The sequence below is a fragment of the Pseudomonas sp. TE4620 genome, assembly GCF_056279045.1.
The window spans coordinates 4,891,110-5,113,848 of record NZ_JBWBQO010000001.1 but is presented as its reverse complement, the minus strand read 5'-3'; the positions used below and the strand labels follow the sequence as shown (position 1 = coordinate 5,113,848).

The following is a 222,739-nucleotide window of genomic DNA, read 5'->3' as shown; positions in this document are numbered from 1 at the left end:
GACGAAGTGCTCGGTCAGCTCCTGCGGGTACAGGCGCGAGAGGCGCTTGAGGGTCTTCATCACGGTGCGGAATTCGTTGACCAGACGCTCCAGCTCGACGCCGGAAACAGGTGGTGCGGATTCGTCCAGGTGCAGGCTGGCATCTTCCAGAGCCGACTGGGTCATGTACTCTTCCATGGCGTCGTCGTCTTTGATGTACTGCTCTTGCTTGCCTTTCTTGACCTTGTACAGCGGTGGCTGGGCAATGTAGATGTAGCCACGTTCGACCAGTTCCGGCAGCTGACGGAAGAAGAAAGTCAGCAGCAGGGTACGAATGTGCGAACCGTCGACGTCAGCATCGGTCATGATGATGATGTTGTGATAGCGCAGCTTGTCGATGTTGTACTCTTCGCGGCCGATACCACAGCCCAGCGCGGTGATCAGCGTGCCCACTTCCTGGGACGAGATCATCTTGTCGAAGCGTGCTTTCTCGACGTTGAGGATCTTGCCCTTGAGCGGCAGGATCGCCTGGGTCTTGCGGTTACGACCCTGCTTGGCCGAACCACCCGCGGAGTCACCCTCCACCAGGTACAGTTCGGAAAGGGCAGGGTCCTTCTCCTGGCAATCCGCCAGTTTGCCCGGCAGGCCGGCGATATCCAGCGCACCTTTGCGGCGAGTCATTTCCCGCGCTTTACGAGCAGCTTCACGAGCACGCGCGGCGTCGATCATCTTGCCGACAACGGCCTTGGCTTCGTTCGGGTTCTCCAGCAGGAAGTCGGAGAAGTACTTGCCCATCTCCTGTTCCACGGCTGTTTTCACTTCCGAGGACACCAGCTTGTCTTTGGTCTGCGAGCTGAACTTCGGATCAGGTACCTTCACCGAGATGATCGCGGTCAGACCTTCACGGGCGTCGTCGCCGGTGGTCGAAACCTTGTTCTTCTTGGCCAGGCCTTCCTGCTCGATGTAGTTGTTCAGGTTACGGGTCAACGCCGAACGGAAACCGACCAGGTGGGTACCACCGTCGCGCTGCGGAATGTTGTTGGTGAAGCACAACAGGTTCTCGTTGAAGCTGTCGTTCCACTGCAGGGCGATTTCCACGCCCACGCCGTCTTCGCGTTGAACACTGAAGTGGAAGACCTGGTTGACCGGGGTCTTGTTGGTATTCAGGTACTCGACGAACGCACGCAGACCGCCTTCGTATTTGAAATGTTCTTCTTTACCGGAGCGCTCGTCCTTCAGCAGGATGCCGACGCCGGAGTTGAGGAAGGACAGTTCGCGAATCCGCTTGGCCAGGATGTCCCAGCTGAAGTGGATGTTCTTGAAAGTTTCAGCCGACGGCTTGAAGTGGATATGGGTACCGGTGGTTTCACTGTCGCCAACGATTTTCATCGGCGCTTGTGGAACACCGTGGACGTAAGTCTGTTCCCAGATCTTGCCACTGCGGCGAACGGTAAGGATCAACTGCTCGGAAAGGGCGTTAACCACCGACACACCTACACCGTGCAGACCGCCGGATACTTTGTAGGAGTTGTCATCGAACTTACCGCCGGCGTGGAGGACGGTCATGATGACCTCGGCAGCAGATACGCCTTCCTCTTTGTGCACGTCGACCGGAATGCCGCGACCGTTGTCGCGAACACTGATGGATTCGTCTGGGTGAATAATTACGGTGATGTCATCGCAGTGGCCGGCGAGTGCCTCGTCGATCGAGTTATCGACCACCTCGAACACCATGTGGTGCAGGCCGCTACCATCATCGGTGTCGCCAATGTACATACCGGGACGCTTGCGCACGGCATCTAGCCCTTTCAGCACTTTAATGCTGGAGGAGTCGTACGTTTGATTTTCGCTCATGCCTTCACTCCCGATGGTCGTGGGTCTGGGTGATACGGCCCTGTTCCACGTGGAACAAAGCAACTGGCGTTTCCGTCTGCCAGCCTTCCCTCAATAATTCTTGATCTACACAGGTGATAAACACCTGGCAGCGTAAGTCTTCCAACAAGCGACAAAGTGCGCGGCGGTGCTGGTCGTCGAGTTCCGACGGCAAGTCATCCACCAGATAAATACATTGGCCGCGACGCGCTTGGCTAACCAGATGGCCTTGAGCAATACGCAATGCACAGACCACCAGCTTCTGCTGGCCGCGAGACAAAATGTCAGCCGCGTTATGGGCGCCGAGTCTCAGGCGCAGGTCTGCACGTTGTGGGCCGGCCTGGGTGTGGCCCATGTGCTGATCACGTTGCAGGGAGGAGGCGAGCACTTCACTGAGTTCGCGATCCTTGTCCCAGCCACGGTAATAGCTCAGGGTCAGCCCTTCGAGCTCGACCAAATCGCTCAGGGTTTGCTCAAAGACTGGCTTCAAGGCCTTGATGTAGTTGCGACGGTATTCATCTATTTCCGCGCTGGCCAGGCACAGTTCCCGGTCCCAGGCCGCTTGCGAAACAGCGTCAAGTGTACCATGCCGCAACCATGAGTTCCGCTGCCGCAAAGCCTTCTGCAGGCGTTGCCAAGTGGCCATGAAGCGGGGTTCCACGTGGAACACCCCCCAATCGAGGAACTGCCGGCGTATTTTCGGCGCGCCTTCGAGCAGGCGAAAGCTGTCCGGATTGATCAGTTGCAGGGGCAGAATCTCTGCCAACTGGGCTGCACTGCGAGCATTCTGCCCATCGATGCGAATGGTGAACTCACCTTGCCGATCCCGCGAAATCCCCAGGTTGCTGGAACCGCCTTCACTTAACTCGACCTGGCCGAACACAGTACAAGCCAATTGCTCGTACTGAATCACCGGTGTCAGGCGGGTGCTGCGAAACGAACGGGCCAGACCCAACAGATGAACGGCTTCCAGCACGCTGGTTTTACCGCTGCCGTTGGCGCCGTACAGGATATTGATGCGGGGGGAGGGAGAGAAGGTCACCGGGTGCAGGTTACGCACCGCGGTGACAGAAACGCGACTGAGGGACATCTAGAGTCTGCTGGACAAATTACAGACGCATCGGCATGACAACATAAGCGGAGTCGTCGTTGTCAGCTTCCTGCAGCAGGGCGCTGCTGTTGGAGTCCGACAGGATCAGACGAACCTGCTCAGTGGTCATGACACCCAGGACGTCGAGCAAGTAGCTGACGTTAAAGCCGATTTCCAGCGAGCTACCGTTGTACTCGACGCTGATTTCTTCTTCCGCTTCTTCCTGCTCAGGGTTGTTGGCCTGGATCTTCAACTGGGCATTGGCCAGTTGCAGACGGATGCCGCGGTACTTCTCGTTGGACAGAATCGCGGTACGGCTGAAGGCCTCGCGCAGTGCCTGGCGGTCACCGACCACCAGCTTGTCACCGCCCTTGGGCAGCACGCGCTCGTAGTCCGGGAACTTGCCATCGACCAGCTTCGAGGTGAAGGTGAACTCACCAGTAGTAGCACGAATGTGATGCTGACCCAGCACGATGCTGACCATGCCATCCGGCTCAGTAAGCAGGCGCGCCAGTTCGAGGATACCTTTGCGCGGCACGATGACCTGGTGGCGATCAGCCTGGCCGATATCGGCACGCATCGAGCACATGGCCAGACGGTGACCGTCGGTGGCGACAGCGCGCAGGGTGTCGGTGGACACTTCCAGCAGCATGCCGTTGAGGTAGTAGCGTACGTCCTGCTGGGCCATGGCGAAGCTGGTGCGCTCGATCAAGCGGCGCAGACGGCTTTGCTCCAGGTTGCAGGTCAGCGAGCCTGGGCCTTCTTCGACAGTCGGGAAGTCATTGGCCGGCAGGGTCGACAGGGTGAAGCGGCTACGGCCAGCCTTGACCACGAGCTTCTGCTCATCGAGCTTGATGTCGATCAGCACGTCGTTGGGCAGGCTTTTGCAGATATCCATCAGCTTGCGCGCAGGCACGGTGATTTCGCCTGGCTCGGCCGGCTCTTCCAGTTGCACGCGGCCAACCAGTTCCACTTCCAGGTCAGTACCGGTCAGCGACAATTGCTGACCCTGTACCACCAGCAGTACGTTGGACAGTACCGGCAAGGTCTGGCGGCGCTCGACGACGCCTGCGACCAGTTGCAGGGGTTTCAACAGGGCTTCGCGTTGAATGGTGAAATGCATGGTCTAGTCCCTTGCCTTTAATAAGCTGCGCTGACGTTCATCAAGTCGTCAGAGTCCGCAGCAGGTTCTTGTAGTCCTCGCGGATATCCGCGTCGGATTCCTTGAGTTCGTTGATCTTGCGGCACGCATGCAACACGGTGGTGTGATCGCGGCCGCCGAATACGTCGCCGATCTCCGGCAGGCTGTGGTTGGTCAGCTCTTTGGACAAGGCCATGGCGACCTGCCGCGGACGGGCTACCGAACGGGAACGACGTTTGGACAACAGATCGGAGATCTTGATCTTGTAGTACTCGGCAACGGTGCGCTGGATGTTATCCACACTCACCAGTTTGTCCTGCAGTGCCAGAAGATCCTTGAGCGATTCGCGAATCAGCTCGATGGTGATGTCGCGGCCCATGAAGTGTGAATGAGCAATCACCCGCTTCAGGGCGCCTTCGAGTTCACGCACGTTCGAGCGAATACGCTGGGCGATAAAGAAAGCCGCATCGTGGGGCAGGTCGACCTTGGCCTGGTCGGCCTTCTTCATCAGGATCGCTACCCGGGTTTCCAACTCCGGAGGCTCTACCGCAACGGTCAGGCCCCAGCCAAAGCGCGACTTCAGGCGCTCTTCCAGGCCTTCGATTTCCTTCGGATAACGGTCGCTGGTCAGAATGACTTGCTGGCCGCCTTCGAGCAGGGCGTTGAAGGTATGGAAAAACTCTTCCTGGGAACGCTCTTTACGGGCAAAGAACTGAATGTCATCGATCAGCAGCGCGTCGACCGAACGGTAGAAGCGCTTGAATTCGTTGATGGCATTGAGCTGCAGCGCCTTGACCATGTCGGCGACGAAACGCTCGGAGTGCAGGTACACCACCTTGGCATTCGGGTTCTTCTTGAGCAGGTGGTTACCCACAGCATGCATCAAGTGCGTTTTACCCAGGCCCACGCCGCCGTACAGGAACAGCGGGTTGTAGCCATGCTTGGGGTTGTCGGCAACCTGCCAGGCCGCGGCGCGGGCCAGCTGGTTGGACTTACCTTCGACGAAGTTCTCGAAGGTAAAGGTGCGGTTCAGGTAGCTGGTGTGCTTGAGCGCACCTTCGACCTGCACGGTGCGTTGTTCGGTGCGGCCACTTGGAGCTGGCGCGGCGTTGGCCTCGCCCATGGAATCGAAGCTGTCACGCGAAGGCGCTTGCTCGACTTCTGCCACCGGTGCCGGCGCTGCAACAGGTGCGGCGACCGGTTCGCTGACCACCGCGGTTTGGGCAGCCTGGGCCTGCGAGGCGGCGACGGCTGCAGCCAGCGGCGCATTGGGTGCGGCACGTGGTGCCGAACTGCGTCTGCTGCCTATTAATAAGGAAAGGGCAGGCGCAATACCGTTGCCGTGTTCACCCAGCAGTTCGAGCAGACGGCTCAGGTACTTTTCATTGACCCAGTCGAGAACGAAACGGTTAGGCGCATAGACGCGCAACTCGTCGCCTTCGGCTTCGACCTGTAGCGGACGGATCCAGGTGTTGAATTGCTGGGCAGGCAGTTCATCGCGCAGAAGCTCCACGCACTGCTGCCAAAGTTCCACTGACACGGATATCCCCTGAGTTGAAAGCCGGTGAGGCAAAAACAAGCGCCCATTGTACCCAGCGCCAGCGCAGTTATCCACATGCAGCTGCGTTGAGGATGGCGATATATCAGCAGTTTAGTGACCAAAATGTCGTTTTGAGCTTGTGAATAAGCCCTGTGGATAACCGACCCTGAGGTCTTTGCACAACTGGGGGTCGAAATCGGTGGATAACCCGACTGTGGATAACAGGCCATTTGATCCACAGCTTTTCCGAGGCTACAGCACAGTCAAAGCACCTCTTCTCGACAGAGTTTCTTTTCTCTGTACATACGATATTTAAAGGGCTGTAGCGTGTTATCCACAGAAATCTTCCACATAAGCTTTATAAGATTCACTAAAAAGCTTTAAATAAGTCCTCTCTTTTTTTCTATGTTTAAGTGATCCGTTACTCGCAACCTGTCAGCACACCCCGAGCGGTGCCTGGAACGAAGCCGATTTTCCGTCCATAAGGAAAAGCTGGTTGGAAATTGACCTACGGCCCTGCTTTCTCTAGAATCGCCGGTCTCTTAAAACGGGGGCCATTCCGGCCCGTTGTCGACGAACCAGGTAACACGCCATGAAACGTACTTTCCAACCAAGCACCATCAAGCGCGCTCGCACTCACGGTTTCCGTGCCCGTATGGCCACCAAGAACGGTCGTGCCGTTCTGTCGCGTCGCCGTGCCAAAGGCCGTAAGCGCCTGGCAGTTTGATTTTTCGGCACTGGTGGTGAGTCAGGACTTCAGTCGGGAAAAGCGTCTGCTTGTTCCCCGACACTTCAAAGCGGTCTTCGACTCCCCAACCGGCAAGGTTCCAGGGAAATGCCTGCTGATCCTTGCTCGCGAGAACGGTCTTGATCATCCCCGCCTGGGGCTTGTGATCGGGAAAAAGAGCGTCAAGCTCTCCGTTCAACGCAATCGCCTGAAACGCCTGATGCGCGATTCGTTTCGCCTGAACCAGCATTCGCTTGTTGGTTGGGATATCGTGATCGTCGCGCGCAAAGGGTTGGGCGAGATTGAAAACCCAGAATTGCACCAACATTTTGGCAAGCTCTGGAAGCGCCTTGCACGCAGTCGGCCCGCTCCAGTGGTTAACACCGACTCTGTGGGGGTAGACAGTCAAGATGCGTAAACTGGCGCTCGTTCCGATCCAGTTTTACCGCTATGCCATTAGTCCACTGATGGCCAGTCACTGTCGTTTCTACCCCAGTTGCTCCTGCTATGCGTACGAAGCCATCGAAACACATGGCCTTTTACGCGGCGGGTGGCTTACCGTTCGTCGCCTGGGGCGTTGTCATCCGTGGAATGCCGGTGGTTTTGACCCGGTTCCACCTGCCTCCTCTTCCCGTACTTCTTCGATAGCCGAGTAATCATGGATATTAAACGCACGATCCTGATCGTCGCCCTGGCAATCGTGTCCTACGTCATGGTCCTTAACTGGAACCAGGACTATGGCCAGGCTGCCCTGCCGACTCAGAATACTGCTGCCAGCAACGTTGCCCCGGCCCTGCCGGACACCGCGCAGGCCGGTAACACTGGCGCCAGCGCCGATGTACCGAGCGCCAACGCTGAATCCAGCCCAGCAGAACTTGCCCCGGTAGTGGTCAGCAAGGACCTGATTCGGGTCAAGACTGATGTCCTCGATCTGGCTATCGATCCAAACGGTGGTGATATCGCCCAGCTGACGCTGCCGAAATACCCACGCCGCCAGGATCATCCGGACATTCCGTTCCAGTTGTTCGACAACGGTGGCGAGCGTACTTACCTGGCACAGAGCGGTCTGACTGGCGCCAACGGCCCGGATGCGCGTTCGTCCGGCCGTCCGCTGTATGCCGCTGATCAGAAAAGTTTCCAACTGGCCGATGGTCAGGACCAACTGGTCGTCGACCTGAAGTTCAGCGATGCCGGCGTCAACTACATCAAGCGCTTCAGCTTCAAGCGCGGTGAGTACGACCTGACCGTCACCTACCTGATCGACAACCAGAGCGCCCAGCCCTGGACCGGTAACCTGTTCGCGCAACTCAAGCGCGACGCGAGCTCGGATCCTTCCTCGAGCACCGCAACCGGTACCGCGACTTATCTCGGTGCGGCCCTGTGGACAAGTTCGGAGCCCTACAAAAAGGTGTCGATGAAAGACATCGACAAGGGAAATCTGAAAGAAAATGTTACCGGCGGCTGGGTTGCCTGGCTGCAGCACTACTTTGTAACAGCCTGGATTCCAAACAAGTCTGACAACAACATCGTTCAGACCCGTAAAGACAGCCAGGGCAACTACATCATCGGTTTCACCGGCCCGGCACTGAACGTTGCCGCTGGTGGTAAAGGCGAAACCAGCACCATGCTGTACGCCGGTCCCAAGATCCAGGAGAAGCTCAAAGAGTTGTCCCCAGGTCTGGAACTGACCGTCGACTACGGCATCCTGTGGTTCATTGCCCAGCCAATCTTCTGGCTGCTGCAACATATCCACAGCCTGCTCGGCAACTGGGGCTGGTCGATCATCGTCCTGACCATGCTGATCAAAGGTCTGTTCTTCCCGCTGTCGGCTGCCAGCTACCGTTCGATGGCGCGCATGCGTGCCGTTGCGCCGAAACTGGCAATCCTCAAAGAGCAGCATGGCGATGACCGGCAGAAAATGTCGCAAGCCATGATGGAGCTGTACAAGAAAGAGAAGATCAACCCGCTGGGCGGCTGCCTGCCGATCCTGGTGCAGATGCCGGTCTTCCTCTCGCTGTACTGGGTTCTGCTGGAAAGCGTCGAGATGCGTCAGGCGCCGTGGATGTTCTGGATCACTGACCTGTCGATCAAGGATCCGTTCTTCATCCTGCCGATCATCATGGGCGCAACCATGTTCATCCAGCAGCAACTGAACCCGACTCCGCCGGATCCGATGCAGGCCAAGGTGATGAAGCTGATGCCAATCATCTTCACCTTCTTCTTCCTGTGGTTCCCTGCAGGTCTGGTGCTGTACTGGGTTGTGAACAACTGCCTGTCGATCGCACAGCAGTGGTACATCACCCGCAGCATCGAAAAGGCTACCAAGAAAGCCGCTGCTTGACGGGTTAGCCAGCTAACCTGTGGATAAACGCCCCCTCGTGGGGCGTTTTGCTATCTGTCGTTTTTGTCGTGAGGCCTTCGAGCATGAACACTGTGCGTGAAACCATTGCCGCCATCGCTACCGCCCAGGGACGTGGGGGTGTGGGGATCGTGCGGCTATCCGGGCCTCTGGCCAAACAAGCCGGGCTGGCCATCTGTGGAAAACCGCTAACACCGCGGCACGCCCATTACGGCCCGTTCCGCGCGGAAGATGGCCTGGTGCTGGATGAAGGCATCGCGCTGTTTTTTCCCGGGCCCAACTCTTTCACCGGTGAAGACGTGCTGGAGCTGCAGGGCCACGGCGGCCCGGTGGTGCTCGATATGCTCCTGCAGCGCTGTGTACAACTGGGTTGCCGCCTGGCGCGCCCGGGTGAATTCAGCGAGCGTGCGTTCCTCAATGACAAACTCGACCTGGCCCAGGCCGAGGCAATCGCCGACCTGATCGAAGCCAGTTCTACACAGGCGGCGCGTAATGCCTTGCGCTCGCTGCAGGGCGAATTTTCCCGTCGTGTGGATAACCTCACGGAGAAATTGATCAGCCTGCGCATCTACGTGGAAGCTGCGATCGACTTCCCCGAGGAAGAAATCGACTTTCTTGCCGACGGTCATGTGCTGAGCATGCTCGATGACGTGCGCAATAATTTATCCACAGTGCAGCGTGAAGCCGGGCAGGGCGCCTTGCTGCGTGACGGCATGACAGTGGTGATTGCCGGCCGGCCGAATGCCGGCAAGTCGAGCCTGCTTAACGTACTGGCGGGTCGCGAGGCAGCGATTGTCACCGATATCGCCGGTACCACCCGGGACATCCTGCGCGAACATATCCACATCGACGGTATGCCGCTGCATGTGGTCGACACCGCCGGGTTGCGCGACACCGACGATCATGTGGAAAAGATCGGTGTGCAGCGCGCCCTCAAGGCCATCAACGAAGCCGACCGGGTGTTGCTGGTGGTGGATTCCACAGCGCCGGAAGCCAGTGATCCGTTTGCCCTGTGGCCGGAATTCCTCGATCTGCGTACGGATCCGGCCAAGGTCACGCTGATTCGCAACAAGGCTGACCTGAGCGGCGAAGCCATTGCCATGGAGCAGAGCGAAGATGGCCACGTCACCATTACCCTCAGTGCCAAGGACAGCGACATGGGCTTGGAGCTGCTGCGCGAGCACCTGAAGGCCTGCATGGGTTATGAACAGACTGCCGAAAGCAGCTTCAGCGCCCGCAGGCGCCATCTGGAGGCATTGCGCCAGGCTAGCGCGCACCTGGAGCACGGTCGTGCGCAGTTGACCCTGGCCGGTGCGGGTGAGCTGCTGGCAGAGGATCTACGCCAGGCACAACAGGCTTTGGGTGAAATTACCGGGGCTTTCAGCTCCGATGACTTGCTCGGGCGAATCTTCTCCAGCTTCTGCATCGGCAAGTAAAGGTCGTTATCCACAGCCGGGTCTGCAACGGACCCGGCTGTAGCATCAAATTTTCACCAATCCTCTCTCCTGGTCAGTACAGCCACAGTGCTCGCGCTGTACTCACTCCTGCGTGTCTATCCACAATTCTCTGAAATAAGCCCTGTGGAAAACCCACCTTCAGCTCCGTTGATAACTGGCCTTCAAAGCTGGAGATAACTGCGCTTGTGGGTAACTGGCCATTTAATCCACAGGCTTAAAGCGCTTATCCAGAACGCTCATGCCCGGTAGACCACAGGGTTTTGAATCTCTGTACATAAGATAAATAAAGGCCTGTAGAACCTTATCCACAGAAAGGTGGCTGACTAAGAATAAACATAAAAACAAAGCTTTAATAAATTTCTCTCTTTTAATTTCTATTGCACGCCATTCATCCACAGCCTGGTTAAATTTTGTGCAAAAGGTTCCTTTAGAGGGGGGTAAGTCCCTATACTTGTGCGTTATCCCTATCTATTCCCGAAACAGGCACGAGGTGCGTGGTGGATTTCCCTTCCCGTTTTGAAGTGATCGTCATCGGCGGCGGCCATGCCGGTACCGAGGCTGCGCTTGCGTCTGCACGCATGGGTGTAAAAACCCTGCTGCTGACCCACAACGTGGAAACCCTCGGTCATATGAGTTGCAACCCAGCCATCGGTGGCATCGGCAAGAGCCACCTGGTCAAGGAAATCGATGCGCTCGGCGGTGCCATGGCACTGGCCACTGACAAGAGCGGTATCCAGTTCCGTGTGTTGAACAACCGCAAAGGCCCGGCAGTGCGCGCTACTCGCGCCCAGGCCGACCGCGCCATCTACAAATCGGTGGTGCGCGAGATTCTCGAGAACCAGCCCAACCTGTGGATATTCCAGCAGTCGTGCGACGACCTGATCGTCGAGCAGGACCAGGTACGCGGCGTGGTGACACAAATGGGTCTGCGTTTTCTCGCCGACTCCGTGGTATTGACCACCGGCACCTTCCTCGGCGGACTTATCCACATCGGTTTGCAGAATTACTCCGGTGGCCGTGCCGGCGATCCACCCTCGATTGCCCTGGCGCGCCGCCTGCGGGAATTGCCGCTGCGTGTTGGCCGGCTGAAAACCGGCACGCCGCCACGCATCGATGGTCGCTCGGTGGATTTCTCGGTCATGACCGAGCAACCGGGGGATACGCCGATTCCGGTGATGTCGTTCATGGGCTCCAAGGAACAGCACCCGCTTCAGGTCAGCTGCTGGATTACCCATACCAACGCCCGTACCCACGAGATCATTGCCTCGAACCTCGATCGTTCGCCGATGTACTCCGGCGTCATCGAAGGCATCGGCCCGCGCTATTGCCCGTCGATCGAAGACAAGATCCACCGCTTTGCCGACAAGGAAAGCCACCAGGTGTTCATCGAGCCGGAAGGCCTGAACACCCACGAGCTGTACCCGAACGGGATATCCACATCCTTGCCGTTCGATGTGCAGTTGCAGATCGTGCGTTCGATCCGCGGCATGGAAAACGCCCACATCGTGCGCCCGGGCTATGCCATCGAGTACGACTACTTCGATCCGCGTGATCTCAAGTACAGCCTGGAAACCAAGGTCATCGGCGGCCTGTTCTTTGCTGGCCAGATCAACGGCACCACCGGTTACGAAGAAGCCGGCGCCCAGGGTTTGCTTGCCGGGACCAACGCCGCGTTGCGCGCCCAGGGCCGTGAAAGCTGGTGCCCGCGTCGCGACGAGGCGTACATCGGTGTGCTGGTCGACGACCTGATTACCCTGGGTACCCAGGAGCCCTACCGTATGTTCACTTCGCGGGCCGAGTACCGGCTTATCCTGCGCGAAGACAACGCCGACCTGCGCCTGACCGAAAAAGGCCGCGAGCTGGGCCTGGTCGATGATGCGCGCTGGGCCGCATTCAGCGCCAAGCGCGAAGGCATTGCCCTGGAAGAGCAGCGCCTGAAGTCCACCTGGGTACGCCCGGACACCGCGCAAGGCCAGGCCATTGCCGAAAAATTTGGCACGCCGTTGAGCCATGAATACAACCTGCTCAACCTGCTGACCCGTCCGGAAATCGATTACGCCGGGCTGATGGAAGTCACCGGCGGCTCGGATATTGACCCGCAAGTGGCCGAACAGGTCGAGATCAAAACCAAATACGCCGGCTACATCGACCGGCAACAGGAAGAAATCGCCCGGCTGCGCGCCAGCGAAGACACCCGCCTGCCCGACGATATCGACTACAGCGGTATTTCCGGGTTGTCCAAGGAAATCCAGGGCAAGCTCGGCCAGACCCGGCCCGAGACCCTGGGCCAGGCTTCGCGTATCCCCGGCGTGACCCCGGCGGCGATTTCCCTGTTGCTGATTCATCTGAAAAAACGCGGCGCAGGCCGCGAGTTGGAGCAAAGCGCTTGAGTTCTCAGGTCACCCCTCAACACGCCGAAGAGTTGTCCACAGGCGCCCGCCAGCTCGGTGTCGAGCTGAGCGAGGCCCAGCATGCACAACTGCTGGCCTACCTGGCCTTGCTGATCAAGTGGAACAAGGCCTACAACCTGACCGCCGTGCGCAATCCGGACGAAATGGTGTCCCGCCATCTGCTCGACAGCCTCAGCGTCATGCCGTTTATCCACAGCGAGCGCTGGCTGGATGTCGGCAGCGGCGGTGGCATGCCGGGCATTCCATTGGCTATCCTGCATCCGCACAAGCAAGTCACGGTGCTCGACAGCAACGGCAAGAAAACCCGCTTCCTGACCCAGGTAAAGCTGGAGCTCAAACTGGATAACCTCACAGTTATCCACAAGCGGGTCGAGGAGTTCCAACCGGAGCTGCCTTTCACCGGAATTGTTTCCCGTGCTTTCAGCAGCATGGAGAACTTCACCAACTGGACGCGCCACCTCGGCGACGCCCAGACGCAGTGGCTGGCAATGAAAGGGCTGCATCCTGCCGATGAGCTGGTAGCATTGCCGGCAGATTTCAGAGTGGATAGCGAGCAGGCCTTGACCGTTCCGGGTTGCCAAGGCCAACGCCATCTGCTGATACTGCGCCGCACGGCATGATTGGGAACACAAGCAAGAATGGCTAAGGTATTCGCTATCGCGAACCAGAAAGGTGGTGTGGGCAAAACCACCACCTGTATCAATCTCGCAGCATCGCTGGTGGCAACCAAGCGCCGCGTGCTGCTGATCGATCTCGATCCACAGGGCAACGCCACCATGGGTAGCGGTGTGGATAAACACGTCCTGGAACATTCGGTCTATGACCTGTTGATCGGCGAATGCGACCTGGCCCAGGCCATGCACTTCTCCGAGCACGGCGGCTATCAACTGCTGCCGGCCAACCGCGACCTGACCGCTGCCGAAGTGGTTCTGCTGGAAATGCAGATGAAGGAGAGCCGCCTGCGCACCGCGCTGGCGCCGATCCGCGAGAATTACGACTACATCCTGATCGACTGCCCGCCGTCGCTGTCGATGCTGACCCTCAACGCCCTGGTCGCTGCCGATGGCGTGATCATTCCGATGCAATGTGAATACTTTGCCCTGGAAGGCTTGAGCGACCTTGTGGATAACATCAAGCGGATCGGCGAGCGTCTGAACCCGCAGCTCAAGGTCGAAGGCCTGCTGCGGACCATGTACGACCCGCGCCTGAGCCTGATCAACGATGTGTCCGCGCAGCTCAAGGAACACTTCGGCGACCAGCTGTACGACACCGTGATTCCACGCAACATCCGCCTGGCCGAGGCTCCGAGCTTCGGCATGCCGGCCCTGGCCTACGACAAGCAATCGCGTGGCGCCCTGGCGTACCTGGCCCTGGCCGGGGAACTGGTTCGTCGCCAACGTCGTCAAACCCGCACTGCACAGACAACTTAAGGAATCCGCATGGCCGTTAAGAAACGGGGTCTCGGACGTGGGTTGGATGCACTGCTCAGTGGTCCGACCGTCAGCGCGCTCGAAGAGCAGGCTGTCCAGGTCGACCAAAAGGAACTGCAACACCTGCCGCTCGACCTGATCCAGCGCGGCAAGTACCAGCCGCGCCGGGACATGGACCCGCAGGCACTGGAAGAACTCGCCCACTCGATCAAGAGCCAGGGCGTGATGCAGCCGATCGTGGTGCGCCCGATCGCCGACAACAAATTCGAGATCATCGCCGGTGAACGCCGCTGGCGCGCGAGCCAGCAGGCCGGCATGGACACCATTCCGGCCATGGTCCGCGATGTGCCCGATGAAGCGGCTATCGCCATGGCCCTGATCGAGAACATCCAGCGCGAAGACCTCAACCCGGTGGAAGAGGCCATCGCCCTGCAGCGCCTGCAGCAGGAGTTCCAGCTGACCCAGCAACAGGTCGCCGATGCCGTGGGCAAGTCGCGGGTCACCGTGGCCAACTTGCTGCGCCTGATCTCGTTGCCGGAAGTGATCAAGACCATGCTGTCCCACGGCGACCTGGAGATGGGTCACGCCCGGGCATTGCTCGGATTGCCGGATGAACAGCAGGTCGACGGGGCGCGTCACGTTGTCGCACGCGGCCTGACCGTACGCCAGACCGAAGCACTGGTTCGCCAGTGGCTCAACGGTAAGCCTGAGGCTGCAGAACCTGCCAAGCCGGACCCGGATATCACCCGCCTTGAACAGCGTCTGGCAGAGCGTCTGGGCTCGGCCGTACAGATTCGCCACGGCAACAAGGGCAAGGGCCAGTTAGTTATCCGTTACAACTCACTAGATGAGTTGCAAGGTGTCCTTGCTCACATCCGCTGAAACAATTCCTTTTGTAGCGCGCAGTCGGAAATCACTACCCGGCAGTTGAATAGGGGTTAAACCGCCCCTATACTCTGCGCGCATTTTGTCGGCACAAATTATGCCAAGTCATAGCTGACTGGTTGGTCGACTTTCGAGGAGCAGTTGTGATGGAAATCCGCACGCCAAACCGCTTGCCTTTCCATCGCTGGGCGGTTTTTCCGGTACTGTTGGCTCAATGTGTCGTGTTTCTGCTGGCAACTTTGGCGTTGTGGCAGTGGCACGGGGCGGTCAGTGGATATTCGGCACTCTGCGGAGGGCTGATTGCCTGGCTGCCGAATGTGTATTTCGCCTGGAAGGCTTTTCGGTATACCGGAGCCAGGGCAGCGCAGGCCATCGTCAAGTCGTTCTACGCTGGCGAGGCAGGCAAATTGATTTTGACGGCAGTGCTTTTTGCACTGACGTTTGCAGGAGTGAAGCCATTGGCGCCGTTAGCAGTCTTCGGTGTCTTTCTGCTGACCCAGTTGGTCAGCTGGTTCGCGCCCCTGCTGATGAATATAAGACTTTCGAGACCTTAGGGCGTTTGAGGCAACCATGGCAGCAGAAACCGCTTCGGGCTATATCCAGCACCACTTGCAGAACCTGACCTTCGGTCAACTACCAGACGGCGGTTGGGGCTTTGCCCATTCCGCAGCAGAAGCCAAGGCAATGGGCTTCTGGGCTTTCCACCTGGACACCCTGGGTTGGTCGGTCGCACTGGGTCTGCTGTTCGTATTCCTGTTCCGCATGGCAGCCAAGAAGGCGACTTCCGGCCAGCCTGGCGGCCTGCAGAACTTCGTAGAAGTGCTGGTTGAGTTCGTCGACGGCAGCGTCAAGGACAGCTTCCACGGCCGCAGCCCGGTGATCGCCCCACTGGCGCTGACCATTTTCGTCTGGGTCTTCCTGATGAACGCCGTCGACCTGATCCCGGTCGACTGGATTCCACAGCTGGCCATCCTGATCTCCGGTGATCCGCACATTCCGTTCCGTGCCGTTTCGACCACCGACCCGAACGCGACCCTGGCCATGGCCTTCAGCGTGTTCGCCCTGATCATTTTCTACAGCATCAAGGTCAAGGGCATCGGCGGCTTCCTCGGCGAACTGACCCTGCACCCGTTCGGCAGCAAGAACATCTTCGTTCAGATCCTGCTGATTCCGGTCAACTTCCTGCTCGAATTCGTCACCCTGATTGCCAAGCCAATCTCGCTGGCCCTGCGTCTGTTCGGCAACATGTATGCCGGCGAGCTGGTGTTCATCCTGATTGCCGTGATGTTCGGCAGCGGCCTGCTCTGGCTCAGCGGCCTGGGCGTGGTGCTGCAGTGGGCGTGGGCTGTGTTCCACATCCTGATCATCACCCTGCAAGCGTTCATCTTCATGATGCTTACCATCGTCTACCTTTCGATGGCTCACGAAGATAACCATTAAGACCGCCTGGCGTGTCTGATGACCCTTCCGCCAGCACGGGGGAGGGTCGAAAAAGTCCGCAAGGGCAGCTGTACCAAACGATTTTGTTTTACCGCTTCAAACTAAAAAACCTAACCAATACGACGTAAAAGTCGGGAGGAAAGATGGAAACTGTAGTTGGTCTTACCGCTATCGCTGTTGCTCTGCTGATCGGCCTGGGTGCTCTGGGTACCGCCATTGGTTTCGGCCTGCTGGGCGGCAAGTTCCTGGAAGGCGCTGCTCGTCAGCCAGAGATGGTTCCAATGTTGCAAGTTAAAATGTTCATCGTTGCCGGTCTGCTCGACGCCGTAACCATGATCGGTGTTGGTATCGCTCTGTTCTTCACCTTCGCTAATCCCTTCGTTGGTCAAATCGCCGGCTAATCACTCGAATTCTCGAGTGGTTTGGTGTGATGGACAAAGAACGAGCGAGGTGTTGGCGTGAACATTAATGCAACCCTGATTGGTCAGTCCGTTGCGTTCTTCATTTTTGTGCTGTTCTGCATGAAGTTCGTGTGGCCTCCGGTCATCGCGGCATTGCAAGAACGTCAGAAGAAGATCGCGGATGGACTGGACGCTGCCAACCGAGCAGCTCGCGACCTGGAGTTGGCCCAAGACAAAGCGGGTCAGCAACTGCGCGAAGCGAAAGCTCAGGCAGCCGAAATCATTGAGCAAGCCAAGAAGCGCGGTGCTCAGATCGTCGAGGAAGCCCGTGATCAGGCCCGCGTCGAAGCTGACCGTGTGAAGGCTCAGGCTCAGGCCGAGATCGAACAGGAAATTAACGGTGTCAAAGACGCCCTGCGTGCCCAAGTGGGTCTGCTGGCTGTCGGCGGTGCTGAAAAGATCCTTGGCGCCACAATCGATCAAAACGCGCATGCGGAGCTGGTTAATAAACTGGCCGCTGAAATTTAAGCGAGGGCGATCATGGCAGAACTGACCACGTTGGCCCGACCTTACGCTAAGGCGGCCTTTGAGCACGCCCAGGCCCATCAGCAACTGGCCAATTGGTCAGCCATGCTCGGCCTGGCTGCTGCAGTGTCGGAAGACGACACGATGCAGCGCCTGCTCAAGGCCCCGCGACTGACGAGCGCAGAAAAGGCCGCCACGTTTATTGACGTGTGCGGTGACAAGTTCGATGCACAGGCACAGAATTTCATTCATGTTGCCGCGGAAAACGACCGTCTCCTGCTGTTGCCGGAGATTTCGGCTTTGTTCGACCTGTACAAGGCTGAACAAGAGAAATCCGTGGACGTGGAAGTCACTAGTGCTTTTGCGTTGGACCAAGAACAGCAAGACAAACTCGCCAAGGTTCTCAGTGCACGGCTCAGCCGGGAAGTGCGCCTGCATGCGACGGAGGACGCCTCCCTTATCGGTGGTGTCGTGATCCGCGCCGGCGACCTGGTAATCGATGGCTCGGTTCGCGGCAAAATCGCGAAACTGGCCGAAGCATTGAAATCTTGAGTTTGAAGGGGCAGCAGAGCAATGCAGCAACTCAATCCTTCCGAAATTAGTGAAATCATCAAGGGTCGCATCGAGAAACTCGACGTGACCTCCCAAGCCCGCAACGAGGGTACCGTCGTCAGCGTTTCTGACGGTATCGTGCGGATTCACGGTCTGGCCGACGTCATGTACGGCGAAATGATCGAGTTTCCAGGTGGCGTGTTCGGTATGGCCCTCAACCTGGAGCAAGACTCCGTTGGTGCGGTAATCCTGGGCGCCTACGACACCCTCGCTGAAGGCATGAGCGCCAAGTGCACCGGCCGCATCCTCGAAGTTCCAGTTGGTAAGGAACTGCTGGGTCGCGTTGTTGACGCACTGGGCAACCCAATCGACGGCAAAGGCCCACTGGGCAACACCGAGACCGACGCGGTCGAGAAAGTTGCTCCGGGCGTGATCTGGCGTAAGTCGGTAGACCAGCCTGTACAGACTGGCTACAAATCCGTCGACGCCATGATCCCGGTCGGCCGTGGCCAGCGCGAGCTGATCATCGGTGACCGTCAGATCGGTAAGACCGCCATGGCGATCGACGCCATCATCAACCAGAAAGACTCCGGTATTTTCTGTGTTTATGTTGCTGTCGGCCAGAAGCGTTCCACCGTTGCCAACATCGTTCGCAAGCTGGAAGAAAACGGCGCCCTGGCCAACACCATCGTGGTGGTTGCCAGTGCTTCGGAATCCGCCGCACTGCAATTCCTGGCGCCATACGCCGGTTGCACCATGGGCGAGTTCTTCCGTGACCGCGGTGAAGACGCGCTGATCGTATACGATGACCTGTCCAAGCAGGCCGTTGCCTACCGTCAGATCTCCCTGCTGCTGCGCCGTCCACCAGGACGTGAAGCGTACCCAGGTGACGTGTTCTATCTCCACTCCCGTCTGCTGGAGCGTGCATCGCGCGTTTCCGAAGAGTACGTCGAGAAGTTCACCAACGGTGCTGTAACTGGCAAGACCGGTTCCCTGACCGCACTGCCGATCATCGAAACCCAGGCTGGCGACGTTTCCGCGTTCGTTCCGACCAACGTGATTTCCATCACCGACGGTCAGATCTTCCTGGAATCGGCCATGTTCAACTCGGGCATCCGCCCTGCAGTGAACGCCGGTGTTTCGGTATCCCGTGTGGGTGGTGCCGCTCAGACCAAGATCATCAAGAAGCTCTCCGGTGGTATCCGTACCGCTCTGGCTCAGTACCGTGAACTGGCGGCATTCGCCCAGTTCGCTTCTGACCTGGACGAAGCCACCCGTAAGCAACTCGAACACGGTCAACGTGTTACCGAGCTGATGAAGCAGAAGCAATACGCTCCAATGTCCATCGCGGACATGGCGCTGTCGCTGTATGCCGCTGAGCGTGGGTTCCTGACCGACGTTGAAATCGCCAAGATCGGTAGCTTCGAACAAGCACTGATCGCTTACTTCAACCGTGATCACGCCGAACTGATGGCGAAGATCAACGTGAAGGGTGACTTCAACGACGAAATCGACGCTGGCATCAAAGCCGGTATCGAGAAGTTCAAGGCCACCCAAACCTGGTAAGCCGCAGCGGGGGCTTTGCGGCCCCCGCTTGCTAACCTGATAGGTGTTACATGGCAGGCGCAAAAGAGATTCGCAGTAAGATTGCGAGCATCAAAAGCACGCAAAAAATTACCAGCGCCATGGAAAAAGTGGCGGTCAGTAAAATGCGCAAGGCACAAATGCGCATGGCTGCTAGCCGTCCTTACGCGGAGCGTATCCGCCAGGTTATCGGTCATCTGGCCAACGCCAACCCGGAATACCGCCACCCCTTCATGATCGAACGCGAAGTAAAGCGCGTCGGTTATGTCGTCGTGAGCAGTGACCGTGGTCTGTGCGGTGGCTTGAACACCAACCTGTTCAAGGCCCTGGTCAAGGACATGGCGGTCAACCGCGAGCAAGGTATCGAGATCGATCTTTGCGTGGTTGGCAGCAAGGGTGCGGCGTTTTTCCGCAGCTTCGGCGGTAACGTCGTTGCAGCGATCAGCCACCTGGGCGAAGAGCCGTCGATCAATGATCTGATCGGCAGCGTCAAGGTCATGCTGGACGCTTACCTGGATGGTCGTATCGATCGTCTGTCCGTGGTATCGAACAAGTTCGTCAATACCATGACGCAAACCCCAACGGTCGAGCAGTTGATTCCGTTGGTTGCAACCCCGGATCAAGAACTCAAGCACCACTGGGACTACCTCTACGAACCTGACGCCAAAGAGCTGCTGGACGGCCTGATGGTGCGTTACGTGGAGTCGCAGGTCTACCAGGCGGTGGTCGAGAACAACGCAGCTGAACAAGCTGCCCGGATGATCGCGATGAAGAACGCCACCGACAACGCCGGTGACCTGATCAGCGAATTGCAGCTGATCTACAACAAGGCGCGTCAGGCTGCGATCACCCAAGAGATCTCGGAAATCGTCGGCGGCGCTGCCGCGGTTTAACGGTTCAAATATTCAGAGGATCCAGCTATGAGTAGCGGACGTATCGTTCAAATCATCGGCGCCGTCATCGACGTGGAATTCCCACGTGACGCCGTGCCGAGTGTTTACAACGCGCTGAAAGTAGTAGGCGCGGAAACCACCCTGGAAGTTCAGCAGCAGCTGGGCGACGGCGTGGTTCGTACCATTGCGATGGGCTCGACCGAAGGCTTGAAGCGCGGTCTGGACGTTACAGACACCGGCGCAGCCATCTCCGTACCAGTCGGTAAAGCGACCCTGGGCCGGATCATGGACGTACTGGGTAACCCGATCGACGAAGCTGGCCCGATTGGTGAAGAAGAGCGCTGGGGTATCCACCGCGACGCTCCTTCGTTCGCTGACCAGGCAGGCGGCAACGACCTGCTGGAAACCGGCATCAAGGTTATCGACCTGGTTTGCCCGTTCGCCAAGGGTGGTAAAGTCGGTCTGTTCGGTGGTGCCGGTGTAGGCAAAACCGTAAACATGATGGAACTGATCCGTAACATCGCCATCGAGCACAGCGGTTATTCCGTGTTCGCCGGTGTGGGTGAGCGTACTCGTGAGGGTAACGACTTCTACCACGAGATGAAGGACTCCAACGTTCTCGACAAGGTAGCGCTGGTCTACGGTCAGATGAACGAGCCACCAGGAAACCGTCTGCGCGTAGCGCTGACCGGCCTGACCATGGCTGAGAAGTTCCGTGACGAAGGTAACGACGTTCTGCTGTTCGTCGACAACATCTATCGTTACACCCTGGCCGGTACCGAAGTATCCGCACTGCTGGGCCGTATGCCTTCGGCAGTAGGTTACCAGCCGACCCTGGCTGAAGAGATGGGCGTTCTGCAAGAGCGTATCACTTCGACCAAGGAAGGTTCGATCACCTCGATCCAGGCCGTATACGTACCTGCGGACGACCTGACCGACCCGTCGCCAGCGACCACCTTCGCCCACTTGGACGCTACCGTCGTACTGTCCCGTGACATCGCCTCCCTGGGTATCTACCCAGCGGTCGATCCACTGGACTCGACTTCGCGCCAGCTGGACCCGAACGTGATCGGCAACGAGCACTACGACACCGCTCGTGGCGTTCAGTATGTTCTGCAGCGCTACAAAGAGCTGAAGGACATCATCGCCATCCTCGGTATGGACGAACTGTCCGAAGCCGACAAGCAGCTGGTATCGCGCGCTCGTAAGATCCAGCGCTTCCTGTCCCAGCCGTTCTTCGTGGCCGAAGTCTTCACCGGTTCTCCAGGCAAATACGTTTCCCTGAAAGACACCATTGCAGGCTTCAGCGGCATCCTCAAAGGTGACTACGACCACCTGCCAGAACAAGCGTTCTACATGGTCGGCAGCATCGAAGAAGCCGTCGAGAAAGCCAAGAAACTGTAATCCCGGCGCCCCGCAAGGGGCGCTAATCAGGTTGAGGCAAGCAGATGGCTATGACAGTCCATTGCGATATCGTCAGTGCGGAAGGGGAAATTTTCTCCGGTCTGGTCGAGATGGTGATTGCGCACGGCAACCTGGGTGATCTTGGTATCGCTCCAGGCCACGCCCCGCTGATCACTAATCTGAAGCCAGGTCCGATCACGCTGACCAAGCAGGGTGGCGCCCAAGAGGTGTTCTACATCTCTGGTGGTTTCCTCGAGGTTCAGCCGAACATGGTCAAGGTGCTTGCCGATACCGTGCAACGTGCCAGCGACCTGGATGAAGCTCAGGCTCAGGAAGCCCTCAAGGCTGCCGAAAACGCCCTGAACGAAAAAGGCGCGGAGTTCGACTACGGCGCCGCTGCCGCACGTCTGGCCGAGGCCGCAGCCCAGCTGCGTACCGTCCAGCAAATTCGCAAAATGAAGTAACCGGCACTCGCCGATCACTTTCTGTTGCGATTGAGTTAAAGGGTAGCCTCGGCTACCCTTTTTCTTTTTCCGAATTTCTTCTTCTGGTCACAGCGCTGACCTTCCAGGATTGGTAGCCAGTCAATGTCTCTCGATATCGTAATTCTCGCCGCCGGCCAAGGTACCCGCATGCGCTCGGCGCTGCCCAAGGTACTGCATCCGGTCGCCGGCGACTCCATGCTCGGCCATGTTATCCACAGCGCCCGCCAGTTGCAGCCGCAGGGCATTCATGTGGTGATCGGGCACGGTGCGGAGCTGGTACGTGAGCGCCTGGCCGCCGATGACCTTAATTTTGTCCTCCAGGACAAGCAACTGGGTACCGGCCACGCCGTCGCCCAGGCACTGTCGGCGTTGAGCGCCGAAACCGTACTGATCCTTTACGGTGACGTTCCGCTGATCGAAGTCGATACCCTCAAGCGCCTGCTTGCCAAGGTCACCCCACAGCAGCTCGGCCTGCTGACTGTGACCCTCGATGATCCGACCGGTTATGGCCGTATTGTCCGTGATGCGCAGGGCCAGGTGGCAGCGATCGTCGAGCACAAAGATGCCAGCGACGCACAGAAAGCCATCAAGGAAGGCAACACCGGTATTCTCGCCGTCCCGGGCGCGCGCCTGGCTGACTGGCTGGGCCGTCTGTCGAACAACAACGCCCAGGGCGAGTACTACCTCACTGACGTCATCGCCATGGCTGTAGCCGATGGCCTGGTGGTCGCGACCGAGCAGCCGCTGGACCCGATGGAAGTGCAGGGCGCCAATGACCGTCGTCAGCTTGCCGAGCTGGAGCGTCACTACCAGTTGCGCGCAGGCCGCAGTCTGATGGCCCAGGGTGTGACCCTGCGTGACCCGGCGCGCTTCGATGTGCGCGGTGAGGTGACCGTTGGTCGCGATGTGCTCATCGATATCAACGTGATCCTTGAAGGCCGCGTGGTGATCGAAGACGACGTGGTCATCGGCCCGAACTGCGTGATCAAGAACAGCACCCTGCGCAAAGGCGTGGTGGTCAAAGCCAACAGCCACCTGGAAGGCGCAATCATGGGTGAGGGCAGCGATGCCGGCCCGTTTGCCCGCCTGCGCCCTGGCAGCGTTCTCGACGCTCGCGCCCATGTGGGTAACTTTGTTGAACTGAAGAACGCCCACCTCGGTGAAGGCGCCAAGGCCGGTCACCTGACTTATCTGGGCGATGCCGAGGTCGGCGCACGCACCAACATCGGTGCCGGTACCATCACCTGCAACTACGATGGCGCCAACAAGTTCAAGACAGTACTTGGCGCAGACGTGTTCATCGGTTCGAACAACTCATTGGTCGCGCCTGTGGATATCCTCGACGGCGCTACCACTGCCGCCGGTTCGACCATTACTCAGAACGTCGAGGCGGCGCAGCTGGCAGTCGGTCGTGCGCGTCAGCGCAACATTGATGGCTGGAAGCGGCCGGAGAAGCTCAAAAAGAGCTGAGTTACTCACAGCTAATAGAAAGGGCCGACTGCATTGTGCATAAGTCGGCCTTTTTCGTTCTGTGGATAAAATTTTGCTGCTATGCAAGTTATTCACAGGAAAATTTTTTCTCCGCTGTTCTTGACGCATCAGCCACTATAGGTTTTGATTGGCATCATTATCTTTCGAATCGAAACTTAAGCGCGCCATGTCGAAACGTAACACCCCCCAACGACGTCATAACATCCTGGCTTTGCTCAATGAGCAGGGCGAGGTGAGCGTCGACGCCTTGGCCAAGCGTTTCGAAACCTCCGAAGTGACCATTCGCAAGGACCTCGCAGCCCTCGAAGCCAATGGCCTGCTGTTGCGCCGCTACGGTGGGGCAGTGACCCTGCCGCAGGAACTGTTTACCGAACAGGGCCAGCCGGTTTCGCTTTATAAACAAGCGATCGCCAAGGCTGCCGTAGGCCGTATCCGCGAACATGCCCGCATCATCATCGACAGCGGCAGCACCACCGCCGCGATGATCCCGCAGCTGGGTCATCAACCGGGCCTGGTGGTCATGACCAACTCGTTGAATGTGGCCCGCGCCCTTAGCGAGCTGGAGCATGAGCCGGTACTGTTGATGACCGGCGGTACCTGGGACCCGCATTCCGAATCGTTCCAGGGCCAGGTGGCCGAGCAGGTACTACGCTCATACGACTTCGACCAACTGTTCATTGGCGCCGACGGCATTGACCTGGCGCGCGGCACCACCACGTTCAACGAACTGCTGGGCCTGAGCCGGGTGATGGCTGAAGTCGCCCGGGAAGTGATCGTCATGGTCGAGTCCGACAAGGTCGGGCGCAAGATTCCCAACCTTGAGCTGCCCTGGAGCAGCGTCAACACCCTGATTACCGATGAGCGCCTGCCCCATGAGGCACGCGTACAGATTGAAGCCCGCGGCATCAACGTGATTTGCGCCGCTATCACCCAGGAGCATGAATAATGTGTGGAATCGTTGGTGCCGTCGCCGAACGTAACATCACAACCATTCTGATCGAAGGCCTCAAGCGCCTCGAGTACCGCGGCTATGACAGCGCAGGTCTGGCCGTCTTCACCCAGCAGGGTAACCTTGAGCGCCGTCGCCGTATCGGCAAGGTCAGCGAGCTGGAAGCCGCCGTTGCCGCCGAACCGCTGGCTGGCAACCTGGGTATCGCCCACACCCGTTGGGCGACTCACGGCGCGCCAACCGAACACAATGCCCACCCGCATTTCTCTGGTCATGAACTGGCAGTGGTGCACAACGGCATCATCGAGAACCACGAAGAACTGCGTGAACAGCTCAAGGGCCTGGGTTACGTCTTCAGCTCCGAGACCGACACCGAGGTGATCGTTCACCTGCTGGCGCACACCCTCAAAACCTTGCCGGACCTGGCCGATGCCCTCAAGGCTACAGTCAAGCAACTGCATGGCGCCTACGGCCTGGCCGTGATCAGCGCCAAGCAGCCTGACCGTTTGCTGGCCGCTCGCAGCGGCAGCCCGCTGGTAATCGGCCTGGGCCACGGTGAGAACTTCCTGGCTTCCGACCAGTTGGCCCTGCGCCAGGTTACCGACCGCTTCATGTACCTGGAAGAGGGCGACATCGCCGAAATTCGCCGCGACCAGGTCACCATCTGGGACGTCGCCGGCACTGCAGTGCAGCGCGAGACCGTGCAGTACCACGAAGGTGCCGAAGCTGCCGACAAGGGCGCCTACCGTCACTTCATGCTCAAGGAAATCCACGAGCAACCAACCGTGGTGCAACGCACCCTGGAAGGCCGCCTGGGCAAGGACCACGTCATGGTCCAGGCCTTCGGCCCGCAAGCTGCCGAGCTGTTCGCCAAGGTGCGCAATGTACAGATCGTTGCCTGCGGCACCAGCTACCACGCCGGCATGGTTGCCCGTTACTGGCTGGAAAGCCTGGCCGGTATCCCTTGCCAGGTCGAAGTCGCCAGCGAGTTCCGCTACCGCAAGGTTGTGGTGCAGCCGGACACCCTGTTCGTCTCGATCTCGCAGTCGGGTGAAACCGCCGACACCCTCGCGGCCCTACGCAACGCCAAGGAGCTGGGCTTCCTCGGCAGCCTGGCGATCTGCAACGTCGGCATCAGCTCGCTGGTGCGCGAGTCGGACCTGACCCTGCTGACCCAGGCCGGCCCGGAAATCGGCGTGGCCTCGACCAAGGCCTTCACCACCCAGTTGGTCTCGCTGATGCTGCTGACCCTGTCCCTGGGCCAGGTGCGCGGCACCCTGGCTGCAGGCGTCGAAGCGGAGCTGGTGGAAGAGCTGCGTCGCCTGCCAACTCGCCTGGGCGAAGCCCTGGCCATGGATGCGATCGTCGAGAAGACCGCCGAACTGTTCGCCGACAAGCACCACACTCTGTTCCTGGGCCGCGGCGCGCAATTCCCGGTAGCCATGGAAGGTGCGCTCAAACTCAAAGAGATCTCCTACATCCACGCCGAAGCCTACCCGGCCGGCGAGCTCAAGCATGGCCCGCTGGCGCTGGTCGACAGCGACATGCCAGTAGTCACCGTGGCGCCGAACAACGAGCTGCTGGAAAAGCTCAAGTCCAACCTGCAGGAAGTGCGTGCCCGTGGCGGCGAGCTGATCGTCTTCGCCGACGAACAGGCAGGCATGAGCAATGGCGAAGGCACCCACGTGATCGCCGTGCCGCACATCATCGACGCCCTGGCGCCGATCCTCTACACCATTCCGCTGCAGTTGCTGTCTTACTACGTCGCTGTGCTCAAGGGCACCGACGTCGACCAGCCGCGTAACCTGGCGAAATCGGTAACTGTCGAGTAACGAGTGCTGTGCCTGGTCCCTTTTCCTGACAGTGATGGGAGCAGGGGCCTGGTTTCTGATTCTCAGGCAGCGGCTGATTCCGGACGCTGCCTGTTGATCAGCAGTGCTGAAATCGACTCGCTTGTTCGTAGCCAATCGTTCGGTTTTTTGTGCTACGTGAGCGATTCGGCGTGCCAGAAAAATACTCGACCTCGCGTCAGACACACTTTTTTTCGCATCTTCTTCCCCGCCTATGCTTGTGCGAAAAGGACTACTTCACTGTGAGTGGAGCGGTAGCCAATGCCCATTTCCATGGAGCATCTTGAAGGCAGCACGTTAGCTAATTGTTTGGAAACGTCGGCGATATTTAAAGTGTAACTCGTTTAGAAAGATTTATTTACAAATTTCGACTTTTCCGCGAAATACTTCCTGCTAGTTTTGTGACGCCTGCTGTTACAGGCCAACTCAAAATCGTAAACAAGGAATGTATTATGAACTCTGCAATTGACCTGTTTCAAACTGAAGTGACTGGCGTTACCACCAAGGGTGTTTGCTTGTGGTAAGAGCGTGATAAAAGAGGGGGAAAGAAATTTCCCCCTCTTTTTAATTGTACTTACTCGGCCTCTCAGGGACAGGAGCAACGACCTTCATGGACGACTTTGGCTATCATACTATTTGGGATATTACCGGTGCTGATGCACGCTTGTTGAAGGACGCGCCGGCGTTGCATAACTTTTTCCTCGGTACCTTGCAACGTTCGCGTTTCACGGTGTTGGACCATTTGACGCACAAGTTCAGTGCCGGAGGTGAAGGCGTTACCGGTCTGTACTTGTTGTCTGAGTCGCACCTGTCCTACCACACCTACCCGGAAACTCATTACATCAGCATCGACGTTTATACCTGCGGTTCCAACAATGTCTCAATCAATGAAGGCATTCAGGGCTTCTTCGGCAACGAAGTGCAGATAACGACGCGCACGTTGCTGCGCGGCAGTCATGTGCTTGTGGAAGAAGGGGTGGTGAATGAAACTTGTCAATAACGGAATGGTCAAGTTCGATTACCAGTTCCCCTTGTACAATTTCTTTTTTCCTTCGCAATCACTGGACGTGTTTCGCCCCAGTGAAACACAACTGACGACGCTGCTGAACCATGCCAACAGCCAATCAACCTCACGGGCGTTGTACTTTCATATTCCGTTCTGTGAAGCGATCTGTTCGTTCTGCCCGTTTACCCGCGGCTTGTACAAAAACGAAGAGGATATTAACCGTTACACCAAGGCGCTGATCAAGGAAATTGAGTACAAATCGCGCTTGGTCGACTTCAAGGCAGTATCGGTCAGGGCCATTTTCTTTGGCGGGGGAACGCCGTCGCTATTGTCGCCGCGGAATATCTATGACATCGGTGAGGCATTACACCACTACTTCGATATGTCGACGGTGGAAGAGTTCTCCTTCGAGTTCAATATCACCAGTGTCACCCGAGAACGCACCCTTGCACTCGCGGACATTGGCGTGACCCATGCCCGCTTCGGTTTGCAGACCATCGACCCGACCTGGCGCAAGCTGTTTAACCTGAATGAGGACATCCGCGAAATCGAACGCGCCGCCGCGTTGCTGGTGCCGACCTTCAGGCACGTGTTGTGCGACATCATGTATGGGATGAACGGCAGTGACGAAAACCAGACCCTGTGTGACATCGACAAAGCGGTCGAACTGGGCCTGAGCAACATCGACATTTACCCGATCAACAATGTCGCCACCTCGGTAAAGCTGCACAAGCAAATCAGGGAGCGTACGGCGGAAGTGTTCCCGGCCATGCGCAAGCTGAACATGAAGCTGATGATTGACGAGCATATGCGCCACAAGGGTTTTGTCCCGTATAACGGCCATGGCTACGTGCGCCAGGCGAGCGCAGCGTCGCCTCTGATCACCCGCGACTACTCGTTCATTTACCACGAGCACGTCTATGGCTATACAAACCATGACCTGCTGGGCTTCGGCGTCGGCGCCATCTCGTCGGTGGCTGAAAATGTGATTACCAACACCTCATTGCGTGAGCAATACATCGCCAAGATGACCGAAGGTGACTATGTCTGCCAGGTCAGCCAGCATGCTCCGGTGCTTGATCTGGTCAAGCCACTGGTACTGCGCCTGCCGTATCACGGCGAAATCGAAAAATCCAAAGTGGCGATGAGCCAGATGCCGCAAGGGCTACTGGACAGGGTTCAGGAACTGGTCAAGGCCGACCTGATAGTTGAAACGGATGCGACCTTCGAACTGACCAGGCTGGGTTGGTTATGGTACAGCAACATTATGTTTTACTTAATTCCTGAAAGTGAACAAAACATCTTGAAAAAGATAGTCTTCGAGAAGCTTAATGCCAACGGACGCGACATTACTCGGGACGAGTTAATCTACTCCGCAGGCTAGAACCACCCAGCAGGCAATGGATATGCAGGCACTAGCGTTAAACCACGGTACACAACGGCTGTCAGCCGCCTACTTTTTTTCAAAATGCGGTGAGTTTGCTTTCGAAACAGCCTTTGCAGTGGCCGTGGTGACCTTGACTGAGGCCGACTTTTTGCTGATTGGCCTGGTGTACTTTTTTCGTTACTTGCCCAGTGCATTGTTTTCGCCGATTGGTGGCTGGCTAGCAGACCATCGGCAGAAAAAACACACACTGATTTCGGCAGAACTTTTAAAAAGCGTAGTGGCCGCACTGCTGTTTGTGTTGTTTGAATTTGCCGAGGCTACGGTGGCGGTGGTTATTATCGCCTCGATGGTGATGACCGCACTTGATTGCCTGTACACGCCGAGCTTTCGTGCCTATTTCCCCGATATAGTGGACGACGGCCATCTGGCGTCGGTAAACAGCGGGGTGCAAGTGATCGAAGATGTGTCTTCGATTATCGGACCGTTGATATTTTCACTGATTTCGATCGTGCTCGATGCCAGTTATGCGTTTGCGTTTTTCTCGGTCAGTTTGTTGCTGTCGGCCGCCTGTAGCGCCACCCTGGTCTCGAGCGTGACAACTTCGAAGGGGCGCTTCGATGTTTGGGCAATCTACAAGGACACCACACGCAGCGTGGGTAGTTTACGCAAGCTCAATACACCCCTGTTTACCGTGATCTGTTGCACCACCGTGTGTGCAATGTTTGCCACGTCGGTTATTCGCTTCATATTGCCGGCATCGGTTATGGACCATTTTCAGTCCGAGGCTGCGGTGGGGTATATCTTTTCCCTGCTGGCTTTCGGTACGGTTATCGGTGGCATGCTGTATGTAACACTCAACAAGTCAACCACCGCCCGCTCGGTGATTATTTATTGGTTACTGTATGGCGGGCTATTTTTACTGGCTGCCGTCGCCCTGCAGTTCAATACGTACCTGTTTATAGTTCTGTTGCTGTGCGTGGGTTTTGTCGGCGCCTTTGTTGATATTGCCATCATTACCAATATCCAGACGCTGTCCAGTCCCAATGAAGTCGGCAAGAATTTTTCCCTGTACTACTTCACGGCGGTTATTGGTGATGCAGTGTCCGGGCTGATCGCCAGCCTTATGTTTCTGCTTGTGGGGCCGGCTACGTTTGTTGGCATGACGTTCATGCTGTGTATTGCACCGCTAGGTTGGAGCGCAAAAAAAGATGTTACAGACAAGGATTGTTTGTAGTGCGGCAGTCGGGATTGAAGCACTTCCCGGCGTGGCGCTTGGGACATTTGCAGGGCGCGGTCGGTTGGCGTCAGCATCGGCGTTGGTGCTGTGCGTTGAGGATGCGCTGTCGGCAGATGTGGTCGATTGCGTCGCGGCCTGGGGCACGCCACTGTTTGTGCTCCATGGCAACGGGTACGCTGCACTTCCGGCAGTGCTTGCGGATCTTCAACCAACCTTGCTCCAGGTACCGCTGAGTGCGCACGATATTGCGCGGGTAGTTGAAACTGCCAAGGCATTTGACCTGGCTTCACTGCCACCTTTTACCTCGGCAGTCGCAGAGTTTGTCTCGCGCAAACGGCCTACCTTTGCTTGCCCCGGGCATCAGGGCGGCCAGTGCCTGGACCTGCATCCGGCCGGGCTGCGCTTCAAGCAATTGCTTGGCAGCGAGGTATTCAAGGTCGATGTGCCGCACGCGGCTCCCGAGCTGGGTGACGTACTCAGCCATGAAGGTCCGGTGGCCCAGGCTGAACGGCTGGCCGCAGAAGTGTTCAACGCCGATGAAACCTACTTCGTGCTCAATGGTACTTCCACCGCAAACAAAGTCGTCACCAGCGCGTTGCTGGCTGCGGGCGATCTGGTATTGATGGATCGCAACAACCACAAGTCGGTGTACCTGGGCGCATTGGTACAAAGTGCCGCCAGGCCGGTATACCTCGATAATTTCCGCGATGGGTGTGGCGTGCTGGGTGGCTACAAAAGACATGCCCTGGATGAGCAACAACTACGCCTGAAGGCGGCCCGTATCGATCCGTCCAAGGCGCGGCAGCAGCGCCCATTTCGTCTGGCAGTTGTTCAGCACGCAACCTGCGATGGCGTTGTGGTCGACGCCGCTGCTCTGCTGCAACGGATTGGTCACCTGTGTGACTACGTACTCTTCGATTCCGCCTGGTTGGGCTACGAACCTTTTGTTGAGCTACTGGCGCAGCGCTCGCCGTTGAACATTGCCCTGACGGCGGATTGCCCGGGGATCATCGTCACGCAATCGGTCCACAAGCAGATGTCAGGCCTGTCCCAGACCTCGCAGATCCATAAAAAAGACAGTCACATACGTAACCAGCCACGCTACTGCTCACGATCGGTATTCAACAGCGCGTTCATGCTGCACGCCTCGACCAGCCCGTTCTATCCATTGTTGATGTCATTGGAAGTCAATGCCGCGATCCATGCCAATGGCAACGGCAAGCGCGCGTGGAGTGCGGCAGTGGCAATGGCCATGGGTTTCAGGCGCGAGGTTGCCCAGCGTTGCCGTGTTATTCAGCCTTACTATGGCGACAGGCGGTTGCCGGCGGGGCAGGGCGATACATCGCTGGAGGTGTATGCCCAAGTGTTTCAACCGGTTCGCCACGAGACGCTGGGGGCCAGCCCGATCGAGTCTGACTTGCACTACCTGGACCCTTGCAAGGTCATCTTTACAACGCGCAAGTTGCACACTGACGAGCAGGGCGGGTTGCCCGCTATTCCAGCGAGTATCGTCACCGCCTACCTGCGCGAGATGAATTTCACTCCGGAGAAATCTGACTTCTACAACGTTACCCTGTTGGTTTCGCCCTCTACCGAGGCTGCGCAGCTCTCTCGCCTGGCGCACACGCTGGCGCAACTTGAGCAGATGATCGAGGGTGAAGTCCCGGTGGCTGAGGCGTTACCTTCACTGGCAAGCGGCCAAGCTCGCTATAACGATTTATCGCTGCGCGAATTGTGCTGCGCCATCAACACCCTGTTCTCGCAGTATCAGATTGAGCAACTGCAATCAGACATTTTCAGTTCGGTGACGTCGGCGCAGGCCGAGTTGACGCCCTATGCGGCGCAGCAGGCTTTCATCCGTGGTAACTACCAATTGGTCGCACTCGAACAAGCTTTAGGCTGTATTGCCGCAGAAGGCGTAATCCCTTACCCGCCGGGGGTTATGTGCATCGCGCCTGGGGAACGCTGGAACAGCTCGTTGATTCGCTACCTGAGCGCCATTGAAGCACTGAGTAACCAATACCCGGAATTTGCTCCGCATATTCAAGGCGTATACCAATGCCTTAACAATGACGCCAGCGTGAGCCTGCAGGTTCACGTTCTGGCCACTGGCTGATGTTGAAAGGTGCAAGGGCGCCATTGGTGGAATCAACCAAAGGTACGAACGAGCGCAAATTCATCCATGTCGACATGGACTCGTTCTTTGTCTCAGTAGAACTTCTGGATGCTCCGCACCTGGTTGGGCGCCCTGTGGCCGTGGGCGGGACAGCGGCTGAGCGAGGGGTGATCAGCACTGCGAACTACCTGGCCAGGGAATATGGAGTAAGAAGTGGTATCGCCACTGCAACGGCACAACGGCTCTGCCCGGATCTGGTCCTGCTGCCGACCCGGTTTGAAGTGTATGAAGCCGTGACTCGAAGGCTCGATGCAATATTCCGACGCTATACCGACAAGGTTGAGTTCCTGTCACTGGATGAGGCGTCGCTCGAGGTCACCGGTCAGTCTGCATTCAACGGCTCGGCAACTCATATGGCCATGCACATCCGTGCTGCGATCGAGCAGGAGCTGGGGCTGACGGCTTCTGCCGGAGTCGCGCCGTTGAAGTACTTGGCAAAAATCGCCTCCGAGGTGCAAAAGCCCAATGGCCTGTTTGTCATCGTGCCCAAGGATGTCCGCGGCTTTCTCGATGAACTTGATGTACGCAAGATTCCTGGCGTTGGTCCCAAAACTTACGCCGTGCTTGAGAACCTGGGCTGTCGGCAATGCAAACACGTCACCGAAGAGAAAATCCCGTTGCTCATGCGCTACCTCGGCGTGCATGGGTTTTATGTGTGGGAGCGATGTCAGGGAATAGAAGAGCAGGAAGAGCGAGTAACCCACATCAAGTCGATTGGTATTGAACGAACACTCCCCTTCGATTGCCACGATTTTTCCAGCTGCCTGCAAGAGCTGGACAGATTGCTGGAAGGTCTGAGGGAACGCATTTCCGAAATGGGCGATGACTACCTGATCATCAAAAACCTGGTAAAGCTCAAGTTCTCGGACTTCTCGATTTCGTCGACCGAGGCGGCTTCCAACACCCTCAGTCAGGAGACAGTGACCACCCTGTGCCGGTTGCTCTGGGACACCAGGCGCGAGGGCCGCTCGGTGCGTTTGATCGGGTTGTCGGTAAAGGTCAAAAGAAAGATCCAGGACGATATTCAATTAGAGCTTCCCTGGTAACCAACAAGTAAACCCGAGTGGCAGGAGGCCCCGAATGGTTAGGCGCTACGAACTCCCCAATGCGGCGTGGATATTGATCATGGATCTGGTTTCAACCACACAAAAGACCGGCCGGCCTCGTAATGACGACCGGCAGATGATCAACGGCATCTTCTGGATTCTTTGCTCTGGCGCAGCCTGGCGTGACTTGCCGGAACGCTTTGGCGCTTGGTCGACGGTGTATCAACGTTTTCGCGACTGGCGTGACGATGGCACCCTGGATCGTGTACTGGACCGGCTGCATGTTCGCCTCACCGAAGAGGGCCTGATCGACATGGACACCTGGACCCTCGATCCTGTCACTGTCAGGGAGCAACTGGTCAAATGTTGTGCCTGATGTACAGCTGTGCCACGAGTGGATGACAGCGTCCATGACGATGGCCTGAGCGCAGCACTGCCAGTTTGTCCGGCAATCGGACCCTTTAGCTGGCCTGGATCAATAGTCCTGACGCGCGCTTGGCTTAGTGTGCGCAGTCCATGTTTCTTTTTCACGGACGAAAAGCTATGCAGACTCTGGAGCGAAAGCTAGATATCCAGCCCCTGTCGCGGGCGGACATGACCATCGAACTCAACGGCCAGGCGGTGGCGGTCGCTGCCGGTGAAACCGTGCTCAGCGTGCTTAACGCCGTGGGCCTGCGCCAGGTGGCGCTTAACGATCACCAACAATTGACCGGCGCTTTCTGCGGCATGGGCGTGTGCCATTGCTGCCTGGTGTCGATCAACGGCCGGCCCAAGCGCCGCGCCTGCCAAACCGAGGTACAGCCGGGCATGCGGGTCGAAACCGGGACTAACCGTTTTGCCGGGCAGGAGGCACCATGAGCTTGCGTCCAGTTATTGTCGGTGGTGGTTCGGCAGGTATGGCAGCGGCGATCGAGCTGGCCAGGCACGGTGTCTCGAGCCTGTTGTTTGATGAAGCCTCACGCCCGGGTGGCGTGGTGTTTCGCGGACCGCTGCGCAGCGGCGTCGACCTGGGCTACCTGGGTGCCCGCTACAGTAAGGCGCTGAAAAAACTGCACAAGGACTTCGCCGCCTGCGCCGATCGCATCGACCTGCGCCTGAACAGCCGTGTGGTCGGTGGGGACGAGCAGCGCCTGATGGTACTCGATGGCGAAGAAACCCTGCACGAAATCGATTTTTCCCATCTGTTGCTGTCGGCCGGTTGCCACGAGCGCAACGTCCCGTTTGCCGGCTGGACCTTGCCGGGTGTGATGTTGCTCGGCGGGCTTCAGTTGCAGATCAAAAGCGGTGTGGTCAAACCCCTGGGCAGTACCGTGATCGCTGGCACCGGGCCGTTGTTGCCGTTGGTGGCCTGCCAGTTGCACGCGGCCGGGGCGAAGGTTGCCGGCGTCTATGAAGCCTGCCCGTTCAGCAAGATTGCCCGTGAAAGTCTGGCGCTGATGAACAAGCCGCAGCTGTTCCTCGATGGCCTGAGCATGCTTGGCTACATGAAGCTCAACGGCATCCCCATGTACTACGGCTGGGGGATTGTCGAAGCCAAGGGTGAGGGTGAGCTGGCTGAAGTGACCGTGGCGCCCTACGGTGACGATTGGCAGCCGGACCTTTCCCGCGCCCAGCGCGAGCCGGCGCAAACCCTGGCGGTGGGCTACGGTTTTATCCCGCGCACCCAGCTCAGCCAGCAACTGGGCCTGGACCATGGCTTCAACGAAGACGGCTACCTGCGTCCAGAAAGCAACGTCTGGCAGCAAAGCAGCCAGCCGCACATCCACCTGGCCGGTGACATGGGCGGCATCCGTGGTGGTGAGGCGGCAATGCTCACCGGGCGCATCGCGGCTGTTTCGATCCTGCAGCAGCAGGAGGTACTCAACGCAGAAGAGGCGATCGAACTGCGCGAGAAATACCTCGGCCAGCTGGCAGCGATCAAACGCTTTCGCGCCGGGGTAGAGCGCTACACCCACCGCGGCACCAAGCAGATCGAGCTGCCGCAGGCGGACACGGTGATCTGTCGTTGCGAGCATGTCACCCGCAGCGACATCGATCGCGCCCTGGAGCAGGGCGTCGAGGACATGGCCGGGTTGAAGATGCGCACCCGGGTGAGCATGGGCGACTGCCAGGGGCGCATGTGCGTCGGCTATTGCAGCGATCGCCTGCGCGAAGCAACCGGACGCGCCGATGTCGGCTGGCTGCGGCCGCGTTTCCCGATCGACCCGATTCCATTCTCTGCATTCCAGCAACTCGGCACGGAAGCCTGAAGCATGAACAGAACCTATGATGTGGTCATCGCCGGTGGCGGTGTGATCGGTGCGTCCTGCGCCTACCAGCTGTCCAAACGCAAGAACCTGAAGATCGCCCTGATCGATGCCAAGCGCCCGGGCAATGCCACCCGCGCGTCTGCCGGCGGCCTGTGGGCCATTGGTGAGTCCGTGGGCCTGGGCTGCGGGGTAATCTTCTTTCGCATGATGTCGGCCAAGCACAAGCGTGAAGCCCATGGCGCGGCAGTGGCGGTGGATTCGAGCACGCCGCACATCCTGCCGCAGTCGTTCTTCGACTTTGCCTTGCAGTCCAACGCACTTTATCCACAGCTGCACCGCGAGCTGATCGAGCGCCACGGCATGGACTTCAAGTTCGAGCGCACGGGCCTCAAGTACGTGATTTACGACGATGAAGACCGCCTCTACGCCGAGCACATCGTTGCGCAGATCCCGCACCTGGCCGACCAGGTGCGCTGGCTCGACCGCGATGCCCTGCGCCAGGCCGAACCTGCGGTGAGCCATGAGGCCCATGGTGCCCTGGAGTTTCTCTGCGATCACCAGGTCAGCCCGTTCCGCCTGGCTGATTCCTATATGGAGGCGGCGCGCCAGAACGGTGTCGACCTGTTCCACAACACCAACATTACGGGTGTGCTGCATCAGGGTTCGCGGGTCAGCGGCGTGCAAACCGCCGAAGAGGGCACCTTTCACTGCGATACCCTGATCAACGCCGCCGGCGCCTGGGCCGCAGACTTGAGCGAGTGGGCCACGGGCCTGCGGATTCCGGTCAAGCCGGTCAAAGGCCAGATCATCCTCACCGAGCGCATGCCCAAGCTGCTGCAAGGCTGCCTGACCACCAGCGACTGCTACATGGCGCAGAAGGACAACGGTGAGATCCTGATCGGCAGCACCACCGAAGACAAAGGCTTCGACGTCAGCAACACCTTCCCGGAGATCAACGGCCTGGTTCAGGGCGCGGTGCGCTGCGTGCCGGAGCTGGCGCAGATCAACCTCAAGCGCACCTGGGCCGGCTTGCGCCCGGGCTCGCCGGACGAGCTGCCGATCCTGGGGCCGGTCAGCGAAGTCAGTGGCTACGTGAATGCCTGTGGACACTTTCGCACCGGCATCCTTACCTCGGCCATCACTGGCGTGCTGATCGACAAGGTCGTGAACCAGGAAACCCTGCCGCTGGATATCACCCCGTTCCTGGCCTCGCGTTTTGACCTGCTGGCTGTGGAAAACCAACAGGCTGCCCTGGTCTGATTGTGGATAAGCCGGCCTTCAGCCTTGAAGGCCGGCTTCATCCGTTCGACCGGACTGACTGATCAGACCTGCATCGCCTTGCCGTCGACGTTCATCGCCGCCTGGCGCAGGGCTTCGGAGCGGGTCGGGTGCGGGTGGCAGGTGAGGGCGATGTCTTCAGCCGAGGCGCTGAACTCCATGGCCACGCAATACTCACCGATCATCTCGCTGACGCTTGGGCCAACCAGGTGCACGCCCAATACTTCATCGGTACGGGCATCTGCGAGGACCTTGGCGAAGCCTTCGGTCTCGTGGTTGATCTTGGCCCGGCTGTTGGCGCTGAAGGGGAACTTGCCGACCTTGTACTCGCGGCCTTCGGCCTTGAGCTGCTCTTCGGTCTTGCCGACGCTGGCCAGTTCCGGGCGGGTGTAGATGACCGCCGGAATCAGGTTGTAGTTGACCTCGTGGGCCTTGCCGGCAATCTGTTCGATGCAGGAGATAGCCTCGTCCTCGGCCTTGTGCGCGAGCATCGCTCCGGAGGTGACATCGCCAATTACCCACACCCCCGGGACGCTGGTGCGGTGGTGCCGGTTGGCGAGCATGCCGCGCTTGTCGGTTTCCAGGCCGACGCTTTCCAGGCCAAGGCCCTGGGTATAGGGGCGCCGGCCGATGGCAACCAGTACGTAGTCGGCCTCGAGGGTTTCGGCGCTGCCGCCTGCGGCAGGCTCCAGGCTCAGGTTCACCCCTTGCGCTGAAGCGCTGGCCTGGGTGACCTTGCTGCCGAGCTTGAACTTCATGCCTTGCTTGGCCAGGGCGCGTTGCAGGGTTTTTGCCGCTTCTTCATCAGTACCGGGGCAGATGCGATCGAGGTACTCGACCACGGTCACCTGGCTGCCCAGCCGGCGCCACACCGAACCCAGCTCCAGGCCGATGACCCCGGCGCCGATTACCACCAGGTGCTTGGGCACTTCACTCAGGGCCAGGGCGCCGGTGGAGTCGATGATGCGCTGGTTGTCGATGGTCACGCCAGGCAGCGGCGTCGGTTCGGAGCCAGTGGCAATGACGATGTCCTTGGCCTCCAGCTCAGTTACCGCGCCCTGGTCGTCGGTCACCTTGACCCGGCCAACACCATCGAGCTTGCCCCAGCCCTTGATCCAGTCGACCTTGTTCTTGCGGAACAGGAACTCGATACCCTTGGTCAGGCCGCTGACGCTCTCATCCTTCTGCTTCATCATCTGCGCAAGGTTGAGGGTCGGTTTGACCTCGATGCCGAGGTTGGCGAACTCGCTGCCAACCGCCGCCTCATATAACTCGGAGGCATGTAGCAGGGCCTTGGACGGCATGCAGCCGACGTTAAGGCAAGTGCCGCCGAGGGTCGAACGACCTTCCACGCACGCCACGCTCAAGCCCAGTTGACCGGCACGAATAGCCGCGTTGTACCCACCAGGCCCGCCGCCAATGATTACTACATCATAGGTTTTCATTGTTGTACTCCAGGATGAAGAATCGACAATGGCGCCAAGACTAATCTGCAAATCGCTCGATTGTATACAATAAATCGTAGGTTCCAGCCCCCGGCGCAAGGTCTGCAACGGGCTAGATAGGCTCAGACTATGGTCGGCATAAGCTGAAAGTTCCGGCAGATGAACTACCCTTTTGGGCAGACGTCCGATGAAAAAAGGAGGCTCATTTCATGCTTGCGCAACTTCCACCTGTTCTGCAAAGCCTGCGACTGCCACTGCGACTCAAACTTTGGGATGGCAATGCGTTCGATCTGGGGCCCAAGCCGCAGGTGACCATCCTGGTCAAGGACCCGCAGCTGATTACTCAGTTGACCCATCCAAGCCTGGATGAGTTGGGGGCAGCGTTCGTCGAAGGCAAGCTGGAACTGGAGGGCTCCATCAGTGAGGTGATCCGCGTCTGTGACGAACTTAGCGTGGCTTTGCTCAAGGATGAAGAAGACGATCAGCCGGTGCGCACCGAGCATGACAAGGCTACCGATGCGGCAGCAATTTCCTACCACTACGACCTGTCCAACGCCTTCTACCAGCTGTGGCTGGACAGCGACATGGCCTACTCCTGCGCCTATTTCAAATCGCCCACCAACACCCTGGAGCAAGCCCAGCAGAACAAGTTCGAGCACTTGTGCCGCAAGCTGCGCTTGAAGAAGGGCGACTACCTGCTGGATGTCGGTTGTGGTTGGGGCGGGCTGGCGCGCTACGCAGCCAGGGAGTTCGGTGCCAAGGTGTTCGGCATCACTCTGAGCAAAGAGCAGCTCAAACTCGGCCGTGAGCGGGTCAAGGCCGATGGCCTGGAAGGGCAGGTTGAGCTGCAGATACTCGATTATCGCGACCTGCCCCAGGACGGTCGCTTCGACAAGGTGGTGAGTGTCGGCATGTTTGAACACGTGGGTCATGCCAACCTGGCGCTGTATTGCCAGCGCTTGTTTGGCGCCGTGCGCGAAGGTGGCCTGGTGATGAACCATGGCATCACCGCCAGGCACACCGACGGGCGACCGGTCGGGCGCGGCGCGGGCAGCTTCATCGAGCGCTACGTGTTCCCCCATGGCGAGCTGCCGCACCTGTCGATGATCAGTGCACGCATCAGTGAAGCGGGGCTGGAGATTGTCGACGTCGAAAGCCTGCGCCTGCATTACGCGCGCACCCTCGAGCACTGGAGCAACCGCCTCGAAGCACAGCTGGACAAGGCTGGCGCGCTGGTGCCAGAGAAAGCCCTGCGCATCTGGCGCCTGTACCTGGCTGGTTGCTCCTATGCCTTTGCCAGGGGCTGGATCAATTTGCACCAGATCCTTGCGGTCAAACCCTTTGCCGATGGCAGCCACGATTTGCCGCTGACCCGCGAAGACTTCTACCGTTAAAGCACCTTACAGAATCGGCGAAATCAGCCGGGCGATACGCATCCCCAGCTGCTGCAGGCGATGTGTATCGCGGCTGTCTTCGGCGGTGATTTCCCGGGATTGGTCGAAGTCATGGCTGAGCATCGCTTCGACCTGATCGGCAAATGCGCGGTCTACGGTCAGCAACATGATCTCGAAGTTGAGGCGAAACGATCGGTTGTCGAGGTTGGCGCTGCCGATGGCGCTGATCTCGTTGTCGATCAGCACCACCTTCTGATGCAGGAATCCAGGTTCGAAACGAAACATCCGCACCCCGGCGCGCACCGCCTCAAAGGCGAACAGGCTGGAGGCGGCGTAGACGATACGGTGGTCTGCACGCGAAGGAATCAGGATGCGCACATCTACCCCGCGCAACACTGCAAGGCGCAGGGCTGCGAACACCGCTTCGTCAGGGATGAAGTAGGGGCTGGTGATCCACAGGCGTTCGCGCGCCGAGTGGATGGCTTCGACGAAGAATAGCGAGCAAGTTTCTTGCGGATCGGCCGGCCCGCTGGCCAATACCTGGCAGAGCACGCCATCTTCCGGGTAGGTGTCCGGCAGGATCAAGGGCGGCAGTTGGCGCGACGCCCAGAACCAGTCCTCGGCGAACGATTCCTGCAGGCAGGCCAGCACTGGCCCGCTGACCTGGACGTGAGTATCACGCCAAGGGGAGAGCTTGGGATTGCCACCCAGGTACTCATCGCCAACGTTGTGGCCACCCAGAAAACCCTGCAGGCCATCGACCACGACGATTTTGCGGTGGTTGCGAAAGTTGACCTGGAAGCGGTTGAACCAGCCGCGGCGAGTGGCGAAAGCGCGGATATTGACGCCGCCTGCACGCAGTTTATGGCTGTAGGCAGAGGGTAGGGCATGGCTGCCGACGCTGTCGTAGAGCACGTAGACCTTGACGCCTTCGGTGGCCTTTTTCAGCAGCAGGGCCTGTAGCTGCCGCCCCAGTTTATCGTCGTGAATAATGAAAAACTGCACCAGCACCGTGTCGCGTGCGCCGGCAATGGCGTGAAAGATAGCGTCGAAAGTAGCCTTGCCGTCGATCAGCAAACGCACCTGATTGTTGGCCAGGCACGGCATGCGTCCCAGCTTGGGCATCGCCCGCAGCGCGCCATAGGATTCTGAATTGCGGGCTGCCAAGGCCTCTTCGACCCAGGGTCGCCAGTTGAGATCGGCCATGGCCACGTGCATTTCACGGTTGGCCTGGCGCCGGGCCTGGATGTAGGCGTCGAAGGTACGGCTGCCAAACACCAGGTAGGGAATAAGGGTGAAGTAGGGAATGAACAGCAGCGATAAGGCCCAGGCAATTGCCCCCTGGGCGGTGCGTACGGTGAACACCGCGTGCAAGGCGGCGATTGCCCCGAGCAAGTGAATCACGCCAATGAGGTAACCGAAGAAGTACGGGCTGTGGTAATCCATACGCATCCTGCTGTCCGAAGGCTCTACCCCTAACAGAGCATGTTCATGGCAGCACTTGCAACCGAAAGCACAAATTGACGTCTAAGCTGTGTTCCAGCTTGGGGCTGGAGTTTCGAGGAGTCACTACATGAAAAATCGTCTGCCGCTGCTGGCACTGATGTTCGGTCTGGCAAGCCCGTTGGTGCATGCGCAGATGTTGCAACCTGGCCTTTGGGAGCTGACCACCAGCAACATGCAGGTTGATGGCAAGCCGCTTCCAGACATGGGCTTCATGCTCGGTCAGTTGAAGAACCTGCCGCCGGAGCAACGGGCGATGATCGAAGGTGGCCTGGCCAAGCAAGGGATCAGCGTCGCCGGTCAAGGTGTGCGCTCTTGCCTGACGCCGGAGCAGGTAAAAACCAATGACATCCCGCTGCAGGATCCCAAGTCTGGCTGTACCCAGAAGATCACCGAGCGCACCGGCAATGTCTGGAAGTTCACCTTCAGCTGCCCGAAAGCCCAAGGCAATGGGGAAGCCACGTTCGTCAGCGATCGTGAGTTCACAACCCAGGTCAACGGTACCTTCAACGCGTCCGGTGTGCAGCAGCAGGGCAGTATGAACACCCGGGCAGTGTGGCTCGGTAATGACTGCGGTATGGTTAAACCGCGTAGCTGAAGCGCCTCACCATCGCCATTGGCTGTGAGCGACTGCGTCGTGGGCATGCAAGCTTTCGGCATGCTCCACACGCAGGTTGAAGCCGCTGAGCCACGGCAGGGTTTTCAGCGCCACATTCAAGCGCCGGGCGGCATCTTCACAGAACATTAAATTCTGCCCGTTGGCCAAGGCAAAGGCTTGTTCATCGGCGCGCTTTACCGCAGTTTGAACAGCGGTGCCCAAGGCGCTCTCGGCCTGGTTGATCAGCGTTTCTATCGGCAGTTCGTTAACCCCTGGGCGCAGACGAACCTGCAGCTTTGCCGCACTGCGTTGGCTATGGGGCGTGGCCACAATACCCTCGGCACTACCCAGCCAACTCAAGACCGCTTCATGGCTCAAGCTGCGATTGCCAAAATCGCTGATGAATTGCTGTTGAATCAGCTGCCGAGCCAAGGCGGCTGAGCAGGGGCAGGTGGAGGAATACGCCATATCGACAAATAGTTCCACGTGGAACACTCCGTCTTTTATCTGCGCATCCAGAGTAACCGGATAGGCTTTCCATCCTGCCAAGGGGCTGATTAGCGCAGGGCGTTTGAGCATCAGTTCGAATCGCAGGGTCAGGAACGCACTGGCGGAAAGGCCTATGTGGCTGTCGAGAAAACCCAGCAGAACTTCATTGATCAGCGCCGGACTCAAGGGTTGATGCTCCAGGGCTTCCAGCGCCAGGTACAAGCGTGACATGTGAATGCCCCGGGAGGCGCCATCATCAAGGCTGACGCCCGCGTCGGCTGTTGCTGGCAATATCTGCCCATCGATCTGCAGCGGCAGGGCAATGCCACACATGCCGACCCAATCCAATGGCAATTGGGAAGTGGTGGCTTGGGCAGCGATATCAGGAAGGGTGAAAACGCTCATCAGGGGTTCACTTTTCAAGAAGGCTATTGGCAGCCGCTCAGACGATTGCAGCGCAGATTGAAACGCTGCCCGCTGGAACTGGAGACCTTGTTCAAGGTGGTCCAGCCCACACGCTGGCTGTATCCGACCCAGGTTTCGCCGTTGCTCGCCACGCCTGTGAAGAAGGTCAGCTGGCCGTAGCGGCTATTGGTTTGTGCCCACAGTCGGCGGCCCTCCATTTCGAAGCCGCGCAGGTAGGTGGTGCTGCCCTGGGTTTGCACGCTGTAGTAATTGCCCTGGGCATCGCTGCAGGCAAGCAAGGTTGCACTGCGGGTACAAAGTGCCAGGCCGTTGCTGAGGGGCGCGCCGTTTGCAACGGCGGATTCGCACAGCAGCAATGCAGCGAAGGCAAAAAGGCAACGTGATTTCATCTTCCAGGTCGGCCTTTGGTCATGTTCTGAGCGAAGTGGGTTGGCGAGATTGTATTGTTATAATATAACATTGCGCAATGCATCGTTCGAATGCACTCGCCCCGATGAGGATAGCCCCCATGCCCAACCGTCTTCCCGTCACTGTGCTTTCCGGCTTTCTGGGTGCCGGCAAAAGTACTCTGCTCAATCACGTGCTGAAAAACCGCGACAACCTGCGGGTCGCGGTGATCGTCAACGACATGAGCGAAATCAACATCGATGCCAGCGAGGTGCAGCGCAACGTCAGTCTCAACCGCGCCGAAGAAAAGCTGGTGGAGATGAGCAACGGCTGCATCTGCTGCACCCTGCGCGAAGACCTGCTTGAAGAGGTCGCACGCCTGGCCCGCGAGGGGCGTTTTGATTATCTGTTGATCGAGTCCACCGGCATCTCCGAGCCGTTGCCGGTCGCCGAAACCTTTACCTTTCGTGACGAGCAAGGCCGCAGCCTGGCCGATCAGGCGCGCCTGGACACCATGGTCACGGTGGTCGATGGCTTGAACTTCCTGCGTGATTATCAGGCGGCCGAGAGCCTGGCCAGCCGCGGCGAAACCCTTGGTGACGAAGACGAGCGCTCGATCAGTGACCTCTTGATTGAGCAGGTGGAGTTCGCTGACGTGATTCTGTTGAGCAAGATCGATCTGATCAGCAGCGCCGAGCGCGAAGAGCTCAGCGCGATCTTGCACAGCCTTAACGCCCAGGCGCAGATCGTGCCGATGGTCATGGGTCAGGTAGAGCTGCAGCAGATCCTCAACACCGGTCTGTTCGACTTCGACCGCGCCGCCCAGGCGCCTGGCTGGCTGCAGGAACTGCGCGGCGAACACGTGCCGGAAACCGAGGAATACGGAATTGCCGCGACCACCTGGCAAGCGCGCCGGCCGCTGCATCCACAGCGCTTTTACGATTTTATCCACAGGCCCTGGGACAACGGCCGGTTGCTGCGCTCCAAGGGCTTCTTCTGGCTCGCCAGCAAGCACCAGGATGCCGGCAGTTGGTCGCAGGCCGGCGGCATGATGCGCCACGGTTTTGCCGGGCGCTGGTGGCGCTTCGTACCCCGTGAGCAGTGGCCGCAGGATGAGCAGAGCAGCGCGCAGATCTTCAAGAACTGGACTGCAGAGTGTGGTGATTGCCGCCAGGAGCTGGTATTCATCGGTCAGAATATCGACTTCGCCCGGCTCGATGCCGAGCTCTCGAGCTGCCTGCTCGACGATGCAGAAATGGCCGCAGGCGTGAACAGTTGGCGGCAACTGCCCGACCCGTTCGGGCCGTGGTTTGACGAGGACGCGGCGTGATGCGCCAGGCCTTCGGCGAAACGCCTCAAGTGCTCACCGAGGCGTTACAGGATGGCGTCAATCTCGCGGTATGGCAGCGCCGCTTGCCGGTGCAGATCGAAGACTTTGCCCGCTTGCTGCTGTCGCTGAACCAGCCACTGGGTGAACACCGGGTCATCGAGCTGGATGAGCAACAACAGTTGCCGGACCTCAGTGGCTTGCTGGGCGGGTATGCCGACCTGGAAGGCCATGTGGCGTTTGTTACCGACGTTGCCTGGCTGGTGGCTGCCTACGCCTGCTTGCTCGACGCCCGACGAGTCGGCTTGCGCCTGCAGGCGCTGGGCAACGCCATGTGCCCGCGGTTTCATGTCGATCACGTCCCTCTGCGTTTGCTAAGCACCTACGCCGGGCCGGGCAGTGAATGGCTGGGAGAAGGTGCAATCGACCGTACGCAACTGGCTCGGGAGCAACCGCATGCCGAGGCAATCCGCCAATTGGCCGAGGGTGAGGTGGCCTTGCTCAAGGGCGAGAAATGGCTTGGTAATCAGGGATGCGGGCTGGTCCATCGTTCGCCGGCCTTGGCCAATGGTGAGCGGCGTTTGATCCTCAGCCTTGACTGGATGGCCTGATATAACGGCATAGTGACGAAAATTTCAGGCACTCTCCGTCCCATGCTGCAGAACATTCCTACCCACGTGATTGCCGGCCCGCTCGGCGCCGGCAAGACCAGCCTGATTCGCCAGTTGCTGGCGCAGCGGCCCGCCGATGAGCGCTGGGCGGTGCTGATCAACGAGTTCGGCCAGATCGGCCTGGACGCAGCGCTGCTGGCAACCGATGACGATGGGATTGCCCTGGGAGAGGTGGCCGGCGGTTGCTTGTGCTGCGTCAACGGCATGCCATTCCAGGTCGGCCTGGGTCGCCTGTTGCGCAAGGCCAAGCCGCATAGGCTGTTTATCGAACCATCCGGGTTGGGCCATCCGTTGCAGTTGTTGCAGCAACTGCGCTTACCGCCCTGGCAGGGGGTGCTGGCGGTACAACCGGCGGTACTGGTGCTCGATGCCGAGCAGCTGGCTGCGGGTGTTGCCTTGCCGCAAGCTCAGCACTCGACCCTGGCCAGCGCCGGGCTGCTGGTGCTGAACAAATCCGCTGGTCTGGACGAACTACAGCGCTTGTGGATAACTTCCCGGCTGGCGGATGCTCGCCTGTACTGGACCGATTTCGGCCATCTGCCGTTGTCCGAAGTGCCGATGGCAAGTGCTCCGCCAAGCCATTCCCTGGCTGTGGATAAACTGGCATCAGCCAGTGTTTCCGCAGTCATAGGCAGCCTGTGGACAAATCCGCAGGAGCCAATTTGCAGCATCCAGGAGGCGGCGGAGGGCTGGAGCATTGGTTGGCGCTGGCACCCGGCTCAGGTGTTTGATCGTGCCCGCATCGAGCAATTTCTGCGGGAGTTGGACTGGCGCCGGGCCAAGGCAGTTATCCACAGCTTGGACGGCTGGCAAGCGCTCAATGCCCTGGCTGGACAGCCGTCCTTGCTGTGGAGCCGCAGCGAATGGCGGCGTGACTCGCGGCTGGAGCTGATTTTCGCCGAGCCGCAAGCTCCTGAAGCGCTAAAACAGGCCATGCTGGCCTGCCGCGTCTAGTTACGCCAGCGGTTGTGGTCCTGACGCCACTGGTTCATCTCGACCACGTTATCGTGGTGTGGCGGCGTCTTGATCTCGAACGGGTAGGGCGCCAGTTCGATCTGCATGGTATGGGCGCCGAACTGGGTGACGGTACCGGGGTGGCGCTGTTCGCCGGTCACGGTGAATTCGAAGTTGTACACCCGGGCCAGGCGTTTGCGGCCGTTGGCATCGCGAACAAAGCCGATGCGCTTGAGCGCGACATTGCCATCGAGCAGCTCCAGGTCGAGCTTGGCGCAGTGCTGCTTGACCCGCTCCAGAGCCTTTTCACGCAAGCCGTGGTTATGCCACAACCAAGCGCCTGCCGTGGCCAGCAGCATCAGCACGAAGAGATTTCCCAGGGTCAACATTTACATATGCTCCAACGAGGTATGCCCAGCTTAACTGCCTCCCCGGTCTGTCGTACAGGTGGCATTTAGCGCCATACTGCGCGCCTTGTTTTTCATTCCTACGCTTTCGGAAGACCTGCATGAAACGTACACCGCATCTGCTCGCCATCCAGTCCCACGTGGTTTTCGGCCATGCCGGCAACAGCGCCGCAGTGTTTCCCATGCAGCGGGTCGGGGTGAAGGTCTGGCCGCTCAATACCGTGCAGTTCTCCAACCATACTCAGTATGGCCAGTGGACCGGAGAAGTGCTTGCTCCAGCGCAAATACCTGCACTGGTAGAAGGGATTGCGACGATCGGTGAGCTGGGCAACTGCGATGCGGTGTTGTCCGGCTACCTGGGCAGTGCCGAGCAGGGGCGGGCGATCCTCAGCGGCGTGGCCCGGATCAAGGCGGCCAACCCGCGCGCCTTGTACCTCTGCGACCCGGTGATGGGCCATCCCGAGAAGGGCTGTATCGTTCCGGCCGAGGTCAGCGAGTTTCTGCTCGAAGAAGCGCTGGCCCGTGCTGATGTGCTGTGCCCGAACCAGCTGGAACTGGACAGCTTCTGCGGGCGCCGTGCCGAGTCGTTGCAAGACTGTGTCGACATGGCCCGCAGCCTGCTGGAGCGCGGCCCGAAAGCGGTGCTGGTCAAGCACCTGGCGTACCCGGGGCGTGGCGCGGAAGATTTCGAGATGCTGCTGGTGACCGGCGAAGGGAGCTGGCACATCCGCCGCCCGCTGCTGGCATTCGCCCGCCAGCCGGTAGGCGTTGGTGACCTGACATCAGGCTTGTTCCTGGCGCGCTTGCTGCTCGGCGATGACTGGCTAGCGGCGTTTGAATTCACCGCCGCCGCGGTGCACGAAGTGCTGCTGGAAACCCAGGCCTGTGCCAGCTACGAGCTGGAACTGGTGCGGGCGCAAGATCGCATCGTGCACCCGCGGCTGCGCTTTGCGGCGCAGCCTCTGGCCTTTTAACGGGCGGTCTTAAAGGGCGTCGCCCTTGAGCTCCTGGTAGCGCCTTTCCAGCTCCTGACGGATCAGCCGGCGCTGTTTACCCTGGAGGAAACGGCGCTTCTCTTCGCTGCTTTCAGGCTGGCGCGGCGGCACCGCAACCGGCTTGCGGTCGTCGTCGACGGCGACCATGGTGAAGAAGCAGCTGTTGCTGTGGCGCACCGAACGCTCGCGAATATTCTCAGTGACCACCTTGATGCCGACTTCCATCGAGGTGTTGCCGGTGTAGTTGACCGAAGCGAGGAAGGTCACCAGCTCGCCGACATGCACCGGCTCGCGAAAGACCACCTGGTCGACCGACAGGGTCACCACATAACGACCGGCGTAGCGGCTGGCGCAGGCATAGGCCACTTCGTCGAGGTATTTGAGCAGCGTGCCGCCGTGGACGTTGCCAGAAAAGTTGGCCATGTCCGGGGTCATCAGGACGGTCATCGACAGCTGGGCGTTTCCAGGTTCCATAGTGTGCTCACGGTAAGGTTGCGCTGAGGCGGGGTGGCGATTGCTGTTCACGCTTCTTTCCCCCAATACGATTCCCATCTAAGTAGACGGGACGCTGACAGCGGCCTTGCCGTCACGCTATTTGTGCCATTTGCGGCGATGCTTTGGTCGATCTGTTTCTTCATATTGCACCGGCTTTTCGCGACAAGCGGCGGTGTTAACCTGAAGAAGCCCATGCAAGGTGGGCATTCCTACATTTAAAACGCTATGTACCCGCAACTCAATCAGACAATTCATCGGGTGAGTTGCGGCTTGTCTCTGGATACCAGGTAAGGAGTCCCACGCCGTGCATGCCATCAGCTTTATCCAGGATTTGGCAGTGATCATGCTGGTTGCCGGGGTGGTCACTATCCTCTTCCACCGTTTCAAACAGCCGGTAGTGCTTGGCTACATTGTTGCCGGCTTCATCATCGGCCCGCACACCCCGCCGTTCGGCCTGATTCACGACGAAGAGACGATCAAGACCCTGGCCGAGCTCGGCGTGATCTTCCTGATGTTCTGCCTGGGCCTGGAGTTCAGCCTGCGCAAGTTGTTCAAGGTCGGGGCCACGGCGTTTATCGCCGCGTTCCTGGAAATCGTGCTGATGATCTGGATCGGCTTCGAGATCGGCCGCTGGTTCGGCTGGAACACCATGGACTCACTGTTCCTCGGCGCCATCCTGGCGATTTCCTCGACCACCATCATCGTCAAGGCGCTCAACGACCTGAAGATGAAGAACGAGCGTTTTGCCCAACTGATCTTCGGCGTGCTGATCGTCGAAGACATCCTTGGCATCGGCATCATCGCCTTGCTCTCGGGTATTGCCGTGAGTGGCACGGTGAGCTCGGGCGAGGTGTTTTCCACGGTCGGCAAGTTGTCGCTGTTCATGATCGTTGCCTTGGTCATCGGCATTTTGCTGGTGCCGCGCCTGTTGGCTTACGTGGCCCGCTTCGAAAGCAACGAGATGCTGCTGATTACCGTCCTGGGCTTGTGTTTCGGTTTTTGCCTGTTGGTGGTCAAGCTTGAATACAGCATGGTCCTGGGCGCCTTTCTGATTGGCGCGATCATGGCCGAGTCGCGCCAGTTGCTGAAGATCGAGCGCCTGATCGAACCGGTACGCGACCTGTTCAGCGCCATCTTCTTTGTCGCCATCGGCTTGATGATCGATCCGTCGATCCTGGTCGAGTATGCCTGGCCGATCGTGGTCATCACCATTGCCGTGGTGCTGGGCAAGATGCTGTCCTGCGGCATGGGCGCCTTTATCGCCGGCAACGACGGACGTACCTCTCTGCGGGTCGGGATGGGGCTTTCACAAATTGGCGAGTTCTCGTTCATCATCGCCGCACTGGGCATGACCCTGCAGGTCACCAGCGACTTCCTGTACCCGGTGGCGGTAGCCGTTTCGGCCATCACCACGCTGCTTACCCCGTATCTGATTCGCGCCGCCGACCCGCTGTCGCTGAAGCTCGCCAAGGTCGTGCCGGGGCGCCTGTCGCGGGTGCTGTCGCTGTACGGCGAATGGCTGCGCAGCATCCAGCCCCATGGCCAAGGGGCATTGCTGGCGTCGATGATCCGACGGATTCTGCTGCAGGTGGGGGTGAACCTGGCGTTGGTGGTGGCGATCTTCTTCAGCGGTGGTTATTTCGCCGCGCGCATTGGTGACTACCTGAGCGAATGGGTCAGCGATGTCGGCCAGCAGAAGGCCTTGATCTGGGGCGTGGCGCTGATGCTGTCGCTGCCTTTCCTGATCGCTGCGTACCGCAAGCTCAAGGCGCTGTCGATGCTGCTGGCGGAGATGGGGGTCAAGCCGGAGATGGCCGGGCGCCACACCCAGCGGGTTCGACGGGTGATTGCCGAGGTCATTCCGTTGCTGTCGCTGTTGGTGATCTTTTTGCTGCTGTCGGCGCTGTCGGCCAGCATTCTGCCCACCAGCGAGCTGCTGTTGCTGATCGTGGTAGTCGCGGCAGTGGTGGTGGCGGTGCTGTGGCGCTGGTTCATCCGTGTGCATACACGCATGCAGATCGCTTTGCTGGAGACCCTGGAAAACAACCAGGAAAACCACCAATAAGAGGCGCTTCCTGCGCGGGGCGGTTCGAATGTCCGAGGGGATGGAGCGGTAGCGAAGCGCCACGCGCGGGAAGGCGTGGCGATTCTACGAGCATTAATAGCCAAGAGCCATTATTTTATGCGGGTATTTCTCATTCAGCTTTCCAGCCAGACGTCCCGCGCCCAGTGCCAGACCGATTCCCAGCTTTCCTCGGTAACGATCTCTTCTTCGCCGGACCACAGCACCACGGTGCCGTCCTCTTCGACGCAGTAAAAGTCGTCGCCGTCCTGGCAGATCGGGATCAGGTCGCGCGGCACGCCGGCGTCCCAGGCATTGGCTGCCACGTCCGGCAAATAGGTATGCGACTGCGGGTCGGTGACGGTGACCGGCTCCAGGCTGCCGTAGACCACGTCGCTGACCGTCAGCAGGAATTCCTTGAAGACGAACGGAATGTTGATGAACAACTCTTCTTCGATTTCGACCAGTTGGTCTTCGTCCGGCAACTCCAGCGGCACCGGTACCGGTTCATTGGCTTCTCGGAGCTGTTCGATGACTTCTTCCACGGTTCTATCCTCTAACCTTTACGACACGCTGCGCGTTATACCCTAGTAGCCTGCTGCGCTAAAAGCAAAACCCCGGGACAAGCCCGGGGTTTTTTGTGCAATGCCTCAAGATCAGCCGTTCTGACGGATCCCGGCAACCAGCCAAGGCTGGTTCTCGCCCGGCGCGCGTTCCATGTTCCAGCTTTCGCTGAACGGTTCGCCCTGGTCGAAGCGCGAAGTCTTCGATACACCGCTGAAGGTCAGGGTGGCGATGGTCTTGTCGGCGCGGTCGTCGACACCTTCAAGCTGCACATTTAGGTCGTCGATGTAAGTGGACTGGAAGGCATCACCCAGGTCAGCACGCTCCTGCTTGAGGAACTGCAGCATCTGCGGGGTGACGAACTCGGCGATCTTGTCCATTTCGTTGGCGTCCCAGTGCTGCTGCAGCGACTGGAAGTGGTTGCGGGCAGCCGCCAGGAAGCTCTGCTCGTTGAACCAGGCCGGGGCGTTGATTACCGGACGGGCGGCGGCAGGTGCAGCCGAACCACCGAAGATCGACGGCTGCGCAGGCTGGTGCGCTTCACGCTGGAAAGGCGCGTGGCCGGCGGCGGCCATTTGTGGCTGCTGCTTGCGGCGACGGGCGGCGATGAAGCGGAACGCCAGGAAGGCAATCAGCGCCATGATCAGGATGTCGAAGATCTGCATGCCCTGGAAGCCGTCGCCCATGAACATGGAGGCCAGCAGGCCACCGGCGGCGAGGCCGGCCAGCGGGCCGAGCCAGCGCGAAGCACCGCTGGCGGCGGCAGGTGCGCGACCTGGCGCGGTTGGCGAGGCAGCCGGGGTAGCTGGGGCTGCCTGGCGGGTCTGGTGGGTCGGCGCGGCGCCCGAGCTCTTGCCGCCGCCGAAGCGTTTGGCGTTGGCGTCGAGACTCATCGTCAGGCCGATGCACAGCGCCAAAGCGATGCTAAGAAAACGTTGCATAGAAGGGTATTCCCGTTTTGTGGATTGCACGCGCGTCATGGTGCACAGGTTGTAGGACACATGACCAGCGCCATAATGTTTCCAGCTTTTGCCTGAATGATCTGAATACGCTGTAGGAGCGGGCTTGCCCCGCGATTGCGGCGTGCAAGTCACATTGCATCGCGGGGCAAGCCCGCTCCTACAGGATTTTCTGCTTTACAGCGCTTCGAGCTTGGCGTAACCGAGCATCAGCCACTTGCTGCCTTCGGCAAAGTTGACCTGGACCCGGGCCTGGGCGCCGGAGCCTTCGAAGTTGAGGATCACACCTTCGCCAAATACCGCATGCTGCACCCGCTGGCCAAGGTTGAAGGCGGTCTGCGGGATGTTGGCGTTGGCGAACAGGCTGCTCGAGTTCTGCTGCTGACCGGAGCCGAACGGGCGGCTGACGCTGTTGGACAAGCGCACTTCCTGCACCAGGCCGGCCGGAATTTCGCGTACGAAGCGCGAGACCTTGTTGTAGGTCTCGCTGCCGTACAGCCTGCGGGTTTCGGCGTAGGTCATCACCAGCTGCTGCATGGCGCGGGTGATGCCGACATAGGCCAGGCGGCGTTCTTCTTCAAGACGGCCGGGCTCTTCCAGGCTCATCTTGTGTGGGAACAGGCCTTCTTCCATGCCGACCAGGAAGACGTGAGGGAATTCCAGGCCCTTGGCACTGTGCAGGGTCATCAGCTGGATGCTGTCTTCGTGCTCGTCGGCCTGGGCGTCGCCGGCTTCCAGCGAGGCATGGCCGAGGAAGGCCGCCAGTGGCGACAATTCGGCGTCTTCTTCGCTGTTTTCGAAGTTGCGCGCGGCGCTGACCAGTTCCTCAAGGTTTTCCACCCGGGCCTGGCCTTTTTCGCCTTTCTCTTCCTGGTGATAGACGATCAGCCCGGACTGCTCGATAACCGTCTGGGTCATCAGGTGCAGGGGCATCTCCAGGACTTTGGCGGCAAGGTTCTCGATCATTTCCATGAACGCGCCCAAGGCACTGGCGGCACGGCCTTTGAGCGCCTTGTTGGCGATCAGCAGGCTCATCGACTCCCACATCGAAACCTGGGCGTGGCGCGCGTGCTCGCGAATCGCTTCGACGGTTTTCTCGCCGATACCGCGCGGCGGCACGTTGATCACCCGCTCAAGGGCGGCATCGTTGCCGCGGCCTTCGAGCAGGCGCAGGTAGGCCATGGCGTTCTTGATCTCGGCGCGTTCGAAGAAGCGCTGGCCGCCATAGATGCGATAAGGAATGCGTTCGCGCAGCAGTGCTTCTTCAAGCACCCGCGACTGGGCGTTGGAGCGATAGAGGATGGCGATGTCGCTGCGTGCCAGGCCGGTCTTGAGTGCGCTTTCGATGCTCTCGACCACGTAGCGGGCTTCGTCGTGTTCGTTGAAGGCAGCGTACAGGCTCAGCGGTTCGCCATCGCCGCCATCGGTCCACAGCTCTTTGCCCAGGCGCCCGCTGTTGTTGGCGATCAGGGCGTTGGCCGCCTTGAGGATGCCGGCGGTGGAACGGTAGTTCTGCTCCAGGCGGATCAGCTCGGCGTCAGGGAAGTCGGCGGTGTACTGGTGGATGTTCTCGATCTTGGCACCGCGCCAGCCGTAAATCGACTGGTCGTCATCGCCGACCACCATCAGGCTGTCGCCGCCCTTGGCCAGCAGCCGCAGCCAGGCGTACTGCACGGCGTTGGTATCCTGGAATTCGTCGACCAGCACATGGCGGAAGCGCCGCTGGTAGTGCTCGAGCAGGCCGGGGTGGTCGCGCCACAGGTCCAGGGCGCGCAGCAGCAGCTCGGAGAAGTCGATGACGCCGGCGCGCTGGCAGGCTGCCTCGTAGGCTTCATAAATGCTGCGCATGGTGCCCAGGAACAGGTCGCCGCTGGCTTGGATATGTTGCGGGCGCAGGCCTTCGTCTTTCTGGCCGTTGATGAACCACTGTGCCTGGCGCGCCGGCCAGCGCTGTTCATCCAGGCCCAGCTCGCGGATTACGCGTTTGACCAGACGCTGCTGGTCGTCGCTGTCGAGGATCTGGAAGTTCTGGTTCAGCCCGGCCTCTTGCCAGTGCGCGCGCAACAGGCGGTGCGCCAGGCCGTGGAAGGTGCCGACCCACATGCCGGCCGGGTTGATGCCCATCAGCTGTTCGATACGCTGGCGCATCTCGGCAGCGGCCTTGTTGGTGAAGGTCACCGACAGGATCGAGTGCGGCGAGGCCTGCACCACCTGGATCAACCAGGCGATGCGGTGCACCAGCACACGGGTCTTGCCGGAGCCGGCACCGGCCAGGACCAACTGACGACCGACCGGCGCAGCTACAGCCTGGCGTTGGGCGTCGTTGAGAGAGTTCAACAGGAGAGAGAGATCATCGCGCATCCGGCCATTTTAGGGGCGCAGGCGACCCTTGGGCAAATATACAGTAGAAAAACTTGGCGCTGACGACCGGCCGGTCACCGGCTGCAGCCCAAGGCCTGCGTGCTTGAGCACCTGCCGTCGGGAAATGCGATGAAATAATTATGATCCAGAGCAGTTTGGCCCAGGGGCTTGCTTGTGTATGCTCCGTGCACGTTTAAGGCTAACCATTACAAGAACACCGCCTATGACACTCGGTTCCGACTCCCTGAGCGCCCCAGCCCAAGCGCGCCGGAGTATTCGCAAACACTTCGCACCGCAACTGGCTGTCGAGCGCACCCGCCTGCTGTATCAAGGCTCGTTGCTGCCGACCCTGTTCATGCTGCTCAACGGCCTTGTCTGTGCCTGGCTGCTATGGAACCCGGCGCGTTACCTGCTGGTCAGCGTCTGGGTGGTCTGGCTGATGGCGCTGGTGGCGTTGCGGGTGATCCAGGTGGCCGCTTTCGATGCTGCCATGCCCGATCGGCAAGCCCAGCCGACCTGGTGGCGGATGTTTTTGCTCGGTTCGGCCTTCAGCGGCCTGACCCTGGCCAGCGCGGCGATTGCCCTGGTGCCGGTGGACAACTTCGTCCAGCAGGCCTGGGTGTTTGGCCTGCTGGGGGCGGCGACGCTATCGGCCAGCGTTGCCTATGCCGTCAGCCTGCCGGCGTTTCTCAGTTTTACCTTGCCCTGCCTGCTGCCGCCGATTGCTTTCCTGTTCTGGAGTGGCGACGAACAGCAGCGCGGCTGGGGCTGGCTTGGGCTGATTCTGTTGATTGCGCTGTCGGTGGTGGCCTGGCAGGTCAACCGGCTGATCGAACGCGGATTGCTGCGACGCTTTCAGAATCAGGAGCTGATCGAACACCTGCAAGCGGCGCAAAGCCGCAGCGAGAGCCTCAACCAGGCATTGGCCGAGGAGGTCGAACAGCGCCGGTTGATCGAGGAACAGCTGCGTGAGGCGCAGGTTGGGCTGGAGTCGCGGGTGGCCCAGCGCAGCCAGGAACTCGATGTCGCCAACCAGGCCCTGAGCAAAAGCGAGCAGCGCCTGGCCCTGGCGCTAGAGGCCAGCGAGCTGGGGCTTTGGGACTGGAACCTGGACACCGACGAGATCCACCACACGCAATTGCGCGAGCTGTTTGGCCTGGAGCCTGAACAAGTCCAGGAAATGCTCGCGCACCTCAAGCCACGTTTGCATCCCGATGACGTGCCGCTGCTCAAGCGTACCCTGGTCGAACACCTCAAGGGCCGCAGCGAGGACTACCGCATCGACTACCGGGTGCGTCACCGCCAGGGCCATTGGTGCTGGATTGAGGACCGTGGCCGGGCGGTGGAACGTGATGCCAGCGGGCGGGTGCTGCGCATGCTCGGCACCCGCCGGGAAATCAGCGCGCAAAAAGCCCAGGAGGAACAGCAGCGTCTGGCCGCCACGGTGTTTGAAGCCGCCAGTGAAGGCATTGTGATTCTTGACCCTGACTATGTACTGCTGGCCGTCAATCAGGCCTTCTGCCGGGTTACCGGCTACAGCCGCGAAGAACTATTGCAAGGGCGGTTGCTGGAGCTGGCGTGCAGCCTTGATGCTCGTCGACATTCACAGGCTATCGAACTGGCCCTGGAGCAACAGGGCAGCTGGCAAGGCGAACTGGTCGAGGCGCGCAAGAACGGTGAGCTTTATCCTCAGTGGCTGCAGCTTAACGGTGTACGTGATGCCCGCGGCAACCTGACCAGCATCGTCGGCTTCTTTACCGACCTGTCGGCGCGCCGTGAGTCTGAAGAGCGCCTGCGCTACCTGGCTCACTATGATGAACTGACGGGCCTGGCCAACCGCGCCTTGTTCCGCCTGCGCCTGCATGAGGCCGGCGAGCGCCTGCGCCAGAGCGGTCGCGGCCTGGCCCTGCTGCACATCGACCTGGACCGCTTCAAGCTGCTCAACGACAGCCTTGGCCATGAAGTTGCCGACCATTTGCTCAAGCAGATGGCCCAGCGCATCAGTAATGCCATGCCCGAGGCCGACACCGTGGCGCGGCTTTCCGGCGACGAGTTTGCCGTGCTGTTCGATGCCTACAGCAACCTGTCGAGCCTGGTGCGAGTGGCTAGCCGCCTGCTCGACAAGCTACGCGTACCCCTGCGGGTCGATGGTCACGAGCTGGTGATCAGCGCTTCGGTGGGCATTAGCCTGCTGGCCGACACCTCGCGGGATGTCACGGTGCTGGTCAGCCAGGCCAATACCGCCATGCAGCACGCCAAGCACCTGGGTGGCGACAACTTCCAGTTCTACACCGAGAGCCTGCAGGCCAGCACACTGCAGCGCCTGCAGCTGGAAAACCACCTGCGCAAGGCCATCGAAGAGCGGCAACTGCAGGTCTACTACCAACCCAAGCTGTGCCTGGCCACCGGCCGCCTGCATGCGGCCGAGGCGCTGGTGCGCTGGCAGCATCCGCAGTGGGGCATGGTGCCGCCGTCGGACTTCATCGGCCTGGCCGAAGAAACCGGGCTGATTGCGCCGATGGGCGAATTCGTCCTGCGCCAGGCCTGCTGGCAGGCTTGCGAGTGGCAGCGCATGGGCCTTGCGCCGATTCGCGTGTCGGTGAACTTGTCGGTATATCAGTTGCGCCAGGGCAAGCTGGTCAGCCTGGTGCGCCAGGTTTTGGAAGAAAGCGGCCTGGCCCCGCACTTGCTGGAGCTGGAACTGACCGAGAGCCAGTTGCTCGACAGCGTCGAGCACATCATCGCCACCTTCCGCCAATTGCATGAGCTGGGGGTGAAGCTTGCGATCGACGACTTTGGCACCGGCTATTCATCGCTCAGCTACCTCAAGCGTTTCCCGGTGGACTACGTGAAGATCGATCAGGCCTTTATCCGGGGCCTGCGCGAGGGCAGCGAGGACGCGGCGATCACCCGGGCAATCATCGCCATGGCCCAGAGCCTGGACCTGCAGGTGGTTGCCGAGGGCGTCGAGACCGCTGAACAGCTGGACTTCCTGCGCAAGCAAGGCTGCAACGAAGTGCAGGGCTACCTGATCAGCCGGCCGGTGCCGGCGCAGGAACTGGCCGGTTTACTGGCCAGCCGCTACAGCTTTTAAAGGTGCCAGGCGCGGCCCTGGTGGGCCAGCAGGCTGTGGGCCTGGTCCGGGCCGTTACTACCGGCGTGGTAGGGGCGCGGGGCCTGGAAGTGTTCCTGCCAGCCGTTAAGGATCGGGTCGATCCAGGCCCAGGCCGCCTCGACCTCGTCACGGCGCATGAACAGCGTCGAGTCGCCTTCGAGCACATCCAGCAATAGCCGCTCATAGGCGTCCCAGCGACGGGTCTGGCCGAATACCTGGGCCAGGTTGAGGTTCAGTTCCACCGGCTCCAGGCGCATGCCCTTGCCGGGGGTCTTGGTCATCATTTGCAGGCTGATGCGCTCGTCGGGTTGTAGCTGGATCAGCAGCTGGTTGGCCTGATCGCCGTCGAACAGGCGGTGGGGTACCGGCTTGAACTGGATGACGATCTGCGACGAGCGCTTGGCCAGGCGTTTGCCGGTGCGCAAGTAGAAGGGCACGCCGGCCCAGCGCCAGTTGTTGATGTGGGCTTCTACGGCGACAAAGGTCTCGGTATCGCTGTCGTTGTCGACATCTTTCTCGAAGTAATAGGCTGGTACTTCCTGGCCGCCGATCTTGCCGGCGCTGTACTGGCCGCGCACGGTCTTGTCCTGCACGTCCTGGCCGGTGATCGGTTGCAGGGCCTTGAGGATCTTCACCTTCTCGTCGCGAACCGCTTCAGCCTCGAATTGTGCCGGCGGCTCCATGGCCACCAGGCACAGCAGCTGCAGCAGGTGGTTCTGCAGCATGTCGCGGGTGGCGCCGGCGCGGTCGTAGTAGGCGCCACGGTTTTCGACGCCGAGGGTTTCACAGACGCTGATCTGCACATGATCGACCTGGTTGTTGCGCCACACCGGCTCGAGCAAGGCATTGGCAAAGCGCAGGGCCATGAGGTTCTGCACCGTTTCCTTGCCCAGGTAGTGATCGATACGAAACACCTGCGACTCGGCGAACACCGCGCCGAAGGCCTCGTTGATCGCCGTGGCCGACTCCAGCGAGTGGCCGATGGGTTTTTCCAGGACGATGCGCGCATCGTGATCGGCAAGCCCGGCGATTTTCAGGTGGTTGGCAATCGGCACGAACAGGTTCGGTGCGGTGGCCAGGTAGTAGATCCGGGTCAGGCCGCCGGCTTCACCAAGAAAGCGCGCCAGGCGGACGAAATCGGCGCTTTGCGAGGCGTCCATGGGGAAGTAGTCCAGGCGCGCCGAGAACCGCGCCCAGACATCCTCGTCGAAGTCGGCACGGGCAATCTGTGCCCGGCAACGGCGTTCGGCGAGTTTGAGGAATTGATTACGTGGCAGATTGCTGCGGGCCAGGGCGATGATGCGCACGGCGGGGTGCAGGCGAGCCTCGCGATACAGGTGGTAGAGCGCCGGAAGCAGTTTATGCAGGGCCAGGTCACCGGTGCCGCCGAACACCATGATGTCGCAAGGGATAGTCAATACCACCACTCTCCTAGTTCGTTTAGCTGGGCGGGTCGCCGGTCATGTAGTATAACTACAAGAAAGCTACAACCCGGTCAGTCGATCATAACCGAGTCCTGCCCTTGAATCTGTTGCAACACATCGCCCAGTCGCGCCATCTGCTACGCAAATCGGAACTCAAGGTTGCCGATCACGTGCTGCTTGATCCAGCGGCCGTCATGCATAGCTCCATGGCCGACCTTGCCCACAGCGTCGGCATCAGCGAGCCGACCATCGTGCGTTTTTGCCGTGCGATCGGTTGTTCCGGTTTCCAGGACCTCAAGCTCAAGCTGGCCCAGAGCCTGGCGGCGGGCGCGAGTTTTGGCCAGTTCGCCATTCACGAAGACGACTCGGTTGCCGACTACAGCCTGAAGATCTTCGACACCACCCTGCATACCCTGATGGAAGTGCGCGAGCACCTCGATCCACAGGCTTTGCAGCGTGCGGTATCCGCCATGGCCCAGGCCCAGCGTGTCGAGTTCTACGGTTTTGGTGCCTCCGGCGCGGTAGCGGCCGATGCCCAGCACAAGTTCTTCCGCCTGCTGCTGACGGCGGCGGCGTATTCCGACCCGCACATGCAGGCGATGTCGGCGGTCACCCTCAAACCGGGCGATGTGGCCATCTGCATTTCCCAGTCGGGGCGCTCCAAAGACCTGCTGATCACCGCCAACCTGGTGCGTGAAAGCGGCGCCACGCTGATCACCCTGTGCCCGAGCCAGACGCCGTTGGCGGAGCTGTCGACCGTCAACCTGGCCATCGATGTGCACGAAGACACCGAAATCTACACCCCGCTGACCTCGCGCATTGCCCACCTGGTGGTGATCGACGTGCTGGCCATGGGCGTGGCCATGGCCCGCGGGCCGAGCCTGGTCAACCACCTCAAGAGCGTCAAGCGCAGCTTGCGCAGCCTGCGCCTGTCGCCCAAGTCGATCAAGGCGATGGACGACTGAGACCTGTAGGCGCGGGTTCATTGATTTGTCATTGGCCCGCCGCCAAACCGTAATGCCACGACGTCAGGCTGAAGCTCCCGCACTCGATAAGGGAGATATGCAATGGCTCGTGAATTCGATGGCTCGTACCAACCCAACGCCAAATCCCGCAAACAGCAGGAAAAAGACCAGCGCCGCATGGAGTTTCGCCGCGCGATCGAAAGCTACTCCGAGCAGCGCCGTCTGCTGCAGGACATCACCGACTACCCCGACTTGCAGGCCGTCAGCGTGTGGCAGGTATCGGCGGCAGAATCCCCGAGAAACGCTCAACAAGCCCGCTGATCTGTGCACGTTCGCTGCGAATGAACGCTAGAAAGGCCAGGGCCACCGGCGATTGCCGCTTGGCCTTGGACTGCACCACACACCAGCTGCGGTACAGCGGCAGCTCTTCGACCGGCAGCTCGCGCAGCACGCCGGTGGCCAGTTCCAGGTTCAATGCATGGCGGGTCAGCAGGGCGATGCCCAGGCCGGCAATCACGCACTCGCGCTGGGCATCGGCCGAGGCCACTTCCAGCGTCTGAGTGAAGTGCACGCGCTTTTCCTTGAAGTACTCTTCGCAAGCCTTGCGTGTGCCCGAGCCCTGTTCGCGTACCAATAGGGTGTGCGGCTCAAGGTCTTGCAAACGCAGGCTGTCGAGCTTGCACAGCGGATGATCGGGCGGCGCCACGGCAACGATCGGATTGTTGAGGAACGGCAGGAACTCCAGGCCCATGTCCTGGGGCACCATGGACATAATGATCAGGTCATCACGGTTGTCCGAGAGGCGACGTATGGCCTGGGCGCGGTTGACCACCGTGAGGGTAAGATTGACCTCGGGGTGCAAACGCTTGAAGGCCGCGAACAGATGCGGGACGAAGTACTTGGCGCTGGATTCGACCGCCAGCTTCAATTGCCCCTGCAGCGAGCCCTGCATGTCGGAGAGCTGCATGTCGAGGCTCTCCAGGCGCCCGAAGATATCGCGGCTGGCGCGTTGCAGCGCTTCAGCGGCTTCGGTCAGGTAGAGCTTCTTGCCGACATACTCGAACAGCGGCTGGCCGACCAGTTCTTCCAATTGGCGGATCTGTAGACTAACGGCAGGTTGCGTCAGGTTCATCTCCTCGGCTGCCCGGCTGTAGGAACGCAAATCACAGACCTCATTGAAGATCTGAAGTTGACGCAATGTCATACGCATCAATGACTTACGCATTTCTCTCAAGCCCCGGCAAAACCTTGTAACAGCACTATAAGCTTTTGCTTATGCACACCCTAATAAATATTGATTTTTGTTTATCCAGAGACAGCGCTAGGGTAAAGATGCGACTGGCCAGCGACGATTGGTCACGCGCCGACCGGCGTTGCCGGCTCGTTTGTTCTAGCGGCCTTGGGAATACTCCAGTGATAAAAAAGATCCTGATCGCCAACCGCGGTGAAATTGCTGTTCGAATCGTGCGTGCCTGCGCCGAGATGGGCATCCGTTCCGTGGCGATCTACTCCGACGCCGACCGCCATGCCTTGCACGTCAAACGTGCCGACGAGGCCCACAGCATTGGTGCCGAGCCCCTGGCCGGCTACCTGAACCCGCGCAAGCTGGTGAACCTGGCCGTGGAAACCGGTTGTGATGCGCTGCATCCCGGTTATGGTTTTCTGTCTGAGAACGCTGAACTTGCGGACATCTGTGCCGAACGCGGTATCAAATTCATAGGCCCGGCGGCTGAAGTCATTCGCCGCATGGGTGACAAGACCGAAGCCCGCCGCAGCATGATCAAGGCCGGTGTGCCGGTGACCCCGGGCACTGAAGGCAACGTCGCCGATATCCACGAAGCGCTGCTCGAAGGCGACCGCATCGGTTACCCGGTGATGCTCAAGGCCACTTCCGGCGGTGGCGGCCGCGGTATTCGCCGCTGCAACAGCCGTGAAGAGCTGGAGCAAGCCTTCCCGCGGGTAATCTCCGAAGCGACCAAGGCCTTCGGTTCTGCGGAAGTGTTCCTGGAAAAATGCATCGTCAACCCGAAACACATCGAGGCGCAAATCCTCGGTGACAGCTTTGGTAACGTCGTCCACCTGTTCGAGCGCGACTGCTCGATCCAGCGCCGCAACCAGAAGCTCATTGAAATTGCCCCAAGCCCGCAACTGACCCCTGAACAGCGTGCCTATATCGGCGACCTGTCGGTGCGCGCGGCCAAAGCCGTGGGCTACGAGAACGCCGGTACCGTGGAGTTCCTGCTCGCCGATGGCGAGGTGTACTTCATGGAGATGAACACCCGGGTGCAGGTGGAACACACCATCACCGAAGAAATCACCGGTATCGACATTGTTCGCGAGCAGATCCGTATTGCCTCCGGCCTGCCGCTGTCGGTCAAGCAGGAAGACATCCAGCACCGCGGCTTTGCCCTGCAGTTCCGGATCAACGCCGAAGACCCGAAGAACAACTTCCTGCCCAGCTTCGGCAAGATCACCCGTTACTACGCCCCCGGCGGCCCCGGCGTGCGCACCGACACGGCGATCTATACCGGCTACACCATTCCACCGTTCTACGACTCGATGTGCCTGAAACTGGTGGTCTGGGCGCTGACCTGGGAAGAAGCCATGGACCGCGGTCTGCGGGCCCTGGACGACATGCGTGTGCAGGGGGTGAAGACCACGGCTGCCTATTACCAGGAAATCCTGCGCAATCCGGAATTTCGCAGTGGTCAGTTCAATACCAGCTTCGTTGAAAGCCATCCGGAACTGACCAACTACTCGATCAAGCGCAAACCCGAAGAGCTGGCCCTGGCCATCGCCGCCGCCATCGCCGCACATGCGGGCTTATGAATAAGCCAGCTGCAAGTTGTTAGCTGCAAGCGACAAGTCAGAGCCGATCGGCTTTTTCTTGCGGCTTGTAGCTTGAAGCTTGCCGCTATGAGGAGATAAGAATGTCCAAGAAGATCTTTGTCACTGACACAATCCTGCGCGACGCCCACCAGTCCCTGCTGGCCACCCGCATGCGTACCGAAGACATGCTGCCGATCTGCGACAAGCTCGACAAGGTCGGCTACTGGTCGCTGGAAGTCTGGGGCGGCGCGACCTTCGACGCCTGCGTGCGCTTCCTCAAGGAAGACCCGTGGGAGCGCCTGCGCAAACTGCGTGCGGCACTGCCCAACACCCGCCTGCAGATGCTCCTGCGCGGGCAGAACCTGCTGGGCTACCGCCACTACAGCGATGACGTGGTCAAAGCCTTCGTCGCCAAGGCGGCGGTCAACGGCATTGACGTGTTCCGCATCTTCGACGCCATGAACGATGTGCGTAACCTGCGCGTGGCCATCGAAGCGGTCAAGGCCGCTGGCAAGCACGCCCAGGGCACTATTGCCTACACCACCAGCCCGGTACACACCATCGACGCCTTCGTCGCCCAGGCCAAGCAGATGGAAGCCATGGGTTGCGACTCGGTGGCCATCAAGGACATGGCCGGCCTGCTGACTCCCTTCGCCACCGGCGAGCTGGTCAAGGCGCTGAAGGCCGAGCAGTCGCTGCCGGTGTTCGTCCATTCCCACGACACCGCCGGCCTGGCTGCCATGTGCCAGCTCAAGGCGATCGAGAACGGCGCCGACCATATCGACACCGCCATCTCCAGCTTCGCCTGGGGCACTAGCCACCCGGGCACCGAGTCGATGGTCGCGGCCCTCAAGGGCAGCGAGTTCGACACCGGCCTGAGCCTGGAATTGCTGCAGGAAATCGGCCTGTACTTCTATGCCGTGCGCAAGAAGTACCACCAGTTCGAAAGCGAATTCACCGCCGTCGACACCCGCGTGCAAGTCAATCAGGTACCGGGCGGGATGATTTCCAACCTGGCCAACCAGCTCAAGGAGCAGGGCGCGCTCAACCGCATGAACGAAGTGCTGGCGGAAATCCCGCGGGTGCGCGAAGACCTCGGCTTCCCGCCGCTGGTGACCCCGACCTCGCAGATCGTCGGTACCCAGGCGTTCTTCAACGTGCTCGCCGGCGAGCGCTACAAGACCATCACCAACGAGGTGAAGCTGTACCTGCAAGGCGGTTACGGCAAGGCTCCGGGTGTGGTCGACGAAAATCTGCGGCGCCAGGCCATCGGTAGCGAAGAAGTCATCGACGTGCGCCCGGCCGATTTGCTCAAGCCGGAAATGGCCAAGCTGCGCAACGACATCGGCGCCCTGGCCAAGTCGGAAGAAGACGTACTGACCTACGCCATGTTCCCGGACATCGGGCGCAAGTTCCTCGAAGAGCGTGAGGCCGGCACCCTGACCCCTGAAGTGCTGCTGCCGATTCCGGAAGCCGGCGCCGTGGCCTCGGCCGGCGGCGAAGGCGTGCCGACCGAATTCGTCATCGACGTGCACGGCGAGACCTACCGGGTGGATATCACCGGTGTCGGCGTCAAGGCCGAAGGCAAGCGTCACTTCTACCTGTCCATCGACGGCATGCCGGAAGAAGTGGTGTTCGAGCCGCTCAACGAATTTGTCGGCGGTGGCAGCAGCAAACGCAAGCAGGCCAGCGCCCCTGGCCATGTCAGTACCACCATGCCGGGCAATATCGTCGATGTGCTGGTCAAGGAAGGCGATACGGTCAAGGCCGGCCAGCCGGTGCTGATCACCGAGGCGATGAAGATGGAGACCGAGGTGCAGGCGGCAATCGCCGGCAAGGTCACCGCCATTCACGTGGCCAAGGGCGACCGGGTCAACCCGGGCGAGATCCTGATCGAGATCGAGGGCTGATTTTCAGGCCCTCATCTACAAGCGGTTAACCTCTGGGGGGCGTATGCCTCCCTTTTTTTGCCTGCTCCTACCGGCACGCCTCCAAGGTCTGTAGCTGTCCCTCGGGCCGCTGGTTATCTGCCGCCAACCAACGTTCGAACCCCGCCGCAATCGCCGGCCATTCATCATCGGTAATCGAGAACCAGGCGGTGTCGCGGTTTCGGTCCTTGATCACCATGTGCTTGCGAAACACCCCCTCGAAGGTGAAGCCAAAGCGCAGCGCGGCGCGCTTGGAGCGGGCGTTGTCGTTGTTGCATTTCCATTCCAGGCGGCGGTTGCCCAGCTCGAACGCCAGTTTGCCAAGCAGGTACACCGCTTCGGTGCCTTTAGGTGTGCGCTGCATGGCAGCACCAAAGGCGATATGGCCAATCTCGATGCGGCCCTGTTCGGGCACGATCGACATCAGGCTGAGGATGCCCTGGGTCTGGCCGCTGGCCAGGTCAATGACACTGTAGAACAGCGGATCGCTGCTGGCGGCATTGGTGTCAAGCCAGTGATCGAAGTCTTCGCGCTCGGTGAACGGACCGTAGGCCAGGTAGTCCCACAGTGTGCGGTCGGCCTGGGAGCCCTGGAACACTTCCCAGAGGTCTTCGGTGTCGCGCTTGGGGTCGAGTTTTTCCAGGCGCACGAAGCGCCCGGTCAATGTTGCAGGTTGCGGGCGCTTGGCCGGATGCCAGTGCAATGGGCTGCTCATGGGGTGGCTCCTCTGGCTTACAGCGGTTTGCGAAACTGGATGAAGCCGGGCCGCTCGGCGACCTGCTCGTACAGGCTGATGGCCGTGGCGTTGGTTTCGTGGGTCAACCAGTGCACCTTGGCGCAACCTGCCGCCTTTGCCGTAACGTAGACGTATTCGATCAGCTGGCGGCCGATACCCAGGCCGCGTTGCTCACTTTGCACGTAGAGGTCCTGCAGGTAGCAGGAGTTCTCGATGCTCCAGTTGGAGCGGTGATAGATCCAGTGGACCATGCCCAGTGCCTTGCCGTCGACCCAGGCCAGGGCGGCGTTGGTCGGCTCGGCCGGGTCGAGCATGCGCGCCCAGGCCACGGCGCTGACCTCGTCATCGATACGGGTTTCGTAGAATTGTTGATAGGCCTGCCATAGCGGTAGCCAGGCGCTGTGATCGTCGGCGGTGACAGGGCGGATGGTGACGTTAGGCATAGGTGTGTTCCTTCAAGGTTGGCCCATCAGGGCTGCCAATTGGTTGTCCAGAGGATCGCTGCTGTTGGCCAGGCCGGTGCGCACGCCTTCGATGTCGATGGCCGAACGGTTCTGGCTGAGTTTGCGTGTGCCTTGCAGGCGCTCGATGGGCAGGGCGAAGCCGACGATTGCCTTGAGCATGCCGGCCATGTAGTCGGCAGGCGCTTCGTCCACCGACCAGGGTTTGGCCTGGCGTTGTTCGTGGTGATCACTCAGGCGGCGGACGATCTCCAGCAGACGCTCGGCGTCATGGAAAACCTCAGCCTTGCCCCAGGCGTGCACAGCCACGTAGTTCCAGGTCGGAACCGTGCGCGGATCGTCGACCTTGCTGGGGTAGTAGCCGGCGCTGACATAAGCATCGGGCCCGGCAAACACCAGCAGCGCCTCGGCGCCGTTGGCCAGATCCTGCCATTGCTTGTTGGCGCGGGCGAAGTGGCCGTACAGGGTGCCGTTGCTGCCCTGTTTGCGATCCAGCAGCAGCGGCAGGTGACTGGCCTGCAAGCCCTGTTCACCGTGGGTGACCAATACGGCCAGGCGCGTTTGCTCGATCTGCTGGTGCAGACGCTCGAGGTCGGTTTCCTTGTAGCTCGAAGGTGTGAACATGTGGATTGTCCTTGGCGAATGGCTCAATCCTAGGCAGGCTATTGGACTAAGGTAAGAGCCATTTCCAGCTAATTTTATAGGTCCATTGTCATGAGCGAGCGCCCCTTCACCTTGCCGTTCGACCCGACTGGTATCGTCCTTGATCGCCGCCAGGGGCTCAGCCGCCAGCTTTACCAGGCGCTTCGCATGCGCGTGCTGGACGGTCGCCTGAGCAGTGGCACGCGCTTGCCGGCCAGCCGTGATATGGCTGCGGCGCTGTCGTTGTCGCGCAACAGCGTGGTGCGTGCCTACGACCAGTTGTACGCTGAAGGCTATATCGAAAGCCGGGTCGGCGATGGCACCTATGTCAGCCAGCTGCCAAAACTATCCACAAAAGTATCCACAGGGTTATCCCTGGGTTTTTCCACAGGGTTATCCACAAAAACAGCAAATAACACTGTGGATTCATCCAGCAAACTTATCCACAATGGTCCTTGCAACCGTCTGGAAAGCCACCATTTACCGCCACCGAAAAGTGGTCCGCCACGGGCTTTTCGCGTCGGTTTGCCGGCGTTCGATTTGTTCCCGTTCGACGTCTGGGCCAAGCTCCAGGCGGGTTTCTGGCGCAACCCCGATCGCGCTGTTTTGGGCTATGGCGATCCGGCTGGAGAGCCGCAACTTCGTCAATTGATCGCGACCTATTTGCGTCGATCTCGCGGACTTTCCTGCACGGCTGAACAAATTGTGATCACCAGTGGCGCACAGCAGGCCATCAGCCTTTGTGCACAGCTGTTATTGGAGCCTGGCGAAGTGGTGGCTGTGGAAAACCCCGGTTACCGCGCTGCTGGAAACGCCTTCGCCTTGACCGGGGCAAAAGTGCAAGGCGTGGCGGTCGACGATGAGGGCCTGGACTGCGCTGCGCTCAATGCCGTGGAACATTGTCGCCTCAGCTATGTGACGCCATCGCACCAGTATCCGACCGGCGTCACCATGAGCCTGGCCCGTCGTCTGCAGTTGCTGGCCTGGGCCGAGCGCAAGGACGGCTGGATCATCGAAGATGACTACGACGGTGAGTACCGCTACAGCGGCGACCCGCTAGCACCTCTGGCGGCGCTGGATCGCAGTGGGCGGGTGTTATATGTCGGCACCTTCGGCAAGATAGCCTTTCCGGCGCTGCGCCTGGGTTACCTGGTGCTGCCCAGGCAGTTGGTGCAGGTGTTTTCCCGCTGCCGGGCGCTGGCCGTGCGCCACTCTGAAATAGGCACTCAGGCAGTGATGGCCCAGTTCATGGCCCAGGGGCATTTTCAACGGCATATCCGGCGCATGCGCAAAGCGGCGCTCAGCCGAAGAAATACGTTGGTGGCAGGATGGCCACAGGGCATCAGCGGTATCGGCCCGCTGCCACATGTAGCTGCAGGTCTACATGTGGCAGTGCGGGTGGATTCGCTTGCGCGCGAACGTGCGTTGATCGGGCAAGCCGAAAGCGTGGGCGTCGAGATTAACGGCTTGAGTGATTTCTGGCTGCCAGGCTCGGATACGCCGGAGGATGAGCATGCTGGGCTGGTTCTGGGGTTTGCCGCTGTCCCGGAAGCTGCAATTGAGGTCGCAGTGCGGCATTTGGCTGAAGTTTGGGGCCACTCAAAGAGCTGAAGGGATTTACAGTGAGTTCATTCGCTGGGCAGGTGTTACATACCTGTTGGGCTAAATTTTTAGGTTACAAGTTAAATTTTTAACTTGATTGACGTTGCCTTCTCACGTGGTAGAACTTTCATGGGCTCAGGGTAAGCCTGTGCTATTTCAGTTCAAGATTGTTACGTCATTTAATTCGAAAATCATTAGTCACACTTTTATTGGTGGCGCGGCGTGTTAGCTCGCCTGATGGTTTTTGCTCTGTATATAGGGTCAATAATGAAAGAATCCCATAAACACTGCATGAAAGCGGCCTTGAAGGAATTCAGCAAGCCTGGAAAACGAAATTTTTCGATACCTGCAGGTGATAGTTTCACTGCGGTGATCGATGGTGAGCCCTTCGTTGCAACAGACGTCCGTGGCTTCCACAGCTTCGGTGTAAGAATTGTCGTAGGGTTGATTGATGAAGGTAGTGAGCGCCGCTACATCACGGTGGCAGCCGATGATTACCTGGCGGCCGGCGAATATGATGTAACGCTTGAAGGAGAAGTTACCATCGGTTATGTCGTCGAGAACCCTGAGGGTAATAACGAATACTTCGCAGAGACGGGCTGTATCGCCATGTCGAGTGCGGCAAATACCGAATTTTCCGGGCAGTTCAATGCAACACTGGTCGAAAGTTCGCCGTACAAGGCGATTACCGAAGCCTGTTTCAAGGTCGGTCAAACTGTCGAATTGTCCTGACGGATAGGTTCGACATACCTCCCGCCATTGTTGGCGGGAGGTATTGCGGTTATTTGCCGGACTTTATCTTGCTCCAGGCGCGGGTGCGTGCGCGCTCGGCATCCCGCGGCAGCGGTTGCAGGGTATAAAGCTTGGCCATGGCTTCTTCGGTGGGGTACAGATTGGGGTTATTGCGGATGGCCGGGGCAACCCGTTCGGTGGCGTCCTTGTTCGGGTTGGGGTAACCGACAAAGTCGCTGATGGGCGCGATCACCTTTGGCTGCAGCAGGTAGTTGATGAAGGTGTAGGCATCTTCCGGGTTGGCCGCGCCTTTGGGGATTGCCAGCATGTCGAACCAGATTGGCGCACCTTCCTTGGGCAGACGCATGTCGACGACCACGCCGTTCTTCGCCTCGCTGGCGCGGTTGGCGGCCTGGGAGAAGCTGCCGGAGTAGCCGACCGCTACGCAGATGTCGCCATTGGCAATATCCGCCATGTATTTGGAGGAATGGAAGTAGGTGACGTGCGGGCGGATTTTCAACAGTAGCTCTTCGGCCTTTTTGTAATCAGCAGGTTTCGTGCTGTTCGGTGGCAGGCCGAGGTACTGCAGGGCCAGTGGCAGGATTTCAGAGGGTGAATCAAGCAAGGCCACGCCGCACTGCTTGAGCTTGGCGATGTTCTCCTCCTTGAAGATCAGGTCCCAGCTGTCGACCGGGGCGTTGTCGCCCAGCGCCGCCTTGACCTTGGCCGGGTTGAAGCCGATCAGCACGGTGCCGTACATGTAGGGCACGGCGAACTGGTTGCCGGGGTCGTTGGCCTCGATCAGCTTCATCAGCTTCGGGTCCAGGTGCTGCCAGTTCGGCAACTTGCTGCGGTCCAGGGGCTGGAATACCCCGGCTTCGATCTGCTTGGCCAGGAACACGTTGGACGGCACCACCACGTCGTAGCCGGAGTTGCCGGTCAACAGCTTGGCTTCCAGGGCTTCGTTGGTGTCGAAGATGTCGTAGATGAGTTTGACCTGGCTGTCTTTCTGGAAGTCCACCAGGGTTTGCGGGGTGATGTAGTCGAACCAGTTGTAGACCCGCAGGGTGCGTTGTTCGGCAGCTTGCAGGCTACCGGCGAGCAGGGTGCTGCACAGCAGCGGGGCGAGCAGGCGCTGGAGTCGGGTCATGCTTGAGCTTCCTGTTGGGCGCGTTCGAAACCTTCGAGTACGTTCACCGCGTTGATGCCGATTTCCTCGACCGCATAACCGCCTTCCATGACGAACAGCGTCGGCTTGCCGAGGCGGGCAATGCGTTCGCCCATCTGCAGGTAGTCGGGGCTGTCGAGCTTGAACTGGGAAATCGGATCGTCCTTGAAGGTATCCACGCCCAAGGAAATTACCAGCACGTCCGGGCCGTAGGCGGCGATGCGCTCACAGGCCTCGTCCAGGGCCTTGCTCCAGGTCGGCCAGTCACTCCCGGCTGGCAGCGGGTAGTTGACGTTGTAGCCCAGACCCTCGCCTTCGCCGCGCTCGTCGGCATAGCCGAGAAAGAACGGGAATTCGGCCTGCGGATCACCATGGATCGAGGCGAAGAACACATCGCTGCGCTGGTAGAAGATTTCCTGGGTGCCGTTGCCGTGGTGGTAGTCGACATCGAGGATAGCCACCTTGCGCCGGCCCTGGTCGAGGAACGCCTGGGCGGCGATGGCGGCGTTGTTCAGGTAGCAATAACCCCCCATGACGTCGCTGGCGGCGTGGTGCCCGGGTGGCCGGCAGAGGGCGAAGGCGCTGTGGGCGCCGGTCTGGATTGCCGCCTGGGCGGTAAGGGCTACTTGTGCGGCGCTGTAGGCCGCTTGCCAGGTACCCGCGGTGATGGGCGCGCCAGCGTCGAAGCTGTAGTAGCCAAGCTCGCCATGCAGGCCGCTGGGTTTGACGCTGCGCAGGGTGCGCGCCGGCCAGGTGAAGGGCAGCAGGTCGCCTTCGTGGCCCAGTTGGGTCCAGCGCAGCCAGGCGCCTTCGAAGAAGTTCAGGTAATCGGCGCTGTGCACCCGCAGCAAGGGCGCGCGGCCAAAATCGGCAGGGCCCTTGATGGCCCCCAGTTCACGGGTCTTTACCCGGTCCAGGACATGGTCGGCGCGCGAGGGCATTTCGAAGCAGGGCATCAGTTGCCCGTCGATCAGCTCGCAGCGGCCGTGGTGCAGGCGGTGGTCATCGGAATAGATCGTCAGCATGTTGTTGTTCTCCGGGTCACTGGCGTCGCTCCATTGTTGGTGGCACGGGCCTGCTGCAGAACGACGGAAACGGCCAAAAGGGGATCGATATGGCCAACCTGACTGTCCGGATTTCGCCCCCCGGCGGTGCAAGCGCGATGTTCAGGCGCGGAAGTGACTCGGCGCCACCCCGCTCCAGCGCATGAAGGCGTGGCGAAAGCTGGCGGTCTCGCTGAAGCCGAGTAGTTCGGCGATGCGGTAGATGGGCAACTGATCTTCGGCCAACAGTTGCTTGGCGCGCTCGAAACGCAGTTCATCGAGCAGCTGTTGATAACTGCTGCCCAGCTCCTGCAGGTGCCGGCGCAAGGTGCGCGACGAGCAGTTCATTTGCCGCGCCAGGCCCTCGAGGCCGGGCGCCGCATCGAGTTGTTCGAGCAGCAGTTGGCGGATCCGCCCGAGCCAGGCCTGGCGGCCGGTGAACTCCAGGTTAAGCCGCCGGCAGCGCTCGCTCATGGCCTGGTGAGTGATCTGGTCGGCCAGCGGCAGGGGCTGGTCCAGCCATGTGCGGGCGAAGGCGAAGGCATTGTCGGTGGCCTCGAATCGCAATGGGCAGGCAAAGCTGTCGCCGTACAGTGCATGGTAATCCGGCATTGGGTGGGCGAAGCGTGCAGCCGTCAGCGGCAATGGCTGGCCAAGCAGGTCGTCGCAGATGACTTTCAGCGAGGTCAGACAGAACTCGGCGTTGAATGCAGCCAATTGCGGGTCTTCGCGATAATCGCTGGCGCTGAACCAGACCCGCTCGCCATCCTCGACCAGACGCAGCTGAAAAAGTGTTCCCAGTAGCGCCGGGTACTGCATCGCCAGGCGCAAAGCGTCACCTAAGGTGGCACTGGAGAGCAGGGCGTAACCGAGCATGCCGTAGCAGGAAACATGCATGCGCCGGCCCAGCTCCAGGCCTACTTCGCGGCGTCGGGCCACCGCATTGGCACACACCAGCATCTCTTGGCGGGTGGTGATGCGCGAGTCGGCGCGGCCCAGGTCTGCCGGGCTGATGCCGCTGCCGGCCAGCAGCGCTTCAGCGCCGGGGCCCTGGCCTTGAAAGGCTTGCAGAACCAGCGACACAGCGTTGAGGGTGGTGAGGTGTGAATGGAGCATGCTCGGCTTCTTTCGACAGGTTGGCCGAGCAAATCGAGCAATTTGTATGCCTTGAGCCGCTTACAGCAATTCCCCGCAAAGGTCCTGCTCCACCAGGTGCCTTACCTCGCCAACCGGCAAGCCGCTGCCCAGCAGCAACTGCAACTTGCCAAGCAACGCTTCGCGGGTCATGCCGCCACCCGACAGCACGCCGGCCTGACGCAAGCGGCTGCCGGCCTCATAGACATCCAGTTCGACCCCGCCTTCATGGCACTGGGTGATGGCGACCACGACCACACCGCTTGCCTGAGCCTCGGCCAGAGCGGCGAGAAAGTCGGGGTTGTCGGAGGGGCCGGTGCCACTGCCAAAGCATTCCAGGATCAAGCCCTGGGCACCGCTGGCGAGCGCGGCCTGCACCATTGGCGCGCCGATCCCCGGCACCAGAGGCAGAACGGCGACATTGGCGACTTGCTTGGGCTGGCGATAATCGAGCGCTGCAGGCCCGGGCATCGTTGCGTCAGCGCCGGCAAAGCGCTTGAGGGTAACGAACGGATGCCGGCCAAAGCTGCGGACCTTGGCGGTACGGTGCGGGGCCAGCAACTCTCCGTGAAAATACAGCTGCACACCCGGCGCGACGCCGGTGGCCAGGGCCTGCAATGCGCCGGTGAGGTTCTCCCAGGCATCGCTGTCGGCGACCCCGGCCGGCAGCATCGAGCCGGTGAACAGCACTGGGGCCTGCAAGCCCAGCAGCTGGAAGCTCATGGCGGCGGCGCTGTAGGCCAGGGTATCGGTGCCATGCAATACCAGCACGGCATCGCAACCTTGGCTGTCGACGGCGTCGATGATCGCCGCACGCAGGCGCTGCCAGTACTGCGGGGTCATGTTGGCGCTGTCGATCAGCGGCAGCAGTTCACGGAACTGCCAGGTGGGAATGCCGGCCTGGCCGGCCAGTTGCGCGCGCATCCGCTGTTCGAAGCCGGACGCCGGAGCCAGGCCGTTGGCGCTGGCTTGCATGCCGATGGTGCCGCCGGTGTACAGCACCATGATGTTGCGGGCCGGTTGCGCAATTGCCATTCGCCTGTCTCCGTGGTCGGCTTGGGGTAAGCCGACCACAGTACGCGAACACCGGGCTGGCTGTCAGCGCTTGGTGTCTTCGACCTTGGCAGGCCAGGCGTTGGTATCCAGGTCGAGGTCGGCGAACTTGGCCGAATCGAACACCGGCGTTTTTATCCCGGCTGCGCGCTGGTCGTCGTAATCGCGCAGTACGCGCATGGCTACCTTGAACAGCAGGGCCAGGGCGATCAGGTTGACGAAGGCCAGGCAGGTCATGGTGATGTCGGCGAACGCGAACACCGTGCCCAGGTTCTGCACCGCGCCCCAGAAGATCAGCAGCAACACCAGGGCGCGGTAGCCGATCAGGGCTTTGCGGTTGTCACCGACCAGAAAGCGCAGGTTGCTCTCGCCCAGGTAGTAGTTGTAGAGGATCGAGGTGAACACAAACAGCGCCAGGGCGACGCTGATGAAGATCCGCCCCCAGTCACCGACCACCGCCGCCAGCGAGTTCTGGGTCAGGGCAATGCCGTCGCCTTCGAAGCCCGGGGTGTAGAAGCCCGACAGCAGGATCAGCAAGGCGGTGCAGGTGCAGATAATGAAGGTGTCGAGGAACACCGAGAACGCCTGGACCACGCCCTGGGCAATCGGGTGGTCGACTTCGGCCACGGCGGCGACGTTGGGTGCGCTGCCAAGGCCGGCTTCGTTGGCGAACACGCCACGTTTGACGCCCATGATGATGGCGCTGCCAACCAGGCCACCGAAGGCCTGATCGAGGCCGAAGGCGCTCTTGACGATGGTCATCAGCATGTCCGGCACCTGGTCGAACTGCAGCACGATCACGTACAGGGTCACGGCAATGTAGGCCAGGGTCTTGACCGGTACCAGCAGGTCGGCAACGGCGGCGATGCGCTTGATGCCGCCGATGAACACCAGGCCCAGCAGCACCGCCAGGGCGATGCCGGTGTAGGTGGTGTCGAACTGGAAGGCGTTGTTCAGCGAGTGGGTCACGGCGTGGGCTTGCAGGCCGTTGAAGGCGAAACCGAAGGTCACCAGCAGCAGGAAGGCCATGACCATGCCCAGCCAGCGTTTGCCCAGGCCGTGCTCGATGTAATACGACGGGCCGCCGCGGTACTGGCCTTCGCTGTCGCAACGCTTGTACAGCTGGCCGAGGGTGCATTCGATGAAGCTGCTGGACATGCCGACCAGCGCGGTCACCCACATCCAGAACACCGCACCGGGGCCGCCAAGGGTCACGGCGATACCGACCCCGGCAATGTTACCGGCACCGACCCGACCGGCCAGGCTGAGCATCAGCGCCTGGAACGAGCTCAGTTGCTCGCTGCTGCTGCGCAGGCTGTCGCGAAACACCGCGAACATGTGGGTGAAGTACCGCAACTGAACGAAACGCGAGCGGATCGTGAAGTAACTGCCCAGACCGACAATGAGCACGATCAGTACCTTGCCCGAGAGGAAGTCGTTGATGACTTCAAGCATGGAGTGTTCCTCGCTTTTGATGACTTTTGCTGCGTGTAGCGCCAGGGTGCTGGCACGCAAGAGGGCGGGCACTATACCGATGCGAGCGCCGCGCGTCTGCCTTGGCGTGGCGGATATGCCATCTGAAAGGGCATAAAAAAAGGGCCCGGGGAATGATCCCTGGGCCCTCAAAAGGTGAGAGGTGTCTAGTCCCTCGACCTGGTGAGCGTGTTACAGCATCGGTTACGCCTTGAGCGGCACCAGACGCGGAGCAATCATGTTTTCCGGACGCAGGATGTCGTTGAGCATCTCTTCGTCCAGCAGGCCTTCCTCGCGGACCAGTTCCAGAACGCCACGGCCGCTTTCCAGGGCGATGGCAGCGATACGGGTGGCGTTTTCGTAGCCGATGTACGGGTTCAGGGCGGTGACCAGGCCGATCGAGTGCTCGACCAGTTCACGGCAGCGCTGTTCGTTGGCGGTGATGCCGACGATGCAGTGCTCGCGCAGCATGTCCATGGCGCGTTGCAGCAGGCGGATCGAGTCGAAGATCTTGTAGGCGATCAGCGGCTCCATGACGTTCAGCTGCAGCTGGCCACCTTCGGCGGCGACGGTCAGGGCCAGGTCGTTACCCATGATGGCGAAGGCCACCTGGTTGACCGCTTCCGGGATTACCGGGTTGACCTTGCCTGGCATGATCGAGCTGCCTGGCTGACGCGCTGGCAGGTTGATTTCGTTGATGCCGGTACGTGGGCCGCTGGACAGCAGGCGCAGGTCGTTGCAGATCTTCGACAGCTTGACCGCGGTGCGCTTGAGCATGCCCGAGAACAGGACGAAGGCGCCCATGTCCGAGGTGGCTTCGATCAGGTCGGCAGCCGGGACCAGCGGCTGGCCGCTGATGGTGGCCAGGCGCTGAACGGCCAAGAGCTGGTAGCCAGGGTCGGCGTTGATGCCGGTACCGATGGCGGTACCACCCAGGTTGATTTCAGTCAGCAGCTCTGGCGCCAGCGAACGCAGACGGTTGAGGTCTTCGGTCATGGTGGTGGCGAAGGCGCGGAATTCCTGGCCCAGGGTCATCGGCACGGCGTCCTGCAGCTGGGTACGGCCCATCTTCAGTACGTGGTCGAATTCCTGGCCTTTGGCAGCGAAGGCCTGGATCAGGCTGTCGAGGCTGGCCAGCAGGGCATCGTGACCCAGCAGCAGACCCAGGCGGATCGCAGTCGGGTAGGCGTCGTTGGTCGACTGCGCCATGTTCACGTCGTTGTTCGGGTGCAGGTACTTGTACTCGCCCTTCTGGTGGCCCATGGCCTCCAGCGCGATGTTGGCGATCACCTCGTTGGCGTTCATGTTGGTAGAAGTACCAGCACCGCCTTGAATCATGTCGACCACGAACTGCTCGTGGTAGTCGCCGCGGATCAGACGGGCGCAAGCCTCGCTGATGGCAGCGTGCTTGGCATCGCTCAGGTGACCCAGCTCGCGGTTGGCGTCAGCAGCAGCCTGTTTGACCATGGCCAGGGCCACAACCAGTTTAGGGTAGTGCGACAGCGGAACGCCGGAGAGGTGGAAGTTGTTGGCAGCACGCAGAGTCTGGATACCGTAGTAGGCATCGGCAGGAACTTCGAGGGTGCCAAGCAGATCTTTTTCGACACGGAACGATGCAGCAGCGGACATGATGGATATCATCTCGATTTTGACCCGGCACATGCCGGAATGGCGCCAATCCTAGGCCCGCGCCGATTTTGCGGCCAATGCTGTTGCACGCTAACCTATGCACAAACGGCATACGGGTTGATGTGACGCCAACTGCCGATCGAGCGTGTTCAATTTTGGTGCATGCCTGGAGAGCCCATGAACCTTGAGAGCAAATGGCTGGAAGATTTCAGTGCCCTGGCCGCCACCCGCAGCTTTTCCCAGGCCGCCGAGCGCCGCTTTGTCACCCAGCCGGCCTTCAGCCGACGCATTCGCAGCCTGGAAGCGGCATTGGGGCTGACCCTGGTCAACCGCTCGCGCACGCCGATCGAGCTGACGGCGGCGGGGCAATTGTTTTTGGTGACGGCGCGTACGGTGGTCGATCAGCTGGGCGAGGTGTTGCGCCATCTGCATCACCTGGAAGGCGGGCAGGGCGAGGTGATCCAGGTGTCGGCGGCGCACTCGCTGGCGCTGGGGTTCTTTCCGCGCTGGATCGCGCAGTTGCGCAACGACGGCCTGAACATCGCCACGCGTTTGGTCGCGACCAACGTCGGCGACGCTGTGCATGCCCTGCGCGAAGGCGGTTGTGATCTGATGCTGGCGTTCTACGACCCCGATGCCGCCTTGCAGATGGATGCGGAGATCTTCCCCTCGTTGCACCTGGGCCACACTGAAATGCTGCCCGTGTGCGCCGCCGATGCCGACGGCAAGCCGCTGTTCGACCTGGAAGGCGAGGGCAGTGTGCCATTGCTGGCTTACAGCGCCGGGGCGTTCCTTGGGCGTTCGGTCAATCTGCTGCTGCGCCAGCGCAACCTGCGCTTTACCACTGTCTATGAAACGGCGATGGCCGACAGCCTCAAGAGCATGGCCCTCGAAGGCCTGGGCATCGCCTGGGTGCCGAGGCTGTCGGCGCGGGCCGAACTTGAACGCGGTGAGCTGGTGATTTGCGGCGGTAGCCAGTGGCACGTACCGCTGGAAATCCGCCTGTATCGCTGCGCCCTGGTGCGCAAGGCCAACGTGCGCCTGCTGTGGCGCAAGCTGGAGGGTGGGCCGGCGACGCCGGCTTGACCCGAAAGTCAGCCAAAGCCCCGAAAAATAAGGCCGACAGTTGGTCGTCGGAGTGCATTAAGCGCACCGCTTTGCGATATACTGCGCGGCCTTCGGTCGGTTTCACCCGGCCCTAATTCGTATAACAAGCCACGCCGGTTGTCCCCGCGTGGCTTGTTGTTTTTTGACGCGCCTGCGGGCGCCCAAGAGAAGAGGCTCGACGATGAGTGCACTGGTTGGCGTGATCATGGGCTCCAAGTCCGATTGGTCCACCCTTAGCCACACCGCCGATATGCTGGAAAAACTCGGCATTCCCTACGAGGTCAAGGTGGTCTCTGCCCACCGTACCCCGGACCTGCTGTTCCAGTATGCCGAAGAGGCCGAAGGCCGTGGCATCGAGGTGATCATCGCCGGCGCCGGTGGCGCTGCCCACCTGCCAGGCATGTGCGCGGCCAAGACCCACCTGCCGGTGCTGGGCGTACCGGTGCAGTCGTCGATGCTCTCGGGTGTCGATTCGCTGCTGTCGATCGTGCAGATGCCGGCCGGCATTCCGGTTGCCACCCTGGCGATCGGCAAGGCTGGCGCGATCAACGCCGCGCTGCTCTCGGCGAGCATCCTCGGCGCCAAGCACCCGCAGTTCCACACTGTGCTCAAACAGTTCCGCGCTGAGCAGACAGACAACGTTCTGGACAATCCAGATCCGCGCCAGGCTTGAGGTCAAAAGCATGAAAATCGGTGTAATCGGTGGCGGCCAGCTGGGCCGCATGTTGGCCCTGGCAGGTACTCCGCTGGGCATGAACTTCGCTTTCCTCGACCCGGCTCCGGACGCCTGCGCGGCGCCCCTGGGCGAGCACCTGCGCGCCGATTACGGTGACCAGGACCACCTGCGGCAGTTGGCCGACGAAGTTGACCTGGTGACCTTCGAGTTCGAAAGCGTCCCGGCAGAAACCGTGGCCTTCCTTTCGCAGTTCGTGCCGGTCTACCCGAGCGCCGAGTCGCTGCGTATCGCCCGCGATCGCTGGTTCGAAAAGAGCATGTTCAAGGACCTGGGCATTCCCACCCCGGCCTTCGCCGATATCCAGTCGCAAGCCGACCTGGAGGCCGCCGTTGCCAGCATCGGCCTGCCTGCCGTGCTCAAGACCCGCACCCTGGGTTATGACGGCAAAGGTCAGAAAGTGCTGCGAACTGCCGCAGATGTTGTGGGTACTTTCGCCGAACTGGGCAGCGTGCCGTGCCTGCTCGAAGGCTTCGTGCCGTTCACCGGCGAAGTGTCGCTGATCGCCGTGCGTGCACGCGATGGCGAAACCCGCTTCTACCCGCTGGTGCACAACACCCACGAGAACGGCATCCTGCGTTTGTCGGTGGCCAGCGAAGACCACCTGCTGCAGGGCCTGGCCGAAGACTACGCCGGTCGCGTGCTCAAGCAGCTCGACTACGTCGGTGTGCTGGCCTTCGAGTTCTTCGAAGTCGATGGCGGCCTTAAAGCCAACGAGATCGCCCCGCGGGTGCACAATTCCGGGCACTGGACCATCGAAGGCGCCGAGTGCAGCCAGTTTGAGAACCACCTGCGCGCCGTTGCCGGCCTGCCGCTGGGTTCGACCGCCAAGGTCGGCGAAAGCGCCATGCTCAACTTCATCGGCGAAGTGCCGGCAGTCGACCAGGTGATCGCCATCGACGAATGCCACCTGCACCACTACGGCAAGGCCTTCAAGGTCGGTCGCAAGGTTGGCCACGCCACTCTGCGCTGCGACGACCTGACGACCCTGGAGCAAAAAATCCAGCAAGTCGAAGCCCTGATCAAGGGCTGAAGGGAACCTTCCCGCCCCGCTGTCCCTCTGATGGCAGGATGCCAAAGCGCTGACTAGGCTTTGGCATGCGCCATTCAACTCAGAGGGATTGCCATGGGTATCATCGGAACCATCTTCATCGGCCTGATCGTCGGTCTGCTGGCACGTTTTCTAAAGCCTGGCGACGACAGCATGGGCTGGATCATGACCATTCTGCTGGGCATTGCCGGTTCGCTCGCCGCGACCTACGGCGGCCAGGCGCTGGGCATCTATCAGGCTGGAGAGGGTGCAGGTTTCCTCGGCGCGCTGGTGGGCGCGATTATCCTGTTGGTGATCTACGGGCTGGTCGTCAAAAAGAGCTGACGGCAGGCTAGAATGCTCGGCACCGAATTCCTTCGTTGCCGAGCTTTTTCATGCGCCGTGTATTACTGCTTTCTCTGTTGCTGCTGAGCGGCCTGGCCCGGGCTGAGTTGCCGGAAACCGACTGGCTGGAGCTGATGCCCAAGTCGGACCAGAAAGCCCTCGAGCAGATGCCCGAAATCGACCACAACTCCCCGGAAGCCATGGGCACCTTCAGCGAAAAGGGTGGCCTCAAGCAGAGCAAGGGCTTGCCGGCGGTGATGTATTCGACCAAGACCGTGGCCGCCATGAATGGCAAGCACATCCGCCTGGGCGGGTATCCGGTGCCGCTGGAAACCGACGCCAAAGGCAACAGCACGCTGTTTTTCCTGGTGCCTTACCCCGGCGCCTGCATCCACGTACCGCCACCGCCACCGAACCAGCTGGTGTTGGTGCGCTATCCCAAGGGCTTGAAGCTCGACGATATCTACACGCCGCTGTGGGTCAACGGTACGTTGAAGGTGGAGACGGTCAGCAATGACCTGGCGGATGCGGCCTATGCAATGGATGCAGCCAAGGTGCGGGTGGTGGAAGACGCCGATCTTTGAATGATCGCGGGGCAAGCCCGCTCCCACCGGATACTGTGGGAGCGGGCTTGCCCCGCGATAGTGATCTAGAGCTGTTCGCTATCGATTTTCAGACTCAGCGAATGGGTTGCCCTAGGCGCCAGTGTCACCACATCGTCCCACACGTTCGCGGTCTCGATGCAGAGCATGCGCTGCCAGCCATCGTCGGCCATGTCCGGCAACTCAGCGGCACGCTCGGTCCAGGGGTTCCAGATCACAGCCGTACGCGAACCCTGGGCCGTTATCACCACGCGACGATTCCAGGCCGGGTCGACGATGCTCAGTTGCTCGGGCGCCTGCAGATAAATGCGGTCGGTTTCACCGGCAAACCCCAGCGCGCCTTGCTGCTGGCGCTGCTCCCAGTTGGCCAGGGTTTCGATGTAGTTCAGACCATCGACACCTTCGACCTGGACCTCGCGCACATCGCTGACCGCGAAGTAGCTGTGCAGCGCCTGGCTGAGGGTGACCGGGACGTTGTCGAGGTTATAGCTGGAGAGGGTGATGCTCAGCTGTTCGCCCATGACGATGGTCAGCTTGAGCTCAACGATGTGTGGCCAGCCGGGCAGGTCGCCTTTGGCCTCTGGCAGGGTGAATTCGATTGTTACATTGCCGTCCTTCACGGCGATGCCCAGCAATTGCCAGTCACGACCGCGCACCAGGCCATGGGCCGGGCCGTCTTCAGCGCGATACATGGCCTGCACGGCATCGGGGTTGCGCTTGAAAATGCCAAACCAAGGCCAGCACACCGGAGCCCCGGCGCGCACGGACTTGCCCTGCCTGAAGATGGCCTGTTCGCTGAGCCACAGCAAAGGTGGCTCGCCGAGCCGCTGATAGCTGAGCACCTGCGCGCCTTGCTGGGCGACCAGCAATTCAGCCGTGTCGCTGGTGATGCGCCAGCAATTGAGCTCGCCGTGCTTTTCGGATTCGACCTTGGGTGTGGACATGCGCTTTATCTCGTAGGTTTGCCGTACGGCCTTGGACCGCTTGCATACCTTCGAGTTTACCGCGCAGCGGTCTCAGCGACGAGGAGGAACCGAGCGGGTGCGCCCGCTGCCGTCGATGGCGACGAACACGAATACCGCTTCGGTCACCTTGCGCCACTCGCTGGACAGCGGGTCGTCGCTCCACACCTCGACCATCATCTGGATCGAGCTGCGGCCGATTTCCAGGGTCTGGGTATAGAAGGACAATTGCGCGCCGACTGCCACCGGCACCAGGAATGCCATGCGATCGATGGCCACGGTAGCTACCCGGCCACCGGCAACGCGACTGGCCATGGCGGTACCGGCCAGGTCCATCTGGGCGACCAGCCAGCCGCCGAAGATATCGCCGAAACCGTTGGTTTCACGGGGCAATGCGGTGATCTGCAAGGCCAGGTCGCCTTGCGGGATAGGATCTTCTTGTTCGAGTTCAATCATGCCGGGGGTGCCTCTGACCCATGACGCTTCGTTGGTTGGCGCTATGACAGACGCCTCGAAAAACGATTCAGCACAACTATTCTACGCTGCTTTCGCTTTGCCAGGCGGCGAAGGGAAACTCTGCGAAACCGACTAAGCATACCTAGCGGCGTTTTCGCACAACATCCTTCAGAAGGCGCAACCCTTTCCTACAAGCGGCCAGTATATAGAGCCGAAAGCGCAGCGACGACCATGCAGTCATGAATACTTGTATTGAATTTGTACTGCTATGTGCTTTTTCTGCCAATTTGCTATCTTTCCAGGCTGCCCAGGCCCAAACCCGCGTGCCAGGCGGCCTGCACCCCCAATAAGAAATGCCAAACAAGAGAGACCTATGACCTCCGTGCCCGGCAGTATCGCGCAGCCTTCGAGGCCGCTGACCCGCAGTGACTACAAGACCTTGTCGCTTTCCGCCCTGGGCGGTGCGCTGGAGTTCTACGATTTCATCATCTTCGTGTTCTTCGCCACGGTGGTCGGCAAGCTGTTCTTTCCCGCCGAAATGCCTGAATGGCTGCGTTTGATGCAAACGTTTGGCATCTTTGCCGCCGGCTACCTGGCGCGGCCGCTGGGCGGCATCGTCATGGCCCACTTCGGCGACCTGCTGGGGCGCAAGAAGATGTTCACTCTGAGCATTTTCATGATGGCGGTGCCGACCCTGATCATGGGCTTGCTGCCGACCTACGCGCAGATCGGCCTGTGGGCTCCGATCCTGTTGCTGGTGATGCGGGTGATCCAGGGCGCGGCGATTGGCGGTGAAGTGCCGGGCGCCTGGGTGTTCGTCTCCGAGCACGTGCCGGCGCGCAACACCGGGTACGCTTGCGGCACGCTGACGGCGGGGCTGACTGCCGGGATTCTGCTCGGTTCGCTGGTGGCGACGCTGATCAACACGGTTTACAGCCAGCAGGAAGTGGCCGATTACGCCTGGCGTATTCCGTTCCTGCTCGGCGGCGTGTTTGGCTTGTTCGCGGTCTATCTGCGCCGCTGGCTGCACGAAACCCCGGTGTTTGCCGAGATGCAGGCGCGCAAGGCGCTGGCCGAAGAAGTGCCGCTGCGCGCGGTATTGCGCGACCACCGTGGCGCCATCGTGCTGTCGATGCTGCTGACCTGGCTGCTGTCGGCCGGCATTGTCGTGGTGATCCTGATGACCCCGGCGCTGCTGCAGAGCCTTTATCAGGTCAGTCCGACCGATTCGCTGAAGGCCAACAGCCTGGCCATCGTCCTGCTCAGCCTCGGTTGCATCGGCACCGGCGCGCTGGCCGACCGTTTTGGCGCCGGGCGGGTGTTCATTGTTGGCAGCCTGGCGCTGCTGGTGACCTCCTGGACCTTTTATCACACGCTGCCTACCCACCCCGAGTGGCTGTTCCCGTTGTATGCCTTGACCGGCTTGTGTGTCGGCATCGTCGGCGCCGTGCCGTATGTCATGGTTAAAGCCTTCCCGCCGGTAGTTCGGTTCAGTGGCCTGTCGTTTTCCTACAACCTGGCCTACGCGATCTTCGGCGGCCTGACGCCGATGGCCGTCACCGCGATGCTCAAGTTCAGCCCGATGGCGCCGGCTTATTACGTTGCTGGTATCTGCACCATTGGTCTGCTGGTGGGTATTTATCTGACCGCGAAAAAGCGCTGAAACCGCTCTAAATCAAACCTCGCAACATTTTGAAAAGGCCATCACCGCTCGCCGGTGATGGCCTTTCATCTAATTGTCACATTCGATTCATAGAGTAGTCATACGGCCTGCAGATACTTGGGCCCGATCCATCTCACCCCAATTCCTGCTAGGAGCAAGGCATGAAACTGAAGCGTTTGATGGCGGCCCTGACTTTCGTCGCCGCTGGCGTTGCCACCGCCAATGCGGTTGCCGCTGTTGACCCTGCTATTCCGACCTACACCAAGACCACCGGTGTGTCGGGCAACCTCTCCAGCGTCGGTTCCGATACCCTGGCCAACCTCATGACCCTGTGGGCCGAGGCCTACAAAAAGGAATATCCGAACGTCAACATCCAGATTCAGGCTGCCGGCTCCTCCACCGCGCCACCCGCGCTGACTGAAGGCACCGCCAACCTCGGCCCGATGAGCCGCAAGATGAAGGACGTCGAGCTGCAGGCCTTCGAACAGAAGTACGGCTACAAGCCAACCGCCATCCCGGTTGCCGTCGACGCCCTGGCCGTATTCGTACACAAGGACAACCCGATCAAAGGCCTGACCATGGCCCAGGTCGATGCAATCTTCTCTTCGACCCGCCTGTGCGGCGCCAAGGCCGACGTGAAAACCTGGGGTGACCTGGGCGTGACCGGCGACCTGGCCAACAAGCCAGTGCAGCTGTTCGGCCGTAACTCGGTGTCCGGCACCTACGGCTACTTCAAGGAAGAAGCCCTGTGCAAAGGCGACTTCAAGCCTAACGTCAACGAACAACCTGGCTCGGCTTCGGTCGTGCAGTCGATCAGCAGCTCGCTGAACGGCATCGGTTACTCGGGCATCGGCTACAAAACCGCCAGCGTCAAGACTGTAGCCCTGGCCAAGAAAGAAGGCGGTGCCTTCGTTGAAGACAACGAAGCCAACGCCCTGAACGGCACCTACCCGCTGTCGCGCTTCCTCTACGTCTACGTCAACAAGGCGCCGAACAAGCCTCTGGCCCCGCTGGAAGCCGAGTTCGTCAAGCTGGTGCTGTCGCAAGCCGGCCAGCAAGTGGTGGTGAAGGATGGTTACATCCCGCTGCCAGCCAAAGTGGTTGATAAAGCCCTGGCTGACCTGGGCCTGAATCACAACGGCAACGTTGCGAAGAAGTAACTGAAGGACCGGCGGGGGCGGGTTTTGTCCCGGTCTCGCCACTCATTGCGAGTCCGCTGCCAGGGGTATCTGCGCGGCGGGCTTTTTTGCGTCACTGCATTGTCATGTTTTTGTCATACGGGACCGCTAGGGTGTGCGCATGAATGATCTGGCCAACTCCACCATGACCCAAAATTCTCCCCCCGTGCGGATTGACTTCAATACGCCCGAACTGCAACGCAAGCGGCGCATGCGTGCGCTCAAGGATCGCCTGACCCGCTGGTATGTACTGGTGGGCGGGCTTGCCGTGCTGGCAGCCATTACCCTGATCTTCTTCTACCTGGCCTATGTGGTCGTACCGCTGTTCCAGGGCGCTACCCTGACCAGCAAGAAGGCTCTGGAGCCTACCTGGCTGCAGCAGGACGCCGGCAAGCCGCTGATGATCGCCCTGGAAGAGCAGAACCTGGTCGGCATGCGGGTTTCCGACAAGGGCCAGGCGCTGTTCTTCGACACCAAGAGCGGTGCCGAGCTCAAGCGCGTCGAACTGCCGGTGCCGGCTGGCACCCAGGTGACCTCGATCGGTGCCGATCAGCCGGGTAACCCGCTGGTGGTGCTGGGCCTGTCCAATGGCCAGGCGCTGGTGTTCAGTCATAGCTACAAGATCACCTACCCGGACAACAAGAAAACCATCACTCCGGCCATCGACTACCCCTATGGCCAGGAGCCCTTCGCCCTGGATGACCAGGGCCGGGCGCTGGAGCATGTCAGCCTCAACGTCAATGGCGAGACCCTGGTGGTGGCCGGTTCCACCGGTGCGCACCTGCAGGTGGTGTCGCTGAGCCGCGAAGAGAACATGATGACCGGCGAAGTCACCAGCGAGCAGAGCCGTATCGAGCTGCCGCAGATGACCGAAGCGGTCAAAGCCATTTTCATCGACCCGCGCCAGCAGTGGTTGTATGTGATCAACGGTCGTGCCCAGGCTGACGTTTTCAGCCTGCGCGACAAGAGCCTCAACGGCCGCTACAAGCTGCTTGACGACGGCAATGCCGAAGTCACCGCCAGCACTCAGCTGGTGGGTGGTATCTCGCTGATCATCGGTGACTCCAAGGGTGGCCTGGCCCAGTGGTTCATGGCCCGCGACCCGGATGGCGAGCAGCGCTTCAAGCGCATTCGCGAGTTCCAGATGGGCAAGGCGCCGGTGGTGCAGATCGATGCCGAAGAGCGCCGCAAGGGCTTCGTTGCCCTCGACGCTGACGGCAAGCTCGGCGTGTTCCACAGCACCGCGCACCGTACCCTGCTGGTCGAGCCGGCCGCTGAAGGCGCGGGCATTCTGGCGCTGTCGCCACGGGCCAACCGCATCATCATCGAAGAAGGCGGCAAGCTGCTGCCGCTGACCCTGAAGAACCCGCACCCGGAAGTGTCCTGGAGCGCGCTGTGGAGCAAGGTCTGGTACGAGAACTACGACGAGCCCAAGTATGTCTGGCAGTCGACCGCCTCGAACACCGACTTCGAACCCAAGCTGAGCCTGTCGCCGCTGACCTTCGGTACCTTGAAGGCCGCGTTCTACGCGATGATCCTCGCTGCGCCGCTGGCCATTGCCGCCGCCATCTACACCGCCTACTTCATGGCCCCGGGCATGCGCCGCAAGGTCAAGCCGGTGATCGAACTGATGGAGGCGATGCCGACGGTGATTCTCGGCTTCTTCGCCGGCCTGTTCCTGGCGCCGTTCCTTGAAGGCCACCTGCCGGGTGTGTTCAGCCTGTTCCTGTTGATGCCGCTGGGCATCCTGGTCGCCGGCTTCGCCTGGAGCCGCCTGCCCGAGTCGCTGCGCCTGCGGGTTCCGGATGGCTGGGAAGCGGCGATCCTGATCCCGGTGATCCTCTTCACCGGCTGGTTCGCCCTGTACATGAGCCCGTTCATCGAGACCTGGTTCTTCGACGGCGACATGCGCCTGTGGATTACCAACGACCTGGGTATCACCTACGACCAGCGCAACGCCCTGGTGGTCGGTATCGCCATGGGTTTTGCGGTGATCCCGAACATCTACTCGATCGCCGAAGACGCCGTGTTCAGCGTGCCGCGCAGCCTGACCCTGGGTTCGCTGGCACTCGGTGCCACGCCATGGCAGACCCTGACCCGCGTGGTCATCCTGACCGCAAGCCCGGGGATCTTCTCGGCGTTGATGATCGGCATGGGCCGCGCGGTGGGTGAAACCATGATCGTGCTGATGGCCACCGGCAACACCCCGGTCATGGAAATGAACCTGTTCGAAGGTATGCGCACCCTGGCGGCCAACGTTGCGGTGGAGATGCCCGAGTCGGAAGTCGGTGGCAGTCACTACCGCGTGCTGTTCCTCGCCGCGCTGGTGCTGCTGATGTTCACCTTCGTGATGAACACCTTGGCCGAGCTGATTCGCCAGCGTCTGCGCAAGAAATACTCGTCGCTTTGATAGAAAGGTAGCGATCCGTGAAAAAGGATTCCCTCAAAAGCTGGTTCAAGAGCGGCGCCCCCGGCGTCTGGATGAGCGGTGGCGCGGTCGCCATCGCGGTGATCATGACCATCGGTCTGCTCGCCGTGATCGCCGTGCGCGGCCTGGGCCATTTCTGGCCGGCCGACCTGCTGCAAGCCAGCTACAACGTGCCTGGCCAGGCCAACCACATCGTCGTTGGCGAAGTGGTGCAGAAGGAAGAGGTACCCCGTGCCCGTTTGAAAGGTGCCGGCCTGCCGGTGCCTGATGAAGGCCCGGAGTTCATGACCCGCGAGCTGATCAAGGTCGGTAACCGCGACCTCAACGGTAGCGACTTCACCTGGGTGGTCGGCGAATGGCTGACCGACCAGCACAAGCCGGTCGACCTGATCGCCCTGGAGCGCCGCGAGTGGGGCAACTTCTATGGCTACCTGGTCAGCGTCAAGGAAAACGGCAAGGTCGTCGCCGAAGGCCAGGCGGCCTGGCGCGAGCTGCAAGATCGCCTCAAGCGTGCCGACAAGCTGGCCGGCGAGCTGCAGAAGCTCGAGAAGAAGGACATCGGTGCGATCAACTACGGTCTTGAGCGTCTGCGCCTGCAGACCCGCAAGCTGGAGCTGGACGGCAAGCTGGACGCCGCTGCCCAGGCCGATATCGAAGCCGAGCGCGCCGAGCTGAACAACCGCTACAAGGCCATCGAAGAGCGTCTGGGCGGCCTGCACCAGGACTTCGGCCGCGACAGCCTGGTGGCCAAGGACGGTAATGGTCGTGAGGTGGAAATCAACCTGAGCAAGGTAGTGCATGCCTACCAGCCAAACGGCATGGGTATCTTCACCAAGCTGGGCGTGTATTTTGCCAAGGTCTGGGAATTTCTCAGCGACGACCCGCGTGAAGCCAACACCGAAGGCGGGATCTTCCCGGCGATCTTCGGTACCGTGATGATGACCCTGATCATGGCCGTGATCGTCACCCCGTTCGGCGTGCTGGCGGCGGTGTACCTGCGTGAATATGCGCGTCAGGGCCCGGTGACCCGCCTGATCCGTATTGCGGTGAACAACCTCGCCGGTGTTCCGGCGATCGTCTACGGCGTGTTCGGCCTGGGCTTCTTCGTCTATGTGCTGGGTGGCTCGCTCGACCGGCTGTTCTTCCCCGAAGCGCTGCCGGCGCCGACCCTGGGTACCCCGGGGCTGCTTTGGGCTTCGCTGACCCTGGCGCTGCTTGCGGTGCCGGTGGTGATCGTGGCCACTGAAGAAGGTCTGGCGCGGATTCCGCGTACGGTCCGTGAAGGCTCGCTGGCGCTCGGTGCAACCAAGGCCGAGACCCTGTGGAAGATCGTCCTGCCAATGGCCAGCCCGGCGATGATGACCGGCATGATCCTCGCCGTGGCCCGGGCCGCAGGCGAAGTGGCGCCGCTGATGCTGGTAGGTGTGGTGAAGCTGGCGCCGTCGCTGCCGGTGGACGGCAATTACCCGTACCTGCACCTGGACCAGAAGATCATGCACCTGGGCTTCCACATCTATGACGTCGGCTTCCAGAGCCCGAACGTCGAGGCCGCGCGGCCGCTGGTGTACGCCACGGCATTGCTGCTGGTGCTGGTAATCGCCACCCTGAACCTCTCGGCGGTATGGATTCGTAACCACCTGCGCGAGAAGTACAAGGCGCTGGACAGTTGACTGAAAGCTATTAGCCATAAGCGGCAAGCTACACGCCGCTTTTGCTCAAACTTGCAGCTTGCAGCTAGAAGCATGCAGCTACAAACGGAGTGAAATCATGCAACATGAAACCCATTCTCACGGTATAGACATGTCGGCCCTGGGTCGCGACAAACAGAGCCTGCGCCTGGCTGAAGAAACCGTAGCCATCGAAGTGCCTGGCCTGAGCCTGTACTACGGCGACAAGCAAGCGCTGTTCGATGTCAGCATGAACATCCCCAAGCAGCGTGTGACCGCTTTCATCGGCCCGTCCGGCTGCGGTAAATCGACCTTGCTGCGCACCTTCAACCGCATGAACGACCTGGTTGACGGCTGCCGCGTGGACGGCGCGATCAACCTTTACGGCAACAACATCTACCGCAAGGGCGAAGACGTCGCCGAACTGCGCCGCCGGGTTGGCATGGTGTTCCAGAAGCCCAATCCGTTCCCCAAGACCATTTACGAGAACGTGGTCTACGGCCTGCGTATCCAGGGCATCAACAAGAAGCGCGTGCTCGACGAAGCCGTGGAGTGGGCGCTCAAGGGTGCGGCGCTGTGGGAGGAGGTCAAGGACCGCCTGCACGAGTCGGCGCTGGGCCTGTCCGGTGGTCAGCAGCAGCGCCTGGTGATTGCCCGTACCATTGCCGTGGAGCCGGAAGTACTGCTGCTCGATGAGCCGTGCTCGGCACTCGACCCGATCTCGACGCTGAAGGTCGAAGAGCTGATCTACGAGCTCAAGTCCAAGTACACCATCGTCATCGTTACCCATAACATGCAGCAGGCGGCGCGGGTCTCCGACTACACCGCATTCATGTACATGGGCAAGCTGGTGGAGTTCGGTGATACCGACACGCTGTTCACCAACCCGGCGAAGAAGCAGACCGAAGACTACATCACCGGCCGGTATGGCTAGCGGCAGTTGCAAGCTTCAAGCCGCAAGCTGCAAGAAAGTGGCGAGCGTGAAGCCCGGGAACGACACGAACAAACTTGAAGCTTGAAGCTTGCTACTTGAAGCTTTTTCGCGGAGCGAAAGCATGATCGATAAAGACAGCCTTACCCACCATATCTCCCAGCAGTTCAACGCCGAACTCGAAGAGGTTCGCAGCCACCTCCTGGCGATGGGCGGCCTGGTCGAGAAGCAGGTCAACGATGCGGTTACCGCGCTGATCGAGGCCGACTCGGGCCTGGCCCAGCAAGTGCGCGAAGTCGACGAGCAGATCAACCAGATGGAGCGCAACATCGACGAAGAGTGCGTGCGCATTCTGGCCCGGCGTCAGCCGGCGGCGTCTGACCTGCGGCTGATCATCAGCATTTCCAAGTCGGTAATTGACCTGGAGCGCATCGGCGACGAGTCGACCAAAATTGCCCGTCGCGCCATCCAGCTGTGCGAAGAAGGCGAATCGCCTCGCGGTTACGTTGAAGTGCGTCACATCGGCGACCAGGTGCGCAACATGGTCCGTGATGCCCTGGATGCCTTTGCCCGTTTCGACGCCGACCTGGCGCTGTCGGTGGCCCAGTACGACAAGACCATCGACCGCGAGTACAAGACCGCGCTGCGCGAGCTGGTCACCTACATGATGGAAGATCCACGCTCGATCTCGCGCGTTCTCAGCGTGATCTGGGCGCTGCGTTCGCTGGAGCGTATCGGCGACCACGCGCGCAACATCTCCGAGCTGGTGATCTACCTGGTGCGCGGTACCGACGTCCGTCACCTGGGCCTCAAGCGTATGCAGGAAGAGGTTCAGCGCAGCGGCGAAAAGGCTAATGTTCCGGGCAAATCTGACGATAACTAAGACTGCCCGAGAATGAACGCCCGGCCTTGGCCGGGCGTTTTCGTTTGCGGGTGAGGCAGCCGCGAACGAAACAACGAGTCCCGGCGTGACCCAATGTTTGGCAAATGGCCATCAGTCAGCGTTATGCTAGTCGGGATTCAATAGGAGTGGCGATGAGTAAAGTCAGTGTGTTGGTTGTGGATGATGCGCCGTTCATTCGCGACCTGGTCAAGAAGTGCCTGCGTAACTACTTCCCCGGTATCGTCATCGAAGATGCGGTCAACGGCCGCAAGGCCCAGACCTTGCTGAGCCGTGAGGCTTTCGACCTGGTCCTGTGCGACTGGGAAATGCCGGAAATGTCCGGCCTTGAGCTGCTGACCTGGTGCCGTCAGCAAGAGTCGATGAAGACCCTGCCGTTCATCATGGTGACCAGCCGTGGCGACAAGGAGAACGTGGTCCAGGCGATTCAGGCCGGGGTCTCGGATTTCGTCGGCAAGCCGTTCACCAACGAGCAACTGCTGACCAAGGTGAAAAAAGCCCTGACCAAGGTCGGCAAGCTCGACACCTTGCTGGCCAGTGCGCCGACCCGCGCGACGTCGGCGTTTGCCAACGACTCGCTGAGCGCCCTGACTGGCGGCCGTGCCGAAACGGTCAAGCCGACAGCCCCGGTGGCCCCGGTAGCCGCGGCCAAACCCCTGGTGAGCGCTCCCAAGCCTGCAGCTGCGGCGCCGGCAGGGCGTGGCCAGGGCCAACTGCGCCTGCCAAGCGGCGTGCAGCCGTGTGTGATCAAGGCCTTGAGCCTCAAGGAAGCGCTGCTGGTGGTGCGTCGTGGCGAAACCCTGCCACAGGTTCTGGAAGGCGCGGTACTCGACCTGGAGCAGGGCGAGAACGCCGAGATCGCCCGCCTCAACGGCTACCTGCATGCGGTTGCCGCGCTGGAGCCGAAACCCGACAGCGACTGGTTGCAACTGACCTTCAAGTTCGTTGACCAGGATGCGCAGAAGCTCGACTACCTGTCACGCCTGATCGCCCGCGGTTCGGCGCAGAAGCACTTCGTGCCAGGGGCCTGAAGGCCCTGTGGGAGCGGGCCTTGCCCGCGATCGAGCGCGCAGCGGTCGCAATCCAGACAACACCTGATGTATTGACTGGGCTGGCCTCTTCGCGGGGCAAGCCGGCTCCTACAGGAGCCGGCCTTGCCGGCGATCAATGCACCGTTCGTCTCCTGGTACACCCCTGAAACACTCTCGCCATACCCCCGCCAAAATCCGCTGCTAGGCTTCGACAGACCACTCACTGTCAAAAAGCCACTACTCATGCCTGCACGCACGCTGCTGTTTTGCGCCTTGCTCATGGCCTGCGGCCCTGTGCTGGCCATGACCCTTTACAAAAGTACCGACGCCTACGGCGTGGTGTCCTATTCCGATCGACCGATTCCCGGCGGCCGGGCGTTTGTCTTTGGCGACAGGATGGTTGAGCAACTGGAAACCCAGGTGCAGTTGCAGGCCAACCGCTTTGCCGCAGGCGTGCGCTTCAGTGCGCGTAACGACACCTACGCGCCGGTCGAGGTAGAGCTGCGCCTGGAGCGCCTGGGCAATGTCCAGGGTGGGGCGTCGCGTTTGGTGCGGCGGGTGGTGCCGGCGCGCAGCACGGTGGCGCTGACGCTGCTCAGTGCCCGCCAGCCCGGCAAGCCGGTGAGCTACAAGAGCAAGTTCGATTTTGCCCTGGGCAACCCGGGCCAGCGTCAACAGGCGTTCCGTTACCCATTGCCCTGGCGCGGCGGGCCCTTTCGCCTGACCCAGGGGCCCAATGGCCGCTACAGCCACTTCGGGCCCAAGGGCCGTTATGCCATGGACATCGCCATGCCTGAAGGCACGCCGATCATCGCCGCACGGGCAGGGGTGGTGATCAAGACCGAAAACAGCCAGAGCGGCCGTGGCAGTCATCCGTCAGGCAACTTTGTGCGCATCCTTCACGAAGACGGCACCATGGGCGTGTACCTGCACCTGATGCGCGGCTCAGTGGTGGTCAGGGAAGGGCAGCGGGTGGTGTACGGCACGCCGCTGGCAAAATCCGGCAATACCGGCAACAGCAGCGGCCCGCACTTGCACTTTGTGGTGCAGCGCAACGTCGGGCTGGCGCTGGAGTCGATACCCTACCAGTTCAACCAGCCCGTCGGCGGGCTGCCGAACTTTACCGCCGGCAACCCCTGAGGCGGCTCAATCGAGCTTGAGCACCTTGGCCAGGACGATCTTCGGCCCCTTCATCTTTTTGATGATGATGCGCAGGCCTTCGACTTCCAGTAGCTCTTCCTCTTCCGGAACCCGCTTGAGGGTCTCGTAGACCAGGCCGGCGAGGGTTTCGGCCTCGATGTGGTCCAGATCCACGCCAAGCAGGCGCTCGACCTTGAACAGCGGGGTGTCGCCGCGTACCAGCAGCTTGCCCGGCTGGTAGGCGAGGATGCCGCGCTCGGCCTTGCGGTGTTCGTCCTGGATGTCGCCAACCAGCACTTCCAGCACGTCCTCCATGGTCAGGTAGCCGATGACTTTGCCGTCGGCTTCCTCGACCAGCGCAAAGTGCGCACCGCCTTTGCGGAACTGCTCGAGCAGGTGCGCCAGCGGCATGTGCCGCGACACGCGCTCCAGCGGCCGGGTCAGCTCGGCCAGGTTGAACGACTCGGGGATATGGTCGAGATCGGCCAGCTCCAGCAGCAGGTCCTTGATGTGCAGCAGGCCGATGAATTCGCCGCGCTCGGCATCGAGTACCGGGTAGCGACTGAACTTGTGCCGACGGAACATCGCGAGGATTTCCTTGAGCGGCGCGTTGGCATCGAGGCAGACCATGTCTTCCCGCGAGTTAGCCCAGTCGACCACTTCCAGCTCGCCCATTTCCACCGCCGAGGCCAGTACCCGCATGCCTTGGTCGCTAGGGTCCTGGCCACGGCTGGAGTGCAGGATCAGCTTGAGTTCTTCACGGCTGTAGTGGTGTTCGTGGTGCGGCCCGGGCTCGCCCTGGCCGGCAATACGCAAGATGGCGTTGGCACTGGCGTTGAGCAGGTAGATGGCCGGGTACATCAGCCAGTAGAACAGGTACAGCGGCACCGCCGTCCACAGCGACAGCAGCTCGGGCTTGCGGATCGCCCAGGACTTGGGCGCCAGCTCACCGACAACGATGTGCAGGTAGGAGATGACGAAGAAGGCGCTGAAGAACGAGATGCCCTTGATGACTTCCGGCGATTCAACGCCGACGGCGGCCAGCAGGGGTTCGAGCAGGTGCGCGAAGGCCGGCTCACCGACCCAGCCCAGGCCCAGCGAGGCCAGGGTGATACCCAGTTGGCAAGCGGACAGGTAGGCGTCCAGCTGGCTGTGTACGGTGCGCAGGATCTGCCCGCGCCAGCCATGCTGCTCGGCAATCGACTCGACCCGGGTCGAGCGCAATTTGACCATGGCGAACTCGGCGGCAACGAAGAAGCCGTTGAGCAGAACCAGCAGCAGAGCAAAAAGAATCATGCCGAAATCGGCGAAAAGTGCAGCGAGGTTGAAACCAGGGGAAGGGTCCATGATGGAGTTTTACGGGGTCCGTCTTTTAAGAAAGGGAGTACAGCAATGCCAGCATGAGCTGGCGCGAGTCAGCCAATGTAGCGGCTGACTGCGCAAATTTAAAGGGCGGCGGCTCAGGATGCCTGGCGCGAGGCTATCTGCACCGGGGCGAAATGGCAGGTAAAGGTGCTGCCATGGCCTGGCACGCTGCTGATTTCCAGGCGCGCGCGATGGCGCAGCAGCACGTGCTTGACGATCGCCAGGCCCAGGCCGGTGCCACCGGTATTGGAGGCACGGCTGGAGTCGACGCGGTAGAAGCGCTCGGTCAGGCGTGGCAGATGCTTGGGGTCGATGCCGATGCCCGAGTCCTGCACGCTCAGGTGTGCGCCTTGCTCGTCGGCCCACCAGCGGATGCGGATCTGGCCTTCGTCCTGGGTGTATTTGACTGCATTGAACACCAGGTTGGAGAAGGCGCTGCGCAGCTCCGCCTCGCTACCCTTGAGGCGAATGCCCGGCTGCGCCTCCAGGCTGATGCGCTGGTTACGCTGCCCGGACAATGCCTGGGCGTCGCCCTTGATCGATTGCAGCAGGCTCTCGACCGCTACTGGCTGGTTGTCCGAGGGGTAGTCGGTGGCTTCCAGCTTGGCCAGCAACAGCAGGTCGTTGAGCAGCGTTTGCATGCGCCCGCCTTGCTGCTGCATCTGCTGCAGGGCACGAACCCAGCGCGGGTTCACCTCTTCGACGTTATCGAGCAGGGTTTCCAGGTAGCCGGCGATCACCGTCAGCGGCGTGCGCAGTTCGTGGGAGACGTTGGCGACGAAATCCTTGCGCATCTGCTCCAGCTGATGGATGCGGGTGACATCGCGTACCAGCATCAGGTGCTCGTTGTTGCCGTAACGGGTGATGTGCAGTTGCACGCGCATGCGATCGTTGATCGGCGAGGGGATCTCCAGCGGTTCGAGGTAGTTCTCCTGCTCGAAGTACTCCTTGAAGCGTGGATGACGTACCAGGTTGGTTACTGGCTGGCCGCTGTCCTGCGGGGTCTTGAGGCCGAGCAGGGTTTCCGCGGCGCGGTTCCACCACTCCAGGTTGCCATCGCTGTCGAGCATGATCACCGCATCCTTGAGGGCGGCGGTGGACTCCTGCACCCGGTCGATCACCGCCTGCAGACGCCCGCGCACGCGCTGGTCGCGGCGTTGCAGATGGTAGATGCTGTCGAACACCTCGCCCCACAGGCCATAGCCATCGGGCGGTGCTTCATCGGGTTTGTGCAGGCGCAGCCATTCGTGCAGGCGCAGCAGTTGCTTGAGGGTCCAGCCCAGGTAGATCGCCAGGCCCAGGGCCAGGCTCCAGCCATAGTAGCCGCTGATCAGGCCGGCCAGCAGGCAGACGGTGATCAGCAACAGCATGTGGCGAATCAGGGTGCCATGCCAGTTCTGGTTCAATTGGGATCCTTAGCGGATCAGCTGCACGTTGCAAGCTACAAGCTGCAAGGTTGAAGCGGATCTGCGTGTGCTTTTGCTCTTTCTTGCAGCTTGGGGCTTACAGCTTGCAGCTTTCTCAACTTTTAGTTGAGAACCGGTAACCGGTGCCGCGGACGGTTTGTACCAGATTTTCGTAGGCATCGCCCAACGCCTTGCGCAGGCGGCGGATATGCACGTCGACGGTGCGTTCCTCGACATAGACGTTGCCGCCCCAGACCTGGTCGAGCAGTTGGCCACGGGTGTAGGCGCGCTCCTGGTGGGTCATGAAGAATTGCAGCAGGCGGTATTCGGTCGGGCCCATTTCGGCCGGCTTGCCGTCGATGGTCACCCGGTGGCTGATTGGATCGAGCAGCAGGCCGCCGACTTCGATCGGCGCTTCGCCATCGCTCGGGCCGGCGCGGCGCAGCACGGCCTTGAGCCGGGCCACCAGCTCGCGCGGCGAGAAAGGCTTGGTGATGTAGTCGTCGGCGCCGACTTCCAGGCCCTGGATCTTGTTGTCTTCCTCACCCTTGGCGGTGAGCATGATGATCGGGATGTCGCCGGTCAGCTCGTCGCGCTTGAGACGGCGGGCCAGTTCGATACCGGAGGTGCCCGGGAGCATCCAGTCGAGCAGGATCAGGTCCGGCTTGCGGTCGACGATGATGGCGTGGGCCTGCTGGGAGTTTTCGGCTTCCAGGCAGTCATAGCCGGCCATTTCCAATGCAACGGCGATCATCTCGCGAATTGGCGCTTCGTCGTCAACGATCAGAATGTTTCTGCCAACCATGCTTAAACCTCTTCCATTAAAGGTGTCTTGGCCCGCATTAGATAACGGAATTATTGCAGTCGTGTGACAGCTCGTGGGCCATTGCAGCAACATTCTGTTACTGGGCTAGGCTTAAATTCCCTCTCCCGAGAATTACGGTGAATCCAATGACACGACATACGCTGAACTGGATGACGCTTTTCGCTGCAGTGGCACTGGCGTTGCCAGGGATAGCGTCGGCCCATCATGCCATGATGAAGGACGGCATGATGGTCGACCATGCTGGAATGACGCTCTACACCTTTGACAAGGATTCGGGCGGCAAGTCCATGTGCAACGATGAGTGTGCCAAGAACTGGCCGCCGCTTATGGTCAAATCTGGCGACATGGCTGAAGAGGGCTGGACACAAATCAAGCGCGATGACGGTTCGATGCAGTGGGCCTACAAAGGCAAGCCGGTGTACACCTTCATCAAGGACAAGAAAGCCGGTGACATGACCGGCGATGGCATGAAAGACGTCTGGCACGTGATCAAGTAATAGTGCCTTCAGTCGCGGGGCAAGCCCGCTCCTACAGGTGCAGGAGCGGGCATGCCCCGCGATGAATCAGAAGCTGTAATCCAGCACGATGCCGACAAACACCAGCAACCCGGCCCAGTGGTTGTGCAAGAAGGCCTTGAAGCACGATTCGCGGTCCAGCTTGCGCGTCGACCAGAACTCCCAGGCAAAGCACAGCAAGGCTGCCATCAGTCCCAGGTGGAACCAGCCGCCCAGCTCGAAGCGGTTGCCGGCCAGTAACAGGCAGCCAAGGGACAATACCTGCAAGGTGAGGATGATCACCCGATCGGCTTCACCGAACAGGATGGCGGTGGATTTGACCCCGATTTTCAGGTCGTCATCGCGGTCGACCATGGCGTAGTACGTGTCGTAGCCCACGGTCCACAGCAGGTTGGCGATGTACAGCAGCCAGGCGATGGCCGGCAGCTCGCCGGTGGCGGCGGTGAAGGCCATGGGGATGCCCCAGGAGTAGGCCGCCCCCAGCACCACCTGCGGGTAGTAGGTGTAGCGCTTCATGAACGGGTAACAGGCCGCCAGCGCCACAGCGCCGAACGACAGCCACACCGTGGTGGCATTGGTGCACAGCACCAGCAAGAAACTCACCCCGACCAATACCGCAAACAGGGTCAGCGCCTCGCGGGCGTTGATCCGTCCGGCGGCCAGCGGGCGGTCGGCAGTGCGTTTGACGTGGCCATCGACCTTGCGGTCGGCGAAATCGTTGATGGCGCAGCCGGCAGCGCGCATCAGCACCACGCCGAGGGTGAATATCAGCACGTTGGCCAGGGTCGGCGCGCCCTTGGCGGCAATCCAGACGGCCGAAAGGGTCGGCCACAGCAGCAGGTAGATGCCAATCGGACGGTCCATCCGGCTCAGCTGGATGAAGTCCCAGGCCCGGGGGTGCAGGCGATTGAACGACTTGAGCAACTGCAGGTACATCAGCGGGTCTCCGATGGGGTGTCGGCGGCAATCCACAGTGTAGGCAAGAACACCTCGGCCACCAGCACGCTCAAGGCGTCGCGATCAAAGCGCGAACGGCGCCCCCACAAGCCTGCATGGCACTGCTCCAGCGGCAGCCAGGCCTGCGGATAGTGGCAGACCTCGATGGGCCGGCGGACAAAGCCCTGTTCGCAGAACAGCAGTTCGCCCAATGAGCGGCTGCCCAGCGCTTCCATGTCCAGGCCGCCACTTTCCAGCGAGCTGCGCGCGGCCACGCTGCGGGCAAACACCCAGGGCTGGCCATGGCCGCGCAAGTACACTTCGCGCACCCAGCCTTCGCTGCCCAACGGCAGGTCAAGGGCCTGGCATTCGTCTTCGCGCAGGCGTTGCCAGCCCTCGCAAAGGGGTGTCACGCAAAAGTGATCGGCGGATAATTGAATCAGGCGGCGGGTCAGGGAGCCCTGGTCGTACAACCAGTCGCGAGTCGTGGGCGATGTGCTGTCTGCCAGGTCAGGGTGCTGCAGCCAGAGTGCAGCGGGCGCTTGCAATGTTTCGTACGGCACGGCGGTATCGAATAACAGGCCAGAGAGACGCCGAGCTTAGCATGATTGCCCGATCCGGCTTGCATGCTGGCACCTGGCTCCAGTACAAAGCCCTTTCTTTGATGGCCGCCACTGTAATCTTCACGAGAGCGGCCACTCCAATGCCTGAGTCTTTCGAGGAAGTGCGTTATGAAAAAGTGGCAATGTATTGTCTGTGGCCTGGTCTACAACGAAGCTGACGGTTGGCCGGACGACGGCATCGCTCCAGGCACCAGGTGGGAAGACGTACCCGAAGACTGGCTGTGCCCGGACTGCGGTGTCGGCAAGATGGATTTCGAGATGATCGAAATCAACTGATCACATTTCAATCAGATTTCAAGGAAGGCAGCGCATGACGGCTCCAGTGGTGATTGTCGGTACAGGTCTGGCGGGTTACAACCTGGCTCGCGAGTTTCGCAAGCTCGACGGCGATACGCCGTTGTTGCTGATTACCGCCGACGACGGCCGCTCCTACTCCAAGCCGATGCTTTCCACCGGTTTCGCCAAGAACAAGGACGCCGACGGCCTGAGCATGGCCGCACCCGGCGCCATGGCCGAGCAGCTCAAGGCCGAGGTGCGCACCCACACCCGCATCAGCGGCATCGACCCGGGCCACAAACGCCTGTGGATCGGTGAAGAGCAGGTTCACTACCGCGACCTGATCCTGGCCTGGGGCGCCGAAACCGTGCGGGTGCCGGTCGAAGGCGATGCAGGCGAGCTGATCTTCCCGATCAACGACCTCGAGGACTACGCGCGTTTTCGCGCCGCCGCCGCTGGCAAGCAACGGGTGCTGATCCTCGGCGCCGGCCTGATCGGCTGTGAGTTCGCCAACGACATGAGCCTGGGTGGCTATCAGGTCGAGCTGGTGGCGCCGTGCGAGCAGGTCATGCCGACCTTGCTGCACCCGATGGCGGCAGCCGCGGTTCAGGCCGGCCTTCAAGAGCTGGGCGTGCATTTCCACCTGGGCCCGGTACTGACCCGCCTGCAGCGGCTGGAGCAGGGCCTGGAAGCGCACTTGTCCGACGGCAGCGTGATTGCTTGCGACCTGGTGGTTTCGGCTGTTGGCCTGCGCCCACGCATCGACCTGGCCTCGGCTGCGGGGTTGCAGGTCAATCGCGGCGTAGTGGTTGATCGCCAGCTGCGTACCTCCCACGCCAACATCTTCGCCCTCGGTGATTGCGCCGAAGTCGATGGCCTCAATCTGCTGTATGTGATGCCGTTGATGAGTTGCGCCCGGGCGCTGGCGCAAACCCTGGCCGGCAACCCGACAGCGGTCGCCTACGGGCCGATGCCGGTTACGGTTAAAACCCCGGCCTGCCCGCTGGTGGTGTCGCCTGTGCCCCATGGCCGTGAGGGCCAGTGGAGCGTTGAAGGCCAGGGCGCCGACCTCAAGGTGCTCTGCCATGACGCAGACGGCCAACTGCTGGGCTATGCCCTGACCGGCACCGCCGTCATGGACAAGCTGGCTCTAAATCGGCAACTTCCGGCGCTGATGGCGTAAATAGCCGACGTTCTGTCGGATTTCCCCTGCCTTTGCCCCAACAATGGCCGCCCAGAGACTGGCGCGGCCCCTGAGGGCATGCCATTCTCACTCCGTCTGCCGCAGTTTAGAGCCTGCGGTGCCTTGGGCGCTGTTCTTCAAGAGCAGCACGGCATAACAACAAAAAAACCGTCAAAGAGGCTTCACTATGCGTAAACCAGAACTCGCCGCCGCCATTGCGGAAAAGGCTGATCTCACCAAAGAGCAAGCCAACCGCGTGCTCAACGCCGTGCTCGAAGAAATCACCGGCGCCCTGCACCGCAAGGACAGCGTGACCCTGGTCGGCTTCGGTACCTTCCTGCAGCGCCACCGCGGTGCCCGCACGGGCAAAAACCCGCAAACCGGCGAGCCGGTCAAGATCAAGGCCAGCAACACCGTTGCTTTCAAACCAGGCAAATCCCTGAAGGACAGCGTCAATCCGTGATGCCTCGCACAGATCGATTGCAGTGAAAAACGGGCACCGCACAAGGTGCCCGTTTTTTATTGCCGCCGCCCTGGCATCTGGCTAGCATACGCGGCCGCCGTCGCAAGGACGGGGAAGTGTCCAGGGAGGGCCGTGATGAAGACCGAAGGATTCGCACTAACCGCTAGCGCAGGGCAACGCCATGTATGACGGCTTGACCTTGCCCAACTACCTGGCGGGCGTTGCCGACAGCGACCTGTTCGGCAGCCTGGCCTTTGTCTGCCTGATATTGATACTCACCAGCCTGCACCGACGCTGGCGTGACCAGCTCTGGCATCGCCTGCTGACGTTCATTTGCCTGACCACCGTGGTGGTCATGGAACTGGTGGGTTCCTACTATGCGAACCTGCCGCCGGCATGAGCAAAGGCAGAGGGTTGGCCCTGGCGTTGCTGGTACTCCTGCTGCTGCCAGGCGTGACCACGCCGTTGTATTCGAACGCGCTGCTGCTTTGGATGGAGCCTGACAACTTCATCCCCGCCGAATCCTCAATGCTGACCTTCGAGCCCTACCAGATTTCCCAGGGCTCCTCGTCCTACTGGCTGTACGGCCAGGACAAGCACAACTACTACCACTTCACCTACGAAGCCGCGCACCCCTATCGCTATATCCCCCGCGACAACAACTGCCCGGGCTTCGACAGGAACGATGTGCGCAGCTGGTGCCAGGCTTTGCAAGGAAACTCCCGATGATCAAACGCTGGCTGATCGCCCTGGCCGTGCATGCGCTGGCTTGCTTCCTGTTCCTGGTGCTCAACGACATCGGGGTTCATTACTACAAGCAGATCTACGGCGGCTTCACCGCCCGCGGCGTGGCGTCTGGCGCCATTTTCTGGCTGGTGTTCGATGTGATGGTGATCTTCAGCCTGGTGATCGTTTTCGTGCCGAGACTCAAGCACAAACTCATGATCAATGGCGCGCTGGTGGCGTTGATCATCTACTGGCTGATGCCGCATCACCCGGTGCGAACGATGTTTTTCAGCCCGCTGGCCGGTGGTCTGACTTTCCTGGCGATAATGCTTGCCCACTGGTTGGGCCGGCTGAATGTATTCAACAAGGATCGGTCTTGAAACGTAGGCACTATTTTGCCCTGGCGATGGTTGGGGCATTGGTACTTTGGGTGGGACACAACATCCAGGTATTGATCGATCGGCCAGGCGAAGTCAGGGTGGTCAGCGAGTCGGGCCGTTATCTCATGGAGAATGTGCCGGTTGGTGGCTGGCTGGTGCCTTTCGATGACCTGGCCTACCTGCGTTTCATTGACCGCAGCAATCAAAAGCAGGTTTACCGCACGCCGCTGTTCTCGCAGACCTCTTTGGATATGCGCGATTACGAAGACAACGGCACTGTCGGAATCGTCTGGATCAGCTTGTACAAGGCTGATGGGCATATCGAGATCGCCATACCCAACTGGAAGCCCCATTGGCTCAACTACTTCATCAGCAATACGCCCTATGACGTGGCCGACGAGCAGGCCGATTGCCGCAAGCCGGAAAACGCCCTGCGCTTTATCCGCGATGTGCTGGGTTACTGGCTGGGTTTCAGTGACTACTGGTGTACTCCCACTCAACAGCTGATCGACAGAGGCAAACCATGAAAGGCTTTGCGACGACGTGGCGGCAGTGGTTCTGCTCGTTCCTGCTGCTGGCCGGGGCGACAACCTGCGCTGGTGCCCCGGCGGACATGCCGGACTGCTCCGACAACGATTTTGGCGCCTTTTTCGCCGCTTTTGCCCAGAGCGAAGCGCTGCAGCAGTCGCTGGTGGCTGACCCGCTGATCGAGCAGCGGATCTACCCCGGTCGCAAGCAACCGCGTGTGGCGATCCGCAAGCTGGCCCCGGAGCAGCGCCCGTCGCTGGCCTTGCTACAGCCGGCCAAGCGTGCCGCGCTGGGGCTGGTGGTCGAGCAGGAGGGTAGCCGGCAAGTGGTGTTGCACGACACCAAGGGCGAACTGCTCAAGGTCTATACCTTTACCCGCGGCCAATGCTGGGTGTTACAGCGGATCGATGACTGGTCGCTGGCGGGCTTCTTTACCGGGCGCCAGGAGAAGGTTGCCGGCGAGCTGGATGTCGAGCGCGCCAGGCTCTATGAGAATCTGGGCAGGGCAGGGCTCTACGACAACCCTGGGCAACTGATGAACGCCGCCCTCAACAGTCTGCTCAGTGCCGCTACCAAGGGCAACAACGAGGCCGCAGTCCAGGCGGTCATCCTGATTTTTTCAGGGGATGCCGAACGACTGCCGGACTCGACCATCGTTCAGCTCCTGGAGGCGGCTATGGTCACTGAACGGGACGCCGGGGCCATGCTGGCGCACTTCGTTTGCTACGGCGAAGAGTATGCCGAGGACCGGGTCTGCCAGGACCCGGGCAAAGCGCTTCAAGCCTTGCGCCAATCGGCGAAGCTGGAGTCGCCGCGGGGGCTGGTGGAGCTTGGCTTTGCCTACGAGGCAGGCAAGCTTGGCCAGCAGGACAATGACCGCGCCATGGCGTGCTACCAGCAAGCGGCACTGGAGGCCAGCGGTTACCGCGACAGCGCCGTGGACGGTATCAAGCGCCTGAGCGACAAAGGCGTGGTCGAAGACGAGACACAGAAATGCTTGTAACTCGCCCTTACCGCCTGGCAATCGCCCTGGTTGTGCACCTGTTGGCCATTGTCACTTACCTGTGGCTGCACAACACTGGCATGACAATGTACCGGCAGATGGCCGGCGGGCTGATGTCGCGCGGCGTCGCGATCGGCATGGGCATGTACCTGATCTTCTACTTCGTGGTGTTGATGAACCTGGCGATCGCGCTGGTGCCGCGGCTCAAGTGGCGGTTGCTGCTGGCGGCGGCCATTCCTGCCGCAATCCTGCTCTACCTGTTGCCCCAGCATCCGCTGCGCGCAATGTTTTGCAGCGTGCTGGGGTTGTCTACGGCACTGGCGGCTGTCGGCGCGAACCAGTTGATTCTGTACGCGTTGAGCAGGTTCAGGCGTCAGTGAATAACCCGGTTACAAGGCCAACGGCGGCTATCATCGGGTAAAGCGTAGAGAACTATGGCGTTTTTGTAGCGAGACTATAAACTGCTTCGCCAGTCACTTTTTAGCCGAGGCGTGCACATGAAGTTTCGCTTTCTCCTTTGGGCCATGGGCCTGCTGATGGCCAAAGCCAGCCGCAACAACCCTGCCTTTCAGCAGCAACTGGCCGACAAGGACCTGGTGTTCCAGCTGCAGACCCTCGATGGCAAGGCGGCGCGCCATTTCATCGTCAAGGACCTGCGAATCAGCAGCAAATCCGGCACTCACCCTGCGCCAGCTTTCGCTATCGCCTTCAAGGATGCCGCGTTCGGTTTTGCCACCCTGCAGGCCAAGAACAAGCAACTGGCCTTCATGCAGGGGATTCAGGACAAAAGCATCCAGATCAAGGGCAACCCGGCGCTGGTGATCTGGTTCCAGGGCCTGATGAAGTACCTGAAACCGAAAAAGAAGGCCTGACCGCCAAGGTCAGGCTTACGCCTCAGTGCTGGCTGAATTGCGAGGCCAGCTCACGCAGCATGGCTTCGGCTTCCAGCACCTTGTTGACCACGTCCTCGGCTTTTTCGCGGGTCAGGTTCAGACGCTCGAGCAGCTCGTCGGGGATGCTTTCCTGCGGACCCGAGCCGATTCCGCGCGAGCGCAGCAGGCGTACCGCCAGGCATACCAGGTTGGGGAAGGCGGCGCAGTCGCCGGCATAGGTCGGGTCGTGCTGGAAGCGCAGGGCGGTGGACAGCTCATCCGGCATGTCCCAGTAGCGCATCAGCCAGGCGCCGATCTGCTCGCGGCTGATGCCCAGCAGGTGTTGCTCGACGTAGCTGTGGCACAGGTGCGGGTTGACCTCCAGGTGCCGGCAGATCAGCGAGAAATGCGGCGGGAACACATGCGCCAGCAACAGGTAGCCGAAGTTGTGCAGCAGCCCGGCCAGGTAGGTCAGGCCCGATTCCGGGCGCTCGGCCCGTGGCATGGCCCGGGTCAGGCCCTCGATCACCGCAGCGGTGTAGATCGATTGCTGCCAGTACGGTGTGGTCTGTTGCGGGTGGTCCTTGGGCAAGCTCAGGGTTTTGCCCAGCGCCAGGCCCAGGGCCAGGTTGATCACCAGGTCAAAGCCGAGCACGCGAACGATGGCGTCTTCCACCGAGCGGATCTTGCCCGGTGAGGCGTAGTAGGGCGAAGCCGCCCAGCTGACCACTTGCGCAGCAAGGGCCGGGTCGGTTTCGACCACGCCGGTGATGTCATCGATGGTGGCGTTGGGGTCGACCCGCAGCTTGATGATTTTTTGCGCGGTTTCCGCCAGCGGCGGGATCTCGATGGTGCTTTCCAGGCGCTGCTGGATGCGCCGGGCGGTGAATGCCTGGACGGCCTGGGAAATTTCTTCGCGGTCGTCGTGGGGGCGGTCGAGATTTGGGCGGATGCTGGTCAGCAGTTCGCCGAAGTTGCCGGCGCTGGCCTTGCTGAGCATCTTCTTGAAGTCGTCGCGCTCGATCTCCAGCAACAACCCGGCTTCACCGGAGTGAATCAGCAGGCGCTCGGGACGCAGCAGGCTTTCTTCGTACAGGCACGGTGAGCTGGTCAGCGCCGGAATCCCCGGGAGGATCTTCAGGCCGTGCTTTTCCAGCATGTGGCGCAGGCGTTCCAGCGGTACCGCAGCCAGCTTGCGGCCGGTCAGCTCGGTCAGGCGGCTGAGGTCGAGCAACTGGTTTTGCGGGAACAGCACCATCAACGCGCCGACTTCGTCGTCCAGCAGTACGGCCTGCACTTTGGCGGCGGCCGGCAGCTGCGGATGGTCGGTCACTTCGCGGTAGGCGATGCCGAGCTTGTCGAGCAGCAACCGGATAACAGACGGAGCGTGGGGGGTTGCGGTGTCCAGAGCAACTTCAGTCATGGTCTGTATCCAAAATTTTTTCAATCGCATGAGTATAACCAGCTTGAACCCCGGGCTGGCCGCAATCTGGGACGGGCGTCACACTTGGCCGTATTGCTGGCCGTGGCGCAGCCAGCGTTCCAGCAAGGGGCTGACGTGTGACGGCCAGCGGGCTAGCAGGGCCTGGGCGGCGTCGCGCACGGCGGGCAGCAGGTCAGCGTCGCGCATCAGGTCGGCGACCTTGAATTGCAGCAGGCCGGTCTGGCGGGTGCCGAGCATTTCACCCGGGCCGCGCAGCTCCAGGTCTTTCTCGGCGATGATGAAGCCGTCGTTGGTCTCGCGCATGATCCCCAGGCGTTCGCGGCCGATCTGCGACAGCGGCGGGTGATACAGCAGCACGCAATGGCTCACCGCGCTGCCCCGGCCAACCCGGCCGCGCAGCTGGTGCAATTGGGCCAGGCCCAGACGCTCGGGGTTCTCGATGATCATCAGGCTGGCATTGGGCACGTCGACACCAACCTCGATCACCGTGGTTGCCACCAGCAGCTGCAAATTGCCCTGCTTGAATTCGGCCATCACCGCGGCTTTCTCCGCAGGTTTCATGCGCCCGTGAATCAGGCCGACACGCAACTCGCCCAAGACGCTGCTAAGTTCCTCGTAAGTGGTTTCGGCGGCCTGGCAGGTGAGCTCTTCAGATTCTTCGATCAGGGTGCAGACCCAGTAGGTCTGGCGCCCTTCGGCGCAGGCCGCGCGCACCCGCTCGACCACTTCGAAGCGCCGGCTGTCGGTTACCAGCACGGTGTTGACCGGGGTGCGGCCTGGCGGCAATTCGTCGAGGATCGAGGTGTCCAGGTCGGCATAGGCGCTCATGGCCAGGGTGCGCGGGATCGGCGTGGCGGTCATGATCAGCTGGTGCGGGCACAGTTGACCGCCCACGCCTTTCTGGCGCAGGGCCAGGCGCTGCTGCACGCCGAAGCGGTGCTGTTCGTCGATGATCGCCAGGGCCAGGTTCTTGAACTTCACTTCTTCCTGGAACAGGGCATGGGTGCCAACCACCATCGGGGCGCCGGCGGCGATCTGTTCCAGGGCGCTGCTGCGTGCCTTGCCCTTGAGCTTGCCGGCCAGCCAGGCGACTTCGATGCCCAGCGGCTCCAGCCAGCGCTTGAAGGTGATGAAATGCTGCTCGGCGAGGATCTCAGTGGGTGCCATCAGCGCCACCTGGTAACCGGCTTCCAGCGCTTGCAGGGCAGCGAGGGCAGCGACCACGGTCTTGCCGGCGCCGACATCGCCTTGCACCAGGCGCAGCATCGGCTCTGGCTGGCTGAGGTCGTAGGCGATCTCGTTGCCCACGCGTTGCTGGGCACCGGTTGGTGCAAAGCCGAGGTTGGCCAGGTACTGCTGGGGCAAGCGGCTGGCCTTGGGCAATACCGGCGCACGCTGGGCGCGCAGGCTTTCGCGCAGGCGCTGCTGGGACAGCTGGTGGGTCAGCAGCTCTTCGAACGCCAGGCGGTGCTGGGCCCAATGGTGGCCTTCGGCGAGCTCATCGACGTCGGCATCGGCCGGTGGGTGGTGCAGGTAGCGGATCGCATCGTCCAGCGGCGCCAGTTGGTAATCCCGGGCCAGTTCGTCCGGTAGCCAGTCCGGCAGGCTGCGCGGGCCGAGCAGGGCCAGGCTCTGCTGGCACAGCTGGCGCAGGCGCTGCTGGGTCAGGCCTTCGGTGGTCGGGTAGATCGGGGTCAGGGTCTGCTCCACCGGGGCCGGCTCGTCGCCGGCCAGCGCGCGGTATTCCGGGTGGTAGATTTCCAGCCCGGAAGCACCCGGGCGCGCTTCACCGTAGCAGCGCAGGTGGGTGCCGCGCTTGAGGCCTTCCTTCTGCGCGTTGCTGAAGTGGTAGAAGCGCAGGCTCAGAACGCCGCTGCCGTCGCCCAGGCGCACCAGCAGGCTGCGGCGCTTGCCCATGACCACGTCGGTGCCACTGACCACGCCTTCGATCACTGCATCCTGGCCCGGGCGCAGGGCGCCGATGGGCACCACGCGGGTGCGGTCCTGATAGCGCAGCGGCAGGTGGAACAGCACGTCCTGGAGGTTCTCCAGGCCGACCTTGGCGAGTTTTTCGGCCATGGCCTCGCCGACTCCCTTGAGCGCGGTCACCGAGACCTGGGACAACTCCGGCATGGTGCTTTCCTACTGGCTCGCGGCGGGTTTGGCGACCGAGCACAGGCGGATCGAGTCAGCGAGGATCTCGATGGCCTTGGGCCGCGGGAAGCTGGCGCGCCAGGCGATGGCCACGGTGCGAAACGGCGCCGGTGGGCTCAGCGGGCGCACTTCGATCACGCCCGGGGCGTAATGGTGGCTGTGCACTGCCGACAGCGGCAGGATCGATACGCCCAGGCCCGAAGCGACCATGTGGCGAATGGTTTCCAGCGAGCTGGACTCGACCGTGGTGTGCTTGGCGCCGTCGCTGCCTTTGGCCAGGGTCGGGCACGCCTCGAGCACCTGGTCACGGAAGCAGTGGCCTTCACCGAGCAGCAGCAGGCTCTTGTCGTTGAGCAGGCTGGCGTCGATGGTTTCTTTCTGGGTCCATGGATGCTCGCTGGGCATCAGCACGTAGAACGGCTCGTCGTACAGCGGCAGGGTCAGTACGTCGGCTTCGTTGAACGGCAGGGCGATGATCACTGCGTCCAGCTCGCCATTGCGCAGCTTGTCGCGCAGGATGTGGGTGAAGTTCTCTTCGATGTACAACGGCATCTGCGGGGCGACCCGGTGCAGTTGCGGGATCAGGTGCGGGAACAGGTAGGGGCCGACGGTGTAGATCGCGCCGACTTTCAGCGGGGCGGTCAGCTGGTTCTTGCCGGCCTGGGCCAGCTCGCGAATGCCCTGGGCCTGCTCGAGTACCTTTTGCGCCTGGGCAACGATGCCTTCGCCGACCGGGGTCAGGCGTACCGCGCTTTTACTGCGCTCGAAGATCAGTACACCCAGCTCGTCCTCAAGCTTCTTGACGCCGACCGACAGGGTCGGCTGGCTGACGTGGCAGCGTTCGGCGGCGTGGCCGAAGTGCTGCTCCTGGGCGAGGGTGACGATGTAGCGCAATTCTGTGAGGGTCATAACGTGCGTCCATGAAGTTGCGGCCCCAGCATAGCGGCTGCAATCGATAGACGCACGTTATCAGACTTGCTCGTTTGTGACAGAAACAAAGCGTTAGCGTTTGTCCAGCGAGTAGACGAAAGGCGCGATCACTTCAATGCTGCCGTTGTTGAGCAGTTCTTTAGGCGGCGGTGGCACCGGTTGCGCGCGACGGATCATCTCCAGGGTCGCCCGATCCAGTGCCGCGCTGCCCGATCCACCAGCCAGGGCATAGGAGAGGATCTTGCCCTCGCCATCGACCACGAAGCGCAGGCGGTTGATGCCTTCCATACGCATGCGCCGGGCGTTTTCCGGGTAGCGCTTGTACTTCGCCAGGTGTCGCAGCAGATCGCTCTGCCAGGTCGGCAGGGCATTGCTGTTGGTGGCGATGCTCGGCGCCGGAGCCGCCGATTTCTGCGACGGTGCGGTGGTTGGCGGTGTATCGACCACTTCCTCGTCGGCCGGCTTTTCCTGCGGCGGCTCAGGCTTTTTCTCGGGCTTGGGCGGCTGCGGTTTGGCCTTTGGCTTGACCTGCTTGGCAATGGCGATTTTCGGTTTCGGCGCCTCGGCCAGTTTCGGCAACGGCGGTTCTTCGACCGGCGCTGGCGGCTGTGGCGGGGTGACCACCTTGGGTGGAGGTGGCGGGGCCGGTTCGGGCATCGGGGCCATTTCGATCATCATTGCCGCAGGCGGCAACTCGATCGCTTGGGGCACCGACCAATTGAGCGTCAGCAACACGGCAACGGCATGGATACCCAGCACAATCGCCAGACTACTGCTGTAACGCGCCAGCTTATGCCGCGTCTTGATCATTTCTTGGCTGCCGTCTCAAGGCCGACCAGACCGACTTTCAGGTAACCGGCCGCGCGCAGCGTGTTCATGACTTCCATCAGATCGCCGTAATCGACACCTTTATCGGCCTGGAAGAAGATCGTGGTGTCCTTGTCGCCCTTGGTCTTGGCGTCGAGAATCGCGCCGAGCTGGTCACGCTGGACCTGCTCGTCACCGACGTACAGGTTCTGGTCAGCCTTGACGCTGAGGAACACCGGCTTCTCGGGCCTCGGCGCCGGTTTTGCGGTCGAGGCTGGCAGGTCGACCTTGATGTCGACGGTTGCCAGCGGCGCTGCCACCATGAAGATGATCAGCAGGACCAACATGACGTCGATGAACGGCGTGACGTTGATTTCGTGGTTTTCGGCGAGGTCGTCGCCACCTTCGTTAAGATGCAGGCCCATGGCTTAGCCCACTTTAACCATGTGAGGTGCCGCGGCGCGATCGCCTGGCTGGTGGTCCAGGTCGCGGCTGACCAGCAGCAGGACTTCGGCCGAGGCATCGGACACCTGCGCCTTGTAACCGGCAATGGAGCGGGCGAACACGTTGTAAATGACCACCGCAGGGATCGCTGCGACCAGGCCCAGGGCGGTGGCCAGCAGGGCTTCGGCGATACCCGGGGCAACCACGGCGAGGTTGGTGGTCTGGGTCTTGGCGATGCCGATGAAGCTGTTCATGATGCCCCAGACGGTACCGAACAGACCGACGAACGGCGCGGTGGAACCGATGGTGGCGAGGACGCCGGTGCCGCTGCTCATGTTGCGGCCGCTGGCAGCTACCAGGCGCTCAAGGCGGAAGCTGACGCGCTCCTTGATGCCTTCTTTCTCGCGGGTATTGGCCGACAGGCGCATTTCATCCAGGGCATCGTGAACCAGGATGTGGGCCAGGGTGCCTTCTTTGTTGGCACTGTCGCTGGCTTCCTTGAGGGTGGTGGCACGCTTGAGGGCGGCGATCTCGCCACGCAGGCGACGCTTGGCGCCCAGCAGCTCGAAGCCTTTGGCGATCCAGATGGTCCAGGTAATGATCGAGGCGATGGCCAGGCCGATCATGACGATCTTCACCACGATGTCGGCGTTCTTGTACATGCCCCATGGCGACAGGTCGTGGGCCATGCCCAGGCTGGTATCTTCAACCAGTGCTTCAACGCTTTCGTCAGCCGGGCTGGCGGCCTGGCCATCAACCGGAGCAACAGCAGGCGCGGCAGCCGGATCGGTCGGCGCAGCAGCCTGTTCGGCACCCGGTGCGGCCGGTGCAACGGCGGCGGCTGGAGTGGCGGGTGCGGTGGTCGGCTCATCGGCCAGGGCGGCGGGTGCCATCACCAGGCTGAGCATCAGCGCGGCAACGGCGCGCCATGCGCGCGACGTGGTTGGCGAAGCGGAAGGTTGGATACGTGTCATGCTGGCCTGACCTGATGAAGAAGAAAGAGGTGGTTGTCCTTCCAGGCCTCGAGACAGGCCGAGAACAAAATTGGGTGGCCATTATTGCAAGTAATTCTTGTTAGCAGAAGTAATAAAGTTACTTTTTTTCCATCATAGCTAGCCGCCTATCGATTTATTTGGATAGGCTGGGCCTTTGATTTGCGGAGTTTCAGGATGTCTGCGCCCTCAGTTCTGATCGTCGGTTGTGGCGATGTCGGTGGCCGTCTGGCCAAGCAATTGCTGGCCTCTGGCTGGCCGGTGAGCGGCTTGCGCCGCAGTGTTGGCCAATTGCCAGAGGGGGTGACGGCGATCGCTGCCGACTTGAATGACTCGCGTTGCCCGGCCGACTGGCCGGTTGACGCTCCGGATTACCTGGTCTACAGCGTTGCCGCCAGCCAGCATGACGAAGCCGGTTATCAGGCCGCTTATGTCGAGGGCCTGCGCAACGTGCTGGCCTGGCTGGCCGAGCGCGGGCAAAAGCCGCGGCGCCTGCTGTTTGTCTCGAGCAGCAGCGTGTATGCGCAGAAGGACGGCGAGTGGATTGACGAAACTGCTGCCGTGGCGCCTGAAGGCTATTCGGGCAAGGTCATGCTCGAAGCCGAGCAACTGGCCCTGGCCAGCGGCATCCCGGCGACCATCGTGCGCCTTACGGGCATCTACGGCCCGGGTCGCGAATGGCTGCTCAGCCAGGTCCGCCAGGGTTATCGAGTAACCGAGGAGCCGCCGCTGTACGGCAACCGCATTCACGCTGAAGATGCCGCCGGGCTGCTGGCGTTCTTGCTCAAGAGCGATCAGCAAGGCAAGGCTGTGGACGACTGCTACATCGGTGTCGATGACGCGCCGGCGCCGCTGTTTGACGTGGTTGCCTGGCTGCGCGAGTACATGGGCGTTACCCAGTGGTCGGAACAGGAGCGGGTGCGCCGTGCCGGCAGCAAGCGCTGCAGCAACGCCCGGGCCCGGGCACTGGGCTGGGCGCCACAGTACCCAAGCTACAAGGAAGGCTATGCGGCCATCCTTGCCGGTAGCAATTAACCCTTACTGACGCTCAAGCAGCCAGCGACGAGGGCCAGGTTGCAGATCGGGCATCTCGTCGGCCTGGGCCTTGTTGACGGCCTGGAAGATTTCCAGCTGTTTGCCGTCACGCTTGAAGATCCACGGGTTGCCCTGCTGGTTGCGTTCCAGCCACAGGCTGTCGTGCTCGCCGCTCATGGCCGCGCAATCACCAGCCAGGCACAGCGCGTAGCGATCCAGGCCGGGCAGGCCGTCGAGGCTGCCGTTGGCGCGAAAATGCGCCACTGCACCCTGTCCCGGGCCCTCGACAATCTTCCAGTCGCCACCCATGTAAGCCTTGTACAGCTCGGTTTCAAAGGTGGTGCCAGCTGGCGCATCAATGGGTGCCGGGGTTTCGGCGCGCTGGAAGCTCTGCTGCGGGTTGGCGTCACTGGCCGCTTGAACCAGTTCGTCGCCGTCCAGGCTCAGCGTCTCGGCGTAGTTACCGTAGAAATCGACTTCCCACTGGCCATCTTTGAGCGCCTTGAGCTTGCCGTCGCCCGCTTCAAAGCCATTGCTGAAGGTGGCCTGGCTGGCGGCAACGTTGACCTTCCACTCAAGGTTCGGGCCGTTGGCGAGCAGGGCCTGGCGCAGGTTGGAGCCTTTGGCGGCAGCGTCGATGGCGTTCTGGTTAATCCAGGTACCGTTGAGGTCTTCCGGGCTGTGGCTGGCGCAGCCGCTCAACAGGGTGGCGAGCAGCGACAGGGCGAGCGCGTAGCGCATGGCGGGGGTCCTTGCAGGGGCGGGGGATGAGGGCGCACCGGGCGGCGCGCCCTCGGGGGTGTTACTCGATGACCAGGATGGCATCCATTTCAACCTGCGAGCCTTTCGGCAGGGCAGCAACGCCAATGGCGGCGCGGGCCGGGTACGGCTGGTCGAAGTACTTGCCCATGATCTCGTTGACCTTGGCGAAGTGGCTGAGGTCGGTGAGGAAGATGTTCAGCTTGACGATGTCCTTGAACGAACCGCCAGCGGCTTCAGCAACGGCCTTGAGGTTTTCGAAGACCTGGACGGTCTGGGCTTCGAAGCCTTCGACCAGTTCCATGGTTTTCGGGTCCAGCGGGATCTGCCCGGACATGTACACCGTGTTGCCGGCCTTGATCGCCTGGGAATAGGTGCCGATGGCGGCTGGGGCCTTGTCACTGGTGATGACGGTCTTGGTCATGATGACTCCTTGCTGTTATTGGGCTACGCACGCATGCGGGTGATTCGGATCACCCCGGTCAGGGCGCGCAGTTTCTTGATCACGCGTGCCAGGTGCACACGGTCGTGCACGCTGACCACCAGTTGGACCACGCTGATGCGACCATCGCGTTCATCCATGCTGATTTTCTCGATATTGCCGTCGGCGGCGTTGACGCTGCTGGCCAGCAGCGCGATCAGGCCGCGCTGGTGCTCAAGCTCGACGCGCAGCTCGACGTTGAATTCGCCGGTGACATCCTTGGCCCAGGACAGCTGGATGCATTTTTCCGGGTTGTGGCGGATTTCGCTGATGTTGCGGCAGTTTTCCAGGTGTACCACCATGCCTTTGCCCGCCGACAGGTGACCGACAATCGGGTCGCCCGGGATCGGCGTGCAGCATTTGGCGTAGCTCAACACCAGGCCTTCGGTGCCGCGAATGGCCAGCGGGCCTTCCGGGCTTGGCAGTTGCTCGCCTTCGGTGGACAGCAGGCGGCGGGCCACTACGTAGGCCATGCGGTTGCCCAGGCCGATGTCTTCGAGCAGGTCTTCGATCAGCTCCAGGCGGTATTCGCCGAGCATGGCCTGGATGCGCTCCTGGGGGATCTTGTCCAGGGCGCTGTCGAAGCCGTTGAGAACCTTGTTCAGCAGGCGTTCGCCGAGGCTGATGGATTCCGAGCGGCGCTGCAGTTTGAGCGCATGGCGGATGTGCGTACGGGCCTTGCCGGTCACCACGAAGTTGAGCCAGGCCGGGTTCGGTCGCGCCCCCGGGGCGCTGACGATCTCGACCGTCGAGCCGCTCTGCAGCGGTTCGGACAGCGGCGCCAGGCGGCGGTTGATGCGGCAGGCAATGCAGCTGTTGCCGACGTCGGTGTGCACCGCGTAGGCGAAGTCGACCGCCGTGGAGCCTTTGGGCAGCTCCATGATCCGGCCCTTGGGCGTGAACACATAGACCTCGTCCGGGAACAGGTCGATCTTCACGCTCTCGATGAATTCAAGGGAGTTGCCCGCGCGTTGCTGCATTTCCAGCACGCCTTTGACCCATTGGCGCGCCCGGGCATGGGTGCCCTTGGGCTGCTCGTCGTCACTGGACTTGTACAGCCAGTGGGCGGCGATGCCGTTGTTGGCCATCTCTTCCATTTCGCGGGTGCGGATCTGGATCTCGATCGGGACCCCGTGCATGCCGAACAGCGTGGTATGCAGCGACTGGTAGCCGTTGGCCTTGGGGATCGCGATGTAATCCTTGAAGCGCCCCGGCAGCGGCTTGTACAGGTTGTGCACGGCGCCCAGCACGCGGTAGCAGGTGTCGACCTTGTCGACGATGATGCGGAACGCGTAGACGTCCATGATCTCGTTGAAGGCCCGGCGTTTGCCGCGCATCTTCTTGTAGATGCCATAGAGGTGCTTCTGCCGGCCGCTGACTTCGCCTTCGATACCGTCGACCGCCAGGCAGTGGGCCAGCGACTCTTCGATCTTGTTGACGATTTCCTTGCGGTTGCCGCGGGCGCGCTTGACCGCCTGGTAGATGCGCGCCGAGCGCATCGGGTGCATGGCCTTGAAGCCGAGGTCTTCGAACTCTACGCGCACACTGTGCATGCCCAGGCGGTTGGCGATGGGGGCGTAGATTTCCAGGGTTTCTTTGGCGATGCGCCGGCGCTTTTCGCCGGACAGCACTTCGAGGGTGCGCATGTTGTGCAGGCGGTCGGCCAGCTTGACCAGGATCACACGGATATCCCGGGCCATGGCCATGGCCATTTTCTGGAAGTTTTCCGCCTGGGCTTCGGCCTTGGTCTCGAAGTTCATCTGGGTCAGCTTGCTGACGCCGTCGACCAGTTCGGCCACGGTTTCGCCAAATTGCGAGCTGAGTGCTTCCTTGGCGATGCCGGTGTCTTCGATCACGTCATGAAGCATGGCGGCCATCAGGCTCTGATGGTCCATGTGCATGTCGGCAAGGATGCTTGCCACCGCCAGCGGGTGCGTGACGTAGGCTTCGCCGCTGCGACGGCGCTGGCCGTCGTGGGCTTGTTCGGCGTAGAAATACGCCCGGCGCACCAGGTTGACCTGGTCGGCGCCGAGGTAGGTCGACAAGCGATCGGCGAGGGCGTCTATGCTCGGCATGGGATGACCTCTTGCCAAGGGACGATGACCGGTGCCGTACTACGTCGACCAGGCATGGGCTTAGACCGCCTCGTTGGTCTCGTCACCCTCGCCGAACGCGAACATTGGCTCAACTTGAGTCTGGATCGACTCTGCAGCCATGAACTCATCAGTGCAGATGCCTTCAGCGATTTCGCGCAGGGCCATGACGGTAGGTTTGTCGTTTTCCCATGGCAGCTTCGGCTCTTTGCCGCCGGTGGCCAGTTGACGGGCACGTTTGGTGGAGAGCATGACCAGCTCAAAACGGTTAGCCACGTGTTCTAGGCAGTCTTCAACGGTTACGCGGGCCATGGTCTTCCTCAAGTAGCAAATGCGGAGTTCAGCCCGAAAGGGCGAGCGGACTCGATAGTTTAAAAAATCACCAGCCTTTAGGGAAGCGCTGATTTCATTTCGAGCCCTTGATACCTCGACGATACCTACTTGCAGGGCTCTAGCACAACTGTCTTGTATGCGTGCTCAATTCAATAGCATCGCGCGGCAAGCCCGCTCCTACAGAGGTTCTGTGGGAGCGGGCTTGCCCCGCGAGGACGATTTCACTGGCGACCCAAGGCATCGCGCAGGCGCGGGGTCAATTCGTCGAACAGCGTCTGCACTGAACGCAAGGCGCGGCAATCGGGGCGGGTCAGCAGCCAGACTTCGGTGTCGCAGCCGGGCAGGGCAGCGCTCAGCGATTCGACGCCGGGCAGGGTATGGGCCATGTAGTCTGGCAGGGCCGCCACGCCCAGGCCGGCGGTTACCAGCTGGGCAATCGCCGAGATGCTGCTGCAACGGTAGCGCGGCGTGACCCCGGGCAGGTGTTCGCTGCGCCAGACCACGGTGGGGTGGTCCTGCATGGTGTCGTCCGGGGCTATCCACGGAAGCGCCGCCGGCGCGTCCTTGAGCTTGTCGCGAAACTCTTCGCGGCCGCACACCACATAGGACGCCGATCCCAGGCAGCGCCCGACCAGGTGCTCCGGCGGGGTGTTGGTCAGGCGCAGCGCCAGGTCGGCATCGCGCCGGCTGAGGTTGGCAAAGGTGTTGGAGGTCGCCAGCTCCAGCGACAGCGCCGGATACGCCGGCATGAACTCGGCCAGCGCTGGCAGCAACAGGCTGTGCAGCACGGCGTCGGTGCAGGTCAGGCGCACCGTGCCGCTGACCACCTGCTCACCGAGTTCCAGCGCCACCCGCGCGGCATCCAGTGCCTGCTCGGCGCGTTCGGCCTGCTCGGCCAGGGCCTGGGCGGTACCGGTGGGGATGTAGCCTTTGCGGCTTTTGACGAACAACGCGGTACCCAGGGCGGCTTCCATGCGCCGGATCGAACGAAAAACAGTCGATACATCGACCTTCAGCAGCTCGGCGGCCTTGGCCAGGGAGCGGCCGCGGACCAGTGCAAGCACCAGGGAAAGGTCGGCGTGGCTGATCTGATATTGCATGGATGCACTCTTTACTTGCCTAAATGCCAATGTCTGTTGCGTGGGGGCCATTCTATAGTGAGGCGGCAGTCGTGAATCAAGTCGCGACGTTGTCAGAAAAATCTGGAACGTCCGTGCGAACCCACGGCGTTCAGCTGTTCCCCACGATGGGACCACTTAAAAAGAACAAATGAAACCATCGCCGCTCTCGATAGCGCAGTAGTACCTCCTCCATGTCGTTCGATAAAAAATCAAAGGATGCCTAGCCATGACGTCGGTCTCCCCGTGCGCCATCCCTCTCGATGAGATGGGCGAATTTCTCCAGGCCCACCCTGAGGTGCAATTTGTCGATCTGCTGATTGCAGACATGAACGGCGTGGTGCGTGGCAAGCGCATCGAGCGTGCAAGCCTGGTTAAAGTCTACGAAAAAGGCATCAACCTGCCGGCTTCGCTGTTTGCCCTGGACATCAACGGCTCGACCGTCGAAAGCACCGGCCTGGGCCTGGACATCGGCGACGCCGACCGCATCTGCTTCCCGATCCCCGGTACCTTGGCCTACGAGCCGTGGCAGAAGCGTCCGACCGCGCAATTGCTGATGACCATGCATGAACTGGACGGCACGCCATTCTTCGCCGACCCGCGGGAAGTGCTGCGCAGCGTGGTGGAGAAGTTCGATGCGCTGGGCCTGGATATTTGCGCGGCGTTTGAGCTTGAGTTCTACCTGATCGACCAGGACAACCTCAACGGCCGCCCGCAACCGCCGCGTTCGCCGATCTCCGGCAAGCGCCCGCAGTCGACCCAGGTGTACCTGATCGACGATCTCGACGAATACGTCGATTGCCTGCAGGACATGCTTGAAGCCGCCAAGGAGCAGGGCATCCCGGCGGATGCGATCGTCAAGGAAAGCGCCCCGGCGCAGTTCGAGGTCAACCTGCACCACGTTGCCGACCCGATGAAGGCCTGCGACTACGCGGTGTTGCTCAAGCGCCTGATCAAGAACATCGCCTACGACCATGAAATGGACTCCACTTTCATGGCCAAGCCCTATCCGGGCCAGGCCGGTAACGGCCTGCACGTGCATATCTCGTTGCTGGACAAAAAAACCGGCAAGAACATCTTCACCAGCGAAGACCCCGAGCAAAGCGAAACCCTGCGCCACGCCATTGGTGGCGTGCTCGAGACCATGCCAGCGTCAATGGCCTTCCTGTGCCCGAACATCAACTCCTACCGGCGTTTCGGTGCCCAGTTCTACGTGCCCAACGCGCCGAGCTGGGGGCTGGACAACCGCACCGTAGCGGTCCGCGTGCCGACCGGCAGCAGCGATGCCGTGCGTATCGAGCACCGGGTTGCCGGCGCCGATGCCAACCCGTACTTGATGATGGCGGCCATTCTCGCCGGCATCCACCACGGCCTGACCAACCAGATCGAGCCGGGAGCGCCTATCGAGGGCAACTCCTACGAGCAGCTGGAGCAGAGCCTGCCGAACAACCTGCGCGATGCGCTGCGTGAGCTCGATGACAGTGAAGTGCTGAACAAGTACATCAGCTCCGACTACATCGATATTTTTGTCGCCTGCAAGGAAAGCGAGATGGCCGAGTTCGAGGTGTCGATTTCCGACCTCGAATACAACTGGTACCTGCACACGGTGTGACGCCGGAGAAAACAACAATGACAACAGCACCACGCCAACACTGGGAACAGCTTTTCCAAGGCCTGAACATCGAAGGCCGCGCCTTCATCGACGGCCAGTACTGCGCCAGTGTGTCCGGTGAGACTTTCGAGTGTTCAAGCCCGGTCGACGGCCGCCAGCTGGCGCAGATCGCCAGCTGTGACAGCGCCGATGCCGAACGCGCGGTCGCTGCGGCCCGGCGCAGTTTCGACAGTGGCGTCTGGGCCAACCAGGCGCCGGCCCAGCGCAAGCGGGTGCTGATTGCCTTTGCAGATTTGCTTCTGGCCAATGCCGAAGAACTGGCATTGCTCGAGACCCTGGACATGGGCAAGCCGATTGCCGATGCCCTGAGCATCGACATTCCGGCGGCGGCCAACGCCATCCGCTGGAACGCTGAAGCCATCGACAAGATTTACGACGAAGTTGCTGCGACCCCGTCCGACCAGCTGGGTTTGGTCACCCGCTCGCCGGTCGGCGTGGTCGCGGCCATTGTTCCGTGGAACTTTCCACTGATGATGGCCTGCTGGAAACTCGGCCCGGCCCTGGCCACCGGTAACTCGGTGATCCTCAAGCCGTCCGAAAAATCGCCGCTGACCGCCATTCGTATCGCCCAACTGGCGATCGAAGCCGGTTTGCCGGCGGGTGTCCTCAACGTGCTGCCAGGTTACGGCCACACCGTCGGCAAGGCCCTGGCCCTGCACATGGACGTCGATACCCTGGTGTTCACCGGTTCCACCCGCATTGCCAAGCAGCTGATGGTCTACGCCGGCGAGTCGAACATGAAGCGCGTCTGGCTCGAAGCCGGTGGCAAGAGCCCGAATATCGTCTTCGCCGACGCCCCGGACCTGCAGGCCGCCGCCGAAGCTGCGGCCAGCGCTATCGCCTTCAACCAGGGCGAAGTGTGCATTGCCGGTTCGCGCCTGTTGGTTGAACGCTCGATCAAGGACCAGTTCCTGCCGATGGTGGTCGAGGCCCTCAAGGCCTGGAAGCCTGGCCATGCGCTGGACCCGGACACCCGCGTCGGCGCCCTGGTCGACACCACCCAACTGGACACCGTGCTCGGTTACATCGAAGCCGGCAAGGCAGACGGTGCCACCCTGGTCACCGGTGGCGAGCGGGTGCTGGAAGACACCTGCGGTGTTTACGTGCAGCCAGCGATCTTCGATGGCGTGACCAATGCCATGCGTATCGCCCGCGAAGAAATCTTCGGCCCAGTGCTGTCGGTGATCACCTTCGATAGCGCCGAACAAGCCATCGACATTGCCAACGATTCGCCCTTCGGCCTGGCGGCGGCGGTGTGGACCAGCAACATTTCCCGTGCCCACAACACCGCTCGCGCCCTGCGTGCTGGCAGTGTCTGGGTCAACCAGTACGACGGCGGCGACATGACCGCACCGTTTGGCGGCTTCAAGCAGTCGGGTAATGGCCGGGACAAATCGTTGCACGCTTTCGACAAATACACCGAACTCAAGGCGACCTGGATCAAGCTGTAAGGGAGGGTGAACCCATGCAAACTACCGCAGCAATGCCGCCTTTGATTGGCGTTTCCGCTTGCCGCCAGCAACTGGGCAAGAACTCGTCGCACACCGTGGGCGACAAATATGTCGAGGCCGCAGGCTTTGCCGGGATCCCCCTGATCCTCCCGGCCAGGGCCGAGCCCAGCGACCCGCGCCGCGTACTGGAGCGGCTCGATGGCATTCTTTTTACCGGTTCGCCTTCAAATGTCGAGCCGCATCATTACAATGGCGCCCCCAGCGTGGAAGGGACCCAGCACGACGTGTTTCGCGATCGACTGACCCTGCCGCTGCTGCAGGCGGCGATTGCCGACGGCGTGCCGGTGTTCTGCATCTGCCGTGGTTTCCAGGAACTCAACGTGGCCCTCGGTGGCACCCTGCACCAGCGGGTGCAGGAACTGCCGGGTTACCTGGATCATCGCGAGCCGCAGGACGCCCCGCTGGAAGAACAGTACAGCCCCCGTCACCTGGTCACTGTCCAGCCCGGCGGGTTGTTCGAACGCCTGGGGATGGAGCACAGCTTCATGGTCAATTCGCTGCACAGCCAGGGTATCGATCGCCTGGCTGGCGGCTTGCGCGCCGAGGCATTGGCCCCCGACGGGCTGATCGAAGCGGTGTCGATGCAAGACGCCCCAGGCTTTGTGGTCGGCGTGCAATGGCACCCCGAGTACCGTTTTGCCGACAACCCGGTCTCGCTGCGCCTGTTCCAGGCGTTTCGTGAGGCATGCCTGACCCGTGCCATGGGCGAGCGGATCCGGGAGAAGATCCTATGAGGTCAGCCGGTTGATCCGGGCTTGAAGTACCACGCAACAGGTTTCAATGAGTGAAAGCGGACACCCCGCGGGGCGTCCTGAAAAACAATACCAATATTGGCGGCAACTACTCATGAGTGAACACAAAGCAGGCCTGTCCCCAGGTGAGGGCGGGCGATCCAAGGGGCTGGCCAAGGGCCGGCTCGGACTGCTGGCCAGCATCGTGCTGGGCATTTCCACCATCGCTCCGGTCTACACCCTGACTGGTGCGTTGGGCCCGACCGTGCGTGAAGTCGGGGCTCATCTGCCGGCGGTATTCATCGTTGGCTTCCTGCCGATGCTGCTGGTGGCCCTGGGTTACCGCGAACTGAATGCGGCCGAGCCTGACAGCGGTACTTCCTTTACCTGGTCGGCACGGGCGTTCGGCCCGATGATCGGCTGGATTGGCGGCTGGGGGCTGGTTACCGCAACCACCATCGTGCTGTCCAACCTGGCCGGGGTGGCCGTCGACTTCTTCTATCTATTCCTTGGGCAGATCACCGGCAGCCACGAGGTGGCTGCGCTCAGCGACAACCTGTTGATCAATGTCGTCACCTGTTGCGTGTTCATCGCCATGGCGGTGTGGATCTGCTGTCGCGGCATCGCCACGACCATGACCGTGCAGTACGGCCTGGTGGCCTTGCAACTGGTGGTGCTGGTGGGCTTTGCCATGGCTGCGTTTGGCGAGTCGTCGGCGACGCCACCGTTGGCGTTCGACCTGGACTGGTTCAACCCCTTCGGCGTTGAGTCGTTCTCGGCCTTTACCGCCGGCCTGTCGCTGTCGATTTTCATTTTCTGGGGCTGGGACGTGTGCCTGAGCATCAGTGAAGAATCGGTCGGCAGCGGTGATACCCCTGGCCGTGCGGCGACCCTGACGGTGCTGCTGATTCTTGGCCTGTACCTGGTCACAGCAATCGCTACCCTGCAATTCGCCGGTATCGGTGACATTGGCCTGGGCCTGAACAACCCGCGCATCCAGGAAAACGTCTTCGCTCACCTGGCCGGCCCGGTCATGGGGCCGCTGGCTATCCTGATGTCGATCGCGGTGCTGGCCAGCACTGCCGCCTCGCTGCAGTCCACTTTCGTATCGCCGGCGCGCACGTTGCTGGCCATGGGTTACTACGGCGCTGTGCCCGAGCGTTTCGCCAGCATCTGCCCGCGCTCGAAAACCCCGCGCTACGCCACCATCTGCGCCGGCATGGCGGCAGGTGTGTTCTACGTGACCATGCGTACCTTGAGCGAAAACGTCCTGGCAGACACCATCACCGCCCTGGGCATGATGATCTGCTTCTACTATTCGCTGACTGCCTATGCTTGCGTCTGGTACTTCCGCCACAGCCTGTTCGACAGCGTGCGGCATTTCCTGATGCGCGGCCTGTGCCCGCTGCTTGGCGGTGGCATCCTTTCGGTGATTTTCCTGCAGACAGCCATCGACAGCGCTTCGCCGTCGTTCGGCAGCGGTTCGCATGTGGGCGGGTTGGGCCTGGTGTTCGTGATCGCAATGATCATCACCGTACTCGGCCTGGTGCTGATGATGCTGTCGCGTCTGCGTGCGCCGGCGTTCTTCCTGGGCATGACCCTGCATCGTCACGCCACGGTCTCCAGCCGCCGCTAAGCGGCTGGAGCGGCAGGTTGCTCAGGCAAGCAATTGCTTGAGCAACTGGCCATGACGCTGCTGCTGGTTGGCTTGCAGCAGGCGATTGGCGCGGAACACCGCCTTGAGGTCTTCCAGTGCCGTGGCGAAGTCATCGTTGATGATGACAAAGTCATACTCGTCGTAGTGACTCATCTCGCTCACTGCTTCACGCATCCGTCCTTCGATGATCTCGTCGCTGTCCTGGCCGCGGTTGGTCAGGCGCTGGCGCAGGGCTTCCTGGGTCGGCGGCAGGATGAAGATCGAGCGCGCCTCGGGCATCAGCGTGCGCACCTGCTGGGCGCCTTGCCAGTCGATCTCGAGGATCAGGTCCTGGCCCTGGTCGAGCGCCTGTTGCAGCGCGCTGCGCGAAGTCCCGTAGAAGTTACCGAAGACCTCGGCCTGCTCGAGGAAGTCGCCTTGCTCGATCATCAGCTTGAACTCGGTGTGCTCGACGAAGTGATAGTTCACGCCGTGCACTTCGCCCGGGCGCATGGCCCGGGTGGTGTGTGAGACCGACACCTGGATGCTGTTGTCAGCATCGATCAGGGCTTTGACCAGGCTGGTCTTGCCGGCGCCGGAGGGGGCCGAAACGATGTAAAGGGTGCCGCTGCTGTGATTCATGGTCGGGGTGGCCTTACTCAATGTTCTGTACTTGTTCACGCATCTGCTCGATCAGTACCTTGAGGTTGACCGCGGACTGGGTGCTGCGTGGGTCGAAGGCTTTGGAGCCCAGGGTATTGGCTTCGCGGTTGAGCTCCTGCATCAGGAAGTCCAGGCGCCGGCCGGCGGCACCGCCGGACTTGAGCACGCGGCGCACTTCGGTGACGTGGGTGCTCAAGCGGTCGAGTTCTTCGGCGACGTCGCTCTTTTGCGCGAGCATGACCATCTCTTGCTCCAGGCGCTGCGGGTCGAGCTCGGCCTGCATGTCGCTGAAGCGGTCGAGGATCTTCTGCCGTTGCGCCGCGAGCATCTGCGGCACCAGGGCGCGCAAGGTGGTGACCTCGCTGGCCATGTTGTCCAGGCGCTCGTTGATCAGTCGCGCGAGTTCTGCGCCTTCGCGGTTGCGGCCGTTCTTCAGCTCGTTCAGGGCCTCTTCGAACAGGGCCATGGCCTCGCTGTTGAGCGCCTGCGGGTCGGCGGCATCGGCCACCAGCACGCCGGGCCAGGCCAGAACCTCGAGCGGGTTGAGCGGCGCCGGCTGCTTGATCAGGCTGGCGACTGTCTCGGCGGCGGCAACCAGTTGCGCGGCGCGCTCGCGATCAACCTGCAGGGCCTTGCCGTTGTTTTCTTCGTTGAAGCGCAGGGTGCATTCGACCTTGCCGCGCGACAGGCCCTGGCGCAGGCTTTCGCGCACGGCGCCCTCGAGGTCGCGGAAGGCTTCTGGCAGGCGCAGGTGCGGCTCCAGGTAACGATGATTGACTGAGCGCAGTTCCCAGATCAGGGTGCCCTGGCTACCGGCGCGCTCGACGCGAGCAAAAGCGGTCATGCTGTGCACCATGGGAAGTACCTCGCGCAAAAGATGAAGGAAAGCCAAGCGGCTGAAGGCGCAGGATTGTAGCGCAGTGCGGCGCTGGCTCCCAATCAACTGATGTTACAAACCCTCACGCGGTTCCCGGAAAAACCCGACCTGCGGCCCTGGGCCGTCTGTTTCGGGGCCTGCGACAATAGGCGTGTCCTCATCGCCCGGCGCGCTCTATAATGCTGGGCAGATTCAAGTCCAGTACAGGTATCCCAAATGAAACGTCCAAGTGGTCGCGCTGCCGATCAGCTCCGCTCGATCCGCATCACCCGCAACTACACCAAACACGCCGAGGGGTCAGTACTGGTCGAGTTCGGTGACACCAAAGTCATCTGTACCGTCAGTGTCGAGAACGGTGTCCCGCGCTTCCTCAAAGGCCAGGGCCAGGGCTGGCTGACGGCCGAATACGGCATGCTGCCGCGTTCTACCGGCGAGCGTAACCAGCGCGAAGCCAGCCGTGGCAAGCAAGGCGGTCGCACCCTCGAAATCCAGCGCCTGATTGGCCGCTCCCTGCGCGCTGCGCTGGACATGAGCAAGCTGGGCGACATCACCCTGTACGTCGACTGCGACGTGATTCAGGCCGACGGCGGCACCCGCACCGCTTCGATCACCGGCGCCATGGTTGCCCTGGTTGATGCCCTGCGCGTGGTCAAGAAGCGCGGCGGCCTGAAGGGCGGTGACCCGCTCAAGCACATGATCGCAGCCGTCTCGGTAGGCATGTACCAGGGTGAGCCGGTGCTCGATCTGGACTACCTCGAAGACTCGGCCGCCGAGACCGACCTGAACGTGGTGATGACCAGCGCAGGCGGCTTCATCGAAGTACAAGGCACTGCCGAAGGCGCGCCATTCCAGCCGCAAGAGCTCAACGCCATGTTGGCACTGGCGCAAAAAGGCATGGTTGACCTGTTCGAACTGCAGCAGGCCTCGCTGGCTGACTGATACACCCAAGCCCAGGAGCAGAGCATGACCGAGCAGCCCTTGCAGTTGCCCACTCCCAACGCCGAAGTCCGGCAATGGGCGATGTTCTGTCACCTGGCTGCCTTGCTCGGCCTGGTCTTCCCCTTCGGCAGCCTGTTGGGGCCGCTGGTGATGTGGATCTGGAAAAAGGACGTCGACCCGTTCGTCGATGCCCAGGGCAAGGAGGCACTGAACTTCCAGATCACAGTATTCATCGCCGGAATCATCTGTGGGCTGCTGATGTTTGTCCTGATCGGCATCGTGCTGTTTGGCATGCTGATGATCGCCGTGCTGATTCTGACCATCATCGCCGGGGTCAAGGCCAACGAAGGCCAGCCCTATCGCTACCCGCTGACCTGGCGGCCGATCAAATAATGATCTGATAAAAGCTGAAGCCACAAAAAAACCGACATGAAGTCGGTTTTTTTGTGGCTGCACGACTTAGATGGTCAGCGTCCAGTCGTAATCCACGATCAGCGGCGCGTGCTGGGAGAAGCGCGGCTGGCGTGGCAGGCGTGCGCTGCGAACAAAGCGGCGCAGGCCCGGGGTCAGCAGCTGGTAGTCGAAGCGCCAGCCCAGGTTGAGCATCTCGGCCTGCTCGTTGTCTGGCCACCAGCTGTACTGGTCGCCTTCACGGCTGACTTCGCGCAGGGCATCGACATAGCCCATGTTGCCGACAATCTCGTCCATCCAGGCGCGTTCCGGCGCCAGGAAGCCTGGAGACTGCTGGCCATCGCGCCAGTTCTTGACGTCGAGCTTCTGTTGCGCCACGTACAACGAGCCGCAATAGATATACTCGCGACGCTTGCGCCGCTGCTTGTCCAGGTACTTGGCGAAGTCGTCCATCAACTTGAACTTCTGGTTCAAGTCTTCATCGCCGTTCATTCCCGAAGGTAGCAACAGGGTTGCAATACTTACCTTGTCGAAATCGGCCTGCAGGTAACGTCCGTAGCGGTCGGCTGTCTCGAAGCCCAGGCCGCTGATGACTGCCTTGGGCTGCAACCGCGAATAAAGTGCCACGCCGCCTTGGGCGGGAACTTCTGCGTCGCAGGCATAAAGGAAGTAGCCATCGAGCTGGAAAGCTGGGTCGTCGAGTTCAAAGGCCGAGGCGCGGGTATCCTGAAGGCAGATGACGTCAGCATTCTGGGCTTGTAGCCAGCTGAGCAAACCACGCTCAACGGCAGCCTGAATGCCATTAACGTTCACACTGATGATCCGCATAAATGGCCCCAAAAATCTCGTGCGTGTATGATACCCGAGCTGTACTCAATTAGCTAAATCCGTGGTATCCGGGACTCTTCATGCAGCCGTATCAGCGCGACTTCATTCGTTTTGCCATCGACCGCGGGGTTCTGCGCTTCGGTGAGTTCACCCTCAAGTCCGGGCGCACCAGCCCGTACTTCTTCAACGCCGGCCTGTTCAACAGCGGTTCGGCCCTGGCTCAGCTCGGGCGTTTCTATGCTGCGGCAATCGTCGACAGCAAGATCCCGTTCGACGTGCTGTTCGGCCCGGCCTACAAGGGTATCCCCCTGGCGGCAGCCACTGCCGTGGCCCTGGCCGAGCACCATGACCTCGACCTGCCGTGGTGCTTCAACCGCAAAGAGGCCAAGGCCCACGGTGAAGGCGGCAGCCTGGTCGGCGCACCGCTGACCGGCGATGTGCTGATCATCGACGACGTGATCACTGCCGGTACCGCCATCCGCGAAGTCATGCAGATCATCCAGGGCCAGCAAGCCAAGGCTGCTGGCGTGTTGATCGCGCTGAACCGCCAGGAGCGCGGCAACGGCGAGCTGTCGGCGATCCAGGAAGTGGAGCGCGACTTCGGCATTCCGGTGGTGAGCATCGTCTCGCTGACCCAGGTGCTGGAGTTCCTCGCCGACGACCCGGCGCTCAAGCAGCACTTGCCGGCCGTCGAGGCCTACCGGGCTCAGTACGGTATCTGAGGCAAACAAAAAGGCGACCCGAGGGTCGCCTTTTTTGTGCCTTAGCGCGGCTTGTGGTTGGTAATCAGGGTGCCTACGCCGCTGTCGGTGAAGATCTCCAGCAGTACCGCGTTCGGCACCCGGCCATCGATGATGTGCGAGCTGTTGACCCCGCCTTGCACCGCTTCAAGGGCGCAGCGGATTTTCGGCAGCATGCCGCCGTAAATGGTGCCGTCGGCGATCAGTTCGTTGACCTGCTCGGTGGTCAGGCCGGTGAGCACGGTGCCTTGCTTGTCCATCAGGCCGGCGATGTTGGTCAGCAGCATCAGCTTTTCAGCTTTCAGTGCTTCGGCAACCTTACCGGCCACCAGGTCGGCGTTGATGTTGTACGACTCGCCGTTGGCGCCCACGCCGATCGGCGCGATCACCGGAATGAAGTCACCTTTGACCAGCATGTTGAGCAGGTCGGTGTTCACCCCGACCACTTCGCCCACATGACCGATGTCGATGATTTCCGGGGTGGTCATCTCTGGCGTCTGGCGGCTGACGGTGAGCTTCTTCGCGCGAATCAGCTCGGCATCCTTGCCGGTCAGGCCGATGGCGCTGCCGCCATGACGGTTGATCAGGTTGACGATGTCCTTGTTGACCTGGCCGCCGAGGACCATCTCCACCACGTCCATGGTTTGCGCGTCGGTAACGCGCATGCCGTCGATGAAGTGGCTTTCGATCGACAGGCGCTTGAGCAGGTCACCGATCTGCGGGCCGCCACCGTGCACGACCACCGGGTTGATGCCGACCGCTTTCATCAGCACCACGTCGCGGGCAAAACCGGTTTTGAGCTCTTCGCTCTCCATCGCGTTGCCGCCGTATTTGATCACCAGGGTCTTGCCGACAAAGCGGCGGATATAAGGCAGCGCTTCGGACAAAACCTGGGCGACATGGGTGGCGGCATCGCGATCGAGGGTCATGCAGGGCTCCAGTTGGAACAGATAGTCGGTCAGAACTCGGGTTGCAGGTCAGGGGCAACGCGCTTTAGCTGGGCGCGGAATACCTCTTGGATACGCTGCAGTTCGGCGTCAGTGTCGGCCTCGAAGCGCAATACCAGCACCGGCGTGGTGTTGGAGGCGCGAACCAGGCCCCAGCCTTGTGGGTAGTCGACCCGCACACCATCGATGGTGGTCAGGTTGGCGTCGTTGCCCCAGTCGGCGTTGCGTTGCAGTGCATCAATGATGCTGAATTTACCCTCGTCGGTCACATCAATGTTGATTTCCGGCGTGGAAATATCGTTCGGGAACGCCGCGAACAGCTGTTCGGCATCGGTTTTGGCCTTGCTGAGGATCTCCAGCAGGCGCGCGGCACTGTAAATACCATCGTCAAAACCGTACCAGCGTTCCTTGATGAAAATATGGCCGCTCATTTCACCGGCGAGCAGGGCGCCGGTCTGTTTCATCTTCTTCTTGATCAACGAGTGACCGGTTTTCCACATTAGCGCGCGGCCGCCGTACTGCTCGATCAGCGGGGTCAGGCGGCGGGTGCATTTGACGTCGAAGATGATCTCGGCGCCCGGATTGCGCTCCAGCACGTCCTGGGCGAACAGCATCAGCAGGCGGTCGGGGTAGACGATGTTGCCGGTGTTGGTGACCACGCCGACGCGGTCGCCATCGCCATCGAAGGCCAGGCCCAGGTCGGCGCCGGTTTCCTTGACCTTGGCGATCAGGTCGACCAGGTTCTCAGGCTTGCCCGGGTCCGGGTGGTGGTTGGGGAAGTTGCCATCGACCTCGCAGAACAGCGGGATCATTTCGCAGCCCAGGGCTTCGATCAGCTGCGGGGCAATCACGCCAGCCGCACCGTTGCCGCAGTCCACCACCACCTTGAGCTTCTTCGCCAGCTTGATATCGCCGGCGATCTGTTTGAAATAGCGCTCGAGGATTTCGACTTTCTCGACGCTGCCTTCGCCGCGGCTCAGGTCGTTGGTTTGCAGGCGGATCAACAGAGCCTGGATCTGCTCGTTGGCCAGGGTGTCGCCGGCGATGACGATCTTGAAGCCGTTGTAGTTCGGCGGGTTGTGGCTGCCGGTGAGCATCACTCCGGACTTGCCGGCCAGTACGTTGGCGGCGTAGTAGAGGGCTGGGGTCGGCACCAGGCCGACGTCACTGACCTTGCAGCCGGCTTCGACCAGGCCCTTGATCAGTTGCTCGACCAGCATTGGCCCCGACAGGCGCCCGTCGCGGCCGACCGAGATGTTCGGCTCACCCTGGGCCAGCGTCTGGGCGCCGATGGCGCGGCCGATCCAATAAGCGGTTTCGGCGGTCAGGGTGTCACCGACCACGCCACGGATATCGTAGGCGCGGAAGATGCTGGCGGGAAGGTTCGGGGTCACTCGTTCCATGCTGGTCACCTGGGAAACTCCAATCTAAAAGGGTTGCTGAGAGCGTCAGCGGCAGCCACTGCGCGAGTCAATATGTCCGCCTTTGACGGCATTTTCGCGACAGAGTTCGCCGGTAAAGTCTGTTCTGTCTACATTCAGCTGATGTTTACGGCCCCATTCTGGGAGCGTCTGGCGGTTAACCAAAAGCCGCCGAACAGGCCGGACAACGCTAGAAAGGCGGCGAGCAGCAGCCAGGGGTTGAACCTGTATGCCGAGGCGTTCTCGATCAAGGGGCCGGGCTGAAACCCCAAGGCCCAGGTGGCGTTGGCAGTGCCCAACTGGTGCAATGCCGGCGCCTGGCTGTGGCCGTGGTTGAAAAGCTCGATGGGTGGGTCGTTGAACACCAATTGTGTCAGTCGCATCTGACCAATCGTACCCGCATCGCGCTGCAGTGGGTCAGTGAAGCGTGAGAGCGCGAATGTGAGCACCAGAATGGCCTGTACGGGGGCGTCAGCAGACTCACGCAGTGCGGTGACGCTGAAAACCCGTTGCTGTCCAGCCTCAGGATAGGCTTCAAGGGCAGGTGGAACGCCGCGCTCGGCGCGCCGGACCATGTCGAGCACGGGGTCGCTCATGGGTGGGCTCGAGGCGGCCTGTCCAGGTTTGAGCAACTGTGCCGCCACCAGGCCGTCGAGGTGGGCGAATGCGCCAAGCAGCTTTTTTGGGTCAGGTGATTGAACCAATGCCAGTACCGCCGGGCTTCTCGCCAGGGCGTTCACTTCGCTGCTGACGGCAATGATCGAGGCGTCCAGGCGCGATACGAGTGCACCGGCCTGGGCGTAAGCCAGGTTGTTGCGGTGCTCACGCTGGCCAGGCAGTACTGCGGTGAGCCAAGTCAGTAGTACGCCCGCAAGCAGGCCAGCCAGGGCTATCAATAGCCCCGGCAGCACCTGCTGGAAGCGCCTCAATGGCTACCGGAATGACCGAAGCCGCCAGCGCCACGCTGGCTTTCGTCGAAGGTTTCGACGATATCGAAGTGCGCCTGTACCACGGGTACCAGCACCAGCTGCGCAATGCGCTCGCCGATGGCGATGGTGAATGGGGTCTGGCCGCGGTTCCAGCACGAGACCATCAGCTCGCCCTGGTAGTCGGAGTCGATCAGGCCGACCAGGTTGCCGAGGACGATGCCATGTTTATGGCCAAGGCCCGAGCGCGGCAGGATCAGCGCCGCCAGGCCCGGATCGCCGATGTACACCGACAGGCCGGTAGGGATCAGCAGGGTCTGGCCTGGCTCGAGGACGGTGTCTTGCTTGAGCATGGCGCGCAGGTCAAGGCCGGCCGAACCCGGGGTGGCGTACTGCGGCAGCGGGAACTCGCTGCCGATGCGTGGATCGAGAATCTTGGCTTGTAGAGCGTGCATGCGAAATTAAACCTGGTTGAGACGTTCGGCAATGAAGGCTACCAGCTGGCGGGCGATCTTGCCCTTGCTGGTCTGCGCGAAAACTGTTGCGTGAAGTTGACGGTCGATGACGCTGCAGGCGTTCTCCTCGCTGTTGAAGCCGATGCTGGGGTTGGCCACATCGTTGGCGACAATCAGGTCGAGGTTCTTGTCCTTGAGCTTGCGCGCGGCGTAATCGAGCAAGTGTTCGGTCTCGGCGGCAAAGCCGACGCTGAACGGGCGGTCAGGACGGGTGGAGATGCTGGCAAGAATGTCCGGGTTGCGGACCATCTGCAGCAGCAGGCCGTCACCTGTCGTAGGGTCTTTCTTGAGTTTTTGCGGGGCCACTACTTCTGGGCGGTAGTCTGCGACTGCTGCCGAGGCGATGAACACATCGCAGGGGATGGCGGCTTCACAGGCGGCAAGCATGTCGCGGGCGCTGACCACGTCGATGCGGGTGACGCGGTCGGGTGTCGGCAGATTCACCGGGCCGGTCACCAGGGTCACCTTGGCGCCAGCTTCCACGGCGGCTTCAGCCAGGGCAAAGCCCATTTTCCCCGAGCTGTGGTTGGTGATGTAGCGCACCGGGTCGATGTTTTCCTGGGTCGGGCCGGCAGTGATCAACACGTGCTTGCCGGTCAGCGACTCGCGCTTGAAAGTCTCGGCGGCGCACCAGGCCAGGTCGGTGGCTTCGAGCATGCGGCCCAGGCCCACGTCGCCACAGGCCTGGCTGCCGGAGGCGGGGCCGAACACCTGGATATCACGGCTTTGCAGCAACTCCAGATTGGCCTGGGTGGCCGGGTCGCGCCACATCGCCTGGTTCATCGCCGGGGCCACGGCCACGGTGGCATCGGTGGCCAGCACCAGGGTGGTCAGCAGATCGTCGGCGACACCCTGGGCCAGGCGCGCGAGCAGGTCGGCGGTGGCTGGGGCAATCAGCACCAGGTCGGCCCACTTGGCCAGCTCGATATGGCCCATCGCCGCTTCGGCAGCAGGGTCCAATAGGTCCATGTGCACCGGGTGGCCGGACAGGGCCTGCATGGTCAGCGGGGTGATGAATTCGGCCCCGCCACGGGTCATGACGACGCGCACTTGGGCGCCGTGTTCCAGGAGTCGGCGAACCAGCTCGGCACTCTTGTAGGCGGCAATGCCGCCGCCGACGCCGAGAACGATGCGCTTCCGATACAGCCGCTGCATAGGCTTGCCTTTTGCTCAGTGATTGCACGCGGCGACGACGCCTCCCCAGGCCGGTTCGTCGCGTAAAAATGAGCGGCTAATGTAGCACAGGGCTCAAACCGGGAGCAGTAACCGAAAGACAGAGGGAATTGTCATGAGTATCAGGGATTGGCCTGCGGCGGAGCGCCCGCGGGAAAAACTGCTGGAGTCGGGGGCGGGTAACCTGTCGGATGCCGAGCTGCTGGCGATTTTTTTGCGCACCGGGGTGCGTGGGCGTAGCGCGGTCGACTTGGCCAGGCATCTGCTCGGGCGCTTCGGCAGCCTGCGCGGGCTGCTGGAGGCAGACAGCCGCAGCTTCAATGGCGAGCTCGGCCTGGGCCCGGCAAAGTTCGCCCAGTTGCAGGCCGTGCTGGAAATGTCCCGGCGCCACCTGGCCGAGGGCCTGCGGCGCGATTCAGCCCTGCAGAGCCCGCAGGCGGTCAAGGACTACCTCAAGGCGCGCCTGCGCCACGAGCCGCATGAGGTCTTCGGTTGCCTGTTTCTCGACAGCAAGCACCGGGTGCTGGCCTTCGAGGCGCTGTTCCAGGGCTCGATCAACAGCGCCAGCGTCTATCCGCGGCAGGTGATCAAGCGCGCCCTGGCCCATAACGCCGCGGCGTTGATCCTCTGCCACAACCATCCTTCAGGCGTGAGCGAGCCCAGCGATGCCGACCTGGTCCTGACCCGGCGCCTGACCAAGGCGCTGGACATGATCGAAGTGCGCGTGCTCGACCACTTCGTCATCGGCGACGGCGAGCCACTGTCGATGGCCGAGCACGGCTGGCTCTAGCGCGAGGTGCTGACCCCGGCGAAGTCCTGGCGACCGAACGGGCTGACCTGGTAACCCTGGACATCCTTGCGCGCCAGTACGGCGGCGGTCGGGTGGGCCAGGGGCAGCCACAAGGCCTGCTGCTGAATCAGCGTCTGCGCCTGTTGGTACAGACGGCTGCGCACGCTCTGGTCATTGGTGGTCTTGCCGGCGCTGATCAACTGGTCGAGGCGCTGATCGCAGTAACGGGCGAAGTTGGTCCCGGACTTGACCGCCGCGCAGGAAAACTGCGGGCTGAGGAAGTTGTCCGGATCGCCGTTGTCACCGGCCCAGCCCATGAACAGCAGGTCGTGCTCGCCAGCCTTGGCCCGGCGGATCAGCTCGCCCCATTCGATCACGCGGATTTCAGCCTTGATGCCGATCTTGCCCAGGTCGGCCTGCAGCAATTGCGCGCCGAGGCTGGGGTTGGGGTTGAGCAGGCTGCCTTGCGGGCGGGTCCAGATGGTGGTGCTGAAGCCGTCCTTGAGGCCGGCCTTGGCCAGCAGGGCCCGAGCCTTGTCGAGGTTGGCCGGATAGCCTGGCAGGTCCTTGGCGTAGCTCCAGGTGTTGGGCGGATACGGGCCATTGGCGGCGACGGCGGTGCCTTCGAACACGGCCTTGAGGTAGCTGGCCTTGTCGAAGGCGAGGTTGATTGCCTGGCGTACTTCCGGCTTGTCCAGCGGTGCGTGCTGGCTATTGATGGCGACGAAAGCGGTCATGAAGGCTTCGGTCTTTTCCACCTTGAGGGTCGGATCCTCGCTGGCCGCGGCGATATCCAGCGGTTTCGGCGACAGGGCGATCTGGCATTCATTGCGCTTGAGCTTTTGCAGGCGCACGTTGGCATCGGGGGTGATGGCGAAGATCAGCGGGTCGACGCCCGGCTTGCCGGCAAAGTAGTCCGGGTTGGCGCGGTAGCGGATCACCGCGTCCTTCTGGAAACGATTGAACACAAACGGCCCGGTGCCGATCGGCTGGCTGTTGAGTTTCTCCGGGGTGCCGGCCTTGAGCAACTGGTCGGCATACTCGGCAGAATAGATCGAGGCAAAGCCCATGCTCAGGGTGGCCAGGAACGTGGCGTCGGGATGGTCGAGGGTAAAGCGCACGGTCAGCGGGTCGACGGCCTCGATCTGCTTGATCAGGCTGGGTAGCTGCAGCGACTGGGCGTGCGGATAGCCGCTCTGGGCGATCTTGTGCCAGGAATGGGCGGGGTAGAGCATGCGCTGAAAACTGAACAGCACGTCGTCGGCATCCAGCGTGCGCCCGGGCTTGAAGTAGCCGGTGCTATGGAACTTTACCCCCGGGCGCAACTTGAACTCATAGATCAGGCCGTCTGGCGAAACCGTCCAGCTTTCGGCCAGGCTCGGCACCACCTGACCCTGGCGCGCATCGAACTCGACCAGGCGGTTCATCAGTACGTCGGCCGAGGCATTGGTGGTGGTCAGCGAGTTGTACTGGACCACGTCGAAGCCTTCGGGGCTGGCTTCGGTGCACACACTCAGCGCAGCCGCCTGGGCGAAAGCCGGGCCGAGCAAGGTGGCGAACAACAGGGGTAGAGCGGCAGCACGCATGGGGATTCCTTGGCTGATCGATGGCCCATCTGCCAGTGCAGTCTGGAAAAGTCCTACCCTAGTGTGCCGTGAGACAAATGACCATATCCTTTTTTGCCGATCGAGCGACGGGCGGTCGACAGCCGGCCGGGCCAGTGGTTATGCTGGTCCGGCGTGTCAAACAGCAAGTCAAAGCACATCTTCTGTTGTTGTGCTCTGGTCTTTCTGGTATAAAGCAGCGCTCTTTTCTAGGGGCTCGGCTTGTCGCATCTGCTGACCGAGTCGATAAGACCCTGAAGAAACACGGCGCCTGGCGCCAAAGACTGAGAGATTAAGCGGCCAACCCATGCCGGGTTGGGCATGTGGTTTTAGAGGGCTGAGGCATGTCGAGAGTCTGTCAAGTTACCGGTAAGGGTCCGGTAACCGGGAATAACATTTCCCACGCAAACAACAAAACCCGTCGTCGTTTCCTGCCGAACCTGCAGCATCATCGCTTCTGGGTCGAGTCCGAGAAGCGTTTCGTGCGTCTGCGCGTATCTGCCAAAGGCATGCGTATCATCGACAAGCGCGGCATTGATGCCGTTCTGGTCGACATTCGCCGTAACGGCGCTAAGGTCTAAGGGAGAGAATCATGCGTGAATTGATCCGTCTGGTGTCGACCGCTAATACCGGCCACTTCTACACCACCGACAAGAACAAGCGCACCACTCCGGACAAAATCGAAATCAAAAAATTCGATCCGGTTGTTCGCAAGCACGTGATCTACAAGGAAGCCAAGATCAAGTAATTGATCCGGCTGACGAAAAAAGGGCCCGTATCTCAGGATACGGGCCCTTTTTTTATGCCGCTTTGAAATTAGCTGAAATGAAACGACTGGATGATGCCTTCGTCGTTAGCAATCACCTGGATACGGCTCGGGTCGTACTCGCGGGTGGAGAACTCACCCGCACCGACCACGTGAGCGCGGCCGGTCAGTTCGCTGATGTAGGCCTTGGCACTAGGTACATAGCGGGTGCCGACAAGGTGATTGATGTGTTGCAGGGCTTCTTCGTTGGTCATGGCGTTGCTTCCTTTCATTGAGTACATACCCAATTGGGCAGCGCCATGCTCCGTCGGTCAGGTCCAGCCCGAGTGGTAGTTATTTACTTCTGCTCGAACATCACATAGATCTTGCGGCACGGCTCCAGCACTTCCCAGGTGCCCTTGAAGCCCGCCGGGATCACGAAGCGGTCGCCCGCGCGCAGGGTTTTTGCCCCGCCTGCCTCGTCGCGAAGCACCGAGACGCCTTGAACGATCTCGCAATACTCGTGTTCGGTGTAATTGACGGTCCATTGACCGACTTCGCCTTCCCAGACGCCGGCGGCGAATTGTCCGCAAGGGCTGGCATAGTGGTTATAGACGGCTTGATCCGGTTCGCCCTTGAGTATCTTTTCCGCGGCAGGACGGTAGCGTTCAGCCTCGGTCAGCACTTGGGCGAAGTCGATGATCTGGTCAATGCGCATGATCGGGTCCCCTTTTTGTTGTTTAATAAAATGAACATCAGTAGGTGTTTGGTGTGATTATGTCAAATATATTGAAAATTAGGGCGCCGGTGGTTTAGGGTGGCAGGTGCCTGTGCGCCTGTGTCGCCCAGCCAGAATTTTCGACAGTGCCCCCAAGCCCTCGCGCGGCACTGCACCTTAACAAGAGGAGGAGTTTCGTATGACCACCCTGACTCGTGCGGACTGGGAACAGCGTGCCCAGCAACTGAAGATCGAAGGCCGTGCTTTCATCAATGGTGAATACACCGCTGCCGTTTCCGGCGCCACGTTCGAGTGCCTCAGCCCGGTCGACGGACGCCTCCTGGCGCAGATCGCCAGCTGTGACGAGGCCGACGCCAACCGCGCCGTTGAAAACGCCCGTGCCACCTTCGCCTCCGGCGTCTGGTCGCGCCTGGCCCCGGCCAAGCGTAAGGCCACCATGATTCGTTTCGCCGCGCTGCTCAGGCAGAACGTCGAAGAGCTGGCCCTGCTGGAAACCCTGGACATGGGCAAGCCGATCAGCGACTCGCTGAACATCGACGTGCCAGGCGCCGCCCAGGCCCTGAGCTGGAACGGCGAAGCGATCGACAAGATTTACGACGAAGTCGCCGCTACCCCGCACGACCAGCTCGGCCTGGTGACCCGCGAGCCGGTGGGCGTGGTTGCCGCCATCGTGCCGTGGAACTTCCCGCTGCTGATGGCCAGCTGGAAACTCGGCCCGGCCCTGGCCACCGGTAACTCGGTGGTGCTCAAGCCTTCGGAAAAATCACCGCTGACTGCCATCCGTATCGCCCAACTGGCGATCGAGGCCGGCATCCCGGCGGGCGTACTCAACGTGCTGCCAGGCTATGGCCACACCGTTGGCAAGGCCCTGGCCCTGCACATGGACGTCGATACCCTGGTGTTCACCGGTTCGACCAAGATCGCCAAGCAGCTGATGATTTACGCGGGTGAGTCGAACATGAAGCGCGTCTGGCTGGAAGCCGGCGGCAAGAGCCCGAACATCGTCTTCGCTGACGCCCCCGACCTCAACGCCGCCGCCGAGGCCGCCGCCAGCGCCATTGCCTTCAACCAGGGCGAAGTCTGCACCGCAGGTTCGCGCCTGCTGGTCGAGCGCTCGATCAAGGACAAGTTCCTGCCGCTGGTGCTCGAAGCACTCAAGGCCTGGAAGCCGGGCAACCCGCTTGACCCAGCTACCACCGTCGGTGCTCTGGTCGATACCCAGCAGATGAACACCGTGCTGTCCTACATTGACGCTGGCCACAGCGATGGTGCCAAGCTGCTGGTGGGCGGCAAGCGCATTCTCGAAGAAACCGGCGGCACCTATGTCGAACCGACCATCTTCGACGGCGTGACCAACGCCATGAAGATCGCCCAGGAAGAGATCTTCGGCCCGGTCCTGTCGGTGATCACCTTCGACACCACCATCGAGGCGATCAACATCGCCAACGACACCCCATACGGCCTGGCTGCCGGTGTGTGGACCGCCGACATCTCCAAGGCGCACCTGACCGCCAAGGCCCTGCGTGCCGGTAGCGTGTGGGTCAACCAGTACGATGGCGGCGACATGACCGCACCGTTCGGCGGCTTCAAGCAGTCGGGCAACGGCCGTGACAAGTCGCTGCACGCGCTGGACAAGTACACCGAGCTGAAGGCGACCTGGATCAAGCTGTAAATCCAGACGGACCTGTCGCGGGGCAAGCCCTCTTCCACAGTGTGGGAGCGGGCTTGCCCCGCGATTTTTTTGCGAGGAAGACGCCGATGCGTTGGGGAACCTATTTCGCCGTGCTGGCGGCCGTGCTCAGTGTCGGCCTGGCCCTGGGCGTCAGTATGCCGCTGGTGTCGTTGCGCCTGGAGGGTTGGGGCTACGGCAGCTTTGCCATTGGTGTGATGGCGGCGATGCCGGCCATTGGCGTGCTGGTCGGTGCCAGCCTGTCCAGCCGTCTGGCCGCGCGTTTTGGTACGCCGGGGCTGATGCGCCTGTGCCTGTGGGCAGGGGCGTTGTCTATCGGCTTGCTGGCGTTGCTGCCGAGCTATCCGTTGTGGCTGGCCTTGCGCCTGTTGATCGGGATCATCCTGACTATCGTGTTCATCCTCGGCGAAAGCTGGATCAACCAGCTGGTGGTAGAGCAATGGCGCGGGCGTCTGGTGGCGCTGTATGGCAGCAGTTATGCCTTGAGCCAGTTGGCCGGGCCATTGTTGCTTGGCGTGGTGGGTTCGGAGGATGACCTGGGCTTCTGGATCGGTGCCGGTCTGCTGATTGCCGCGCCATTGGTGCTGCTCGGGCGCGACGGTGCACCGAGTGCCGAAGCCTGCAGCGTGACCCTCACCGACCTGTTCGGTTTCTGCCGGCGATTGCCGGTGATCGCCTGGGCTATTGCCCTGTTTGCTGCCTTCGAGGCGATGATCCTGACCTTGCTGCCGGTTTATTGCCTGCAGCAGGGGTTCACTACCGAAATCGCCCTGTTCATGGTCAGTACCGTGGTGGTCGGTGATGCGCTGCTGCAACTGCCGATCGGCGCACTGGCCGACCGCATGTCGCGGCGCACGCTGTTCAGTGGCTGTGCCTTGACGCTGCTGGCTTCGAGCCTGGCAATCCCGCTGGCGCTGCAAACGCCGCTGATCTGGCCTTTGTGGGTGTTGTTCGGCGCCAGTGCCGGCGGCCTGTTCACCTTGTCGCTGGTGCTGATTGGCGAACGCTACCGCGACGACGCACTGGTGCGCGCCAATGCTCATGTTGCGCAGCTGTGGGGCATCGGTTGCCTGATCGGACCGCTGGCGGCAGGGGCGGGCAGCCAATGGGTCAGCGGGCATGCGCTGCCACTGTTCATGGCCGTGGGAGCCTTTGGCCTGGTGCTGCTCGCGCGGCGGCCCAATGCTTTTGAGCCGGCGCCGGTCTAGAGCATCTTCTCCAGGCCCACAGCCTTGCTGATCCAGGCGTTGAAGCGACGCCACAGACCGCCGGGCTCGGTGGTCAGGGTGTGCAGGCGGTGGTTGTCCTCGGTCACCCAGACCAGCTGGCCATCGACCAATTGTGGCTGGTAGCTGACCGCCGGGGCCATACCCTGGGCGGCTAGCTCGCGGGTGTATTCGGCCAGTTCCGGGCTGTCGACCAACACCCCGACCTCGGTGTTCCACAGCACCGAGCGCGGGTCGAAGTTGAACGAGCCAATGAAGGTCTTCTTGCGGTCGAAGACGATCGCCTTGCTGTGCAGGCTCGAGTCCGAGCTGCCATGAAAGCGCAAGCCGCGGCGCGAGCCCGGATCGCCTGGCTGGCGGCGTAGTTCATACAGGTGCACGCCGTGCTCGAGCAGTGCCTTGCGATAGGGTGCATAGCCGCCATGCACCGCCGGCACATCGGTGGCTTCCAGTGAATTGGTCAGCAATTTTACCGATACGCCTTTGTCGGCATGGCTGGTCAGGTAGAGCAGGCCGGACTCGCGGGGCACGAAATAGGCCGAGATCAGGATCAGCTCGTGCTGGACGTTGTTCAGGTCCGGTGCCAGTTGTTGGGTCATCAGCAGTTGCGGGTCCGGCTCGTCACGGGCCAGTACCTTGCTCGGCGCGTCCCAGAGCGCCTGGTTATGGGCCCAGATCAGCTCGTTGCGCCACACGTCGAGGCGCGGCCGGGCTTGATAGGCCATCAGCCGCTCATACAGAGCCTTGCGCTTGACCCGCGCATCGGCCAGTGACGCCTCAAGGCGCTGGCGGCTGTTGCGCAGGTCGTCGGCATCGGGTTGGGTGAACAGAAAATCGCCAATCGGCCTGCTCAGCGCGCTGTTCCAGTACTGGTCGAAACTGTGCCCCAGCTGTTCGGCCACCGGGCCGACGCCGAGCAGGTCGATGTCAGTAAAGTTGAGGTTGGGTTCGGCATCGAAATACTCATCGCCCAGGTTGCGCCCCCCGACAATGGCCATGCTGTTGTCCACCAGCCACAGCTTGTTGTGCATTCGCCGGTGCTGCAACGACAGGTTGAACAGCCGGCCCATGGCCCGGGTTACGCCAGTGCTGCGGCCCAGGTGCAAGGGGTTGAACACGCGGATGTGAATGTTCGGATGCGCGGCCAGGGTGCCGATCATTTCGTCGAGGCCATCGCTGGTGGTGTCGTCGAGCAGGATGCGCACGCGCACCCCGCGGTCGGCGGCCTGCAGCAGCTCGTGCACCAGCGCGCGGGTGCTGAGGCCGTCGTGGACGATGTAGTACTGCAGGTCGATGCTCGACTGGGCGTTGCGAATCAGCTCGGCGCGGGCGCGGAAGGCTTCGTTGCTGTTGGGGCAGCAGGCGAAAGCCGGAACGCCCGTCATAGGCCGAGGCCTGGCGCTGCACTGAACGGCCAAAGGCCGAGTCACTGGCCGGCAGCGCCTGGCTGACTTCCCGTGGCTGGCTGACGCTGGCGCAGCCGCCCAGGCCGAGCAGTAGCGACAGCAGTAGTGGCAGCACCCGCTGGCTTTTCAAAAAGATCGTCCTGTTACAACTGAGGCGTAAGAATATGGACCGCGAGCGGCGGCGCAAAGTTACCCGGCGCCGTGCTCCTGGGCCAGTAGACGAATGGCGGTTTCGCCAACCTTGCGCACTGCCGCTTCGATTTCGGCACTGGGGCGTGCGGCGAAGTTCATCCGCAGGCAGTTACGGTACTTGCCCGAGGCCGAGAAAATACTGCCGACAGCAATCTGCACGCCCTGCCCAAGTAAAGCCCGGTTCAGGCGCAGCGTGTCGAAACTTTCCGGCAATTCCACCCACAGCATGAAACCACCCTGGGGCCGGCTGGCGCGGGTGCCCGGTGGAAAGTAGCGGGTAACCCAGTCGCTCATCTGGTCGCGCCCGCGCTGGTACTGGCTGCGCATGCGCCGCAGGTGCGGCTGGTAGTGGCCGCCTTCGATGAAGTCGGCAATTGCCAGTTGCGGCTGGGTGGCGGTGCAGCCGGTGCTGATGTACTTCATGTGCAGCACCCGCTCCAGATACCGTCCCGGGGCCGCCCAGCCAATGCGCAGGCCTGGCGCCAGGGTCTTGGAGAACGAGCTGCAGAGCAGCACTCGACCGTCCTCGTCGAACGACTTGATGGTCCGCGGTCTTGGATAGGTGTAGGCAAGGTCGCCATACACATCGTCTTCCAGGATCGCTACGTCGAAGCGTTGCGCCAGGGTCAGCAAGGCCTTCTTGCGCGCCTCGGGCATGATGTAGCCGAGCGGGTTGTTGCAGTTCGGGGTGATCTGGATGAGCTTGATCGGCCATTGCTCCAGGGCCAGTTCCAGGGCTTCGAGGCTGATCCCGGTGAGCGGGTCGGTGGGGATCTCCAGGGCCTTCATGCCCAGGCCCTTGAGGGTTTGCATGGCGCCATGAAAGCTGGGCGAATCCACCGCGACGATATCGCCAGGCTGGCACACCGCGCGGATGCTGCTCGACAGCGCTTCGTGGCAACCGGTAGTCACCACCAGGTCGGCCGGGCTCACAGTGCAGCCGGAGTCGAGCATCAGCCGGGCGATCTGCTCGCGCAGGGCGCGGGTGCCAGAGATGGTGTCGTAATACAGGCCGGGCATGTCCTGGCGCCGGCTGAGCTGGGCCAGGCTGCGCAGCAGCGGCTTGAGAGTCGGGCTGTCGATATCGGGCATGCCGCGGCCCAGTTGCACCACGTTTTTATTCGGCTCGCTGCGGATCAGCTCGATGACCTGCTCCCATTGGGAAATATCCACCGGCCGTTGTGCCGGGCGGCTGACATCGGGGAGGGCGGGCAGGCTGCGGTTGTTGGGCACGAAGTAGCCGGATTTTGGCCGTGGTGCAGCCAGGCCGTTGTCTTCCAGCAGGCGATAGGCCTGCTGCACCGTGCTCAGGCTGACACCATGTTCGATGCTCAGGGCGCGTACCGAAGGCAAGCGGTCGCCGGGACGGTATAGGCCTTGTTCGATACGGGCACCGAGCAGCTCGGCGAGGTTGATGTACAACGTCATGGCATACTCCGGAAAACGACTACAGCGACAGACCAATACAGATGACGAAAAAATACAGCATTCAGTAGGAAATCTACCAATTCTGTATGGAAATAATAGTCGGTCTTTGGATCTGTAATGGTTTTGCCTTGACGCGCATGCTTTCTCCACGGTTCACACACCCTGGAGGTAATAAGCAATGAGCGGCATGAGCGATGTGCGCCTGAAACTGTATGCCGAAGAACTGAGCCGCGAGCAGCGTACCCAGCTGTTCAGTGCGCCCACCGGTCTCAGTCGCTGGGGCCTGATGGCGCACCGTTGGCATACCCGCAGGGCACTACTGGCGCTGGACGCAGCGCAACTGCGCGACGTCGGCCTGACTCCTGAGCAGGCCCGCGAGGAAGGCTTGAAGCCGTTCTGGCGGTCTTAGACCAGCTCTTTCATCCGATGCCAGAGCATGCCCAGAGCCAGCAGCGGCGAGCGCAGGTGTTTGCCGCCCGGGAAGGTGATGTGCGGCACCCGTGCGAACAAGTCGAAGCGCCCGCTGTGCTGGCCACTGATGGCTTCACCGAGCAGCCTGCCGGCCAGGTGCGTGGCATTCAGGCCATGGCCGGAATACGCTTGGGCGAAGTACACGTTGGGCTGGTTGGGTAGGCGGCCGATCTGCGGCAGGCGATTGGCACCGATGCCGATCATTCCACCCCATTGATAGTCGATGCGCACATCGGCGAGCTGCGGGAACACCTTGAGCATTTTCGGCCGCATGTAGGCGGCGATGTCTTGCGGATCGCGTCCGGAGTAATGACAGGCACCGCCAAACAGCAGCCGGCGATCGGCCGACAGGCGGTAGTAATCGAGGGCCACGCGCTGGTCGCAGACGGCCATGTTTTGCGGCAGCAACTGGCTGGCCTGGGCTTCGCTCAGAGGCTCGGTGGCGATGATGTAGCTGCCGGCGGGCAGCACCTTGCCACCGAGTTCGGGGTTCAGGTCGTTAAGGTAGGCGTTGCAACCGAGCACCAGGGTGCTGGCCAATACCGAACCTTGCGCGGTGTGCACGCGCACCTGTTGGCCATAGTCGATGCGCGTCACCGCAGACTGCTCGAACAGGCGCACGCCCAGCTTGCCAGCCACCACGGCCTCGCCCAGGGCCAGGTTGAGCGGGTGCAAATGCCCGGAGCCCATGTCGATCAAGCCGCCAACGTAGCGGTCCGAGCCGACCACGCTGTGCATCTGCTCCGGCGCTACCAGGCGTAGCTCGTGGCGGTAACCGAGGTTGCGCAGTTCTTCGGCATCCTCGGCGAAACCTTGCAGGTCGCGCGGTTTGTTGGCCAGGTCGCAGTAACCCCAGGTCAGGTCGCACTCTATGCTGTGCCGCTCGATACGCTCGCGGACGATGTCTACCGCTTCCAGGCCCATCAGCTTGAGCTCGCGCACGCCGTCGCAACCAAGGATCGACGTGAACTGCTCAAGGCCGTGGCCGACGCCACGAATAAGCTGCCCGCCGTTACGCCCACTGGCGCCCCAGCCGATTTTGCGCGCTTCCAGCAGGATCACATTGAGGCCGCGCTCGGCCAGTTCGATCGCCGTGTTCAGCCCGGAAAAACCACCGCCGACAATACAGACGTCGCAACTCAGTTCGCCCTGCAGCTGTGGATAATCCGCTTGTGGGGCGCTGCTGGCAGCGTAGTAGGAAGCGGTGTGCGAGGCGGGCTGCTGAACGCCGGCGTTCATGGCGATGTCCTGGTTCTGAGTGTTTGGAAAATTTTACGCAGGATAAGCTGCGCTTTCAGGGGTGGGCAACCGTAGGGCAAAATAGAGCGCCAGACTTCTTTGCCGCAGGCCGCCATGAGTTGCAACAGCCACAAGATCCGCTTCCTGCGCGAGCAGATCCCGTCGTTTGAATGTGTGCCGGGCTGTCACGACTGTTGCGGGCCGGTCACCACTTCGTCAGAAGAAATGGCCCGCCTGCCGCGCAAGAGTGCCGCCGAGCAGGAAGCCGCGCTGGCGGAACTGAACTGCGTGCACCTGGGCCCCAACGGTTGCACCGTGTACGAAGAGCGGCCGCTGATCTGCCGCCTGTTCGGTACCACGCCGAAGCTGCCATGCCCCAATGGCCGCGGCCCGGCCGAGATGATCGATCCGCAGGCCGAGAAGCTGGTCCACCAGTACATCGCCAGCACCCGCCAGGTGCTGGTCTGAACCTCAGTCCGGAATCGGCAGGTTGAGGCTTTCCTTCACCTCTTCCATGACGATGTAGCTCTTCGACTCGCGCACATGCGGCAGCTTGAGCAGGATGTCGCCAAGCAGCTTGCGGTACGAGGCCATCTCGGAAATCCGCGCCTTGACCAGGTAATCGAAGTCGCCCGAGACCAGGTGGCACTCGAGCACGTGCGGCAACTTCAGCACGGCACGTCGGAACTCTTCGAAAGTGTCGCCCGACTTGTAGTCGAGGCTGATCTCGACGAACACCAGCAGGCTGCCCTTCAAGTGCTGCGGATTGAGCCGGGCGTTGTAGCCCATGATGATCCCTTCGCGCTCCAGGCGCCGGACCCGCTCGGTGCAGGGGGTGGTCGACAGGCCGACCTTTTCGCCCAGTTCAGTAAACGAGATGCGTCCATCGGCCTGCAGGATGCGCAGAATATTGCGGTCGATCTTGTCCAGTTCACGCTTGCTTTGGTGCTGGGTTCTCATAGTGGATGCCCCTCCGTAAAAGCCAACCTTGCCGAGAATTCTCGCCAAATATAGGCTTTTATATAGTGAAAAGCACTGGTCATACCTTCCTATACTGCGCGCATCTACGCCATTAACAACAAATGTCAGCGGTACGCTGCGTCGAGGGTAATAAACATGCGAGTTCTGGTACTTGGTAGCGGTGTGATCGGAACCGCCAGTGCCTACTATCTGGCACGGCAAGGGTTCGAAGTCGTCGTGGTCGACCGTCAACCGGCAGTCGCCATGGAAACCAGCTTTGCCAACGCCGGCCAGGTCTCGCCTGGTTACGCTTCGCCCTGGGCTGCCCCGGGCGTGCCGCTCAAGGCCATCAAGTGGCTGCTGGAGCGCCACGCGCCCCTGGCCATCAAGGCCACCGCCGACATCGACCAGTACCTGTGGATGGCGCAAATGCTGCGCAACTGCACCGCCAACCGTTACGCGGTGAACAAGGAGCGCATGGTGCGCCTGTCCGAGTACAGCCGTGACTGCCTCGACGAGCTGCGCGCCGAAACCGGCATTGCCTACGAAGGCCGTACCCTGGGTACTACCCAGCTGTTCCGCACCCAGGCGCAACTGGACAACGCCGCCAAGGACATCGCCGTCCTCGAGCAGTCCGGCGTGCCGTACGAAGTCCTCGACCGCGAAGGCATTGCCCGCGTCGAGCCGGCCCTGGCCAACGTGACCGATATCCTTGCCGGCGCCCTGCGCCTGCCCAACGACCAGACTGGCGACTGCCAGCTGTTCACTACCCGCCTGGCGGAAATGGCGATCAAGCTTGGTGTCGAGTTCCGCTTTGGCCAGGACATTCAGCGCCTGGACTACGCCGGTGATCGCATCAACGGTGTATGGATCGACGGCAAGCTGGAAACCGCCGACCGCTACGTGCTGGCCCTGGGCAGCTACTCGCCGCAGTTGCTCAAGCCGTTGGGCATCAAGGCCCCGGTCTACCCGCTCAAAGGCTACTCGCTGACCGTGCCGATCACCGATCCGGCCATGGCCCCGACCTCGACCATTCTCGACGAAACCTACAAGGTCGCGATCACCCGTTTCGACAACCGCATCCGCGTCGGCGGCATGGCTGAAATCGCAGGTTTCGACCTGTCGCTGAACCCGCGTCGGCGCGAAACCCTGGAGATGATCGTCAACGACCTTTATCCTCGTGGCGGCGACCTGAGCCAGGCCAGTTTCTGGACCGGCCTGCGCCCGACCACCCCGGACGGTACGCCGATCGTCGGTGCTACCCCGTTCCGTAACCTGTTCCTCAACACCGGTCACGGTACCCTGGGTTGGACCATGGCCTGCGGTTCCGGTCGCCTGCTGGCCGACCTGATTGCGCGCAAGAAGCCGCAAATCAGCGCTGAAGGCCTCGATATCTCTCGCTACGGAAAACACCAGGAGCCTGCCAAGCATGTCAGTCCAGCGCCAGCTCACCAATGAGCGCATGAGCCAGATCGTTACCCACAACGGCACCGTGTACCTCGCGGGCCAGGTCGGTGACGACATGAACGCCGGGATCGAGCAGCAAACCCGCGAGACCCTGGCCAACATCGAGCGCCTGCTGGACCTGGCCGGCACCGACAAGAGCCGCCTGCTTTCGGTGACCATCTATCTCAAGGACATCGACGCGCATTTTCAGGGCATGAACGCGGTGTGGGACAAGTGGCTGCCAAAAGGCGTCGCCCCGGCCCGTGCTACCGTTGAAGCCAAGCTGTGCGAGCCGGAAATCCTTATCGAGCTGTCGGTGGTCGCCGCACTGCCGTAATACCCGATCCCTCACCCGGTGCCGCCGGCGGCCGACCAGCTGCCTTCGAGCACCGGGCTTTTTACTTCTAACCAGACTGCCCAGAAGGCTGCCGTCATGCGTCCCGCCCGTGCCCTGATCGATCTTCAAGCCCTGCGTCACAACTATCAACTTGCCCGCGAACTGACCGGAGCCAAAGCCCTGGCCGTGATCAAGGCCGATGCCTATGGTCACGGTGCCGTGCGTTGCGCCCTGGCCCTGGAGCCGCACGCCGATGGTTTTGCCGTGGCCTGCATCGAAGAGGCGCTGGAGCTGCGCGCAGCCGGGATCAAGCCGCCGGTGCTGTTGCTCGAAGGCTTCTTTGAAGCCAGCGAACTGCAACTGATCGCCGAGCATGACCTGTGGTGCGTGGTGCATTCGCTGTGGCAACTGGAAGCTATCGAACAGGCGCACCTGAGCAAGCCGATTACAGTCTGGCTCAAGCTCGACTCGGGCATGCACCGGGTTGGCCTGCATGCCAAGGACTACCAGGCCGCGTACCAGCGCCTGCTGGCCAGCGGCAAGGTTGCGCGCATCGTGCTGATGAGCCACTTCGCCCGTGCCGATGAACTCGACAGCGAGGCCAGCAACGAACAACTGGCGGTATTCCAGGCCGCACGCCAGGGCTTGAGCGCCGAGGTCAGCCTGCGCAACTCGCCGGCCGTGCTCGGTTGGCCGAACATGCCCAGCGACTGGGTGCGCCCGGGCCTGATGCTGTACGGCGCTACGCCGTTCGAAGTGCCCCAGGCTCAAGCGGCGCGCCTGCAGCCGGTGATGACCGTGCAATCACGGGTGATCAGCGTGCGTGAGCTGCCAGCCGGCGAGCCGGTAGGCTACGGTGCCAAGTTTGTCAGCCCGCGGCCGACCCGGGTTGGTGTGGTGGCCATGGGTTACGCCGATGGCTACCCGCGCCAGGCGCCAAACGGTACGCCGGTGCTGGTGGCCGGCAAACGTACCCAGCTGATTGGCCGGGTATCGATGGACATGCTCTGCATTGACCTCACCGACGTGCCTGAAGCGGGCCTCGGCAGCCCGGTGGAACTGTGGGGCAAAAACGTGCTGGCCAGCGAAGTGGCCATGCACGCTGGCAACATCCCTTACCAGATTTTCTGCAACCTCAAGCGCGTACCGCTGGACTACAGCGGCGATTAAGGCGCCAAAGCGGACAGGCTGCGGGTCGAAGTGTTGTAAATACTGAACGCTGTTGCGATGATAACGTTCAATTTCGACCCCACTCGTTCGTTTAGGAGGGCTCCAGCTTTGGACGTCGGTGAACGACTGCAAGCCATACGCAAGCTCAAGGGCCTGTCACAGCGTGAACTCGCCAAACGTGCGGGCGTCACCAACAGCACCATCTCGATGATCGAGAAGAACAGCGTCAGCCCTTCCATCAGCTCGTTGCGCAAGGTGTTGAGCGGTATTCCGATGTCCATGGTCGAGTTCTTTTCCGAAGAGCTGCAACCGGAAAACCCCACCCAGATCGTCTACAAAGCTCACGAGCTGATCGACATTTCGGACGGCGCGGTGACCATGAAACTGGTCGGCAAGGCGCACCCGAGCCGGGCCATTGCCTTTCTCAACGAGGTTTACCCACCGGGTGCCGACACCGGCGAAGAAATGCTCACCCACGACGGCGAAGAGACCGGCATCCTTCTTGAAGGTCGTCTCGAACTGGTAGTAGGCCTGGAAACTTTCATCCTCGAAGCGGGCGACAGCTACTATTTTGAAAGTACCAAGCCGCACCGTTTCCGCAATCCTTACGATGAGCCGGCCCGGCTGATCAGCGCGGCGACTCCGGCCAACTTCTAGCGGGTATTGCGCGGCGGATTGTCGCGGCTAAGACCCTTTGGACATTAGGGTTGTTTCGGTGAGGCAGGGTTCCCGTTATACTTGCGCCGCCTGCGAAACCGTGGCCGCGGGCGTGACTAGCCACCATGAGGGTGTACGCGTGAATCTAATCAAGAAAATGCTGGCCGTACCAGCTGCCGTATTGGCCCTTTGGGCAGTCAGCGCTCAAGCTGCGACCAACGACGACATCGCCAAGCGACTGGAACCGGTCGGCCAGGTGTGTGTTCAGGGGCAGGAATGCAAGGGAATGGAAGTCGCAGCCTCTGCTGCTGGCGGCGGTGCCAAGACCCCGGATGAAATCATCGCCAAGCACTGCAATGCTTGCCATGGCAGTGGCCTGCTCGGCGCGCCGAAAATCGGCGATACCGCCGCCTGGAAAGAGCGCTCCGACCACCAGGGTGGTCTGGACGGCATCCTCGCCAAGGCCATTACCGGCATCAACGCCATGCCGCCGAAAGGCACCTGCGCCGACTGCTCGGATGACGACCTGATGGGCGCCATCAAGAAGATGTCCGGCCTGTAAGCCCAGCGCTTGCCCAACAAAGCCCGCCGCGTGCGGGCTTTGTGCTTTTTAGCGCTGGCCAGCGCAGCAATCTGGCGGCATGCTCGGTCCAACCTGTTCAAGGAATGCCACAGGAGGCCGCGATGGCGTACAGCTGTTCGATCGACGATGCCGTAGACCAGGTGCTGGCGCGCCTGCCTGCGCATATCCACATGGGCCTGCCGCTGGGGCTGGGCAAGCCCAACCGCTTCGTCAACGCCCTGTATGCGCGAATCCGCCAATTGCCCGAGCGGCAGCTGACCATCTACACCGCTTTGAGCCTGGGCCGCCCGGACCTGGGCGACGGCTTGCAGCGGCGCTTTCTTGAGCCCTTCATCGAGCGGGTGTTCGCCGACTACCTTGAGCTGGACTACCTGCACGACCTGCGCCGCGACCAGTTGCCGGCCAACATCCGTGTCGAGCAGTTCTTCATGCAACCCGGCAGCCTGTTGCACAGCACCATGGCCCAGCAGGACTACGTCAGCAGCAACTACAGCCATGCCGCCCGCGATATCAACGCAAAGGGCTTGAACCTGGTGGCGCAGCTGGTAGCCGAAGATCCGGCACATCCCGGCCAGTTGAGCCTGAGCTGCAACCCGGACATCACCCTCGACCTGCTGCCAATGATTGCCCGCCGCCGGGCAGCCGGCGAAACCATCCTCATGCTCGGCCAGGTGCATGCCGAACTGCCGTACATGCCGGGCGCGTCCGAGCTGCCCCGCAATGACTTCGACCTGCTGATCGACCGCCCGGAAAACACCCGGTTGTTCTCCACGCCGAACATGCCGGTGACCACCCAGGACCATTTCATCGGCCTGCATGCAAGCACCCTGGTGCGCGATGGCGGCACCCTGCAGATCGGCATTGGTGCCATGGGCGATGCGCTGACCGCAGGGTTGCTGGCGCGACAGGCTGACAGCGAGGCGTACCAGGCATTGCTGGCAGATATCAACCTGACGCCCTGGCATAGCCTGATCGAACGCGAAGGCGGCCTCCAGCCCTTTGCCCGCGGCCTGTACGGCTGCAGCGAAATGTTCGTCAACGGCCTGCTGGCACTGGTCGAAGCTGGAATCATCCGCCGCCCGGTGTACCCGGACGAGTCGCGCCAGCAGGCGGCCAACAACGGCGAGCTGGATGACCAGGGTGTGCTAGTGCATGGCGGCTTCTTTCTTGGCCCTCAGGCGTTTTACCAGCGCCTGCGGGAAATGCCGCCAAGCCAGCGCAAACGCTTTGCCATGAGCGCCATCAGCTACATCAACGAGCTGTATGGCCAGGAGTCGCTCAAGCGCCTGCAGCGCCGGGATGCGCGCTTTATCAATACGGTGTTCACCATGACCTTGATGGGCGCCGGGGTCGCCGACCAGCTGGAAGACGGCCGGGTGCTCAGCGGGGTCGGCGGGCAGTACAACTTCGTTGCCCAGGGCCATGCCCTGGAAGGCGCGCGTTCGATCCTGCTGCTGCGCAGCTGGCGTGAGTCAGGCGGCGAGGTCAGTTCCAACCTGGTCTGGGAATACGGCCATTGCACCATTCCCCGCCACCTGCGCGATATCGTCGTCACCGAATACGGAATCGCCGACCTGCGCGGGCAGACCGATGCCGAGGTGATTGCCCGTTTGCTGGCGATCACGGACTCGCGCTTTCAGCCCGAACTGATCGAGCGGGCGCAGAAAGCCGGCAAGTTGCCCAAGGACTTTTGCCTGGCCCCGCGCTTCAGCGACAACACCCCGCAGCGTTTGCAGGCGCTGCGTGACCGCCACGCACGGTTGTTCCCCGAGTATCCGCTGGGCAGTGATTTCACCGCCGAGGAGCGCGATTTGCTGCGGGCGCTGAACTGGCTCAAGAGCAAGTTCAAGTTGAGTGAGGTGCTGGAACTGGGCAAGGCGGCGCTGGATGCACCGGCACCCGAGGCGTTTCCTGCGCAGTTGGCGCGGATGAACCTGGCGCAGCCGCAGGGGCTGAAGGAAGATCTGTATCAGCGCTTGTTGCTGGCGGGGTTGCAGGCGACAGCTTTTAACTGATCGCGGGGCAAGCCCGCTCCTACAGGCAGGTAGGAGCGGGCTTGCCCCGCGAAAAGTCGGCGTTGATTACTCGATGAAAGTAACCACGCCATCTTTCAGCGACTTGACCCGGGCCAGCGATTCAACGCGGTAGCCCTGGCTGTCCAGCTCGGCGCGGCCGCCCTGGAACGATTTCTCGATGACGATACCCAGGCCGGCAACAGTGGCGCCGGCTTGCTTGATGATCGAGATCAGCGCCTGGGAGGCTTTGCCGTTGGCCAGGAAGTCGTCGATCACCAGCACGCGGTCGCTGCTGTTGAGGTGGCGCGGGGAGATCGCCACGGTGTTCTCAGTCTGCTTGGTGAAGGAATACACCGAAGCCACCAGCAGGTTTTCGGTCAGGGTCAGCGACTGGTGCTTGCGCGCGAAAATCACCGGGACGCCCAGTTTCAGGCCGGTCATCACCGCCGGGGCAATGCCCGAGGCTTCGATGGTGACGATCTTGGTGATGCCCGAATCGGCAAACCGGCGGGCGAACTCGTCGCCAATCAGTTGCATCAGCGCAGGGTCGATCTGATGGTTGAGAAACGCATCGACTTTGAGAACCTGATCGGAAAGCACGATGCCTTCTTCGCGAATCTTCTGGTGCAGTGCTTCCACTGTGGTATTTCCTCGATGTAGCAAGAGTGGCCACGGCAATACGCCGCAGCAAAGGTTGATTATCTAACGTTTGAGCATGGCACGGATATCGGCCAGTGCGTTGTTGCCGCGAGCGGCCTTCACTTCGGTTGGCGCGTCGTCCAGGCCCTCCCAGGCCAGGTCGTCGTCGGGCAACTCGTCCAGGAAGCGGCTCGGTGAACAATCGATGATCTCGCCGTACTGCTTGCGCTTGGCAGCAAAGGTGAAGGCCAGGGTCTGACGTGCGCGGGTAATCCCGACGTAGGCCAGACGCCGTTCTTCTTCGATAGTGTCGGCTTCGATGCTGGAACGGTGCGGGAGGATTTCCTCCTCCATGCCCATGATGAACACGTAGGGGAACTCCAGGCCCTTGGAGGCGTGCAGGGTCATCATCTGCACGCCTTCGGCGCCGTCTTCCTCTTCCTGCTGGCGCTCGAGCATGTCGCGCAAAACCAGCTTGCCGATGGCCTCTTCGATGGTCATGCCGCCGTCTTCGTCTTTCTCGAGGGTGTTTTTCAACGCCTCGATCAGGAACCAGACGTTGCTCATGCGAAAATCCGCAGCCTTGTCGCTGGAGCTGTTGGTGCGAATCCAGTTTTCGTAGTCGATGTCCATGATCATGCTGCGCAGGGCAGCGATCGGGTCTTCCAGGGCAACCTGTTCGCGGACCTTGTCCATCCAGCGCTTGAAGCGCTGCAGGCGGTCGGTATAACGGCTGTCCAGGTGCTCGCCAAGGCCCAGCTCCTCGCTGGCGGCATACATCGAAACCTTGCGCTCGGTGGCGTAGTTGCCGAGTTTTTCCAGGGTGGTCGAGCCGATTTCCCGGCGCGGTACGTTGATCACCCGCAGGTAGGCGTTGTCATCGTCCGGATTCACCAGCAGGCGGAAGTAGGCCATCAGGTCTTTAACTTCCTGGCGTCCGAAGAAGCTGTTGCCGCCCGACAGGCGATACGGCACCTGGTGGTGCTGCAGCTTCAGCTCGATCAGCTTGGCCTGGTAGTTGCCCCGGTAAAGAATGGCGAAGTCGCTGTAGGGCCGGTCGGTGCGCAGGTGCAGGCTGAGGATTTCCATGGCTACCCGTTCGGCCTCGGCTTCCTCGTTCTTGCAGCGGATCACGCGGATCTCGTCGCCGTGGCCCATCTCGCTCCACAGCTGCTTTTCGAAGGCATGCGGGTTGTTCGAGATGAGCACGTTGGCGCAGCGCAAAATGCGGCTGGTGGAGCGGTAGTTCTGCTCGAGCATCACCACTTTCAGCGACGGGTAGTCGTCCTTGAGCAGCATCAGGTTCTCGGGCCGGGCGCCGCGCCAGGCGTAGATCGACTGGTCGTCGTCGCCAACCACGGTGAACTGGTTGCGCGTGCCGATCAGCATCTTCACCAGCAGGTACTGGCTGGCGTTGGTGTCCTGGTATTCGTCGACCAGCAGGTAACGGACCTTGTTCTGCCACTTTTCGAGGACATCGGGGTTGTCCTGGAACAGCTTGACCGGCAGCAGGATCAGGTCGTCGAAGTCCACCGCGTTGAACGCCCGCAGGGTGCGCTGGTAGTGCGCATAGACCACCGCGGCGGTCTGCTCCTTGGGGTTGCGGGCGTTTTCCAGGGCTTCGGGCGGCAGGATCAGGTCGTTCTTCCAGGCGCCGATCATGTTCTTGATCTCGTCGACACCGTCGTCGCCCGAGTATTCCTTCTGCATGATGTCGGTCATCAGGGCTTTGACATCGGTCTCGTCGAAAATCGAGAAGCCCGGTTTGAAGCCCAGCCGTTCATGCTCCTTGCGGATGATGTTCAGGCCCAGGTTGTGGAAGGTCGACACGGTCAGGCCGCGGCCTTCGCCCTTGCGCAGCAGGGTGCCGACCCGCTCTTTCATCTCCCGCGCGGCCTTGTTGGTGAAGGTCATGGCCACGATGTACTGGGCACGGATGCCACAGTTCTGGATCAAGTGCGCGATCTTGCGGGTGATCACGCTGGTTTTGCCGGAGCCTGCACCGGCGAGCACCAAAAGAGGGCCGCCGACGTAGTTCACGGCTTCTTGTTGCCGGGGGTTGAGTCGGGACATGACGAAAACCGGGGACGCTAGAAAAATAGCCGGGCATTTTAGCAGGGGTAGAAAGTTTCTGCCGCGACCGTCTGACAGTGTGACGTACCACGCGATCTAAATTTGCCGCATTTGATACTTTCCCGCAGGATGCGTGGCGAAACCTGCGGGATGTCGGCAATGGAATGGCATGACTTTAAGTGAAAATCATTTTCATTAATGGTTTAGGATACGCATTCTCGCTGCCCATCGTCATTTGACTGTGTCTACGTCCTAAGGAGCCAGCTTGTCTACGCCCGTCGAACCCTTGCGTTTGCTCCTGCTGGCCGATGAGCCGGAATGGGCCATTGTGTTGCGCGAGTGTCTGCTGCCGATGGCGGGCCAGGCGGTATTGCTGACCGCTCCGAACTGGGAGGCGGTCGACAGCCTGTTTGCCAATGACCGCAATGCGCTGGTGCTGGCGACCCCGCAACTGCAACCGGCGCCCGGGCGCTGCGTGCTGCCGATGGTGCTGCTGCTCGAGCATGAACCGCAGGTGCCGCCGCCGGGTGTCAGCGACTGGCTGATTCGTGACCAGCTGACCAGCAATATCCTGCGCCGCAGCCTGCGCCATGTCCGCGAGCGCGGCGTCCTCGAAGCGACCCTGCAACGCCTGGCCGAACAGGACCCGCTGACCGGCATCGCCAACCGCCAGGGTTTCCAGACCCTGCTGGCTGCGCGCCTGGCCGACAACGAAGGGCGCGGCGTCGCCCTCGGGCACCTGGACCTGGACAACTTTCGCCATGCCAACGACGCCCTCGGCCACCAGGCCGGCGACCGGTTGATCCTGCAGGTGGTGGGCCGGCTGAAGAGCCAGCTTGAAGCCGGCGACCAGGTTGCACGTCTGGGCAGCGACGAATTCGCCCTGTTGATCGATACCCGCCGCGAGCCGCAGCGCGCCGAATGGATGGCCGAACGCATCACCGAAGCCCTGGCCGAACCTTACTGGATCGACGGCGAAAGCCTGTTGCTCGGCTGCAGCCTGGGGGTTGCCCACGCCCGCGCCCAGGGTGGCGCCGACCCGCTGATGTGGCATGCGCACATCGCCATGCAGCAGGCCAAGAGCACCCAGGGCTGTACCTTTCACGTCTTCAACGAACGCATCAACCGCAACGCCCGCAGCCTTGCCGACCTGGAAAGCGAGCTGCGCCGGGCGCTGCGCCGCGACGAGCTGGAGCTGCATTACCAGCCGCGACTGAACCTGGCCGACGGGCGCATTGTCGGCCTCGAAGCCCTGGTGCGCTGGCGCCATGCCGAACGCGGGCTGCTGCCGCCCAGCGAGTTCGTACCGCTGGCCGAGCAGAGTGGGCTGATCGTGCCTTTGGGCTACTGGGTCATCTCCCGGGCCCTGCGCGACATGCAGGCGCTGCGTGAGCAGGGCCTGGCGCCGTTGCACATGGCGGTGAACCTGTCGTTTCGCCAGTTCCAGGACAGCCAGCTGTTGGCGACCCTGAGCCGGCTGATCATCGAACACGGCGTCGATGCCCGCTGGCTGGAATTCGAACTGACCGAAACCGCCGTGATGCGCCGCAATGACCTGGTCAAACAGACCATGGACGCCCTTGGGCGCCTGGGCGTGCGCTTCTCGCTGGACGATTTCGGCACCGGCTTTTCGTCGTTCGTGCACCTCAACAGCCTGCCGATCACCTTGCTCAAGGTCGATCGCAGCTTTGTCGGCGGCATGGAGCAGCGTGAAGAGAACCGCAAGCTGGTGCACGCGATGATCAACCTGGCGCACAACCTCAACCTCGAGGTGGTGGCCGAGGGCGTGGAAACCCCGGAGCAAATGGACCTGCTGCGCAGTTTCGATTGCGATCAGGTGCAGGGGTTTCTGATCAGCCGGCCATTGCCGATTGATGAGTTGATGGAGTATTTGCTGCGCGGGCCGGCGCAGCAAGCAGCATCGCGGGTCATGTAGGAGCGGGCTTGACCCGCGATGGGGCCCTTCAAACCACTGAAGCAGTCACCTTGTTCACCCCAGCGGCACTGCCCAGCAAGCGCTTCATCCGCCATTCGAATGCCAGGGTCAGGCTCACCGCCGCACACGCCAGGCCCAGCGCCAGCCCCCACCACACGCCTACCGCGCCCAGGCCGAGGTTGAAGGCCAGCAGCCAGGCCGCCGGTGCACCGATCACCCAGTAACAGAACAGCCCGACCAGGAAGGTGGTCTTGGCATCCTTGAGGCCTCGGATCGAGCCCATGGCAATGGTCTGCACGCCGTCAAACAGCTCGAACCAGGCGGCGACCATCAACAGGCTTACCGCCAGCTGGATGATGTCGGCAAAGGCCGGGTCACCGTGGTCGAGGAACAGCCCCACCAGCGGGTCTGGCAGCAGCCAGAAGAGGATGGCGAACATCAGCATCATCGCCGCGCCAAAACCGATACCCACGCGGCCGGCATGCCGTGCCCCCAACAGGTTGTCGGCGCCGTAATAGAGCCCTACACGCATGGTCACGGCGTACGACAGGCCGGCCGGAATCATGAATGCGGTAGAGACGATCTGCAGGGCGATCTGGTGCGCGGCAAGCTCGGTGCTGCCGAGCACGCCCATGCACAGCGCGGCGAAGGCGAACAGGCCGACCTCGACGGTGTAGGTGCCGCCAATCGGCAGGCCCAGGCGCCACAGCTCACGCAGGGCTGGCCATGACGGGCGGCTCAGGCCCTGGCGAATCGGGTAGGGTGCATAGGCCGGGTGCCAGCGGATATACAGCGCCATGGCCACGGCCATGCAGTTGGCAACGATTGCGGTCACCAGGCCGATGCCCACCAGGCCCAGCTTCGGCAGGCCGAACATGCCTTCGATCAGCGCATAGTTGAGCAGGAAGTTGGCCACCGTGCCGATCAGGCTGATGACCATCACCGGCGTCGAGCGGCCAATGGCGCTGGTAAAGCCGCGCAGGGCCATGAAACTCAGGTAGCCGGGCAGGGCGAAGGGCAGCAGCAGCAGGAACTGCGCGGCCGCCTCGACGTTGTTCGGGCTCTGGCCGAGCAATAGCAGTACCGGCTCCAGGTTCCACAGCGCCAAAGCCGCCACCAGGGCCATGACCCAGGCCAGCCACAACCCGGCCTGGGTCAGGCGGGTGGCGCCGGCGATGTCGCCAGCACCCTTGCGAATCGCCACCAGGGTGCCGACGGCGGCGATCACGCCCAGGCAAAAGATCGACACGAACGAATAGCTCGCCGCGCCCAGGCCGCCACCGGCCAGGGCCTGCGGGCTGATGCGGGCCATCATCAGAGTGTCGGTGAGCACCATCAGCATGTGCGCCAACTGCGAGGCAATCAGCGGCCCGGCCAGGCGCAGCAAAGCCTTGAGTTCTTGGGTAGGCGCAGCCTGCATGGAGTCGTCCTTTTCTTACGCGATAGATTCAAAGCGTGAAAGTCTGAGGCTTGGTGCGGTTATCCACAAAAGGATAATAGCGATGGTTGGCATGATTAAAACTCATGGGAGTATGATCCAGTCGATTGCCTGTGGATAACCCGGAGCCCGCCGCCATGTCTCGCCGTTTACCGCCTCTGTATGCACTGCGGGCCTTCGAAGCGGCGGCCCGGCATAGCTCGTTCACCCGCGCCGCAGATGAGTTATCGATAACCCAGAGTGCCGTCAGCCGGCACATCCGCACCCTTGAAGAGCACTTTGCCTGCCGTTTGTTCGTGCGCAATGGCCGCAGCTTGCAACTCAGCGAAGCGGCGCGTTTGCTGTTGCCAGGGGTGCGCGAAGGCTTTACCGCGCTGGAGCGGGCCTGCAACACCCTGCGCAGTGAAGACGACATCCTGCGCATGAAAGCCCCTTCGACCCTGACCATGCGCTGGCTGCTGGCGCGCCTCAGTCGCTTTCGCCACCTGCAGCCGGGCAACGAAGTGCAACTGACCAGCGCCTGGATGGATGTCGATCATGTCGATTTCAACCATGAGCCTTTCGACTGCGCGGTATTGCTCAGCGACGGTCACTTTCCGCCGGACTGGGAGGTCAAGCGGCTGTTTTCCGAGCTGCTGATCCCGGTAGGCGCGCCCGAGCTGCTCAAGGAAGGGCAGTGGGACGAGCGGCGCCTGGCCGGTGTCGAGCTGCTGCATCCAACCCCCGACAAGCGCGACTGGCGCAGCTGGCTGGCGCGCATGGACCTCACCGACAAGGTGTCGCTCAAGGGCGGCCAGGTATTCGATACCCTGGAGCTGGGCATGATCGCCGCCGCTCGCGGTTATGGAGTGTCCATGGGCGACCTGCTGATGGTTGCCGAAGACGTCGCCCAGGGCCGCCTGAGCCTGCCGTGGCCGACAGCGGTTGCCAGCGGCCTGGATTACTACCTGGTCTGGCCGCGAACCCGCCCCGGTGGCGAGCGGCTGCGGCGTCTGAGCGACTTCCTGCAGGGCGAGGCGGATTCGATGGACCTGCCCAAGGTTCAAATTCTGGGGACATCAGCGTCTATCGGAGCGAGTTGACCGTTTGCGCAGGATAACCCTGTTGCACGCTCAAGTATTGCGTCAGGCCGCCGAAGCAGAGGCATCAGAGCCACGCCTAGATGGTTCGATTCCCGTATCGATGCGGACGGTCAGCGTGATCAGGACGATCCCGGCCCCTCTTGCCAGGAGCTTCCATGTCTCAACCCCGTGCCCGGATTGCCTCGCAACTCGGTATCGCCCTTGCCATCGTGCTGGCTGTGGTGATTACCGGTAGCACCCTGTTTGCCCTGCGTTCGCTGGACAACGCCAACCTGAATACCCGCCAGGAACACCTGGCCAGTGAAGCGCGCCTGCTCGCCGATCAGCTCGACACTTTCCACAGTACCCTGCGCGAAAGCACCCAGCGCCTCAGCGGGCTGTTCGAGAAGCGCTTTGCTGCCGGTTTGCAGCTGCATCCAGGGGAGTCGGTGACGGTTGCCGGGGTTTCCACGCCCGCGCTGTACCTGGGCGAGCAACTGCTCAACAACGACTTTCGCCAGGTGGATGATTTTCGCCAGATGACCGCAGGCGTTGCCACCTTGTTCGTGCGCAGCGGCGACGACTTCATTCGCATCAGCACCTCGCTGACCAAGCAGGACGGCAGTCGCGCCATTGGCACCCTGCTGGATCGTCAGCATCCGGCCTACGCGCGCTTGCTAGCCGGTCAGGCCTACGTTGGCCGGGCCAACCTGTTCGAGCGCGACTACATGACCCAGTACACCCCGGTGCGTGACGGCAGCGGGCGGGTGATCGCGGTGCTGTTTGTCGGTTTCGACTACACCGACGCGCAGAAGGCTCAGTTTGCCAACCTCGGACGTTTTCGTATCGGCCAGACCGGTTCACTGGCCTTGCTCGACGACAAGCAGCACTGGTTGGTGCCGCCAGCAGGTGTGCGTGCGGACAGTCAGGCGGCGCAGGCGCTTGCCGGGTTCACTGCGGGCGAAGGGCGTTTCTGGCATGACGGCGTCGAAGAGCTGTTCAGCGTGACCGTGGCGTTTGCCGGCGGGCCGTGGACGGTGGTGGCAAGCATGCCGAAGGCGGAAATCCGCGCAGTGACCTGGAGCGTCGGCACGCGCCTGGCCATCGGCAGTTTGCTGGCGATGTTGCTGGCGGTCGCCGCCACCCTGTGGCTGTTGCGCCGCCGTCTGCGCCCCTTGGCTGACCTCTTGCAGCAGGCGCAGGCCCTTGGCGCCGGTGACCTGCAGGCGCGCTTGCGGGTATCGAGCGATGACGAAATCGGCCAGTTGGCGCACAGTTTCAACCAGATGGGCGAAGCCCTGGCGAGCATGGTCGAGCATATTCGCGCAGCAGCGGAGCAAGTCAGCAGCCGCGCCCAGGCCTTGTCGGGCATGTCCTCCGGGGCCTGTGAGGGCATGGAGCAGCAGTCTGGCGAAATCACCAGCATGGCCGGCGCTGTCGAGCAGTTCAGCGCCACCTCGATGAACATCGCCGAGAACATGGGCAGCACCGAACGCATGGCCCAGGACAATGTCCAGCAAACCCGCATTGGCCGTGCCTCGATGGACCAGGCGTCATCGTCCCTGGAGCAGATCGCCAGCGCCCTGGCCGGCACCGCCACGGTGATCGACACCCTGGGCCTGCGCTCCGAAGAAATTGGCGGCATCGTCGGCGTGATCACCTCGATTGCCGAGCAGACCAACCTGCTGGCCTTGAACGCTGCCATCGAAGCGGCGCGGGCCGGTGAGCAGGGCCGGGGCTTTGCCGTGGTTGCCGACGAGGTGCGCAACCTGGCCTCGCGCACCCGTCAGGCCACCGATGAAATCTCGGCGATGATCGGCAGCATCCAGCAGGAAACCGGCAATGCCATCAGCACCATGGAGCAGGGCAACCGCCTGATGCAGGAAGGCCTGGAGCGCAATGCCAAGGTTGCCGCAGCGCTGGCGCAGATCGATGAGCGCAGCCGCTCGGCGGGGGAGCAGTTTGCCGCCATTACCACCGCTACCCAGGAGCAGAGCAGCACGGCGAACGTGCTCAGCCGCAACCTGCAGAGCATTGCCCTGGCCAACAGCGAGCAGCATGAGGTGGCGACTAACCTGGCGGCTACCGCGCGTGAGCTTGAGGGGTTGGCGGGGCAGTTGCGGCAGGAAGTGGACAGGTTTCGGGTTGGGCGGTGACGCCATCGCGGGTCAAGTCGAGGCGTCGCACCGCCGCTCCCACAGACTTTGTAGGAGCGGCGGTGCGACGCCTCGACTTGACCCGCGATGAGGCCCTCAAAGCCCAGGCATATCCAGCGCCTGCGCACAGGCCATCAGCGAGCGCCGCTCACTTTCGGCATACAACGCCAACTCATCCTGCACCGGCTTGCCCAGCGCCTGTTCGAAGGCGTCGCGGTTGGCGTTGCTGCCGTACTCGCTCTGCGCATCATCACCCAGATTCGACTGGAAGATTCCCGCCGCACTGACCGGCAGAAAGTCCTCGTACACCAGGGCCTCAAAGTGGATATGCCCGGCATCGATCAACGCCTGCAGTGACGTCGGCCGCTGAGCATCGCCGCGGGCTGCCAGGCCACGCTCGGTGGCAAAGTAGCGGAAGTACGCCAGCCCCTGCTCGCGCATCTGCGCCAGGTCATCGGGGAAGGCCTTGAAGCTGTCGCTGAGCAGGCTCATGTAGCGCTCGGCATTGGCCTCGGCCGGCACACCACCTAGCGCCGCGCGGGCGCCATCGAGCAGTTGGTCGTAAAGCTCGCGGCCTTTGGGCGTCAACGCCGCACCCCGTTGTTCGATCTCGCCAAAGCGCGCGGTATGGCTGCCGCTGCCTTCCCCGTTCTGATCGGTGAACGCGACCTTTTCCTGCAGCGCCTTGAAGCTGGTTTGACGCAGCAGTATCGGGCAGCGGCGCGGTGGCGGCCCTTCGATCACGGCTTTGGGCGGAATGCCCTTGGCCGGCATGCCCAGCTGAATGGCATCGATGTCCAGGGTGCGTGGGGTCAGGTGATTGATGTGCGGGCCCTTGAAGGCCACCACATCGGCAATCAGGCGGTGCTGGTCGTGCAGTTGCTGGTACTGCTCGGCGGTCACCGTGGCGTCCCGGTGCCAGCGGAAGGTATGCAGGGCTTCGTCGACAAACGCCTGGGCATCGTCGGCATTCAGGCCGCCAGCACGCTCGAACTGTTCGATCAGTTGCAGCGCGCGCGGAGTGAAGATCTGCCGCCGGGCAAGAATCTCGCGCGCCAGTTCACGCAGCGCCGGGTTGTCGATCAGTTCCAGGCGCAGCAAGGAGGTGAAGACCCGGAACGGGCTGATGTGCAGCGCTTGCTCGTGCACGGCGCGAAAGGCGGTGGAATGCACCGGTACACCGGCGCAGCTCAAGTCGTAGTAGCCCACCGGCTGCATGCCCATTACCGCGAACAGGCGGCCGATGGTCGTCAGCTCTTCGGCGGTTCCGACGCGAATGGCGCCGTGGCGTTCCTGATCGAGGCGCTCGATTTCGCCGGTCCAGCGCAGGGCCTGGGCAACTTCGGGTTGTTCAGCCATCACCTGCTGATTAATTTCGCTCACCAGCGACAGCAGCGTGCCGTACAGCGGCACTTCTTGCTTGTACATGAGCGACATGGCGGCCGAGAACTGCGCGCGAATGCTGTCCGGGCTGACGAAATCTTGAGCGGGCATCGAAAGCTTCCTGGTAAGTGGGCACCCTTACATGAAAGCGAGGAATGCAGTACCTGCACAAGCGAAAAAAAGTCGATGCGTCATTCCAAAAATTATCAATCTTGCCCAGCCAGCTCAGCGCGAATCCAGTCGACCAAGGCGCGCACCTTCGGCACCTCGGCGGCATGCTCGGAAAACGCCAGGAAATGCGCGCCATTGCTGCGCATGCTGTGCTGCCAGGGCACCACCAGTTTGCCCTCGGCCAGCTCCTGGGCCACCAGGTAGCGCGGTACCAGGGCCACGCCGCAGCCGGACTGGGCAGCGCTCAGGCTCATATAGAAGGTGTCGAAGCGCGGCCCGTGATAGCTGTGGGCCGAGTGCAGGCCTTGCTCCAGGAACCACTCATGCCAGGCCTCCGGGCGCGAGGTGCTTTGCAGCAGCACCAGTTCGGCCAGTTCGCTGGCGTCCTTGAGTGTGCGCCCCTGCAACAGCTCTGGCGCACACACCGGCAGCACTTCTTCACCGAACAGCTCGATGCAGGTCGCGCCAGGCCAGGTGCCCTGGCCAAAGAAGAACACCACGTCGGCGGTCGCCTGCAACAGGGCGAAGGGTTCCATTTCGTTGCGGATGTCGAGGTGGATGTTCGGGTGCTGCTTGCCGAAGCCCTTGAGGTGCGGAATCAGCCAGCGCACGCCAAAGCTCGGCTGAGTGGCTACCTTGAGGACTTCGGTCTGCTCGCCGTAGGACATGATGTAACGGCTGGACATATCGACCTGAGTGAGAATCTTGTTGACCTCGGCCAGGTACAGCGCGCCTGCTGGTGTCAGCTGCAGGCGCCGGCGGATGCGCAGAAACAAATGATGGCGGAGCATCTCTTCAAGCTGGGCCACCTGCTTGCTCACTGCGCTCTGGGTCAGGTGCAGCTCCTCGGCGGCGCGGGTGAAGCTCAGGTGCCGGGCGGCAGCTTCGAAACACTGCAGGGCGGCCATCGATGGCACCAGACGTTTGGACATAGCGGTCTCTAAGCCAGTAGATCATTACCTGGCGGAATGATATGCAGAATAAAGGTCGTTTGTTGCGCCAGAGTGATCGGATTAATACTGATCCCTATCACTATTTCAACCACTCATCGCATGCAGGAGAAGAAAATGGTTGATGGACTGCTTGACCGCCTCGGTGTCCCGGCCACTGCCTACACCCACGGTAACCATCCCGTTCACACCCCTATCGATGGCAGCGCGATTGCCGCGGTGCACCTGGAAAGCAAAGCCCAGGTAACCGCCAAGATCGATCAGGCCGAAAAAGCCTTCCAGGCCTGGCGCAACGTCCCGGCCCCACGCCGCGGTGAGTTGATCCGCCTGTTCGGCGAAGTATTGCGCAAGTACAAGGCCGAGCTCGGCGAGCTGGTGTCGATCGAAGCCGGCAAGATCACCCAGGAAGGCCTGGGCGAAGTGCAGGAAATGATCGACATCTGCGACTTCGCCGTCGGCCTGTCGCGTCAGCTCTACGGCCTGACCATCGCCTCCGAGCGTCCGGGCCACCATATGCGTGAAACCTGGCACCCGCTGGGCGTGGTCGGGGTCATCAGCGCCTTCAACTTCCCGGTCGCGGTCTGGGCCTGGAACACCACCCTGGCATTGGTGTGCGGCAACGCCGTGGTCTGGAAGCCGTCGGAGAAAACCCCGCTGACCGCGCTGGCCTGCCAGGCGCTGTTCGAAAAAGCCCTGAAAGCCTTTGGTGATGCGCCAGAAGGCCTGAGCCAGTTGATCATCGGTGATCGTGAGGCCGGCGAAGCGCTGGTCGACGATCCGCGCGTGCCGCTGGTCAGCGCCACCGGCAGCACCCGCATGGGCCGTGAAGTCGGCCCGCGGGTGGCTGCACGTTTCGGCCGCAGCATCCTCGAACTCGGTGGCAACAACGCGATGATTCTTGCACCGAGTGCCGACCTGGATCTGGCCGTGCGCGGCATCCTCTTCAGCGCCGTCGGTACTGCTGGCCAGCGCTGCACCACCTTGCGCCGGCTGATCGTCCATCGCTCGATCAAGGACGAAGTGGTTGCTCGGGTCAAAGCCGCCTATGCCAAGGTTCGTATCGGCGACCCGCGCAAGGACAACCTGGTCGGCCCGCTGATCGACAAGGCTTCGTTCGAAGGCATGCAGGACGCTTTGGCGCGCGCCCGCGATGAAGGCGGCCAGGTGTTTGGCGGTGAGCGGCAGATTCAGGACCAGTACCCGAATGCCTACTACGTGGCCCCGGCGATCGTCGAGATGCCTGGCCAGAGCGCCGTGGTTCGTCATGAAACCTTTGCACCGATCCTCTACGTGCTGGCCTACGACGAGTTCGAAGAAGCCCTGCGCCTGAACAACGAAGTGCCGCAAGGTTTGTCGTCGTGCATCTTCACCACCGACCTGCGCGAAGCCGAGCGCTTCCAGAGCGCCGCGGGCAGTGACTGCGGGATTGCCAACGTCAACATTGGCACCAGCGGTGCGGAGATTGGCGGGGCGTTTGGCGGTGAGAAGGAAACCGGCGGTGGCCGTGAGTCGGGCTCGGATTCGTGGAAGGCCTACATGCGCCGGCAGACCAATACCGTGAACTATTCCCGCGAGCTGCCGTTGGCGCAGGGGATTGTCTTCGACTGACGGGCCCATCGCGGGTCAAGTCGAGACGTCGCACCGCCGCTCCCACACCAATCGGTGTAGGAGCGGCGGTGCGACGTCTCGACTTGACCCGCGATCAGAACACCACCGCACAAGAATAAAACAGGAAGCCGGCCATGCCAGAACTGCGTCAACAATGCCTCTGGGAGCACGTCACCCAGCCCGCCGCGCCATCCCGTGTGCTGAGCGCCGAACTCAAGGCCGATGTGTGCATCATCGGCGGCGGCATCACTGGCCTGTCGGCAGCCATCCACCTGCTTGAGCAGGGCAAGTCAGTCATCCTGCTCGAAGCCTGGAAAATCGGCCACGGAGGTTCCGGGCGCAACGTTGGCCTGGTCAACGCCGGCACCTGGATTCGCCCGGACGACGTCGAAGCGACCCTGGGCCAGAAGCAAGGCAGCCGCCTGAACAAGGTGCTGGGCGAAGCGCCGGGCGAGGTGTTCGCCACCATCGAACGCCTGGGTATCGACTGCCAGGCGCACAACAGCGGCACCCTGCACATGGCCCACAACGCCACCGGCGTTGCCGACCTCGAAGCCCGTCACCAGCAATGGAGCAGTCGCGGTGCCGATGTCGAACTGCTGACCGGGGCAAAGTGCGAAGAATATTGCGGTACTGACAAGATTTCCGCCGCGCTGCTCGATCGCCGCGCCGGCACCATCAACCCCATGGGGTATACCCAGGGCCTGGCCGCTGCGGTCGAGCGCCTGGGCGGGCAGATCTTCCAGCAGTCCGCCGTGCAAGGCCTGGAGCGTGAAGGCAGCAATTGGCGAGTGAAAACCGCCCAGGGTTCGGTCAGTGCCGACAAGGTGGTGATCTCCACCGGCGCCTACACCGAGGGCGACTGGACCAACCTGCAACGCCAGTTCTTCCGCGGTTACTACTACCAGGTCGCTTCGGTACCGCTGCAAGGCGCCGCTGCCGACAACGTGCTCAAGCACGGCCAGGGTTCATGGGATACGCGCACGGTGCTCAGCAGCATCCGTCGCGATGATCAGGGTCGGCTGTTGCTCGGCAGCCTTGGGCGGGTCGACAACAAGCCGGCCTGGTTCATCCGCAGCTGGGCCGATCGCATCCAGAACCATTACTTCCCGCAACTGGGCAAAGTCGAGTGGGAAATGCATTGGACCGGTTGCATCGACTTCACCCCGGACCACCTGATGCGCCTGTTCGAGCCAGCGCCGGGCATCGTCGCCGTTACCGGCTACAACGGCCGTGGCAACACCACCGGCACAGTGATCGGCAAAGCCTTCGCCCAGTACCTGTTGTGCGATAACCCGGATGCCTTGCCGATTCCGTTCTCGGCAATGAAACCGGTGTCGGCGCCGGCGCTGCGGACCGGCTTCTACGAAACCGGGTTCTCGCTGTATCACGCCGGGCAGTGCTTGCGCGTGGTGCTCTGACCGCTACTTGTGCAGCCAGCTGAGAAAGCCGCCTTTCTTGATGGCTGCAGGTTTTTGCTCGAGCAGTGACTGGCGGGTTTGCTGGCGGATGCGTTGCAACTTGATCAGAGCGGTCTTGACCTCGGTGCGTTGTTCCAGGCAGCTGCGTACTTCGTCCTTGTCGATACGGTAGAGGATGCAGCTGGTCAGGGTGCGGAACTCGGCAGTGGAGTCTTCCGCTTCGAGCAGGCCTTCCACCCCCAGCACCTCACCCGGGCCCATGCGCCCGGCTTCGAGCTGCTTGTCACCATCACTAACACCCACCGACACTACCCCGGTGCCAATCACCAGCAGGTAGTCCGAGCTGTCGCCGACGCCGAGGATCACCTGGTCGGCCAGGTATTCCACAGCGGTCATGCGCTGGCTGAGGTTGTCTTTTTCCTCGTTGCTGAGCGAACGGAAGATGCGCACGTCTTCGAGCAGGGCGCGCTGACGGTTCCACACCTGGCCTTGCTGGGAGTCGCTGTTCCACACTACGCCGGCGGCTTCCAGGTGCCGGTGGGCGAGGTCGAACATATGGTTACGCACCTCGGTCTTCTGGCTCATGGCACTGACAAAACCGCTGGCCTCGTACTCCACCGATTCCAGGCTCGAACTCTTGATCGTGGCTTTCGGTGCCGGGCTGGTCAGCAAGGTACGTGTGCCTTGCAGGGTTTTTTCCAGGGCATCGAGCACCCGTCGCGGGCGTACCTTGGCCGGCACCACGACGCTGATGGAGACGCCATGCACATCGCTGGGCTGGCTGAAATTAAGCAGCTTGGCCTTGGCCGCCACCGAGTTGGGAATCACCGCCATGCTGCCGTTGCCAGTCAGCAAGCGGGTGGCGCGCCAGTCGATCTCGATGACCTTGCCTTCGGTGCCGTCGATGCTGATCGAGTCGCCGATCTGATAGGGGCGGGTGGTGTTCAGCACAATGCCGGAGAACACGTCGCTGAGCGTGCTCTGCAGCGCCAGGCCGATGACGATCGCCATCACCCCCGAGGTTGCCAGCAGGCCTTTGACCGGCAACTGCAACACATAGGCCGCCGCAGCCACAATGGCCACCAGGAAAATCACCGCCCCCAGCACATCCTGCAGCAAGCGCCCGGTGTGGCCGCTACGGGCCACCAGCACCAAGCCAATCACCACCGTCGCGGTACGCGCCGCAAACAGCCACCAGGCAATCCCCAGCACCGTAGCGAGCAGATTACGCGGCACATCCTCGACCCAGGGCGCAGGTTGTAGCGGGCTGACCCCGGCGCTGATCAGCACCCAGGTGAACAGCGAAAACACCAGCAAACGCGCAGCGATGCGCCAGGGCCGGCGATTGACGGGTATCAGTTGCCAGAGCGTGAGGTCGAGCACGATCAGGGTAATGCCGAGCAACAGCGGGTAACTCTGGGCGAATGCGAACATACCGGTCTCGGTGCGGTGGGCTGTTGCCAAGTTAAGAGCAGAATGCGGGCAATTACTACTGGTTGCTCGGGCGATAGTGCAGCGCTTCAGCCAGGTGCCCGCGTCCGATGTTTTCAGCCTGTTCCAGGTCGGCCAGGGTGCGCGCCACCTTGAGCAGGCGATGGGCGGCGCGCAAGGACAGGGTCAGGCGTTCGCAGGCGCTTTCCAGCCAGCTCTGGTCGGCTGTGGATAACCCGCAGTAATGGCGCAGGCCGGGCAGGTCGAGGAAGGCGTTGGCACAGCCCTGGCGCTGTTGCTGGATGTCGCGGGCGGCGGCGACTTGCGCGGCAATGGTGGCGCTGCTTTCGCCGTGGCTGCTGTTGGTGGACAGTGCCGTGGCTTCGCGGGCGACGGTCAGGTGCAGGTCGATACGGTCGAGCAGGGGCCCGGAGAGTTTGTTGCGGTAGCGCTGGATCTGTTCGCTGCTGCAGCGACAGCGGCCGGTGGGGTCGCCAAGATATCCACAGGGGCAGGGGTTCATGGCGGCGACCAGCTGGAAGCGCGCGGGAAAGCGGATTTTGTCCTTGGCCCGGGCGATGACGATTTCGCCGGATTCCAGCGGTTCGCGCAGTACTTCCAGTACCCGCCGCTCGAACTCCGGCAGCTCATCGAGGAACAGCACGCCGTGATGGGCCAGGGTTATCTCTCCTGGTTGCGGTCGGCTGCCACCGCCGACCAGCGCAGCACCGGAGGCCGAGTGATGCGGATGGCGAAACGGCCGCTGCGGCCAACTGCTCAGCGGCACATGGCTGGCCACCGACTGTATCGCCGCCACCTCCAGCGCTTCGCGTTCATCCAGCGGTGGCAACAGGCCGGGCAGGCGGCTGGCGAGCAGGGTCTTGCCGGTGCCCGGTGGGCCGCTGAACAGCAGGTTGTGCGCACCGGCGGCGGCAACCAGCAGTGCGCGCTTGGCGGCTTGCTGGCCCTGTACTTCGTTGAGGTCGGGGTAGGGACGGATCTGTAGCAACAGGCCGTTGGCAGCGTAGGGATTGAGCGGGCTCTGGCCGTTGAAGTGGGCGACCAGTTCCAGCAGGTTACTGACTGCAAACACTACCAGGCCCGATGCTAAACAGGCTTCTTCGGCATTCTCTTGCGGCACCACCAAGGCCCGGCCGGCTTCTCGTGCCGCCAAGGCAGCGGGCAGTACGCCTTGCACCGAGCGGATTGCCCCGGACAGCGCCAGTTCACCCAGGCATTCCACCTCGCCAAGCGCTGCAATCGGGAACTGGCCGTTGGCGGCAAGGATCCCCAGGGCGATGGCAAGGTCAAAGCGTCCGCCATCCTTGGGTAAATCCGCGGGAGCAAGGTTAAGGGTGATGCGCCGGGCGGGGAATTCCAGGCCGGAATTGAGGATCGCGCTGCGCACCCGATCCTTGCTTTCTTTCACGGTCGCTTCCGGCAGGCCAACCAGGGTCAGTGCCGGCAGACCATTGGCCAGATGCGCTTCAACACTGACCGCCGGGGCCGAAACACCGACCTGGGCACGGCTGTGGACAAGGGCGAGGGACATGAACGCTCCATGATCTAGACAAAGCCGCGTCCTGCGGCTCTGCAAGCGTAGTGGGGTGGAGCGGATCGGGGCGGGGAAGAGTGAGTCTGGTTTTTACAGGACCACTAGTGCGAGCGCTGCGCACTCGATCGCCGGCAAGCCAGCTCCGACAGGTTCAGCACTGTTCTCAGGCTTGTAGGAGCGGGCTTGACCCGCGATGAGGCCAGTACAGCCAGCCACGCCGAGCGTTATGTGCGACGCCTTGACCACTACCGCGTCGCTCAGGCGCGCACGTAAACCCAGGCCGTCAGACCAGAGGCCAGGGTCACCGCAACCCGCTTGTAGTCGGACACTTCATAGGCATCCGCCGCGGCAAGTTCGGCTTCGCTGATCTGCAAGACCATGCCGGGTACGCTGTCGTCGGCATTGCTGCTGGGGGTGACGATCGGGTGGTGGGTCTTGCCGCTGGTGGCCAGGACTTGCGGGTCGGTGATTTCCACCCAGGCCTGGCTGTAACCGAGCATCTGGTCCTCCTGGCCGACCAGTTCACGGCCGAAGTTGGCCAACTGCACAGCTTTGTCCTGCAGGGTGCCATAGGAGAACAACAGCACCGGGTACTCAGTAGAAGGCGTCATCGCAAGCTCACTCGGCAGCAGGCGGGTTCAGGCGTGCTTCCATTTCCGCGACCTTGGCTTCGAGCGCCTCAAGACGGGCGCGGGTGCGGGCCAGGACGACCATCTGGCTGTCGAATTCTTCCCGGCTGACCAGCTCGAGTTTGCTGAAGCCGCTTTGCAGCAGGGCTTTGAACTGGCTTTCGATTTCGCTGCGAGGCTGCGAGGTGTCGCCGCTGAACAGGCGCGAGGCCTGGTCGCTCAGGGCATCAAGAAAGGCTTTGGGCGCGAGCATGTTCGGCTGTCCACAGTATGCAATGGGGCGCCAGTGTAACACGCAGCCTCAGCGCCCCAATGCTGCACGCTTTTCGCGCATGGCGGCGAAACGCCGCGCACCGTTGTTGTGCAGCAAACCCGTGCTGGCGACTGGCCAAGTCGGGTTGTGCAACCTAAGTCCCTGTAATCCGGGGCTTTAACCATTCTGGCAAGGTTTCTGCTATGTCCTTCATGACCCATGCACTGATGCAGTCACCATGACGACGCGTTACAAAGCCAGGCACTGCGCTTAGACTTGAGTCGGGTTTGTTTTCCTGGGGCAAGTCCACCAATTCGGGAGAGAGTTTCATGAAGCTAGTCACTGCCATCATCAAGCCGTTCAAGTTGGACGACGTGCGCGAGTCGCTGTCCGAAATCGGCGTGCAGGGCATTACTGTCACTGAAGTCAAAGGTTTCGGCCGGCAGAAAGGTCACACCGAGCTGTATCGCGGCGCTGAGTATGTGGTCGATTTTCTGCCCAAGGTGAAGATCGACGTCGCCATCGACGACAAGGATCTGGACCGGGTCATCGAGGCGATCACCAAGGCGGCCAACACCGGCAAGATCGGTGACGGCAAGATTTTCGTGGTCAATCTGGAGCAGGCGATTCGCATCCGTACCGGCGAAACCGATACCGACGCGATCTAAAAAAAGCCTCACCAAACCCCAACGCCCCAGGAGATAACAATATGACTCTGCGTCAGTTCGCAGGGCTAGGAGCCCTTTTGTCCCTCGTAATGCCTGGCCTGGCCCTGGCAGAGGAGGCGGCAGCCCCCGTGCTCAACTCCGGCGACACCGCCTGGATGTTGACCGCTACAGCCCTGGTGCTGTTCATGACCATCCCTGGTCTGGCCCTGTTCTACGGCGGCATGGTGCGTTCCAAGAACGTGCTGTCGGTGATGATGCAGTGCTTTGCGATCACCGGCCTGATCAGCGTCCTGTGGGTGGTTTACGGCTACAGCCTGGCCTTCGATACCACCGGTATGGAGCAAGGTGTCGTCAACTTCAATTCCTTCGTTGGCGGTCTGTCCAAGGCGTTCCTCGCCGGCGTGACCCCGGCGAGCCTGACCTCTTCGGCGGCGCTGTTCCCTGAAGCGGTGTTCATCACCTTCCAGATGACCTTCGCGATCATCACCCCGGCGCTGATCGTCGGCGCCTTTGCCGAGCGCATGAAGTTCTCGGCGATGCTGATCTTCATGGCCATCTGGTTCACCCTGGTCTACGCGCCCATCGCCCACATGGTCTGGAGCGGTAACGGCGGCCTGATGTGGGACTGGGGCGTGCTCGACTTCGCGGGCGGCACCGTGGTGCACATCAACGCCGGTATTGCCGGCCTGGTGGCCTGCCTGGTATTGGGCAAGCGCAAGGGCTTCCCGACCACGCCAATGGCGCCGCACAACCTCGGCTATACGCTGATGGGCGCGGCCATGCTGTGGATTGGCTGGTTCGGCTTCAACGCAGGCTCCGCCGCTGCCGCCAACGGCACCGCCGGCATGGCCATGCTGGTGACCCAGATCGCTACCGCCGCAGCGGCCCTGGGCTGGATGTTCGCCGAGTGGCTGACCCACGGTAAGCCAAGCGCACTGGGCATCGCCTCGGGCGTGGTCGCAGGTCTTGTGGCCATCACCCCGGCTGCCGGCACTGTCGGGCCGATGGGCGCCCTGGTAATCGGCCTGGTGGCGGGCGTGATCTGCTACTTCTGCGCCACCAGCCTCAAGCGCAAGCTGGGTTACGACGACTCCCTGGATGCCTTCGGCGTGCACGGCATCGGCGGTATCGTCGGCGCGATCCTCACCGGCGTGTTCGCAGCCCCGGCACTGGGCGGCTTCGGCACCGTCGAAGACATCGGCGCGCAAGTCTGGATTCAGGCCAAGGGCGTCGGCTTTACCGTGATCTACACCGCGATCGTCACCTACGTGATTCTCAAGGTGCTGGATCTGGTCATGGGCCTGCGGGTCAACGAAGAAGAAGAGTCGGTCGGTCTCGACCTGGCGCAACACAACGAGCGCGGCTACAACCTGTAACGTCCTCGAAAAAATCTTGCCCGGCTTGCCGGGCATTTTTTTGTCCGGATTTTGTCACTTCTCTCAGGCGCAAACGGTTTCTTGCCGCGCTTAGATGGCTGCGTGCGACGTGGGCAGAAAACTTACAGCGCTCAGTGAAATTTAGGCACTTTGCTTTTTCTCTGAGCACGCTAGAATGCGCGCCGAAGGGTGCTGACGAGCTGTCCGCAAACTTCCGTACCCTTTGCTAGGCTTGCCAATAAGCGAGTCGATCATGCCAGGGTATGTCGGCGCATTACCGCCGCCCGCTCTTTATTTGTACAGACCTCGCCCGTGACGTGGGGTTTGCCCGGTTCTCGCCATTCGTTGTGGCGCAACCACGGCCCGCAGCCTGCCTGCGGCGCTTGAATTTTTTCTGGCAGCTGTCGATTTTCGACGTTGCTGGTCTATAACTAATCTGCTTTTCGCAAGTCATGAGGTAGAACATGAGCGACGACGATCTGGAAACTGACGACCTCGAAGTAGGCGATGAAGACGAAGGCGATGAAGGCCTCGAAGCGGCAGCCGATGATGTGGCTGACGACAGCGGCGACGACAGCCCGGCTCCCGTAGCCAAAGGCAAGTCGAAGTCGGCGGCAGTCTCGGTAGAAGACATGCCGAGCATGGAAGCCAAGCAGAAGGAGCGTGATGCCCTGGCCAAGGCCATGGAAGAGTTTCTCTCCCGTGGTGGCAAGGTGCAGGAAGTGGAGGCCAATGTGGTCGCCGATCCGCCCAAGAAGCCGGACAACAAGTACGGTAGCCGCCCTATCTGAGTGGCCCCGTCAGCAAGAAAGCCCGCCGTCGCTGCGGGCTTTTTTGTGTCTGCGCTTCAGCGCCAGCTGTTGAGCAGTTCAGGCAACTGCGACAGGCGCTGGATCTCTGCGTCAGGGCGGTTCTCGGCTTCCCAGGCCTTGCCCTGGGGGTTGAACCAGATCGCCCGCAGGCCGGCGCGCTGGGCCCCGGCAATGTCATCGCCGGGGTGATCGCCAATGTGCACCGCCGCAGTCGCCTCGACTTCGCCCTGGCGCAGGGCTTCGAGGAAGGGTTGCGGGTCGGGTTTGCCGATGCCTAGGTCTTCGGCGCACAGGGCAAATTTGAAGTAATCGGCCAGGCCCAGGCGGCGCACATCGGCGTTGCCATTGGTGACCACGCCCAGGGTGTAGTGGTGACGGAGGATCTCCAGCACCGGCTGCACCTCAGGGAAGATATCGATCTGGTGGCGGGCGTGGAGGAACACTTCAAAGCCTTCGTTGGCCAGCTCACGGGCCTTGTTCTCGCTGTAGCCGACCTCTTCCAGGGCATGGAACAGTACGCGCCGGCGCAGGGCGCTGATGCGGTGCTTGAGCCCGGGTTCTGCCTGCACCAGGCGCTCGCGAATGGCATACAGGTGCTCGACCGGAACCGCGCCCAGGGTTGGCGCATTGGCTGCCAGCCAGTCGCGCAGGGTGGTCTCGGCGCTGACGATCACTGGTGCGGTGTCCCACAGGGTGTCGTCGAGGTCGAAGGTGATCAGCTTGATGCTCATGAGTCACTGCCCTTACTGCGTTTGGCCCGGGGGTGGGCGCTGTCATACACGGCGGCCAGGTGCTGGAAGTCCAGGTGAGTGTAGATCTGCGTGGTGGCGATGTCGGCGTGGCCGAGCATCTCTTGCACGGCGCGCAGGTCCTGGGACGATTCCAGCAAGTGGCTGGCGAAGGAGTGTCGCAACATGTGCGGGTGCAGGTTCTGGCCCAGTTCGCGGGCGCCAGCGGCTTGCACCCGCAGTTGAATGGCCCGTGGGCCCAGGCGCCGGCCCTGCTGGCTGACGAACACCGCGCCGTCCTGCGGGCCGCTGCCGGCGCGCAGCACCAGCCATTGCTCCAGCGCCTCGCGGGCCTTGCGCCCGACTGGCAGCACGCGGGTCTTGCTGCCCTTGCCATGGACTTGCACCAGGCCACCGGGCAGGTCGAGCTGCTCCAGGTTGAGGCTGGTCAACTCCGACAGGCGCAGGCCGGAGGAGTAGAACAGCTCGAGCATGGCCTGGTCGCGGCGGGCGAGAAATTCATCTTCGACCGCGCCTTCCAGCAGTTGCAGGGCACGGTCGGTGTCGAGGGTCTTGGGCAGGCGCCGTTCGCCCTTGGGCGCTGACAGGCCGTTGGCCGGATCGTGGCTGCAGTGGCCTTCACGGTTGAGGTAACGGTAGAAACCGCGCACCGCTGAGAGCAGGCGGGCAAGGCTGCGCGAGGACTGGCCCTGGTGATGCTGGCGGGCGATCAGTTGGCGCAGGTGCTGGATCTGCAGGGCGTTCCAGCTGTCGATGCCGCTCTTGGTGCAGAACGCCAGGACGCTTTCGAGGTCGCGTCGGTAGGCCAGCTGGGTGTGTTCGGACACCTGGCGCTCGTTGCGCAAGTGCGCGCAGAAGGCCTCCAGCTGGCGTTCCACTAGCGCACCGGACGCAGGGTCTGGGTATGGCGCGGGACGACCCGGCCGAGCACTTCGGCGATGTAGCTGAGGAACAGGGTACCGACCGTGCTCTTGTAATGCTGCGGGTCGCGACTACCGATTGCCAGTACGCCGTGCAGGCCCTGGTGGTTGAGGGTGGCGACGGCGCTGGAGCCGACTTCCTTGCGCTGCTCTTCGCCGAACAGGAAGTCCAGCTCATGATCGCGCAAGTTGCCGCTGACCGTCTTGCCGGCGCACAACAGGCCGCCAATGGCTTGCTGGGCGTCGCCGCTGTTGACCCAGCGGCCGACCGGCGCGGCAGTTTCGCCGAACAGAATCAGGCTGACGAAGGGCACCTTGAACTCCTGGCGCAGGCTGTCTTCGACAGCCATCACCACGCTTTCGAGGCTGTCAGCATCGAGCAGGTCGAGGATCAGCCGGCGGGTCTTGTCGAACAGCCGGTCGTTGTCGCGGGCCACGTCCATCAGTTGCGACAGGCGGTGACGCATCTCGATATTGCGGTCGCGCAGCAGCTTGAGCTGGCGCTCGACCAGCGACACGCTATCGCCACGCTGATGGGGAATGTGCAGCTCGCTGAGCAGTTCGTCGTGCTCGGCGAAGAACGTCGGGTTGTCGCGCAGGTAGGCAACCACGGCCTCAGCCCCGAGGGTGGGCGTCGAGCCCTCGGCGCTAAGGTCGGTGGGCTGTTCGGCGGGAGCCTGGGGCTGATCGGTCATGGCTGGTACTCACTCATAGACGAACCTGTCCTTCAAACACGCGTACGGCGGGGCCGGTCATCAACACCGGCTTGCCCGGGCCTGCCCATTCGATGGACAGGCGCCCACCCGGCAGGTCGATCAACAGCGGTGAATCCATCCAGCCCTGGCTGATCGCCGCCACGGCAGCGGCGCAGGCACCGGTACCGCAGGCCTGGGTTTCGCCCGCGCCGCGTTCCCACACCCGCAGTTGCGCGCGGTGACGGTCGATGACCTGGATGAAACCGACATTGACCCGCTGCGGGAAGCGCGGGTGATGTTCGATCTGCGCGCCCAGCTCGTGCACTGGCGCGGCGTTGATGTCGTCGACGCGCAGCACGGCATGGGGGTTGCCCATCGACACGGCGAAGAGTTCGACGTTGCGCCCGGCAACCTCGAGCGGATAGCTCAGGGCCTGGGCCGGCGCGTCGAACGGGATCTCGGCCGGCACCAGCCGCGGCGGGCCCATGTCGACGCTGATCTGCCCGTCGTTGCGCACGTCCAGCTCGATGATGCCGCCTTTGGTTTCAACGCGGATGCGTTTTTTCGCAGTCAGGCGCTTGTCCAGCACGAAGCGCGCAAAGCAGCGCGCACCGTTGCCGCACTGTTCGACCTCGGAGCCGTCGGCGTTGAAGATTCGGTAGCGGAAATCCACTTCCGGATTGCTCGGCGCCTCGACGATCAGCAACTGGTCGAAACCGATGCCGGTGTGGCGGTCGCCCCATTGCTTGGCGTGCTTGGGTAAAATGTGCGCATGCTGGCTGACCAGGTCGAGGACCATGAAGTCGTTGCCCAGCCCATGCATCTTGGTAAAACGCAGCAGCATGGGTTTACTCCGGCAGCAGGCTTTCGCCGGCGAACAACTCGGCCACGGTTTCGCGACGACGCACTTCGAAGGCCTGGTCACCATCGACCAGCACTTCGGCACAACGACCACGGGTGTTGTAGTTCGAGCTCATGACAAAACCATAGGCGCCCGCCGAGTGCACCGCCAGCAGGTCGCCTTCGGCCAGGTTCAGCTCGCGCTCCTTGGCGAGGAAGTCGCCGGTTTCGCAGATCGGCCCGACGATGTCGTAAACACGGCCTTCGCCGGCACGCGGCTGCACCGCCGTGACGTTCATCCAGGCCTGGTACAGGGCTGGGCGGATCAGGTCGTTCATCGCCGCATCGACGATGGCGAAATCCTTGTGCTCGGTGTGCTTGAGGTACTCGACCTGGGTCAGCAGCACGCCAGCGTTGGCGACGATATAGCGGCCCGGCTCGAACACCAGGGCCAGGTCGCGGTCGCCGACGCGCTCGCGGATGGCCTTGATGTAGTCGCCGGCCAGCGGCGGCTCTTCGTCGCGATAACGCACACCGACGCCGCCACCCAGGTCCAGGTGACGCAGGAGGATGCCGCAGTCGCCGAGGCGGTCGATCAACGCCAGCAGGCGGTCGAGGGCATCGAGGAAGGGTTCCAGGGTGGTCAGCTGCGAGCCGATATGGCAGTCGACGCCGACCACTTCCAGGTTCGGCAGTTGCGCGGCGCGGATGTACACCTCTTCGGCATCGGCGATGGCGATACCGAACTTGTTTTCTTTCAGGCCCGTGGAGATGTACGGGTGGGTACCGGCATCGACGTCCGGGTTGACCCGCAGCGAAACCGGCGCGCGTACGCCCATTTCGGCGGCCACTACCTGCAGGCGCTCGAGCTCGTCGGTGGATTCGACGTTGAAGCAGTGCACGCCGACTTCCAGGGCGCGGCGCATGTCTTCGCGGGTTTTGCCGACGCCGGAGAACACCACGCGATTGGCACGCCCGCCCGCGGCCAGTACACGCTCCAGCTCACCGCCGGAAACGATGTCGAAACCTGCGCCCAGGCGGGCCAGCAGGTTCAGCACAGCGAGGTTGGAGTTGGCCTTGACGGCGAAGCACACCAGGTGCGAAACACCCTCCAGAGCATCGGCGTAGCTACGGTACTGGGCCTCGATGTGGGCGCGCGAGTAGACGTAGGTCGGCGTGCCGAAACGTTCGGCGATGGCCGACAGGGCCACGCCTTCCGCGAACAGCTGACCGTCGCGGTAGTTGAAAGCGTCCATGGGTTACCCTTACTGGTGCTTGTGCGATTGCGACTTTTTACCGTCTTTGCTGTCGTCTGGCAGGTACAGCGGGCCCTTCTGGCCGCAGGCGGAAACGAGGCAGGCAACCGCGACGAGCGCCGCGAGGGTGGAGATCAGGCGCTTCATGGCGTAATCCTTTGTAATAAGCAGTATTGCGCCCGAGTATACCGAGCGCCCGGCCCCTTGCCTATGCGGGCAACCCGCCGTCGGGCGGGGTGGTGGCTGCGCTGCCTGGCGCAGGTCGGTATCCTTTGCATTCGGCGCGCCGCGCTCGTATCTTGCCCGGCTTGCGTGTGTGCAGACATTTTTGAGGTTCTTGCAATGAGTTTGACCGAAGCGCGTTTTCACGACCTGGTCGACGCGACCCAACAGGCGCTGGAAGACCTGTTCGACGAGACTGACCTGGATCTGGACATGGAGAACTCGGCAGGGGTCCTGACCATCAAGTTCGACAACGGCAGCCAGCTGATCTTCAGTCGCCAGGAACCGCTGCGCCAGCTGTGGCTGGCCGACAAGTCCGGTGGTTTCCACTTCGACTACGACGAGCAGAACGGCAAGTGGACCTGTGAAAAGACCGAGGAGCTGCTGGGCGAGATGCTGGAGCGCATCGTCTGGGAGCGGGCGGGTGAAAAGCTCGATTTCGACGACATCTGATGAGCAGCGCAGCCAAGCCGGCCAAGCCGCTCTACAGTAACGTCAGCCCGGCAGTACCGTCGCCGTGCATCAGCACCTGCCGGCTGGATGAACACAAGGTCTGCATCGGTTGCTATCGCCATGTCGAGGACATTCGCCAGTGGCGCGCGGCCGATGACGAGCAGCGCCGGCAGATCTGCCGCGAGGCGCTGGCGCGTCGACAGCTGGCCGGGTTGGCATAGACCCTGCGGGTATTGTGTATTTACTTGGCTGTGGTAGTGTCGAACCTGTTTCGGCTGTGCCGAATTCCTGCAAACCCCGCCCTTGGGCGGGGTTTTGCTTTATATCGCCCAAAAAAAGGAGTCTGACCGGATCATGAGCACCCACCCTTCCATTATCGTCACCCGCTTGGACGTGCAGCGTCTCGAGCGTCTGATCGACAGCCTCGATGAGAAGACGCAGGACTCGCCGGGTGTGCTCGCCTTGCAGGACGAGCTCGACCGCGCCGAACAGGTCGGTCACGAGGAAGTTCCGGCCGGTGTCGTGACCATGAACTCCCGGGTTCATTGCCGCGAAGAAGCCAGCGGCAAGGACTACCACCTGACCCTGGTCTACCCGAAAGACGCCAACGCCGACGAAGGCAAGATCTCTATCCTCGCGCCGATCGGCAGCGCGCTGCTGGGCTTGTCGGTAGGCGAGCAGATCGACTGGCCGGCCCCGGGCGGCAAGACCCTCAAGCTCAAGCTGCTTGAAGTCGAATACCAGCCAGAAGCGGCAGGTGACTTCGACCTCTGAGCCTCAAGCCTGCGCCAGGGCCTCGTTGAGCGCCCGCTCCAGTTCGCCCTTGTAGCGCAGGTAGAGAATGCTCGAGCCCAGGCCATCGGCCAGCAGGCCCGACAAGTCCAGGTCGGTGATGTAGCAGCGGTAGCGCTCAGCCTCGCGGCGCTGCTCGATGATCTCGCGGGCGACCACCGCATACAGCTGGTCGCCATGCTCGAGCTGGGAAAACTCCCGCTGATTGCAGTACAGCGTGACTTGCACGTCGTCGCTGGCGCCTGCCTGCAAAATCGCCTGCACTTCGTAGTAGGGCCGGTCGATGGCCTTGACCTCGACCTGGCGCGCTTCTACCTGGCGAACCTTGCCAGTGCCTGATGGCAACAATTGGTAATAAAGAATATCCAGTGAGCCCTGGGCCTGCAGGCTGTCCAGCGGCAGGCGCGCATCGCGGCGAAACACGATCGATTGCAAGAAGCGCTGCAGCGGCAACAACAGGCTGTTTTCATCGTGAAACGGCAAGCGCTGCTGCCACAGGGCATTGTGCTCATCGAGTACGTAGACATCCGCCCAGGTGTCCTGCAGCCGATAGAACAGCTGGATGCACTGCGGCTGGCCCAGCGGCAGCAGTTGCGCCAGGTCGAGCTCCTGCAGGGCATTGGCGTCCAGGTGCAGGGGGCTGTAGTCGCTGCGTTCTTCACCGAGGTAGCGCAGCACCGCGTCCGGATCGTCGAGGGTCACCAGGTTTACCGCGCCGCGTTGCAGTTCCAGTACATGGGTGTGCTGCTCGACTTGCAACAGGTAGCGCTGGTTGAGGTTCTGCGCCAGCAGCGCCTGAGTGCTGGCGAACACTTCCTCGACCCGCAGGGCGATGGCCTGGGCGCGGTTGTGGCAGAAGCAGCGGACCCGCAGCCTGGGCGTGTGGCCGGCGCCCAGGCTGTTGAGGTAATCACGCAGGCAACGCAGCAGGGCATGTTCGCCGTCGTAGCGGTGCACCTGCACTTCGTTCCAGCTGTTGAGGGTGACCTGGTCGAGGGTCAGCACCAGGTTTTCGCGCACCCCGGCGTAGCTCAGCGAGTCGGTGCGCTCGGTGGTCATCAGGATGTTCAGGTCGCGGTGGTGCTGCAGCGGGTCGATGCCGACATTGACCAGCAGCAGGATCTCGTCCACCACGCTCGGTTGCAGCAGGCGCTGTTCGCTGACCACCGCCAGGGGCAGGGCGACGCTCTGTTGCAGGCTGCCGAGCAGGTTGAACAGCTCATACTCGCTCAGGTCGCTGCTGCCCGGGTGCAGGGCCAGGCGCGTGCTGCTGTCGATCACACCGTTGCGGTGCGCCCAGGTCAGCAGTTCGAGCAGTTCGCGGCAGCGTTTGATCGGCGCGAAGTGCTCCCACTCGTGCACGCCGAGGTTGCCGTTGTACAGGCCCCAGTGGGTCTGCCCGGGCTCTTTGCGGTTGGGTGACTGCACCAGGGTCAGGGTGTCTTCGGCGAGGTCCGGGGCGATGCCCGGGTTGATGAACTCAACCTTGCCGGCGCGCCGTTCAAAGGCGGCGTACAGGCGCCGGCCGAGCACGCTGAGATCGCGCTGGTCGATGCGGCTGGTGGCGTTCTGGCTGCGGGCAAACTGGCAGAGGAAGCGGTAGCTGTAGTTCAGCTCGGCTACCAGCTCCCGGCGCTCGACCGCCACCTGGCGGACTTTCCATTGGCTGCGGCTGTCGAGCAGCGCCAGCTGGCGTTGATCCCAGCTCCATTCCTGGCTCAGGCGCTGCAGCAGGTCGCGCTGCCAGCTGGCACTGCGCTGGCGGGCCAGGCCGCTGAGCTTCTTGTTGACCTTCAGGTACAGGCTGCGCCGCACCAGTTCCAGCCGTTCGCGTTCGCCGCGGCCTTGCAGGTACTGCTCGATACGCCGGTAGACCATCATGTAGGGGTCGAGCTGGTCGAGGTCGAGGCGATTGCTGAACACCGCCTGCTTGAACTGCAGGCTCAGGCACTGCACCTGCGGGTGTTCACTGGCGTAGACCTCGGTAAGCAGCAGCTTGAGCACCGACTTGTAGGGCGATTCAATGCCCTTGAACAGTTGCCAGAGCCCGGCGCCGACGAATTCGCCCGGGGGGATGTGCGCCAGGTGGCCGAGGTCGAGGTGGTCTTCGGCACGCACGAAACGCTTGGACAGTAGGGTCTCGATGTATTGCCGGTAGCGTGGCTCTTCATAGACCGGCACCAGCCACCACAAGGGTGTGCGCCCGGCCAGCCAGATGGCGGTGCGGTAGAACTCGTCGAGCAGCAGGTAATGCTGGGTGGTGCCGCAGTCATCGGAGCTGAGCTGGCCGTCGCGTTCGCCCTGGACGAAGCCTTGCGGCTCGATCAAGAACAGGTGGGCTTCGGCGCCCTGGCTGGCGGCCCAGATTTCCAGCAGCAGGCATTTCTTGCGCAACTCCGCCAGTTCGCTTTCGCTCAGGTCGGCGGCGTGACAGACCCAGACGTCCATGTCGCTCTGCTCGGCCTGGGCCAGGGTGCCCAGGCTGCCCATCAGGAACAGCCCGTGAATCGGCTGGGGCGGGTTGCCGCGCCGGGCCTTGTACGAAAATGAGCGGGTCAGGCGCTGGGCTTCGGCCAGCAGTTGCGCATCAGGCTCGAAGTTGGCGACCCCCGCGGGCGTCGTGCCTGAGACATAACCGGGCAACAGTGGGTGATTGACGTGAAAAAACAGCGGCAGCAGGGTCAAGACCTGCTGCTGGCGGCTCGACAGCCCGTCCATGGCCCGCCCCAGGCGCCCCTGGTTGAGCTTCAGGAAGCGTTGGCGCAGCTGGCTGAGCACCTTGCGGTCAATGCCCTGGTCGAGGTCGGGGCGAATTTCGTGGGGGTGGTTCATGGCGAGCTGAAACCGGCCGTCTAGGGAGCAATGGCGAGTTTAAGTGGTATTTGGAATTTGACGCCATTTTATTAGCGCTTGACGCATCGCGGGGCAAGTCGGGGCGCCGCACCGCCTCACCCACCAGGCCGGCAGGAGCGGCGGTGCTGCGTTCCGACTTGCCCCGCGATTGCAGTTATCAGGCAGGTTCGACGACGTTCAGAATGTTCAGCAACACCTGCACGTTCTCGGCAGCATCGTGACCAAGGCTGGTCAGATAACCGCCATCGGGCTGGTCGGTGAGCTTTTTCTCGTACAGGCGACGCGCAGCGGCGATCACCTCCTTGGAGGCAGTGTTATGGACCTTGATGCCTTCCTGGCTGCTATCCAGGTTGAACAAGGCAAGGACTTCCAGCTCGGCAATCAGTTCGGGGGTAAACGACATAAAGACTCCGACTTCCAGACAAGGAGGGCAGCACCGTCGCCGGTGCCTGGTTTTGCAGTGTAGTCAGGGAAATCCTGCTTTGCTTCAGACCTTTTCCGGTGGCAGCTCGGGCAGGGCGCGCAAGGCGGTTTCATACCATTGGGTGTTGAACGCGCGGTCCTCTTCGAGCATCGCGTCAATCTCGTAGGCCAGCACGTGGGCCATGAGGTTGAGGATGTCTTCACGCTCGTAACCTACCAGGGTCAGCTTGTTGAACGTGGCCTTGGCCGCTGGCGGGTTATCGCTTTCGATCTGGTTCTCGATCGCTTCGATCAGGGTCGACTCGGCGAACGCTTCTTCGTCGTTGTCGATATCGGTTGGTTCGCTCATGGGCGCTTTCCTCTTTTGGGGAACCCAGTTTGCCACGGGCCCGGCAGCAATGCCTTGTTATCGACAATCTTCATGATGCTGGTCAGTACCCGGCACTTGGGTCTATAACAACCCGGCCAACCCCTTTTCGGCCTGGAGGCTGTTTCATGCTCAAGCTTCATGGATTCGCGGTCAGCAACTACTACAACATGGTCAAACTGGCGCTGCTGGAAAAGGGCGTACCGTTTGAGGAAGTGCTGTTTTTCGGCGGCCAGAGCCCCGAAGCGCTGAAAATCAGCCCGCGCGGCAAAGTACCGGCGCTGCAGAGCGAAGACGGTTTTCTCAGTGAAACCAGCCTGATCCTCGACTACATCGAGCAGACCCAGCCAGGCAAGGCATTGCTGCCGGAGGGGGTATTTGCCCAGGCCAAGGTTCACGAGCTGGCCAAGGAAATCGAGCTGTACATCGAGCTGCCCGCACGTGCCTGCTACCCCGAAGCGTTTTTCGGCGCCCAGGTCGATGAAGCCATCAAGGCCAAGGCCAAGACCGAACTGCTGGCCGGTATCGCTACCCTCAAGCGTAACGGCAAGTTCAGCCCTTATGTGGCCGGCGACAGCCTGACCATCGCCGACTTGCTGTTCTGCTTCAGCGTCGACCTGGCCTATGCCGTGGGCAAGAAGGTTTTTGCCATCGATGTGCTGGAAGACTTCCCACAGGCCAAGGCGCTGCTGGAGCAGTTCAAGAACAACCCGAACGTACAGAAGATCGTCGCCGACAAGGAAGCGCAGATGCCGGCTTTCCTCGAGATGGTGCGCTCGGGCAAGCGCTGATTGGAGCACTATTGAGGCAAAAGCAGAAAGCTCCTACGTGTCTATAGGAAGCATACGGCAGCTTTCTGGCTTGATTCGTTCCAAAAATGCAGAGACTTCACGCGGCTAGGAGGCCGGAAATGTTCCGACTGCACGGATTCTCTGCAAGCAACTACTACAACATGGTCAAGCTCGCCCTGCTGGAAAAACGCCTGCCGTTCGAGGAGGTGCCCCTGCATGGTTGCCAGAACCCGCAAGTGCTGGCGATCAGCCCGCGCGGCAAGGTGCCGGTGCTGGAGGTGGCGCAGGGCTTTATCAGCGAAACCGACGCCATCCTCGATTACCTCGAAGAGGCCTGCCCTGAGGTGGCGCTGTTGCCGGCCGATCCTTTCCAGCGCGCCCAGGTGCGCGCGCTGGCCAAGGAAATCGAGCTGTACATCGAGCTGCCCGCCCGCTACTGCTATGTCGAAGTGTTCTTTGCCGGCAGGGCGACCCCGGAGGCCTTGAAGGCCAAGGCCCGGCGTGATCTGGACAAGGGCTTTGCCGCCCTGGCCCAGCGCGGTCGATTCGCCCCGTATGTGGCAGGCGAGTGCCTTACCCTGGCGGACCTGTACTTTCTCTATAGCGTCGACCTGGCCTGCCAGGTTGGCCAGCGTCTGTTCGGCATTGATTACCTGCAGCCATTGCCGGGCGCCCGGGCACTGTTCGAGCGACTGGGGGAAAATCCGAATGTGCACAAGGTCGCAGCTGACAGGAAAGCCAAAACGCCGGCTTTCCTTCAGCGCTTGCGTGCGGCTACCCAGGCAGAACTGGCTGGGTAGCAAGACGCAGGAAGGGCTTAGCGCGCGGCGAGCAGCGCCTTGCCGCGGGCTACGGCGGCGCGTACTTGCGCAGGCGCAGTCCCGCCGATGTGGTCACGGGCGTTGACCGAGCCTTCGAGGGTCAGTACGGCGAACACGTCCTGCTCGATCTGGTCGCTGAACTGGCGCAGTTCCTCCAGGCTCATCTCGGCCAGGTCCTTGCCGGTATCGACGCCGTACTTCACCGCGTGGCCAACGATTTCGTGGCAATCACGGAACGGCAGGCCGCGGCGCACCAGGTAGTCGGCCAGGTCGGTGGCGGTGCTGAAGCCGCGCAGGGCCGCTTCGCGCATGATGGCGTGGCGAGGCTTGATCGCCGGGATCATGTCGGCAAAGGCACGCAGCGAGTCGCGCAGGGTGTCGGCGGCGTCGAACAGCGGCTCTTTGTCTTCCTGGTTGTCCTTGTTGTAGGCCAGCGGCTGGCCTTTCATCAGGGTCAGCAGGCCGGTGAGGGCGCCGAACACACGGCCGGTCTTGCCGCGCACCAGCTCCGGGACGTCCGGGTTCTTCTTTTGCGGCATGATCGAGCTGCCGGTGCAGAAGCGATCGGGCAGGTCGATGAACTGGAACTGCGCGCTGGTCCACAGCACCAGCTCTTCGGAGAAGCGCGACAGGTGCATCATCGCCACGCTGGCGGCGGCGCAGAACTCGATGGCGAAGTCGCGATCGGAAACGCCGTCCAGCGAGTTGCCGCCCACAGCTTCGAAGCCCAGCAGCTGGCAGGTCAGTTCGCGATCGATCGGGTAGGTGGTGCCGGCCAGCGCGGCGCTGCCCAGGGGCATGCGGTTGGTGCGCTTGCGACAATCAATCAGGCGTTCGTAGTCGCGGCTGAGCATTTCGAACCAGGCCAGCAGGTGGTGGCCGAAAGTCACCGGCTGCGCGGTTTGCAGGTGGGTAAAGCCGGGCATGATGGTCTCGGCTTCGCGCTCGGCCTGCTCCAGCAGGCCCTGCTGCAGGCGGGTGATCTCGGCCAGGATCAGGTCGATTTCGTCACGCAGCCACAGGCGGATGTCGGTGGCGACCTGGTCGTTGCGGCTACGGCCGGTGTGCAGCTTCTTGCCGGTGATGCCGATGCGGTCGGTCAGGCGCGCTTCGATGTTCATGTGCACGTCTTCAAGGTCGACGCGCCAGTCGAAGTTGCCGGCCTCGATTTCGCCCTGGATGGTTTTCAGGCCATCGATGATGGTGTCGCGCTCGGCGTCGGTGAGGACGCCGACCTTCGCCAGCATGGTGGCGTGGGCGATCGAACCCATGATGTCGTGGCGGTACAGGCGCTGGTCGAAATTGACGGAGGCGGTGAAACGGGCGACGAAGGCGTCGACGGGCTCACTGAAGCGGCCGCCCCAGGACTGATTGGTCTTGTCGGTGCTCATGGATTCACTCTTGAAGGCGTGAACGGAAAAAGTGGCGTCGATCATAGCAGGATTGGCGGGGCTGCCGGAGTGCGGCGGTCGGGGCAAATGCGGGTTTATGTCGCAGCACAGGCCCGCGACAGCGCGCTTGCAACAGGATATTTATCGATTGAACGGCAGTGTTGCGGCAACCGTCTACAGTTGGACAGAGGCGCGGCATGTTTCCTGCCGGGCCAGTGAATCTTTAGCCATCGTGCGAGTCTGAGCGTGGATCGCCGTGACGGTCGTCACCTCACCTGTCTACGCTATCCTTGTGCGAGACTCACGCAGGAATCCAGCGCTATATGAATGTCCTGATCGTTGATGACGAACCCCAAGCCCGGGAACGCCTGAGCCGACTGCTCGGCGAACTGGAGGGCTATACCGTGCTGGAGCCCAGCGCCACCAATGGCGAAGAGGCCCTGGCCCTGATCGACAGCCTCAAGCCTGAGGTGGTCCTGCTCGACATTCGCATGCCGGGCCTGGATGGCCTGCAGGTCGCTGCCCGGCTGTGCGAACGCGAAGCACCGCCTGCGGTGGTGTTTTGCACCGGTGACGATGAGTTCACCGTCGAGTCGTTCAAGGACAGCACCCTGGGCTTCGTGCTCAAGCCGGTGCAGCCCGACAGCCTGCGCGACGCCTTGAAAAAGGCCGAACGGCCCAACCGCGTGCAACTGGCGGCCCTGACCCGCCCGGCCGCCGAGAGCGGCAGCGGCCCGCGCAGCCATATCAGCGCGCGCACCCGCAAGGGTATCGAGCTGATTCCGCTCGACCAGGTGATCTACTTCATTGCCGACCACAAATACGTGACCTTGCGCCACGAGGCCGGCGAAGTGCTGCTCGACGAGCCGCTCAAGGCTCTGGAAGACGAGTTTGGTGAACGCTTTGTGCGCATTCACCGCAATGCGCTGGTCGCCCGCAACCGCATCGAACGTCTGCAACGCACGCCGCTTGGGCATTTTCAGCTATTCCTCAAGGGCCTGAACGGTGATGCCCTGATCGTCAGCCGCCGGCATGTGGCTGGTGTACGTAAAATGATGCAACAGCTTTAAGGGCGGGGACCAGGGAGCGGTCGACGGCCAGGGATGGTCGGCTCCTACCATGATTTAGATCTGCTAGCGGTCTGGACTGAGCTGTTATCATCGGGCGAATCTATCTCGTACGGATCGTTCCATGTCCACTCGCGAAATCCGCATTGCCACCCGCAAAAGTGCCTTGGCCCTGTGGCAGGCCGAATATGTCAAAGCCCGTCTGGAACAGGCCCACGCCGGCCTGGTCGTGACCCTGGTGCCGATGGTCAGCCGTGGCGACAAACTGCTCGACTCGCCGCTGTCGAAAATCGGCGGCAAGGGCCTGTTCGTCAAAGAGCTGGAAACCGCGCTGCTGGAAAACCAGGCCGACATCGCCGTGCACTCGATGAAAGACGTGCCGATGGACTTCCCCGAAGGCCTGGGCCTGTTCTGCATCTGCGAGCGCGAAGACCCGCGCGATGCCTTTGTTTCCAACACCTTCGACAGCCTTGAGGCGTTGCCGGCCGGCAGTATCGTCGGTACCTCAAGCCTGCGCCGCCAGGCGCAGTTGCTGACCCGCCGCCCGGACCTCGAGATCCGCTTCTTGCGCGGCAACGTCAACACTCGTCTGGCCAAGCTCGATGCCGGCGAGTATGACGCCATCATCCTCGCCGCCGCCGGCCTGATCCGCCTGGGCTTCGAAGACCGTATCACCTCCAGCATCAGCGTCGACGACAGCCTGCCCGCAGGCGGCCAGGGCGCAGTGGGCATCGAGTGCCGCAGTGCCGACAGCGAAATCCATGCGCTGCTGGCGCCGCTGCATCACGCCGACACCGCCGACCGGGTGACTGCCGAGCGCGCCCTTAACAAACACCTCAATGGTGGCTGCCAGGTGCCGATTGCCTGCTACGCGGTGCTCGAAGGCGAGCAGCTGTGGCTGCGCGGCCTGGTTGGCGAACCGGCTGGCGGCAAGCTGCTCACGGCTCAGGCCCGTGCGCCGCGCGAGGAGGCCGAAGCGCTCGGTATCAAGGTCGCTGAAGACCTGCTGGCCCAAGGTGCTGAAGACATCCTCAAGGCGGTCTACGGCGAGGCCGGGCACCCGTGAGCGCCTGGCGCCTGCTGCTGACCCGGCCGGCCGAAGAGTGCAGCGCGCTGGCCCGCACGCTTGCTGAGCAGGGCGTGTTCAGCAGTAGCCTGCCGTTGCTGGAAACCGAGCCGCTGGCGCTGACGCCGGCGCAGCTTGGCCAGGTGCAGGCGCTCGACCAGTACAGCGCGATCATCGTCGTCAGCAAGCCGGCGGCGCGCCTGGCGCTTGAGCAACTGAACGCGCACTGGCCGCAGCTGCCCGCGCAAGCCTGGTTCACCGTTGGCGCTGCCACCGCACAGATCCTCGACGACCACGGTCTGAATGTCAGCTACCCGGCACAAGGTGATGACAGCGAAGCGCTGCTGCAACTGCCGGCGTTGACCGCGGCGATCAAGCGCCCGCAATCCCGGGTGCTGATCATCCGTGGCGAAGGCGGGCGCGAGCTGCTCGCCGAGCGTCTGGCGGCACTTGGCGCGCGGGTCGATTACCTTGAGTTGTATCGCCGCTACCTGCCGCATTACCCTGAGGCCACCCTGGTCCGGTGTATCGCCGGGGAACGCCTGAACGGCCTGGTGGTCAGCAGTGGGCAGGGTTTTCAACACTTGCGCCAACTGGCCGGTGAACACTGGCCGCAGTTGGCGCAATTGCCGTTGTTCGTGCCCAGCCCACGGGTGGCGGAACTTGCCCGCGCCAGTGGCGCACAGAATGTAGTGGATTGCCGTGGTGCCAGCGCCGCGGCTTTGCTGGCAACATTGCAGGAAACTCCTGCACCAGCCCCCTAAGGCGCTAAGCTGATTGGCGACGTGCCACAAAGCAAAGGATGGATACGTGAGCGAAACTGTCTTGCCCAACGATGAACTGAAGGCCCCAGAGGCTCCTGCGCAAACCCCCGTGGAACCTGCCAAACGCTCCGGCAACGGCCTGGCAGTCCTGGCCTTGCTGCTGGGCGCGGCAGGTGTCGCCGTTGGCGGATGGGGCGTATGGCAGGTTCGCCAGCTCCAGGGTAGCGAGCAGGGCCAGGTGCAGAGCCTGCAGGCCCTGAGCGAGCAAGCCCTGGCCCTGCAACAACGTGAACAGCAGATGTCTGCGCAGCTGGCCGGCTTGCCGCCCGCATCCGAGCTTGAAGATCGCCGGCGCCTGGTGGCGCAGTTGCAAGGCGATCAGCAACGCTTGAACCAGCGTCTGGAAACCATCCTCGGCGCCAGCCGCAAGGACTGGCGCCTGGCCGAGGCCGAGCACCTGCTGCGCCTGGCCAGCCTGCGCCTGTCTGCCTTGCAGGACATCGCCAGTGCGCGCGAGCTGGTCAAGGGCGCCGATGAAATCCTTCGTGAGCAGAGCGACCCCGGCTCGTTTGCCGCCCGTGAGCAACTGGCCAAGAGCCTGGCGACCCTCAACAGCGTCCAGCAGCCCGACCGCACCGGCCTCTTCCTCAAGCTGGCGGCCCAGCGCGAGCAGGTGTTGCAGCTCAGTGCGCAATCGCCGGAATTCACCAGCAATGCCGATGCGCTGGGTGCCTTGACCGCCGACGGCGATGGCGCCAGCCGCTGGTCGCAGTGGTGGGCAGAGCTGTCGAAGTACTTCCAGATCGATTTCGATGCTGACGACAATATTCGTCCGTTACTATCCGGGCAGTCACTCAACCAGCTGCGCCTGGCTCTGAGCCTGACCATCGAACAAGCCCAGTGGGCGGCGCTCAACGGCGAGGCCAAGGTTTATACCCAGGCCCTGGACGACGCCCGCAGCGTACTGCTGGCCAACTTCAACCCGGACAACCCGCAGAGCCAGGCGATGCTTGCCGCCCTCAACGAACTGGCCGAGCAGCCGGTCACCGTGCTGGTGCCGGACCTGGCCGACAGCATCAGTGCCGTGCAGGCCTACCTTGAGCGCCGGCATCAGCCAGTCGAGGGGGCCAAGCCATGAAGCGCGTCTACCTGCTGGCGGTGGTGGCCATTGCCGTGGCAGCCGCGCTCGGCATCGCGATCGCCAAGCACAGCGGTTATGTGCTGATTTCCTACGGCAGCTTTCGCTATCAATCGGGCCTGTGGGCAGCGCTCGCAGCCTTGGCCGGGATCATCCTGGCGCTGTTGCTGGTGCGCTACCTGGTGGGCCTGGTGCTGACCTCCGGCGGGGTGGTCAACCCCTGGTCGCGGCGTAACCGCAGTCGTCGTACCCAGCTGGCGATCGAGCAGGGCCAACTGGATCTCGCCGAGGGTCGCTGGGCCAGTGCCCAGCGCCACCTGCACCGCGCTGCCGAAGCCGAGCGTCAACCGCTGCTGTACTACCTCGGCGCTGCGCGTGCCGCCAACGAGCTGGGCCGCAGCGAAGACAGCGACAACCTCCTGGAGCGGGCGCTGGAGCGCCAGCCCGAAGCGGAACTGGCCATTGCCCTGAGTCATGCCCAGTTGCAGATGGACCGCGGCGACAGCGACGCTGCCCTGGTAACCCTGCAGGCCATGCAGGAGCGTCATCCGCATAACGTTCAGGTGCTGCGCCTGTTGCAACGCCTGTATCGCGAGCGTGGCGACTGGTCGGCACTGATCCGCCTGCTGCCCGACCTGCGCAAGGATAAAGTGCTGCCGGCAGCGGAGCTGGCCGAGCTTGAGCGTCGCGCCTGGGGCGAGAACCTCAACCTGGCGGCCAGCCGCGAAGGCGATGAGCAAACCGCCCGGCAATCCCTTGAGCGCGCCTGGCAGCAGCTCACTGCTGCGCAGCGCCAGGAGCCTCAGCTGGTGCTGGCCTATGCCGAGCAACTGCGCCAGCTGGGCGCCGAAAGCGAAGCCGAGCAAGCCCTGCGCGCCGCCCTCAAGCGCCAGTACGAAAGTCACCTGGCGCGCTTGTACGGGCTGGTGCGCGGCAGTGACCTGGCGCGCCAACTGCAAACTGCCGAAGGCTGGCTCAAGGACCATCCCGACGACCCCAGCCTGCTGCTGACCCTGGGCCGTTTGAGCCTGCAGAACCGCCTGTGGGGCAAGGCACGGGATTACCTGGAAAGCAGCCTGCGCGTGCAGCGCAATCCTGAAGCCTGTGCAGAACTTGCGCGCTTGCTCGCTGGCCTGGGCGATACCGAGCGCAGCAACCAGCTGTTCCAGGAAGGCCTGGGCATGCTTGATCAGCGTCTGCTGGCATTGCCGCTGCCAGAGGCCGTGCGAGCTTGAGCTACCCATGGGCGCGCGAAAAAACGCGTGCCCATGGGCTCGAACAAATCTCCTGCTTTAGCCGGTAATTTTTCCTTCAGATGCCCAGCTATCTTTCTTGCTTAGTTCGGGATACTTCCCTTGTCGTTCAGGGACTTGTCCCGGCTGTCTTGCCTTGATACAAGCCGCGCCTTTCCTCTACCGTTGTCGCCTGTCCATCGCGCTCCTGGATTCGCCATGTCGTTGGCCCGCTTGCGTTCACTGTTCTTCCCGGCGTTGCTGGCATCGGTACTGGTCCAGGCTGCCGCCTATTACCTGGAATTCGGCATGGGCCTGGTGCCTTGCCCGCTGTGCTACAGCCAACGTTTGTTTTTGGGCGCCTTTGCTCTGGTTTGCCTGTGCGCGGTAGTGCATTCCCCAGGGCGTCTGGGCACCCGCATCTATGCCGCGCTGGCGTTGTTCTTCGCCACCGGCGGGGCACTGTTGGCCGCCCGGCATGTCTGGCTGCAAGGCAATCCGGCGCTCTCGAGCATCGAATGCGAACCGGCTTTTGACTATGTCCTCGAAAGCATGCCAATGCTTCAGGTCGTCAAGGCAATGATCATCGGCAGCCCGGATTGCGTGCCAATCACCTGGAGTTTCCTCGACCTGACCATCCCTGAGTGGAGCCTTTTGTCGTTCGTCTTGCTGGCAACCCTGCCGACCTGTCGCCTGCTCGGGCGCACCCGGCCACTGTTCAGTCGCTCGGTAAAAAACTGAGGCGAAGTTTTTCACTGTGCAAGCGACCGGCGGCAAAGGATGGGCGGATTAAACACTTGTATGAACTTTGTCGCGTGCGTACCTTGAAGGCTAGGGCGCACGGGAATAATCTCCCTGCACGCATACCGAAAACACAGCTGCTCGATGCCGCTCTGCTGACTTCACCTTTGCTCTGCACATTTGCGGCGCGGGGGCAGGGGGCATTACCCAGAAGGGAAGAGATCGCCATGCTAGATAGTTGTCAGAATGCTCAGGAACGCTGGGGTGGGGTCCATAAACTCATTGACCGCTGGTTGGATGAGCGTGCAGAGCTGGTGACGGCTTTCCGCGAGCTGCGTGATGCCAAACCGGCCTTTGCCGACAAGGACATGAGCCGGGACTTCTGTGCGGTACTGGTCGACTACGTGTCAGCCTGGCATTTCGAAGTGAGCGAGCAACTGGTCAGCGAAGCCAAGGCGTTTGGCGATACTCGCGGGCTCGAGCTGGCCAAGCAGATCAGCCCGCGCATTGATGCAATTACCGAAATCGCGTCGGCGTTCAACGATCATTGCGACAAGGGCGACTGCAATGACTCTGAGCGCTTCGCGAAAAAGCTTCGCGAGCTGGGCAGTTTGCTGCACGAACGTTTCGAACTCGAAGACTGCCTGATCGAAGTGCTGCACACCGCGCACAGCGAAGAAGGCGCAGTCCAGGCTTGAGGGTGCTGCCGACCTTCAGTCGGCAACCCCGAGCAACTCGATCTCGAACACCAGCGGCGTATAGGGCGCAATCAGGTCGCCCGCGCCTTCGGCTCCGTAGGCCTGCGCCGAAGGAATCACCAGTCGCCATTTCGATCCGCTCGCCATCTGTGGCAATGCCACTTGCCAGCCCTCGATCACACTGTCCAGATTGAACCACTGCGGCTGCTGGTTCTGATCGAACACCGTGCCATCCGGCAACTTGCCAACATAGCGAACCTGGACTTTGCCGCCGGCTTTTGGCTTGCTGCCAGTACCGGCCTGCAACTCGCTCACGAGTATCCCTTCAGCCAGTTCACGCACTCCGGCCCGGGCCCGTTCAGTGGCCAGGAATCGTTTTTCCGCGCTCAGCAATTGTTCGCTTTGTGCTTGAACTGCAGCTTGGTTGGCCTGGGCATCATGTTCGCTGAGTATTGCCGCCATGCGTTCTTGGCTCAGGGCCAATGGCTTGTTCTGATAAGCCTGGCGCAAGCCATCGATCAAGGCATCGAGTTGCAGGCCGGGAACTTCCGTGCGCAGGCGCTCGCCCAGGCTGGCACCCAGGCTGTAAGCCAGGTCATGGTCGCTGGCGGGTTTAGTATCAGGCGCTGCAATTAACGCTGTTGGCAACAGCAACAGGGTAAGGACTAGATAACGCGGCACAGGCTCGCTCCTGCTTCAGAGGAAATAAAGTATGCCAGCCTTCGCTCGTCACTTCGTGTAAATATCAGCAACACTTTGTGCAGCATCTACACTTGTTTCCAGCTGCAGCGATAACAACTTTGCCCAGGCATGCAACGCGGCGCATTTAATACTGTCAACATGCCCTAGCGGCGGTAGCAGCAGAAGCATAGTATGAGCCGCAATCTCGTCAGCCAGGAGGTAAACCATGTCGGCCAATAAGAAGCCAGTAAGTACGCCGTTGCACCTGCTCCAGCAACTCTCGGGCAGCCTGCTCGATCATTTGGAAAATGCCTGCTCGCAAGCGCTGGCTGATGCTGAAAAACTACTCGCCAAGTTGGAAAAACAACGTGGCAAGGCCCAGGAAAAACTGCACAAGTCGCGGCTGAAACTGCAGGACGCTGCCAAGGCTGGCAAAGCCAAGGCGCAGAAAAAAGCCAAGGACGGGGTGAGTGAACTGGAAGGTTTGCTCGACTCGCTGAAAGACCGCCAAACGCAAACCCGCACCTACATCCTGCAGCTCAAGCGTGACGCTCAGGAAAGCCTGAAACTGGCCCAGGGCGTTGGCAAGGTCAAGGAAGCTGCCGCCAAGGCATTGAGCGTGCGTTCGGCCAAACCTGCTGTTGCAGCAGCCAAGCCCGCAGCAAAACCTGCCGCCAAAGCACCGGCCAAACCTGCGGCTAAAACCGCAGCAGCCAAACCCGCAGCCAAGCCAGCGGCTAAACCTGTGGCCAAAGCGCCAGCCAAGCCAGCGGCTAAAACCGCAGCGGCTAAACCTGCCGCCAAGCCAGCGGCCAAACCAGCAGCGGCGAAAGCACCTGCCAAGCCTGCAGCAAAAACTGCAGCAGCCAAGCCTGCCGCCGCTAAAGCCCCGGCTAAACCTGCGGCAAAAACCGCAGCTGCCAAGCCAGCAGCCAAACCTGCGGCTAAAGCGCCAGCCAAGCCAGCGGCTAAAACCGCAGCGGCCAAGCCTGCCGCCAAGCCAGCGGCCAAACCAGCAGCGGCGAAAGCACCTGCCAAGCCTGCAGCCAAGCCAGCAGCGGCAAAACCTGCAGCCAAGCCGGCCGCTAAACCTGCCGCAGCTAAAGCGCCGGCCAAACCCGTTGCCAAACCGGCAGCCGCTAAACCTGCAGCCAGGCCAGCCGCTGCCAAGCCAGCTCAGCCTGTAGCTGCCAAGCCTGCTACTCCAGCAGCGCCTGCAGCACCCGCTGCTTCTGCACCGGCAACCACAGCGCCAGCAGCTTCGGTAGCATCGACCACTCAGACCCCGTCTTCGGCGTCCTGAGTCGTCAGCATCACGGCGCGCAGCCTTTGCAGCGCGTCGTGATGCGCACCGGCGCCTTCGGGTGCCAGCCAGCCTATCCAGTCCACTTCGGCTTCGGGCGTTGCTGCCCAGTCTTTGCAGGCCGTCTCCAGGCGCTCCAGCAGGATGCGTTCTGCCGCTAACTCCAGGCCTTTTACCTGCTCGCGCAATACCGCCAGTTGCGCATCCTTGGCTGCTTCGTCACGCCAGGATTGGCGCAGTGCGCGCAACGGTTTCACCACCTCGGTTTGCCAAGCCTCGGCGAGTTCCTTGAGTTGTTTAACCCGTTGTTCGTTCGCTGCGATACCGCGTGCGCCGAGCCACACGCCGCACAGCAGCAGGCAGACGTCGCCACCCCGGGCCTGCCATTGCAGGCAGGCGGCTTCTACGCCCGGTCGAGCGTAGAGCTTCAGGGCAAAATTCCACAGGTCGGTGTGCATGGTCCCACTCGCGCCAGTTGCCGACGAAGCTGGTAGACTCCGCGGCCATTATGATCAGACTATCGAACCTCACTTTACAGCGTGGTCCACAGCGCCTGCTAGAAGGCGCCGAGATGACCCTGCACGCCGGCCAGAAAGCCGGCCTGATCGGTGCCAACGGCGCCGGTAAATCCAGCCTGTTCGCCTTGCTGCGCGGTGAGCTGACGCCCGACTCCGGCGACTGCCAGCTGCCTGGCGACTGGCGCATCGCGCACATGCGCCAGGAGGTCGACACCCTCGAGCGCCTGGCGGTCGACTATGTGCTCGACGGCGATGCCCGCCTGCGCAAGGTCCAGGCCGACCTGGCTGCGGCCGAAGCTGCCCACGACGGCACTGCACTGGCACGCCTGCATATCGAGCTCGACAGCGCCGACGGTTATACCGCCGATGCGCGGGCGCGCAAGCTGCTGGCAGGCCTGGGGTTTACCAACGAGCAGATGGACCGCCGGGTCGGCGACTTCTCTGGTGGCTGGCGGATGCGCCTGAACCTGGCCCAGGCCCTGATGTGCCCGTCTGACCTGTTGCTGCTCGACGAACCGACCAACCACCTGGATCTGGACGCCATCCTCTGGCTCGAAGACTGGCTCAAGGGCTATCCGGGCACGCTGCTGCTGATCTCCCACGACCGTGACTTCCTCGATGCCGTGGTCGATCACGTCGCCCATGTCGAGCAGTGCAAGCTGACCCTCTACCGTGGTGGCTACACCGCGTTCGAGCGCACCCGTGCCGAACGCCTGGCGCAGCAGCAGCAAGCCTACGAGAAGCAGCAGGCGCAGCGCGCGCACATGGAAAAGTACATCGCCCGGTTCAAGGCCCAGGCCACCAAGGCCCGTCAGGCGCAGAGCCGGATCAAGGCCCTGGAGCGCATGGAGGAGCTGTCGGCGGCGCATGTCGATTCGCCGTTCGACTTCGTTTTCCGCGAGTCGGAGAAAATCTCCAGCCCGCTGCTCGACCTGTCCGAAGCCCGCCTGGGCTATGGCGACAAGACCATCCTCGAGAAGGTCAAGTTGCAGCTCACCCCGGGGGCGCGGATCGGCCTGCTCGGTCCCAACGGCGCGGGCAAGTCGACCCTGATCAAGAACCTCGCTGGCGAACTGGAGCCGCTCAGTGGGCGCCTGGTACGCGGCGAGAACCTCTCGGTTGGCTACTTCGCCCAGCACCAGCTCGACTCGCTGGACAACAAGGCCAGCCCGTTGCTGCACCTGCAGCGCCTGGCGCCGACCGAGCGCGAGCAGACCTTGCGAGACTTCCTGGGTGGATTCGATTTCCGCGGCGCGCGCATCGACGAGCCGGTGGTGAATTTCTCCGGCGGCGAAAAAGCCCGCCTGGCCCTGGCCCTGATCGCCTGGGAGCGGCCGAACCTGTTGCTGCTCGACGAACCGACCAACCACCTGGACCTGGAAATGCGCCTGGCGCTGACCATGGCCCTGCAGGAGTTCAGTGGTGCGGTGTTGGTGGTCTCTCACGACCGTCACTTGCTCAAGAGCACCACCGATGACTTCCTGCTGGTCGCCGACGGCAAGGTCGAGACCTTCGACGGTGACCTGGACGACTACACCCGCTGGCTGGTCGAGTACCGTCAACGCAATGCCCCGGTCAGCACTGCGCCGGTCAATGCCGACAAGACCGACAAAAAGGCCCAGCGCCAAGCCGCTGCCGCCCTGCGTCAGCAACTGGCACCGCACAAGCGTGAAGCCGACAAGCTCGAACGCGAGCTGGGCACCGTGCATGAGCAACTGGCCAAGGTTGATGCCAGCCTGGCTGACAGCGCCCTGTATGAAGCCGCGCGCAAGGACGAGTTGCGTGAGCTGTTGGCCCAGCAGGCCAAGCTCAAGGTTCGTGAAGGGGAGCTCGAGGAAGCCTGGATGGCCGCCCTGGAGACCCTCGAGGGCATGCAGGCGGAGCTGGAGGCGTTGTCCTGATGGAATCCTTGCAGTTGCCATTGCCGGTGGAATGGATCGCTCCGTTCTGGCTGGGTTTGCAGATCCTGCTGATACTTTCGGCGGCGTTCATCCTGCAGCGCGTGGTTGCCCGTTGCCTCAAGCGCCTGGGCGAGCGCTACCCGTTGCCACCGGAGCTGCTGATGCCGCTGCGTGGTGGCCTGCGCTGGCTGATCATGGGCAGTGCGCTAATCTTCGTGCTCGAGCGCCTGGGGGTTTCCGCCACGGTGCTGTGGACCGCACTGTCCGGGTTCGTGGCGGTTGCCGCAGTGGCGTTCTTCGCCATGTGGAGCGTGCTGTCGAACCTGCTGTGCGCGGTGCTGATCTTTACCGTCGGGCCGTTTCGCATCGGCGATGTGGTGGAACTGGTGGAAACCATCGACAAGCCGGGCGTCAAAGGCCGGGTGGTGGCCATCAACCTGTTGTTCACCACCTTGATCGAACTGCCGGAAGCGGGCGGTGCGCTGGTGCAAGTGCCCAACAGCCAGTTCTTCCAGAAATCGGTGCGGCGCTGGCGCGGTGCCGAAGTGCTGCCGCTGGTGAGCGAGAGCAAAACCCCGGGCAATTGATCGATCGCAGAAAAAAATCGTGGTGATTTTTTCGCCACGGCACTAGCTTAGAGGTTTGTAACAAGTTAGTGCCGAGGTGCGCGATGTCATTGGAAACGTGGTTGGCATTTTTTGCCGCTTGCTGGGTGATCAGTCTGTCGCCGGGTGCCGGGGCCATTGCCTCGATGTCCTGCGGCCTGCAATACGGCTTCTGGCGCGGCTACTGGAACGCGCTAGGCCTGCAGCTGGGCCTGGTGCTGCAGATTGCGATCATTGCCGCCGGCGTCGGTGCCATCCTCGCGGCATCGGCCACCGCATTCCAGGTGATCAAATGGTTCGGCGTGGCCTACCTGGTGTACCTGGCGGTCAAGCAGTGGCGGGCGCTGCCGGCTGACATCAGCGACGAATCCGCCGTGCGCCCGATCGGCAAGCCGTTGAGCCTGGTGTTCCGTGGCTTTCTGGTCAACGTCAGCAACCCCAAGGCGCTGATCTTCATGCTCGCGGTGCTGCCGCAGTTCATCAATCCGCATGCGGCGCTGGTGCCGCAGTACCTGATCATTGCCGCGACCATGGTCACGGTCGATCTGATGGTCATGGCCGGTTACACCGGGCTTGCGGCCAAAGTGCTGCGCCTGTTGCGTACGCCCCGGCAGCAGCGGCGGATGAACCGCACCTTTGCCGGACTGTTCCTGGGGGCTGCGACCTTGCTGGCGACCATTCGCCGCGCGCCGGTGTAGGAAAACAAGCAGCATAAAAAAAGGCGACCCGAAGGTCGCCTTTTTACTTTCTCAACGCAGGATCTGCGCTGGCTCGTCAGGCGGCAGGTTGTTGCGCGCCGGGGTGCGTTCACGCTCCGGCATCGCGCCTACCAGCTGTTCGGCCAGTTGCTTGGCAACGTCCATGCCCAGTTCCTTGGAAACCTCACGTACCACCCGTGGGCGGTTGAGGGTGACCCGAACATCCTGGCTGTTGACCAGCTTGGTGTCCTGGCCCTCACCCATGGCGGTGAACGCCGAGGTGATCTCGTAGGTCTTGGTGTTGATCAGGCTGAAGTCGGCCACCAGGCTCAGGCCGAGGATCGCCGAATAGCTGTTGGTGTTGTCCAGGGAGGTGATATCGCGCTGGAAGTCGATATCCGACAAGGTACCGAACAGCACGTAGTCAGCACCTTTGAAGTTGCCGTTCTTGATGCGGCGGATAACGTCGTAGACGTCAGCCTTGGCATCGGCGGTGTACGGCGTACCCTGGACCAGCTGGAACATCCCGGACTTGAGAATCTCGCCCTTGATGTCGCCGCTGAACTTGCGCAGCTCGGTCTGCTCGATGTAGCTCTCGCTGCTTTCGAACTCGCTGTAGCTCGACGAACCACTGGCGTGGTACATGCTCGCCTGGCTGCTGTTCTGCGCCGAGACCATGTGGATGTACTGCTCCACACGCTCCTGGTAGGCGAGGTCGGTTACTGCGACTTTTGGGGCCGCTTGCACGCTGAACGCGCAAGCCAGGCCCAGAATGCCCATCCATGCACGCATTGCTTAGCGCTCCGTGGTCTTGCGGATTTCTTTCTCGTCCATCCACTCGGCCAGGCCGCTCTCGACATCGATCAGCTGCAGGCTGAACTTGTAGAACACGTCCTTGTAGTCGCTGCTGCGCTTGACGATCGAGCTGATCGAGCCTTCCAGGCGGTACTTGGCGGCGATCATGTTGCCGGTCTTGGCCACGGTGCCTTTCTTGTACAGGCCGCTCTGGTTCTGCAGCTTGAGCTGGTCAACCTGGCTCTGCATCTGGGTGTTGTCGCTGGCGAAGCGGGCGGTGCCGGACTTCATCAGCTGGGTTTTGATCGACGTGGTGATCTCGCGGGTATCGATGTACTCGCTGGTCTTGTTCTTCACGTCATAGACCTGCACCACCGGGCGACCCTGGAGGATGCCGGACTGGGCCAGCGAGCGGGTCATGGACTCGGCGATCATCTGCAGGTCGGTCGAACCGAACTCGTTGGTGACCAGTTCTACGGCCTTGCTGTCGCCGTAGCCGATGTTCTTGCCGCCCAGGACCGGCGACGGGGTGCTGCAGCCGCTGACCAGGGCAATGGCGATGGCGGCGAGGGAAATGCGTGCAATCATGAAAATGTGCTCCTGCAAAAATGATTACTGAGACTGAACTTCGATACGGAAGTCGGTGGCCTGGGAGACCGGGGCAATCGCCGGCAACACGCTGGCCTGCTTGCCATACAGGGTGACGGTCTTCCAGCTCTCTTCATCGGCCACCGGGAAACCGTCGTTGCCCAGCCAGGCGAAGCGGTAGAACAGGGTCTTGTTGCTGCTGCTGGTGTTGTTCAGGGACACCTTGACGGTCAAGAAGCCGTTCTCGCGCGCAACGCGCATCGGGCCGGTCTCGATGTTCTTCAGGTTGCCCATTTTCACCACTTTGCTGGCAGCGCTGCCCGGCTCTGGTGGTGGCGGGGTCGCGCAACCGGCCAGCAGGGCTGTGACGAGAACGGCGAGCAATTTGATACGCATGGCGTTTCCTTAAGGTTGTTTGAGGCTGGCGACGGCCTGGCCAGTGGCTTTTGGTGCCACCTGCAGGGCAGGGCCACCGGCGAAGACCTGGTTGCCGACTACGCGCAGGGTGACCACCTGGAACGGCCGGTCAATCTTCACGCTGACCTGGCTGCCGCCCAGGCTCGAAGGCAGGCTCAACTGGTGTTCGCCCTGACGCAGGCGCACGCGGGCTACCTGGGTTTCATCCGGCAGGGTGCGCCAGGTACGGGTGTCGGCACCTTCGGTGATGGTCGAGGCGATACCCAGTGCCAGGCCAGCCAGCGGGTTGGCGTCGTTCAGTTGCTTTTGCGCCACACCACGAGAGATAGCCCGCACGCTGGTGCGCAGGATGATCCCCGGCATGTCGTCACGCAGGGCGCGGCGGGACATGGCAGTGGTGCTGTTGAGTGCGGTCAGCTTCAGCGAGTGGTCGTTGAGGTAGATTTCGCTGAAATGCGCGGTGGAAGTGTCTTCCTTGATCACCGGGAACGACAGCGGGGTGATCACCAGGTTGCCGCTGATCGGCAGCGGCAGCGGGACGCGCACCGAGTCGCGGGCCGGAGCGAGGCCGCTCTGTATCACGATCAGCACATCGCTTTCAGTGGCTTTCGCCGCTGGCTTGTCCAGGTCGAGCAGGGCTTTTTCCAGCAGCGGGGTGTTCGGGCGCAGTTCGGCAGCCTTGCGGTAGCCCGGTGCGGCCAGGCCTTTCTCACCCAGGGCTTCGTAGACATAGCCAGACAGGTAGTGGCTGAACGCACTCTGGTAGCTGTTCTTGAGGCCCACCACTTCTGGCGCGTCGAGGCTGGCGACCGGGTAACCCTGAAGGTCCTTGTACTCGGTCTTGACGCCTTCTTTCTCGGCCTCTTCTTCGCGCTTGAGGTATTCCTTGTCGCGCAGCTCGGCAATCACCGCTTCGCGCTCGTGGGTCTTCTTGATTTCGGTACGGGCGCCGTCGAAGTCGTTCTGGGCCAGCAGGTTGAGGGCCATCTGCGTGGTCAGCATGACTTTTTCGTAGTCATAGCCTTCGTAGCGGCGCACCTTGTCGTTGACCAGGTAGCTGCCGAACTGGCTCAGGTACTTGTCGGTGTCGAGCTTGACCGACTCTTCCCACTTGAACACCACGTCATCGGCACTGCGCCAGGCCAGCTGGCTGCCGGCCAGGTCGCCCTTGGAGCGCAGCAGCTCGCCTTTCTCGAAGTAGTAGAGAAGGTCTTTGTCCTCACCCTTGTTGTTTTTTTCCAGCAGCGCCAGGGCAGCGTCGACGTTGCCGCTGGTCAGGTGCTGGTTGGTTTCCTGAAGTTCGCTGTCATAGCTGCGAAAGGCCGAGCAACCAGCCAGTTGAACGGCCGCGAGCAGTGTCGCGACGGTGAGGACACGGGATGCCATCTGAATTCTTCTTCCCTGAATTGATGAAAAGCCTGGGGGCGAGAAGGCTGTCATCCCTTTGGCAATATCGCCAAATCCTCTTAAAAGAAGAGCCAAAATTCTGATCCGCTATATAGCGGCGCGGCATTATAAACGCATTTGCTGGCTAAATAATGGCGTTGTGCTTTAGGAATTTGCCGTCGTGCCAGCATTCAGCTATCGGCCGACGAACGGTCGTTCTTTAATCGGGAGGTGTCGCAGGGTATTTGTCACAAAATTTTTCAAGGATTCATCTGGCAAGCCTTGAGCGAACGGCAGTGGAAGTGAACAATGCTTTACCTCGTATTTCCATTTGAGAGTCGCTCATGATTCCCCGTTCCCGCTTACTCGCCTGGCTGCTCTGGCCGGTGCTGGCGCTGAGCAGTGCCACGCTGCTGGCCGACAGCCCCGATGGCGCTGCCAAGGCCCTGCACCTGCTCGATTACATCGGTGCCGATTACCCGGCCACCGTCGAGGCGGGCAAGGTAATCGACGACGGCGAATACCGCGAACAGCTCGAATTCCTCGATGTGTTGCAGGGACTGATCGGCGCCTTGCCGGCACGCGCTGAGCGCCTGGCCCTGGAGCAGGGCGTGGTCAACTTGCGTACGGCGGTCAGCCAACGCCAGGACGGCGCGGTGGTCGCCCGCCAGGCCCGTCAGCTTGGCGCGCAACTGGCGGTGGCCTATGAGGTCAGCCAGGCGCCGATCATTACCCCGGACCCGAGTCGCGGCGCGCCGCTGTATGCCCAGCATTGCTCGGTGTGTCATGGCGACACTGGCGCCGGCGACGGCCCCGCCGGCCTCGGCCTGACCCCGCCGCCGGCCAACCTGCGCAGCCTCGAACGGCTGGATCGCCTGAGCCTGTTCGACCTGTACAACACCCTCGGCCTGGGCATCGAAGGCACCGACATGCCGTCGTTCGCCGACCAGCTCGACGAGCGCCAACGCTGGGACCTGGCGACCTATGTCGCCAGCTTCACTGCCGACCCGGCCAAGGCCAAAGGCGATAAAACCTACAACCTGGCCGACCTGGCCCGCCAGACCCCGGCCGAAATTGAAGCCAGCGAAGGGCCAGAGGCGCTCGCCCGGTTCCGCGCCCAGCGTGCGCAACCGCCGCAGGTCCAGCGCGGCCCGGCGCAACTGCTGGACTACACCGCCAGCACCCTGGACAAGAGCCTGGCGGCCTATCAGGCCGGTGATCACGAGCAAGCCTACGACCTGTCGGTAGCGGCCTACCTGGAAGGTTTCGAGCTGGTCGAAAGCTCGCTCGACAACGTCGATGCCAACGTACGCAAAGACACCGAGAAATCCCTGATGGCCTACCGTCAGTCGCTGCAGGACGGCTTGCCGCTTGAGCAGGTGCAGCAACGCCTGGATGCCGCCAAGGCCAAGCTCAAGGACGCCGCCGGCCTGCTCGGTGGCGATGGCCTGAGCTGGTCGCTGAGCTACATCTCGGGCTTGCTGATCCTGCTGCGCGAAGGCCTGGAAGCGATTCTGGTGCTGGCGGCGATCCTCGCCTTCCTGCGCAATACCGGCCAGCAATCGGCGGTGCGCAGCGTCAACGTCGGCTGGGGCCTGGCCTTGCTGGCCGGGCTGGGTACCTGGGCGCTGGCGGCCTATGTAATCGACGTCAGTGGCGCCCAGCGTGAACTGCTCGAAGGCTGCACGGCGCTGTTTGCCAGCGTCATGGTGCTGTGGCTGGGTGTGTGGATGCACGATCGCCGGCACGCGGCGGCCTGGCAGGATTACATCAAGAGCAGCCTGGTCAGTGGTGGCGGGCGCTTTGGTTTTGCCGTGCTGGCGTTTTTCTCGGTATACCGTGAGCTGTTCGAGGTGATCCTGTTCTACGAAACCCTCTGGCTGCAGGCCGGCCCTGCCGGGCACAACGCGGTACTGGCCGGTGGTGCCACGGCACTGGTGCTGCTGGTGGGCCTGGCCTGGGTGATCCTGCGCGGCTCGGCCAAACTGCCGCTGGCGTTGTTCTTCAGCATCAACGCGGCGCTGCTGTGCGCCTTGTCGGTGGTGTTTGCCGGGCACGGGGTCAAGGCGCTGCAAGAGGCCGGGGTGTTCGGTACCCGGCCGGTGGCGTTCTTCGATTTCGACTGGCTGGGCATTCACGCCGACGCCTATTCACTGGCCGCGCAGCTGGTGGCCTTGTTGGCCATTGCCATCCTTTACGGGCGCAGCCGCCTGGCCGAGAAGCGCCGCCAGCCAGCGGGCTGATTTGAAGGCAAACGGGCGAGCAGGGATACTGTTCGCCCGTTTTGTTGGAAATCTGTGCCATGCGTGTGTGGATCGATGCCGACGCCTGCCCCAAGGCGGCCAAGGATCAACTGGTCAAGTTCGCCCTCAAGCGTCAGCTGGAAGTGGTGCTGGTGGCCGGCCAGAGCCAGATCAAGCCAGCTTTTGCCTGCGTCAAACTGATCGTCGTGCCCAGCGGGCCGGATGCCGCCGACGATTACCTGGTCGAGCACGCGGTGCCCGGCGAACTGGTGATCTGCAGCGACGTGCCGCTGGCCGATCGCCTGGTCAAGAAAGGCGTTGCCTGCCTCGACCCGCGTGGTAAGGAGTTCGACGAGCGCAACATGGGTGAGCGGCTGGCGGTGCGCAACCTGTTCACCGACCTGCGCGAGCAGGGGCAGGTCGGCGGCGGCCAGGCGCCGTATGGCGATCGCGAGAAGCAGGCGTTTGCCAACGCCCTGGACCGCATTCTTACGCGGCTGAGTAGGAGCGGGCTTGCCCCGCGATGAGGTCGGTGATCTCAGCGCATCATGTGGTGCCTGGACGACGACCGCTTCGCGCGCGATCGCGGGGCAAGCCCGCTCCTGCAGGGGTGTTCAGTCATTCTCGTGGGTCAGTTCCAGCACCCGGTCGACCAGTTTGTAGATGCCGCCGGCGGCTTCGCTGATGCTTTTCGCCAGCATGTAGGCCGGGGTGCTGACCAGCTTGCGCTGGGTGTCTTCGACGATGTCATGGACATCGCATTCCTCATGGGTGCCGCCCATCTTGACGATGGCCGCGCTGGTGCCGGCATCGCTGCCAATGGTGCAGACCACGCCGGGGCCGTAGATTTTCGCCGCAAGGGCCGGCGAGATGCAGATCAGGCCGACCGGCTTGCCGGCTTCGGCAAAGGCTTCAGCCAGGGCCAGGACGTCCGGGTGCACGCTGCAGCCTGTGCCTTCAACGGCAAAGTTCGAAAGGTTTTTCGCCGCGCCAAAGCCGCCCGGCACGATCAGCGCGTCGAAGTCCTTGGCGTCGGCTTCGCGCAGGTCCTTGACCTCGCCGCGAGCGAGGCGCGCCGATTCCACCAGCACGTTGCGGGTCTCGGGCATTTCTTCGCCGGTCAGGTGGTCGATCACGTGCATCTGCGCAATGTTCGGCGCAAAGCACTGCACCTGCGCACCGCGCTGGTCCAGGCGCAGCAGGGTGATCACGCTTTCGTGAATTTCGGCGCCGTCATACACGCCACAGCCGGAAAGAATCACAGCAACTTTTTTCTGGGTCATGCTCACTACTCCCGATTCGAGGCGCTAAATGTCCTCTAGTTTGGCAGATGTCGCCATAGGGTTTATGCCATTCCCGGCCTAATCTTGCTGGATAGGCTGGAGATGAAAAGACCCATGGACCTGATCCTTTTGGCGGTACCGTTTTTCATTGTTCTGATCGTTGCCGAGTTGCTCGCCGATCGATTGCGCGGCATGCGGACCTATCGCCTGGCAGATGCCATCAACAGCCTCAGCACCGGCGTGCTGTCGACCACTACCGGCCTGCTGACCAAGGGCGTCGGCCTGGTGACCTATGCGCTGGCCTGGGAGCACCTGGCACTGTTCAAACTGCCGGGCGAAGCCTTGTGGGTGTGGGTACTGGCGTTCGTCGTCTATGACTTTTGCTATTACTGGCTGCACCGTATGGGCCACGAGCGCAACATCCTCTGGGCCGCCCATTCGGTGCATCACCAGAGCGAGGACTACAACCTGTCGACGGCCCTGCGCCAGACCAGCAGCGGCTTCTTGCTGTCGTGGATCTTCTACCTGCCGCTGGCCGTGTTGGGGGTGCCGCCGCTGGTGTTCATCACCGTCGCGGCGCTGAACCTGCTGTACCAGTTCTGGGTGCACACCCGGCACATCCCCAAGCTGGGCTGGCTGGAATGGCTGTTCATTACCCCGTCCAATCATCGCGTCCACCATGCGCAGAACCCTCTGTACTTGGATCGCAACTACGGCGGAGTGTTCATTGTCTGGGATCGTCTGTTCGGCACCTTCCAGGAAGAGGACGACAACGAGCCGGTGATTTTCGGCGTGACCACGCCGCTGGCCAGCTGGAACCCGCTGTGGGCCAACCTGCAGTTCTATGCCCAGTTGTGGAGCGATGCGCGGCATGCCGAGCACTGGTGGGACAAGCTGCGAATCTGGTTCATGCCTACCGGCTGGCGCCCGGATGACGTGGTCAGGAGGTTTGCGCAAGCCAAGCAGGACCTGAGCCGCTTCCAGAAATTCGAGGTGCCGCTGGCCTGGCCGCAACAGTTGTATGTGGCGCTGCAGTTCGCGGTGTACGTGGGCTTGGGCAGTTACTTGATGGAGCACGCCGAGCAGTTGTCGGTGGCTGCCCTGGTGCTGGGCTGCGGCTTGATGGCATTTGGCTTGTTCGTGCTTGGCACGGCCCTGGAGAACCGCCCCTGGGCTTTGCGGCTGGAGCTGCTGCGTCTGGGGCTGAATGTCCCGGCCATGGTCCTGGCCGGGATGACGGGCTCAGGGCCGGTCACTGCCCTGGCTTGGGTCCTGCTGCTTGGCTACAGCCTGCTCAGCCTTTTCGGCCTCTACGGCAGCCGCTTCCTTGCGCGCAATGCGCGCGGCCTTGAAGCGCCGGCGCAGCCACAGGCAGCCACCGAGCACCAGCAGGCCGCCGAGCACCCATAGCTCGTATTTCTTCACGTTGCCCAGCAGGCCTTCGAGAATGGCGCCGAAGTGATAGGCGGCGGCGCCCAGGGCCAGGGCCCAGATGGCCGCACCAATGCCGTTGAGCAGCAGGTAGCGGCGCGGCGGGTAGCCGGACAAACCGATGGCCACCGGCATCACCGTGCGCAAACCGTAGACGAAGCGAAAACTCAGGACCCAGATGTCCGGATGGCGGCGAATGTGCTCCAGCGCACGGTCGCCCATCATCTGCCAGCGCGGTTTGCGTGCCAGCAACTTGCGCCCGTGACGGCGCCCCATGAAGTACCACAGCTGGTCGCCGGCATAGCTGCCGAAGAAGGCCACCACGACCACCAGGTTGATATCCATGTATCCGCGGAACGCAAGGAAGCCTGCGAGAACCAGGATGGTCTCACCTTCGAAAAACGTGCCGAGAAAAAGGGCAAAGTAGCCGAAATCCTGCAGGAATTGTTGGAGCATTTTCTGGGTGCTGGCGAAATGAACGCGCAGCCTAACCCTTCGTGGCCTTTGGGGAAAGTGTCCAAATGTGTCTCGACGTGAACATTTCCTACAAGGACAATGACTGCGTCCTCAAGTCGCAGGGTTGCCCTTGCCTGTCATACAGGCGTCATAATGGCCGCTTATAACTGTCGCGCTCGCCCGCCTGCGCGGGCTCAGGAGTCTGCCGTGAGCTTTACCCCCGCTAACCGTTTGTTTCCTGCCACCCGTCTGCGTCGCAACCGTCGTGACGACTTCAGCCGTCGTCTGGTTCGCGAAAATGTTCTGACTGTCGATGACCTGATCCTCCCGGTGTTTGTCCTCGATGGCGAAAACCGCCGCGAAGAAGTCGCTTCGATGCCGGGCGTCGAGCGTCTGTCCATCGACCTGTTGCTGGAAGCTGCGCAAGAGTGGGTAAACCTCGGGATTCCAGCCCTGGCGCTGTTCCCGGTCACCCCGGTAGAGAAAAAATCCCTCGACGGCGCTGAAGCCTGGAACCCCGACGGCATCGCCCAGCGCGCCACCCGCGCCCTGCGTGAGCGCTTCCCGGAACTTGGGGTGATCACCGACGTTGCCCTGGACCCGTTCACCACCCACGGCCAGGACGGTATCCTCGACGAAGAAGGCTACGTTCAGAACGACATCACCGTCGACGCCCTGGTGCGCCAGGCGCTGTCCCACGCCGATGCCGGTGCCCAGGTGGTCGCGCCATCGGACATGATGGACGGGCGCATCCAGTCCATCCGTGAAGCGCTGGAGCTGGCCGGTCACGTCAACGTCCGCATCATGGCCTACTCGGCCAAGTATGCCAGTGCCTACTACGGTCCGTTCCGCGATGCGGTCGGCTCGGCGCTGAACCTGGGCAAGGCCAACAAGGCCTCCTACCAGATGGACCCGGCCAACAGTAATGAGGCCCTGCACGAAGTGGCCGCCGACCTGTCGGAAGGCGCCGATATGGTCATGGTCAAACCGGGCATGCCGTACCTGGATATCCTTCACCGGGTCAAAGACGAATTCAAAGTGCCGACCTTCGTTTACCAGGTCAGCGGCGAGTACGCCATGCACATGGCGGCGATTCAGAACGGCTGGCTCAGTGAAGGGGTTATCCTTGAATCCCTCACCGCTTTCAAACGGGCGGGCGCCGATGGCATCCTCACCTATTTCGCTGTTCGCGCTGCTCAATTGATGAGAGGGCAGTAACGCCCTTCAGGAACGCTAGATGAATAACGAAGTACTTACCGACGTTGCAGTCAAAGACGCCCAGCCCGTGCCCGAGCAACTGGTCGAGACCCCGCCGGAGCCGCCTGCGGTTGCCGAGCCGGTGGTCGAGGCCCCGGCGCCGGCGCCAGTGGCTGCGCCTGCCATCGTCATTCCCGGTCTGGACGACAGCAGCCTGTACATTCACCGCGAATTGTCCCAGCTGCAGTTCAACATCCGCGTGCTTGAGCAGGCGCTGGATGAGTCCTATCCGCTGCTGGAGCGACTGAAGTTCTTGCTGATCTTCTCCAGCAACCTGGATGAGTTCTTCGAAATTCGTGTGGCGGGCCTGAAGAAGCAGATCACCTTTGCCCGTGAACAGGCCGGCGCCGACGGCTTGCAGCCGCACCAGGCGCTGGCGCGGATCAGCGAGCTGGTGCACGGCGAGGTCGATCGCCAGTACGCGATCCTCAACGACGTGCTGCTGCCGGAGCTGGAAAAGCACCAGATCCGCTTCATTCGCCGCCGCCACTGGAACACCAAGCTCAAGACCTGGGTGCGGCGCTTCTTCCGCGACGAAATCGCGCCGATCATCACCCCGATCGGCCTCGATCCGACTCACCCGTTCCCGTTGTTGGTGAACAAGAGCCTGAACTTCATCGTCGAGCTTGAAGGCATCGACGCCTTCGGCCGCGATTCGGGCCTGGCGATCATCCCGGCGCCGCGTTTGCTGCCGCGGGTGATCAAGGTGCCGGAAGAGGTCGGTGGGCCTGGCGACAACTATGTGTTCCTGTCGTCGATGATCCACGCTCACGCCGATGACCTGTTCCAGGGCATGAAGGTCAAGGGCTGCTACCAGTTCCGCCTGACCCGCAACGCCGACCTGGCGCTGGACTCCGAAGATGTCGAAGACCTGGCCCGGGCCCTGCGCGGCGAGCTGTTCTCGCGTCGTTACGGTGATGCGGTGCGCCTGGAAGTGGCCGACACTTGCCCCAAACACCTCTCCGACTACCTGCTCAAACAGTTCAGCCTGAGCGAGAGCGAGCTGTACCAGGTCAACGGCCCGGTCAACCTGACCCGGCTGTTCAGCATCACCAGCCTGGACAGCCATCCGGAGCTGCAATACACGCCGTTTACCCCGGCAATCCCCAAGCTGTTGCAGAACAGCGAGAACATTTTCAGCGTGGTCAGCAAGCAGGACATCCTGCTGATGCACCCCTTCGAGTCGTTCACCCCGGTAGTCGACCTGCTGCGCCAAGCCGCCAAGGATCCGCATGTACTGGCTGTGCGCCAGACCCTGTACCGCAGCGGTGCCAACTCGGAGATCGTCGACGCGCTGGTCGACGCCGCGCGTAACGGCAAGGAAGTCACTGCGGTGATCGAGCTGCGTGCGCGTTTCGACGAAGAGTCCAACCTGCAGATGGCCAGCCGCCTGCAGGCCGCCGGTGCGGTGGTGATCTACGGTGTGGTGGGCTTCAAGACCCACGCCAAGATGATGCTGATCCTGCGCCGCGAAGCCGGCGAGATCGTCCGCTATGCGCACCTGGGTACCGGTAACTACCACGCCGGCAACGCCCGCCTGTACACCGACTACAGCCTGCTGACCTCCGACGACGCCCTGTGCGAAGACGTCGGCAAGCTGTTCAGCCAGCTGATCGGCATGGGCAAGACCCTGCGCATGAAGAAGCTGCTGCACGCGCCGTTCACCCTGAAAAAGGGCATGCTCGACATGATCGCGCGCGAAACCCAGTTCGCCCTCGACGGCAAGCCTGCGCACATCATCGCCAAGTTCAACTCGCTGACCGATCCGAAGATCATCCGCGCGCTGTACAAGGCCAGCCAGTCAGGGGTGCGTATCGACCTGGTGGTGCGCGGCATGTGCTGCCTGCGTCCGGGTATTGCCGGGGTGTCGCACAACATTCAGGTGCGCTCGATCATCGGCCGCTTCCTCGAGCACACGCGGGTGTTCTACTTCCTCAATGGCGGCGAAGAGCAGATGTTCCTCTCCAGCGCCGACTGGATGGAGCGCAACCTCGACAAGCGCGTCGAGACCTGCTTCCCGGTCGAGGGCAAGAAACTGATCCTGCGGGTGAAAAAGGAACTCGAAGGGTATCTGACCGACAACACCCACGCCTGGATCCTGCAACCGGATGGCCGTTACGTACGCAGCACGCCAACCGGCAACCAGAACCCGCGCAGTGCCCAGGCCGCTCTGCTCGAGCGCCTGAGCAACCCGGTGCTTATCGTACGCTGAGGACGAAGCCGACCCGGGCCAGCCATTCTGCCTCCAGGCCGAAGTCGGCCTGGGTCAGCTGGTTTTCTTCCAGCCAGCCGGCCGGGAACTCGACGTCCAGGCTGTCGCCCTTGGCGTGCAGGGTGACCGTGGGCATCTGCTGGGTGCCGCGGATGTGATGGAACAGGATCGCGAAGCGCAACAGTACGCACAGGCGAATCAGCTTGGCGGCGTCCTCGCCGAATTCGGCGAACTTATCCTTGGGAATGTTGCGGCGATGGCCGCGCACCAATAGCGCCAGCATCAGCTGGTCTTCCCGGGAAAAGCCGGCCAGGTCGGAGTGCTCGATCAGGTAGGCGCCGTGCTTGTGGTAATGGTAGTGGGCGATGTCCAGGCCCACTTCATGCACCTTGGCTGCCCAGCCTAGCAGTTCACGCCAGATGCCGTCTTCCAGGTCCCAGGCTTTGGCCACCTGGTCGAAGGCGTGCAGCGCCTTGCGCTCGACCCGTGCCGCCTGGCCCTGGTCAACGTGATAACGCTCCATCAGCGAGGTCAGGGTGCGCTCGCGCACGTCTTCGTGGTGGTGGCGGCCGAGCAGGTCGTACAGCACGCCTTCACGCAGGGCGCCGTCGCAGTGGTCCATGCGCTGTAGCTCAAGGGCGTCGAAAATCGCTTCGAGAATCGCCAGGCCCGCCGGGAAGATCGCCCGGCGGTCGGGTTTGACCCCGTCAAAATCGATCTTGTCGGTTTCCCCCAGCTTGAACAGCTTGCGCTTGAGCCAGGCCAGGCCTTCGGCATTGACCTCGCCGCTGCCCATGCCGCCGGATTTGAGCGCCAGGCCGATGGCGCGGATGGTCCCCGAGGAGCCGATGGCTTCGTCCCAGGTCAGGCGATGCAGGGCGTTCTCGATGCTCATCAGCTCCAGGCGTGCGGCGGTGTAGGCCTGGGCATAGCGCGCCGGGGTGATCTTGCCGTCGCGGAAATAACGCTGGGTATAGCTGACGCAGCCCATCTGCAGGCTTTCGCGCAGTAGCGGTTCAAAGCGCTGGCCAATGATGAATTCGGTACTGCCGCCGCCGATATCAGCGACCAGGCGCTTGCCTGGCGTGTCGGCCAGCGTGTGGGACACGCCGAGGTAGATCAGGCGCGCTTCTTCACGACCGGAGATGACTTCCACCGGGTGGCCGAGAATGGCTTCGGCGCGGCGGATGAATTCGCCGCGGTTGCGGGCTTCGCGCAGGGCGTTGGTGCCAACGATGCGCACGGCGCCATCGGGCATGCCGTTGATCAGTTGGGCAAACCGCTTGAGGCAGTCCAGGCCGCGTTGCATGGACTCTTCGCTGAGCTGGCGCTCTTCGTTGATGCCGGCGGCCAGCTGAACTTTTTCGCCGAGCCGCTCAAGGATGCGGATCTCGCTATGGTGGGCCTTGGCGACCACCATGTGGAAACTGTTGGAGCCCAGGTCTATGGCAGCGATCAAGGACAGATTCTTGGCTGTGGTTTGCGGCATGGTCATGGGTTCTCGGTCGATAACCCGGCAATCCTGCCACGATCCGGCGCTGGCGCCAACGCGCAGCGTATCAAGGCTTGATATGGGGCAGGTTGTGCGGGAATTATGACTTTCCCGTGACAGCAGCGATATGCGCGGTCATGCACAACTATAGTTACACTCAATCGTTCCTGGCTTCCTGTAGGCAGCCGGTGCAGCTATGATGGGCCACGTTTTTTTGCTTACGACCTTGGAGACTTCCATGAGCAGCGATCTTATCAAACACGTCACCGACGCCACCTTCGAAGCCGAAGTCCTGAAGGCTGAAGGCCCGGTGCTGGTCGACTACTGGGCTGAATGGTGCGGCCCTTGCAAAATGATCGCTCCGGTTCTGGACGACATCGCCGCTACCTACCAGGGCAAACTGACCGTCGCCAAGCTGAACATCGACGACAACCAGGAAACCCCGGCCAAGCACGGCGTGCGTGGCATCCCGACGCTGATGCTGTTCAAGAACGGCAACGTCGAGGCCACCAAGGTCGGCGCGCTGTCGAAATCTCAGCTGGCAGCCTTCCTGGACGCCAATATCTGAGTGAAATTAGCCCCGCATTCGTCGGGGCTTTTCTTTATCTGGTGACTAGACGCCAGAAAAAGCAGGTGTTACATTCGGCCTCGCACTGTTTCTTCGGTGCCCTCTGCACGCCGTCGCCGACGCATCCCTAATTCGAATCAGTACGCGATCCTGTCGCCTTCTTTGCGGCGCGGCTTCATTAAGCCAGAAGCTTAATTCCCCCTTCTTACATGATTACGTCACTCCCCTTATGAACCTGACTGAACTCAAGCAAAAGCCGATTACCGATCTGCTCGAAATGGCCGAACAGATGGGCATAGAAAATATGGCCCGTTCGCGCAAGCAAGATGTGATTTTCTCCCTGTTGAAAAAGCATGCGAAAAGCGGCGAGGAAATCTCCGGTGACGGCGTGCTGGAGATTCTCCAGGACGGCTTCGGCTTCCTGCGCTCGGCCGATGCCTCGTACCTGGCCGGCCCGGACGACATCTACGTGTCGCCAAGCCAGATCCGTCGCTTCAACTTGCGTACCGGCGACACCATCGTCGGCAAGATCCGCCCGCCAAAAGAAGGCGAGCGTTACTTCGCCCTGCTGAAAGTCGACACCATCAACTTCGACCGGCCGGAAAACGCGAAGAACAAGATCCTGTTCGAAAACCTGACGCCGCTGTTCCCTAACGAGCGCCTGAAGATGGAAGCCGGCAACGGCTCCACCGAAGACCTCACCGGCCGGGTTATCGACCTCTGCGCCCCGATCGGCAAAGGCCAGCGCGGCCTGATCGTCGCTCCGCCAAAAGCGGGCAAGACCATCATGCTGCAGAACATCGCGGCCAACATCACCCGTAACAACCCCGAGTGCCACCTGATCGTCCTGCTGATCGACGAGCGCCCGGAAGAAGTAACCGAAATGCAGCGCACCGTGCGCGGCGAAGTGGTTGCCTCGACCTTCGACGAGCCGCCAACCCGCCACGTGCAGGTTGCCGAAATGGTTATCGAGAAGGCCAAGCGCCTGGTTGAACACAAGAAAGACGTGGTCATCCTGCTCGACTCCATCACCCGTCTGGCCCGTGCCTACAACACCGTGATCCCGAGCTCCGGCAAGGTCCTCACCGGTGGTGTCGATGCCCACGCCCTGGAGAAGCCGAAGCGTTTCTTCGGCGCCGCGCGTAACATCGAAGAGGGCGGCTCGCTGACCATCATCGCCACCGCGCTGGTTGAAACCGGCTCGAAGATGGACGAAGTGATCTACGAAGAGTTCAAGGGTACCGGTAACATGGAGCTGCCCCTGGACCGCAAGATCGCCGAGAAGCGCGTCTTCCCGGCCATCAACATCAACCGTTCGGGTACCCGTCGCGAAGAGCTGCTGACCGCCGACGACGAGCTGCAGCGCATGTGGATCCTGCGCAAGCTGCTGCACCCGATGGATGAAGTGGCTGCCATCGAGTTCCTGATCGACAAACTCAAGCAGACCAAGACCAACGACGAGTTCTTCTTGTCGATGAAGCGCAAGTAAACTGTTGCGCTGGGCAAGAGCCGGGGCGACCCGGCTTTTTGCTATCTGTACTTTGGCTATTCTGAGCAGCCGAGTTCGGCGCTACACTCTGCAGCCCGACCGCTACGGCAGCCAATACGAGGCTTTTGCATGCAGTATCGCGATTTGCGCGACTTTATCCGTGGCCTGGAACAGCGCGGCGAACTCAAGCGCATCCAGGTGCCGATCTCTCCAGTCCTGGAAATGACCGAAGTCTGCGACCGCACCCTGCGCGCCAAAGGCCCGGCCCTGCTGTTCGAAAAACCTACCGGCTTCGACATCCCGGTGCTGGGCAACCTGTTTGGCACCCCGGAGCGGGTGGCCATGGGGATGGGCGCCGAGTCGGTCAGCGAGCTGCGTGAAATCGGCAAGCTGCTGGCCTTTCTCAAAGAGCCCGAGCCGCCGAAAGGCCTCAAGGACGCCTGGTCGAAGCTGCCGATCTTCAAGAAGGTCGTGTCCATGGCGCCGAAGGTGGTCAAGGACGCGGCATGCCACGAAGTGGTCATCGAAGGCGATGATGTCGACCTCGGCCTGCTGCCGGTGCAGCACTGCTGGCCGGGCGACGTTGCGCCGCTGATCACCTGGGGCCTGACAGTGACCCGCGGGCCGAACAAGGACCGCCAGAACCTCGGCATCTACCGTCAACAGGTGATTGGCCGCAACAAGGTCATCATGCGCTGGTTGAGCCATCGCGGCGGCGCCCTGGACTATCGCGAATGGTGCGAGAAGCACCCGGGTCAGCCGTTCCCGGTGGCGGTGGCCCTGGGCGCCGACCCGGCGACCATCCTTGGCGCCGTGACCCCGGTGCCCGATACCCTCTCCGAGTACGCCTTCGCCGGCCTGTTGCGCGGCAACCGTACCGAGCTGGTCAAGTGCCGTGGCAACGACCTGCAGGTGCCAGCCACCGCCGAAATCATTCTCGAAGGCGTGATCCATCCGGGTGAAATGGCCCCGGAAGGCCCGTACGGCGACCACACCGGCTACTACAACGAAGTCGACAGCTTCCCGGTGTTCACCGTCGAGCGCATCACTCACCGCAGCAAGCCGATCTATCACAGCACCTACACCGGCCGTCCGCCGGATGAGCCGGCGATTCTCGGCGTGGCGCTGAACGAAGTATTCGTGCCGATCCTGCAAAAGCAGTTCCCGGAAATCACCGACTTCTACCTGCCGCCGGAAGGCTGCTCGTACCGCATGGCGGTGGTGACCATGAAAAAGCAGTACCCAGGACACGCCAAGCGCGTGATGCTGGGTGTCTGGTCGTTTTTGCGACAGTTCATGTACACCAAGTTCGTTATCGTCACGGACGACGATATCAACGCGCGGGACTGGAACGACGTGATCTGGGCGATTACCACGCGCATGGACCCCAAGCGCGACACGGTAATGATCGACAACACCCCGATTGACTACCTGGACTTCGCTTCGCCGGTGTCCGGTTTGGGGTCGAAGATGGGCCTGGATGCGACGCACAAGTGGCCGGGTGAAACCACCCGCGAGTGGGGACGGGTCATCGTCAAGGACGAAGCCGTCACCCGGCGGATCGATGAGCTGTGGAACCAGTTGGGAATAGACTAAATGCAGGTAACCTTGCAGCCGTCCGGGGCCGTGTTGGCGCTCAAGCCCGGAGAAAGGATTCTGGATGCGGCGCGACGCCTGGGCTACGACTGCCCGCAAAGCTGTCGCAATGGCAACTGCCATGTCTGCGCCGCGCTGCTGGTCGAGGGCCGGGTGCGTCAGGATGGCGTCGAGCGTGATCACGGCGAGCTGTTCACCTGCATCGCCGAGCCACTGGAGGATTGCGTCTTGTTGTGGGATGGCGTGCTGGCCCTGGGCGAGCTGCCGGTACGGACCCTGGCCTGTCAGCTCAGCGAGTGTGTCGAAGTCGGCGGCGACGTCTGGCGCGTGCGCCTGCGGGCGCCTGCCGGCAAGCCACCGCGCTACCATGCTGGCCAGTACCTGATGATCGAGCGAGACAGCGGCGACAAGGCTGCCTTCTCGCTGGCCTCGGCGCCGCACAGTGGCCGCGACCTCGAGCTGCATGTACTGGCCCGCGAGAACAGTGCCCTGGAGCTGATCGCTCAGTTGCGGCGCAACGGCATGGCGCGGCTGCAGATGCCCTTTGGTGACACCCACCTGGCCGAATTGCCGGACGGCCCGCTGGTGCTGATCGCGGCCGGCACCGGCATGGCGCAGATGCACAGCCTGATCGAACATTGCCGGGCCAGCGGCTTCAAGCACCCGGTGCACCTGTACTGGGGCGTGCGCCTGCCGGACGACTTCTACCAGATCGAGCACTGGGCCGAGTGGGAGAGTCTGCCCAACCTGTTCCTGCACAAGGTGGTCAGCGACCTGTGCGGCTGGGAAGGGCGCTGCGGCCTGTTGCACGAGGCGGTATGCGAAGACATCAGTGACCTGGCCGGCGTGCATGTGTACGCCAGCGGTTCGCCAAACATGATCTACGCCACCCTCGACGCACTGGTCGACGCCGGCATGGACGCGCATCAAATGCGCGCCGATGTATTCGCTTATGCCCCGCGCAATTGATTGACGGAATAAGGCACGCTGCAACAGCGTGCCGGTTTAAATAACTGCCGGTGCCGCCAGCGGTTATAAGCCACTAATTATTGCCGGCAACGAAAATAACTTTCGCTACACTTGAAACAGTGCACCTGTTATCGCACCGGTGCGGCCTTTATCGCCGTCTCATGGCGTCTGGGGGCTTGTATTGCGGCGCTTATCTGCCGTACGGTAACTCTGTGCACAGTGCGTTGCTTTATAGTGCAATGCGTTGGTAATTCATGGGGAAGTGTGGCGGCAGCTATGTCGGCGATCGAAACGGTATCTTTGAATGTGGCCTATCCGCCGTTGCTTGATTTCGGCGAACAGTTAACTCGCGAGCAACTTGTGCATTCAGTTCAACACACCATGTCCCGGCACCAGGGTGGCCCGGTATGGTTGTTTGCCTACGGCTCATTGATCTGGCGCCCGGAGTGCAATGCCGCCGAACGGCGACGGGCACGGGTGCACGGCTATCATCGCGGGCTGTATTTGTGGTCCCACGAGCACCGCGGCACGCCGGAATGCCCCGGGCTGGTATTCGGTCTTGATCGTGGTGGTTCATGCAGCGGTTTTGCCTACCGCCTGCCGGACGACTGCCTGGAAGATTCGTTGCTGGCCTTGTGGCAACGAGAAATGCCTTACCCTGCGTACCGCCCGCACTGGCTCAATTGCCGGCTTGAGGACGGCAGCAAGGTCCAGGCCCTGGGGTTTGTGCTGGAGCGGCATTTGCCATGCTATGCCGGCAACCTGCCGGACACCTTGCTCAGCCAGATATTTGCCAATGCCAAGGGCCGTTACGGCAGCACTCGCGATTATGTCGAGCAGACCCTCAATGCCTTGCGCAGCCATGCCATGCCCGATCGCAACCTGGAGGCGCGTTTTCGGCGCTGCCATTCCAGGTAGGAGCGGGCTCAGCTGTTCAGGCCATGGTCACCACCAGCTTGCCCACCGCCTTGCGCTGGCCCAGCATCTCGATGGCTGCACCTGCTTCAGCCAGCGGGAAGGTCTGCGATACCAGCGGCTTGAGCTTGCCTTCGGCGAACCAGGCAAACAGCTGCTGGAAGTTCGCCGCATTGTCGGCCGGCTGGCGCTGGGCAAAGGCGCCCCAGAACACCCCGAGCACCGCTGCACCTTTGAGTAGCGCCAGGTTGACTGGCAGCTCGGGGATGCGCCCGCTGGCAAAACCGACCACCAGCAGCCGGCCATTCCAGGCAATGCCGCGCACCGCCTGGTCAAACAGATCGCCGCCAACCGGGTCGTAGATCACATCGGCGCCGTTGCCGCCGGTCAGGCGCTTGATTTCGTCCTTGAGGCTGGTTTCGCTGTAGTTGATCAGCTCGTCGGCGCCTGCCGCCTTGGCTACGGCAAGTTTCTCGGCGCTGCTGGCGGCGGCAATCACCCGCGCGCCCATGGCCTTGCCGATTTCCACCGCCGCCAGGCCAACCCCGCCCGAGGCGCCCAGCACCAGCAGGGTTTCCCCGGCCTTGAGCTGGCCGCGCTGGCTGAGCGCATGCATCGAGGTGCCGTAGGTCATGCCGAAGGCCGCCGCCGTGGTGAAGTCCATCTGCGCCGGGATCGGCAATACGTTGTAGGCCGGCACCGCCACCTGTTCGGCAAAGCTGCCCCAGCCGGTCAGGGCCATGACCCGGTCGCCGATCTTCAGGTTGCCGGCTTTTTCACCCACGGCGCTGACCACGCCGGCGGCTTCGCCCCCAGGGGAGAACGGCAGCGGCGGCTGGAACTGGTACTTGCCTTCGATGATCAGGGTGTCGGGAAAGTTGACCCCGGCGGCCTGCACGTCGAGGAGGATCTCGTTCTTTTTCGGCACGGGGCTGGCGACTTCTTCCAGGACCAGGTTTTGCGCCGGGCCAAGGGCTTTGCACAACACTGCTTTCATCGGGACTATTCCTTTGCGCGTAGTGGCCGATAAGTGTAGGTGGGCGAGGTGCCGGGTCAACGAGCATGGCCCGCCCTGATAGGCCGGCATAAGCCCGGGCTTGGGTTTGACCGGTGCGCTGGGTATGCTGGCGCCAACTGTATGAGGAGCGAATTCGTGAAAGCGTGGATCTTGATGGTACTGGCGCTGATGCTGCCGATGGCGGCCATGGCCGAGGAAGCCAAGGAAGGGGAACCGAAGGTCTCCTACATTTCCCTGAGCCCGCCTTTTGTGGGCAACTACGCCCTTGATGGCGGGCCGAAGCTGCGCGTGTACAAGGCCGACGTGGCCCTGCGGGTCAACAGCGATGCCGCCGCCGCAGCGGTAAAGCATCATGAGCCGCTGATCCGCAACCAGCTGGTGGCGCTGTTCACCCAGCAGAACCTGGAGGCCATGAGTAACGTCGAGGCCAAGGAAAAACTGCGTCAGGAAGCTCTGAAGCAGGTCCAGCAGGTGCTCGAATCCGAAGAAGGCAAGCCGACCGTCGACGACCTGCTGTTCAACAACCTGATCGTCCAGTAATCACGAGGTCAGGCTGCGGCGAAAACGCGCCAGGGCAATAGCGAAGAAGGCCAGGCCAATGGCGGCGAGCGCCGCGATGTCTGGCCAGACCACTGCCAGCCCGGCGTCACGGAACAGGATTGCCGCGCTGAGGCTGACGAAGTGGGTCGAGGGCGAGCCCTGCATGACCCACTGCAGCCATTGCGGCATGCTGTCCAGCGGCGTGCTGCCGCCCGACAGCAACAGCATCGGGATGATCACCGGAATCGCCAGCAGGCCGAACTGCGGGGTCGAGCGCGCCAGGGTGGCGAGGAAGATCCCCAATGCGGTGCTGGCGAACAGGTACAGCGCCGTCACCGCCAGGAACAACCCCAACGATCCCGCCAGCGGTACCCCCAGCGCGCCCTTGACGATCACCTCAAGCGATACCCAGGTGCACAGCACCACCACCAGGGCGTTGCTGGCGATCTTCGCCAGCATGATTTCCAGCGCGGTCAGCGGCAGCACCAGCAGGTGGTCGAGGGTGCCGTGCTCGCGCTCGCGCAGCAGTGCCGTGCCGGTGAGGATGATGGCCAGGATGGTGATGTTGTTGACGATCTGGATCACCGCCAGAAACCAGCCGCCCTCAAGGTTGGGGTTGAACAACGCCCGGGCACTGAGCAGCGCCGGGCTGCCGGCGGTAGCCGAGCCCTGCTTGGCATAGTCGAGCAGCTCGCGCTCGACGATCCTGCCGATGTAACCGGCGCCCATGAACGCCTGGCTCATGGCCGTGGCGTCGACGTTGACTTGCAGCTCGGGCGAGCGCCCGGCCAGCAGGTCGGTCTGGAAGTTCACCGGTACGTTGATCACGAAGGTGTAGCGGCCGCTATCCATGGCCTGGTCGAGCTGGTCGTAGGGCAGCGGCACGGCGTGCTGGAATTCCGGTGGTTGCAGGGCCTCGGCGAGCTTGCGCGAGACCAGGCTGTGGTCTTCGTCGATGATCGCCACGCTGGCGTTGTGCACGCCGATCACCGAGCCTGCGGCCGGCATGTAGATCGCCACGCTGAAGGCGTACAGCAGGAACAACAGCAGCACGCTGTCGTGGCGCAGGCTGGTCAGCTCCTTGAGCCCCAGGCGCAGGGTATGTGCCAGACGATGCATCAGACCTCCTGCTTCTTCAGCATGGCCAGACTCAGGCCAGTGAAACCGACAAAGAAGCCCAGCAGCGCCAGGCACTGGGGCCAGAGTTCGCGCAGGTCCAGGGCTTTGGTAAAGGTGCCGACGGCGATATCGAGAAAGTAACCGGCCGGGAACAACTGGCCCATCAAGGCCGCCGCGCCATCGAGCGAGGAACGCGGCACGATCAGCCCGGAGAACTGGATGGTCGGCAGGCTGGTGATGATCATGGTGCCGAGGATCGCGGCGATCTGCGTGCGGGTGAACGCCGAGATCAGCAGGCCCAGGCTGGTGGTCGCCAGCAGGTAGAGCACGCCGCCGCAGGCCAGGGCCAGGGCGCTGCCCTTGAACGGCACGCCGAACAGCCAGCGGTTCATTGCTACCAGCAGCGCCAGGTTGACCAGGCTTACCGCCAGGTAGGGCGCCTGTTTGCCGAGCAGGAACTCCAGGCGGGTCAGGGGCGTGGCATAGAAGTTGGTGATCGAGCCCAGCTCTTTTTCGCGCACGATGCCCAGTGCGGTGAGCATTGCCGGAATGAACGCCAGGATCAGCGCCATGACCCCGGGGCCGATGGCGTTGACGCTGACCACGTCCTGGTTGTAGCGAAAGCGGGTTTCCAGGCGCACTGGAGTTTGCCCGGCCCGGGCCTTGCTGCTCAGCGCCGCCAGTTGTTCGAGATTGCCCTGGTGCACGGCTTCGACATAGTTACGGCTGGTCTCGGCGCGAAATGGCATGCCGCCGTCCAGCCAGGCTGCTACCACCGGCTGGCGACCGGCGTGCAGATCGCGACCAAAACCTGGTGGAATCTCCAGGGCCAGCTTGATTTCCGAGCGCTGCAGGCGTTTGTGTAACTGTGCGGCATCGCGAATCGGCGTCTGTTCGGCGAAGTAGCGCGAGCCGCGGAAGGCTTCAAGATAAGCGCGGCTTTGCGGGCTCTGGTCCTGGTCATAAACGGCGAAAGCGAGGTTTTCCACGTCCAGGGAGATGCCGTAGCCGAAGATCACCATCATGAACAGCGCGCCAAGCAGGGCGAACGCCAGGCGCACTTTGTCGCGCAGCAGTTCCTTGCCTTCGCGGGTGGCGACGGCGACCAGGCGCTTGAGGCTGAAGCCATGGCGCAGGGGTTGCGTTGCTGTATTGGCCGGGCTGTCGAACTGGGTTGGGGCCGTTGGCGCTTCGCTGGCGCCCTGGGCCTGTTCCAGGCAGGTGACGAAGGCATCTTCCAGGGTTTCACCGCCGAACTGCTGCTGCAGCGCCGCCGGGGTGTCGCAGGCCAGGACCTTGCCGGCATGCATCAGGGAGATCCGGTCGCAGCGCAGGGCCTCGTTCATGAAATGAGTAGAGAGGAAGATCGTCACCCCCTGATCGCGCGACAGCTCGATCAGCAGGCGCCAGAAGTCGTCGCGCGCTGCCGGGTCCACACCTGAGGTGGGCTCGTCGAGGATCAGCACTTCCGGACGGTGCAGTACCGCCACTGCCAGCGACAGGCGCTGGCGCAAACCCAGGGGCAGGGCGCCGGACTGCTGGTCGGCGATGGCGCCCAGATCGAAACGCTCGATCAGCTCGGCGATGCGCGGGCCGCTGTCGGCCTTGGGCAGGTCGAACAGCCGCGCATGCAGTTCAAGGTTCTGCCGCACGCTGAGTTCGCCATACAGCGAGAAGCTTTGGGACATGAAGCCAACGCGCTTGCGCGTGGCCAGGTCCTTGGCGTTCACCGGGCGACCGAGCAGGGTGGCGCTGCCCTCGCTGGCCGGCATCAGCCCGGTGAGCACCTTCATGGTGGTGGTCTTGCCGCAGCCGTTGGAGCCGAGAAAACCGAAGATCTCGCCACGGCCGATGGCGAAACTGACCTTGTTCACGGCGGTGAAGTCACCAAAGCGCAAGGTCAGTTCATGGGCTTCGATAGCGATCTCGGCATCGCCGCTATCGCGCGGCGGGATCACCAGGGGCTGCTGGCTGCGCTGGCTGTCGCCCTGAAAGTGGGTAAAGGCGTCATCGAGCTTGTGGCTGGCGGTGGCTGCGGCCAGCTCTTCGCTCAAGCCTGCGGCAATCAGCCGGCCACGATCGAGCATCAGACAGTGTTCGAACTGTTCGGCCTCTTCCATGTAGGCCGTGGCGACCAGCAGGGTCAGTTGCGGGCGTTCCTGGCGCACCTGCTCGACCAGCTCCCAGAAGCGCCGGCGCGACAGCGGGTCGACGCCAGTGGTGGGTTCGTCGAGGATCAGCAGGTCCGGTTCGTGGATCAGCGCACAGCACAGGCCGAGCTTCTGCTTCATGCCGCCCGACAACTTGCCCGCCGGGCGTTCGGCAAAGCGCAGCAGGTCGGTGGCCAGCAGCAGGTTGTGCATGCGCTGCTCGCACTCCGTGGCGCCAAGGCCGAACAGGGTGGCGAAGAAGCGGATGTTCTCGCTGATCGACAGCTCGGGGTAAAGGTTGCCGCCCAACCCCTGGGGCATGAAGGCGATACGCGGGTAGAGGCTGTTGCGATGGCGGCGCTGGCGGATCGAGCCGCCAAGCACCTGCAGTTCGCCGCTTTGCAGCTTCTTCACCCCGGCGATCAGCCCGAGCAGGCTCGACTTGCCGGCGCCGTCCGGGCCGATCAGGCCGCAGCGGGTGCCGGCCGGCAGGCTGAAGGCAATGTCCTGCAGGGCGTTCAGCCCGCCGTAGCGGTGGTTGATGCCCTCGGCGTGCAGCGCCAGCGCGCTCATTGCAGGTTGGCCGGCCAGTCCACATCAGCGGTGCGCACATAGCCTGCGCCCGGCATGCCGGGTTTGGCCTGGGGCACGGCGCTTGGTTCGGTCAGGCGCAGCTTGACCCGGAACACCAGCTTCTGGCGCTCGTCACGGGTTTCCACCTGCTTGGGGGTGAACTGCGCCTTGGCCGCGACGAAGGCGATCTTCGCCGGCAAGGCCCGGTCGGGCAGGGCGTCGAGCACGATGCGCGCCTGGTCGCCGACGGTCAGGCGGCCGGTCGTGGAGGCGGGCAGGTAAAGGTTCATGTACTGGTCGCTGGGGTCGATCAGCATCAGCACGCGGCCGCCGGCACCGAGCACTTCACCTGGCTCGGCCAGGCGCAGCTGGATCACGCCGTTGATTGGCGCGCGCAGGCTGCTGTCGTCGATTTCGCTGGTCAGCTGTGCCACCTGGGCTTCAGCGGCGCCGATGGCGGCCTTGATTGCCGCCAGTTGCGCGCGGGCGGCGACCACGGCGGAGTTGCTGGTGTCGTAGCGGGCCTGCTGCTGGTCGAGCAGCTGCTGGCTGGCATATTTGCGCTGGAAGATCTCGCGGACGCGCTTGAGCTCCTGGCTGGCCAGCAGTTGTTCGCTCTGGCGCAATTGCACCGTGGCCTGGGCGGCGGAGTAGTTTTCCCGGGCCCGTAGCACTTCGGCTTCGGCCTGGTTGCGCTGGGCTTCGAGGGTGCGGGTGTCGATGCGGGCGAGCAACTGGCCCTGCTTGACGGTATCGCCTTCGTCGACCAGCACCTCGGCCAGGCGCCCGGGGATCTTGCTGGCGATCTGCACTTCGGTGGCTTCGAGCCTGCCGTTGCCCATGCTCAGGCCTTCGGGCAGGCGGTCATGCAGGGACTTCCAGTAGCCCAGGCCACCCGCGGCCAGGAGCAGGGCGATCAAGGCACCGGCGAAGAATTTCGGGGCGTGTTGGCTCATCGACATGGTTGGGCAATCCTTGCTGCATTAACGTCAAATTGTGACGCCGCACCGGTCCTGGTGCGTTGATGTTCGTCAAATGAGCGGCCATCCTACCCTGTTTAACGCAGTGCGAGTACCGCTGCCCACTGTTCGGCGGTCACCGGCATCACTGAAAGGCGGCTGCCCTTCTGTACCAGCGCCAGTTCGGCAAGGGCGGTTTGCTGCTTGAGGTAGCCCAGTTGCAGGACCCTGCCGAAGGTTTCGACATGGGCGACATCGACAGCGCTCCAGGGGTTCTTGGCGTCGTTGGCCTTGGCGTCGAAGTAGTGGCTTTGCGGGTCGAGTGCAGTGGGGTCGGGATAGGCTGCGGCACTGATGCGGGCAATGCCGGCAATGCCCGGCTCCGGGCAACTGGAGTGGTAGAAGAAGAACTGCTCACCGACTGCCATGGCCCGCAAGAAATTGCGCGCCTGGTAGTTGCGCACGCCATCCCAGCGCGCTTCGCCCAGCCGCGCGAGGTCCTTGATCGAGAGTTCGTCGGGCTCGGATTTCATCAGCCAGTAGGCCATGGGTGGTGCTCCAGACAATGTTTGAAATAACCTGTTTCAGGAAACCGACGGTCGGTTGGCGTCAACGTTTGCGTGTCGCCTCAGGTTGTCGGAGAATGCGCGCATTTTAAGCTTGACGCTGCTGCAACAACAAAAACGTTGCTGACAACGTGATCAGTTTGCCTGAGGGGGGCAATCGATGAATCGCAAACCGGATTTGCTCTGGATTCTGGTGTTTCTGTTCGGTTTGGGTGTTGTCACTACCGGTTATGCGCAAAGCCTTTGGGAACGCAAACTCGACGCCCCTTACGAAATGCCGGTCAATCCGCAACAACGTTGATAGCCAGGTACCAGCCACGGTCCGAGACCGTCCCCTGCAGCGGCACATCCCAGCTGGCTTGCGCCAGTCGTTCGACCTTCTGGCATTCATGCGCCAGGCCCAGCAGCAAGGGTTTTTTCCAGGCCTTGCGGCGGGCCTGATAGGCCAGGCTGCGGTCATAGAAACCGCCGCCCATGCCCAGCCGGCCACCCACTTCATCAAAACCCACCAGCGGTAGCAGGATCAGGTCCAGCGCCCAGATCGGTCGTTGCCGGGCCAGGCTGATGTGCGGCTCGGGGATGCGAAAGCGGTTGCGCCGCAGCTTCTCGCCGGCTTCGATGCGCTGGAACACCATCTTGGTTTTTGGCCAGGCGTGCAGTACCGGCAGGTAGGTGCGTTTGCCACGGCGCTGGGCTTCACGCATCAGCAGGCGCGGGTCGATCTCGCAATCATTGGGCAGGTACAGGGCGATGTGCCGGGCCCGGCGAAACAACGGATGCTGTGCCAGCTGACGGTACAGGCC

The 222,739-nt window shown here is 61.9% G+C and carries 212 protein-coding genes and 5 pseudogenes (2 of these 217 only partly in view); 126 read left to right on the top strand and 91 right to left on the bottom strand.

Annotated features, from left to right (window positions below; all coding sequences use genetic code 11):
• The 4 genes in view from gyrB to dnaA are tightly spaced (at most 40 nt apart) and all read right to left on the bottom strand, a layout consistent with a single transcriptional unit that may run on beyond the window.
• Positions 1–1,833, bottom strand: partial view of a DNA topoisomerase (ATP-hydrolyzing) subunit B gene (gene gyrB / locus ACZ9A3_RS23825; RefSeq protein ID WP_045199388.1) — the 5' portion only. 585 nt of this gene lie to the left of the window's left edge; the window shows 1,833 of its 2,418 coding nt (coding positions 1–1,833); its start codon is at positions 1,831–1,833; its stop codon lies off the left edge, out of view.
• A gap of 4 nt (positions 1,834–1,837) precedes the next feature.
• Positions 1,838–2,941 carry a DNA replication/repair protein RecF gene (recF, locus tag ACZ9A3_RS23820; RefSeq protein WP_010222707.1) on the bottom strand — a complete coding sequence of 368 codons (1,104 nt, stop codon included), beginning with the start codon at positions 2,939–2,941 and terminating at the stop codon, positions 1,838–1,840.
• Between the two features lie 19 nt (positions 2,942–2,960).
• Positions 2,961–4,064, bottom strand: a complete 1,104-nt coding sequence (gene dnaN, locus ACZ9A3_RS23815; protein ID WP_038997897.1) for a DNA polymerase III subunit beta — start codon at positions 4,062–4,064, stop codon at positions 2,961–2,963.
• A gap of 40 nt (positions 4,065–4,104) precedes the next feature.
• The gene (gene dnaA, locus ACZ9A3_RS23810; protein WP_093377769.1) at positions 4,105–5,622 is read right to left on the bottom strand and encodes a chromosomal replication initiator protein DnaA; all 1,518 of its coding nucleotides are present in this window, start codon (positions 5,620–5,622) and stop codon (positions 4,105–4,107) included.
• 592 nt (positions 5,623–6,214) lie between these two features.
• Between dnaA and rpmH the strand changes: the two genes are divergently transcribed.
• The 30 genes and pseudogenes from rpmH to hcnC all read left to right on the top strand — a co-directional run bounded on the left by rpmH (position 6,215) and on the right by hcnC (position 36,826).
• The gene (gene rpmH, locus ACZ9A3_RS23805; protein WP_002551315.1) at positions 6,215–6,349 is read left to right on the top strand and encodes a 50S ribosomal protein L34; all 135 of its coding nucleotides are present in this window, start codon (positions 6,215–6,217) and stop codon (positions 6,347–6,349) included.
• A 13-nt stretch (positions 6,350–6,362) separates the two neighbouring features.
• Positions 6,363–6,767, top strand: a complete 405-nt coding sequence (gene rnpA / locus ACZ9A3_RS23800) for a ribonuclease P protein component (protein WP_213604342.1) — start codon at positions 6,363–6,365, stop codon at positions 6,765–6,767.
• Positions 6,760–7,005, top strand: coding sequence for a membrane protein insertion efficiency factor YidD (gene yidD / locus ACZ9A3_RS23795; protein WP_080764817.1), 246 nt, complete (start codon positions 6,760–6,762; stop codon positions 7,003–7,005). The genes rnpA and yidD overlap by 8 nt, the downstream gene beginning before the upstream one ends.
• Before the next feature lie 2 nt (positions 7,006–7,007).
• Entirely contained in the window at positions 7,008–8,690 is a 1,683-nt protein-coding gene (yidC, locus tag ACZ9A3_RS23790; RefSeq protein ID WP_045199395.1) for a membrane protein insertase YidC, read from the top strand.
• A gap of 83 nt (positions 8,691–8,773) precedes the next feature.
• Positions 8,774–10,144, top strand: coding sequence for a tRNA uridine-5-carboxymethylaminomethyl(34) synthesis GTPase MnmE (gene mnmE, locus ACZ9A3_RS23785; protein ID WP_476253181.1), 1,371 nt, complete (start codon positions 8,774–8,776; stop codon positions 10,142–10,144).
• 518 nt (positions 10,145–10,662) lie between these two features.
• On the top strand, positions 10,663–12,555 hold the full coding sequence (mnmG, locus tag ACZ9A3_RS23780; RefSeq protein ID WP_476253180.1) for a tRNA uridine-5-carboxymethylaminomethyl(34) synthesis enzyme MnmG: 1,893 nt from the start codon (positions 10,663–10,665) through the stop codon (positions 12,553–12,555).
• A complete protein-coding gene (gene rsmG, locus ACZ9A3_RS23775; RefSeq protein ID WP_045199399.1) occupies positions 12,552–13,196 on the top strand; it encodes a 16S rRNA (guanine(527)-N(7))-methyltransferase RsmG in 645 nt (214 codons plus the stop codon). The genes mnmG and rsmG overlap by 4 nt, the downstream gene beginning before the upstream one ends.
• 18 nt (positions 13,197–13,214) lie before the next feature.
• Complete coding sequence (locus ACZ9A3_RS23770) at positions 13,215–14,006, top strand: ParA family protein (protein WP_010222720.1); 792 nt, start codon at positions 13,215–13,217, stop codon at positions 14,004–14,006.
• A 9-nt stretch (positions 14,007–14,015) separates the two neighbouring features.
• A complete protein-coding gene (locus ACZ9A3_RS23765) occupies positions 14,016–14,888 on the top strand; it encodes a ParB/RepB/Spo0J family partition protein (protein ID WP_045199401.1) in 873 nt (290 codons plus the stop codon).
• 149 nt (positions 14,889–15,037) lie between these two features.
• Entirely contained in the window at positions 15,038–15,445 is a 408-nt protein-coding gene (locus ACZ9A3_RS23760) for a F0F1 ATP synthase subunit I (RefSeq protein WP_476253179.1), read from the top strand.
• Positions 15,446–15,461: 16 nt separating this feature from the next.
• Complete coding sequence (atpB, locus tag ACZ9A3_RS23755) at positions 15,462–16,331, top strand: F0F1 ATP synthase subunit A (RefSeq protein ID WP_045199403.1); 870 nt, start codon at positions 15,462–15,464, stop codon at positions 16,329–16,331.
• A gap of 143 nt (positions 16,332–16,474) precedes the next feature.
• Complete coding sequence (atpE, locus tag ACZ9A3_RS23750) at positions 16,475–16,732, top strand: F0F1 ATP synthase subunit C (RefSeq protein ID WP_003097235.1); 258 nt, start codon at positions 16,475–16,477, stop codon at positions 16,730–16,732.
• A 57-nt stretch (positions 16,733–16,789) separates the two neighbouring features.
• Positions 16,790–17,260: a F0F1 ATP synthase subunit B gene (locus ACZ9A3_RS23745; RefSeq protein ID WP_010222733.1), complete on the top strand. Its 471-nt coding sequence runs from the start codon at positions 16,790–16,792 to the stop codon at positions 17,258–17,260.
• A gap of 12 nt (positions 17,261–17,272) precedes the next feature.
• Complete coding sequence (locus tag ACZ9A3_RS23740) at positions 17,273–17,809, top strand: F0F1 ATP synthase subunit delta (protein WP_045199409.1); 537 nt, start codon at positions 17,273–17,275, stop codon at positions 17,807–17,809.
• A 21-nt stretch (positions 17,810–17,830) separates the two neighbouring features.
• A complete protein-coding gene (atpA, locus tag ACZ9A3_RS23735) occupies positions 17,831–19,375 on the top strand; it encodes a F0F1 ATP synthase subunit alpha (RefSeq protein ID WP_010222735.1) in 1,545 nt (514 codons plus the stop codon).
• Positions 19,376–19,425: 50 nt separating this feature from the next.
• Positions 19,426–20,286: a F0F1 ATP synthase subunit gamma gene (gene atpG, locus ACZ9A3_RS23730; protein WP_045199412.1), complete on the top strand. Its 861-nt coding sequence runs from the start codon at positions 19,426–19,428 to the stop codon at positions 20,284–20,286.
• Positions 20,287–20,313: 27 nt separating this feature from the next.
• Positions 20,314–21,690, top strand: coding sequence for a F0F1 ATP synthase subunit beta (atpD, locus tag ACZ9A3_RS23725; RefSeq protein WP_045199413.1), 1,377 nt, complete (start codon positions 20,314–20,316; stop codon positions 21,688–21,690).
• Positions 21,691–21,734: 44 nt separating this feature from the next.
• A complete protein-coding gene (locus ACZ9A3_RS23720; protein ID WP_045199415.1) occupies positions 21,735–22,154 on the top strand; it encodes a F0F1 ATP synthase subunit epsilon in 420 nt (139 codons plus the stop codon).
• Positions 22,155–22,277: 123 nt separating this feature from the next.
• A complete protein-coding gene (glmU, locus tag ACZ9A3_RS23715) occupies positions 22,278–23,645 on the top strand; it encodes a bifunctional UDP-N-acetylglucosamine diphosphorylase/glucosamine-1-phosphate N-acetyltransferase GlmU (protein ID WP_476253178.1) in 1,368 nt (455 codons plus the stop codon).
• 187 nt (positions 23,646–23,832) lie between these two features.
• Positions 23,833–24,612 carry a DeoR/GlpR family DNA-binding transcription regulator gene (locus ACZ9A3_RS23710; RefSeq protein WP_045199419.1) on the top strand — a complete coding sequence of 260 codons (780 nt, stop codon included), beginning with the start codon at positions 23,833–23,835 and terminating at the stop codon, positions 24,610–24,612.
• Positions 24,612–26,447, top strand: a complete 1,836-nt coding sequence (gene glmS, locus ACZ9A3_RS23705; RefSeq protein ID WP_093377784.1) for a glutamine--fructose-6-phosphate transaminase (isomerizing) — start codon at positions 24,612–24,614, stop codon at positions 26,445–26,447. Before ACZ9A3_RS23710 ends, glmS begins: the two co-directional genes overlap by 1 nt.
• Positions 26,448–27,075: 628 nt before the next feature.
• The gene (gene speD / locus ACZ9A3_RS23700) at positions 27,076–27,465 is read left to right on the top strand and encodes an adenosylmethionine decarboxylase (RefSeq protein ID WP_045199423.1); all 390 of its coding nucleotides are present in this window, start codon (positions 27,076–27,078) and stop codon (positions 27,463–27,465) included.
• Positions 27,449–28,855 carry a coproporphyrinogen-III oxidase family protein gene (locus ACZ9A3_RS23695; protein ID WP_476253177.1) on the top strand — a complete coding sequence of 469 codons (1,407 nt, stop codon included), beginning with the start codon at positions 27,449–27,451 and terminating at the stop codon, positions 28,853–28,855. The genes speD and ACZ9A3_RS23695 overlap by 17 nt, the downstream gene beginning before the upstream one ends.
• A 22-nt stretch (positions 28,856–28,877) precedes the next feature.
• A complete protein-coding gene (locus tag ACZ9A3_RS23690; RefSeq protein WP_093377795.1) occupies positions 28,878–30,092 on the top strand; it encodes an MFS transporter in 1,215 nt (404 codons plus the stop codon).
• Positions 30,067–32,211, top strand: a complete 2,145-nt coding sequence (locus ACZ9A3_RS23685; protein WP_093377800.1) for an Orn/Lys/Arg family decarboxylase — start codon at positions 30,067–30,069, stop codon at positions 32,209–32,211. Before ACZ9A3_RS23690 ends, ACZ9A3_RS23685 begins: the two co-directional genes overlap by 26 nt.
• A gap of 26 nt (positions 32,212–32,237) precedes the next feature.
• Complete coding sequence (dinB, locus tag ACZ9A3_RS23680) at positions 32,238–33,317, top strand: DNA polymerase IV (protein ID WP_249744387.1); 1,080 nt, start codon at positions 32,238–32,240, stop codon at positions 33,315–33,317.
• Between the two features lie 34 nt (positions 33,318–33,351).
• Positions 33,352–33,666 (top strand): annotated as a pseudogene (locus tag ACZ9A3_RS23675) (transposase); the annotation flags it as partial.
• A gap of 194 nt (positions 33,667–33,860) precedes the next feature.
• Positions 33,861–34,175, top strand: coding sequence for a cyanide-forming glycine dehydrogenase subunit HcnA (gene hcnA, locus ACZ9A3_RS23670; RefSeq protein WP_093377810.1), 315 nt, complete (start codon positions 33,861–33,863; stop codon positions 34,173–34,175).
• On the top strand, positions 34,172–35,566 hold the full coding sequence (hcnB, locus tag ACZ9A3_RS23665) for a cyanide-forming glycine dehydrogenase subunit HcnB (RefSeq protein WP_476253176.1): 1,395 nt from the start codon (positions 34,172–34,174) through the stop codon (positions 35,564–35,566). The genes hcnA and hcnB overlap by 4 nt, the downstream gene beginning before the upstream one ends.
• A gap of 3 nt (positions 35,567–35,569) precedes the next feature.
• The gene (gene hcnC / locus ACZ9A3_RS23660; RefSeq protein ID WP_476253175.1) at positions 35,570–36,826 is read left to right on the top strand and encodes a cyanide-forming glycine dehydrogenase subunit HcnC; all 1,257 of its coding nucleotides are present in this window, start codon (positions 35,570–35,572) and stop codon (positions 36,824–36,826) included.
• 62 nt (positions 36,827–36,888) lie between these two features.
• On the opposite strand, the gene lpdA is transcribed toward hcnC, so the two are convergent.
• Complete coding sequence (lpdA, locus tag ACZ9A3_RS23655) at positions 36,889–38,289, bottom strand: dihydrolipoyl dehydrogenase (RefSeq protein WP_213602845.1); 1,401 nt, start codon at positions 38,287–38,289, stop codon at positions 36,889–36,891.
• 209 nt (positions 38,290–38,498) lie between these two features.
• Here lpdA and cfaB point away from each other — a divergent pair, with 209 nt between their 5' ends.
• Positions 38,499–39,683, top strand: coding sequence for a C17 cyclopropane fatty acid synthase CfaB (gene cfaB, locus ACZ9A3_RS23650; RefSeq protein WP_093377830.1), 1,185 nt, complete (start codon positions 38,499–38,501; stop codon positions 39,681–39,683).
• Positions 39,684–39,689: 6 nt separating this feature from the next.
• On the opposite strand, the gene cls is transcribed toward cfaB, so the two are convergent.
• Positions 39,690–41,129, bottom strand: coding sequence for a cardiolipin synthase (cls, locus tag ACZ9A3_RS23645; RefSeq protein WP_258595570.1), 1,440 nt, complete (start codon positions 41,127–41,129; stop codon positions 39,690–39,692).
• A gap of 127 nt (positions 41,130–41,256) precedes the next feature.
• Between cls and ACZ9A3_RS23640 the strand changes: the two genes are divergently transcribed.
• Positions 41,257–41,784 carry a DUF3617 domain-containing protein gene (locus ACZ9A3_RS23640; protein WP_258595568.1) on the top strand — a complete coding sequence of 176 codons (528 nt, stop codon included), beginning with the start codon at positions 41,257–41,259 and terminating at the stop codon, positions 41,782–41,784.
• 6 nt (positions 41,785–41,790) lie between these two features.
• Here ACZ9A3_RS23640 and folE2 read toward each other — a convergent pair whose 3' ends face one another.
• A complete protein-coding gene (folE2, locus tag ACZ9A3_RS23635; protein ID WP_476253174.1) occupies positions 41,791–42,678 on the bottom strand; it encodes a GTP cyclohydrolase FolE2 in 888 nt (295 codons plus the stop codon).
• 23 nt (positions 42,679–42,701) lie between these two features.
• Complete coding sequence (locus ACZ9A3_RS23630) at positions 42,702–43,088, bottom strand: hypothetical protein (protein WP_045199449.1); 387 nt, start codon at positions 43,086–43,088, stop codon at positions 42,702–42,704.
• Between the two features lie 119 nt (positions 43,089–43,207).
• Here ACZ9A3_RS23630 and zigA point away from each other — a divergent pair, with 119 nt between their 5' ends.
• Genes zigA through ACZ9A3_RS23615 form a run of 3 tightly spaced genes read left to right on the top strand, consistent with a single transcriptional unit; the run spans position 43,208 to position 46,038 of the window.
• A complete protein-coding gene (gene zigA, locus ACZ9A3_RS23625) occupies positions 43,208–44,416 on the top strand; it encodes a zinc metallochaperone GTPase ZigA (protein ID WP_045199451.1) in 1,209 nt (402 codons plus the stop codon).
• A complete protein-coding gene (locus tag ACZ9A3_RS23620; protein WP_476253173.1) occupies positions 44,416–45,024 on the top strand; it encodes a DUF1826 domain-containing protein in 609 nt (202 codons plus the stop codon). The genes zigA and ACZ9A3_RS23620 overlap by 1 nt, the downstream gene beginning before the upstream one ends.
• Positions 45,025–45,066: 42 nt before the next feature.
• Positions 45,067–46,038, top strand: coding sequence for a CobW family GTP-binding protein (locus ACZ9A3_RS23615; protein ID WP_213602852.1), 972 nt, complete (start codon positions 45,067–45,069; stop codon positions 46,036–46,038).
• On the opposite strand, the gene ACZ9A3_RS23610 is transcribed toward ACZ9A3_RS23615, so the two are convergent.
• Positions 46,035–46,427 carry a DUF3301 domain-containing protein gene (locus tag ACZ9A3_RS23610; protein ID WP_045199457.1) on the bottom strand — a complete coding sequence of 131 codons (393 nt, stop codon included), beginning with the start codon at positions 46,425–46,427 and terminating at the stop codon, positions 46,035–46,037. The two genes, ACZ9A3_RS23615 and ACZ9A3_RS23610, sit on opposite strands and share 4 nt — an antisense overlap.
• Before the next feature lie 119 nt (positions 46,428–46,546).
• Here ACZ9A3_RS23610 and pdxY point away from each other — a divergent pair, with 119 nt between their 5' ends.
• Positions 46,547–47,419, top strand: coding sequence for a pyridoxal kinase PdxY (pdxY, locus tag ACZ9A3_RS23605; RefSeq protein WP_195885338.1), 873 nt, complete (start codon positions 46,547–46,549; stop codon positions 47,417–47,419).
• Between the two features lie 9 nt (positions 47,420–47,428).
• Here pdxY and ACZ9A3_RS23600 read toward each other — a convergent pair whose 3' ends face one another.
• The gene (locus ACZ9A3_RS23600; RefSeq protein WP_476253172.1) at positions 47,429–47,914 is read right to left on the bottom strand and encodes an acyl-CoA thioesterase; all 486 of its coding nucleotides are present in this window, start codon (positions 47,912–47,914) and stop codon (positions 47,429–47,431) included.
• A 325-nt stretch (positions 47,915–48,239) separates the two neighbouring features.
• Between ACZ9A3_RS23600 and ACZ9A3_RS23595 the strand changes: the two genes are divergently transcribed.
• On the top strand, positions 48,240–50,000 hold the full coding sequence (locus tag ACZ9A3_RS23595) for a cation:proton antiporter (protein ID WP_093377871.1): 1,761 nt from the start codon (positions 48,240–48,242) through the stop codon (positions 49,998–50,000).
• Between the two features lie 134 nt (positions 50,001–50,134).
• Here ACZ9A3_RS23595 and ACZ9A3_RS23590 read toward each other — a convergent pair whose 3' ends face one another.
• From ACZ9A3_RS23590 to uvrD, 3 genes are all read right to left on the bottom strand, one after another.
• On the bottom strand, positions 50,135–50,542 hold the full coding sequence (locus tag ACZ9A3_RS23590; protein ID WP_093377876.1) for an SMI1/KNR4 family protein: 408 nt from the start codon (positions 50,540–50,542) through the stop codon (positions 50,135–50,137).
• A gap of 111 nt (positions 50,543–50,653) precedes the next feature.
• Positions 50,654–51,502 carry a Tim44 domain-containing protein gene (locus ACZ9A3_RS23585; protein WP_045199463.1) on the bottom strand — a complete coding sequence of 283 codons (849 nt, stop codon included), beginning with the start codon at positions 51,500–51,502 and terminating at the stop codon, positions 50,654–50,656.
• Positions 51,503–51,697: 195 nt separating this feature from the next.
• Positions 51,698–53,881, bottom strand: coding sequence for a DNA helicase II (gene uvrD / locus ACZ9A3_RS23580; RefSeq protein WP_045199464.1), 2,184 nt, complete (start codon positions 53,879–53,881; stop codon positions 51,698–51,700).
• 223 nt (positions 53,882–54,104) lie between these two features.
• Between uvrD and ACZ9A3_RS23575 the strand changes: the two genes are divergently transcribed.
• A complete protein-coding gene (locus ACZ9A3_RS23575) occupies positions 54,105–56,975 on the top strand; it encodes an EAL domain-containing protein (RefSeq protein WP_093377881.1) in 2,871 nt (956 codons plus the stop codon).
• Here ACZ9A3_RS23575 and zwf read toward each other — a convergent pair.
• A complete protein-coding gene (zwf, locus tag ACZ9A3_RS23570; RefSeq protein WP_045199468.1) occupies positions 56,972–58,414 on the bottom strand; it encodes a glucose-6-phosphate dehydrogenase in 1,443 nt (480 codons plus the stop codon). The genes ACZ9A3_RS23575 and zwf overlap by 4 nt on opposite strands.
• A 104-nt stretch (positions 58,415–58,518) precedes the next feature.
• Here zwf and hexR point away from each other — a divergent pair, with 104 nt between their 5' ends.
• A complete protein-coding gene (gene hexR, locus ACZ9A3_RS23565) occupies positions 58,519–59,385 on the top strand; it encodes a transcriptional regulator HexR (RefSeq protein WP_038616018.1) in 867 nt (288 codons plus the stop codon).
• Between the two features lie 102 nt (positions 59,386–59,487).
• On the top strand, positions 59,488–59,706 hold the full coding sequence (locus ACZ9A3_RS23560; RefSeq protein ID WP_045199472.1) for a PA3496 family putative envelope integrity protein: 219 nt from the start codon (positions 59,488–59,490) through the stop codon (positions 59,704–59,706).
• Here ACZ9A3_RS23560 and ACZ9A3_RS23555 read toward each other — a convergent pair.
• Complete coding sequence (locus ACZ9A3_RS23555) at positions 59,648–60,595, bottom strand: LysR family transcriptional regulator (RefSeq protein ID WP_162195917.1); 948 nt, start codon at positions 60,593–60,595, stop codon at positions 59,648–59,650. The two genes, ACZ9A3_RS23560 and ACZ9A3_RS23555, sit on opposite strands and share 59 nt — an antisense overlap.
• Before the next feature lie 203 nt (positions 60,596–60,798).
• On the opposite strand from ACZ9A3_RS23555, the gene ACZ9A3_RS23550 reads away from it, so the two are divergent.
• Positions 60,799–62,214: an acetyl-CoA carboxylase biotin carboxylase subunit gene (locus tag ACZ9A3_RS23550; protein WP_045199475.1), complete on the top strand. Its 1,416-nt coding sequence runs from the start codon at positions 60,799–60,801 to the stop codon at positions 62,212–62,214.
• A gap of 101 nt (positions 62,215–62,315) precedes the next feature.
• Complete coding sequence (oadA, locus tag ACZ9A3_RS23545; protein WP_045199477.1) at positions 62,316–64,124, top strand: sodium-extruding oxaloacetate decarboxylase subunit alpha; 1,809 nt, start codon at positions 62,316–62,318, stop codon at positions 64,122–64,124.
• Positions 64,125–64,191: 67 nt separating this feature from the next.
• Here the strand turns inward: oadA and ACZ9A3_RS23540 are convergent, their stop codons facing one another.
• Genes ACZ9A3_RS23540 through ACZ9A3_RS23530 form a run of 3 tightly spaced genes read right to left on the bottom strand, consistent with a single transcriptional unit; the run spans position 64,192 to position 65,963 of the window.
• The gene (locus tag ACZ9A3_RS23540; protein ID WP_258595547.1) at positions 64,192–64,857 is read right to left on the bottom strand and encodes a GNAT family N-acetyltransferase; all 666 of its coding nucleotides are present in this window, start codon (positions 64,855–64,857) and stop codon (positions 64,192–64,194) included.
• Positions 64,858–64,874: 17 nt separating this feature from the next.
• Positions 64,875–65,321 (bottom strand): N-acetyltransferase family protein, encoded by a 447-nt coding sequence (locus ACZ9A3_RS23535; protein WP_476253171.1) that lies wholly within the window; start codon positions 65,319–65,321, stop codon positions 64,875–64,877.
• Positions 65,322–65,333: 12 nt separating this feature from the next.
• Complete coding sequence (locus tag ACZ9A3_RS23530; protein WP_093377905.1) at positions 65,334–65,963, bottom strand: FMN-binding negative transcriptional regulator; 630 nt, start codon at positions 65,961–65,963, stop codon at positions 65,334–65,336.
• Positions 65,964–66,053: 90 nt separating this feature from the next.
• Between ACZ9A3_RS23530 and pdxR the strand changes: the two genes are divergently transcribed.
• Both pdxR and ACZ9A3_RS23520 read left to right on the top strand, forming a co-directional pair.
• Positions 66,054–67,592 carry a MocR-like pyridoxine biosynthesis transcription factor PdxR gene (gene pdxR, locus ACZ9A3_RS23525; RefSeq protein ID WP_476253170.1) on the top strand — a complete coding sequence of 513 codons (1,539 nt, stop codon included), beginning with the start codon at positions 66,054–66,056 and terminating at the stop codon, positions 67,590–67,592.
• Positions 67,593–67,874: 282 nt separating this feature from the next.
• Positions 67,875–68,315: a hypothetical protein gene (locus tag ACZ9A3_RS23520; protein ID WP_476253169.1), complete on the top strand. Its 441-nt coding sequence runs from the start codon at positions 67,875–67,877 to the stop codon at positions 68,313–68,315.
• A 49-nt stretch (positions 68,316–68,364) separates the two neighbouring features.
• Here the strand turns inward: ACZ9A3_RS23520 and ACZ9A3_RS23515 are convergent, their stop codons facing one another.
• The 6 genes from ACZ9A3_RS23515 to aspA all read right to left on the bottom strand — a co-directional run bounded on the left by ACZ9A3_RS23515 (position 68,365) and on the right by aspA (position 75,815).
• On the bottom strand, positions 68,365–69,465 hold the full coding sequence (locus ACZ9A3_RS23515; protein WP_093377915.1) for a polyamine ABC transporter substrate-binding protein: 1,101 nt from the start codon (positions 69,463–69,465) through the stop codon (positions 68,365–68,367).
• Positions 69,462–70,508 carry a histone deacetylase family protein gene (locus tag ACZ9A3_RS23510; protein ID WP_093377920.1) on the bottom strand — a complete coding sequence of 349 codons (1,047 nt, stop codon included), beginning with the start codon at positions 70,506–70,508 and terminating at the stop codon, positions 69,462–69,464. Before ACZ9A3_RS23510 ends, ACZ9A3_RS23515 begins: the two co-directional genes overlap by 4 nt.
• A gap of 141 nt (positions 70,509–70,649) precedes the next feature.
• Positions 70,650–71,642 (bottom strand): AraC family transcriptional regulator, encoded by a 993-nt coding sequence (locus ACZ9A3_RS23505; RefSeq protein ID WP_045199493.1) that lies wholly within the window; start codon positions 71,640–71,642, stop codon positions 70,650–70,652.
• Between the two features lie 60 nt (positions 71,643–71,702).
• Positions 71,703–72,695: an asparaginase gene (locus ACZ9A3_RS23500; RefSeq protein ID WP_476253168.1), complete on the bottom strand. Its 993-nt coding sequence runs from the start codon at positions 72,693–72,695 to the stop codon at positions 71,703–71,705.
• 63 nt (positions 72,696–72,758) lie between these two features.
• A complete protein-coding gene (locus ACZ9A3_RS23495) occupies positions 72,759–74,168 on the bottom strand; it encodes an alanine/glycine:cation symporter family protein (protein WP_045199497.1) in 1,410 nt (469 codons plus the stop codon).
• 222 nt (positions 74,169–74,390) lie between these two features.
• On the bottom strand, positions 74,391–75,815 hold the full coding sequence (gene aspA / locus ACZ9A3_RS23490) for an aspartate ammonia-lyase (RefSeq protein WP_045199650.1): 1,425 nt from the start codon (positions 75,813–75,815) through the stop codon (positions 74,391–74,393).
• 177 nt (positions 75,816–75,992) lie between these two features.
• Between aspA and ACZ9A3_RS23485 the strand changes: the two genes are divergently transcribed.
• From ACZ9A3_RS23485 to ACZ9A3_RS23465, 5 genes are all read left to right on the top strand, one after another.
• Entirely contained in the window at positions 75,993–76,901 is a 909-nt protein-coding gene (locus ACZ9A3_RS23485; RefSeq protein ID WP_045199499.1) for a LysR substrate-binding domain-containing protein, read from the top strand.
• A 202-nt stretch (positions 76,902–77,103) separates the two neighbouring features.
• A complete protein-coding gene (gene purE, locus ACZ9A3_RS23480; RefSeq protein WP_038615995.1) occupies positions 77,104–77,595 on the top strand; it encodes a 5-(carboxyamino)imidazole ribonucleotide mutase in 492 nt (163 codons plus the stop codon).
• 10 nt (positions 77,596–77,605) lie between these two features.
• Positions 77,606–78,688, top strand: coding sequence for a 5-(carboxyamino)imidazole ribonucleotide synthase (locus tag ACZ9A3_RS23475; protein ID WP_093377936.1), 1,083 nt, complete (start codon positions 77,606–77,608; stop codon positions 78,686–78,688).
• Between the two features lie 93 nt (positions 78,689–78,781).
• The gene (locus tag ACZ9A3_RS23470; RefSeq protein WP_045199503.1) at positions 78,782–79,030 is read left to right on the top strand and encodes a GlsB/YeaQ/YmgE family stress response membrane protein; all 249 of its coding nucleotides are present in this window, start codon (positions 78,782–78,784) and stop codon (positions 79,028–79,030) included.
• Between the two features lie 50 nt (positions 79,031–79,080).
• Complete coding sequence (locus ACZ9A3_RS23465; protein ID WP_045199652.1) at positions 79,081–79,614, top strand: DUF3299 domain-containing protein; 534 nt, start codon at positions 79,081–79,083, stop codon at positions 79,612–79,614.
• Positions 79,615–79,679: 65 nt separating this feature from the next.
• On the opposite strand, the gene ACZ9A3_RS23460 is transcribed toward ACZ9A3_RS23465, so the two are convergent.
• Positions 79,680–80,576, bottom strand: coding sequence for a D-hexose-6-phosphate mutarotase (locus tag ACZ9A3_RS23460; RefSeq protein ID WP_476253167.1), 897 nt, complete (start codon positions 80,574–80,576; stop codon positions 79,680–79,682).
• A 72-nt stretch (positions 80,577–80,648) separates the two neighbouring features.
• A complete protein-coding gene (locus ACZ9A3_RS23455; protein WP_009402429.1) occupies positions 80,649–81,050 on the bottom strand; it encodes an acyl-CoA thioesterase in 402 nt (133 codons plus the stop codon).
• A gap of 373 nt (positions 81,051–81,423) precedes the next feature.
• Here ACZ9A3_RS23455 and ACZ9A3_RS23450 point away from each other — a divergent pair, with 373 nt between their 5' ends.
• From ACZ9A3_RS23450 to ACZ9A3_RS23415, 8 genes are all read left to right on the top strand, one after another.
• Positions 81,424–82,713, top strand: coding sequence for an MFS transporter (locus tag ACZ9A3_RS23450; protein ID WP_045199508.1), 1,290 nt, complete (start codon positions 81,424–81,426; stop codon positions 82,711–82,713).
• 161 nt (positions 82,714–82,874) lie between these two features.
• On the top strand, positions 82,875–83,873 hold the full coding sequence (locus ACZ9A3_RS23445; protein ID WP_045199510.1) for a phosphate ABC transporter substrate-binding protein PstS: 999 nt from the start codon (positions 82,875–82,877) through the stop codon (positions 83,871–83,873).
• A gap of 139 nt (positions 83,874–84,012) precedes the next feature.
• Positions 84,013–86,301 carry an ABC transporter permease subunit gene (locus ACZ9A3_RS23440; RefSeq protein ID WP_045199513.1) on the top strand — a complete coding sequence of 763 codons (2,289 nt, stop codon included), beginning with the start codon at positions 84,013–84,015 and terminating at the stop codon, positions 86,299–86,301.
• Between the two features lie 71 nt (positions 86,302–86,372).
• The gene (pstA, locus tag ACZ9A3_RS23435; protein WP_176794310.1) at positions 86,373–87,989 is read left to right on the top strand and encodes a phosphate ABC transporter permease PstA; all 1,617 of its coding nucleotides are present in this window, start codon (positions 86,373–86,375) and stop codon (positions 87,987–87,989) included.
• A 97-nt stretch (positions 87,990–88,086) separates the two neighbouring features.
• Complete coding sequence (gene pstB, locus ACZ9A3_RS23430) at positions 88,087–88,920, top strand: phosphate ABC transporter ATP-binding protein PstB (RefSeq protein ID WP_045199517.1); 834 nt, start codon at positions 88,087–88,089, stop codon at positions 88,918–88,920.
• Positions 88,921–89,041: 121 nt separating this feature from the next.
• The gene (gene phoU, locus ACZ9A3_RS23425) at positions 89,042–89,800 is read left to right on the top strand and encodes a phosphate signaling complex protein PhoU (protein WP_038997986.1); all 759 of its coding nucleotides are present in this window, start codon (positions 89,042–89,044) and stop codon (positions 89,798–89,800) included.
• A 152-nt stretch (positions 89,801–89,952) separates the two neighbouring features.
• Positions 89,953–90,849, top strand: coding sequence for a response regulator (locus ACZ9A3_RS23420; RefSeq protein WP_045199519.1), 897 nt, complete (start codon positions 89,953–89,955; stop codon positions 90,847–90,849).
• 243 nt (positions 90,850–91,092) lie between these two features.
• Positions 91,093–91,989 carry a peptidoglycan DD-metalloendopeptidase family protein gene (locus tag ACZ9A3_RS23415; RefSeq protein WP_093377951.1) on the top strand — a complete coding sequence of 299 codons (897 nt, stop codon included), beginning with the start codon at positions 91,093–91,095 and terminating at the stop codon, positions 91,987–91,989.
• 6 nt (positions 91,990–91,995) lie between these two features.
• Here the strand turns inward: ACZ9A3_RS23415 and ACZ9A3_RS23410 are convergent, their stop codons facing one another.
• The 3 genes from ACZ9A3_RS23410 to phoB form a co-directional block, all read right to left on the bottom strand.
• Positions 91,996–93,336, bottom strand: a complete 1,341-nt coding sequence (locus ACZ9A3_RS23410) for a hemolysin family protein (protein ID WP_045199523.1) — start codon at positions 93,334–93,336, stop codon at positions 91,996–91,998.
• A 113-nt stretch (positions 93,337–93,449) separates the two neighbouring features.
• Positions 93,450–94,760 carry a phosphate regulon sensor histidine kinase PhoR gene (gene phoR / locus ACZ9A3_RS23405; RefSeq protein ID WP_045199526.1) on the bottom strand — a complete coding sequence of 437 codons (1,311 nt, stop codon included), beginning with the start codon at positions 94,758–94,760 and terminating at the stop codon, positions 93,450–93,452.
• 115 nt (positions 94,761–94,875) lie between these two features.
• The gene (gene phoB, locus ACZ9A3_RS23400; protein WP_010225936.1) at positions 94,876–95,565 is read right to left on the bottom strand and encodes a phosphate regulon transcriptional regulator PhoB; all 690 of its coding nucleotides are present in this window, start codon (positions 95,563–95,565) and stop codon (positions 94,876–94,878) included.
• 146 nt (positions 95,566–95,711) lie between these two features.
• Here phoB and ACZ9A3_RS23395 point away from each other — a divergent pair, with 146 nt between their 5' ends.
• Positions 95,712–96,083, top strand: coding sequence for a COG4315 family predicted lipoprotein (locus ACZ9A3_RS23395; RefSeq protein WP_093377960.1), 372 nt, complete (start codon positions 95,712–95,714; stop codon positions 96,081–96,083).
• A gap of 66 nt (positions 96,084–96,149) precedes the next feature.
• Here the strand turns inward: ACZ9A3_RS23395 and ubiA are convergent, their stop codons facing one another.
• Together ubiA and ACZ9A3_RS23385 are read right to left on the bottom strand one after the other, a co-directional pair.
• Entirely contained in the window at positions 96,150–97,037 is an 888-nt protein-coding gene (ubiA, locus tag ACZ9A3_RS23390) for a 4-hydroxybenzoate octaprenyltransferase (protein ID WP_093377965.1), read from the bottom strand.
• Positions 97,037–97,600, bottom strand: coding sequence for a chorismate lyase (locus ACZ9A3_RS23385; RefSeq protein ID WP_045199531.1), 564 nt, complete (start codon positions 97,598–97,600; stop codon positions 97,037–97,039). The genes ubiA and ACZ9A3_RS23385 overlap by 1 nt, the downstream gene beginning before the upstream one ends.
• Before the next feature lie 168 nt (positions 97,601–97,768).
• Here ACZ9A3_RS23385 and ACZ9A3_RS23380 point away from each other — a divergent pair, with 168 nt between their 5' ends.
• The 10 genes from ACZ9A3_RS23380 to ACZ9A3_RS23335 all read left to right on the top strand — a co-directional run bounded on the left by ACZ9A3_RS23380 (position 97,769) and on the right by ACZ9A3_RS23335 (position 103,091).
• Positions 97,769–97,936: a rubredoxin gene (locus ACZ9A3_RS23380; protein WP_045199533.1), complete on the top strand. Its 168-nt coding sequence runs from the start codon at positions 97,769–97,771 to the stop codon at positions 97,934–97,936.
• A gap of 34 nt (positions 97,937–97,970) precedes the next feature.
• Positions 97,971–99,119: an NAD(P)/FAD-dependent oxidoreductase gene (locus ACZ9A3_RS23375; RefSeq protein WP_476253166.1), complete on the top strand. Its 1,149-nt coding sequence runs from the start codon at positions 97,971–97,973 to the stop codon at positions 99,117–99,119.
• 187 nt (positions 99,120–99,306) lie between these two features.
• Complete coding sequence (locus ACZ9A3_RS23370; RefSeq protein ID WP_003213368.1) at positions 99,307–99,582, top strand: HU family DNA-binding protein; 276 nt, start codon at positions 99,307–99,309, stop codon at positions 99,580–99,582.
• A 181-nt stretch (positions 99,583–99,763) separates the two neighbouring features.
• Positions 99,764–99,982: a hypothetical protein gene (locus ACZ9A3_RS23365; RefSeq protein WP_045199537.1), complete on the top strand. Its 219-nt coding sequence runs from the start codon at positions 99,764–99,766 to the stop codon at positions 99,980–99,982.
• Positions 99,979–100,311: a hypothetical protein gene (locus ACZ9A3_RS23360; RefSeq protein ID WP_476253165.1), complete on the top strand. Its 333-nt coding sequence runs from the start codon at positions 99,979–99,981 to the stop codon at positions 100,309–100,311. The genes ACZ9A3_RS23365 and ACZ9A3_RS23360 overlap by 4 nt, the downstream gene beginning before the upstream one ends.
• The gene (locus ACZ9A3_RS23355) at positions 100,308–100,688 is read left to right on the top strand and encodes a hypothetical protein (protein WP_476253164.1); all 381 of its coding nucleotides are present in this window, start codon (positions 100,308–100,310) and stop codon (positions 100,686–100,688) included. Before ACZ9A3_RS23360 ends, ACZ9A3_RS23355 begins: the two co-directional genes overlap by 4 nt.
• Entirely contained in the window at positions 100,685–101,215 is a 531-nt protein-coding gene (locus ACZ9A3_RS23350; RefSeq protein ID WP_213602875.1) for a hypothetical protein, read from the top strand. The genes ACZ9A3_RS23355 and ACZ9A3_RS23350 overlap by 4 nt, the downstream gene beginning before the upstream one ends.
• Complete coding sequence (locus ACZ9A3_RS23345; protein ID WP_093377984.1) at positions 101,212–102,219, top strand: SEL1-like repeat protein; 1,008 nt, start codon at positions 101,212–101,214, stop codon at positions 102,217–102,219. The genes ACZ9A3_RS23350 and ACZ9A3_RS23345 overlap by 4 nt, the downstream gene beginning before the upstream one ends.
• Positions 102,210–102,599, top strand: coding sequence for a hypothetical protein (locus ACZ9A3_RS23340; RefSeq protein WP_045199545.1), 390 nt, complete (start codon positions 102,210–102,212; stop codon positions 102,597–102,599). Before ACZ9A3_RS23345 ends, ACZ9A3_RS23340 begins: the two co-directional genes overlap by 10 nt.
• A gap of 117 nt (positions 102,600–102,716) precedes the next feature.
• A complete protein-coding gene (locus ACZ9A3_RS23335) occupies positions 102,717–103,091 on the top strand; it encodes a helicase (protein WP_045199547.1) in 375 nt (124 codons plus the stop codon).
• 22 nt (positions 103,092–103,113) lie between these two features.
• On the opposite strand, the gene ACZ9A3_RS23330 is transcribed toward ACZ9A3_RS23335, so the two are convergent.
• From ACZ9A3_RS23330 to exbB, 6 genes are all read right to left on the bottom strand, one after another.
• The gene (locus ACZ9A3_RS23330; protein ID WP_045199549.1) at positions 103,114–104,514 is read right to left on the bottom strand and encodes an aminoacyl-tRNA deacylase and HDOD domain-containing protein; all 1,401 of its coding nucleotides are present in this window, start codon (positions 104,512–104,514) and stop codon (positions 103,114–103,116) included.
• 78 nt (positions 104,515–104,592) lie between these two features.
• Entirely contained in the window at positions 104,593–106,668 is a 2,076-nt protein-coding gene (gene recG / locus ACZ9A3_RS23325; RefSeq protein WP_476253163.1) for an ATP-dependent DNA helicase RecG, read from the bottom strand.
• A 9-nt stretch (positions 106,669–106,677) separates the two neighbouring features.
• Positions 106,678–107,598, bottom strand: a complete 921-nt coding sequence (locus ACZ9A3_RS23320; protein ID WP_045199553.1) for a hydrogen peroxide-inducible genes activator — start codon at positions 107,596–107,598, stop codon at positions 106,678–106,680.
• Positions 107,599–107,691: 93 nt separating this feature from the next.
• On the bottom strand, positions 107,692–108,429 hold the full coding sequence (locus ACZ9A3_RS23315; RefSeq protein ID WP_045199555.1) for an energy transducer TonB: 738 nt from the start codon (positions 108,427–108,429) through the stop codon (positions 107,692–107,694).
• Positions 108,426–108,851: a TonB system transport protein ExbD gene (exbD, locus tag ACZ9A3_RS23310; RefSeq protein WP_045199557.1), complete on the bottom strand. Its 426-nt coding sequence runs from the start codon at positions 108,849–108,851 to the stop codon at positions 108,426–108,428. The genes ACZ9A3_RS23315 and exbD overlap by 4 nt, the downstream gene beginning before the upstream one ends.
• Before the next feature lie 3 nt (positions 108,852–108,854).
• Positions 108,855–109,844, bottom strand: a complete 990-nt coding sequence (exbB, locus tag ACZ9A3_RS23305) for a tonB-system energizer ExbB (protein WP_093377992.1) — start codon at positions 109,842–109,844, stop codon at positions 108,855–108,857.
• A gap of 195 nt (positions 109,845–110,039) precedes the next feature.
• Here exbB and ACZ9A3_RS23300 point away from each other — a divergent pair, with 195 nt between their 5' ends.
• The gene (locus ACZ9A3_RS23300) at positions 110,040–110,897 is read left to right on the top strand and encodes an SDR family oxidoreductase (RefSeq protein ID WP_093377997.1); all 858 of its coding nucleotides are present in this window, start codon (positions 110,040–110,042) and stop codon (positions 110,895–110,897) included.
• 3 nt (positions 110,898–110,900) lie between these two features.
• Here ACZ9A3_RS23300 and ACZ9A3_RS23295 read toward each other — a convergent pair whose 3' ends face one another.
• From ACZ9A3_RS23295 to ACZ9A3_RS23275, 5 genes are all read right to left on the bottom strand, one after another.
• Positions 110,901–111,638, bottom strand: a complete 738-nt coding sequence (locus tag ACZ9A3_RS23295; RefSeq protein WP_045199564.1) for a hypothetical protein — start codon at positions 111,636–111,638, stop codon at positions 110,901–110,903.
• 61 nt (positions 111,639–111,699) lie between these two features.
• A complete protein-coding gene (locus tag ACZ9A3_RS23290; RefSeq protein ID WP_003229509.1) occupies positions 111,700–112,080 on the bottom strand; it encodes a RidA family protein in 381 nt (126 codons plus the stop codon).
• Between the two features lie 23 nt (positions 112,081–112,103).
• Positions 112,104–114,212: a bifunctional GTP diphosphokinase/guanosine-3',5'-bis pyrophosphate 3'-pyrophosphohydrolase gene (spoT, locus tag ACZ9A3_RS23285; RefSeq protein WP_045199568.1), complete on the bottom strand. Its 2,109-nt coding sequence runs from the start codon at positions 114,210–114,212 to the stop codon at positions 112,104–112,106.
• Positions 114,213–114,272: 60 nt separating this feature from the next.
• Positions 114,273–114,542 (bottom strand): DNA-directed RNA polymerase subunit omega, encoded by a 270-nt coding sequence (gene rpoZ / locus ACZ9A3_RS23280; RefSeq protein WP_045199570.1) that lies wholly within the window; start codon positions 114,540–114,542, stop codon positions 114,273–114,275.
• A gap of 242 nt (positions 114,543–114,784) precedes the next feature.
• Positions 114,785–115,663 (bottom strand): LysR family transcriptional regulator, encoded by an 879-nt coding sequence (locus ACZ9A3_RS23275; RefSeq protein WP_258595518.1) that lies wholly within the window; start codon positions 115,661–115,663, stop codon positions 114,785–114,787.
• 247 nt (positions 115,664–115,910) lie between these two features.
• On the opposite strand from ACZ9A3_RS23275, the gene ACZ9A3_RS23270 reads away from it, so the two are divergent.
• The 4 genes from ACZ9A3_RS23270 (at position 115,911) to ACZ9A3_RS23255 (ending at position 121,231) form a co-directional block, all read left to right on the top strand.
• Entirely contained in the window at positions 115,911–117,293 is a 1,383-nt protein-coding gene (locus ACZ9A3_RS23270) for a glutamine synthetase family protein (protein ID WP_476253162.1), read from the top strand.
• Positions 117,294–117,310: 17 nt separating this feature from the next.
• Complete coding sequence (locus tag ACZ9A3_RS23265) at positions 117,311–118,804, top strand: aldehyde dehydrogenase (protein WP_045199576.1); 1,494 nt, start codon at positions 117,311–117,313, stop codon at positions 118,802–118,804.
• Between the two features lie 14 nt (positions 118,805–118,818).
• Positions 118,819–119,598 (top strand): gamma-glutamyl-gamma-aminobutyrate hydrolase family protein, encoded by a 780-nt coding sequence (locus tag ACZ9A3_RS23260; protein WP_045199578.1) that lies wholly within the window; start codon positions 118,819–118,821, stop codon positions 119,596–119,598.
• Positions 119,599–119,710: 112 nt separating this feature from the next.
• Positions 119,711–121,231: an APC family permease gene (locus tag ACZ9A3_RS23255; RefSeq protein WP_093378011.1), complete on the top strand. Its 1,521-nt coding sequence runs from the start codon at positions 119,711–119,713 to the stop codon at positions 121,229–121,231.
• Positions 121,232–121,252: 21 nt separating this feature from the next.
• Here the strand turns inward: ACZ9A3_RS23255 and gmk are convergent, their stop codons facing one another.
• Positions 121,253–121,873 (bottom strand): guanylate kinase, encoded by a 621-nt coding sequence (gmk, locus tag ACZ9A3_RS23250; RefSeq protein ID WP_045199581.1) that lies wholly within the window; start codon positions 121,871–121,873, stop codon positions 121,253–121,255.
• 13 nt (positions 121,874–121,886) lie between these two features.
• Complete coding sequence (locus tag ACZ9A3_RS23245; RefSeq protein ID WP_045199583.1) at positions 121,887–122,750, bottom strand: YicC/YloC family endoribonuclease; 864 nt, start codon at positions 122,748–122,750, stop codon at positions 121,887–121,889.
• A 237-nt stretch (positions 122,751–122,987) separates the two neighbouring features.
• Here ACZ9A3_RS23245 and rph point away from each other — a divergent pair, with 237 nt between their 5' ends.
• Together rph and ACZ9A3_RS23235 are read left to right on the top strand one after the other, a co-directional pair.
• On the top strand, positions 122,988–123,710 hold the full coding sequence (gene rph / locus ACZ9A3_RS23240) for a ribonuclease PH (RefSeq protein WP_045199585.1): 723 nt from the start codon (positions 122,988–122,990) through the stop codon (positions 123,708–123,710).
• 24 nt (positions 123,711–123,734) lie between these two features.
• Positions 123,735–124,103 carry a DUF4870 domain-containing protein gene (locus ACZ9A3_RS23235; protein ID WP_045199587.1) on the top strand — a complete coding sequence of 123 codons (369 nt, stop codon included), beginning with the start codon at positions 123,735–123,737 and terminating at the stop codon, positions 124,101–124,103.
• 66 nt (positions 124,104–124,169) lie between these two features.
• Here the strand turns inward: ACZ9A3_RS23235 and ACZ9A3_RS23230 are convergent, their stop codons facing one another.
• Complete coding sequence (locus ACZ9A3_RS23230; protein ID WP_010225880.1) at positions 124,170–124,949, bottom strand: exodeoxyribonuclease III; 780 nt, start codon at positions 124,947–124,949, stop codon at positions 124,170–124,172.
• 80 nt (positions 124,950–125,029) lie between these two features.
• Between ACZ9A3_RS23230 and pyrE the strand changes: the two genes are divergently transcribed.
• Positions 125,030–125,671, top strand: a complete 642-nt coding sequence (pyrE, locus tag ACZ9A3_RS23225; protein WP_010225878.1) for an orotate phosphoribosyltransferase — start codon at positions 125,030–125,032, stop codon at positions 125,669–125,671.
• Positions 125,672–125,712: 41 nt separating this feature from the next.
• On the opposite strand, the gene argB is transcribed toward pyrE, so the two are convergent.
• From argB to coaBC, 5 genes and pseudogenes are all read right to left on the bottom strand, one after another.
• A complete protein-coding gene (gene argB, locus ACZ9A3_RS23220) occupies positions 125,713–126,618 on the bottom strand; it encodes an acetylglutamate kinase (RefSeq protein WP_045199591.1) in 906 nt (301 codons plus the stop codon).
• A gap of 29 nt (positions 126,619–126,647) precedes the next feature.
• Positions 126,648–128,024, bottom strand: a pseudogene (locus ACZ9A3_RS23215) (phosphomannomutase/phosphoglucomutase); the annotation flags it as partial.
• 149 nt (positions 128,025–128,173) lie between these two features.
• Positions 128,174–128,986 carry a hypothetical protein gene (locus ACZ9A3_RS23210; protein ID WP_476253161.1) on the bottom strand — a complete coding sequence of 271 codons (813 nt, stop codon included), beginning with the start codon at positions 128,984–128,986 and terminating at the stop codon, positions 128,174–128,176.
• Positions 128,983–129,438 (bottom strand): dUTP diphosphatase, encoded by a 456-nt coding sequence (gene dut / locus ACZ9A3_RS23205; RefSeq protein WP_010225872.1) that lies wholly within the window; start codon positions 129,436–129,438, stop codon positions 128,983–128,985. The genes ACZ9A3_RS23210 and dut overlap by 4 nt, the downstream gene beginning before the upstream one ends.
• 6 nt (positions 129,439–129,444) lie before the next feature.
• A complete protein-coding gene (coaBC, locus tag ACZ9A3_RS23200; RefSeq protein ID WP_010225871.1) occupies positions 129,445–130,653 on the bottom strand; it encodes a bifunctional phosphopantothenoylcysteine decarboxylase/phosphopantothenate--cysteine ligase CoaBC in 1,209 nt (402 codons plus the stop codon).
• Between the two features lie 133 nt (positions 130,654–130,786).
• Between coaBC and radC the strand changes: the two genes are divergently transcribed.
• Positions 130,787–131,461, top strand: a complete 675-nt coding sequence (gene radC / locus ACZ9A3_RS23195; RefSeq protein ID WP_010225870.1) for a RadC family protein — start codon at positions 130,787–130,789, stop codon at positions 131,459–131,461.
• On the opposite strand, the gene ACZ9A3_RS23190 is transcribed toward radC, so the two are convergent.
• Positions 131,458–133,047 carry an ABC transporter substrate-binding protein gene (locus ACZ9A3_RS23190; RefSeq protein ID WP_093378032.1) on the bottom strand — a complete coding sequence of 530 codons (1,590 nt, stop codon included), beginning with the start codon at positions 133,045–133,047 and terminating at the stop codon, positions 131,458–131,460. The two genes, radC and ACZ9A3_RS23190, sit on opposite strands and share 4 nt — an antisense overlap.
• Before the next feature lie 362 nt (positions 133,048–133,409).
• Between ACZ9A3_RS23190 and rpmB the strand changes: the two genes are divergently transcribed.
• Positions 133,410–133,646: a 50S ribosomal protein L28 gene (gene rpmB, locus ACZ9A3_RS23185; protein ID WP_010225868.1), complete on the top strand. Its 237-nt coding sequence runs from the start codon at positions 133,410–133,412 to the stop codon at positions 133,644–133,646.
• 11 nt (positions 133,647–133,657) lie between these two features.
• Positions 133,658–133,813 carry a 50S ribosomal protein L33 gene (rpmG, locus tag ACZ9A3_RS23180; protein ID WP_010225867.1) on the top strand — a complete coding sequence of 52 codons (156 nt, stop codon included), beginning with the start codon at positions 133,658–133,660 and terminating at the stop codon, positions 133,811–133,813.
• A gap of 68 nt (positions 133,814–133,881) precedes the next feature.
• On the opposite strand, the gene ACZ9A3_RS23175 is transcribed toward rpmG, so the two are convergent.
• Positions 133,882–134,085, bottom strand: a complete 204-nt coding sequence (locus tag ACZ9A3_RS23175; protein ID WP_093378037.1) for a hypothetical protein — start codon at positions 134,083–134,085, stop codon at positions 133,882–133,884.
• 83 nt (positions 134,086–134,168) lie between these two features.
• Positions 134,169–134,528, bottom strand: a complete 360-nt coding sequence (locus tag ACZ9A3_RS23170) for a cupin domain-containing protein (RefSeq protein ID WP_045199603.1) — start codon at positions 134,526–134,528, stop codon at positions 134,169–134,171.
• Positions 134,529–134,727: 199 nt separating this feature from the next.
• Between ACZ9A3_RS23170 and ACZ9A3_RS23165 the strand changes: the two genes are divergently transcribed.
• Together ACZ9A3_RS23165 and ACZ9A3_RS23160 are read left to right on the top strand one after the other, a co-directional pair.
• Complete coding sequence (locus ACZ9A3_RS23165; protein ID WP_476253160.1) at positions 134,728–136,221, top strand: aldehyde dehydrogenase; 1,494 nt, start codon at positions 134,728–134,730, stop codon at positions 136,219–136,221.
• 86 nt (positions 136,222–136,307) lie between these two features.
• Positions 136,308–137,447, top strand: coding sequence for an MFS transporter (locus ACZ9A3_RS23160; RefSeq protein WP_476253159.1), 1,140 nt, complete (start codon positions 136,308–136,310; stop codon positions 137,445–137,447).
• Here ACZ9A3_RS23160 and ACZ9A3_RS23155 read toward each other — a convergent pair.
• Both ACZ9A3_RS23155 and ACZ9A3_RS23150 read right to left on the bottom strand, forming a co-directional pair.
• Positions 137,444–139,001: pseudogene (locus ACZ9A3_RS23155) on the bottom strand (phospholipase D family protein). The gene ACZ9A3_RS23160 and the pseudogene ACZ9A3_RS23155 sit on opposite strands and share 4 nt — an antisense overlap.
• A 59-nt stretch (positions 139,002–139,060) precedes the next feature.
• Entirely contained in the window at positions 139,061–140,491 is a 1,431-nt protein-coding gene (locus tag ACZ9A3_RS23150; protein ID WP_093378042.1) for an aminotransferase-like domain-containing protein, read from the bottom strand.
• A gap of 178 nt (positions 140,492–140,669) precedes the next feature.
• Between ACZ9A3_RS23150 and ACZ9A3_RS23145 the strand changes: the two genes are divergently transcribed.
• Positions 140,670–140,900, top strand: coding sequence for a YjiS-like domain-containing protein (locus tag ACZ9A3_RS23145; RefSeq protein ID WP_045199613.1), 231 nt, complete (start codon positions 140,670–140,672; stop codon positions 140,898–140,900).
• On the opposite strand, the gene ACZ9A3_RS23140 is transcribed toward ACZ9A3_RS23145, so the two are convergent.
• A complete protein-coding gene (locus ACZ9A3_RS23140; protein ID WP_213602890.1) occupies positions 140,897–142,201 on the bottom strand; it encodes an NAD(P)/FAD-dependent oxidoreductase in 1,305 nt (434 codons plus the stop codon). The two genes, ACZ9A3_RS23145 and ACZ9A3_RS23140, sit on opposite strands and share 4 nt — an antisense overlap.
• Positions 142,202–142,315: 114 nt before the next feature.
• Here ACZ9A3_RS23140 and ACZ9A3_RS23135 point away from each other — a divergent pair, with 114 nt between their 5' ends.
• On the top strand, positions 142,316–142,669 hold the full coding sequence (locus tag ACZ9A3_RS23135; RefSeq protein ID WP_038998046.1) for a YkgJ family cysteine cluster protein: 354 nt from the start codon (positions 142,316–142,318) through the stop codon (positions 142,667–142,669).
• Positions 142,670–142,672: 3 nt separating this feature from the next.
• On the opposite strand, the gene dadR is transcribed toward ACZ9A3_RS23135, so the two are convergent.
• A complete protein-coding gene (gene dadR, locus ACZ9A3_RS23130; RefSeq protein ID WP_008366790.1) occupies positions 142,673–143,161 on the bottom strand; it encodes a transcriptional regulator DadR in 489 nt (162 codons plus the stop codon).
• Between the two features lie 156 nt (positions 143,162–143,317).
• Here dadR and dadA point away from each other — a divergent pair, with 156 nt between their 5' ends.
• The 6 genes from dadA to ACZ9A3_RS23100 all read left to right on the top strand — a co-directional run bounded on the left by dadA (position 143,318) and on the right by ACZ9A3_RS23100 (position 149,369).
• Positions 143,318–144,619, top strand: a complete 1,302-nt coding sequence (dadA, locus tag ACZ9A3_RS23125; protein ID WP_045199621.1) for a D-amino acid dehydrogenase — start codon at positions 143,318–143,320, stop codon at positions 144,617–144,619.
• Positions 144,591–144,944 carry a RidA family protein gene (locus ACZ9A3_RS23120; RefSeq protein WP_010225843.1) on the top strand — a complete coding sequence of 118 codons (354 nt, stop codon included), beginning with the start codon at positions 144,591–144,593 and terminating at the stop codon, positions 144,942–144,944. The genes dadA and ACZ9A3_RS23120 overlap by 29 nt, the downstream gene beginning before the upstream one ends.
• A gap of 96 nt (positions 144,945–145,040) precedes the next feature.
• Positions 145,041–146,114: an alanine racemase gene (alr, locus tag ACZ9A3_RS23115; protein ID WP_476253158.1), complete on the top strand. Its 1,074-nt coding sequence runs from the start codon at positions 145,041–145,043 to the stop codon at positions 146,112–146,114.
• Between the two features lie 108 nt (positions 146,115–146,222).
• Entirely contained in the window at positions 146,223–146,771 is a 549-nt protein-coding gene (locus tag ACZ9A3_RS23110) for a cupin domain-containing protein (RefSeq protein WP_010225839.1), read from the top strand.
• 157 nt (positions 146,772–146,928) lie between these two features.
• Positions 146,929–147,333: a c-type cytochrome gene (locus tag ACZ9A3_RS23105; RefSeq protein ID WP_045199625.1), complete on the top strand. Its 405-nt coding sequence runs from the start codon at positions 146,929–146,931 to the stop codon at positions 147,331–147,333.
• Between the two features lie 122 nt (positions 147,334–147,455).
• Positions 147,456–149,369 (top strand): acetyl-CoA hydrolase/transferase C-terminal domain-containing protein, encoded by a 1,914-nt coding sequence (locus tag ACZ9A3_RS23100; protein WP_093378056.1) that lies wholly within the window; start codon positions 147,456–147,458, stop codon positions 149,367–149,369.
• A 66-nt stretch (positions 149,370–149,435) separates the two neighbouring features.
• On the opposite strand, the gene ACZ9A3_RS23095 is transcribed toward ACZ9A3_RS23100, so the two are convergent.
• A complete protein-coding gene (locus ACZ9A3_RS23095) occupies positions 149,436–150,008 on the bottom strand; it encodes a xanthine phosphoribosyltransferase (RefSeq protein ID WP_045199628.1) in 573 nt (190 codons plus the stop codon).
• Between the two features lie 63 nt (positions 150,009–150,071).
• Positions 150,072–152,081, bottom strand: a complete 2,010-nt coding sequence (gene rep / locus ACZ9A3_RS23090) for a DNA helicase Rep (protein ID WP_038998055.1) — start codon at positions 152,079–152,081, stop codon at positions 150,072–150,074.
• Positions 152,082–152,346: 265 nt separating this feature from the next.
• Here rep and ACZ9A3_RS23085 point away from each other — a divergent pair, with 265 nt between their 5' ends.
• Complete coding sequence (locus ACZ9A3_RS23085; RefSeq protein ID WP_093378061.1) at positions 152,347–154,017, top strand: putative bifunctional diguanylate cyclase/phosphodiesterase; 1,671 nt, start codon at positions 152,347–152,349, stop codon at positions 154,015–154,017.
• A 28-nt stretch (positions 154,018–154,045) separates the two neighbouring features.
• On the opposite strand, the gene ACZ9A3_RS23080 is transcribed toward ACZ9A3_RS23085, so the two are convergent.
• Positions 154,046–155,437: a NorM family multidrug efflux MATE transporter gene (locus tag ACZ9A3_RS23080; protein WP_093378066.1), complete on the bottom strand. Its 1,392-nt coding sequence runs from the start codon at positions 155,435–155,437 to the stop codon at positions 154,046–154,048.
• Positions 155,438–155,592: 155 nt separating this feature from the next.
• On the opposite strand from ACZ9A3_RS23080, the gene ACZ9A3_RS23075 reads away from it, so the two are divergent.
• Complete coding sequence (locus ACZ9A3_RS23075; RefSeq protein WP_476253157.1) at positions 155,593–156,537, top strand: LysR substrate-binding domain-containing protein; 945 nt, start codon at positions 155,593–155,595, stop codon at positions 156,535–156,537.
• Between the two features lie 155 nt (positions 156,538–156,692).
• Positions 156,693–158,672, top strand: a complete 1,980-nt coding sequence (locus ACZ9A3_RS23070; protein ID WP_093378075.1) for a methyl-accepting chemotaxis protein — start codon at positions 156,693–156,695, stop codon at positions 158,670–158,672.
• A gap of 96 nt (positions 158,673–158,768) precedes the next feature.
• Here the strand turns inward: ACZ9A3_RS23070 and hglS are convergent, their stop codons facing one another.
• Together hglS and ACZ9A3_RS23060 are read right to left on the bottom strand one after the other, a co-directional pair.
• Positions 158,769–160,166 carry a 2-oxoadipate dioxygenase/decarboxylase HglS gene (hglS, locus tag ACZ9A3_RS23065; protein WP_213602894.1) on the bottom strand — a complete coding sequence of 466 codons (1,398 nt, stop codon included), beginning with the start codon at positions 160,164–160,166 and terminating at the stop codon, positions 158,769–158,771.
• 95 nt (positions 160,167–160,261) lie between these two features.
• Positions 160,262–161,158 (bottom strand): LysR family transcriptional regulator, encoded by an 897-nt coding sequence (locus ACZ9A3_RS23060; protein ID WP_038998061.1) that lies wholly within the window; start codon positions 161,156–161,158, stop codon positions 160,262–160,264.
• A gap of 135 nt (positions 161,159–161,293) precedes the next feature.
• Between ACZ9A3_RS23060 and amaB the strand changes: the two genes are divergently transcribed.
• Entirely contained in the window at positions 161,294–162,784 is a 1,491-nt protein-coding gene (gene amaB, locus ACZ9A3_RS23055) for an L-piperidine-6-carboxylate dehydrogenase (RefSeq protein WP_093378090.1), read from the top strand.
• Positions 162,785–162,918: 134 nt separating this feature from the next.
• Positions 162,919–164,205 (top strand): L-pipecolate oxidase, encoded by a 1,287-nt coding sequence (gene amaA / locus ACZ9A3_RS23050; RefSeq protein ID WP_045200959.1) that lies wholly within the window; start codon positions 162,919–162,921, stop codon positions 164,203–164,205.
• Positions 164,206–164,208: 3 nt separating this feature from the next.
• On the opposite strand, the gene ACZ9A3_RS23045 is transcribed toward amaA, so the two are convergent.
• From ACZ9A3_RS23045 to ACZ9A3_RS23030, 4 genes are all read right to left on the bottom strand, one after another.
• Positions 164,209–165,639, bottom strand: coding sequence for a mechanosensitive ion channel family protein (locus ACZ9A3_RS23045; protein WP_093378095.1), 1,431 nt, complete (start codon positions 165,637–165,639; stop codon positions 164,209–164,211).
• A 55-nt stretch (positions 165,640–165,694) separates the two neighbouring features.
• Entirely contained in the window at positions 165,695–167,188 is a 1,494-nt protein-coding gene (locus ACZ9A3_RS23040; RefSeq protein ID WP_476253156.1) for a YifB family Mg chelatase-like AAA ATPase, read from the bottom strand.
• A gap of 260 nt (positions 167,189–167,448) precedes the next feature.
• A complete protein-coding gene (locus ACZ9A3_RS23035; protein WP_093378104.1) occupies positions 167,449–167,802 on the bottom strand; it encodes a gamma-glutamylcyclotransferase family protein in 354 nt (117 codons plus the stop codon).
• A gap of 7 nt (positions 167,803–167,809) precedes the next feature.
• Positions 167,810–168,073 (bottom strand): accessory factor UbiK family protein, encoded by a 264-nt coding sequence (locus ACZ9A3_RS23030; protein WP_010221117.1) that lies wholly within the window; start codon positions 168,071–168,073, stop codon positions 167,810–167,812.
• A 329-nt stretch (positions 168,074–168,402) separates the two neighbouring features.
• Here ACZ9A3_RS23030 and glnK point away from each other — a divergent pair, with 329 nt between their 5' ends.
• From glnK to sutA, 3 genes are all read left to right on the top strand, one after another.
• A complete protein-coding gene (glnK, locus tag ACZ9A3_RS23025) occupies positions 168,403–168,741 on the top strand; it encodes a P-II family nitrogen regulator (RefSeq protein ID WP_002555808.1) in 339 nt (112 codons plus the stop codon).
• Between the two features lie 41 nt (positions 168,742–168,782).
• Positions 168,783–170,117 carry an ammonium transporter gene (locus ACZ9A3_RS23020; protein ID WP_045200968.1) on the top strand — a complete coding sequence of 445 codons (1,335 nt, stop codon included), beginning with the start codon at positions 168,783–168,785 and terminating at the stop codon, positions 170,115–170,117.
• Positions 170,118–170,581: 464 nt separating this feature from the next.
• Positions 170,582–170,908 (top strand): transcriptional regulator SutA, encoded by a 327-nt coding sequence (sutA, locus tag ACZ9A3_RS23015; protein WP_045200970.1) that lies wholly within the window; start codon positions 170,582–170,584, stop codon positions 170,906–170,908.
• Between the two features lie 56 nt (positions 170,909–170,964).
• On the opposite strand, the gene ACZ9A3_RS23010 is transcribed toward sutA, so the two are convergent.
• The 6 genes from ACZ9A3_RS23010 to lptM are packed head-to-tail and all read right to left on the bottom strand — an operon-like array spanning position 170,965 to position 175,536.
• Positions 170,965–171,660 carry an HAD family hydrolase gene (locus tag ACZ9A3_RS23010; RefSeq protein ID WP_045200972.1) on the bottom strand — a complete coding sequence of 232 codons (696 nt, stop codon included), beginning with the start codon at positions 171,658–171,660 and terminating at the stop codon, positions 170,965–170,967.
• On the bottom strand, positions 171,657–172,556 hold the full coding sequence (xerC, locus tag ACZ9A3_RS23005) for a tyrosine recombinase XerC (RefSeq protein ID WP_213602900.1): 900 nt from the start codon (positions 172,554–172,556) through the stop codon (positions 171,657–171,659). Before xerC ends, ACZ9A3_RS23010 begins: the two co-directional genes overlap by 4 nt.
• Positions 172,556–173,293: a DUF484 family protein gene (locus tag ACZ9A3_RS23000; RefSeq protein ID WP_045200976.1), complete on the bottom strand. Its 738-nt coding sequence runs from the start codon at positions 173,291–173,293 to the stop codon at positions 172,556–172,558. Before ACZ9A3_RS23000 ends, xerC begins: the two co-directional genes overlap by 1 nt.
• A gap of 13 nt (positions 173,294–173,306) precedes the next feature.
• Positions 173,307–174,137: a diaminopimelate epimerase gene (gene dapF / locus ACZ9A3_RS22995; RefSeq protein WP_093378122.1), complete on the bottom strand. Its 831-nt coding sequence runs from the start codon at positions 174,135–174,137 to the stop codon at positions 173,307–173,309.
• 4 nt (positions 174,138–174,141) lie between these two features.
• On the bottom strand, positions 174,142–175,389 hold the full coding sequence (gene lysA, locus ACZ9A3_RS22990) for a diaminopimelate decarboxylase (RefSeq protein WP_476253155.1): 1,248 nt from the start codon (positions 175,387–175,389) through the stop codon (positions 174,142–174,144).
• Positions 175,390–175,398: 9 nt separating this feature from the next.
• Complete coding sequence (gene lptM / locus ACZ9A3_RS22985; protein WP_045200983.1) at positions 175,399–175,536, bottom strand: LPS translocon maturation chaperone LptM; 138 nt, start codon at positions 175,534–175,536, stop codon at positions 175,399–175,401.
• A 195-nt stretch (positions 175,537–175,731) separates the two neighbouring features.
• On the opposite strand from lptM, the gene cyaY reads away from it, so the two are divergent.
• The 3 genes from cyaY to rnk all read left to right on the top strand — a co-directional run bounded on the left by cyaY (position 175,732) and on the right by rnk (position 176,838).
• A complete protein-coding gene (cyaY, locus tag ACZ9A3_RS22980; RefSeq protein ID WP_045200985.1) occupies positions 175,732–176,064 on the top strand; it encodes an iron donor protein CyaY in 333 nt (110 codons plus the stop codon).
• Positions 176,064–176,285 (top strand): DUF1289 domain-containing protein, encoded by a 222-nt coding sequence (locus ACZ9A3_RS22975; RefSeq protein WP_045200987.1) that lies wholly within the window; start codon positions 176,064–176,066, stop codon positions 176,283–176,285. The genes cyaY and ACZ9A3_RS22975 overlap by 1 nt, the downstream gene beginning before the upstream one ends.
• Before the next feature lie 133 nt (positions 176,286–176,418).
• Positions 176,419–176,838 carry a nucleoside diphosphate kinase regulator gene (gene rnk / locus ACZ9A3_RS22970; protein WP_093378130.1) on the top strand — a complete coding sequence of 140 codons (420 nt, stop codon included), beginning with the start codon at positions 176,419–176,421 and terminating at the stop codon, positions 176,836–176,838.
• Positions 176,839–176,841: 3 nt separating this feature from the next.
• Here rnk and ACZ9A3_RS22965 read toward each other — a convergent pair whose 3' ends face one another.
• From ACZ9A3_RS22965 to ACZ9A3_RS22955, 3 genes are all read right to left on the bottom strand, one after another.
• A complete protein-coding gene (locus tag ACZ9A3_RS22965) occupies positions 176,842–179,688 on the bottom strand; it encodes a class I adenylate cyclase (protein WP_476253154.1) in 2,847 nt (948 codons plus the stop codon).
• Between the two features lie 178 nt (positions 179,689–179,866).
• Positions 179,867–180,112, bottom strand: a complete 246-nt coding sequence (locus tag ACZ9A3_RS22960) for a TIGR02647 family protein (protein WP_045200993.1) — start codon at positions 180,110–180,112, stop codon at positions 179,867–179,869.
• Positions 180,113–180,196: 84 nt separating this feature from the next.
• Positions 180,197–180,481 carry a hypothetical protein gene (locus ACZ9A3_RS22955; protein ID WP_476253153.1) on the bottom strand — a complete coding sequence of 95 codons (285 nt, stop codon included), beginning with the start codon at positions 180,479–180,481 and terminating at the stop codon, positions 180,197–180,199.
• Between the two features lie 146 nt (positions 180,482–180,627).
• Here ACZ9A3_RS22955 and ACZ9A3_RS22950 point away from each other — a divergent pair, with 146 nt between their 5' ends.
• Together ACZ9A3_RS22950 and ACZ9A3_RS22945 are read left to right on the top strand one after the other, a co-directional pair.
• The gene (locus tag ACZ9A3_RS22950; protein WP_045200996.1) at positions 180,628–181,290 is read left to right on the top strand and encodes a glutathione S-transferase family protein; all 663 of its coding nucleotides are present in this window, start codon (positions 180,628–180,630) and stop codon (positions 181,288–181,290) included.
• Between the two features lie 119 nt (positions 181,291–181,409).
• The gene (locus tag ACZ9A3_RS22945; protein ID WP_476253152.1) at positions 181,410–182,090 is read left to right on the top strand and encodes a glutathione S-transferase family protein; all 681 of its coding nucleotides are present in this window, start codon (positions 181,410–181,412) and stop codon (positions 182,088–182,090) included.
• Between the two features lie 17 nt (positions 182,091–182,107).
• Here the strand turns inward: ACZ9A3_RS22945 and argH are convergent, their stop codons facing one another.
• A complete protein-coding gene (argH, locus tag ACZ9A3_RS22940; protein ID WP_476253151.1) occupies positions 182,108–183,502 on the bottom strand; it encodes an argininosuccinate lyase in 1,395 nt (464 codons plus the stop codon).
• 219 nt (positions 183,503–183,721) lie between these two features.
• Here argH and ACZ9A3_RS22935 point away from each other — a divergent pair.
• From ACZ9A3_RS22935 to rsd, 8 genes and pseudogenes are all read left to right on the top strand, one after another.
• Positions 183,722–183,829 (top strand): annotated as a pseudogene (locus ACZ9A3_RS22935) (sensor histidine kinase); the annotation flags it as partial.
• Positions 183,826–184,572: a LytR/AlgR family response regulator transcription factor gene (locus ACZ9A3_RS22930; protein ID WP_045201002.1), complete on the top strand. Its 747-nt coding sequence runs from the start codon at positions 183,826–183,828 to the stop codon at positions 184,570–184,572. The pseudogene ACZ9A3_RS22935 and the gene ACZ9A3_RS22930, both read left to right, overlap by 4 nt.
• A 121-nt stretch (positions 184,573–184,693) precedes the next feature.
• Positions 184,694–185,635: a hydroxymethylbilane synthase gene (hemC, locus tag ACZ9A3_RS22925; protein WP_045201004.1), complete on the top strand. Its 942-nt coding sequence runs from the start codon at positions 184,694–184,696 to the stop codon at positions 185,633–185,635.
• The gene (locus ACZ9A3_RS22920) at positions 185,632–186,399 is read left to right on the top strand and encodes a uroporphyrinogen-III synthase (protein ID WP_045201006.1); all 768 of its coding nucleotides are present in this window, start codon (positions 185,632–185,634) and stop codon (positions 186,397–186,399) included. Before hemC ends, ACZ9A3_RS22920 begins: the two co-directional genes overlap by 4 nt.
• A 46-nt stretch (positions 186,400–186,445) precedes the next feature.
• A complete protein-coding gene (locus ACZ9A3_RS22915) occupies positions 186,446–187,537 on the top strand; it encodes a uroporphyrinogen-III C-methyltransferase (protein WP_476253150.1) in 1,092 nt (363 codons plus the stop codon).
• Positions 187,534–188,772: a heme biosynthesis protein HemY gene (locus tag ACZ9A3_RS22910; protein WP_045201010.1), complete on the top strand. Its 1,239-nt coding sequence runs from the start codon at positions 187,534–187,536 to the stop codon at positions 188,770–188,772. The genes ACZ9A3_RS22915 and ACZ9A3_RS22910 overlap by 4 nt, the downstream gene beginning before the upstream one ends.
• Before the next feature lie 216 nt (positions 188,773–188,988).
• The gene (locus ACZ9A3_RS22905) at positions 188,989–189,510 is read left to right on the top strand and encodes a disulfide bond formation protein B (RefSeq protein WP_045201012.1); all 522 of its coding nucleotides are present in this window, start codon (positions 188,989–188,991) and stop codon (positions 189,508–189,510) included.
• 227 nt (positions 189,511–189,737) lie between these two features.
• Positions 189,738–190,208 (top strand): sigma D regulator, encoded by a 471-nt coding sequence (gene rsd, locus ACZ9A3_RS22900; RefSeq protein ID WP_476253149.1) that lies wholly within the window; start codon positions 189,738–189,740, stop codon positions 190,206–190,208.
• 15 nt (positions 190,209–190,223) lie between these two features.
• Here rsd and ACZ9A3_RS22895 read toward each other — a convergent pair whose 3' ends face one another.
• Positions 190,224–190,889, bottom strand: coding sequence for an FKBP-type peptidyl-prolyl cis-trans isomerase (locus ACZ9A3_RS22895; RefSeq protein WP_045201016.1), 666 nt, complete (start codon positions 190,887–190,889; stop codon positions 190,224–190,226).
• A 226-nt stretch (positions 190,890–191,115) separates the two neighbouring features.
• On the opposite strand from ACZ9A3_RS22895, the gene ACZ9A3_RS22890 reads away from it, so the two are divergent.
• The gene (locus tag ACZ9A3_RS22890) at positions 191,116–192,192 is read left to right on the top strand and encodes an AlgP family protein (RefSeq protein WP_476253148.1); all 1,077 of its coding nucleotides are present in this window, start codon (positions 191,116–191,118) and stop codon (positions 192,190–192,192) included.
• On the opposite strand, the gene ACZ9A3_RS22885 is transcribed toward ACZ9A3_RS22890, so the two are convergent.
• The gene (locus ACZ9A3_RS22885; RefSeq protein ID WP_045201017.1) at positions 192,168–192,650 is read right to left on the bottom strand and encodes a TIGR02444 family protein; all 483 of its coding nucleotides are present in this window, start codon (positions 192,648–192,650) and stop codon (positions 192,168–192,170) included. The genes ACZ9A3_RS22890 and ACZ9A3_RS22885 overlap by 25 nt on opposite strands.
• Before the next feature lie 50 nt (positions 192,651–192,700).
• Here ACZ9A3_RS22885 and ACZ9A3_RS22880 point away from each other — a divergent pair, with 50 nt between their 5' ends.
• The 3 genes from ACZ9A3_RS22880 (at position 192,701) to ACZ9A3_RS22870 (ending at position 195,914) form a co-directional block, all read left to right on the top strand.
• Positions 192,701–194,611, top strand: a complete 1,911-nt coding sequence (locus ACZ9A3_RS22880; protein ID WP_195885294.1) for an ATP-binding cassette domain-containing protein — start codon at positions 192,701–192,703, stop codon at positions 194,609–194,611.
• Positions 194,611–195,198, top strand: a complete 588-nt coding sequence (locus ACZ9A3_RS22875; RefSeq protein WP_045201021.1) for a mechanosensitive ion channel family protein — start codon at positions 194,611–194,613, stop codon at positions 195,196–195,198. Before ACZ9A3_RS22880 ends, ACZ9A3_RS22875 begins: the two co-directional genes overlap by 1 nt.
• Before the next feature lie 83 nt (positions 195,199–195,281).
• A complete protein-coding gene (locus ACZ9A3_RS22870) occupies positions 195,282–195,914 on the top strand; it encodes a LysE family transporter (protein ID WP_045201023.1) in 633 nt (210 codons plus the stop codon).
• 51 nt (positions 195,915–195,965) lie between these two features.
• Here ACZ9A3_RS22870 and ACZ9A3_RS22865 read toward each other — a convergent pair whose 3' ends face one another.
• The 4 genes from ACZ9A3_RS22865 to ACZ9A3_RS22850 are packed head-to-tail and all read right to left on the bottom strand — an operon-like array spanning position 195,966 to position 199,100.
• Positions 195,966–196,706: a hypothetical protein gene (locus tag ACZ9A3_RS22865; protein ID WP_045201024.1), complete on the bottom strand. Its 741-nt coding sequence runs from the start codon at positions 196,704–196,706 to the stop codon at positions 195,966–195,968.
• A gap of 3 nt (positions 196,707–196,709) precedes the next feature.
• Positions 196,710–197,297: a penicillin-binding protein activator LpoB gene (lpoB, locus tag ACZ9A3_RS22860; protein WP_045201026.1), complete on the bottom strand. Its 588-nt coding sequence runs from the start codon at positions 197,295–197,297 to the stop codon at positions 196,710–196,712.
• Between the two features lie 24 nt (positions 197,298–197,321).
• Positions 197,322–197,693, bottom strand: a complete 372-nt coding sequence (locus ACZ9A3_RS22855; RefSeq protein WP_045201027.1) for a YcfL family putative periplasmic lipoprotein — start codon at positions 197,691–197,693, stop codon at positions 197,322–197,324.
• 9 nt (positions 197,694–197,702) lie between these two features.
• A complete protein-coding gene (locus tag ACZ9A3_RS22850; RefSeq protein WP_045201029.1) occupies positions 197,703–199,100 on the bottom strand; it encodes a COG3014 family protein in 1,398 nt (465 codons plus the stop codon).
• A gap of 344 nt (positions 199,101–199,444) precedes the next feature.
• Between ACZ9A3_RS22850 and ACZ9A3_RS22845 the strand changes: the two genes are divergently transcribed.
• Positions 199,445–201,343, top strand: coding sequence for an FTR1 family protein (locus tag ACZ9A3_RS22845; protein WP_476253147.1), 1,899 nt, complete (start codon positions 199,445–199,447; stop codon positions 201,341–201,343).
• 59 nt (positions 201,344–201,402) lie between these two features.
• The gene (locus ACZ9A3_RS22840; protein WP_093378193.1) at positions 201,403–201,870 is read left to right on the top strand and encodes a YaiI/YqxD family protein; all 468 of its coding nucleotides are present in this window, start codon (positions 201,403–201,405) and stop codon (positions 201,868–201,870) included.
• Between the two features lie 87 nt (positions 201,871–201,957).
• Here ACZ9A3_RS22840 and elbB read toward each other — a convergent pair whose 3' ends face one another.
• On the bottom strand, positions 201,958–202,626 hold the full coding sequence (elbB, locus tag ACZ9A3_RS22835; protein ID WP_476253146.1) for an isoprenoid biosynthesis glyoxalase ElbB: 669 nt from the start codon (positions 202,624–202,626) through the stop codon (positions 201,958–201,960).
• Positions 202,627–202,728: 102 nt separating this feature from the next.
• Between elbB and ACZ9A3_RS22830 the strand changes: the two are divergent.
• Positions 202,729–203,367 (top strand): annotated as a pseudogene (locus ACZ9A3_RS22830) (sterol desaturase family protein); the annotation flags it as partial.
• A 501-nt stretch (positions 203,368–203,868) separates the two neighbouring features.
• Here ACZ9A3_RS22830 and ACZ9A3_RS22825 read toward each other — a convergent pair.
• Positions 203,869–204,513, bottom strand: coding sequence for a DedA family protein (locus tag ACZ9A3_RS22825; protein ID WP_082075496.1), 645 nt, complete (start codon positions 204,511–204,513; stop codon positions 203,869–203,871).
• Positions 204,514–204,720: 207 nt separating this feature from the next.
• Between ACZ9A3_RS22825 and hemB the strand changes: the two genes are divergently transcribed.
• Positions 204,721–205,731, top strand: coding sequence for a porphobilinogen synthase (hemB, locus tag ACZ9A3_RS22820; protein WP_213602911.1), 1,011 nt, complete (start codon positions 204,721–204,723; stop codon positions 205,729–205,731).
• A gap of 19 nt (positions 205,732–205,750) precedes the next feature.
• Positions 205,751–207,982 (top strand): polyphosphate kinase 1, encoded by a 2,232-nt coding sequence (ppk1, locus tag ACZ9A3_RS22815; RefSeq protein WP_093378207.1) that lies wholly within the window; start codon positions 205,751–205,753, stop codon positions 207,980–207,982.
• Here the strand turns inward: ppk1 and ppx are convergent.
• Positions 207,969–209,471: an exopolyphosphatase gene (ppx, locus tag ACZ9A3_RS22810; RefSeq protein WP_045201201.1), complete on the bottom strand. Its 1,503-nt coding sequence runs from the start codon at positions 209,469–209,471 to the stop codon at positions 207,969–207,971. The two genes, ppk1 and ppx, sit on opposite strands and share 14 nt — an antisense overlap.
• A gap of 241 nt (positions 209,472–209,712) precedes the next feature.
• Between ppx and trxA the strand changes: the two genes are divergently transcribed.
• The 5 genes from trxA (at position 209,713) to ACZ9A3_RS22785 (ending at position 215,014) form a co-directional block, all read left to right on the top strand.
• The gene (gene trxA / locus ACZ9A3_RS22805) at positions 209,713–210,042 is read left to right on the top strand and encodes a thioredoxin TrxA (RefSeq protein WP_045201042.1); all 330 of its coding nucleotides are present in this window, start codon (positions 209,713–209,715) and stop codon (positions 210,040–210,042) included.
• A gap of 229 nt (positions 210,043–210,271) precedes the next feature.
• On the top strand, positions 210,272–211,531 hold the full coding sequence (gene rho / locus ACZ9A3_RS22800; protein WP_028942380.1) for a transcription termination factor Rho: 1,260 nt from the start codon (positions 210,272–210,274) through the stop codon (positions 211,529–211,531).
• Between the two features lie 129 nt (positions 211,532–211,660).
• Positions 211,661–213,127 carry a 4-hydroxy-3-polyprenylbenzoate decarboxylase gene (gene ubiD / locus ACZ9A3_RS22795; RefSeq protein ID WP_045201047.1) on the top strand — a complete coding sequence of 489 codons (1,467 nt, stop codon included), beginning with the start codon at positions 211,661–211,663 and terminating at the stop codon, positions 213,125–213,127.
• Positions 213,128–214,096: a CDP-6-deoxy-delta-3,4-glucoseen reductase gene (locus ACZ9A3_RS22790; protein WP_045201050.1), complete on the top strand. Its 969-nt coding sequence runs from the start codon at positions 213,128–213,130 to the stop codon at positions 214,094–214,096. It abuts the gene before it with no gap.
• A 276-nt stretch (positions 214,097–214,372) separates the two neighbouring features.
• Positions 214,373–215,014 carry a gamma-glutamylcyclotransferase gene (locus tag ACZ9A3_RS22785; RefSeq protein ID WP_045201052.1) on the top strand — a complete coding sequence of 214 codons (642 nt, stop codon included), beginning with the start codon at positions 214,373–214,375 and terminating at the stop codon, positions 215,012–215,014.
• Positions 215,015–215,030: 16 nt separating this feature from the next.
• Here ACZ9A3_RS22785 and ACZ9A3_RS22780 read toward each other — a convergent pair whose 3' ends face one another.
• Positions 215,031–216,008, bottom strand: a complete 978-nt coding sequence (locus ACZ9A3_RS22780; RefSeq protein WP_045201054.1) for an NADPH:quinone oxidoreductase family protein — start codon at positions 216,006–216,008, stop codon at positions 215,031–215,033.
• Between the two features lie 156 nt (positions 216,009–216,164).
• On the opposite strand from ACZ9A3_RS22780, the gene ACZ9A3_RS22775 reads away from it, so the two are divergent.
• Complete coding sequence (locus tag ACZ9A3_RS22775; protein WP_045201057.1) at positions 216,165–216,569, top strand: flagellar basal body-associated protein FliL; 405 nt, start codon at positions 216,165–216,167, stop codon at positions 216,567–216,569.
• Here ACZ9A3_RS22775 and ACZ9A3_RS22770 read toward each other — a convergent pair whose 3' ends face one another.
• The 4 genes from ACZ9A3_RS22770 to ACZ9A3_RS22755 form a co-directional block, all read right to left on the bottom strand.
• Positions 216,570–217,688, bottom strand: a complete 1,119-nt coding sequence (locus ACZ9A3_RS22770; protein WP_123566896.1) for an ABC transporter permease — start codon at positions 217,686–217,688, stop codon at positions 216,570–216,572.
• Entirely contained in the window at positions 217,688–220,411 is a 2,724-nt protein-coding gene (rbbA, locus tag ACZ9A3_RS22765; RefSeq protein WP_093378219.1) for a ribosome-associated ATPase/putative transporter RbbA, read from the bottom strand. Before rbbA ends, ACZ9A3_RS22770 begins: the two co-directional genes overlap by 1 nt.
• The gene (locus tag ACZ9A3_RS22760) at positions 220,408–221,367 is read right to left on the bottom strand and encodes an HlyD family secretion protein (RefSeq protein WP_195885934.1); all 960 of its coding nucleotides are present in this window, start codon (positions 221,365–221,367) and stop codon (positions 220,408–220,410) included. The genes rbbA and ACZ9A3_RS22760 overlap by 4 nt, the downstream gene beginning before the upstream one ends.
• 101 nt (positions 221,368–221,468) lie before the next feature.
• Positions 221,469–221,918: an EVE domain-containing protein gene (locus tag ACZ9A3_RS22755; protein WP_213602914.1), complete on the bottom strand. Its 450-nt coding sequence runs from the start codon at positions 221,916–221,918 to the stop codon at positions 221,469–221,471.
• Between the two features lie 178 nt (positions 221,919–222,096).
• Here ACZ9A3_RS22755 and ACZ9A3_RS22750 point away from each other — a divergent pair, with 178 nt between their 5' ends.
• Positions 222,097–222,237 (top strand): hypothetical protein, encoded by a 141-nt coding sequence (locus tag ACZ9A3_RS22750; protein WP_165392175.1) that lies wholly within the window; start codon positions 222,097–222,099, stop codon positions 222,235–222,237.
• Here the strand turns inward: ACZ9A3_RS22750 and ACZ9A3_RS22745 are convergent.
• On the bottom strand, positions 222,218–222,739 hold the 3' portion of the coding sequence (locus ACZ9A3_RS22745) for a 5-formyltetrahydrofolate cyclo-ligase (RefSeq protein WP_093378227.1). Its footprint extends 99 nt past the window's final position; 522 of the gene's 621 nt are visible here — the last part of the coding sequence; its start codon lies off the right edge, out of view — the gene reads right to left on this strand; its stop codon occupies positions 222,218–222,220. The genes ACZ9A3_RS22750 and ACZ9A3_RS22745 overlap by 20 nt on opposite strands.

What these genes read in the sequence shown, in the direction of transcription:
- ACZ9A3_RS23510 (WP_093377920.1), bottom strand. Translation starts at nt 70,508, where the DNA reads ATGCTGACGATCTATTCCGATGACCACCGCCTGCACCACGGCCGCTGC.
- folE2 (WP_476253174.1), bottom strand. Translation starts at nt 42,678, where the DNA reads ATGAGCGTTTTCACCCTTCCTGATATCGCTGCCCAAGCCACCACTTCC.
- ACZ9A3_RS23620 (WP_476253173.1), top strand. Translation starts at nt 44,416, where the DNA reads ATGCGCCAGGCCTTCGGCGAAACGCCTCAAGTGCTCACCGAGGCGTTA.
- ACZ9A3_RS23270 (WP_476253162.1), top strand. Translation starts at nt 115,911, where the DNA reads ATGACGTCGGTCTCCCCGTGCGCCATCCCTCTCGATGAGATGGGCGAA.
- ACZ9A3_RS22750 (WP_165392175.1), top strand. Translation starts at nt 222,097, where the DNA reads ATGAATCGCAAACCGGATTTGCTCTGGATTCTGGTGTTTCTGTTCGGT.
- ACZ9A3_RS23455 (WP_009402429.1), bottom strand. Translation starts at nt 81,050, where the DNA reads ATGATTGAACTCGAACAAGAAGATCCTATCCCGCAAGGCGACCTGGCC.
- phoB (WP_010225936.1), bottom strand. Translation starts at nt 95,565, where the DNA reads ATGGTTGGCAGAAACATTCTGATCGTTGACGACGAAGCGCCAATTCGC.
- rph (WP_045199585.1), top strand. Translation starts at nt 122,988, where the DNA reads ATGAAACGTCCAAGTGGTCGCGCTGCCGATCAGCTCCGCTCGATCCGC.
- ACZ9A3_RS23420 (WP_045199519.1), top strand. Translation starts at nt 89,953, where the DNA reads ATGAGTAAAGTCAGTGTGTTGGTTGTGGATGATGCGCCGTTCATTCGC.
- ubiA (WP_093377965.1), bottom strand. Translation starts at nt 97,037, where the DNA reads ATGTACCTGCAGTTGCTCAAGTCGTTCAATCGCCTGCACCCCCGGGCC.
- ACZ9A3_RS23255 (WP_093378011.1), top strand. Translation starts at nt 119,711, where the DNA reads ATGAGTGAACACAAAGCAGGCCTGTCCCCAGGTGAGGGCGGGCGATCC.
- ACZ9A3_RS22770 (WP_123566896.1), bottom strand. Translation starts at nt 217,688, where the DNA reads ATGCATCGTCTGGCACATACCCTGCGCCTGGGGCTCAAGGAGCTGACC.
- ACZ9A3_RS22910 (WP_045201010.1), top strand. Translation starts at nt 187,534, where the DNA reads ATGAAGCGCGTCTACCTGCTGGCGGTGGTGGCCATTGCCGTGGCAGCC.
- ACZ9A3_RS23485 (WP_045199499.1), top strand. Translation starts at nt 75,993, where the DNA reads ATGAACCTTGAGAGCAAATGGCTGGAAGATTTCAGTGCCCTGGCCGCC.
- radC (WP_010225870.1), top strand. Translation starts at nt 130,787, where the DNA reads ATGAGTATCAGGGATTGGCCTGCGGCGGAGCGCCCGCGGGAAAAACTG.
- ACZ9A3_RS23475 (WP_093377936.1), top strand. Translation starts at nt 77,606, where the DNA reads ATGAAAATCGGTGTAATCGGTGGCGGCCAGCTGGGCCGCATGTTGGCC.
- ACZ9A3_RS23260 (WP_045199578.1), top strand. Translation starts at nt 118,819, where the DNA reads ATGCAAACTACCGCAGCAATGCCGCCTTTGATTGGCGTTTCCGCTTGC.
- rpoZ (WP_045199570.1), bottom strand. Translation starts at nt 114,542, where the DNA reads ATGGCCCGCGTAACCGTTGAAGACTGCCTAGAACACGTGGCTAACCGT.
- rnk (WP_093378130.1), top strand. Translation starts at nt 176,419, where the DNA reads ATGAGCACCCACCCTTCCATTATCGTCACCCGCTTGGACGTGCAGCGT.
- ACZ9A3_RS22870 (WP_045201023.1), top strand. Translation starts at nt 195,282, where the DNA reads ATGTCATTGGAAACGTGGTTGGCATTTTTTGCCGCTTGCTGGGTGATC.
- ACZ9A3_RS23315 (WP_045199555.1), bottom strand. Translation starts at nt 108,429, where the DNA reads ATGATCAAGACGCGGCATAAGCTGGCGCGTTACAGCAGTAGTCTGGCG.
- gmk (WP_045199581.1), bottom strand. Translation starts at nt 121,873, where the DNA reads ATGAATCACAGCAGCGGCACCCTTTACATCGTTTCGGCCCCCTCCGGC.
- ACZ9A3_RS22960 (WP_045200993.1), bottom strand. Translation starts at nt 180,112, where the DNA reads ATGTCGTTTACCCCCGAACTGATTGCCGAGCTGGAAGTCCTTGCCTTG.
- ACZ9A3_RS23710 (WP_045199419.1), top strand. Translation starts at nt 23,833, where the DNA reads ATGTCGAAACGTAACACCCCCCAACGACGTCATAACATCCTGGCTTTG.
- ACZ9A3_RS23330 (WP_045199549.1), bottom strand. Translation starts at nt 104,514, where the DNA reads ATGACTGAAGTTGCTCTGGACACCGCAACCCCCCACGCTCCGTCTGTT.
- sutA (WP_045200970.1), top strand. Translation starts at nt 170,582, where the DNA reads ATGAGCGACGACGATCTGGAAACTGACGACCTCGAAGTAGGCGATGAA.
- alr (WP_476253158.1), top strand. Translation starts at nt 145,041, where the DNA reads ATGCGTCCCGCCCGTGCCCTGATCGATCTTCAAGCCCTGCGTCACAAC.
- ACZ9A3_RS23465 (WP_045199652.1), top strand. Translation starts at nt 79,081, where the DNA reads ATGCGCCGTGTATTACTGCTTTCTCTGTTGCTGCTGAGCGGCCTGGCC.
- ACZ9A3_RS23505 (WP_045199493.1), bottom strand. Translation starts at nt 71,642, where the DNA reads ATGCTCCATTCACACCTCACCACCCTCAACGCTGTGTCGCTGGTTCTG.
- ACZ9A3_RS23300 (WP_093377997.1), top strand. Translation starts at nt 110,040, where the DNA reads ATGTCTGCGCCCTCAGTTCTGATCGTCGGTTGTGGCGATGTCGGTGGC.
- rho (WP_028942380.1), top strand. Translation starts at nt 210,272, where the DNA reads ATGAACCTGACTGAACTCAAGCAAAAGCCGATTACCGATCTGCTCGAA.
- ACZ9A3_RS23170 (WP_045199603.1), bottom strand. Translation starts at nt 134,528, where the DNA reads ATGCGCATTGACCAGATCATCGACTTCGCCCAAGTGCTGACCGAGGCT.
- hcnA (WP_093377810.1), top strand. Translation starts at nt 33,861, where the DNA reads ATGCAGACTCTGGAGCGAAAGCTAGATATCCAGCCCCTGTCGCGGGCG.
- ACZ9A3_RS23540 (WP_258595547.1), bottom strand. Translation starts at nt 64,857, where the DNA reads ATGAGCAGCCCATTGCACTGGCATCCGGCCAAGCGCCCGCAACCTGCA.
- lpdA (WP_213602845.1), bottom strand. Translation starts at nt 38,289, where the DNA reads ATGAAAACCTATGATGTAGTAATCATTGGCGGCGGGCCTGGTGGGTAC.
- ACZ9A3_RS23695 (WP_476253177.1), top strand. Translation starts at nt 27,449, where the DNA reads ATGAAACTTGTCAATAACGGAATGGTCAAGTTCGATTACCAGTTCCCC.
- ACZ9A3_RS23380 (WP_045199533.1), top strand. Translation starts at nt 97,769, where the DNA reads ATGAAAAAGTGGCAATGTATTGTCTGTGGCCTGGTCTACAACGAAGCT.
- ACZ9A3_RS22880 (WP_195885294.1), top strand. Translation starts at nt 192,701, where the DNA reads ATGATCAGACTATCGAACCTCACTTTACAGCGTGGTCCACAGCGCCTG.
- ACZ9A3_RS23365 (WP_045199537.1), top strand. Translation starts at nt 99,764, where the DNA reads ATGTATGACGGCTTGACCTTGCCCAACTACCTGGCGGGCGTTGCCGAC.
- ACZ9A3_RS23080 (WP_093378066.1), bottom strand. Translation starts at nt 155,437, where the DNA reads ATGCAGGCTGCGCCTACCCAAGAACTCAAGGCTTTGCTGCGCCTGGCC.
- ACZ9A3_RS22845 (WP_476253147.1), top strand. Translation starts at nt 199,445, where the DNA reads ATGATTCCCCGTTCCCGCTTACTCGCCTGGCTGCTCTGGCCGGTGCTG.
- ACZ9A3_RS22785 (WP_045201052.1), top strand. Translation starts at nt 214,373, where the DNA reads ATGTCGGCGATCGAAACGGTATCTTTGAATGTGGCCTATCCGCCGTTG.
- zigA (WP_045199451.1), top strand. Translation starts at nt 43,208, where the DNA reads ATGCCCAACCGTCTTCCCGTCACTGTGCTTTCCGGCTTTCTGGGTGCC.
- amaA (WP_045200959.1), top strand. Translation starts at nt 162,919, where the DNA reads ATGCCAGAACTGCGTCAACAATGCCTCTGGGAGCACGTCACCCAGCCC.
- ACZ9A3_RS23760 (WP_476253179.1), top strand. Translation starts at nt 15,038, where the DNA reads ATGGAAATCCGCACGCCAAACCGCTTGCCTTTCCATCGCTGGGCGGTT.
- ACZ9A3_RS23105 (WP_045199625.1), top strand. Translation starts at nt 146,929, where the DNA reads ATGCTGGCCGTACCAGCTGCCGTATTGGCCCTTTGGGCAGTCAGCGCT.
- ACZ9A3_RS23040 (WP_476253156.1), bottom strand. Translation starts at nt 167,188, where the DNA reads ATGTCCCTCGCCCTTGTCCACAGCCGTGCCCAGGTCGGTGTTTCGGCC.
- speD (WP_045199423.1), top strand. Translation starts at nt 27,076, where the DNA reads ATGGACGACTTTGGCTATCATACTATTTGGGATATTACCGGTGCTGAT.
- ACZ9A3_RS23740 (WP_045199409.1), top strand. Translation starts at nt 17,273, where the DNA reads ATGGCAGAACTGACCACGTTGGCCCGACCTTACGCTAAGGCGGCCTTT.
- ACZ9A3_RS23100 (WP_093378056.1), top strand. Translation starts at nt 147,456, where the DNA reads ATGGCGTACAGCTGTTCGATCGACGATGCCGTAGACCAGGTGCTGGCG.
- ACZ9A3_RS23630 (WP_045199449.1), bottom strand. Translation starts at nt 43,088, where the DNA reads ATGAAATCACGTTGCCTTTTTGCCTTCGCTGCATTGCTGCTGTGCGAA.
- oadA (WP_045199477.1), top strand. Translation starts at nt 62,316, where the DNA reads ATGTCCAAGAAGATCTTTGTCACTGACACAATCCTGCGCGACGCCCAC.
- ACZ9A3_RS23640 (WP_258595568.1), top strand. Translation starts at nt 41,257, where the DNA reads ATGAAAAATCGTCTGCCGCTGCTGGCACTGATGTTCGGTCTGGCAAGC.
- ACZ9A3_RS23555 (WP_162195917.1), bottom strand. Translation starts at nt 60,595, where the DNA reads ATGCGTATGACATTGCGTCAACTTCAGATCTTCAATGAGGTCTGTGAT.
- pdxY (WP_195885338.1), top strand. Translation starts at nt 46,547, where the DNA reads ATGAAACGTACACCGCATCTGCTCGCCATCCAGTCCCACGTGGTTTTC.
- ACZ9A3_RS23265 (WP_045199576.1), top strand. Translation starts at nt 117,311, where the DNA reads ATGACAACAGCACCACGCCAACACTGGGAACAGCTTTTCCAAGGCCTG.
- hcnC (WP_476253175.1), top strand. Translation starts at nt 35,570, where the DNA reads ATGAACAGAACCTATGATGTGGTCATCGCCGGTGGCGGTGTGATCGGT.
- atpB (WP_045199403.1), top strand. Translation starts at nt 15,462, where the DNA reads ATGGCAGCAGAAACCGCTTCGGGCTATATCCAGCACCACTTGCAGAAC.
- ACZ9A3_RS22840 (WP_093378193.1), top strand. Translation starts at nt 201,403, where the DNA reads ATGCGTGTGTGGATCGATGCCGACGCCTGCCCCAAGGCGGCCAAGGAT.
- atpD (WP_045199413.1), top strand. Translation starts at nt 20,314, where the DNA reads ATGAGTAGCGGACGTATCGTTCAAATCATCGGCGCCGTCATCGACGTG.
- mnmE (WP_476253181.1), top strand. Translation starts at nt 8,774, where the DNA reads ATGAACACTGTGCGTGAAACCATTGCCGCCATCGCTACCGCCCAGGGA.
- argB (WP_045199591.1), bottom strand. Translation starts at nt 126,618, where the DNA reads ATGACCCTCGATCGCGATGCCGCCACCCATGTCGCCCAGGTTTTGTCC.
- rep (WP_038998055.1), bottom strand. Translation starts at nt 152,081, where the DNA reads ATGTCCCGACTCAACCCCCGGCAACAAGAAGCCGTGAACTACGTCGGC.
- ACZ9A3_RS23770 (WP_010222720.1), top strand. Translation starts at nt 13,215, where the DNA reads ATGGCTAAGGTATTCGCTATCGCGAACCAGAAAGGTGGTGTGGGCAAA.
- ACZ9A3_RS23720 (WP_045199415.1), top strand. Translation starts at nt 21,735, where the DNA reads ATGGCTATGACAGTCCATTGCGATATCGTCAGTGCGGAAGGGGAAATT.
- ACZ9A3_RS23235 (WP_045199587.1), top strand. Translation starts at nt 123,735, where the DNA reads ATGACCGAGCAGCCCTTGCAGTTGCCCACTCCCAACGCCGAAGTCCGG.
- uvrD (WP_045199464.1), bottom strand. Translation starts at nt 53,881, where the DNA reads ATGCGCGATGATCTCTCTCTCCTGTTGAACTCTCTCAACGACGCCCAA.
- cls (WP_258595570.1), bottom strand. Translation starts at nt 41,129, where the DNA reads ATGGATTACCACAGCCCGTACTTCTTCGGTTACCTCATTGGCGTGATT.
- ACZ9A3_RS23685 (WP_093377800.1), top strand. Translation starts at nt 30,067, where the DNA reads ATGTTACAGACAAGGATTGTTTGTAGTGCGGCAGTCGGGATTGAAGCA.
- ACZ9A3_RS23160 (WP_476253159.1), top strand. Translation starts at nt 136,308, where the DNA reads ATGCGTTGGGGAACCTATTTCGCCGTGCTGGCGGCCGTGCTCAGTGTC.
- ACZ9A3_RS23290 (WP_003229509.1), bottom strand. Translation starts at nt 112,080, where the DNA reads ATGACCAAGACCGTCATCACCAGTGACAAGGCCCCAGCCGCCATCGGC.
- hemC (WP_045201004.1), top strand. Translation starts at nt 184,694, where the DNA reads ATGTCCACTCGCGAAATCCGCATTGCCACCCGCAAAAGTGCCTTGGCC.
- dapF (WP_093378122.1), bottom strand. Translation starts at nt 174,137, where the DNA reads ATGCTGCTGCGTTTTACCAAGATGCATGGGCTGGGCAACGACTTCATG.
- ACZ9A3_RS23355 (WP_476253164.1), top strand. Translation starts at nt 100,308, where the DNA reads ATGATCAAACGCTGGCTGATCGCCCTGGCCGTGCATGCGCTGGCTTGC.
- ACZ9A3_RS23585 (WP_045199463.1), bottom strand. Translation starts at nt 51,502, where the DNA reads ATGCAACGTTTTCTTAGCATCGCTTTGGCGCTGTGCATCGGCCTGACG.
- ACZ9A3_RS23275 (WP_258595518.1), bottom strand. Translation starts at nt 115,663, where the DNA reads ATGCAATATCAGATCAGCCACGCCGACCTTTCCCTGGTGCTTGCACTG.
- ACZ9A3_RS23075 (WP_476253157.1), top strand. Translation starts at nt 155,593, where the DNA reads ATGTCTCGCCGTTTACCGCCTCTGTATGCACTGCGGGCCTTCGAAGCG.
- atpA (WP_010222735.1), top strand. Translation starts at nt 17,831, where the DNA reads ATGCAGCAACTCAATCCTTCCGAAATTAGTGAAATCATCAAGGGTCGC.
- ACZ9A3_RS23440 (WP_045199513.1), top strand. Translation starts at nt 84,013, where the DNA reads ATGAATGATCTGGCCAACTCCACCATGACCCAAAATTCTCCCCCCGTG.
- exbB (WP_093377992.1), bottom strand. Translation starts at nt 109,844, where the DNA reads ATGACACGTATCCAACCTTCCGCTTCGCCAACCACGTCGCGCGCATGG.
- ACZ9A3_RS23030 (WP_010221117.1), bottom strand. Translation starts at nt 168,073, where the DNA reads ATGCTCGCGCCCAAAGCCTTTCTTGATGCCCTGAGCGACCAGGCCTCG.
- dut (WP_010225872.1), bottom strand. Translation starts at nt 129,438, where the DNA reads ATGCACGCTCTACAAGCCAAGATTCTCGATCCACGCATCGGCAGCGAG.
- ACZ9A3_RS23145 (WP_045199613.1), top strand. Translation starts at nt 140,670, where the DNA reads ATGAGCGGCATGAGCGATGTGCGCCTGAAACTGTATGCCGAAGAACTG.
- argH (WP_476253151.1), bottom strand. Translation starts at nt 183,502, where the DNA reads ATGAGCACCGACAAGACCAATCAGTCCTGGGGCGGCCGCTTCAGTGAG.
- glnK (WP_002555808.1), top strand. Translation starts at nt 168,403, where the DNA reads ATGAAGCTAGTCACTGCCATCATCAAGCCGTTCAAGTTGGACGACGTG.
- ACZ9A3_RS22780 (WP_045201054.1), bottom strand. Translation starts at nt 216,008, where the DNA reads ATGAAAGCAGTGTTGTGCAAAGCCCTTGGCCCGGCGCAAAACCTGGTC.
- ACZ9A3_RS23515 (WP_093377915.1), bottom strand. Translation starts at nt 69,465, where the DNA reads ATGACCCGACTCCAGCGCCTGCTCGCCCCGCTGCTGTGCAGCACCCTG.
- atpE (WP_003097235.1), top strand. Translation starts at nt 16,475, where the DNA reads ATGGAAACTGTAGTTGGTCTTACCGCTATCGCTGTTGCTCTGCTGATC.
- ACZ9A3_RS23575 (WP_093377881.1), top strand. Translation starts at nt 54,105, where the DNA reads ATGACACTCGGTTCCGACTCCCTGAGCGCCCCAGCCCAAGCGCGCCGG.
- exbD (WP_045199557.1), bottom strand. Translation starts at nt 108,851, where the DNA reads ATGGGCCTGCATCTTAACGAAGGTGGCGACGACCTCGCCGAAAACCAC.
- ACZ9A3_RS22950 (WP_045200996.1), top strand. Translation starts at nt 180,628, where the DNA reads ATGCTCAAGCTTCATGGATTCGCGGTCAGCAACTACTACAACATGGTC.
- ACZ9A3_RS23610 (WP_045199457.1), bottom strand. Translation starts at nt 46,427, where the DNA reads ATGTTGACCCTGGGAAATCTCTTCGTGCTGATGCTGCTGGCCACGGCA.
- ACZ9A3_RS23175 (WP_093378037.1), bottom strand. Translation starts at nt 134,085, where the DNA reads ATGACCAACGAAGAAGCCCTGCAACACATCAATCACCTTGTCGGCACC.
- rbbA (WP_093378219.1), bottom strand. Translation starts at nt 220,411, where the DNA reads ATGAGCGCGCTGGCGCTGCACGCCGAGGGCATCAACCACCGCTACGGC.
- ACZ9A3_RS22755 (WP_213602914.1), bottom strand. Translation starts at nt 221,918, where the DNA reads ATGGCCTACTGGCTGATGAAATCCGAGCCCGACGAACTCTCGATCAAG.
- spoT (WP_045199568.1), bottom strand. Translation starts at nt 114,212, where the DNA reads ATGCCGAGCATAGACGCCCTCGCCGATCGCTTGTCGACCTACCTCGGC.
- ACZ9A3_RS23060 (WP_038998061.1), bottom strand. Translation starts at nt 161,158, where the DNA reads ATGTCCAAACGTCTGGTGCCATCGATGGCCGCCCTGCAGTGTTTCGAA.
- hcnB (WP_476253176.1), top strand. Translation starts at nt 34,172, where the DNA reads ATGAGCTTGCGTCCAGTTATTGTCGGTGGTGGTTCGGCAGGTATGGCA.
- dadA (WP_045199621.1), top strand. Translation starts at nt 143,318, where the DNA reads ATGCGAGTTCTGGTACTTGGTAGCGGTGTGATCGGAACCGCCAGTGCC.
- ACZ9A3_RS23520 (WP_476253169.1), top strand. Translation starts at nt 67,875, where the DNA reads ATGAAAGCGGCCTTGAAGGAATTCAGCAAGCCTGGAAAACGAAATTTT.
- recG (WP_476253163.1), bottom strand. Translation starts at nt 106,668, where the DNA reads ATGCCGGAGTTGTCCCAGGTCTCGGTGACCGCGCTCAAGGGAGTCGGC.
- ACZ9A3_RS23140 (WP_213602890.1), bottom strand. Translation starts at nt 142,201, where the DNA reads ATGAACGCCGGCGTTCAGCAGCCCGCCTCGCACACCGCTTCCTACTAC.
- ACZ9A3_RS23690 (WP_093377795.1), top strand. Translation starts at nt 28,878, where the DNA reads ATGCAGGCACTAGCGTTAAACCACGGTACACAACGGCTGTCAGCCGCC.
- ACZ9A3_RS22855 (WP_045201027.1), bottom strand. Translation starts at nt 197,693, where the DNA reads ATGCGTATCAAATTGCTCGCCGTTCTCGTCACAGCCCTGCTGGCCGGT.
- coaBC (WP_010225871.1), bottom strand. Translation starts at nt 130,653, where the DNA reads ATGCAGCGGCTGTATCGGAAGCGCATCGTTCTCGGCGTCGGCGGCGGC.
- ACZ9A3_RS23320 (WP_045199553.1), bottom strand. Translation starts at nt 107,598, where the DNA reads ATGACCCTCACAGAATTGCGCTACATCGTCACCCTCGCCCAGGAGCAG.
- ACZ9A3_RS23375 (WP_476253166.1), top strand. Translation starts at nt 97,971, where the DNA reads ATGACGGCTCCAGTGGTGATTGTCGGTACAGGTCTGGCGGGTTACAAC.
- atpG (WP_045199412.1), top strand. Translation starts at nt 19,426, where the DNA reads ATGGCAGGCGCAAAAGAGATTCGCAGTAAGATTGCGAGCATCAAAAGC.
- recF (WP_010222707.1), bottom strand. Translation starts at nt 2,941, where the DNA reads ATGTCCCTCAGTCGCGTTTCTGTCACCGCGGTGCGTAACCTGCACCCG.
- glmS (WP_093377784.1), top strand. Translation starts at nt 24,612, where the DNA reads ATGTGTGGAATCGTTGGTGCCGTCGCCGAACGTAACATCACAACCATT.
- ACZ9A3_RS23340 (WP_045199545.1), top strand. Translation starts at nt 102,210, where the DNA reads ATGCTTGTAACTCGCCCTTACCGCCTGGCAATCGCCCTGGTTGTGCAC.
- ACZ9A3_RS23460 (WP_476253167.1), bottom strand. Translation starts at nt 80,576, where the DNA reads ATGTCCACACCCAAGGTCGAATCCGAAAAGCACGGCGAGCTCAATTGC.
- ACZ9A3_RS22890 (WP_476253148.1), top strand. Translation starts at nt 191,116, where the DNA reads ATGTCGGCCAATAAGAAGCCAGTAAGTACGCCGTTGCACCTGCTCCAG.
- ACZ9A3_RS22945 (WP_476253152.1), top strand. Translation starts at nt 181,410, where the DNA reads ATGTTCCGACTGCACGGATTCTCTGCAAGCAACTACTACAACATGGTC.
- ACZ9A3_RS23445 (WP_045199510.1), top strand. Translation starts at nt 82,875, where the DNA reads ATGAAACTGAAGCGTTTGATGGCGGCCCTGACTTTCGTCGCCGCTGGC.
- ACZ9A3_RS23495 (WP_045199497.1), bottom strand. Translation starts at nt 74,168, where the DNA reads ATGCTTGAAGTCATCAACGACTTCCTCTCGGGCAAGGTACTGATCGTG.
- ACZ9A3_RS22905 (WP_045201012.1), top strand. Translation starts at nt 188,989, where the DNA reads ATGTCGTTGGCCCGCTTGCGTTCACTGTTCTTCCCGGCGTTGCTGGCA.
- ACZ9A3_RS23600 (WP_476253172.1), bottom strand. Translation starts at nt 47,914, where the DNA reads ATGGAACCTGGAAACGCCCAGCTGTCGATGACCGTCCTGATGACCCCG.
- purE (WP_038615995.1), top strand. Translation starts at nt 77,104, where the DNA reads ATGAGTGCACTGGTTGGCGTGATCATGGGCTCCAAGTCCGATTGGTCC.
- yidD (WP_080764817.1), top strand. Translation starts at nt 6,760, where the DNA reads ATGCGTAAACTGGCGCTCGTTCCGATCCAGTTTTACCGCTATGCCATT.
- ACZ9A3_RS23395 (WP_093377960.1), top strand. Translation starts at nt 95,712, where the DNA reads ATGACACGACATACGCTGAACTGGATGACGCTTTTCGCTGCAGTGGCA.
- ACZ9A3_RS23165 (WP_476253160.1), top strand. Translation starts at nt 134,728, where the DNA reads ATGACCACCCTGACTCGTGCGGACTGGGAACAGCGTGCCCAGCAACTG.
- yidC (WP_045199395.1), top strand. Translation starts at nt 7,008, where the DNA reads ATGGATATTAAACGCACGATCCTGATCGTCGCCCTGGCAATCGTGTCC.
- pyrE (WP_010225878.1), top strand. Translation starts at nt 125,030, where the DNA reads ATGCAGCCGTATCAGCGCGACTTCATTCGTTTTGCCATCGACCGCGGG.
- glmU (WP_476253178.1), top strand. Translation starts at nt 22,278, where the DNA reads ATGTCTCTCGATATCGTAATTCTCGCCGCCGGCCAAGGTACCCGCATG.
- ACZ9A3_RS23190 (WP_093378032.1), bottom strand. Translation starts at nt 133,047, where the DNA reads ATGCGTGCTGCCGCTCTACCCCTGTTGTTCGCCACCTTGCTCGGCCCG.
- ACZ9A3_RS23035 (WP_093378104.1), bottom strand. Translation starts at nt 167,802, where the DNA reads ATGACGCCTTCTACTGAGTACCCGGTGCTGTTGTTCTCCTATGGCACC.
- elbB (WP_476253146.1), bottom strand. Translation starts at nt 202,626, where the DNA reads ATGACCCAGAAAAAAGTTGCTGTGATTCTTTCCGGCTGTGGCGTGTAT.
- ACZ9A3_RS23230 (WP_010225880.1), bottom strand. Translation starts at nt 124,949, where the DNA reads ATGCGGATCATCAGTGTGAACGTTAATGGCATTCAGGCTGCCGTTGAG.
- ACZ9A3_RS22790 (WP_045201050.1), top strand. Translation starts at nt 213,128, where the DNA reads ATGCAGGTAACCTTGCAGCCGTCCGGGGCCGTGTTGGCGCTCAAGCCC.
- ACZ9A3_RS22975 (WP_045200987.1), top strand. Translation starts at nt 176,064, where the DNA reads ATGAGCAGCGCAGCCAAGCCGGCCAAGCCGCTCTACAGTAACGTCAGC.
- ACZ9A3_RS23535 (WP_476253171.1), bottom strand. Translation starts at nt 65,321, where the DNA reads ATGCCTAACGTCACCATCCGCCCTGTCACCGCCGACGATCACAGCGCC.
- ACZ9A3_RS23410 (WP_045199523.1), bottom strand. Translation starts at nt 93,336, where the DNA reads ATGGACCCTTCCCCTGGTTTCAACCTCGCTGCACTTTTCGCCGATTTC.
- ACZ9A3_RS23020 (WP_045200968.1), top strand. Translation starts at nt 168,783, where the DNA reads ATGACTCTGCGTCAGTTCGCAGGGCTAGGAGCCCTTTTGTCCCTCGTA.
- amaB (WP_093378090.1), top strand. Translation starts at nt 161,294, where the DNA reads ATGGTTGATGGACTGCTTGACCGCCTCGGTGTCCCGGCCACTGCCTAC.
- cfaB (WP_093377830.1), top strand. Translation starts at nt 38,499, where the DNA reads ATGCTTGCGCAACTTCCACCTGTTCTGCAAAGCCTGCGACTGCCACTG.
- ACZ9A3_RS22865 (WP_045201024.1), bottom strand. Translation starts at nt 196,706, where the DNA reads ATGCGTGCATGGATGGGCATTCTGGGCCTGGCTTGCGCGTTCAGCGTG.
- pstB (WP_045199517.1), top strand. Translation starts at nt 88,087, where the DNA reads ATGCAACATGAAACCCATTCTCACGGTATAGACATGTCGGCCCTGGGT.
- rsd (WP_476253149.1), top strand. Translation starts at nt 189,738, where the DNA reads ATGCTAGATAGTTGTCAGAATGCTCAGGAACGCTGGGGTGGGGTCCAT.
- aspA (WP_045199650.1), bottom strand. Translation starts at nt 75,815, where the DNA reads ATGTCCGCTGCTGCATCGTTCCGTGTCGAAAAAGATCTGCTTGGCACC.
- ACZ9A3_RS23415 (WP_093377951.1), top strand. Translation starts at nt 91,093, where the DNA reads ATGCCTGCACGCACGCTGCTGTTTTGCGCCTTGCTCATGGCCTGCGGC.
- cyaY (WP_045200985.1), top strand. Translation starts at nt 175,732, where the DNA reads ATGAGTTTGACCGAAGCGCGTTTTCACGACCTGGTCGACGCGACCCAA.
- ACZ9A3_RS22760 (WP_195885934.1), bottom strand. Translation starts at nt 221,367, where the DNA reads ATGAGCCAACACGCCCCGAAATTCTTCGCCGGTGCCTTGATCGCCCTG.
- ACZ9A3_RS23135 (WP_038998046.1), top strand. Translation starts at nt 142,316, where the DNA reads ATGAGTTGCAACAGCCACAAGATCCGCTTCCTGCGCGAGCAGATCCCG.
- lpoB (WP_045201026.1), bottom strand. Translation starts at nt 197,297, where the DNA reads ATGATTGCACGCATTTCCCTCGCCGCCATCGCCATTGCCCTGGTCAGC.
- ACZ9A3_RS23450 (WP_045199508.1), top strand. Translation starts at nt 81,424, where the DNA reads ATGACCTCCGTGCCCGGCAGTATCGCGCAGCCTTCGAGGCCGCTGACC.
- ACZ9A3_RS23010 (WP_045200972.1), bottom strand. Translation starts at nt 171,660, where the DNA reads ATGAGCATCAAGCTGATCACCTTCGACCTCGACGACACCCTGTGGGAC.
- ACZ9A3_RS22955 (WP_476253153.1), bottom strand. Translation starts at nt 180,481, where the DNA reads ATGAGCGAACCAACCGATATCGACAACGACGAAGAAGCGTTCGCCGAG.
- ACZ9A3_RS23345 (WP_093377984.1), top strand. Translation starts at nt 101,212, where the DNA reads ATGAAAGGCTTTGCGACGACGTGGCGGCAGTGGTTCTGCTCGTTCCTG.
- ACZ9A3_RS23560 (WP_045199472.1), top strand. Translation starts at nt 59,488, where the DNA reads ATGGCTCGTGAATTCGATGGCTCGTACCAACCCAACGCCAAATCCCGC.
- dnaN (WP_038997897.1), bottom strand. Translation starts at nt 4,064, where the DNA reads ATGCATTTCACCATTCAACGCGAAGCCCTGTTGAAACCCCTGCAACTG.
- ACZ9A3_RS23765 (WP_045199401.1), top strand. Translation starts at nt 14,016, where the DNA reads ATGGCCGTTAAGAAACGGGGTCTCGGACGTGGGTTGGATGCACTGCTC.
- rpmH (WP_002551315.1), top strand. Translation starts at nt 6,215, where the DNA reads ATGAAACGTACTTTCCAACCAAGCACCATCAAGCGCGCTCGCACTCAC.
- ACZ9A3_RS23000 (WP_045200976.1), bottom strand. Translation starts at nt 173,293, where the DNA reads ATGACCGATCAGCCCCAGGCTCCCGCCGAACAGCCCACCGACCTTAGC.
- ACZ9A3_RS23335 (WP_045199547.1), top strand. Translation starts at nt 102,717, where the DNA reads ATGAAGTTTCGCTTTCTCCTTTGGGCCATGGGCCTGCTGATGGCCAAA.
- ubiD (WP_045201047.1), top strand. Translation starts at nt 211,661, where the DNA reads ATGCAGTATCGCGATTTGCGCGACTTTATCCGTGGCCTGGAACAGCGC.
- dadR (WP_008366790.1), bottom strand. Translation starts at nt 143,161, where the DNA reads ATGAGAACCCAGCACCAAAGCAAGCGTGAACTGGACAAGATCGACCGC.
- ppx (WP_045201201.1), bottom strand. Translation starts at nt 209,471, where the DNA reads ATGCCGCAAACCACAGCCAAGAATCTGTCCTTGATCGCTGCCATAGAC.
- ACZ9A3_RS23615 (WP_213602852.1), top strand. Translation starts at nt 45,067, where the DNA reads ATGCTGCAGAACATTCCTACCCACGTGATTGCCGGCCCGCTCGGCGCC.
- pstA (WP_176794310.1), top strand. Translation starts at nt 86,373, where the DNA reads ATGAGCGGTGGCGCGGTCGCCATCGCGGTGATCATGACCATCGGTCTG.
- ACZ9A3_RS22965 (WP_476253154.1), bottom strand. Translation starts at nt 179,688, where the DNA reads ATGAACCACCCCCACGAAATTCGCCCCGACCTCGACCAGGGCATTGAC.
- ACZ9A3_RS23470 (WP_045199503.1), top strand. Translation starts at nt 78,782, where the DNA reads ATGGGTATCATCGGAACCATCTTCATCGGCCTGATCGTCGGTCTGCTG.
- phoU (WP_038997986.1), top strand. Translation starts at nt 89,042, where the DNA reads ATGATCGATAAAGACAGCCTTACCCACCATATCTCCCAGCAGTTCAAC.
- ACZ9A3_RS23245 (WP_045199583.1), bottom strand. Translation starts at nt 122,750, where the DNA reads ATGGTGCACAGCATGACCGCTTTTGCTCGCGTCGAGCGCGCCGGTAGC.
- trxA (WP_045201042.1), top strand. Translation starts at nt 209,713, where the DNA reads ATGAGCAGCGATCTTATCAAACACGTCACCGACGCCACCTTCGAAGCC.
- ACZ9A3_RS23500 (WP_476253168.1), bottom strand. Translation starts at nt 72,695, where the DNA reads ATGGCAATTGCGCAACCGGCCCGCAACATCATGGTGCTGTACACCGGC.
- ACZ9A3_RS22825 (WP_082075496.1), bottom strand. Translation starts at nt 204,513, where the DNA reads ATGCTCCAACAATTCCTGCAGGATTTCGGCTACTTTGCCCTTTTTCTC.
- ACZ9A3_RS22850 (WP_045201029.1), bottom strand. Translation starts at nt 199,100, where the DNA reads ATGGCATCCCGTGTCCTCACCGTCGCGACACTGCTCGCGGCCGTTCAA.
- lysA (WP_476253155.1), bottom strand. Translation starts at nt 175,389, where the DNA reads ATGGACGCTTTCAACTACCGCGACGGTCAGCTGTTCGCGGAAGGCGTG.
- rpmB (WP_010225868.1), top strand. Translation starts at nt 133,410, where the DNA reads ATGTCGAGAGTCTGTCAAGTTACCGGTAAGGGTCCGGTAACCGGGAAT.
- ACZ9A3_RS22885 (WP_045201017.1), bottom strand. Translation starts at nt 192,650, where the DNA reads ATGCACACCGACCTGTGGAATTTTGCCCTGAAGCTCTACGCTCGACCG.
- ppk1 (WP_093378207.1), top strand. Translation starts at nt 205,751, where the DNA reads ATGAATAACGAAGTACTTACCGACGTTGCAGTCAAAGACGCCCAGCCC.
- pdxR (WP_476253170.1), top strand. Translation starts at nt 66,054, where the DNA reads ATGAGCGAGCGCCCCTTCACCTTGCCGTTCGACCCGACTGGTATCGTC.
- ACZ9A3_RS23045 (WP_093378095.1), bottom strand. Translation starts at nt 165,639, where the DNA reads ATGTTCGCATTCGCCCAGAGTTACCCGCTGTTGCTCGGCATTACCCTG.
- rpmG (WP_010225867.1), top strand. Translation starts at nt 133,658, where the DNA reads ATGCGTGAATTGATCCGTCTGGTGTCGACCGCTAATACCGGCCACTTC.
- ACZ9A3_RS23530 (WP_093377905.1), bottom strand. Translation starts at nt 65,963, where the DNA reads ATGTTCACACCTTCGAGCTACAAGGAAACCGACCTCGAGCGTCTGCAC.
- lptM (WP_045200983.1), bottom strand. Translation starts at nt 175,536, where the DNA reads ATGAAGCGCCTGATCTCCACCCTCGCGGCGCTCGTCGCGGTTGCCTGC.
- ACZ9A3_RS23150 (WP_093378042.1), bottom strand. Translation starts at nt 140,491, where the DNA reads ATGACGTTGTACATCAACCTCGCCGAGCTGCTCGGTGCCCGTATCGAA.
- ACZ9A3_RS22875 (WP_045201021.1), top strand. Translation starts at nt 194,611, where the DNA reads ATGGAATCCTTGCAGTTGCCATTGCCGGTGGAATGGATCGCTCCGTTC.
- ACZ9A3_RS23360 (WP_476253165.1), top strand. Translation starts at nt 99,979, where the DNA reads ATGAGCAAAGGCAGAGGGTTGGCCCTGGCGTTGCTGGTACTCCTGCTG.
- ACZ9A3_RS23370 (WP_003213368.1), top strand. Translation starts at nt 99,307, where the DNA reads ATGCGTAAACCAGAACTCGCCGCCGCCATTGCGGAAAAGGCTGATCTC.
- ACZ9A3_RS23120 (WP_010225843.1), top strand. Translation starts at nt 144,591, where the DNA reads ATGTCAGTCCAGCGCCAGCTCACCAATGAGCGCATGAGCCAGATCGTT.
- ACZ9A3_RS23295 (WP_045199564.1), bottom strand. Translation starts at nt 111,638, where the DNA reads ATGCGCTACGCGCTCGCCCTGTCGCTGCTCGCCACCCTGTTGAGCGGC.
- ACZ9A3_RS22930 (WP_045201002.1), top strand. Translation starts at nt 183,826, where the DNA reads ATGAATGTCCTGATCGTTGATGACGAACCCCAAGCCCGGGAACGCCTG.
- ACZ9A3_RS23070 (WP_093378075.1), top strand. Translation starts at nt 156,693, where the DNA reads ATGTCTCAACCCCGTGCCCGGATTGCCTCGCAACTCGGTATCGCCCTT.
- hglS (WP_213602894.1), bottom strand. Translation starts at nt 160,166, where the DNA reads ATGCCCGCTCAAGATTTCGTCAGCCCGGACAGCATTCGCGCGCAGTTC.